Source organism: Photorhabdus laumondii subsp. laumondii, assembly GCF_003343245.1.
GTDB classification, from domain to species: Bacteria; Pseudomonadota; Gammaproteobacteria; order Enterobacterales; family Enterobacteriaceae; genus Photorhabdus; species Photorhabdus laumondii.
On sequence record NZ_CP024901.1, the window covers coordinates 230,687 to 461,372 of the forward strand.

Here is a 230,686-nt window from a genome sequence, read left to right on the forward strand (position 1 = left end):
AAGCAACCGAAGCTTTACCGCCGATGGCACCACCAATACCGGCAGATTCTACCGCCTCTTTGGCTATCAGTGCACCTTTTTCCCAAGCTGGCAACGAGTTATACAACAGCCCTAAATCGTTCTGGTTTTCTGTCGTCACAAACTGACTGATACGATGGGAATCTTCTTCTGATAAGCCAAACATCCATCTCAGACCACTGATGGCATCCGCTGTTTTTATTCCTCCTTCCATTTCAGCCTGATAGGTCAGTGTGCATAACCCACCGTTCCCGGCACAGTGAGACAACATTTCTGCCCGTTGTGTAGCGCTCAGTTTGTTGTATTTGTTCCAGATTGCTTCGGTAGGCGTTCCTTGCTTATTGGCTTCCTGGAGTTCTCTGACCAGATTGTAGGCATTCATGGAGTTCAGGTGGTTAAAGAGAATAACAATTTCCCCGGCATTAGCTCCACTGTTAGCCCCTTTGGCGCTGTTGGTCGCAATGGCCCCTGCGACGCTGCCAATGATTTTGCCACCTGCCTGAATTTTCATTGGATCATTGAATGTTTTATCCAATGTTATCGCGGCCAGTTCTGCGGCTAATGCTCCAGCCGCCGCCCCTTTGGCATCACCGCCGCCAATTTCCGCAGCAAGAGCAGAAACCGCCGCATGGCTGATAGCTTTTCCGGGTAAATCTAACACCTGACCGTTAGCCCCAATCAACCCGGCACCTTCGGCGTTAATCTGGCTGCCAATATTGGCAAGTAATGCGGTAGTAAAATTGTCCTTAAAACTACCGCCATTGATGGCTGTACCAAGGCTGGAACTGATAATGGATTGACCCGCTACCCGTTGAGCCACTTTGCTCCAGTCGCCATGGCTCAGTTTAGGTAATGTCGCTTTTGCCGGGTCAATTTGAGCGCCATTGGCGGCTTTATCCCATCCCATGACGTTATCAAAACCCGCCAGTGCGCCACCAAGCGCCATTGAGGTAACGGTTGATTTAACGGTATCGCTGCTACCCAACACTTTTAGTGCTTTGGATAGATCACCCTGATTATCCACAATAGCAACCGCCGCCTGTGCCGTCAGTGATGACATTCCTGCGGTTAATGCCCCACCCGCAACGCTATTACCCGCATAAGATGCGACAGATGCCGCCAGAGAACTGCCTGCGGTTGCTGCCGCTGCCGCAATCGCAATCACCGCAGAAACCACCGGGTTTAAATGCTGGCTTTTGTGATCCCAACTGTCATAAGCATCCTTCACCACATTCCACTGGGTATCTTTATTTTCGTTGAGTCCTTTCAGCCAGGCGGTCTCCGGTGTATTCCCCAATACAGTCAGGACATTTTGTAATGACTGACCATTTTTCGCTTTGATATCCGCGCTGACACCTTTAGCCGCTTCTACGGTCAGTTTTCCGCCAATATGAATAGAGGGAAGAACCCACTTATCTTCGGTATAACCTTTATCCCTTTGCTTAATATAAAAGCCTTTGGAATAGGTAATAGTCTGTTCAAAAGCGGTATTTTTTACCGCTTTAAAATTGACTTTACCGTGAGTGCTGGTCAATTTGGCGTTTTTATTAGTGGCAATTTGACTGGCTTCGTAAGTGCTGTCATCCCGACTTAACAGATTAATATCACCACCCGCGGTAAATTCAGTGACTTTATTAGTGACATCATGACGGGTACGTTTAGCGGTTTTCTTCCTGCCATACCAATTACGACTTGTCTCTGTGTTCTCATAATGGTTAGATTCTTCCATCGCCTGAGCGTACAGATAGCCACCTTTCGCCGCGATATCCATTGCCCCTTTGGCCGCCAGTTTAGTGGCCTGAAAAAGAATACTGCCGTTTGAAAGCACGGTTAGCACACCACCACTGGTTAATTCAGTACTTTGTTGAGTATAGGTTTCTGTGATGCTGTTATCTTTGAAATAATCAGCGCGATCTTTGTAGAAGTGATTCCGAGCCGATTCGAAACGTATATCACCACCAGAGGTAATCGTTATATCACCATCAGAAAGTAACTTTGAACCCACAGTGGTAATGGCTCCATTGGCAGCCATTGTCAGCTTTTTAGTACCACGGATTTGTGTGCCATAATTTCTGTCATCTTTATGTTCATCATAATGCTCAGGTCTGTCATCGTCATTGTAAGCAATAGCAGAGTAAAGCAGGGGCAGGAGTGTGATATTCCTTCCAGAGGACAATAATACGTTACCGTTTGCCTGTATCTGAACCGCCTTTCCGTTAATATCTGTACCGCTGATGACACTGATATTATTCCCTGCGGTTAATTGGCTGCTTAATTCTCCTGAACGTGATGAAGGGAATAATTTACTCAGTGAAGGAGATAATTCACGGGGAGCCAGATCAATACTTTTTGCAGAAGTTAAATTGATGTCTTTTTCTGCGGAGAAACGAATACTCTTAGCCGATAAATTTCCACCGGCATTAATCACAATAGAACTTTTTGCATCCAGCTTACCCACTTTAGATAACATGTTATTAAAAAGTTCTTGTTCTTTAATGAAAGAGATAATACTGCCAATTCGTTTATGTGATAATAGCACCGCATTGTTATTATCAATGGTGATATCATTATTTGCCGTTAAAGTAATATTATCACTTTTAGTTAAAAATATGTCCCGAAAAATAATATTCTTACCTGCGTTTAGCAATAAATCACCTGTTGCCTCAATGCGGCTGATTATTCTATTACCATCATGGTTGAAATATCCGACAGTCTCATTGCTTTGCAATTTCAAATCAGCATTACGGCTAATAACAGTAATGTTTTTTCCCTTGATTTTACTCTGCAATACATCAATATTATTAGCGGCGATCATGGATACATCACCACCCGAAATAACTTCCCCGGTGTTTAATGTAACAGCGTCAGTTGCTAAAATCGTGATGTTGTTATTAGCTTTGATAATATTATTGTTGTTGATTTTCCCTGAATTTAAGACAATATTTTTAGCAGATAACGCATCATAACCCCCTGCAACGGTGATTTGGGACATTTCATTGATGTCATAAGGGGGTGGTGTGCGAATATTAATATTATCTTTAAAATCAGCGACAAGATTACCGGCAGCAACAACACTGGCGGGTTCAATAATATTGCTTTCATCCTCCCATGTTTTAACGTTTCCTGATCTGTCAAAGTCTGTCCTGATATATACGTCGCCACGGGAAGACACACTACCTTCGGTTTCCTTCTCAGTATATACAATATAATTATTTAGCACGCCGGTTATTTTGCTTTCATTAATAAAATTAATTCCTGTTAAGAAAATATCTTTTCCGGCACTCATCTTACTGACAAAATTCAATAACTCATCACTGTTGATATAAATGCTCTTTCCAGATGCTATCACTCCAGGTTGCTTACTGTCAGAATTGATGGTTTCAGTTCTGGCGTGATTTATATGAATTCCCCCATCTGTAGTATTATCTCTACCAAAATCAACACGCCCAAACCATTTATCAGGAAGTGGAGTGATTAATGCAGCTTCATGAATAACCGGGTCTCCAAAATCACAGGTTTTCGTTTCATTAATAATCAGGTTTTTATCTGTTGAATCTGGTATTAACTCCTTGTTTTTAACAACAAAAACATCACGTGTATTATTAAGTTTTTGGGTCCTGACAACCAAATCCCCCTTTACCGTCTTTATCGTCGCAGATTTATTCTCAATCAGATGACCTTTATTCCCCTGAGCATCTTTCTGTATCCACATATTATTATTGGCTTGCAGAAGTGCTTTATCACCGTTATTTCGCACGGTATCGCCAAATATTCGAATATCCCGGCCAGCAGTCACGCTTCCTTTATTATCCAGCGTGGTATTTTCCAGAATAATATCCCGTCCCGCCTGCACGTTAATATTGGGCGCAATATGGGTTTCTTTGCCAATAACATTCAGGTCCGTTTTAGCCTTAATATTGCCCAGTTCAATTTTGCCATTGGCGTTTAAAGTAATATCACGCTGGTCACTGATTAAATTTTTCAGATTAACACCAACGCCCTCTTCAGTGGCAACCAGTCGGATTTTATTGGCATACATGCCACCTAATGCTTTGGTATCAACGGCTAATTGGGGTTTAGCGCCTTCACCAGCGACAGGTTTAACTGTGCCGTCTTTTAAACTGATTCGGTTAGCGCCTTGTGTCAGAGACAGGTTATTGGCCTGAATTTTTCCATTTAATTCCGTTGCCCGGCTGATAATATCGACATAATCCGTCGCCTTGCCATCTAACCCTTTACCGCCAATGGTGATTTGGCCTGTTTTAACTTCCAATGCTTCCAACGCACCCTGTTTATCAAATTGCGGTTTACCCGTGGTCAGTGTTGCACTCGAAGTATTAATAAAGCCACAGCCATCACAAGTAATGCCGTTGGGGTTGGCAATCATTACATTGGCTTTATTGCCGAAAATCTCCAATTGGCCTTGCAGGTTAGATTGTCCGCTGCCGGTCACTTCATTAATAATCAGTTCCGCCGCTTTTCCATGCAGATTAGGGTTAGCGTTAAGTTGCCCCGCCAGTTGTGATTGAGCCGCTTGCGTGGCGTTATTGAGTACAGCGCCTTGAGTATCGACATTGAACGCTTTATAGGTGTTGTGGGATATCCCCGCGTCATTCGGCGTGGCAATATTGACAACCGGAACGTTGCTTTGGTTTTGTACCTGCGTATGGTTATTGTCCGGTGTGATCCCCGCAGCAATCGCCGGGTGTAGCGGCTGAATTGCCGTCAGGTAAATTAAAAGATAACTCGTGCCTCTCGCCACCGAGTTGTTGCGTTTACTCATCGTACTATCCCTTTTGTTTAATTTAAGTGTTAAAAAGTCAGTGATACTGACCAATAAGCGACCCAGTGATCCGGTTTTAGGTGATCAGGGTGAATGAGGGGTTTCCCAATAGTGATGGTCTGGTTGAATCTAGGGTGAGTCAGTGATAAGCCCAGAGCCGTACCGGTGACATTGCCGCCCTCGATTTGTCCGGTTTTTTCCTGTAACCAGCCAGTATCCAGCGCTCCGGTTAAAGTGAGCTCGCTTGGGATAGGCAGTTCTGATATCCGCCAGTTCAGCTCGTTGCGCCAATATCCGCCGCGGTTGCCGGTGAGATATTGCTCTTTGAATCCCCGAACGGAATATTGTCCCCCCAGTGAGAGACGTTCGCTGGCGTAAAGGTTGTCTGGCGTGGTCTGGCCGTAAATCGATGAGAGGTAATAAACGGAGTCTGTGACAGGCATGAAATAGCTGGCGCTCAGACTGAGTTTGCGAAATTGACTACGCGGCGCATCGGAGAAACGCGGATCATCTTTGGTGGCACCAAATGTTTGTAAACCGTGGCTGACCATCGGGTTAAAGGTGACATAGCTCCCCGCCAGCACGGTGCTGTAATTAACGCCGAGGTTGATGGTGCTCAGTGTCGGGCTGCTGATGGATAATGTCTCTCCCGCCAGTAAATTGGTGGTTCGACGGCGTGTCAGCCCCATATCCAATGCCAGCTTCTGCTCTCCATCACGATATAACGTCCGGTTTACTGCCAGCCGGTGAGTCTGGCTGTCACCTGTGTAGCGATAGGTTTGTGAACATGCCGGGATATTCTGAAAAGAGTCATTCCATGCATATTGATAACTGAATAACCAGTAACCGTAAGGAACCGTCACATTGGCGGAGAGGCTACGGCTTTGATGGCTATTGCGGAAGTCACTGTTGCGGCTGGCAGATAATGACCACTGGTCAGCAAGGTGTAATGGATTATCCAAATTTATGCTGGCATTGATTTGCTCGGTGCCGGTACTTTTTTGACCACTATTATCAGCCCCCAAACTGGCACTAACGGGTAAGCGAATCGACGTTCGTTTTAAGATAACCGTGGAATAACCCGGTTGTTTGCCCGGCTGAATATCAATGGTCATTTGTTGGGAAGGCAGGCGGTTCAAACGTTCCATGCCTTGTTCAATATCTCGCAGGTTAAGCGTTTTACCCACTATGCTCGGAAAAACCATTTTCAACGAGAGAGGTGTTTCTCCGTCCAGACTGACGGATTCAACTTTGCCTTCATTGACCGTAATAATGAGAATACCGGAGGATAAATCCTGTGCGTTGAGTCCGGCCCGGGAAGTGACATAACCCCGTTCAATATAGGCATTAGTGGTTTGTCGTACCAATGTATTAATGTCCTGCAAAGATAAGCAGTGGGATAAATAAGGGTGTATTAAGTGCTGTTTGATCGGTAGAGGCAGGCTTTTGGCACCGTCAAATTCAATCCGGTGAATGGTGTGGCAGATAGATTCTGCTGTACCCGGCGCTACATCAGGGGATGGAGATAAGGTGATGTTGTTGCGCAGCGTTTCCCGTTGCTGCTCGGCTTGTTGCAACAATGCTTTTTGTTGTTGCGTGATGGTTTCTTGATCCGCAGGGCTGATCGATGTTGAAGCATAGACCAGTTCGGAGATTGTCAGCAGGATAAGCCCTGTCAGGCGTCGGTGATAAAGAAAACGGCTTCCCATAAATAATCTTGATAGTTTAATAATAACATTAATAAACTATTCTAATGAGGGATTATTTTCTTGTCTGAATGAATAGTATGAAATGTGATCGAGATCGGTTATTTAATCCTGCTAATGGGGAATCTGATATATTAAACTCCGCAAAGTGGTGATAGGGATGGAGATATTATCTCCTTACTCCAACCCGGGTTCTTTTAACTTCTGTGTAATAGTATTGCGTTCCCAACCAAGCAATCGTGCAGTATCTGCGCGAGTATTATCTGACAGCTGCGCTACGTAATGGAAATGTACAAGTCATCATGCAGGATGATGCTAAGTTAGCCGGTCTATTGGCTAATAGCGTATGAAATGTTGAAAGCCGGTTAAATCGGCTTTCAACTTGCAGAGAAAGCTATTGATATTTCTCCGGTGACACAAAACCTACACAAACCAATATTGGCTTAGTTTCAGGTTCAGGCTGGAAAAGGAATTCCTCCGTGCTACTTATTCTTAATTTTGGCCAGTATTGCAGAACGCTGTGAAAATCTTCCTGTTCACAAGTTTTACCTTTTTCGCCTACCAAAATAGCACCGCTACGTACAATATCGCTTGCTTTAACATGGCGGTTGTAGATATTGGGTGCCTGCTTTCCCGGTATCCAAGGTTGGATAGTCTCTGGCTGACTTGGCGCGTAGACAGTCAGCCACTGATGTAAGTATTCGCCCCCGACATAATGGAGCGGTGTCGAATAGTGTTGATGCCAGCGTTGTTCCAGTTGCCAAGAAAAGTCTTTAATACCTTCGAATTTATGGCCGGCACCGCGAACATTGGCTGCCATAATCAGTACATATCCCATCAAAATCAATACCGCAACGACAATCAACCCTCTCAAAGTGCTGCGTAATGATTTTTGTGGAAATCGGGTAATAGAACCGACCAACAGCGCTGATGAAACAGACATAAAGGGGTGCAGCCATTCTGTCATTCTTCCGCCTTGATTGAATGAGAACCAGCAGTAGATAATCAGTAATGGCAACAAGATGATAATGTTTACCAATCGGTTCGGTTGCTCTTTCGGCCAGCTAATACGGCCGCCAAGCTGATAAATAATAATGCCAACGATAATCAGTGGATAAAATACTGATAATAACGATCGGGTGGTCTGTAAATTAAACCCGCTATCTATTTGTGAATTTACCCATTTGAAGGCGGCAAAATCATTATTCCACAGCCACCAGAAGTTAGGCAGGACCAGCACAAACCAGATAACCAGTGCGAGATAAAGCGCGGGTTGGCGGTAACATTGGCGAATTTTAGGTACAAACAGGGTCAATAGAAAAACTGAACCAACCAATGCCAATGTGGAATATTTTCCCATTGTTGCCAGCCCGGAACTAAGGGCAAACGCCAACCACCAATGTGGATTGTCATATACGGCTCGTAGAAAGAACAACATAATCCACGGCCAGAGCATAATTAGCAGATAATTATCGTTATATGGGATAATATCGAAGTTAATAATACCAGACAGATTCAATGTCAGCATGGCGAGCCATGCCAGCTCTTTTTTTCCTGTCAGTCGAAATGCCAGATGCCATACACCGAGCATGCTAATCGCGATAGCAATAAAGTGAATGAAATACCAGTAAAAACTCAATGAAACACCGCTTATATGGATAGCAGGCAGCATCATTACACCCACTAACCACGGATTTTTAGGTGAACCCCATTCGCCGTTTTTTCCCCAGTTCAATGCTTCGACGGCATCATAAGGGACGGTTGGGTCGAATGAATAACTCACTATCATCCATAACAAAGCATAACCAACTACCCACAAGTAAACGGATTTATAGCAAGAAGTATCAAAAATAGGCATATCGATTTATCATTTATTGAAAGCTAAGAGTAATAGAATATTTGTTGATGGTTAAACCATGCATGAATGATAAGAGATTTTTGGCTATTTTTTTTAAAAGATAAAGAGTTATTCACGGCGCTTTTCTATACGTGCAGTTTCTGCTAGATTCCGGCGCAGCAATACCCTGATAAACCAAACTGAGTAACAGGCTATGAACCCGTTAAAGAAAAAAGCACCAGCCAAAGTATCCGCTAGTAAACAGAAAAGAAAAAACCGCGAAGAATTGAATGCGGAAGGGCGTGCACGTAAGCGTGAGAAAAAACATCGTGGCAATCCGCCCGGTAACCGCAATCAGGAACAGAGCGGTGATAAACATCCGTCAGGCAAACAGCAACGTGATCCACGTCTTGGTAGTAAAGTGCCTGTTCCGCTGATCGTCGGGGAACAACCGACAAAACCTGTCGTTGCTAATAAAGTCGAGACAAAACCACGTCTGTCGCCACAGGAAGAGTTAGCAATGTTGGAAAACGACGATCGTCTGGATGCATTGTTAGAGCGTCTGGAAAATGGCGAAAGTCTGTCTAAAGAAGAGCATGCTTATGTTGACACTACGCTGGATCGGATTGACGCTCTGATGGAAGAGTTAGGTATTAAACTGGATGAGGAAGAGCGTGAAGAAGAGAAGCAGGATGACATTATGCAACTGCTGAAAGGTAACTAATTTAATCTCTCATGATCAGAGGCGGGTTGATCCTAATAACCATACTAATAGTATGTTATTTGTTATGGTTATTGGGTAAACTGTGGCGATTATCGCGGCGTAAAACCCGGCTGCGCGGAGCCACCATAGCGCAACATATTAAGCATATGAAAGTGTTACGTTTTGATGGGCAAAAACATCGGAAGGAATGAGCATGTCTGAGCAAGCCATCGTTTGGGATCTGCCTTTGATCCAGAAATACAATTATTCCGGCCCTCGTTATACTTCGTATCCGACGGCATTGGAATTCAATCAACAGTATGATAATGCAGCATTTATCCAGGCTGCTGCCCGTTACCCTGAACGACCGCTTTCTCTCTACCTCCATATTCCGTTTTGCCATAAGCTCTGTTATTTCTGTGGTTGTAATAAATTGGTCACTCGTCGAAAGCATAAGGCGGATGAATATTTGCAATGGCTTGAACGGGAAATTCGTGGCCGGGCAAAGTTGTTTTCTGGTCGTAAAGTGAGTCAGATGCATTGGGGCGGTGGTACGCCAACTTATCTTAATAAAAACCAAATCAGTAAATTGATGGGATTGTTGCGTCACCATTTTGATTTTCTGCCAGATGCTGAAATTTCTATTGAAATTGACCCACGTGAAATTGAACTGGATATGATTGATCACCTGCGTAGTGAAGGTTTTAACCGTCTGAGCATGGGCGTGCAGGATTTCAATAAAGAAGTACAGCATTTGGTGAACCGTGAACAGGATGAAGAGTTTATCTTTGCTTTGGTAGCTCGTGCCCGCGAAACGGGTTTTAATTCCACCAGTATTGATCTGATTTATGGCTTGCCGAAACAGACACCAGAAAGTTTTGCTTTCACTCTGGAACGAGTATTAGCGTTATCACCGGATAGAATGAGTGTTTTCAATTATGCTCATTTGCCGAGTTTATTTGCTGCTCAACGTAAAATTAAGGAACATGATTTACCGAGTGCTGAACAAAAGCTGGATATATTGCAAGAAACAATCGCAACGCTGACAAGTAATGGCTATCAATTTATCGGCATGGACCATTTTGCTCGCCCGGATGACGAACTGGCGGTGGCTCAGCGGGAAGGGAAATTACATCGCAATTTTCAGGGTTATACCACTCAGGAAGAGTGTGACCTGCTAGGCTTGGGAGTTTCTGCTATCAGTATGTTGGGCGATAGCTATTCTCAAAATCAAAAAGAGTTAAAAACCTATTATGCGGAATTAGAAAAACAGGAGCATGCTTTATGGCGTGGTTTAACGCTGTCCCAAGATGATTGTATTCGTCGTGATGTTATTAAAGCGCTAATCTGTAATTTTCGTCTAAATTTTATCGATATTGAGCAGCAATATGAGCTGAGTTTTACCCGCTATTTCGCCGAAGATTTGCAATTATTAACGCCACTGGTTGACGATGGACTGGTTGAAGTGAATGAGAAACAGATCTGGGTAACGCCGCGAGGCCGGTTACTGATTCGTAATATCTGTATGTGTTTTGATATTTATTTGCGCCAACAGGTTCGCCAGCATCAGTTTTCAAGGGTGATTTGATTGTTCAGAGCATGGTTTTTAAATAAAAAGGTTTTAACCTCGTTAAAGTCTTTTTATTTTACATTTGAATATCCGGTTTTACGGTTTTCATTTAACCTCATTTACCTAATATCTGTTTAAATAAAATGGCAATTACACAATTTAAATTACAGTCTCAAAGAAAAAAACGTTATTTTCAACGAGGTTTGTCAGCGGTCTGAGCTAAGCGTATATGCTTAGCTTTTTTTTCTTTCACTTAAATATGTAAGAACAAGAAATAGAACGACAATTACAATACTTCCTATTAAAGATGCAATCCACCATTCATCGGGGAAGAAATACACTGATACAATCCCACATATAAAAATGGCTATAACGGGCATATTTGACCACAATAATTCTTTAATAAATACATAAAAAAGATTTTTGAACCACCTTTTGCTAAATATTTTATTTTTCATATATAAATTCAATCATCCATCATATGTGCAAGTACGCGAGCAACTTCTTCTTCGCTGACCTGCTGATTCCTAAAAGTCTGATGTATTATATTTCAGGCTTTTGGTGAGTACGCAATAAACCAAGACAACAATAACCGGCCAAATAAGAATAAGGATTGAAGTCCACAATGACCAATGCCATACATTTACCACCAAAACTAAGCTACATATAAAAATAGCAATAATAAGAGGCAAAAACTTAACAAGTAGACAAAAAACGTAAAGAGATGCGATAACAGCGGCCACTTTGGCTGGAATCTTCCACAATCCAAAGTAATCATGGAAAATATAAAAATTGATCGATAACACTTGTATCATACCAACGAAAAGAGAATAAAACAGAATAATCGCCACAATAATCCGGCACCACTTCATCATCTTAAACCAACCTTTTAATTACTAGTTTGAATATAAATCACAACAGAGATTGTGATTTTTTTAAATTAAGTTCTTGCTCACTTGGTAAGGTAATAACGGTAGCTTGAAATATTGCGTATTTTTTCGAGTTTCAGGCTGCTTGCCAGAATACGCTTGCATTGACGCAATATGTTGTCATATGGCCGAGCCTTACAACCTCAATCCAGCGATCTTCTTTGAGTATTTTTACTGCGCGTTACAGACGCTCAAGATACCTCCATATTCGGTCAGAGTTAAATCGCTACATGTTCCTGCGTTGGTTGTGTGTCCTACATTCTCAATTAGGTATATCAGGATTTCTGAGGTTACTGAGTTTCTCCTTATCAAGAAGCGCTATTCTTTTAGATACGCTCTGTTCACTTGGACAAAATTGTCGTTTTCAATTGGAGGGTGATAGATACTGCTCAATCTTGCCTTTTGTCGATTCTATTATCTCGATTGATCGTAAATTAATCACGTTTGATACTGGTTTTATCAGATAAAATACAGCCAGTCAATCAGTTATGACGATCCCTAACTTGCCGAATTGTTGACACGGCATTCTGTATTGGTCAGCCTTATCTGGTTAAATTTTTTAAAATCGGATTATACGGTTGATGCTATTATTGTTCAGGTTCATAATTGGGAAAATTTTTACACCGGTTTATAAGGTGGTACGTAATGGGCCAAGAGGCATACGAAGCTATTCAGGAAAAGCGCCTAAAGCCTTGGAAAGGTGAAGAGGAAGTTCGATACATTTGGATGAAGGCGATAGAAGATGCTACTGGATTTCATTTGAATGCTAAGCGCGGGCGTAAAGACTCAAGCCATAATCACGTAATCATTGAATTCAAAGCGCCGGGTTTGTTTCGTGGCAAGAAGGAGAGCGCTGGCTTCAAAAATGCCATAGAAGAACGACTTCTGCCATATATACAGTGTGAGTCAACGAAAACAGGAATTCCCGAATCTGATTTCATTGGAATAGCTATTGACGGTGAGCACATTTGTTTTGCTCAGGTCCATGGTGATCAGATTCATACTCAACACTTGATTCCCTTTTCAACCTATGCGGTCGATTTGGTGATTGACGCTTTTGTCTCCGATACGCGAAAAGCCTTAACAACTGAGAACCTATTAGCCGATTTTGGACATGGGTCAGCAAATGCCCGTGAATTTATGCAAGCTATGTCTGATGGTTTGCTTTACTACTTAAAACAGCAAGGCAACAACAAAGTTAAAATGCTTTTTGAGGAGTGGAGAACTTTGTACGGCCAAGTTGCTGATATGTCGATTTCACAAACAGAGGCTATTAACAAAGAGATTGCATTTATCTGGAATGGTTGGCCGGAAGATTCTACATCCGCACGGCTATTTGTCATTCATACTTACAATTCGATTCTCATCAAACTGTTAGCTGCCGAGATTGTATCAGCACACGGATTAACATCATCGACTCAACCTGCTCAGAGTATGTCGGCGCAAAAAGATGATGATGAGCTGGTTAATTATTTGGACTACTCTGTCGAGAAATCGGCCATTTTCAGGGAAGCGGGCATTAACGGTTTTGTCGAAGAGGCTATTTTTAGCTGGTATATTGGCCTTGCTAGAAACAAGGTTGTTCCGGCGTTACTACCTTCCTTGAGGCGGTTGCTTTCGGTTCTATCGTTATATCGGCTTGATCATTTATCTAGGACAAGGGATGTTTTGCGAGATCTATACCAAGGTCTTGTTCCTGGCAAACTCCGGCAGAGCCTTGGTGAATTCTACACCCCAGATTGGTTAGTTGATTTTACGCTTCAGAGAGCTGCTGACGACACATTATTGGAGCAGCGTGTGTTAGATCCTACCTGTGGATCTGGGGCATTCTTACTGGCGGTGATCCGTAAAAAGCGTGAGCTGGCGGCAATACAAGGATGGAGTGTGTCTAAGGTCATCAAAAACCTATGTGATAGTGTATGGGGTTTTGATTTGAACCCGCTTGCTGTTCAGACTGCTCGTGTAAATTTCCTGATGGAAATTGCAGACCTTCTCGCTGCATGCCCAGGAATGGATATTGAGGTTCCTGTACTAATGGCTGATGCCATTTATTCACCTGCGGAGATCCCCTCTGGAAAAAATAGAGTTGTTGAATACAACATCGGAAGTCAGGTAGCCAAACTGAATATTCACTTGCCTGTTGAGTTAGCCTTAAACAGGGAACGTCTCGATTTTGTTTTTGAACGAATGGGCAAAGACGTTGTGCAGGGATTAGAGTTTGATAAATCCAGTCAAAAACTGATAGCAGCAAGTATAGTCACCCAAGAAGAGTTATTAAACTGGTACAAGCCACTCCGACACACCTATGATCAAGTGTTAAATCTACACAGAAAGCAATGGAACGGTATTTGGTTCCGGATTGTCAGGAACTTCTTCTGGTCAGCGGCAGCAGGTAAATTTGATTTAGTTATTGGCAATCCTCCTTGGGTTAGATGGTCAAAGCTACCTGACCTTTATCGTGAACGTGTTAAACCAACGTGTGAAGACTATGGTATTTTTTCTAAGACCAAGCGTCATGGTGGGAATGAACTTGATATATCTGCCATGATAACCTACACAGTCTCCGACAAATGGCTGGATATAGGTGGCAAACTAGCGTTTGTCATCACTGGCACACTTTTTAAGAACCCATCGTCAGCAGGTTTTAGAACATTTAAATTAGATTCACAGCGAGAGGATTCTCTTTATCTTCAACCATTGTCTGTTGATGACATGAAGGAATTGAAACCATTTGAAGATGCAAGCAATCACACGTCTGTTGCTCTGTTTCGAAAATCCATCGTCTCTGTACAATACCCCGTGGCTTACAAGGTATGGTCAGCTAATCCTGGTCACAGGAAAGCTATTAGGCCCTGCACACCTCTTGATGACGTGCTGAAAGCTATTTCTCATACGACAAAAGAAGCATTTCCGGTTGGTGATGAAGGTTCTCCGTGGGCAATTCTTGCTCCTGGGCGCTTCAACGCGATTAAATATCTATCATCACCGTGTAAATGGACTAAAGGACGGAAAGGGATCACCACGGATCTTAACGGAGTTTATTTTGTTCCAATCTTGCAAAACAACGGCGCTCTCGTTCAGATTCAAAGCCGCCCGGAGGCTGGACGGAAAGACATTGGGCCACAGAAAACTCAGTGGGTAGAGCCCAATATGCTTTATCCTTTAATTAAGGGAGCGAGTGATTTTGATGAATGTTACTTGAAACTTGATGCTCCAGATTACGATGATGTTGAACAAAGACTGTTTACGTTCGTACCAAACACAGGTATTTCAAATGCAGAGTACGAGAGTGCGGATGTACAGTTGAATTCCCCTAAGATGAAAAAAACCTTAGCATGGTTTAAAGGGTTCGAGAGACTGTTACTGGAGCGTTCTACCTATCGTCGCCAAATGAAAGGCGCTCCTTACCATGCTGTTTATAATGTTGGCGATTACACCTTCAAACCATGGAAAGTGATATGGCCAGAAATGTCCTCATCGTTTTATGCAGCGGTTGCAAGCTTTCAGAATGTACCTGTTGTTGGTGAACGTGTTTATATTCCAGATCACAAAGTATACTTTGCGTCCTTTGATAACAAAGAAACAGCATATTATTTGTGCGGATTATTGAATTCATTAACTGTTCAGGAATGGATTAACAGCCACAATGTATCCATTCAAGTTGCGGATGTATTCAAACATCTATCATTACCTAATTTTGATATTACTAACACGATGCATACTAACCTTGCAGAGCTTGTTGAAGAGGCTCATCAGTGTCACGACAAAACAGAACGCCAGAAAATTATCAAGCGAATAAAATCGGTCGCGGAGGATGTTTTGATCACCTGGAGTGTAACGCTCGTAGAATAACTGACAAAGATAAGTTGGCTATTATGGCAAACATCCTTAACTGGCCTGATTATATCGTCCTGTCTGTCTCCGAACTGGAGCATGATTACCGGGTACATGTAGGGACGGCCAACCCACCTACTCACTGCATCCACTGCAAGCATCCTGAAATCGTTGGCTTTGGCCGTCGTGATGAGGTGATCATGGATACTCCTGTCAATGGCAAGCGGACAGGGATTATACTGAATCGCCGCCGCTACCGTTGTCAAATATGTTGTAAGACGTTTATGGAACCAGTACCACACAAGGATGGTAAGCGGCAAATGACTCACCGTTTGATCCAATACATTGAGCGTGAGAGTCTACGGCGCACCTTTTCCAGCGTAGCAGAGGACGTAGGTGTGGACGAAAAGACGGTTCGTAATATATTTCACGACTCCTGCGAGAGACTGGAAAAGACCTTTAATTTTGAAATGCCTAAATGGCTGGGTATTGATGAAATCCATATCATAAAACCCCGGTGTGTTATCGCCAATATCGAGCTGCAAACCATTGTTGATATGCTTGATAACAATAACAAAGCCACTGTTATGCGCTACCTAACTAAACGAAAAGATCGCTATCAGGTGCGCTATGTCGCTATGAATATGTGGCGACCATACAGAGAAGCAGTGGCTACTATGATCCCTGACGCTACGGTTATCATAGATAAGTTTCATGTTGTCCGTATGGCGAATGAGTCACTAGAAAGAGCACTAAAGGCCATCAGAAGCGGCTTGACAGCTCAGCAGCGTCGAAGACTGATGAAAAATCACTTTGTGTTGCTGAAACGTCGCCATGAGCAGACAGATGCTGAATATATGCGATTCTCTGACTGGATACTCAACTATCCCGACTTGGGTTATGCTTACGAGTTGAAAGAGTCATTTTTCGGCATATGGGACTGCAAAAATAGGTACGAGGCACAGCAAGCCTACTATGTTTGGCTTAGACAGATAACACCTGAAATGAAGGTGTATTTTGACCCACTCGTTAAAGCTATAGATAACTGGCATGATGATGTTTTTGCTTACTTCGACCACCCGATCACTAATGCTTATATAGAGAATCTGAACAATTTGATTAGAGTGGTGAACCATGTTGGTCGTGGTTACAGTTTTGAAGCATTGCGAGCTGAAATACTGTTTACTAAGGGCTTTCAGCAGAGCAAGAACCCCCACTATCAACATCAACGGATTCCTGAGCAGGCATGCGGACCAGAGTCGGAAACGTCAATAAATTACGGTGTAGATATATCAGCACTGGTAAGAGAGATAGAAATGGGGCGATTATAGCCCTGTTTCAACCATAAAATTGGGGTATCCATAAATAGGCAATAGCCTGATTTGCGAATATATCCTTACTCCAACCCGAGTTCTTTTAACTTCCGTGTAATCGTATTGCGTCCCCAACCTAGCAATCGTGCAGCCTCTTGTTTATGGCCTTTGGTATGCTTCAGTGCACAATCAAGTAAGGTACGCTCCAATAACGGTAATGCTTCCGATAACAGATCCTGCTGACCATGTTCCAATGCAGTTGTTGCCCACTGGGCAAGTAGCTGCGACCAATTTTTCGGTATTGTATTTGTAGGTGTTGTATTTGCGGGTACGGTATTTATAGATACTGTATTTACAGATGTTGTCATACCGCTTTCGGTATTATGATGAGTTTCAAATAATTCAGATGGCAAATCTTGCACTAATACTTCCTGGCTTGCCGCCATGACCGTCAGCCAGCGGCAGATATTTTCCAACTGGCGAACATTGCCCGGCCAAGGTAAACGCATTAAGGCTATTTCTGCGTCAGGATGGAGAATCTTTGTTTCTACGCCCAATTCTTTTGCGGTCTGTTGTAGGAAATGGCGGGTCAGGCGAGGGATATCCTCTACTCTGTCACGTAAGGGCGGTAATTGCATACGAATAACATTGAGGCGGTGATAGAGATCTTCACGGAATTTGCCTTTCTGTACCAAGCGCTCTAGATCCTGATGGGTTGCCGCGATAATTCTCACATCCACTTTTACGGGAGCATACCCGCCAACTCGGTAGAACTGACCTTCCGCCAATACCCGTAACAGACGGGTCTGAATGTCCAGAGGCATATCACCAATTTCATCCAGAAACAGTGAGCCACGATTAGCCTGTTCAAACCGCCCATGACGTACTTGATTAGCGCCAGTGAAAGCCCCTTTTTCATGACCAAACAACTCTGACTCAATTAAATCTTTAGGGATAGCTGCCATGTTAAGGGCAATAAATGGCTCATTGGCCCGAGGGCTGTGACGGTGCAGCGCATGAGCCACCAGCTCTTTTCCGGTACCGGATTCGCCATTAATTAGGACGCTGATAGAGGAACGGGAGAGGCGGCCGATAATGCGGTAAACGTCCTGCATGGCAGGCGCTTCTCCTATCATGTCAGAAACGGGTGTGACAACCTGTGGACTTTTAATTGATTGATTCTGATCGCGGGAGTGACTAAGCGCTCGTTCCAGCAATGCGACGGCTTCATCAATATCAAAGGGTTTTGGTAAGTAATCAAAAGCGCCTTGTTGGTAAGCATTGACCGCAGCATCCAGATCAGAATGGGCGGTCATAATGATGACTGGCAGCAACGGGTTGCTCTGTTTGATATTATTCAGTAGGTTTAGCCCATTCATTCCCGGCATACGGATATCCGAAATCAGTACATCAGGTGTGTTTTGGGCCAGCGCGGTCAGGGCGCTATCCGCGTCGGCAAAACTGGTACATTCCATCCCCGCGTTACTTAACGCCCGTTCCAGTACCCAGCGGATTGAACTGTCATCATCGACGATCCAAATTTTTCCCTGTTGCATCGTTATCCTCTATTTCTTAATGGGTAAGTAGATAGAAAATGCTGTGTGCCCCGGCCAACTGGTAAATTCTATTTTGCCGGAGTGTTGGTCTATTAAATTACGAGCAATGGATAGACCAAGACCTGTTCCGCCTTCATGCGCACTGACCATTGGGTAAAACAAGGTATCCTGAATTTGTGGCGGGATACCTGGCCCGTTATCTTCCACGTCAATTCTGGCCGCCAGACGATAGCGCTTACCATGCAAGGTAATCTGAAAAGCAGTACGAGTGCGGAGGGTAATGGTTCCCCCCTGTTTTCCTAGCGCTTGCAAGGCATTACGGGTGATATTTAGTAGTACCTGTTCAATTTGATCAGGATAGTGGGCCAGTTCTGGCAAACTGGGATCATAATCTTTTACCAGTGTGACGTTATCCGGCATTTCCAGCGAGACTAACTGGGAAACTCGTTCAGCAACATAATGAATGCTTTGCTTAATTCGTTCACCCGGATGTTGTGGGCCAAGCAATCTGTCTACCAGATGGCGCAATCGGTCGGCTTGTTCAATAATCACCTGGGTGTATTCCTGCAAAGCAGGATCAGGCAGTGCTTTTGACAGCAATTGCGCGGCTCCTCTCAACCCACCAAGGGGGTTTTTGATTTCATGTGCCAGCCCCCGAACCAATTCCCGTGCGGCTGTCTGCTGAGCTTGTTGTACCTGCTCTTGGCTTAACCGGCGTTGACTATCCATAGGTGCCAGTTCCAGCAAGATGAACTGCTCGGAAATCGGTTGGGCACTGAGCGACATAATGTGAAAGCGGTTCTCAACCACTAATGTTACTTCGTTATCAGTAAAACTCTGGCCGCTGACCAGACTAGAATGCATCAGTTCTGTATCCAGTGAAAAATAGCTGAACAGTACTGGAAGAGGTGTACCGAATAGTTTACGGGCACTCTGAGCGAATAATTGTAGTGCTGCATGGTTGGCATAGCGGATGACGAGATCAGTATCCAGTACCAGTACACTGTTAATGAGCGAATTTAATATTTGCCCGCTATCGGGCAGATTTTCCGTTTTCATCCACACTCCTGCACTTTTTTGGTGCACTGTATCATGTTCGAGCGTAAAACCCAGTCAAAGCCTGAAATTTGGATAGCAGGAAAAGGGCCCATCCGAAGATGGGCTAAAGGTTTCACGGCAACAAAAAATGATCAGCGGAAACGGTGCTGCTAATTACACACTGTAATAGAGTTCAAACTCCAGTGGATGTGGTGTCAGACGGACACGCTCTATTTCACTGTTTTTCAAGTCAATATAAGCATCAATGGCGTCATCGGTGAATACACCGCCACGAGTCAAGAATTCACGGTCGGCATCCAGTGCTGCCAGTGCTTCATCCAGAGAAGAGGCGACAGTTGGGATCTCTTTAGCTTCTTCCGGTGGTAGGTCATACAGGTTTTTATCCATCGCATCACCCGGATGGATTTTATTGATGATGCCGTCAAGGCCAGCCATCAATTGAGCGGCGAATGCCAGATAAGGGTTAGCCGCCGGATCAGGGAAACGTACTTCAATACGGCGAGCTTTGGTGCTGGCAACAACCGGAATACGGATAGATGCCGAACGGTTACGGGCAGAGTAGGCCAGCATCACCGGGGCTTCATAGCCCGGAACCAAACGTTTATAAGAGTTGGTTGTCGGGTTGGTAAACGCGTTCAGCGCACGAGCATGTTTGATAATACCGCCAATGTAGAATAGCGCCAGTTCAGATAGACCGCCGTATTTGTCACCAGCAAACAAGTTAGTACCGTTTTTAGACAGAGACATATGGCAGTGCATACCGGAACCATTATCACCAACCAGTGGTTTTGGCATAAAGGTTGCGGTTTTGCCAAAATTGTGCGCGACATTATGTACGACGTATTTGTAAATTTGGGTTTCGTCCGCTTTTTTGGTCATGGTGTTAAAGCGGGTGGCGATTTCATTTTGGCCTGCTGTTCCCACTTCATGATGGTGAGCCTCTACAACCAACCCCATCTCTTCCATCGTCAGGCACATCGCTGAACGTAAATCCTGCGAAGAATCAACAGGAGGCAGCGGAGCATAACCGCCTTTTACCGCAGGCCGATGGCCTTTGTTACCGCCTTCGTACTGCGTCCCGGAATTCCATGCAGCTTCGATATCATCGATGTGATAGTAAGAATGAGACATGGCACTGCTGAAGCGCACGTCATCAAACAGGAAAAACTCAGGCTCTGGTCCGCACAGGACAGTATCGGCAATGCCGCTTGAACGTAGGAAGTTTTCAGCACGCTTGGAGATGGAACGGGGATCACGGTCATAGCCTTGCATAGTGCCTGGTTCCAAAATGTCACAACGTAGAGTCAGTGTGGCATCGTCAAAGAAGGGATCAAGCATGGCTGTGCTTGGGTCTGGCATCAGTACCATGTCAGATTCGTTAATCCCTTTCCAACCGCTGATTGAAGATCCGTCAAACATTTTGCCATCTTCAAAGAAGTCTGCATTAACCTGATGAGCAGGAATGGTCATATGTTGTTCTTTGCCTTTGGTATCAGTGAAACGCAAATCAATAAACTTCACCTGATGCTCTTCAATCATGGTTAAAACATGTTCAACGGACATACTCGGTTTCTCCTGGTTTGTGTCGGTCTTGATAAAATTGTCGTGATTAAGACTAAAGAAAACACAATCACATCGTTTTACCTTAACAAGGTTATATTACACGTTTGCAAACTTATAGTTGTGAAAGTCAAATAGTTGTGAAAATCAATTCAATCACGAAAAGCTTTTGCGAAAAGCATGCCAACTTTTTAACGCCTTGCAATATACTGTATCGTGGGTATACCGGTGATGGGATATCTGAATATTTGGGAAAATTGCACTATATTGGTGCAATTGTATTACTGAGGCGCACAATATTAGTGCGTTTATGTCAAAAATGCGTCTATTTATGGGTGTGAAAGGGATCACAATTTCATTGTTATCAAGTTGTTAAGCGTAGATTATTGTGATCCTGTTTAGTCCTTCGACCAATGTGTGTACAATAGCGCGCCATTTCTATAAATGCCTGAGGCAAAGTTTGTGATCGAAAAATTGCGTAATATCGCCATTATCGCGCACGTTGACCACGGTAAAACGACCCTGGTTGACAAGCTGCTGCAACAATCCGGTACTTTCGGTGACCGTGCGACAACGACAGAGCGTGTGATGGACTCCAATGATCTGGAGAAAGAGCGTGGAATTACTATTCTCGCAAAAAATACCGCCATTAAATGGAATGACTACCGTATTAATATCGTAGACACTCCGGGACATGCCGATTTCGGCGGTGAAGTAGAACGTGTTATGTCTATGGTCGACAGCGTACTCTTGCTGGTCGATGCTATGGACGGGCCAATGCCTCAGACCCGTTTTGTGACACAGAAAGCGTTCGCTCATGGTTTGAAACCGATTGTGGTCATTAACAAAGTTGACCGTCCTGGCGCACGCCCTGATTGGGTTGTGGATCAGGTATTTGACCTGTTTGTCAATCTGGGTGCGACTGATGAGCAACTGGACTTCCCCATTATCTATGCATCGGCATTGATGGGAATTGCCGGTACTGATCATGAAGATATGGCGGAAGATATGACGCCGTTGTATCAGGCGATTGTCGATCATGTAGAACCACCGAAAGTTGACCTTAATGGTTCATTCCAGATGCAGATTTCTCAGCTGGACTATAACAATTATGTTGGTGTTATCGGGATTGGCCGTATTAAGCGCGGTACTGTTAAGCCAAACCAGAACGTTACAATTATTGATAGTGAAGGTAAAACCCGGAACGGCAAAATCGGTAAGGTACTGGGTCATCTGGGGCTGGAGCGTATTGAGAGTGAGCAAGCGGAAGCGGGCGACATCGTTGCGATTACCGGCTTGGGTGAGCTGAATATTTCCGATACGCTGTGTGATACTAATGCTGTTGAAGCATTGCCACCCTTGGCTGTTGATGAGCCGACGGTAAGCATGTATTTCTGTGTTAACACCTCCCCTTTCTGTGGACGTGAAGGCAAATATGTCACCTCACGTCAAATCCTTGAGCGTCTAAAGAAAGAGTTGGTTCACAATGTCGCCCTGCGTGTCGAAGAAACCGAAGATCCGGATGCGTTCCGTGTTTCTGGCCGTGGTGAATTGCACTTATCTGTTCTGATTGAGAACATGCGCCGTGAAGGTTTTGAACTGGCGGTATCCCGTCCGAAAGTTATCTTCCGTGAGATCGATGGTCGTAAGCAAGAACCTTTCGAACAAGTAACGCTGGATATTGAAGAGCAGCATCAGGGAGATGTGATGCAGGGCTTGGGTGAGCGTAAAGCGGATCTGCGCGATATGTTACCAGACGGTAAAGGTCGTGTGCGTCTTGATTATGTTATTCCAAGCCGTGGTCTGATTGGCTTTCGTACTGAGTTCATGACGATGACCTCCGGTACCGGTCTGCTGTATGCAACATTCAGCCACTATGATGATATTCGTCCGGGTGAAATCGGTCGCCGTCAGAACGGCGTGATGATTTCCAATGGTCAGGGTAAAGCAGTTGCTTATGCACTTTACAGCTTACAGGAGCGCGGTAAGTTATTCCTTGGTCATGGTGCAGAAGTGTATGAAGGTCAAGTGATCGGTATTCATTCTCGTTCTAATGACCTGACAGTTAACTGTCTGACAGGTAAGAAACTGACTAACGTCCGTGCATCTGGTACTGACGAAGCGACAACCCTGTCTCCACATATTAAGAAAACCCTGGAGCAGGCTTTGGAGTTTATTGATGATGACGAGCTGGTGGAAGTGACCCCGGTGTCTATTCGTCTGCGTAAACGCCATTTGACGGAAAACGAACGCCGTCGTGCGTATCGCAGTAAAGAAGCATAATCTTTCCTGCAATACCCATGCTTAGGGCGCCAATGGCGCCCTGAGTTTTTTTAACAAATGAATTATTTACCGAGCAATTGATAGAACGTTGGGTTGTCATCACACTGCCCACCGCCACACTCCAAAATAGTGGAGATTAAATTTGCGGTAATTAATATGACAAATAATCCGATAATAATCTGACCGATGGCAGATGTTTTTTGCTTTTCTTCGGTTGTTTTTTCCAGGCTTTTCAATATCAGCATGACGGATATGCCGATAATCGCGATTACTGAGCAGATAAGGGCCCAAGTGTAGAAATGTATACCAAAAAGCGCGGAACCATAACCGAGATCACCGGGTGTGATATGTAAAAATACTTGTCGGATCGCAACAATGCCAGTCACGACACAGCCGATAAGTGATAAGCCATAGTGCGCACTTTTGATACCAAAACACAGATTAAACAGGAAACCAAACCCTATCATGATCATGCCTGCTCGCTGTAGCAAACATAATGGACAAGGGAGTTCTGAAAGGACCAATTGATAATAGAAGGCAAGGGTTAGGACAGCACTGATAGCAAATAACCCTATGAGGTTAAATATCATGCCGAAGCTGATCTGTTGTTTTGTTGCTAATACCTGATTCATCAGATTGTCTCCCGTTAAAAAGATAGATTTAACGAATCAGTTGCATGATGGATAAACCAAGCTACAGTCGTCACCGAAAGAAGGCCCCAGAGGGTATAACTCGTTTTATACTTGCCATATAGGGTGGTGATAACCGCAAATAATGCGAGTAAAAAAGGTAAAAACATATACATGGTTGATTCTCCTGTTTTCTAAAAACATTCAAGCCCTTTCCCTGTAGTAGATTGCTTTCTTCAGGGGAGGGAATTTATCGAACTCAGTTTAGGATCGTTTACTTCAATACAAGCGATCAACTATCCAAAGACAAGTTGTCCATTAAAAGAAAAGCTTTGGTGCCATTAATGGGCGTTGTTCTCTTTGGTATCGCATTTGAAAACGTACAAACCTATACCCGTCATCTTTCAAGTTGCTTCTTTGTTGGCTGCATTCACTCACCTCGGTCACATAGTTATCTATGCTCCCGGGGATTCGCTCCCTTGCCGTCGCGATGCATCTTGAAATCCATTGGGTATACATTTATTAAAGCAAAGTTTTAGTATTCGAATGGTGTATGATTTAACACACTATTCGTAGTGTGCTGCTAATAACAATTGTAGTCAATCTTGTTTATGTTTGCCACCATTCAGCAGGATTAGCGTGATTATCATTTGGCGAGAGTTTCAATGAGCTGTTTTTTATTTAATAGTTAAGCAGGAAACGATTTAAAACGACAAATCGTATCTTTGCCTGGAAACTTCTCAATTTAACGACTATTCGTAGGTTTGCTTTTAAATGGCCTAATCTGCCTAATTTTCTACAATTAATCCTCTACCCAGATGAATGCTTTTTCATTGTTTGTCACGATAATGAGCCGTGAGCTTCTGGCATAACTTGCAATATGTAGACACTCATTGTTCTGGCGTAACGCTTAAATTATCAATATCCATGTGATATCTTGCCTGATATTTTCGGGAGGAATAAGTGTTGCTTATCACGATAAAGGAGGCTGGCAATTAAAACCCCTCAACTTTTTATCGTGAGGGGCTGTTGTGATATTTAATTTCTTCTTAGGTTTTTACTCATTTAATGCTTTAGCTTTTATATTATCGGAAGCTGATTGGGAGCGGACTTTTGCAAAGAAAGTCATTGTGACAACCGCCATTGCTGCCAGGCCGATAACAACAGAGATATTCCAGTTTAGCGCAAAACCTTCTGGTGCAAATGCCAGATAGGTGAAGCACACCGCAGTCATAAACATGGCTGGTAGGGTAGTAATCCAATGGAATTTATTACGGCGCAGCAGCCATGCGGAAGCCGCCCATAACATGACCATTGCTGTGGTTTGGTTTGCCCAACCGAAATAACGCCAGATAATATTGAAATCGGTTTTGGTAATCAGATAACCGACAATAAACATTGGCACACTTAATAACAGACGTTTGGTCATTTGTTGCTGAGGAATATTCAGGAATTCAGCAATAATAAGCCGGGCAGAACGGAATGCGGTATCGCCAGAAGTAATTGGCAAAATCACCACACCGAGGATTGCCAGAATACCGCCGACAGTACCTAACAGAGACGTGGACACTTCGTGAACAACCAGAGAGGCCGTACCTTGATCAATCACGGCTTGTAATGCGTTAGTATCTTCATAGAAGCTCAGGCCCAATGTACACCAGATTAGTGCGATAATACCTTCACCAATCATTGCACCGTAGAAAACGAAACGGCCATTTTTTTCATTCTGCATACAACGTGCCATCAGCGGAGACTGAGTGGCGTGGAAACCAGAAATAGCACCACAAGCAATCGTGACAAACAGCAATGGCCAGATCGGCAGATCTTTCGGGTTGAAGTTAGTGGTGAAATCCAATCCTTGTGAATAGAAAGGTTTATCGCTCATCGCTAAACCGACCATCAGCGCAACAGACATAAACAGCAGCAATGCACCAAACAGTGGGTAAAGGCGACCGATGATTTTATCAATAGGCACCAGCGTTGCGAGAATATAGTAAGCAAAGATAACACCGACCCAGATAGCAATGTTATCCCAACCCATTGCCTCTTTCAGCAAGTTATTCAGTAAGCCGGCTGGACTCAAAACAAAGACGACTCCAACTAGCATCAGCAGAATAACCGCAAATATGTTCATGAAATGCTTCATGGTTTTGCCCAGTTCGTTACCAACGATAACGGGCACGGATGCACCGCGGGCACGCACACTGAGCATACCGGAGAAGTAATCGTGTACTGCACCAGCAAAGATACAGCCGAATACAATCCACAGCATGGCAAGTGGGCCATAGAGGGCACCAAGAATTGGGCCGAAAATAGGGCCAACGCCGGCAATATTGAGTAACTGAATTAACCAAACTTTTGGGGTAGACATCGCAACGTAATCAACACCATCAGCCATAGAAAGAGCGGGGGTTTTTCTTTCTGGTCGAATAGTGAATATCTTTTCGACAATCTTGCCATATATAAAATATCCAGCCAGAAGAAGGCCGATACAGAGGAGGAACCACAACATAACTATAACACCTTACTCGACTTTTTTAATCTGGATGCTACTTTATCGTTTCGTAAGAAAAATACCGTGAAGTGATTCGCTTTTTACTTGTCCGTACTGTTTTCTCATTGGAAATACGATTAAAGTGAAAAGTTATTAATTAGCCAGGGGGTAATTATGTTATATATCTTCGATATGGGTAATGTGATCATTGAGATTGATTTTAAAAGAGTTTTAGCGGTATGGAGTAATTTGAGCGGGACACCTCTTGCGACTTTGACTAAAAGTTTCTCTATGGGAGAAACGTTTGAAAAACATGAGCGTGGTCAAATTACTGATCTGGAATTCGCTGATACTTTATGTCAGGAAATGAATATTTCACTCAGTTTTGAGCAGTTTGCTGCTGGATGGCATGCTATCTTTATTAATATTCGGCCTGAAGTCATTCAGATAATGAAAACATTGCGTGAGGCGGGACACCGGGTTGTCGTGTTATCCAACACCAACCGTTTGCACCTCGATTACTGGCCACATAATTATCCTGAGATTGCGGCATCCGCTGATTACCTCTATTTGTCGCAGGATTTGGCAATGCGTAAACCTGAACCTGATATTTTCAAATATGTGCTTGAGACAGAGGGTTATTCACCGGATCAGGCCGTGTTTTTTGACGATGTGCTGGAAAATGTGGAAGCAGCCAAGGCGTTAGGGATCAATAGCGTTCATGTTGTTGATAGGCAGACAGTGCCAGATTATTTCGAAGCAATCGGTTTTTCTGAACAAAATGAGGGATTGAACGGATAATAGAGGATAGTGTGCTGATGCTACTATTGAATAAAGGAAAAATATGATCGCGTTAATCCAGCGGGTAACACAGGCAAATGTTGTGGTTAAGAACGAAGTGGTTGGGGAAATTGGTCACGGCCTGCTGGTGTTGCTAGGTGTTGAGAAAGGAGATGATCAACAGAAGGCAAAACGGTTGTGTGAGAAGGTGATAGGGTATCGGATATTCAGTGATGAACAGGACAAAATGAACTTGAACGTCCAACAAATCGGAGGCAGTTTGCTGGTTGTCTCCCAGTTTACACTGGCTGCTGATACTCAAAAGGGCATGCGACCCAGTTTTTCCGGTGGCGCTGCCCCAGATAAGGCCGACGAATTATATCGCTATTTTGTTGAACAATGCCGCCAAAGTGGTGTAAAAACAGAAATCGGGCGGTTTGCTGCCGATATGAAAGTCAGCCTGACAAACGATGGGCCAGTCACTTTCTGGTTGCAGGTCTAGCAACCAAAAATAGCCAGTAGAACGCAACCATCCCCGATTAAACATCATGATCAAAAGAAAGGGGCAGTTTCTATGTATCATCTGCGAGTACCTGAAACAGAACAAGAACTGGAAGCATATTACCGATTTCGTTGGGAAATGTTGCGGAAGCCACTGCATCAGCCTGTAGGCTCTGAGAAAGATGGTTACGACACGACGGCTCATCACCAGATGGTTGTGGATGAGAAAGGCAACCCGGTGGCGGTAGGGCGTTTATATATCAATGCGGATAGTGAAGGGGCAATCCGCTTTCTGGCAGTGCATCCCAACATGCAAGGTAGAGGGTTAGGAAAATTAATCGCAATGGCCCTGGAATCTGTTGCCCGTCAAGAGGGTGTTAAACGGGTAGTATGCAGTGCTCGTGAACATGCGGTGGAGTTTTTCAGTAAATTGGGGTTTGAAAACCGTGGGCCAATTACTAGCCCACAAACGACACCTGTTCGTCATTTTCTGATGATAAAGCCGGTTGCAACACTTGATGATATTCTTCACCGGCCAGATTGGTGCAACGAACTGCAACAGGCTTGGTACAAACATATTCCCCTTAGTGAAAAAATGGGGGTACGAATTTCTCAATATACCGGTCAGAGCTTTATTACCACCATGCCGGAAGCCGGGAATCAAAATCCTCACCAAACTATCTTTGCGGGTAGTCTATTTTCTCTGGCAACCCTGACCGGTTGGGGGTTGATCTGGCTGTTGTTACAGGAACGTCAATTAGGTGGTGATATCATTCTGGCTGATGCCGATATCCGTTACAAAAAACCGGTTATTGGCAGGCCAAAATCTGTTGCCGATCTTAAAAATATGAGCGGCGATTTGGCTCGTTTGGCACAAGGCAGTAAAGCGAGAGTGAAGCTGGATGTGATTGTCAGTGGTGATCAGGGAATCGGTGCGGTATTTACTGGCACCTACATGGTATTGCCGAATGCTTATACGGCTATCGCTTAGATTTCTCAGTGGCATTAAATATGCCACTGGGGGACTTTCACGACTCGTTGAATACACGTAACATAAAGTCATCAAGTTCACTGCGGAAATTATCTATATTGCTCCATTGATATTGCGTGTGTTCAGGCGAAAGCTTAATTTCACCAGTGCATATGACATTAAAATTTATCTGAAGGCATCGAGTCTCCTTAATAGAATATTCCACTGCGCTGATAAAACCAATAACATCATCAAGAAACAGTCCGGTCTCTTCTCCTATTTCACGAGATAGTGCTTGTAATAGATTTTCTCCTTTTTCTACACCGCCAGAGGGAATTTCCCAGAGATTCGGCGGGGATTCATCAGGAGCTCGTTGTAAGAACAGAATATTGCCATTTTGATCTCTGATGATGCCACCGACAACAATACGGTCATAATTTTGCAGTTTGTTTTCAATGGATTCAGGCAGTATACACGTCATTTTTTGTGCCTTGTTACAACTTCATGGGTGAAATTTAATTGCGTTTTTAATGTCATCGATATTAATACGGTTTTTCGGCTGATACTGATCGAAAATTTTATTAATGGATTGAAATAGAAAGTAATTATTATAGGGTTGAGTCGGGTACATAGGTACCCGAATATTCGTTACTATAACTTAACAACCGGACAGGTTTCACAGTTTGGGGTGGATATTTGCCCCTTATTGATGATTTGCGTTTCGCTGCCTGATTGTTTATCCGTGGCAGTCAATGAACCATCGATAGTACTTTTAATATTATCAGCAGCAAGATCTCCCTGTATTAACAGCGTGAAATTGCCTTTACCCTGTAATTTCAACGGCACCCACCGCCATTGAGGCAAAATCGTTAAATCTGCATCTATTCCCCGGAAATCTAAAGTAAATGGCTTCTGTACCTGTTGATCTACTGTACCCTTCACTTTCAGTAATCCGTTATCAACAGAAGCATCTAATTGATCGAGGATCAGTGTATCTCCTTCTGTATGTAATTTAAGGTAAGGGCGACGTAATTCAACTTTGTTAAATGTTGCGCTAGTGGCACTTAGATTCGAAGAGCCATGCCAGATTCCCCATTTCCCTTCTTTCAGTAATTCCATGTCATAGATATAACCACTGAGGGCAGTAAGCTGGAATGGAAAATCGGGGTTAATATCAATCAGTAAGCTGTTGTTAATTGTCAGCTCGTTAATGGAAAATCGCGATATCCATTTAGGCAATGATTTTTTCAGCAACTGATGCCAGTTTTGTGGCAAGGTATAAGTTAAACCGGCAACCGTAGCATTGGTGATGTTGAATTGTTTTGTTTGGTGATTCCATTGCCCTTTGACGTGGAATAACCCCTTTTCCCAACGGGAAGTGAGATTGGAAATAGTGAGTTCATTGCCTGCAAGAAGAAGGTGACCAATAACATCGGTGAAATGAAGATCATTCAGCGTAATATCCATAACGTTGAAATCAATGATGCCCTCTTTTGCCTGCCAGATCCCGTTAGTCAACCCGACATTTTTTACTGAGACATCCAGATAGTTAGCAGACCAGTTTTTACCTTCCAGTTTGGCATTAGTGAGACTCAGATCTTTGATACTGATTGCAGGTAATTTGTTCGTTTTTCGCAATAACTCCTCAAGTGCCATTGGCGTTTGCCAACGAATATTGCTGATAAGTAAATTATCCCACTGCCAGCTACCATCAGGCAGACGTTGCCCATTACCTGATACCGAACCCTGTGCCAATGTTGCACCAAATGAACGGAGAGTGAGGGTATTTTGCTGGTTATCTCCTCGCATAATGACTTTGTCGAGAGAAATATCATTGAAATTCAGTTTATCAGCGCTGAATTGAAATTCCCCATTCCCTGCCAACGTATTTAATTGTGGGTTCCAAGGAGTGATACCGCCAGTGATGTTTTGCCCTTGAATTTGCCAGCTTGCATTTTCTGACTGAATAGCCATCTGATTAAGTTGCAGAATGTTGGCGCTAAAAGGTAAGGATTGTTGCTGGCCTTTGATTGTTAATTGGCCCTGTTGCAATAGCAGACGATGAAAATGGCGCGGGGAAGTCAGTTGCTGCCAGTTGAAATCGAATGCGGCAACTTGAGCCGCTAAAATGAAAGTTTGTTGCTGATTGCTAATGACAATATTGGAAAATGTCAGGGTGCCCGGTTGTGACCAGTTATGTTCGATATTGCCTATTTGAACCTGATAACGGCTGTGATGACTCAGCCATTGACTAAGCTGATGTGTTCCCCAGTTTGTCTGCATCACGACATAAACCGTGATTACTGCCAGTATTACCAGTAATAACAGTGTAACCAGCGATTTTCCTAACCATTTCATCATCAGACTCCAATCGGCTTATAGCTTCCTTTGTATAATTTAACAATAAAAATATCAACAAGTCACTATATTAGTTGTTATTTCTAATAATTTCAGGGTATGAAATGAAAAAGTAATGAATTATTCGTTATCGTTTTATTCTATTAAAATAAACTTCGGAGATTAATCTTTAATTAATTGTATTTTTGTTTTTCGTGCTAAGTTTTATTAATTATTTGGAATATTTTTATGAATTTGTTAATAATTATATTGTGTGATTAATATAATTATTAAATCTATATTTTATTGCATGATAATATAGCCAATGACATCCGAATGAATTAATGTATTAATGGATGGCTATAAATGGAATAATGATATTTTTTCGTCATTCCTTTCTATTCCTTTCTCAGTTTGATTGATGCTTGAAATAACACTGCATAGTTTATTTTCACCCATCTTCCGGTAAATAAAAAATGTAAGGAATCTTCTATGTCAGAAAACATGAAACAAAAATCGTCGAATGAAGGTAATATCCGCACAACCCGCCCACTTACAGGAACGGAATTTCTGGATGGGCTAAACGATGGTCGGGAAGTCTGGGCTTATGGTGAACGCATTCACGATGTTGTCAACCATCCTGCTTTTCAAAATCCGGCCCGAGCTATTGCGAAACTTTACGACGCTTTGCACGATCCTGCTTATCGTGACGTACTGACCACGGCGACAGATACGGGGAGTTGTGGTGTAACACACCCTTTTTTCCGTATACCGCGCTCACAGCAGGATTTAATTGCTGATCGTGATGCTATTGCCGCGTGGGCTCGCATGAGTTATGGCTGGTTGGGGAGAAGCCCTGATTATAAGGCTTCGTTTCTTACCTCGCTCGGCGTAAAACCGGAAATTTATGGTGATTTTGCTGATAATGCAAAAAGCTGGTATATCCGTTCGCAGGAAAGCGTGTTTTACTGGAATCACTCGATTATTAATCCGCCAATAGATCGTCATTTATCACCTGATGAAATTGGGGATATTTGTATTCATGTTGAAAAAGAATGTGATGATGGATTAATTGTCAGCGGCGCTAAAGTTGTTGCCACAGGATCGGCGATTAGTCACTACAACTTTATTGGTCATTACGGTTTACCAATAAAGAAACGGGAATTTGCGTTGGTCTTTACCTTGCCGATGAATACCCCGGGAGTGAAATTAATTTGTCGTCCCTCTTACGCAATGGCGGCTGATAAAATGGGCAGTCCTTTTGATTATCCGCTCTCGTCCCGATTTGATGAGAACGATACGATAATGATTCTGGATAAAGTGAAGGTTCCTTGGGAAAACATATTTATCTATGGAGATGTAGATAAAGTTTCGTTATTTTTTGCTGAATCGGGTTATTTTCATCGGGCTATGTTGCATGGTGTGACTCGATTGGCGGTTAAACTTGATTTTCTTTCTGGGTTGCTTATTAAGGGGGTTGAAGCTACGGGTACGAAGGATTTTCGTGGCGTACAAGCACGGGTTGGTGAAGTATTGTCATGGCGTAATATGTTTTGGGCACTCAGTGATGCGATGATTAAATCCCCGGAGCCTTGGAGTGGAGATGCCCTATTGCCTCGGTACGAGTATGGGATAGCTTATCGTTGGTTTATGACGCTGGGTTACCCGCGGGTAAAAGAGATTATTGAACAGGATTTGGGCAGTGCCTTGATTTATATTAACTCTCATGCCCGCGATTTTTCCAACCCGGAACTGTCTCCTTATCTTGATAAATACATGCGTGGCTCCAATGGTTACAGTGCAGTTGAGCGAGTCAAGCTCATGAAACTGATTTGGGACTCGATCGGTACGGAATTCGCTGGCAGGCATGAATTATACGAGCGCAATTATTCCGGCAACCACGAAGCTATCAGAGTCGATGTGTTATTGGCTTCCCAAGCCACGGGCTTAGTGGATCAATTGAAAGGGTTTGCTGAGCAGTGTATGAGTGAATACGATCTTGATGGTTGGGTTGGTAACGATTTTATTTGGCCTTCCAACCGCTAGGAGATAAATCATCATCACGCACGATGATGAAATATATACCCAATGGATTTCAAGATGCATCGCGACGGCAAAGGAGCGAATCCCCGGGAGCATAGGTAACGATGTGACCGGGGTGAGTGCAGCCAACAAAGAGGCAACTTGAAAGATAACGGGTATACGTGCGTGATGAGTCGATTATGGGTAACCCGAGATCAAATTTGTAGAAAAACTACTTCTCCTGAGGAAATACCAAATTAAGAGTGATGGCTGTCAGACCGCCAGCAGCAATACCGGAAGAGAGTAACGTTTTCAGCCAGTCAGGAGCGAACTGTAAAATTAGTGGTTGTTGCGCAACACCCATACCAACCGCTAAAGAGAGCGCGATAATCATAATTGCCCGGCGGTTAAGTGCCTCTCTGGAAACGATACGGATACCTGATGCGGCAATCGTACCGAACATCACGATAGTGGCACCTCCCAATACCGGTTCAGGGATCTGTTGTACAAATCCTGCGACCGCAGGAAATAGTCCTAATAGCATCAACATCAGCGCCACGGCGTAACCTACATGACGGCTGGCAACGCCGGTTAATTGGATAACCCCGTTATTCTGCCCAAAACAAGAATTTGGAAAAGTATTAAATACGGCAGAAAGCATAGAATTTAGGCCGTTAGCTAAAACACCGCCTTTAATACGCTTCATATATAGAGGACCGCTGACCGGTTGCTCGGAAACATCAGATGTTGCAGTAATATCGCCGATGGTTTCCAGCGAAGTTACCATGAAAATCAGCATCAACGGGATAAGCAGATTCCAGTCAAAGGAAAGACCATAATAGAGTGGAGCGGGAATTGTCATGAGTGAACCATTTTCCTGTACCGTTGCTGGTGGCAGCATACCCATTAGCCAGGCGGCAACATAACCTACCGTCATTGCAATCACCAGAGAAGCCACACGCAGATAAGGATTACGCTGGCGGTTCAGCAAAACAATCACCACCAATACAACACCGGCCAGAAACAGATGCTCTGGAGAACCAAAAGTGTGATTTTCGATAGCAGAGAATCCACCACCGATAGAGGTCAATCCAACCTGAATCAGAGACAAACCGATAATCATCACCACAACACCGGAAACTAATGGGGTGATAATTCTTCGGGCCAGATGCAATACGCGGGATAACAGAATTTCTGTAACGGATGCCACCATCAAAGTACCGAATAATGCGGCCATCATAGTAGAAATGTCGGCACCGCCGTTTTTTAATGCCAGCCCGCCCATAATCAAGGGGGAAACAAAGTTAAAACTGGTCCCTTGGATAGAAAGCAAACCAGAACCGATTGGCCCCCAAGTGCGGATCTGAATCAATGATGCTAGCCCTGAAGCAAACAGAGACATACTGATAATCCGCTGTGTATCGTGAGTGGGCAGCCCTAGCGCTTGGCAGATCAAGATTGCTGGCGTGATGACCGCGACAAACATTGCCAGTAAATGCTGACAGGCAGCAAACAATGTTTGTGGCAATGGTGGTCGATCTTCTAAGCGATAAATCAATTCACTAGCTGATTTTTTCGGGGGTATTGTTTCAGCTTGTTTAGGGGATGAGGTGAGCATGGTGTGAAATTCCGGACTGACAAAGAACGCATTTTAATGATCAACTGCGTAAAAGCAATCGTTTGCGTAAAAATTCTGTTTGTTGCCATGATTCGCTCTGGTCACATTTTTATATGTTTTAACTTGTGTTTGTTGCAGATTTTTTTTCTAATCCAGCGTTGCCTGCTTTTGGCGTTCTCTAAAGGATGAGTATAACGTCGTAATAACTTACATAATTTTAACAATATAGCTGGGGTACATAGATGTATCATCTTGATGTTTATGGCACGCTCGTTGCGTCTGCATTAGTACTATTACTTGGGCGTAAACTTGTACAATCCGTCCCATTTCTTGAAAAATACACCATTCCTGAACCTGTCGCGGGTGGCCTGTTAGTTGCTCTAATTCTTTTAGCGGTTAAACAAACAACAGGCTGGGAAATCAACTTTGATTTATCTCTTAAAGACCCTTTGATGTTAACTTTCTTCGCCACTATCGGCTTGAATGCCAATCTTTCCAGCCTGAAAGCGGGTGGTAAGGTCCTGTTCACGTTTGTCTTCGTCGTTGTGGGTTTGCTACTGGTTCAGAACACGGTGGGTATCGCTTTGGCTGAACTGTTGGGGCTGGATCCATTAATGGGCTTACTGGCGGGTTCTGTTACGCTATCTGGCGGTCATGGTACCGGTGCCGCTTGGGGTAAACTGTTTAGTGAGCGTTATGGTTTTGAAAATGCAACCGAAGTGGCAATGGCTTGTGCGACTTTCGGTTTAGTACTGGGTGGTTTGATTGGTGGTCCGGTCGCTCGTTTCCTGGTGAGAAATACAAAAACTCCGGGCTTGAGGGGCGATGATACCGAAGTGCCGACAGCATTTGAAAAACCGTATACCGGGCGGATGATCACAGCACTGGTGATGCTGGAAACGATCGCCTTGATCGCTATCTGTCTGATGGCAGGTAATTTTGTATCTGAACTTCTGCAAGGTACATGGTTTGAATTACCGACGTTCGTCTGTGTGTTATTTATCGGGGTTATTCTCAGTAACAGTCTATCGGTGTTAGGTTTTTACCGAGTCTTTGACCGAGCAGTTTCTGTACTGGGCAACGTAAGTCTTTCCCTGTTCCTGGCAATGGCGTTAATGAGCCTGAAATTGTGGCAGATGGCATCGCTGGCATTACCCATGCTGGTTATTCTCACCATCCAGGCCATCGTGATGGCGCTGTATGCAATTTTTGTCACCTATCGAGTGATGGGTAAAAACTATGATGCTGCGGTTTTGGCGGCAGGTCACTGTGGTTTTGGTTTAGGGGCGACACCTACCGCCATTGCGAACATGCAGGCGATTACTGATCGCTTCGGGCCATCCCATGTGGCGTTTCTGGTGGTGCCGATGGTTGGGGCATTCTTTATCGATATCGTTAACGCGATTGTGATTAAACTCTATTTGCTGTTACCCGTTTTCCCGGCGGTGTAGGGATAAATTAGAGAGATACTGCACCTGCTATGCAGTTGGTGCAGTATTGTCTTTGTATTCTTTAATCATTATTTATTTTAAGCAAGCACCGTCATAGTTTCACCTCTTACCTGTATGTATGGGGGTCCAGATAGATCCCGTTAGCCTCGCCTGTATTCCATTGGAATATCAGGCGAGATGGTCTTTTACTGTGTTTTACTTATAATTTAACGCATTCAAATATAGTAAGAAGGATGAACAACGATGAAGCTTTTTAACGCTCTGGGGTTTCGTTGGGACCGATCTTCGGTTCCTCTTATTGTTCCGATTCATTCTATTGAGCGGGTATGCTTCCGTTTTCACCGGATGCTACCGGAGTTTGTTTGGGATGCTAGCGTTCTTGAAGGCAATCCTTTTACTTTCCCCGAAGTGAAAACATTGTTAGGTGGATTGTCACCCGGATGCAGAGCAAATTCGAACGGCGAATAGATGAAATAATATTGACAACCGGACAGGAGTAGTCATTCTGATAATAATACTTCTATCGCCTCTATCTATGTGACCGGGGTGAGCGCAGCCAACAAAGAGGCAACTTGAAAGATAGCGGGTATACCGTTAAACATTAAAGGATGGAAATAGTTCCTCAAATAACGACGGCTCATTGGCATCTCTCTATTGTTTAAACAACATAATTATTATAAGAATAATAGTTTCTACAAAAAATAGGTGTTTTATATTTATTTTACTTCCTCATATTTATCCGAAAATTAACCAATATTAAAAAATTATATCTAATTCATCACTAACATATTAATATAAATAACGCTTCATGATTCTGCCACGCGCGAATTTACTAACCTATTGTTATAGGTGAAATTATGAGTGATGTAAGATGTGGCGCTATTTTGGAATCTTATTTATAACAAGAGAAAAACTTTCAGTAATTATTAATTCGTACTAAATAATATATTTCTTCGATAAATATACCCTATGGATTTCAAGATGCATCGCGACGGCAAGGGCGTGAATCCCCGGGAGCATAGGTAACGATGTGACCGAGTGCAACCAACAAAGAGGCAACTTGAAAGATGACGGGTATAAAGTATTTTGGCCTTTAGCTAAGGATAACAACATGAAAGATAACACTTTATATGGCCCTATTGCACATCTTTACGAGAGCTTTTCAGATGCTACTGACCATATCAAAGTAGAAATCAGAACTATCTTCAACCTGGCAGGAGATATACACGGGAAATCAGTGTTAGATTTAGCCTGTGGATATGGTCTCTTTAGTCGAGAATACAGAAATCGTGGTGCGTCGAAAGTCATTGGAGTCGATATATCAGAAAACATGATAGCGATTGCGAAAAGCAAATCACAACAATACGGTGACGATATCGAATTTCACGTAAGAAATATCTGCAAGATGGAGTCGGAGTCATTTGGCAAGTTTGACATAGTTAATGCAGCTTGGTTATTTTGCCATGCAGAATCTCTTGAAGACCTTGAAACTATGTTCCGTGTCATTGCCGCTCATCTCAAGCCTGCCGGTAAATTAATTGCGTATACCTTTGAACCTGATTATCGATTAGAGAAAGGGAATTATGAGAATTATTGTATAAAAATTCTGAGTGAAGAGCCGGTGAAAGACACCACTCTCGTGAAAGCTGAATTTCTTACCACACCACCCAGCCCTTTCACTATGTATCGTTGGAGTCGTGAACAATATCAAACAGCGATCCAAAAGGCGGGGTTCAAACAATTTAAATGGCAAAAACCCATGCTGTTAGAAAGAGATATTGAGGCTCATCCCCCAGGTTTTTGGGATGATTTCCAACGAAATTGTCTTGATACAGCTCTTGTTTGTCAGATTTAACCAGATAATCCCTAAGATCCACTCTCTTTCCTATACCAATCCCCCGGTGAAAATCGAGGGATTTTTTTGAATTTCCTTCGTCCTACAAAACAACTTTTCCTGACCTCCAGCCGGGATTTTGGTGAGAACCGGATGAAATAGTTCGACAACTCAGGTTTCTGAGGAAAACGGCGCTCGGGTAACTCACTCAAGCATCTGATACAAAAGTTTAGCTGCTTATTTTATTGCGAATTAAATAAAGTATCCCACGTTTTATGCTCTTCATTATATACCCGTCATCTTTCAAGTTGCCTCTTTGTTGGCTGCACTCGCTCACCCCGGTCACATCGTTCTCTATGCTCCCGGGGATTTGCTCCCTTGCCGTCGCGATGCATCTTGAAATCCATAGGGTATAGATGATTATGTGGATCTTGCGTTTGATGCAACACCGCCAACACTTCAATACCCGTCGGAACTTCCCGGTAGTAAATAATGTGGCTCTCTACGGGGAAACTTAGCACACCAAAATAAAGATCCTCACTGCGATCACGACCGGGGGATGGGTGACGATCAAGAATTTCCGTCATAGTCACACGTAACGAAGTTGAATAAGCTTCCGCAACATTCGCCCCCCATCGGCGCATAGAATAGAGTTTGATTGCACGAATATGTTCTCTGGCTTTATTAGTAAACCGGACACTCATCCTTAAGCCCTACCCTCAAGTTCATCAACTGTCAACGGTGCAAATACATCATCAATACTGTGCAATTCGCCACGATCAGCTTGTGCAATAGATTCAGCCAGAACGGCTTTTAAATTCTGTAACTTGAGCTGTGCGAACTGATCATACTCTTCGGGAGAGATAACCACGGCCACACGTTTACCATGCTTACTAATTTCTACAGGTTCACGCTGAACTTTCATAAGCAGATCACCAAACTGGTTCTTAGCTAGTTGTGCGGGAATAATTTCCATACATCACCTTCCGTCTAAAATGGCTCGAATAGCTATTATAGCTAAAAGTGCATGGAGCTACCAATAATTAAAATAGCCAACCGCCAACCAAGATGACTTTTGGGTATCTTTTGCTCTTAACGCGTCTATTTGAGGCAATTCTTTGCTACCGTTGTCACTGACTTTGTAATATTGTCCGTGAATTATAATCGTCTAATAGGTCATTCTGAATGTCGATAATGAAAGGGTATTACTCCCTCGATTTAGGGGATTTATTGCGGTAAACAGCATACTGAGCCATCAAATAACCCCGTATTTCTTCATTAAGTTTTGTTGCCAAGGCTCATAATCTTAATCTGTACCATCTATCGATAAAAATAATCTAAAACCAACTACCAAAAAATCAATTTAGTATTAAAGGCATAACGACGGCTCATTGGCATCTCTCTATTGTTTAAACAACATAATTATTATAAGAATAATAGTTTCTACAAAAAATAGGTGTTTTATATTTATTTTACTTCCTCATATTTATCCGAAAATTAACCAATATTAAAAAATTATATCTAATTCATCACTAACATATTAATATAAATAACGTTTCATGATTCTGCCACGCGCGAATTTACTAACCTATTGTTATAGGCGAAATTATGAGTGATGTAAGATGTGGCGCTATTTTGGAATCTTATTTATAACAAGAGAAAAACTTTCAGTAATTATTAATTCGTACTAAATGCGATCACGACCGGGGATGGGTGACGATCAAGAATTTCCGTCATAGTCACACGTGACGAAGTTGAATAAGCTTCCGCGACATTTGCTCCCCGCTCGTCAAGTGAGAGCGTTTCTGGCGGGATAGCCTGGGGAGGTGGTCTTTTATTGTGTTTTACTTATAATTTAGCGCATTCGAAATAGTAAAAAGGATTAGCAACGATGAAGCTTTTCAACGCATTGGGGTTTCGTTGGGACCGGTCTGCGGCTCCTCTTATTGTTCCTATTCATTCTATTGAGCGGGTATGCTTCCGCTTTCATCGGATGCTGCCAGAATTTGTTTGGGATGCTGGTGTACTTGAAGGCAATCCCTTTACTTTCCCCGAAGTGAAAACATTGTTGGACGGTGTCACCGTCGGCGGTAGGAAGGTTTCTGATCAGCAACAGATCTTAAATCTTGCAGAGAGTGCCAGGCGCTTACTAGTTTTAGTGAAAACCGGTCAATTTGAATTGACCAAAGCCACATTCGCAGAACTTCATAGCATCGTTGCTTGTAATGAAGCTTTGGAGTGGGGAATGTTCCGTGGGGAAGGGCAGGAGACAAATTACACTCCAGATGTCAGTTTGGGCAATCAGGGGCGTCATACGCCGTTGCCTACTGAGTCTGGCGCACCAGAATTGAATCGTGTTTTTCACGAGGGTCTTGCTGCATTGCGTGAATGTCGGCCTTTTGAACAGGGAGCTGCATTCTTTCTTTTCGGGGCGCTACAGCAATTTTTCTTTGATGGTAACAAACGCACTTCACGTTTCATGATGAACGGTATCTTGATGTCGAACGGCATCGATGCAATCAGTGTGCCTGCGGCAAAACTGTATGAGTTCAACGAAAAAATGGTCCGCTTCTACCTGAGCAAAGATGCTACTGAGATGATGATGTTTCTTATGGATTGTCATCCGGATAAAGTGGCAAATCTCGGTTTTTTTAAATGATCATAAAATGGGATTGCCCAAACGAACGTTTTTGGCACGACCCCGACCACTATTGATCTTTCTGTTAAAACAAAGTGCAGGATAAAAAAACCAGCACTTTGTTAATAATCTGAAATTAACGCAACAAAATTTTGGATAGTTTGGGTTTACAACCCCGACACTGAAACCTTATTTTGAAATTGATCTAAAGTTTATACCCTATGGATTTCAAGATGCATCGCGGCGGCAAGGGAGAGAATCCCCGGGAGCATAGATAACGATGTGACCGGGGTGAGAGAGTGCAGCCAACAAAGAGGCAACTTGAAAGATGACGGGTATATACTCCAGTTATAGCAAAAAATTTTTATTGCATTACAAATGTTATGCAATAGAATGTAATACAAATGTCATTACAGGAGATAACGTTATGAGTACTATTCAGATCAGAGTTGATGAAGAACTTAAAAAAAGTGCGTATCAGACATTTGAGAAACTGAACTTATCGCCATCTGATGCGCTACGTCTCTTTCTGCGATATGTTGTGGAGAATGAAAAGCTGCCGTTCACTGAAGTTTCCGTTATGGTGGCAGATCATGATGAAGATGCAGACATCTTAGCAGTGGTACGTGACCGTCTTAAAAATCCCGCTAGACGTATCAGGGTAAACCTTGATGATATTTAATATCGATTTCGACGAACGAGCCCTGAAAGAGTGGTACAAACTGGATCAGAGCATACGCGACCAATTTAAAAAGAAGCTACGGAAGTTACAGAACAATCCCTATATTGATTCAGCCAGATTACACGGTAATCTGGCTGGCTGCTTTAAAATTAAACTCCGTTCTTCAGGCTTTCGTCTGGTTTACCAAGTGATAGAAGAAGAGATCGTAATATTGGTGATCGCTGTTGGTAAACGGGAAGATGCGAAAACTTATGAAATAGCTTGTAAACGAATTGTATAATAAATATACCGCAATGAAATCGCCCTAACGCTGGGTGATAAGATTGAGGGTTTCTGTCTGGCAATGCAGAGCGTCCAGCGTGATGATATTCCAATAAAGTAAAAAATAATTCAATGAGTTGTCTGGCTCTTCTTTACCTTTGTTTTACGATAAAAAAGTCATTTTGTTTTTATCGTCATCCGCTTACTTTAGCCTTTACTGATGAGGAGTGTCTCAACAACATAAATGAGCGTCAATTTACCCGCGCCATTTGGTTCCGCAATGATTATCAATTAGTTTCCGAGAAACTTCGTTATTCAGGACTTAAAGCACATAGTGAATATGATTAGTTAATCTATTAAGTGTTATTTTGTTATTGCCGGCCATTAACCAATGACTGAGAAAAATATAATAATTCAACCTATCGAGTATTTACTTGAAATTTTATCACTCCCGCTCTCTACGAAATAGTTTTTAATGTAAATCCTAAAGAAACAAAATAACTCACTTTTTTATAAACAGAAAAGATATTACGATTCTTTTGGTGATTTTTATTCTTTGCTTTACAGTTAATACTTAGTAAATTAAGTTACATGTATGCGTATTAATAAAAGTAGCAATAAGGATGTACATTCCCCCTAAATTCTGTTGCCCAAGCCTCATAATTTTAAATTTTACTCATTATCGATAAAAATAATCTAAAACCAACCACCAAAAAACAATTTAATATTAACCTATAGGTATCAGGCGATAATTTTTTCTATTATCTTATTTATCAAATGTTGGGACTAAGCACCTAGTCTGGAAATGCTGGCAGAGGAAGTTGATAAAACAACTGATTAATTATAAAGAGGCTGGAGATATCTTTATCAATCAAGCAGAAAAACAAGCATTAGGGGAAAAGTAGCAAACCGTTGAATATAAATAGTTCAGGAATGGAGATTCCATTCCTGATTATGGTGATTTAATTTTGTCTAACACTCAATTAAATCGGATGACAAGCTCTCATTTATTTCTCTTGATGAGATATATTGGTGCCGCTATCTTGTACATAATCATCAAAAATAATAATAAAACTGTTATGAGAAGCAGAATATGATTTTTCAATACCTTTCTGTATTACTGACAATATAAAACCATGCGTATCGGAGAGATCCCACACCTTGACATCTTCACAATCAAGAGCTAAATATTCCTCTCTACCTTCCTCTCCACATTTATTAACCGAAACTTTAACCGGTTCAGTTGAGAGATTTTTAACATAAATCATAAATCCTCCACTATATCAATAATGAATATTTTTATTAAATTCAATGATGTAAGAAAAATTAAATTAAAAAAACTAGTGCGATAATAAAATTTTTTAGACAGCTGGTATCGAATATAAAGAGTCTATCCGGCTACCGTTATTTTCAACATAGCTAGTATAAATAATTATGTAGCCATTTGATTTTATTGAATACAACATTGTGGCACTATCTTTACGTGCTAATGACATTAAATAACCGCGCTTATCTGATCTACCCCATTGAGCCACCTCTCCTGGAGGAATATCAATATATTCATCATCACCTTCGTCACTACTCCATTTACTAATTGCAACTTTAACCACATTATCTGAAATATTTTTGGCATAAATCATATTAAATTCTCCATTATATCAACGTAGATTTATTTAGCTCTGATTTAAAAACATCCTAACACGTACCATAATGAAATATAAGTATAGATAAGAAAACCAACAAAACTACTATTATTTGCGTGACCTCCATCAAGGTTTTATACTTCGAAAAGAAAATATTTAAAATTAAATTCATTGAGTTAATAGAAATATTTACTATTTAAACTTAGTAATTCAATGTTACATTAATTAAAATTTCCTATCATAGATTTACATCTATTCTCGTTTTAACCTTTGAGCATAATGTTGCGCTAATACCGTACACATCATCAACTTAATTTGATGAAAAATGTCGGAACCACCTGTCACCCCAGTTAGCTGATAAAAGACTTCGAATAGTGACACGTCGTATCAATTAATCCGAGGTATTAGATTCGATTTTTTAAGAAAATAATAAAAAACCATTTATATTTTATGGGGATATATTTTAACGCTGGTGCTAATTTAGGAATAATTGTAGTTCTATTTTGCATTCCTTTAGAAATAATACATGAACAATTAAACGGAATAATTAAAAGAAAGCTCTATAGCAGAGCATCTTAATGATTGGATAAAACCAGATATCTGTATTTTTGGCAGCGTTGAGAAACAAAAAAACGCTCCGATATATCCTCAATCACGCATTACCATAATGTACCCGTTCCGGTAGCCAGCGTTCAATCAAGGCACGGGCATGTTCAGGATAGTGTTGGTGAATATGCCGGGCAATACGCTGAATTTCCGGCAACATTCCCTGATCTCTTAGCAAATCAGCTACCTTAAATTCCGCATTCCCAGTTTGGCGTGTTCCTAATAGTTCCCCGGGGCCGCGAATTTCCAGATCTTTCTGCGCGATAACAAAACCATCGTTACTGTCTCTGAGCACTTGCAGGCGAATTCTGGCGGTACTGCTCAGTGGCGTTTTGTAAAGTAAAACACAATGAGAAGCGATAGCGCCACGGCCAACTCGGCCGCGTAATTGATGAAGTTGCGCCAAGCCGAGCCGTTCCGGGTTATCGATGATCATCAAACTGGCATTCGGCACATCCACGCCCACTTCGATAACCGTTGTGGCGACCAAAAGCTGTAATTCTCCACATTTGAAAGCTTCCATCACTTGCTGCTTTTCTGCGGCTTTCATTCGGCCATGTACCAACCCGACTTTCAGTTCCGGTAAAGCGAGCGTCAATTCTTCACTGGTGGCTTGTGCCGCTTGAGCTTCCAGCACATCGGAATCTTCAATCAGCGTACAGACCCAATAGGCTTGTCTGTTTTCATCAAGACAGGCGTTTCTGATCCGTTTGATAATTTCTTCACGGCGCGTATCCGGGATCGCAACGGTTGTGACTGGTGTCCTCCCCGGTGGCAATTCATCAATAATAGAAGTATCGAGATCCGCATAAGCAGTCATGGCTAAGGTACGGGGAATCGGGGTGGCCGTCATAATCAATTGGTGAGGATGAAAACCCTGTTCACGTCCTTTTTCCCATAAAGCCAGACGTTGATGCACACCAAACCGATGTTGCTCATCAATAATCACCAGCGCCAGACCGGAAAACTTCACTTGTTCCTGAAACATGGCATGCGTACCAACAATCATGGCGACTTGACCGTTGGCAATGGCTTCTTGTTGTTTCTGACGTGCTTTCCCCTTTTGCTTACCTGCCAGCCAGCCGACCTGAATACCCAAAGGTTCCAGCCATCGCCGGAATGTATTTGCATGCTGTTCTGCCAGTAGTTCAGTCGGTGCCATCAAGGCGACCTGTTTACCATGTGCAATGGCACGCAACGCAGCTAATGCGGCAACCAGCGTTTTTCCTGAACCTACATCGCCTTGAATCAGTCGCATCATGGGAACATCTTTTGCCAGATCCTGTTCAATTTCTGAGACAACCCGTTGCTGAGCATGGGTTGGAGAAAATGGCAGGCGATTAAGGAATTGCGGTTTTAACTTGTCCTCAGTCGGCAACGGCTGAGCGTGATAACGTTGTACGCCAGCTCTGACGGCTAACATACTCAAATGGTGAGCTAAAAGTTCTTCCAGAACCAGACGGCGATAAGCTGGATGTTTGCCGGTTTCCAGATCCACCAGCGCAATATCTGGTGTTGGGCGGTGCAAGGTATGCAGTGCTTGCGGCAGACTAATAATAGAGCGGCTAAGTTCTTCCGGTAAAAGTTCATTGATTGTACAGGTATCCAGTAATTTCAGTGCTTGATCAATGAGATTACGCAGCGTCGCCTGACGAACACCTTCTGTTGTCGGGTAAATCGGTGTTAATGTCTCTTGAAGCTGTACATTTCCAGTATGATTTTGAATCTTATACTCAGGATGAATAATTTCGGCACCCTGACCGCCTCTTCTGATTTCACCATAGACAACAACCTGTTTCCCTTTCGCGAGATTGTTTCTCATTGCCGCCGAAAAGTTAAAAAAGCGCAGTGTGAGCACGCCGGTACCATCGCTAATTTTGCAGATCAGGGTTCGACGACGACTAACAGTAACATCGGTACGCAGGATTTCACCTGTGACGGTGGCGGAAATACCGGGTAAAAGATCATTAATAGTATAAAGGCGTGTCTGGTCTTCATAACGCAGCGGGAAATGCAGCAGCAGATCCTGCAAATTAACCAGCCCTATTTTTGCTAATTTTGCGGCCTGATTTGCCCCGACGCCACGTAGGGAAGTCAGAGGGATGGCATCAAGCAATGGGCCTCTCATAAGGTTTCTTTTATCTCCGTTAGATTGCATGGTAGTCCGTCAGGTTTCGCAGGTCACGGCCTGAGCCTGTTTACCATCCATAATAATACAGACGAGTTTAACGTAATCAATGGAATATTTTCCTTCGTAACTGGTTGAAAACCATATCAATACCTTAAGAGTAAGCCGCTATAACGAAAAAGGCGATTTGTAACGACAGGTTCTTGTAGCCTGTTTTGAATAATCTGTCCTGTCAGTCAAATGTAAACTAACGTGCTTGTGAGGTGAAAAAATAATCAAAAAAGGTGTTTAAATTTTGCCCCATATCTGTATAACCTCTTGTAGCCTCGGTGAACAATAGGCCATCGTTTTGGGTAGCGGTGTCTATTTTATCCTAGCTTATGTCTGTTCTAAGCGGGATATAGCCGGGTTGTACTATCAATATATTTTGGAGAAATAATCATGGGCCAAAGAAAATATCTGACTCAATCAGAAGTAGAAAGCATGTTGGAAATGGCAAAAGTTGGGCCTAATCCAGAACGGAATTACTGTCTGGTTTATATGAGCTATATCCACGGCTTTCGTGTTAGTGAAGCCAGGCATTTACGGTTATCTGACATGGAATTAAAAGAAAAATGTTTATATATCAGGCGGTTAAAGGGAGGGTTTTGTACTAACCATCCCCTGTTGCAGCGTGAGGTTAAGGCGATTAAGGCATGGCTTAAAGTGCGCAAAACTTTACAGGGCGCGGATAGTGATTGGCTGTTTTTGTCGCGTTGTGGGAAACCGCTTACTCGCCAGCGTATCTATCAGATTATCAACCAGTTAGGGCAACGGGCGAATATCGCGGTAGATCCGCATCCGCATATGTTGCGTCATGCCTGCGGTTTTGCTCTTGCAGATCGAGGGATAGATACCCGACTGATACAAGATTATCTTGGACATAAAAACATTCGCCATACGGTACGCTATACAGCCAGTAATGCTGAACGTTTTCAAGGAGTTTGGAGTATAAAAGGTAGACGTTAAGGTATGACAGTTAGGACCATTTTGACAATTGATATACAATTGCCTAGAAATTATACTAAAAGTTTTCTAATAAAAAAAGAGATAGATTTGTATATATTTGTAAAACGCAACTATCCTACCACAAAAACATTTCGATAATCCACTCTTTTTATTCCAATATGTAAAAACATCACACTTCCTTCGTTACTTTAAAGAAATTACTGTTACTAATTTCGGATTAAATAATTAAATATCCTTAAAATTTGCGAAATAACTATAGTTATATCCATATTGCTTTGTTTTTGCACAGAAAAATTTTTGTATATCAATTGTCAAAATGGTCCTAATTGACAAATATTTGTACAGCTAGATGTCTCTGTTTGTCAAAACGTGATGCACGAGTTTGAACCAGATTTTAGTTAAGTAGTTAAAAAGAGATTAATGAAATGAAAAGACAGATATTAAAGATAAGCGTCGTGGCGGCGTTGGTTTTGGGAGCAGCTTCGGCTGCTAATGCGGCGAATAATGCCATAGTAAATGTTACCGGTTCGATTGTGACTGCAACATGTGATGTTACTAACCCTGGCTCAAATGGGACGGTGGATACGGGGAACCATATAAAAACAGCTTTTACAGCCCCCCCAGATGGGAAATTTCCAGGCGCAGGAATTTCAAAATTTATAAATGATAGTGAAAGGCATTTCACTATTGGTCTTGCTGACTGCTCTTCAGACAATAAAGATGCAAGTAAAGTTAAGTTGTATGTGACAGGTAACACCTTGGAGGGATCAGGGGGTTATCTCTTTAACAAAGATATTAATAAACAGGCAGGTATAGTACTAAGTTATCTAGAAAATAATGTATTAACGCCTATTAAAAGTGAAAGCACGGTTGCTATGATCGTTCCTAATGTAAAAAAAGACAACAAAGAGGAACCTGATATCAAGAATAGTTATGCAGAATTTGTTGTATATATAGCCACAAAGAGCACAGATGCTCCTGGAAACCAGCGGATTACTGCCCCCATCACCTTCTCCTATGCGTATGACTAACTTTTATGTGGCTTTAGCCTGAGGAGCATCTCCTCGGGCTTCTTCGATGAAAAATCCTAGATGATTGGATGATGCCTTTTATTAGGCAACTACTGGCTGGTTGAGCCAAGATATGAGAAACAAAAGATGATCAGTAAACTCCGACTTCCTAACATCATAGTAAAAAGCCTTGTATTGGCCGCGTTTTTGTTTGCGTCACAGAGCTGGGCTGAAGGCGGATTTGGCATCAATGCTACACGCATTATTTTCTTACAGGATAAAGCTGAAGCAATAGTCTCGGTGCGCAATACAACAACCAATATCCCTTACCTAGTGACAACTAAAATCACCAGCACCGTTGATGGCAAGGGTAAAACACCATTTTACGTCACGCCTCCTTTATTTCGTTTGGACCCTAAAGGAACTAATGTCCTGCACATCTTAGGTGATACCAGCAAGTTGCCGACTGACCGGGAGAGTGTCTTTTATTTTAATGCTGCTGCTATTCCCAGCAGTAAGCCTTCTGGGCAGCGTCTTGAAGGTGACAAGATTGCGGGTGGAGTAGTCTATGCCATCGGCAATACCATCAAACTATTTTATCGGCCAACGGGGTTGGTGGGTACGCCAGAGCTGGCATACAAAGCGCTGCGTTTTACCCATGCTCCCGGTGGCGTTCAAGTTAGTAATAATTCGCCTTATCACATCAGTTTTACCCAGATTAAAGTTGATGGTGTGCCGGTGAAGTTTTCTGACAGTCATCCACAAATGTTGGCACCTTTCAGCACCCATGTTTATCCCGCTCAGAATAGTCAGAATAAAAAGAAGGTGGAATGGGCGGTGATTAGCGATCTCGGCGGTGGAGAGAACTTCGATGGTGAAATTCAGTAAAGCCGATATCTCAAGGGTTCAGCATCTACGCAGGTACCTGAATTACATCGGCATGGGTGGGGTTCTGTGGCTCTTTTCTGGTCCCTTGTGGGCAGCGAATTCTGTTGGGGCCACATTTAGGGCCGAAATTACGCAAGGCACGTGTGATGTCATTGTGGACAGCAATAATATCGAGCTGGGCATAGTGCAGTTTGCAGACTTGGTATTAGGAAAAGTTAACAGGGAAATTCAGATTACGCTGAGAAATTGCACGAGTGTGGTCAATAGCAACAGTATTACTCCCACGATTACCGTTACCGGAAATCATGTTGGTACGAATGATAAGAGCTTGTTTCGTGATAAAGGGGCAGATGAAAAAAACGAAGCTTCAACGGCAGTGGGCATCACTGTGCAATTGAAGAAGTTTAGTGGAACAGAATGGTCCCCAGATTTAAAGGACGATGAACCGTTTCATCTGGCTAATAAAGGCACAATCGTAAACGATAAAACGCCTACTGTGCCGGTGAAATTTTCACTGGTATGTGCTTTGGCAGGCGGGCAGACGGTAGCGGTCTGCAAAAAGGCAGGAAAAATCAAGGCTACACTGACGTTTACGTTTAATTATCGTTGATGTATCGGCATTGCAGCGTGGTATCGCGTTAACAGAAGAGTGATAGGGTTAATTTGAGGTGAGCACGATGTTTGGGACAGCGACAGAACAAAAAAAAAGCAGGCTGAATGACCCGTCGACCTTCCTGCCCAAGGGTAGAAACCCGGTATTGCAGGTTGTGATGCGCTGCTTCTGCTGGAGTTCTGTAATGGTTCTGCTGTTCCTGGCAAGCAGCGTCATGGCTGATGACCCCAATCCCAAGCCCAAGACCGGGCCCAAGTACCCACCGACGATCACGAGTGGGATAGACGTACAGGTGAATGTAACTGTTTATCCTGATCCTTGTGACATAGAGATCGATGGTGATGATATTAATGGTTCGGAGCTGAATTTTGGTTCCCTGCTGGCGGCGGAGTTTAGTCATGAAGGGGATGTATCAGCCACCAAGTCATTTAAGTTGAAATTAACGAATTGTGGCGATCCGGATAGTGTGGGCTTTGTCCCCAAGCTCACTGTATCTGGAAATACCATCGACGCTGAACAGGGTTCAATATTTAGTGATCCTAATTCCGGTGATCCTGGGGCTTCTGAGGGGCTGGGGTTTATTATTTTAATCGGAGAAGAAAAGAAGGAAATAGGGCTGAATGATGATTTGATAATAAATCATCGCGAAATCAATGTTCCGGTTGAATTTGATGAGGGCAGTGGTGAGACTGATGTAACGGTAGCAATTGCACGTGGGAGAGATAGTAAGGTTATTCAACCCGGCACGCTGATTGCGCACGTCACATTTACATTTTCTTATCAGTGAGGTGTGATTTATCACGGATGATAAAAATTGGGAGAGGCGGAAAGAGTTAGATGAAAACGAAAAATAGCAATCTTATAAACAGTGAATTAATGACATATCACAGCAGGGCAAAATATGTGTTGCTCTTCATGATGCTGATTGGATGGACCATCGGTTGTGTGACGACTTTCCCAGTGCAGGCGAAGGATCCAAATACGAATCGTACAATCAATTTCAGAGGCATGTTATTGCCTCCGACCTGTGTGTTGAGTGTGAATGGGTCCAGCTTTGCCGATTTTTATAATTATTATATCGCTCCGGTCTATGCCAGTGAACTTAGAAATAGCAAATATATCGCAAGAGATCCCTTAGAACTGAACTTTATGTTTAGTGACTGTGATCTAGGCGAATCAAGACCCGCTCTCTACATATGGAGTGATGTGCCTGCCATAACAGATCCGGAGCTTTTCATGCCTGATGCCAAATTTAACAGTACTAAAGGAGTAGGGGTTAGGTTATTCGACGAGGGAACTAACAAGTTTGTAGAGGTAAGGAATGAGACTGACCCGTATAGGGTAGACCTCTCAGACAGTGTAAAAGGAAATGGTGGGAAATTGGAGGGAGCAATGAGGAGGTTCAGGGCGTATGTGGGAGGTCTGGGCGATACAAATAATCCAGTAACCTGTAAAACCGGGAGTAACAGCATCAATGTATTATGCGGAGGAGTAGCGGATGTGAATATACATTTTGAGTTCGTGTATCAGTAGATGGTGTTAAGCCGGGTGTATTCAAGGGATTTTATCTGATTCTCTGAGATGAAGTGGGATATATGAAAAAGATGATAGTCATGGGAATGCTGGCGATATGGGCGGTTATGGCATCGTCACCAGCACATGCGGGTCTTATGTTGAGGAAGACACGTATTATTTATCATCAGGGCGACAAGGTGCAAAGCATGTCATTGCAGAATTCAGGCGATGAGGTGTATCTAATACAAGCTGCTGTGACTCCGGGAGATAACTCAAATACCCGTTCATCGGAGTTTACCGTGTTGCCTCCGTTGTTTCGCATGGAGGGTAATAGCTTGAACGTGATGCGAGTTATACGTACCGGCGGTGATTTCCCAGCTGATCGAGAGTCTCTGTTTCGTTTTCGTATTAATGCGATTCCGGCGAAGAAAACACTAGATGAGAGCAAGGCCAATGGCAATGGAAAACCAGGAGAGATTGGTGCATCTCTGTCTATTGCGCTGGGGATGAATATTAAACTTATCTACCGGCCAGATAAGCTGCCGATGACACCGGAGCAGGCCTATGGCCGACTGACATTTATACGAGCAGGCAATACTGTCGTAGTGACTAACCCAACACCGTATTACCAGACTTTTGCCCAATTGAAATTTGATGGCAAGGCAGTAGATCTTAACAAAGCCCCGTCAATGTTGGCCCCTTTCGGCCAGATGACTTTTTCCTTGGCAGGTACGGCGGGAAGTAAAGTGACATGGTCGATGATCACCGATGCCGGTGGAGTGAGTAGACTACAGAGCGGTACGTTACGGGCCGACTAAGTATGTTTTTATATTTTGAAATTGGAAGAGCATGACATGGTGGAGCGTAATATTTCAATAAAACAGATCGTTATAACTGTGTCATGTGTTCTGGCAATAATATTACCGGTATTGCCACTCAGGGCAGCAGAGAGTCTGAAGGGGTTGCATCTCAATGACACTCGTGTGATTTATCCTGAATCATCCAGCAACGGAGTCTCTTCGACACTCATTAATAACAGCGACAACAATTATCTCATTCAGTCAATCGTACAAGAACTAAACCCAGAGACCGGTTTACCGCTGGGGGTTAAGGCACCATTTATCGTTATTCCGCCGATTGCAAAGGTGGGGGCAGATGAACGGCTGGTGTTGAAAATCCTTCGTATTGGTGGGGTTTTGCCGAAAGATCGAGAATCTCTGTTCTTTCTGAATCTGCATATGTTGCCTTCTGAGAAACAATTACCAGTATCTAGAGATGGCTCTGGCAAGATGAAAATGGTGACAGCTCTGGCGGTGAAATTGTTCTACCGTCCTGAAGGGATACTAAAAGAGGGGGTTGCCGGTGCGGTGAAACAGTTAAGCGCGTCAGTAAAAGAGGATGTCGTGATGCTGACTAATCCGTCACCGTTTTGGATAACGTTGCAGACTTTGCAGGTCAGTTCGTTTGCCGTACCGGGCAAGGATTTGTTTAGGATGGTGCCACCCTTTGGTCAGCAGAGCTGGTCGCTGCCGGCAGGTAAAGTGTCTCCTGGTAGTCATGTCACTGTATCGTGGCGTGCTATTGATGAGTTTGGGTTAGACACTGATGAAGAGAGTAGATCTATTGCCGTATCCGGCAGTGGTCAATAGCGATGTTGCAAGGTATCGACAGAAGAGATATGAGCAATGAACCTCTATATGTTAAATAAGAGATGGTAATTAAGAATGAAAGTGTTGATTCCGGCAATAAGCTGTCGTTCAAAACGGCCGTTTACTTGTTGTCGTTGTGTAAATCAAGGTATTTCTACCTCTCTTACCCTATCAAAGCACCAAATGGGGGGTTCTCTCGTTTTTTGTCGGGTGATGCTGGTATTTCTGACGGGATGGAGCGCTCATGCAACAGCGCGTGATTATTTTGATCCGGCTTTATTGGGCTTTGGTTCGAATTCCGGTCAACCGGTAGACTTATCACAGTTTGAGACCGTAGGAGGTCAGGCACCGGGAACTTACCGTGTTGATATCTACGTGAATGGTACTTTTTTTGATACGCGTGATATTACGTTCCAGCGTCATGGCGAGGGTAATGCCGAGCTGACGCCGGTACTTACCCCAGATTTGTTGGAAGCGGCTGGTGTTAATATCAGCGGCATACCAGCGTTGAAAGCATTGCCGGTGGATAAGCCGATAGAGAGTCCGTTGGGTAAATTGATTCCCCAAGCGGCGGCCCGCTTGAACTTTTCCCAGATGCGGCTGAATGTGAGCGTACCCCAAATAGCGATGAAGCCTTCAACGAATGGCTTGGTTGATCCGACGTTATGGCAGGAGGGCATTCCGGCTTTTTTACTGAACTACAGCATCAATGGCAGCCAGAATCAACGCTCACAATTTGGTAATAAACAGACTAATCAGAGTCTGTTCGGTAGCTTCAATTCTAGATTGAATCTGGGGGCCTGGCGTCTTCGGAATACGGCGACTTATTCTTATAGCAGTCAAACTGATAACCGGTATGACTCATTCGATGACGCAGTGAAAAAAACGACCGAATCCCAGCAACGTTGGAACTTTCAGCAAACCTATTTGCAGCGGGACGTGGTGGCGTTACGCAGTGATCTGACGATAGGGGATACCTCGACCGGTAGTGTGGCAGGTCAGGTATTTGATGGTTTTCCTTATCGTGGTATTGGGCTTGCCACTAGTGACCCGATGATGCCCGGCAGGCTGAGTGGTTTTGCGCCGATTATCAGTGGGATAGCTAAATCCAATGCTCAGATTACGGTGACGCAGAATGGCAGTGTGATTTATCAAACCAACGTGGCACCCGGTCCATTTCGTATCACAGACTTAGTGGGCAGCAGTGTCGGAGGCGACTTGCAGGTAACGATAACTGAGGCCGATGGTACTCACCATGGGTTCACTCAGGCTTATTCCAGTCTGCCTATGATGTTGCGGCAGGGGCAATTCAAGTACGAAGTGGCCGCCGGGCGTTATTACAGTAGTGGATATGGCAGCGGCATACGTAAGCCGGTGTTTGGTATGGCCTCGATGATTTACGGTCTGCCTGGTAACGTCACGTTATACGGTGGTGGCCTGGTGGCGCAATCGTACCAATCCGCGGCGCTGGGAACCGGGCTCTCTCTGGGCATGATGGGGGCGTTATCTGCGGATATCACGACTTCCCGGACTCGGTTACAAAATACGCCTGACATCCTGCGTGGGGAATCTTACCGCGCTAAATATTCGAAAAGCATGCTGACCACTGGCACGACGGTGGATTTAACCGCGTACCGCTATTCCACACGTAATTACCTGAGTTTTTCGGATGCGAACACTCAAGGCTACAGTGTTTGGGGAGAACTCCCTTCTTGGATGTCTGAGCGGCGACGCAGTAGTTGGCAGATGCGACTGAGCCAGTCATTGCCCGGTAACTATTCTCTGTGGCTCAGTGGTCAGCGGGATAACTACTGGGGAAGCTCTAAAACTAACACCACCCTATCGATGGGATTGAATGGTTCTTTCTACCGTGTGGGCTGGGGGCTTAATTACAGCATTGATCGCATGCGCGGTAACGGCGACTGGCCTGAAAATCGGCAAATTTCGTTGAACGTAAACGTTCCTCTGAGTCTGTTTGGCTCCTATGCGGCGCTGAATAATGCGTATGCTAACTATAGTTTTTCCCGTGATAGTACGGGACGCAGTAATAACCAGTTGGGCATAGGCGGATCGGTGCTGGATGATAATAGTCTGTCTTGGAACGTATCGCAGAGTCAGGCGAATAAAGGGAGAGGGCGCAGCGGGTCAGTGTCAATGGGATATCTTGGTTCCTTTGGGCAAGCCAACTTGGGATACAACTACGATTCATGGGGGGGACGTGGTGTGAACTACGGGTTTAGTGGAGGGCTGATTGCACATCAGCATGGCGTTACTTTGGCATCGCGTATTGGTGATGCTGCTGTATTAGTGCGGACATCGGGGGTTGCAGGTATTCGTGTGATGAATTCCAGTTCGGTGACTACTAATCGCTGGGGATATGCGGTTGTGCCTTATGCCCAGACGTACAGCCGTAATAGTATCAGTTTAGATCCGTCATCGCTGCCGGAAGGGGCTGACATGGCACAGGGTAGCAAGAACGTATTCCCGACGAGTGGTGCGGTTGTGATGGTGGATTACCCCGTGCGTATTGGGCAGCAGTTGCTGATGAATTTGACCTATAACGGTAAGCCCGTGCCGTTTGGGGCAATGGCGGGGCTTAAAGGGGATACAGACACAAATCTGGCCGCGATAGTCGGGGAGGGCGGACAAGTGTATCTGAGTGGTATGCCACCCAGCGGGGTACTGAAAGTGAAGTGGGGCAGTACACCGGACAAGCAGTGCGAGGTGGCATTTAACCTGGGGCCCCCTCCGGTAAAGGCGAAGGCAGATAAACGCTGGAATCCAATGAGGCAATTGAACGAAACCTGTCGTTAAGATGAGGCAATGTGTTGTGGTTCTGCACTGACAACCTAATGGGGAAAACCATAATTATTAGGAAGAGGACCCTCTGAAAGGCGGATGTGATTTGGTCGGGATGGGGTGTATCAACGAATGAAAATTTCTAACAGGACAACTGGGAAGTTACTCCCGGTTGGGCAGCCGATGAAGACGAATAAGACATTTATTAACAAGATAAAACAGGATATGAGTTGGATGGTGGTTCATTGTCGCTGGTGGTCGATGCCGATATGGGTGGGGATGATATGCCTATCCGTGGGTATCTTTTCTTCTCCCACACTGTTCGCCGCGTCGACAATAAATTGGAATGCTGATCGCGCCATTGACGCTCTGGGGCCTGCTCGAAAGGTAAAGTGGAGTGACGGAATAATCACTTATCCGGCAACGGGTAAAGCGACCTTAAAAGATGTGTTTCCAACACTGTCTATGCAGTGGGGTAGTAGTAAAACGTTGGATCAGGTCAAGTTCCGGCTCAAAGCAGGGCACGGGGAAATTTTTAAAGTCCCGAGAGTGGTTTCAGGCCGTTACGAATGCTCAATTGAAGCCAAATTTACAAATGGTCGTCCAGGAGTAGCCATTCCCAAGGAAAACATGGCGGTGGATATCGATGGTACAGGGACAAAGTATTCTAAATCACCAGTAGCGCTCGTGGCGAGAACTACTGGTAATCAGGATGATGAGAGTGTAGCAAAGGCAGAACTAAGTGACCTTTCTTTTGATGTGTCTTGTCAAGGGGTAAATTTTTCATGGGAGCGAAAGGCCGCTGAAAAAGTTGAATTCGAAACCCAGAATGTTAATGCACCTGTGGGTATTTTAATTGATGGAGGGGATTTTATGTGGTGGTCCAGACCAATTCTTCCGACTATCAAAGACCCTGTAACAGTGATATCCCCTCCAGAGTGTATTTTTGAAAGTCAGTCTAGTGAGAATTTTGATTTAGGAGAGATTCGCCGGGAGCCGTCGGACGCGATATTCCCAAAAGAGTTACACCGGGCAACGGTAGGGATATTTGATCTATTGATAAGTGTTGTATGCGATACACCCAATAAGGACGATACAGGCGTAGCCATTGTGAATTTTTCTACTAAGCATCTCGGTGTTGATGGTAAAAGTATAGTGATGGACACTAATGATGAGACTGGGGGTAAGGACTTCGATAACGCGTTGGCGATAAAAGTGTTGCCGCGAGTTCTAGGCATACAGACTAAGCTTGTAGGCGGCAACCAGATTGGTCAGCCAGTAACATTTGGTTCAGCGGCTGACCCTAAAAGTGTGCTGGTTTTTAATGTAGATGATAAGTCAGCCGTGAAAAAAATTAAAAAGGATGAGCACGGCAACGAAATAGGCGAGTATTATTCTCATCATTCTCTCAACAGGTTTTCTGTGCAGCTTTGGCAAACGAAGGCGATAGACCCCAAGCTTTCTGGTGAGTTCAAAACGTCTATGGAGGCAACTCTAGTCATGAAATAACGCTGCGCTGGCAAGGTATTTAAATATGGCATGGTGGCTTAGCCGCCATAGGTATTTCATCTCAATAAATCGCACTATTTCATTTCTCATGTGGTAACAAATTGACCCGTTAGTCACCAGTGGAGAGTAAAATGACAATCAATGTTAATGATTCAATGCTGCTTCAGATAAGCGGTAGCCAGACCGATTTGCCTGGAGGTCAGACTATTACCGGCAAACAAAGTAATCATGGGGATTTTCGGTTGCCGGCCTGTTTGTCTCATTTGAAGGATACACCGTTGTACATGGCAGTCGCGTATTGGGGATTATTGAAGGGGAGTGGATTTACCAAAAGTGAAATCAGCCAGGTGTTCCGAGTGACAGAACGCCGGGCAACAGATGTGATGAATTATATCTACAATGAGCGACGTGATGTGATCGCCTGTGAAAAAGTCTTCTTTCGTGAGAAGCAGGGAAGTCGCCGGCAGATGCTAATTGTTACGGCCGTCGTTGAACCCATGCCTCAGAAGGGTCAGGCGTCGGTAACGAAAACGGTGAAGTCGACGCGCTCCCGGACATTATCACAAGCTAATCACATGTGCATTTGGCGCACTTGGTTTTTGCAGCGGGCTTGTGGTCCGTTTATCTCCTGAGTCGTATCACACATGTGGCTGTTTGGCGGGATATGATGAAGGGCGAGTTTTCATCGATTTTGTGTGTGATGCCTTATGGGATGCTGATAAGTCGGATGGTACTGGTTATCGGGATCATATTGTTGGCCGTCTGTGGGTTTTTATTGGGCAACAAAATTCGCTACTCGCGGTATCCCCGTATGCTGTTAGCGTATTGGTGCCGAACATGGATTTTGCCGCTATTGTTTATCGCTATCGGATTGGTATTGATGTTTGGTGTGGGTGAGGAGGGTTGGTTAGACCGCATACTGGATGAGGTTGATTCAGTATTGATTGGTCTGTTCTTTGATAACCGGGATGACGTGCTGTCAGCCCCGTATCCGCCGCCGGTGTCTTGTGGGTCGGCGGTGGATAGCGCTGTTGATTGTTCACCTGCTGATTTGCACGGGCTATCCGGTTTAGTTTCTGTTACGACTGACTCGCATCACATCCGGCATGATCCGAATTTTGCGCATAATATTCGCTAACTGAATACGGTCTTTAGTCGTGAGCCGGATAAAAGCACAGTAAACCCGGCCGTCTTTCTCTTCGGTATTCATACTCTGAATATTGGAATTGGCTGCATTAATGGCGGCGGTCAGATTTGCCAGCGCCCCTTGATGGTTAAACATGTCCACTTTTATTTCGGCGGTGAAATCGTTATTGATCTCTTGATCCCACTCGACGGCCATAAATTTTTCGGGTTCTTTCTGATAACCACGGATATTACGGCAAGACTCATGGTGGATAACCAACCCTTTGCCGGGACTGATATGGGCGATGATAGGGTCACCGGGGATGGGCCGGCAACATTTGGCAAACGTAATCAGCACACCGTCAGCGCCTTTGATGGGTAATTTACGGGCACCATTGTTGTGATAGGTATTTGTGGTATTTTCTGGCGGCGCGCCTAGCAAATTACGGGCGACGACGATACTCATGGTATTGCCAAGCCCGATTTCAGCCAGCAGATCGTCTATTGTCGAGAGTTTCATTCTCGTCAATTCTTTATTGATACTTTCCGGTGGAATATCAACCAGTTTTTTCCCACTACCCAACGCGTGATTTAACAGGCGACGCCCCAGCCCAATGGAGTCTTCCCGCTTGAGGTTTTTCAACAATTGACGAATTTTAGCGCGGGCTTTTGAACTGACGACAAAGTTCAGCCAGGCGGCATTTGGCCGGGCACCCGGCGCGGTAATAATTTCAACGGTTTGGCCGCTGGTAAGAGACTGAGATAATGGATATGGCTGGCGATCAACCCGTGAGCCAACGCAGGCGTGACCAATATCGGTATGTACGGCGTAAGCAAAATCAACCGGGGTGGCACCGGCGGGTAATTCCACAATGCGCCCTTTTGGGGTAAAAACGTAAATCTCATCAGGAAACAGATCAGATTTAACGCTTTCGATAAATTCAAAAGAGCTACCGGCACTTTGCTGTAATTCCAGCAGACTTTGCATCCAGCGCTGCGCACGAACTTGCGCGGCGGTACCGGATTCACCTTGTTCTTTATAAGCCCAGTGTGCCGCGACGCCCATTTCAGCCATTTGATCCATATCTTCGGTGCGGATCTGGACCTCGACTGGCACCCCATGAGGGCCAATCAGGGAAGTGTGCAGGGATTGATAGCCATTGGCCTTAGGGATGGCAATGTAATCTTTGACTCTGCCCGGGCGGGGTTTATACAGGCTGTGCATCTGCCCCAAAACCCGATAGCAGATATCAACATTATTAACGATGACCCGAAAAGCATAGATATCCATAATTGAATGAAAACGTTGCTCTTTGAGGTGCATTTTCTGGTAAATAGAATAGAGATGTTTTTCCCTGCCGCTGACTTTGCATTCAATGCCGGCTTCAGTCAGCCTGCCTGCGATTTCAGACAGAATTTTCTGGATCATCTCCTTACGGTTACCCCGGGCCGCTTTTACCACTTCTTTGATAACCCGGTAGCGGTTAGGGTGAAGGGCCTCAAACCCCAGCTCTTCTAACTCTGTTTTCAGATGATGGATACCCAAACGATGGGCTAAGGGGCTGTAGATCTCTAACGTTTCCCGGGCGATACGGCGGCGCTTATCTGGGCGTAACGCGCCGAGCGTGCGCATATTGTGGGTACGGTCCGCCAGTTTGATCAAAATGACGCGGATATCCTGCACCATTGCCATGACCATTTTGCGGAAATTTTCCGCTTGTGCCTCTTTTTTATCGCGGAAATTCAGCTTATCAAGTTTGGAGACCCCTTCGACTAACCCGGCAACCACCGGGCCGAAAGGCTGGGCGATATCCTGAAAGGTGGCGGGCGTGTCTTCAATAACATCATGCAACAAGGCGGCCATCAGCGTTTCATGGTCGAGACGCATCTCGGCTAAAATGCAGGCAACTGCGACAGGATGAGTAATGTAGGGCTCACCGCTGGTACGGGTTTGCCCTTCATGGGCATCCCGCGCAACAGAGTAAGCCTGCTTGAGGAGCTCAATCTGAGCCCCGGGCAGGTATTTTTGGGCAAGCTGATTCAGGCTTTCGAACAGATACAAGGCAGACCTACCGTAGATTAACGACGACTTTCCGCGATAGCGGAAACCGCCTGCATTTCTGCGGCTTCCTGCTCTTGTTGTTCCTGGCGCTCACGTACGTCCAGAATTTTACCGTTGATCAGGCCCTCTTCCACTTCACGCAGAGCGATAACCGTGACTTTATCGTTCTCTTCAGCAACCAGAGGATCTTTACCACCTGTTTGCAGTTGACGTGCTCGACGAGCGGCGACCAACACCAGGTCAAAACGGTTACCAATTTTTTCTACAGCGTCTTGAACAGTTACGCGTGCCATATGTGTGCGACTCCACAGGTAAAGAAATGACTGGGCATCATACTGAAACTTGGTTCAGTCTGCCAATAATTTGCTGATTAAAGCATCATGCCGTTGTGCCTGGCGCTCCCGATGCAGGCGTTCTGAACGGATGATGGTGTGCAGATCGGCCAATGCAGTATTGAAATCATCATTAACGATTAAATAATCATACTCGTTATAGTGAACCATTTCTGCAACGGCTTGATCCATGCGTTTTTCAATAATATCTTCACTATCCTGCCCTCGACCGCGCAGACGGCGACAGAGCTCTTCTTTTGACGGCGGCAGGATAAAAATGCTGCGGGCAGAGGGCATTTTTTTGCGGATCTGCTGCGCTCCTTGCCAATCGATATCAAGAAAAACATCAACCCCACTGGCAAGCGTTTCTTCAATCACTTTCCGGGATGTACCGTAATAATTATCAAAAACACGGGCGTGTTCCAGAAATTCATTATTATCGATCATCTGGCGAAAGGCTTCTTCGGTGATAAAAAAATAGTGTTCACCCTGATTCTCACCGGGACGCATTGCACGTGTGGTATGGGAAACAGAAACCTGAGTATCATACAGAGGTTGAGTCTTTAACAAAGCCTGAATCAGGCTTGATTTACCCGCTCCGCTTGGCGCAGAGACAATATATAACGTGCCTTGGATCATGGTGGTATCTTGGTTGATTGGATAATAATTAAATAAAGCAGAATAAAATTCTTATAACAGTATACACGTACCCATTCACACATGTCGCGTTGCCGATGCATTTCCGCCGAAATTTTCTTAGGGGAAAAATTGCCAATGGATATTTTGTATCGCCAAGGGTTGACTTCTTTAGTTAAAATTTTGCTCTATGTATTATCACAACTGTTGTTGAATGAAACAAAAATGGTGTATTTGCTGTTTTATGTGTCACCATCGCTTGGTCGAAAAGGAGGCATGGATGAAATACAGTGAGTTCCGCCGATGGCTAATTTCTCAAGGAGTTTTAATTGTTAAGAAGCACTATAATATCCGACGCATTGAGATGAAAAAGCGCGTTATTTTGAGCGTTTTTACTGTCTTAAAAGGGCAGTGCTAACCGCGGCAAGGCCCGATTACGTCTGGCGGCAGTCCATGAGCGGGCGGATCTGGCAATGCCCTTTCTGTCGAGTCGAACATAACCGCGATATCAATGCGGCGATCAACATCCAGCGCAAGGGCATAACAGCATTACAGGCGGCGGGACTTGTCGTTTCTGCCCACGGAGGCCAGCGTAAATCCGTCATAAAGACGGTTGCGGCCTGAGAAGTGGGAAGCCTCGCTGTTTTTTTACGGCGGGGAGCAGTCACCGGGTTACAATGAAAGAGTATGGCTTAATCGGCAATTAATCGTATTCACCATGTGCTTTAATATCCCCGCCTCCCCAGCCAACTCGTTTGCCATTTGTTCGCAAAGCCGTAAAGGCGCTCCCCGATGAGTCTACGCTGACAATATCCTGCAATTTAGCGATTTCGGGTGGAACAAACCCCCCGGTACTTGGCTTCCCCCAGGCAACGACACTACGGTCCGCCCGCAGGGCCGCGAAAGCAGAATTTGTTGCACTCAGGCCGACGATATCGTTCAGTTGAGCAACATCGAGTGGGAGTATGCCACCATTATCTAGATCTCCCCAAGCAACGACACTACGGTTTGCCCGTAAGGCCGAGAAAGCAGAATTTGTCGAACTTAGGCTGACAATATCATTCAGCCGAGCAATTTCTGATGGGACATCATTCCTATCACTCCTTCCCCAAACAACAACGCTGCGGTTTGCCCGTAGGGCAGCGAAAGCATCATCATTTGTACTTAAACTGACAATATCATTCAGCTGAGCAATATCTGATGGGACATAATTGCTATAACCCCCTCCCCAGGCAACAACGCTGCGGTTTGCCCGTAGGGCAGCAAAAGCATTATCATTTATACTTAAACTGACAATATCATTCAGCTGAGCGGTTCTTGATGGGACATAACTATGACTACTGGTCCAAGTAATAATGCTGCGGTCGGCTCGAAAGGCGACGAAACTATTATATGCTGAACTTAAACTGACAATATTGTTCAGTTGAGTAATATCAGGTGGGAGTTCGCCACCGTAGTCCGCATCCCCCCAAGTAACGACGCTACGGTCGGCTCGCAAGGCGGCGAAAGCAGCATATGCTGAACTTAAACTGACAATATCGTTCAGTTGAGTAATATCAGGTGGGAGTTCGCCACCGTAGCCCGCACTCCCCCAAGTAACGACGCTACGGTCGGCTCGCAAGGCGGCGAAAGCAGCATATGTTGAACTTAAACTGACAATATCGTTCAGTTCAGCAATTTCAGGTGGGATTTTGCCACCGTAGCCCGCACTCCCCCAAGCAACGACGCTGCGGTCGGCTCGCAGGGCGGCGAAAGCAGCATATGTTGCACTTAAACTGACAATATCGTTCAGTTGAGCAATCTCAGGTGGGAGTTCTCCACCGTAGCGCGCATCCCCCCAGGCAACGATATGACCATTTTGTAATAATATGGCGGTTCCAGAGTTATTAGAGTCTATGACGCCATTGCTATCATAGCTGATAGCTTTGCTTCCAGATCGTTGTTTGATAAAAGTGTCTTTGGTCTCTGTGCTGAATGAGAACTCGTTATGTTGATTCATATTGCTCTCCTGATAAGGCTGTATCGGATTTATTTGTAGGAATTCTGCGCCGCAAAACCTATTTCTTCCCCGTCAAACTGGGTTTCTGCTTAAAGGGTGTAAGCACCTGTATTGCGGTATTTGATTTGCTGGCGGTCAACGCAGTGTGTTAACCCGTTCATAACAGGTGAAGAGATTATGAGGATTAACTCAATTTTCAGGCCAGCGTCTCTCCTGCTAAAAAACACATTTACTGATTAATCGTATTCACCATGTGCTTTGGTATCTCCTCCTCCCCAACCTGCCCTGCGGCCATCTGCTCGCAAGGCTGCAAATGCAGAGTTTGATGCGCTCAGGCTAACGATATCCTTCAACTTGGCAATTTCCGGTGGCACATAACCACCGCGACTTGGTTGTCCCCAGGCAACGACGCTGCCATCTGCCCGCAGAGCTGCGAAAGCACAATCTGCTGCACTCAGGCTGACGATATCGTTCAGTTGAGCAATCTTAAGTGGTAATGTTCCGCCAATGTCTATATCTCCCCAGGCAACCACACTGCGGTCGGCTCGCAAGGCGGCAAAGGCATACGGTGTGGCACTTAAACTGACAATATCCTTTAATGCGGCAATTTCGGGTGGAACCACTATTCCCCACCAGGAAACGACGCTGTGGTCTGCCCGTAGGGCGGCGGCATAATTATAATTGGTAGTTATGCTAACGATATCTTGTAATTTGGCGATTTCTGGCGGGATAATTTCCACACCCCAAGAGACAACGCTGCCGTTCGCTCGTAAGGCCACGAAAGTATTATTTGTTGAACTTAGGCTGACAATATCCTTTAATGCGGCAATTTCGGGTGGGGTTGGCAAAAAATCCAATCCCCAGGAGACGACGCTGCCATCTGCCCGTAAGGCGGCAAAAGATTGCTCTGTTGCGCTTAGGCTGATGATATTGTGTAGCGATAATCCACACATTCTTGGCAGAGCCGTGTTTAAAAAATCCACTGCTCCCCAAGAGGCTATGCTGCCGTCCGCCCGTAGGCCCGTGAAAACATCTCTTATTGGAATTGCACTCACACTGACAATATTCTTCATCTTATCCACTGATTCTAAGGGGAGTAGGCCATTGATTAATGGACCCCAGATAGACACGCTGCCATCTGCTTGCAAGGCTGCAAATGCAGAGTGTGTTGCGCTTAGGCTGACGATACCTTGCAATTCGGCAAATTCGGCAATTGGTGGCGGGGCTTCCTGTGTATCAAACCGTTTTTTTCCCCAAGTGATCACTCTGCCATTTTGCAATAACATGGCGGTTTTCAATTTAATAGAAATGTTATTTTGCGGAAACGAATCGTCTGCCAATTCAATAGAGACGATGGAGGTATTGCCACCAGAGTTACTTTCTCTGCCTGATTTTAGGTTTTGCTGGATAAAACGATCACCGGTAGCCATGTTTGATGAGAGATGGTCATTTTGGTTCATATTGGCTCTCCTAAATAAGGTTAATATTGGGTTTGCTTTTACCTATAAGATAAAATCGGTTTATCGCGAGTTAAGCTAGATTTATATTGCCACGGGGTAACATTACCTGTTATTTGAATAAAAAGATAATAGAAAAACACGATCAGTTTATAATTTTGTGGATGTATTCCAGTAAAGAAAATATCACATAAATTGAGGTGTTATACGAATGAAAGTATTGAAAGGATAACATGAAAAGGTAAGCGGATAATGTGATTGAACGTGAATGATGTGACTCAGAAGAGTTAAACCCGACGTCATGATATTAAATGGTTAGTGTAAATATTAACAGTTACAGTAATTGGTTATTTACTTCTCATTTGAAGTGAGAAGTTATCGCTTTTTTAATTTTTATTGGAAAATCAGTATAATAACTTGAATTGAATATTGTGATATTTCAGATTGATAAAAAACAAGGTGAATGATAACTCAGTATATTATCCGTATTCATTGGATATTCAACCGGGGATTGTTCCCCGGTTGTCTGGTTAAAGATTTTCATTGTGTTGCTATCGCTTCATTCCAGATAAATGACCTTTACTCTTACTGCCTATCCCAATAGAGCTATTTTATTTGCCCTTCTTTGCCATAAAGAGCGAACCTGGGCAGTGCTCAAAATCCTCACGTACTACGTGTACGCTCCGGTTTTTCCGCGCTGTCCGTGTTCAAACTGTCTGCAACAATTACGCCTATTGAGATAGGCTCTTAGTTTCTGCTGGTTATTATTTTATTCATTGGGTAAAAGAATGGCAGGATCTTTAAAATTGGGATTTAAATCAACGGGTGCAGACCAGAGCACAAGGCTATAGATCACATTTTGCATATCTTGGCTGTCTTGCATTATAATTAACGGCACCCCATTTTCCCAGTTATTTTCGAATTGAACTTGCTCTTCAGGTTTTCGCTGCCATGAAAAACCCGTTCCTTCGCAAGATACTTCGTAACACAGATCGAGTAGCTTAGACTCCATTACGTTACTGTCCCCTTTGAACCATTGGGGCTCATTATTTTCAACGATTGCATCCGTATAAAGTGTTATGGTGGCCTTTCCTGGCTGGCCATCTTTGCGGGAGGCTATTATCTCACAAGTGTACTTTCCTGTAACAACATGTGGAACAATGAAGATTCGGTTTTTCGTTTTAATCCAGAACATCATATCTTTTAACACTGCGGTATCAGGTAAACGTGTCCCTGGAAAATCGAAATGTGGATCACCTTTAGGAAAGACTAAGGTACTTGTCCCACTTTCTGGATAACGAACCAATTTATCGTTATTCTCTTTTCCATATATCTTCGGGGTTCCGAGAGCTAAAATGGCTTTCTCTGGAACCCAGTCTATGATTTGAGGGTTACTCGTGATTTGAGGTCGACTAGGTTGTGTATACGTATGAACATAATATTCTTTAGAAGTTTTCATTTATTGCTGTAATCCCCTCCCGGTTAAATTATATCGACCTTTCAGAGATTCTCCTTTTTCCGATTATTATTTTCTGTATCCGGGTACCCGTGCAAGCTGTCACTACACGTTACCTCATTGGATTTTAGCTCTTACTGCCGTCAGTTTTTACTGGCGGTATTTCTACCGATAAGGTAAAACCTACTCTTGTGAGTTAAACCGGATTTATATTGTCACTGAATAACATTACCTGTTATTTGCATAGAAAGATAGTAGAAAAAAGTGATTGGTTGATAATTTGGTGGATGTATTCCGGTAAAGAAAATATCACATACATTGAGATGTCATACGAATGAAAGTATTGAAAGAGTAACGCGAACGAGTAAATAAATAATAGGGTTAAGCGTGAGTGAGGCAGGTCTGGAGGAATTAATATTCGAATGGTAATATTTAAATGGTTTACGTAAAAACTGACCGTTATGGAAACGGGTTATCTATTTCCAATGTACTTCGAGTGCTCAACCGGGGATTACTCCCCGGTTGTTCTATTAACGATTTTTATTTATTGCGGCTATCTGCCTTTCTCACCCCGGATATATTATCTGGGTTATCACAGGGATCTGGCTTCGCTAGGTTAGCACTGCCCGTACTAGTAGGTTTCTGGATGGCTGGGTCTTTAAACCTATTATTCGGATTGTTGTCTGGTGGTGTCCAGAAAGCAACATTATGAATCCAATTGCAGGTGTCTTGCATTTCAATTGACGGTACCCCGTTTTCCCACTTACTTTCCAATTCAAATTTCTCTTCGGGTTTACGCTCCCATGAAAATCCGGTCCCTAGGCAGTTTACTGTGTAAGTCAGGTCGTTCACGTTAGATTCCATAACGTTTTTGTCTCCCTTGAACCAGTAGATGTCTGGATTGACAACGATAGCATCCGTATAGAGGGTCACTGTGGCTTCCCCTGGAGATCTATCTTTACGTTTGGCAACCATCTTACAGGTATACTTACCTGTAACCACATGTGGCACCTTGAAGATTCTGTATTGTGCTCTAACCCAGAACATGCCGTCTTTTAGCATCATCTCTTTTCCTATCGGTTTTGGAAAATTATGATTTCTTACTGTCGGAAAGACATTCAATAAGGTACTGGTACCCTCTTCTGGGTAACGAATTGGCTTACCGTTGTTGTCTTGCCCATTTATCACCGGATTCCCGAGAGCTTTGATTGCCCAGCTTGGGTTCCAATTGGGTGTAGCAGCGGCAAATACCGAGGTGGAAAAGAGCGCCCCTACAGACACGCACATCATCCATACCGGCCACTGGCGGTAATGTGCCGTTATCCGGCCAATATCCTGCTTCATTCTGTTGATGAATGTGTTACCCGCATTCATGGGATATTCAGATGGGGATAGTTCCCCAGTTGTTACGTGAGAAATTTTCATTTATTGCTGTAATCCCGTCCCGGCCAAATGACATCGGCCTTTCAGAGATTCCCCTTTTTCCGGTTATTATTTTCTGCATCGGGTACCCGTGCAGGTCGTCACTACAGGTTATCTGTCTTAATGACAGGTTTTGTTCAATTAGCCTCTGGACTCCGGCTCTTATTCACTTCCTCTTGATCGGAGGAAACCCAAGTCAAATACCACTTTGCACTGACTGTCCGCATTACTTTATGTTGCTTTCCGAGCCTTTAGGTATATTTGCCTGCCATTTTCTGCTATTACTATTGCCGCTAGATTTATCAGCTATTGCTGGCTGATACACATGAGATAATTCAATATGACTATTATTTATTGAGTTGAAACCGGAATGGAAAACCATCTCGGCCAATGTAACCTTGGCTATTTGTATCCCAAAAACTCAGAGGGTAGCGTGCAGAATAGCGATGCATCTTGAAATCCATAGGGTATATATTGGATTTACCTTTTACCCACAGGGGAACCTATGCCATAAGACTTGTCCCTTGCGGGTTAAACTGAATTTTTACTGACATGAATAATATTAGACATTATTTAAGTAAAAATCTAATAGAAAAAAGTTATCGGCTGATAACCTTAGGTTAATGCTACACCTGATTGTTGGTAGTGGTTTTTAGATTATTTTCCACAGATAGATCACAAGAGTGGTAATAATGAGATTTAGGCAGAGGGATTTAGCGGGGATATACATCTTTATGACTATTATTACGTGAACGAGTAACTTAATTTGGTAATAACAGAGGGCAGGTAAGCTAATATTTCAAATTAGAGGGTGTCGCAAAAGGCCAGCATTGACAATAAACCCACAGAGATTTATTGCCTGTTATTGGAACTGACAACCCAGACAAGCTAAAAATAGCCCATAATATCAGGGCAACGGCCCTTGATAAGTTATACGCTATGACGTTTAGTGTAAGCAGACGGTTCCAGTTTTCGAGTGAATAAGGTCATAAAAGATCTGCGCCTAAAGGAAGAGCGCAGATTTTAATGGATAACATGAGCTTTTGCGACACCCTCTTTGTGGCGGGGAGGATGTCAACTGTATTCATTGAGTGCTCAACCGGGGATTACTCCCCGGTTGTTCTGTTAAAGATTTTTATTTATTGCTGCTACCGGCCTTCTCATTCCGGATAGGTTATCTGGGTTATTACAGGGATCTGGCTTCTCCAGGTTAGCTATTAGGTCTCAGGATGGCTGGGTCTTTAAACTGACCATTTGGATTGTTGCTTGGTGGCGTCCAGAAAGCAACATCATAAATCCAATCGCAAGTGTCTTGCATTTTAATTGTCAGTGCCGCGTTTTCCCACTTACTTTCCAATTCAAATTTCTCTTCGGGTTTACGCTCCCATGAAAATCCGGTCCCTCGGCAGTTTGCTGTGTAAATCAGGTCGTTCACGCTAGATTCCATAACGTTTTTGTCTCCCTTGAACCTGTAGAGTATATAATTTACAACGTTAGCATCCGTATAGAGGGTCACTGTGGCTTTCCCTGGAGATTTATCTTTACGTTTGGCAACCATCTGACAGATATACGTGCCTGTGACCACACGTGGGACCTTGAAGATGCTGTTTTGTGCATTTATCCAGAACCTGCCTTGTTCCAGCGTCATATCGTCTACTCTCGGCTTTGGAAAATTACGATTTTTTACTGGCGGAAAGACATTCAATAAGGGACTGGTACGTGATTCTGGGTAACGAATTGGCTTACCCCTGTTGTCTTTCCCATTTATCACCGGTTGCCCGAGAGCTTTGACTGCCCACGTTGGGTTCCAAGAGGGTGCAGCAGGATTAGGTTGATAATACTCTGATGGGGATAGCTCCCCGGTTGCCATATTAAAAATTTTCATTCTTTGTGATAACCCTGTCCCGGCCAGATTGTATTGGCCTTTTAAGGGCCCTCCTTTTTCAGATGATTATTCTCTGCATCGGGTCACCCGTGCAGGTTGTTATTACACGGTTTCGTTCATGTAAGAGTATTGCTGGAACTCATGTTTGAGGAGAAATCGTCTTGATTCATATTACTCTCCTAACTTAAGGTTATATCGGATTTACCTTTACCTACAGGGAACCTATGCCATAAAACCTATCCCTTGCGGGTTAAGCTGAATTTCTATTGCTACGAAGACATAAATAAGATTAGCAATTATTTTTAAAAAAAGATAATAGGAAATAGTTATCGGCTGATAACTTCAGATTAATGCTAAATTAATTTTTTGGTAGTTGATTTCAGATTATTTTTTTATCTATAAGTGGTAAGGGTTGAAATTATGAGACTTGAGATACAGAATTTAGGGGGGATGTACATCTTTATGGCTACTCTTATTAATACGTAAATATGTAACTTAATATGCTAAGTATTAACTGTAAAGCAAGGAAGAAAAATCACTAGGGGTTTGTTGTAATATCCGCTCTAGCCTGTTTATGAAAATGTCAGTTATTTTTGGGTTTTTAGGATTTACGTCCCAAACTATTTCGTAAAGTCATTGCCTTTTAATCTTTATTTGAAAGTTAATGTTAGTAATAACAGAGAGCGGCTGTGATGAGATTTAAAGTGAATACTCAACAGGCTGAACCGAGGTATTATGGCTCAGCCTTGGTTAATGGTTCACAATAATAAATTAATACTTAATAGATTAACTAATCGTATTCACCGTGTGCTTTAGTTCGAATGGCGAGGTTTCTCCCAGGCTAACTGATAATCATTGCAAAACCTAATGGAGCGAGCAAATTGATGCTCATTTGTGCTGTTGAGACGATCCTCATCGGTAAAGGCGAACGTAAGCTGATGAAGCACACCCGAAGGTACTTTTCTATATCGTTTGGATTAAGTTGTTTTGAAGCCAAAATGTAATTCACAATTGCAAGCTCTGGCGTAGTTCAATAGTGTCTTAAGTGTTGGGTTTCCGTTTCCTTTTTCAAGCCTGTAAATATTCGCCTCTTTTGTTCCCATACGCTGTGCAACTTGGTTTTGCGTTAGACCAGCAGCATGCCGCATGCGTAATAAAGTATTAATTAGCTCGAATTCTGTCTCTAGCGCATCATACTCAGCTTTTACATCTGAGTTAGCTAATGCTTTGGATTTTAGGGATTTTAAGTTGCTCATTTTATAACCTCTTTCATTCGTTTATAAGCGAGACCAAGATCCAGATTGCTGACGAACCCCATTTAAAAAGTGGGGTTCTGTTGATGTCAATCATATTGTTGTCGTGTGGGGGTTTTTAGTATATCGAGGTATCGATTTTCCAGTACCTCTATTAGATCAAAGACCGGCCCCTGATGGTTAGCACTTTTGTCATTAATCCGATGGGGCTATTAAGGCCCTACATGATGTTTACTGACTTCATTTTCTAGCGCTTGATTCACGAAAGCATTAATCGTCACATCTTCTTCAAGTGCTACTCTTCCTCAGACTTTCCCACCAGAAACGCTCTCGCTTGACTTGGCCAGGGGCCATTGCTGGGCCGCATGGAGCACGCGCAGCACAACTACCGTACCACTTTCATCCTTGATGCGATAGACAATCACATAATTAGGCCGCACGACGATTTCACGGGTACCGTGCACACGGCCGGGGCGGTACAGTTTAGGCCGCTGCGCAGCGAGTTCGATTTTAGCATCAAAGTCTGCGTCAAGCTCAAGCGCGGCGCTGGGGTTGTTTTGTGCGATGTAATCAAAGATACGTTCTCGATCTGCTTCCGCGATCTTTCGCCAAATGATTTTCATGCGCGACCCTGTACAATGCGTTTACGCAAGGCTTCACGTTTGGCGGCAAATTTGGCCTTGACATCAGTGTGAGGGATACCCGGTCCGGGTTCATCTATGGCTTGCTGCACCTGCTCACGAAACCACGCATCATATGCAGCAGCCTCGTGGGTACGCTTGAGCGCTTCGGCACGATCTGGCCTGCGCGTTGAGGTATTGGGGGGAGCGGGGGCGTAGTTTGATGAATCCACGTCGAAGCGGGCAATGCCAATTTTTTTAAGGTAGGAAACCAGCGTTTCGAACTTGCGGAATAGCCGCACATTGCGGCTGCGCTGTGCGGCCAGTGGTCGCTCGTGCATTCCATAGCGTACCATCACGGCCCAGCCACCTGGCTGGCCTACGATGTGCGCTCCTTTAACGGCTCCGGCCTCCACTAGATGTGATAGGGTGCCGTGGTCGATAGTTTCAGCCATGTTGTCACCTCGCAATTTCTGAATATTTCACAATGTAGACTACTGTAATTTATAGAGCAAATTATAGTAAATTGCAAAGCGATTTATTATTTATCACCCAATAACTGAACGGAAAATAGGCAGTTTTCCTTGCCACATAAATGCCCCACAGTTTTTTATGCTCTCGCCCATTTTCGCGGGTTGCAGAAAATGCAAATACAGTGTCTAACCCCCTGACGGGCGATTGAATCGGGTCAATGAGGAAAATGGGTTGTATTAGGATTCATTATGAAAAGAACAGACCCCATTATTTTCAATGAGGTTTGTCAGCGGTCTGAGATCCTTTTTAGGATACGAGCCTGAATTTTGGGTGGCATATTTAATATCGACCCTTGAACTTATCGTATGTGATAAGTTTATCGGTTATTAAACCTCTGTCTTCGATGAGAACCTCTGGGGCGGGAATCGTTGATGGCAGCCCTGAATCAAATATTAAATACATCAGGCTTTCACCATAAATATCTGCTTTGTGTAGTGTATGAAAAAGCCCGCTACCTTGGGATTTCAGGCAGTTATTCTTCGAAGCGCTTCGCAAAGTTATTATCTCTGCCTTGGACAGCATCTCTTTATCCTCTATTTTGTTGTTATGCATGGATAGCCAAGGAGCAACGGATGCTTAATTTATTGATATTAATTCTGTTCATTGTTTTCAGTTCACCGATAGTTGCGGCTGAAATTTTTGTTTCGAATACAGAAAAGAATTGCCCCGAATGGTCGCAGGACAAATTACAACGTGAAACTAACAGCTTGATGCAACAGATGGCGCACTGGGATCAGCTCTATCGTCAGAAAGGGATCAGCGAGATCGATGATGAGGTTTATGATCAATTAATGTCGGAGCTGACTCATTGGCAATTCTGTCTGAAACAAGCACCCCATTCAGATTTTCCTGTGGAAGTTTTTCCCGATAATAAGCTTGTTCATCCGGTTGCTCATACCGGATTAAGTAAACTGAAAGACAAGCAGGAAATTAACCGATGGTTGCACGGTAGATTACCTGTCTGGTTACAGCCAAAGATTGATGGTGTAGCGGTAACATTGGTTTATCAGAACGGGAAACTTGTTTCATTAATCAGCCGGGGCAATGGTGCCGAAGGGGTAAATTGGACAGCAAAAAGCCGATATATTCCCGATATTCCGCAGAATATAGAAAATGCTCCACCTGATTTGGTATTGCAAGGAGAACTCTTTCTGCATAAAGAGGAGCATAGACAGCAATTATTGGGGAGTGATGGCGCTCGTAATCGGGTTGCGGGTTTGATGATGCGTAAGGACCATTCGTCAGAATTAAAACAAATAGGTTTGTTTATCTGGAGCTGGCCGGATGGCCCTGCGGAGATGGAAAGTAAATTGCGCAAACTGGCAGATATGGGGTTTCCATTGGCGCTTCGCTACAGTCATAAAATAGAGGAACCAGAGCAGGTGCAGAAACTGCGGATGCACTATTTTGAACAACCCATGCTTTTTGCTACAGACGGTATCGTGCTGAAACAGGAAATTGAACCTAAAGGAAACCAGTGGCGGTCTGGATCTAACAGTTGGGCTGTGGCATGGAAACACCCTTTACGCCATCAGGTTACACAAGTCAGGGAAGTTAATTTTACTATTGGCAGAACGGGCAAAATCTCAGTGGTTCTTGGGCTGGATAAAGTGAAACTGGATGATCGGCAGATAAGCAGAGTCAATATTGGTTCTGTTCGTCGTTGGCGGCAGTTGGATGTATTACCGGGGGATCGGGTGACGCTGACATTGGCAGGCCATGGTATCCCGAAATTAGCTCAGGTGGTATGGCGGATCAAAGAGCGTCAGGATATTCAGCCACCGGATAAGCAGCATTATCATGCACTAAGTTGTTTGACGTTAACGGTGGGTTGTGAACAACAATTTAATGCACGATTGAAATGGCTTGGTGAAAATCTGCAAATGACAGGTGTCAGTAGCGGTAGTTGGGCAATGTTGACCGAACGGAAGTTAGTCACTGATTTAACCGGTTGGTTAGCGCTTTCAGCTCAACAAATTGCGGCCTTACCAGGAATCGGAGATAAACGGGCACAGGCTATTTATTCGCAATTCAGCAAGGCAAAAAATCAGCCTTTTTCCTACTGGATGAAAGGGATTGGAGTGCCTTATATGGATAAGCTGTCTGATAATGTTTATCACTGGCAGCAACTGGAGCAGAAATTAGCCGCGGCACAATTAAAACAACAGCTTACTGTCGGGCAGTTGAAAAAGTTGTCTGATTTTGTCAGTGACGCGCAGATTAAAGCGATTGCAGAGAAACTGTCAGTGGCAGGGATAACGGGTTTTGACCGGGAAAACGGGGTCGTAGTTAACCCCGCTGATATGGCTCAGTGATCGGAGTGTTCGTAATTAAAGACCGGTAATCCAAGACGGTAGCGAATAGCAACCAATCTTGCTGTCAGACCGGCGATCAGGGTAATCAGAACAATGCCGTTTTGCGGTAACGGCGTGTGCTGTAAGCCAATATATAACCAAGCGGCGGTAAAGGAGACACCCGCATAGATCTCTTTCTGGAAAACCAACGGAATGGTGTTACACAACATATCGCGTAACACACCACCGAAAACACCGGTAATAACCGCCGCAATGGAAGCAATGATAGGGCCATGGTTCATCTCCAGCGCAATCTGTGCGCCAAGAATGGAGAAGACAATCAAGCCAATGGCATCAAGGATCAGAAACAGGCGGCGCAAATGTTTCATCATCGGCGCAACCCAAGTGGTGATTACGGCGGCACAGGCAACGGTGACGATATATTCAGGATGCTTAACCCAACCGAGGGGATAATGCCCTAGTAGTATATCTCGAACGGAGCCACCGCCAATCGCAGTTACGGAAGCAATAATAATCACGCCGAACATATCCATTTTACGGCGGCCCGCAGCTAAAGCCCCGGTCATCGCTTCAGCAGTAATACCGATGATATAAAGAACACTTAGTAACATAGAAATGAAATGTACGTAGCATAAAAAAGTAAGAGTAATGTCGAAGTGGTAAAGTCTCGACTGAAATTTTTTAGTTCCATCCATTTCGGATTAATATTATTTATCCGAAAAAACCTGATGCAAGGATAATAAAATGGCCTTTCAGGAACGGCAAATCACGTTAGATAACCGTAGCCACCAGCTTACTAATATTAATGTCTGGACACCAGACAGCCAATGGTTAGCTTATGATGTTCGTCCCAACGGTGCTTCTTTTACTGGTTTAACGATAGAAAAAATTCATGTGCAGAGTGGAAAAACAGAAATTATCTATCAGGCAAAGGAGGGCGCTCATGTTGGCGTGGTGACAGTCAGCCCAACAGAACCTGTCCGATATGCGTTTATTCATGGGCCAGAATGCCCAGATGAGCAATGGCACTATGACTTTCATCACCGTCGGGGCGTCATTGTCAGTGAGGATTCTTCGGGAAAAGCGGTTACGCTGGATGCAATGGATATTACTGCCCCTTATACCCCGGGAGCGTTGCGCGGAGGCAGTCACGTTCATGTATTCAGCCCGGATGGTAGCCGTCTAAGTTTTACTTATAACGACCATGTTATGCATAAGCTTGATCCAGCGCTGGATTTGCGCAATATCGCCGTGGCTGTGCCCCTCAAACCAGTTGAACCACCTAAGCACCATCCCCGTGAATATGATGGTAGCTATTTCTCCGTTGTGGTTAGTACTACTACTTTCCGGCCGGAGCCGGGCAGTGATGATATTAACCGCGCCTATGAAGAGTGTTGGGTAGGTCAAGCAGGATATCGTAAAGCGGATGGTAATTGGCAGCGTTGGGCATTGGCATTTATTGGCGATACTATTTCTGCAACAGGGGAAAAAGTACCGGAAGTCTATATCGTTGATTTACCTGAACAGGATGCTGATTATGCGATAGCAGGGGAAAAACCGCTGCAAGGTACGGAAACAACGTTACCTGCGCCGCCTGCCAGTGTAATGCAGCGTCGTTTGACATTGACCAGCCACAAACGCTGGCCGGGAGTCGTGAATAACCCGCGTCACTGGTTGCGTGTTTCACCGAATGGTGAACAGATTGGTTTTCTAATGAAAGATGATAATGGTATTGTGCAATTGTGGACAATATCGCCAAATGGTGGCGAGCTCCGTCAAATAACTCAGAGTTACTGTGGCATTCAATCTGCTTTTAGTTGGGAAAATAGCGGTCAGTTTGTTGCTTTTATTTGTGATAACAGTGTGATGCTGTGCGATGTACAAAATGGTCAGATGCAACGTTTGACAAAGCGTACAGAAAAAGCGCCTGCTGCGGATGCGGTGGTGATTTCACCGGATAGTCATCATATTGCATTTATGCGTGAAGTCGATGGTTATATGCAAATTTTCCTGGTGGAAACCGGATTGAAATAAATATATTTGCCGTCAGTTCACTCTCCGCTGGTGGCAATAAATAAACCGGAACGGATTATCAATTAATTGGTTTTGGTTTGACGCTGTGCTTTTTCTATTTTTTCAATTCGCTCTTTTGGTGAACTTGTTGATTGATCTTCGTCAGATTTTATATAGTCATAAGGTAATAAGAGAGTATCTAATAGCGCAGAAAAAGGCAGATCAATCGCGAGTAATGGTTTCATTACCCAACCCGTATCTTTGTCTTTTAACATTTCAATGTTAGCTTTAGCTCCGGGATAATAACCGCGGCTAGGCCCTGAATGTGTCATGATGCTGGTGCACCCGCTAATTAACAACCATCCTAATGTGACGCAAAATAGAATTAATTTATTATTCTTCATTGGTTCTATCGATCTCGTATGGCTAAGCCGCTGAAATAGTTTGCTCTTGCATAAGCTTGTTGGGTAATTTTTATTTTCCCAAATCTCTTGATGAAGAGTTTTGACATCAATCACTATAATCAGGTTATACAACATTGACCATAGCCCTGATATCAAAAAGTCGTGAATTTTTTATGTAACAGGATTTTTTTCTGTTTTTTAATTAATAAAAAATAATGTACGTCATCATGATGATTTGGATAGTCTATACCCGTCATCTTTCAAGTTGCTTCTTTGTTAATGGCACTTGCTCACCCCGGTCACATCGTTATCGTGAGTGTTGTGCTCCTTTGGGGGGTGATAAATCCTTATAATTTGTGTGATTAACTGCATCATGGCTATTTAATTTCTGACAGAATCAGTAAGTAAACAGAATTAATCTCCCGGTTTTTTAACTTTTGCTAAAGGAAACGGGTTATGAGTGATATTGCTCTTACAGTGAGTATGTTGGCATTAGCGGCTGCATTTGGATTGTGGATTGGAAACTGTAAAATATATGAAGTTGGATTAGGTATTGGTGGTGCTTCTAACACTACCAATGATTCGTAAACTGAATAAGCAGTTTGGCATATCGGCTGCAAGTCTCATTAATGCGTAATGTACTCTTGCATTAGCCATCAGTAAACGCACAAAAACACGCCTATTCGAGGCATTGGATTTAGAAATTTCTGATTGAATAGAGGCTGCTTAAGGAGAGTGGGCAAACAAGGCGTGTTTCTTTCTCTTCTTTATGCACAAAGCATTCTACAAATTCTGAAAATAATTATGTAAAGTCCTCGTTATCATTTTGCTCCTGCATTTCCGGGCAGGAGCTTTTTTACTATATTGATTTAATTACTATATTGATTTCAGGCTGCTTGCTGATGTGCCCGCTCAATTTCTTCTGCCAAAATCGCAATCCCTTTGGCAATACTTTCCGGATCAGGAACATAATTCATACGCATGCATTCATGAGCATGCGGCCAGTCTTGTTCCAATCCGGGGAAGAAATAGTGACCTGGAACCATTAACACACCACGTTTTTTCAGTCTTTGATAAAGCGTTTCTGTGGTTATCGGCAGATTTTTAAACCACAGCCACAAAAAAATGGCACCTTCTGGTTTATGGATAAGGCAAAGTTCCGCCGGTAGATAACGACGGATAATCTGAATCACGTCTTGAACCCGTTGTTGATAGAACGGGCGGATAATTTCCTGTGACAAACGAAGCAGGTCATTGCGACGGATCATTTCCAATGCCATTGCGGGGCCGACACCGCCCGGCGCAAGGCTGATGATACCATTCATGTTACTGACGGCATTGATGATTTTATCGTTAGCGATAATGATTCCGCAGCGTGAACCGGGCAGCCCTAATTTGGATAGGCTCATGCACAGAATAGTATTAGGGTTCCACAATGGTGTAGCTTCGCTAAAAATAATACCCGGGAATGGCACGCCATAAGCATTATCAATGAGTAATGGAATCTGGTGTTGTTGAGCCAGATAATCTAGCCGTTGTAACTCTTCATCAGTGATAACGTTACCCGTTGGGTTGGTTGGGCGAGAAACACAGATCAGGCCAATATCTTCGGTAATATTGAGATGGTCAAAATCAACATGATATTTGAATTGGCCTTCTGGCAAGAATTCAATATTGGGTTTATTGGCAACAAATAAGCCTTCATCCAGCCCTGAGTCAGAATAACCAATATATTCCGGTGCTAGTGGAAACAGCACTTTGCGGACAGAGCCATCTTCTCCGCGCCCAGCTAGCAGGTTAAATAGATAAAAGAACGCACTTTGGCTGCCATTGGTCAAGGCAATATTTTGTGTACCAATTTCCCAGCCAAGTTTTTCGCGCAGCATCTCTGCCAATGCTCGAATTAGCGTATCTTTACCCTGAGGGCCATCATAGTTGCATAGTGTTTCCGTGAGTTGGCCGCTTGCGACCATCTCTGTCAGTAATTGCTGAAAATAGTCATCCATTTCCGGGATATGTGCCGGATTACCACCACCCAGCATAATTGCACCAGGTGTCCGCAACCCTTGATTAAGGTCATTCATCAGGCGGGTTATACCTGCGTCTTGTGTAAACTTGTTACCGAATTGAGAAAAAATCATAGCCGTGTTCGTTGTCGGTGTGTTATTTAAAGTAGAAGAAATAACACCATACCCTTCGTATTATCGAGGTGCAATCTGGAAAATTATGACTATTAATTATTTAATATGGCATTTAATTTAACATTTAAAATAAAGAGCTAAATGTTTGGTTAATATCCAGTTTTATTATTGGTGTTAATCTTGAGACTATTGTAATTCACTGAATTTATTTTCTACATAAACAGTCAGTTATATGGTCATTGACCAAGCCAGTTGCCTGCATAAATGCATAGCAAGTGGTACTGCCGATAAATTTAAACCCCCTTTTTTTCAGTGCTTGTGATAACTCATCTGAAAGATCTGTTTTTATCGGCACCTCTGTGATGGTTTTCCACTGATTAATAATCGGTTTGTTATCAACAAAACGCCAGATAAAGGTGCTGAATTCTTCACCCTGTTGTTGCATTTTAAGATATGCCCGCGCATTGTTGATAATAGCGTTAATTTTGGCGCGATTGCGGACAATAGCGGGATCAAGCATCAGCCGTGCCACATCATTTTCATCCATGACGGCAATTTTTACCGGGTCAAACTGATGAAAACATTTACGATAGCCTTCGCGTTTTTTCAGAATAGTCAGCCATGATAGCCCAGATTGTTGCCCTTCCAGACAAATCATTTCAAACAACTTTTGGCTATCTTGTAGCGGTTTCCCCCATTCATTGTCGTGATAAGCCAGATATTGAGGATCAGAGGTAACCCAATGGCAGCGTGTTAATTCCATACGTGTTAATTCCAATAGTCGTTACTTTCAGTATGAGTGGTTGGTCATTGACAGTACCTTAACTGTATAGATATACAAGTAAAATAACCAAATTGAGATTTTTTTATTTCAAGGCGAAATTAAGAGCGAATTCAGTGCTGTATATCTTAAAGTCAAAGGGTATACTGGCCTACTTCCTTTCAAATTCATATGTATCGCGTGCGGATCCAACATGCAAAAGTTTGATACCAAGACCTTTCAGGGGCTGATCCTGACATTACAGGATTATTGGGCGCGCCAGGGCTGCACCATTGTCCAACCACTGGACATGGAAGTTGGCGCGGGTACTTCTCATCCCATAACTTGCCTGCGTGCACTTGGCCCGGAGCCAATTGCTGCTGCTTATGTACAACCTTCTCGCCGTCCGACCGATGGCCGTTATGGTGAAAACCCTAACCGTTTACAGCATTACTATCAGTTTCAGGTCATTATTAAACCATCCCCAGACAATATTCAGGAATTGTATCTGGATTCTCTGAAGGCGCTAGGGTTAGACCCGACGGTTCATGACATCCGTTTTGTTGAAGATAACTGGGAAAACCCAACGTTAGGCGCTTGGGGATTGGGTTGGGAAGTGTGGCTTAACGGGATGGAAGTGACTCAGTTTACTTACTTCCAACAGGTAGGTGGTCTTGAGTGTAAACCTGTCACGGGTGAAATCACTTACGGTCTTGAGCGTCTGGCAATGTATATCCAAGGCGTAGACAGTGTTTATGATCTGGTTTGGTGTGATGGCCCGCTGGGCAAAACCACCTATGGCGATATTTATCATCAAAATGAAGTGGAACAATCCACTTATAATTTTGAACATGCAGATGTTGATTTCCTGTTTACCTGCTTCGAACAATATGAAAAAGAGGCTCAGGACCTGCTGGCATTAGAAACGCCGCTACCGTTGCCAGCTTATGAACGTATTCTCAAAGCGGGCCATACATTCAACTTGCTGGATGCCCGTAAAGCTATCTCGGTGACTGAACGCCAGCGTTATATCCTGCGTATTCGCACCCTGACCAAAGCTGTTGCCGAAGCATATTATGCCTCCCGCGAGGCGTTAGGCTTCCCTATGTGTAACAAGAATCAGAACTAAGAGGCTGTCATGACTCAACAGACTTTCCTGGTGGAAATCGGCACAGAAGAGTTGCCGCCGAAGGCTCTTCGTTCATTAGCTGAAGCATTTGCTGCTAATTTTGCGGCGGAGTTGGATAACGCGAATTTAGCGTATGGTGAAATCAGTTGGTTTGCCACGCCGCGTCGTCTGGCACTAAAAGTTGCTAATCTGGATGAGGCGCAAGCTGATCGTGAAGTCGAAAAACGCGGTCCAGCGATTGCTCAGGCATTTGATACTGAGGGTAAACCGACAAAAGCGGCTGAAGGTTGGGCTCGCGGTTGTGGTATCACGGCTGCTCAGGCTGAACGTTTAGTGACAGATAAAGGCGAATGGCTGTTGTATCGTGCGCTGGTTAAAGGCCGTAGTGTCAAAGAGTTGCTGGCGGCTATGGTTAACAGTGCACTAAATAAGTTGCCAATTCCTAAATTGATGCGTTGGAGCGATAAAGAGACTCAGTTTGCTCGCCCAGTTCATACCGTTACCATGTTGTTTGGTGATGAACTGATTGAAGGCGAAATTCTGGGTATTAAATCCGCACGTGTCATTCGTGGTCACCGCTTTATGGGTGAATCTGAATTTGCGATTGATAATGCAGAGCAGTATCCAGAGATTTTGCAGCAACGTGGTAGAGTGCTTGCAGATTATACAACCCGTAAGGTACTCATTAAGCAGGATGTAGAACAGGCGGCGATTAAGCTAGGCGGCGTTGCTGATATCAGTGACAGTTTACTGGAAGAGGTGACTTCATTGGTTGAATGGCCGGTTGTGCTGACAGCGAAATTTGAAGAGAAATTCCTTGAAGTGCCAGCCGAAGCATTGGTTTACACCATGAAAGGTGACCAGAAATACTTCCCGGTTTACGACAATGCGGGCAAATTGATGGCAAACTTTATCTTTGTTGCCAACATTGACTCTTCTGATCCACAACAAATCATTGACGGTAACGAGAAGGTGGTTCGTCCACGTTTGGCCGACGCAGAATTTTTCTTTAAGACGGATCGTAAACAGCGTCTGGAAGATAATTTACCTCGTCTGGAGACGGTTTTGTTCCAGAAACAACTTGGTACTTTGCGTGATAAAACGGATCGTATTCAGGCGTTGGCCGGTTGGATTGCAGAGAAAATTGGCGCTGATGTGAATCATGCTACCCGTGCGGGTTTGTTGTCCAAATGTGACTTGATGACCAACATGGTATTTGAGTTCACCGATACACAAGGTGTGATGGGAATGCATTACGCCCGTCATGACGGTGAAGCAGAGGATGTTGCTCTGGCATTGAATGAGCAGTATCAACCGCGTTTTGCGGGGGATGAACTGCCTTCTACAGGCGTTTCTTGTGCGTTAGCGATCGCTGACAAAATGGATACTCTGGCGGGTATTTTTGGTATTGGTCAGCATCCGAGAGGCGATAAAGATCCGTTTGCGCTGCGTCGTGCTGCGTTGGGTGCTCTACGTATTATCGTTGAGAAAAAATTGCCACTGGATTTGCAGACACTGACAGAAGAAGCAGTTCGCCTGTATGGTGATAAGCTGACAAATGCCAAGGTTACGGATGATGTGGTGGAATTTATGCTTGGCCGTTTCCGTGCTTGGTATCAGGAGCAGGGCTACCGCGTCGATACCATTCAAGCGGTATTAGCACGTCGTCCAACGCAGCCTGCTGATTTCGATGCTCGTGTTAAAGCGGTGACCCACTTCCGTACACTGGATGAAGCCGCAGCGTTAGCCGCGGCGAATAAGCGCGTTTCTAACATTCTGGCGAAGTCTGAAGAGACATTGAACGAGAAAGTAGATGTTTCTACGTTGAAAGCGCCAGAAGAGGTGAAACTGGCAACGCATCTGATAGTTTTACAGGATAAGCTGGCGCCTTTGTTTGCCGAAGGGCACTATCAGGAAGCGTTGGTTGAGTTGGCATCTTTGCGTGAAGTTGTTGATGCTTTCTTTGACAATGTGATGGTGATGGATGAAGACTTACAGGTGCGAGTAAATCGCTTAACTTTGTTAAGTGAGTTGCGTGACTTGTTCCTGAGAGTGGCAGATATTTCGTTACTGCAATAATGACCTGAAATAGTCAATTCCGGCTGTTGTGAAATGCGATAGCCGGAACTTAATGCCCTTGGCATTGATTTTACCGAGGTTTTGGTTGGTATGGGGTTAACCTATCTGATCTGGAGCGTATCACCTTGACTAAAGTTGCGAAGGAAAAAGCATTACCGTTTGAAATGCGAGCACCTAATAAATTGACTGCCGAAACTTTGGCTAAGAGTGATCGTGGTGAAGACATTCGTCAGGCAAAGGATGCTGATGATTTATTCGATCAGCTTGGTATCTGATGCGTCAGCCAAGATATTCAAGTCAATTTAAGCGTGATGTGAAATCTGTGAGAAAGTGCGACATCACTGGCTTTCAGTTGTTTTTATCAGCAACTAATCTCTGGTTATCAAAAAGGTATTGACGGCCTGTAGCGAGCGCAGTAAGATTCGGCTCGTTTTCGGCGAGTAGCGCAGCTTGGTAGCGCAACTGGTTTGGGACCAGTGGGTCGGAGGTTCGAATCCTCTCTCGCCGACCAGAATTTAGAGAACCCCGCTTTTTGAGCGGGGTTTTTTCTTTTGTGCTTCATTCGTTAACAGTAGTGAAAATTCAACGTCTCTACGGTGATTTTCAGATAAAGGCGACTATTCCTTGATAGCAGAAGATGCTATTGGATCAAAACTCAAAAGGAGTTTAGAAGGTCCTCGTGTATACACGCCTGTTTCTTGATAATGATAGTGATCAGCAAAACGTAAATTATGCAGGAGATCCAAAATAATATTGGATGAAACTTCCAACTGACTGAGTGAAAATGCAGCCGCAGCACAGGCATGAGTACCTGCACCAAAAGCTAAATGTCTTTTTCGATTTGCTTTCTGTGGAGAAGTGGTATTTTTTCTTCGATATAGATCAAATTCATTTGGTTTGTGAAAAACCGATGGATCACGATTAGCTGCGCCAATCATACAAAATACTACAGCGCCTTTAGGTATATCGATACCAGAAATAGTGACGTCTTCACTCGCCTCTCTTGGAATGAGTTGTACGGGGGATGTCAGACGTAAAGTTTCTTCAAATGCATCTCGAACTAAGCTGCGATCTTTGAGAACTACATCAAGCATACTCGGATTAGATATTAAGTGATTAAGCATCATTGCTAATATCTTGTCAGCAGGTTCTGTAGCCGCTAATAGAATGTTTAAACACAGTGCTGTAATTTCACTCATGGACATCGCTGTATCTTGACAGAATATAGATATAATGTCCTTACTGGGATTACGCCGTCTCTGATCTATTATAGGCTTTAGTAAGCGAATTAATTTCTGACTACATTCAAGACTGTGCATTTTTTCTAGTTCTGTTTGGTCAAACTGGGTAATAAAACTGGCGATACCCTTGTGCCATTCAGCTATATCACGATAGTTATCACTTGGCAGTCCGAGAATACTTAATGTCACTAATACGGCATAATCGCGGCCAAAGTCATTAACAATATCTATATTTCCTTTTTCCATATAAGGTTGTAAGAGATCTTCAGTAATCTTTCGAATCATGGGTTCGTAGTAGCGATTAAAATAATCTCTTGAAAGTCCTTGCATTATGAATTTTCGTTTACACGCATGCTCTTCACCTTCCATTTGAGCAAGAACGCGATCCCCCATAACCGGTTCGGCAAGTGCAGTTAATGGCTTAGTATTGAAAATTGAGGATTTTAAAATAGCGTCAACATCCTCATATTTGCCAATAAAATAGCTATTTTGGGATTGTTCAAAATAAACTAAATCTTGTTTATGCAAAATGTCGTAAAAATCGTAAGGATTTTTTATGAATTTGGGATCGTGAATGTTGAAAGAGCTTAATTTAGCCATTATTTTGCTTCCTTTCTAAAGATATTTGGTACTAAGAGCGTATTAACTTTAAACGCAGTGACTATTTCATCAGACTGTTTGTGTTTTATAATTGAGTGACGATTCCGTAACTTTGTTTATCTGCTACTTGTATAGGATAACTACCGTTAAATAACCCTTTTCCGATTGACCAAGGGCGGTGATAAAGTAACGTAGAATACTTTACCCCAAGTAATCGAGGGGTATTGAGGTAAAAAGGAATTTCAGCGAAAATATATGGCAACGCTTTATATACTAATTGTAGGTCAATTTGACCAAAGTATTGCCCAGTACCTTTTAGTCGCCCTTTTATGGCTTGAAAGGACATATCAAGACAGCTTTTTTTAAAAGATTCTGATTCATTAAACGCGTTTTCAACTTGTGTTTTAAGAGATTGGTAGTCATGGTTTAGTGAAAAGTCACTAAATTGGATGACTCTGATTTGCTTACTTTTCAATGTTGCTGTGGAAATAACATAATCAAGGTTACGTAAATGACGTCTAATTTCGCGATGTGTTTTTTTGATAGCTTTAACATTATCAATTCCACTAGCGACTAAAAGGCGTGAAGCTTCACGTTCACAAGGTAATAATATGTCGACTTGTCGGAAATAATGACTTGACCACTGAATAAGGTCCACTACATAGTCTTTTGAAAAACGCGAGTTAAAGGGGCTTATCCCTATTAGCGCGTGATCACCTTTTTGAATAATTTGGTCACAACGAGAGGTTTCACCTTGGACAGTAAATGATGGTGAATTCTCGTGCAGCAATGTTGAATGGGCTGATAATATTTGATTGTTCGTTTCTTTTAAGCATTTTTTTCAGTAGATAACATTTCCATTGACTTTCCATTTTTTAATGTAATTCCACATAATCCTGTATAAATTACGCTATTTAACTTGAGATTTATTTAATCTCTTGTATCAGTAATCCTGTAGGAAAATTACGTATATACCCGTCATCTTTCAAGTTGCTTCTGTGTTGGCTACACTCGCTCACCCCGGTCACATAGTTCTCTATGCTCCCGGGGATTCTCTCCCTTGCCGCCGCGATGCATCTTGAAATCCATAGGTATAGACTAATAATATCATAGTAAAAAATAACATTTAATTACTATCCATGATATTTAATTTATCCATCTGAGAAATATATCTCATTCATTAAATGACTTGTTTGAAAAAACATAAGAATAGTGTATGAATATTATATTCTATGAGCATCAAATGGAATGTAAATATGAAATTAAATGACATAGGTAACATAGTTTTACTAGAAATTAATAAGTTTAGAATAAACGATAATCGAGTATTTTCGAAGCGTGAATATCAAAATTTTATCAGTAGGCATAAAGACAGGATATTTTTGCATATCGTTAATACGTTAGAAAAAGAAGGTAAGATACGGCTAAACATGACATTGATTGACTGTTCGACAGGAAATATTAAAGATGAATCCGCAATAACAAAAGGAATAAAATATCGGAAATTTAATTTTTGGAATAAGAGAATAATAGGTGATATATGTCTTCATATAATGGCGTAATATATGGGGTTATTTTTTGCCTCATCAGTGCAGCATTTGATGTGTTTGTTGCGTATTTAACGCAATCGATAAATTCAGCTATTGTTATCTTTTATTGCTTTATATCATCTACTTTATTATTTATGATGATAAGTATTTTCAAAGGGATTGATCAATTAATTGTGAAGGTCCGCAAGAACACCTTATTGGTGTTAATTGTTAATATCTCAATTCTATTAAATTGGGGGGGATTAATCATTTCGCTACGTTTTCTTGAGCCTGCAATAGTGGGGGTAGCTTCAGTGGCTTGTGGTCCTGCGATAACAATCCTCCTTTCATCTTTTATCGATAAAAACGAGGCAAAAACAGAAAAATTGGAAGTCGTCATATCTTGGTTAGTTCTCATTGGTGTAGGTGTGATGCTAGTGAATGTATTTTTAGGAAATAGTGGATTATCATCAACCTCAACTCAGGATAGGATTATTGGCATTGTTAGTGTGATAATTGGTGCTGTAGGAACGGTGTTATACACTATTTTTTCTAAGAAATTATTCAAGGAAAAATGGCAAACATATGAGATATTGTCTGTTAGAAGTATTTTAATGGTGATACTTTCATTTTGTTATATTTCACTCTCCGATGTTTCTCTTAGTTTGAATATTGATATGATTCTTCCGATGTTGATTCTTGTTGCTGTCGGGCACTTACTTCCAATTTATCTCGTACTGAAGGCAATTAATGCCATTACCCCCCTTCATGTCTCTTTATTATTTTTACTGATACCTGTATTTACGATTCTTTTCCAATATCTTGATTCACGTATCGCGTTTTCTGTTGAAAGTTTGATTGCAGCTTCGGTTATAGTTTCTTTATTAATCATTCTTGGTGTGAGTAAGATAAAAAAGACAAATAGGGTATAAAGATGTTATCCAACAAAATTATGAAGAAATTAGGAGAATTGAAGAATGAGGTGAATATTTGAAACCTATCTAGCATTAATAGCGACCTGATAATGGCAACGGTCGTTAATTTACTAGTTAATTATTAATGAAACCAGAAGCGATGAAAAGTAGATAAACGAGTAACGGGTTTTTGTATTTATTTATATTATTAATGTTATACTTATTTAACTTATTTTTCAGGTGCCGACTTTATTCGGCACACAGCATTTTATGCCAGTTATCATCTTTTTCTCTGAAATAATCGTTTACTAATTAATCAAACAGCCACAAATTTTGCGCACAGGTTAACAGTGGTTAATCCTGCATCCATGAGCTTTTTATGGTCTTTTTGTCTATAAAATGTGCGCATTGTCATGTTTTTGTGCTAACTATGTTAATTATTAGTTTCCTTTGTGTTTTCCTGTTGTTTATGACATCTGTTGAGATCTTATTGACGCAAGAGACAACAGTTGTTTAATTGATAAGCTGAAAATAATAAACAAAATCTAGACAGCGCAGTTTCTGACAGGAAGTGCGGATTCTGGCTGTACATAACAACATCACAAATGGAGTGCAAGAAAATGACAACTTTCTCTAAAAGAGCGAAGTTATTGAAGCTAGGGGTCAGCTTAGTTGCATTGGCCGTAACCGCCAGCGTTCAGGCAAAAACATTGGTTTACTGCTCCGAAGGCTCACCGGAAGGCTTTAATCCACAATTGTTCACCGCTGGCACAACTTATGATGCCAGCTCCAGACCACTGTATAACCGTTTGGTTGAGTTCAAAACAGGTACAACTGAAATTATCCCGAGCTTGGCTGAAAGATGGGATATTAGCGATGATGGTAAAGTTTACACTTTTCATCTGCGCAAAGGTGTTAAGTGGCACGATAGCAAAGACTTCAAACCAAGCCGAGAATTTAATGCTGATGATGTGATCTACACTTTCATGCGGCAAAAAGATGCAAATCACCCATACCACAAGGTGTCAGGCGGCAGCTATGAATATTTCATTGGCATGGGTATGAGTGAGATGATCAATAAGGTTGAAAAAGTAGACGATTATACTGTCCGGATTGAATTGAGCCGCCCGGAAGCCCCATTCCTGGCTGACTTAGGCATGGATTTCGCCTCTATTATGTCAGCAGAATATGCAGATAAGATGATGAAAGCCGGTACACCGGAGAAAGTCGATCTGAATCCAATTGGTACAGGACCGTTCCAGTTGGTGCAATATCAGAAAGATTCTCGCATTCTGTATAAAGCCTTCAAAGAATATTGGGGAGATAAAGCCAAAGTTGACCGGCTAGTTTTCTCTATTACTCCTGATGCATCCGTTCGTTATGCAAAATTACAGAAAAACGAATGTCAGATCATGCCATATCCAAATCCGGCGGATATTGCCCGCATGAAACAGGATAAAGATATCGTTTTGCTGGAACAGCCGGGTCTGAATGTCGGTTATGTCGCTTTCAATGTCATTAAAAAGCCATTGGATAACGTCAAAGTTCGTCAAGCGTTGACGATGGCAGTCAATAAAGATGCTATCGTTGAAGCGGTTTATCAGGGCGCTGGTCAGAAAGCCAAAAATCTGATCCCACCAACCATGTGGGGTTACGACAATGATCTTAAAGATTATCAGTACGATCCAGAAAAAGCGAAACAGCTCCTAAAAGAAGCAGGGATGGGAAGTGGTTTTACTATTGATCTGTGGGCAATGCCGGTACAGCGTCCATACAACCCGAATGCCCGTCGTATGGCTGAAATGGTCCAGGCTGACTGGGGAAAAATTGGTGTTAAGGCCAAAATTGTCAGCTATGAATGGGGCGAATATTTGAAGCGAGCTAAAGATGGCGAGCATCAAATTGTCATGATGGGTTGGACGGGAGACAATGGTGATCCAGATAACTTCTTCGCAACTTTGTTTAGCTGTGCAGCCAAAGAGCGAGGTTCCAACTACTCTAAATGGTGTTACAAACCGTTTGAAGATGCTATACAGCCAGCCCGCATCGTTTCTGAGCATGCTAAACGTGTTGAGCTTTATAAACAGGCTCAAGCTGTGATGCACGAACAGGTTCCAGCCCTGATTGTGGCTCATTCCACGGTGTATGAACCGATCCGTAAAGAGGTCAAAGGTTACGTCGTTGATCCTCTAGGCAGACATATTTTCAGCAACGTGTCTCTCGAATAATCCTGTTCTGACTTAAGGTATTGATTAAATTGTGAGCCAAAGGGGGAAAGTCCTCCCCCTTATCAAGCCAAACGGCCTGAGAGCTGTAACCGGCATTTAAAAAAAGAGAGTTCGGGATATGTTGCAGTTCATACTCCGACGTCTGGGGTTGGTAATCCCAACGTTTATTGGCATTACTTTACTGACTTTTGCTTTTGTCCATATGATCCCCGGCGATCCGGTGACCATTATGGCCGGGGAACGTGGAATATCGGCTGAGCGTTATGCCCAGCTAATGGCCGAAATGGGGTTGGATAAACCACTTTGGCAGCAATACTTTCATTATGTAAGTAATGTGTTACATGGTGATCTTGGTATCTCCATGAAAAGTCGTATCTCGGTGTGGGAAGAGTTTGTTCCCCGTTTCCAGGCAACGCTTGAACTGGGGATATGCGCCATGCTGTTCGCTATTTCTGTGGGTATTCCCGTTGGTGTCTTGGCGGCAGTAAAGCGTGGTTCTGTTTTTGATCATACTGCGATAGGACTTTCCCTAACCGGATACTCCATGCCGATCTTTTGGTGGGGGATCATGTTGATCATGCTGGTTTCTGTCCAGTTGGATCTGACACCGGTATCCGGGCGGATAAGCGACAGTGTTTTCCTTGATGACAGTTATCCGCTGACCGGTTTTATGCTGATCGACACACTATTCTGGGGTGAAGCCGGTGATTTTAAAGATGCGGTGATGCATATCATTTTGCCTGCCGTTGTCTTGGGGACGATTCCACTGGCAGTGATTGTCCGTATGACCCGCTCTTCTATGTTGGAAGTACTAGGTGAAGATTATATCCGTACTGCACGCGCTAAAGGTTTGAGTCGTATGCGTGTGATTGTGGTCCATGCGCTTCGCAATGCATTGCTGCCGGTTGTCACTGTTATCGGCTTGCAGGTCGGCATGATGCTGGCGGGGGCGATCCTGACTGAAACTATCTTCTCTTGGCCGGGGCTTGGACGCTGGCTGATCGATGCCCTTCAGCGCCGGGATTATCCGGTGGTTCAGGGCGGCGTATTACTGGTGGCGATCATGATCATCTTGGTTAACCTGATAGTTGACTTGCTATACGGCGTCGTTAACCCGCGTATCCGGCATAAGAAATAGGGAGCACATTATGTCTCAAGTGACTGAGCCTGCAAACAGTGCGCCTAAGATTATGACGCCGATGCAGGAGTTCTGGTATTACTTTAAGCGCAATAAAGGGGCCGTTGCTGGCCTGGTTTATATTGTGTTGATGTTGTTGGTTGCTCTGTTGGCGGGGGTGCTTGCCCCACACGGTGCGGCTGAACAGTTCCGCGATTCTTTGCTGACGCCACCAGCATGGCAGGAAGGGGGAAATTGGCAGTTTATTCTGGGTACTGATGATGTTGGGCGTGATTTACTTTCGCGTCTGATGTACGGCGCTCGGCTTTCATTGCTGGTAGGTTGTCTGGTGGTGGTGCTATCCCTATTGATGGGGGTTGTTCTGGGGGTGCTGGCGGGTTATTTCGGTGGTGTGGTGGATATTATCATCATGCGTATCGTTGATATTATGCTGGCATTGCCAAGCCTGTTGCTGGCTTTGGTGCTGGTGGCGATATTTGGGCCATCCATTGTCAATGCTTCACTGGCGTTGACCTTTGTGTCTCTGCCACATTACATCCGTTTAACTCGTGCTGCGGTATTAGTCGAAGTTAACCGCGACTATGTGACGGCTTCACAGGTGGCGGGGGCAGGTTCCATGCGCCAGATGTTTATCAATATTCTGCCTAACTGTCTGGCACCACTGATTGTGCAGGCTTCTCTGGGTTTTTCTAATGCCATTCTTGATATGGCTGCTTTGGGTTTTCTGGGAATGGGGGCGCAGCCACCCACGCCGGAATGGGGAACAATGCTGTCTGATGTATTGCAGTTTGCACAAAGTGCCTGGTGGGTGGTGACATTCCCGGGGGTGGCGATTCTGCTGACCGTGTTGGCGTTTAACCTGATGGGTGATGGTTTGCGTGATGCACTTGATCCTAAACTCAAGCAGTAGTGAGGTGGCGAAATGGCACTGTTAAATGTAGAAAAATTATCGGTTCACTTTGGTGACGAAGAGGCACCATTCCGCGCCGTTGACCGCATCAGTTACCGAGTTGAGCAAGGGCAGGTTGTTGGGATTGTTGGAGAATCTGGCTCAGGTAAATCGGTGAGTTCATTGGCTGTAATGGGATTGATTGATTATCCGGGTAGAGTGATGGCTGACAAACTGGAATTTAACCAGCGTGATCTGACCAAAATTTCTGAACAGGAACGTCGCCAACTGGTTGGTGCGGAAGTGGCAATGATCTTCCAAGATCCGATGACCAGCTTGAACCCCTGTTATACCGTTGGGTTTCAGATTATGGAGGCGTTAAAAGTGCATCAAGGCGGCAATCGCCGCACCCGACGCCAGCGGGCGATTGATCTGTTGACCTTGGTTGGTATCCCTGATCCGGCATCGCGTCTGGATGTGTATCCGCACCAATTATCGGGTGGTATGAGTCAACGGGTGATGATCGCAATGGCGATTGCCTGCCGGCCAAAATTACTGATTGCTGATGAACCGACAACCGCTTTAGATGTCACCATTCAGGCGCAGGTTATTGAACTGTTGTTGGAGTTGCAACAACGGGAAAATATGGCGCTAATATTAATCACCCATGACCTGGCATTGGTTGCAGAAGCTGCTCATCATATTATCGTGATGTATGCCGGGCAGGTGGTGGAATCCGCCAAGGCATCGGAAATCTTCCGGGCACCACGTCATCCGTATACTCAGGCGCTGCTTCGGGCATTACCTGAATTTGCTACGGATAAATCCCGTCTTGCCTCTTTACCGGGTGTTGTGCCGGGGAAATATGACCGGCCTATCGGGTGTTTACTGAATCCGCGTTGTCCCTATGCAAATGACCATTGTCGTCAGGTGGAGCCGGAATTAAGAACGGTAGGAGAACGTCAGGTGAAATGCCATATACCGTTGGATGATGCGGGGAGGCCGACAGTATGAGTGAGTATCTTTATCCGGCGCAGCAAATATCCACTGTGCCGTTATTAAAAGCGACAGATCTGAAAAAATATTATCCGATTAAAGGGGGGCTCTTTTCACCTGCGAGGACGGTAAAAGCGTTGGATGGCGTCTCTTTCGAATTGGAAAAGGGAAAAACGTTAGCCGTTGTTGGTGAATCGGGGTGTGGTAAATCCACGCTAGGGCGATTGCTGACGATGATTGAAAAGCCAACCGACGGGGAACTTTATTATCAGGGGCAAGATCTGCTGGTGCCAAATAAAGACTCTGAAAAGCTACGTCGTCAGAAAATCCAGATTGTGTTTCAAAATCCTTATGGTTCACTTAATCCGCGTAAGAAAGTTGGGCAGATTCTGGAGGAGCCTCTGCGGATCAATACCAAGTTAAACGCACAGGAACGTAAAGAGAAAGTGTTGCAGATGATGGAAAAAGTGGGGTTAAAAACCGAACATTACAGCCGTTATCCGCACATGTTCTCCGGTGGTCAACGCCAACGGATTGCGATTGCTCGTGGCCTAATGTTGGAGCCGGATGTGGTGATTGCGGATGAACCGGTTTCTGCGTTGGATGTCTCGGTGCGGGCACAGGTGTTGAACCTGATGATGGACTTACAACAAGAATTGGGGCTCTCTTATGTCTTTATTTCCCATGACTTGTCTGTGGTTGAACATATTGCTGATGAAGTGATGGTGATGTACCTTGGTCGTTGTGTGGAAAAAGGCAGTAAGGAGATGATTTTCAGTCATCCACGTCATCCCTATACACAGGCGTTATTATCAGCAACGCCAAGGCTGAATCCTGAATTACGCCGTGAACGGATAAAATTGACCGGCGAATTGCCCAGCCCAATGAATCCACCGCCCGGTTGTGCATTTGCCGCTCGTTGTCGCCGGGCACTTAGCGTTTGTACTCAGTTTCAGCCAAAATTGAATCAATATGGTGATCAACTGATCGCCTGTTTTGCGGTCGATCAGGATGAAAATGTTACGGTGGAATAATTGCTTGGCAATTATACCCTATGGATTTCAAGATGAATCGCGGCGGCAAGGGAGTGAATCCCCGGGAGCATAGCAAACTATGTGGTGACCGGGGCGAGCGAGTGCAGCCAACAAAGAGGCAACTTGAAAGATGACGGGTATATTCAATAAAACATCTTTGGTGATATTGGGTTAGCCGGTATCACCTTTTAAATATTTGCTTATATTTCTGGTAGCGACTTATCGCTACCAAGGACAATTATTTCAGAAAAATAACGACTTGGATAAGTGAAACAGGATCGCTAGCGATAAAATCAAGTATACTCAATTCCATTGATCACGTGTTATAACTGCGATATCTACAGGCATTGGTTTAAGTGAAAATGAAATTGCGCGTCAAACGTTCGTTAACCATTAAACAGATGGCCGCAGTGACCGGCGTCACGCTGGTGACCATTGCTATTTTTATTACGATTCAATTGTGTCATTTTATACAGCAACGTAAAGATGATTATATCAGCCAGCTTAATAATGCGGCAGTTCAGGTACAGGCACCTTTAACGGAAGCACTACTTAATTCCGATCTCAGTAAAGCAAAAGAGTTGCTGATAGGGCTGCGCACTGTAGGTATTTTAGGACGTGCGGATGTGGTGTTACCGGAGGATATCCGGGTGATACGATTGAGCTTTGCTACCCATCGCCCAATCCCCGAACTGGCTAAACGTGTTTTTGGGATCCCTGTGGAAGTGAGTATTCCTCTTCATGTTTATGGTTCAGTATCGACAGATGCTAAACCGCTAGGGCATCTGATTTTGCAAGTGGATTCCAACCGAGTATATCGTTTTGTCATTAATACGTTGGCACTGATGCTGACAACTTATTTATTACTGGCCCTTATCCTTACGGTGTCGATAAGCTGGTGTATCAACCGGATTATTATGCACCCATTACGTGACATTGCACGGGATCTTAATAACGCGCAACTATCAGAGCCAATGGCTTGCCCTAAATACCATCAGGATGATGAACTGGGCCTGCTGATCAGGGGATATAATCGTCAATTTGATAAGCATAAACCTCCGTCATCATGAAACCATTCATGGCGGTTTGAGGTCTAATCCTCTGTTATAAGCCTGACAGGATTTCGCCTGTTAAAATTCAGGTTTTTGCTTTTTCTACCGTTATTATTGGTCGAAGGGAACATATTCTGTCATCAATGGTTAAACCTTCGAAGGCTAAAACCAAGGATAGACATCTATAGGGGTTCACATGCAGGGTACGAAAATTCGTTATTTTATTGGTGGGATAATGCTGGCAGTTGCGGGCCAGACGCAGGCAGAAGCCTTGCAGCCTGACCCTGCCTGGAAACAAGGTAAACTGGAAAACGGTTTTAACTGGCAAATTTTGCAGACACCACAACGTCCTAACGACAGAATACAGTTGCGCTTGGTCGTGAAAACGGGGTCACTGGCGGAGAAAACCCAACAAACGGGTTATACCTGGTTGATTCCGAAAGTCGTACTCTTTAGTAGCAAAAGCTTATCTTCTACCAAATTAGAGCAGTTATGGAACAGTGCTATTGATCCAAAATACCCACTGCCTCCAGCGATTGTTTCATATGATTTCACACTCTATAGCTTGAGTTTGCCACATAATCGGCCTGAACTATTAAAAGACGCGTTGAACTGGCTGGCTGATGCTGCGGGCAAAGCGGTATTTACACCTGAGACACTGCAACATGCCATGAAAATGGCTGATACATCCGTTGCAACCTATCCACCCGATATACAAGATCCCGTGTGGCGTAGACGTTTGAAAGGTTCAACGCTGTTAGGGCACGATCCGGCACAAAACGCGCCTCAACCTATTGATTTGGAGAAGCTTAAACAGTTTTACCGGCAGTGGTATACCCCTGACATGATGACGTTATACGTTGCGGGACATGTAGATAGCCGTACTCTGCCGGAAAATATCAGCCTAGCGTTTTCATCATTGAAAGGTAAACGTCATACTCCGGCTACTATTGCAGCGTTGTCACCAATGAAACCGGAGACCATCGGGATTATCAGCGATAAAAAGAAAGAAGATACTTTATCCTTAATTTGGGATCTCAATTGGCAGCCGATTAATGATTCGCATGTGCTTAATCACTATTGGATCAGTGATATCACCCGCGAGGCACTTTATCGCTATCTGCAACTTGGGCTGGAAAGAAAAAATGATAAAGCGTTGAAATTGGGGCTGGATTGTAAAGTCCAGTATCATCGTGCGAGCTGTGCCCTGAATCTCAACACGACAGCCGGTAATTTAAAACCCGCAATGGAGTATCTGGCGGCTGAATTGGTCACATTACGGGATAAAGGATTGCCGAAGGGACAATTTGATGAGCTATATGCGCAAAAACAAGCACAACTCAGCCAGTTGTTTGCCATGTATGCTCATACCAGTACGGATATTCTGATTAATCAGCGCCTTTTGTCCCAACAGAGCAATGTGGTGGATATCGCCCCTGAGCAGTATCAGCGTTTGAGACAAGCATTTTTAGCTTCCTTGACCCCAGAAATGCTTAATCGTGAATTGAAGCAGATCCTGTCGCAAGAGGTGGCATTTATTCTGATTCAACCGAAAGGGGAAGTGGAAATGGATGTCGACCAGTTAAGAAACAGCTTTAATCAGATTATGTCGCTGACACCACATAAGGATAAGGTTGATATTCCGGCACAACCACCGATGTCTAAGTCTGAGGCAAAAGCCTCTTAAAGCAACAAAAAGGGCGGACAATACCGCCCTTCATTATCGAAGGCTATTTTTTAGCTTCAGCTCTAAGCTCAGTCACATTCTTACCGCCGATTCCCCAGTTATCAGTATCGACTTCATCAATAATGACAAAAGTTGTCGCCGGATTTTTTCCTAATACATCGGCCAGTAACTGAGTAGCTCCTTCAATTAATTGCTTCTTTTGTTCTGCTGTAGCACCTTCACGGGTAATTCTGATATTAACAAACGGCATAAACAGCTCCTTATTCATTGGGTTATTATTAGCAGATCGCTCTGCTTGGGCACATTTATTCGGTATTTTTATGATTATTATCTGTGGTGGCTATCCAGGCAGCGCAGAATAGCGTTAAACGGGCGAATAGGTAGAAAAATGTCATCAGGCCGATAACAGATCCAAATGCGGCACCAGAAGGGGAATTGGCGAGGCGCGGCAATGTCATGGTCATAATATACTTGATCACTTCAAAACCTATTGCTGCCATCAATGTTCCTTTTAATAGCGCCTTACGTTCTGGCTGGTGGCGAGGTAGCACCCAGAATAGCCATAGGAAAAGCAGATAATTAGCTGAAATAGAAATGGCTAATCCAATCAAGAACCAAGATGGACGCAGCCATTCAATGCCATCTAGCCCTAACATCTTAACAATGGTTGCTTGGGCGGAGCCTGCGATAGAGGTCAGTGATAGCGTGATCACCAGCGCTAATAATAGCCCAATCAGAGAAATAGAATCACGAAAATATTTAAAATAGATTTTCTCATTATCTTCCTGATTTCGCACCCAGACAGGATGGAATTGGGCAAGAATGGCCTGACGTAAATTACTAACCCAATTCACACCGGAATACAGCGCAATTGCCAAACCGGTTAATCCCACGGTAGTACGTTGTTTAATTGCGGTATCGACACTATTTTTCAGCGTATTGGCAAGAGTCGGATCACTAATACTGTTGGCGATACTGTTAATCAGTCTTGCCAATAAATCAGGATTAGAGGCCAGAATAAAACCGGCAATGGCGAAAGAGAGCATCAGAATTGGGATAAGTGATAAGAAGGAAAAATACGTTATTGCCGCGCCAAACTGATTACCCATCCGATCATTAAAACGCAGCGTTGCACGGATAAAATGAGCGATAATAGGAATAGTGCGGATATAATTTCCTACTCTGACCGTCAGAGAAATCGCTTTTTTACCGTGACGAATTCCCTTTTCCAAAGGCGTTTTGGATAACCTTTTCGGCTGATGTTGGGTTGTTTCCTGTTTTTCTGTACGCTTTGGCATGCATAGCCTCAAATAGTTACCTTGCTTGAATATGAGTAATCTCATTATGCAATATTTCTACGAGATGATTCCGTTGTCAAATCTAAGTCACTTGTCAAAGTGATATGCCACCAGCTTAACGAGGAAAGATTTTCCAGGCGATAGTCTTGGGTGAAATTTAATCTTCCATTAATTCTTTCTGAGAAATTAAATAAAAGTGAAGTAGCTATTATTCTACAACATGAAATAGCTAAGGCTGAAAGGGACAAAGTACTGCATGATAAACATGAGTTTGATGATGTTTATTTATCTCAGCCGATTTATAGGCAAATGTATTATGTAACATTATATCAAGAAATTTAAATAATTTTTCAAAATAATAGATTCCTTGAAGGGAGCTTAGTCCAATTTTGGCGTTCTGATCAATCGCCAAAAATCACTAAAAGGACTGAGTTACGCCAATTATAGTACCCATATCCCAAAATGAGCGAAGCTTAATATAAAAAATTATTCAGACAACTCAAGACAAAAATTACTAATATACCCGCTTAACTTGAAGATGCAGGATTCATAACCTGGAAGTTGTCATTAATACGGCACGACAGGTTCCCGGCAAGTTCCGGTAATATTTCCGTAAAAAAACGATGGATTGCCTGCCTGAACAAGGCCGTCGAGGCGAAATAAGGGTTATTCCTGACCTGTTCATTCATCACCTTCCACAGCCTTTCTATCGGGTTCAGATTCGGGCTGTATGGCGGCAAGTAATGAAGCTCAATATTCATCACATAAGCCCAGTCTTTCACCTGCCTGCTTCGGTGGTAACCGGCTCCGTCAAGGATAATATGAACCTTCTGACTGACCGGATAGGTCTCACGGATGGCAATGAAGAACTCGGCGATGTGATAACTGTCGATACGGTCATACTCGCGTACTACCGTTTTGCTAATATCGGCCAGATTCAGGGCCCCCATCAGGTTCAGACGGGTACGGCTTCCCGTGGTTTTCACTGCGGTTTTCTGCCCTTTTCGCATCCAGCCATAAGCCAGTTTCGTCCCTTGCGTGGGATGGACGCCATCAATGAACAGGATAGGCTCATGGTCTCCGGCTTCCTGCTTGAGTTTCCCGTAGGTTTCCATAAAGGCCCGTTGCTGCTCCGCGTTGAACTTGTGTGGCACGCCGGTCGGTTTTTTATAACTAAATCCATTATGGTGCAGCCATTTATTCATGCCGGGAACAGTGTAACTGATATCCCACGCTTCTTTGACAAGGCGGATAACAGCCTGTGTGGTGGGCAGAAGATTCGCGGTCAGATAAGCGATAAGTGCCTGAGTCTGTGTTTCGCTGAGATGGCTCTGAGAGCCGCCATTTTCGGGCTTGATTTTGCGGTGATTAAGGTAATCACTGATATGACGATTAACGGTCGTTTCATGAAGACGCAGGGCCTGAGCGATCATCACCGAACTCCAGCCCTCAGAGGCCAGCAGGACCGCTTTGATGCGATCACACTCTCTCTTATCACGGCAGGTGTGATGGAGGTGTTCAAGTTCGGCTTTTTGTTCATCGGTAATGAATATTTTCATGACTGATACCATGAGCTTCATTTGGGCGAAAATCAAGCAGTTTCAATGAGCACAGGTATATATATGGGATAATAAAGTACAATCACATCTAAATAAGCTGAAAAAATAAACCAAAAAAAATTAAATATGAGGATGAAACATAAACGAATCTGGATGGAAACTCAACTTTTGGAGCAAGTATTATAAGCGGGGTTTTTGCGTGTGGATAATATTTAATTATTCATACGATTCCCCTAGTTTTGTAACAGTAGTAATACAAAAAAACTTGCTATTAAAATAGATAATAAAATCTATAATAGCACTGTGTCGGAATAACCATTTTTGCAAAAATAATATAATAACTCACTCGACACGATTACGTGAAACGCTAGGTGTAATCTAGATAATTATTTTTGCAATTATATTCTATAAGGAACATATTATGAAAATTTCCCCTCTGAACTTCCCGCCTATTAACGTTACTATCCCTGGCAATGATGGTTATAAATTTCACTTTGAAGGTCGTGTAACTTCAATTACTCAGGGCCACGTAATTGCCTCAGGATTGGCAGATTTTATAGATGTGCCGATTAATTGGGGGGCAGGTTCCATTTCTGGTGCTGAAAGAAATTTTGATATTCCTTTCATCAATTTTGGCGATTTTAATATTAAAGTCGATTCGATAAACTCTGACAATATTATCAATGCTATTCCTGGTTTTACACATGAACAAAAAGCCAAATTAGAAAGCATTATTACTGAACAGAAAGAATTAACTAATAAAACCCCTCAGGAAGCGACAAAAAATTTGGCGGGTATGACGCTTGGGGAACTGGTTTTATATCAACGTTACATCTCAGAATTTCAAAAATCCAAATCTGAAAAAGCAATTGAATCAATGAATAAAGCGCTTAATATTATTAACAATACACCTGAAGGATTAACGTTAATCGATGCCAATAAGTACCCTTACGATAAGAAACATACGACAAATGTGGGAATAATTGAATTGACATCGAGGGTAATGATTAACTCCCAGAAGAATTTGAATAATTTTTTAAATAACGAGATTAAGAAGTCTGATGATTTTTGGAATGAGATTGGGAATAAATATCAAAGAGCTGTTAGGAATTTGTTTTTATATTATCGAGAAATGAAAGCTAAATTAAGTAGAGCACTCACTACAGAAGTCGCTCGATTAAAAAGAATCAAAGAAGATCTTGAAAAATCAAGAATAGAAATTAATGAAGCTATTCATGACGGTCAAAACACGGCAATCCCGCCTTCGGTGAAGCAATTAATTTTTGCCAAGTTGTACCCAAAAGAAGCATTGGAAATTGGCCTTTTCAGTAAGGGTTCGACAAATATCACCACTAATGCAGTGCGTTTTGCAACACAAGGTGATGAGAAAAAAGGGACATTCACTCAACCCAAGGAAATGCAGGGTGAAGGAACGCAGGTGAATGCTTTTCGACATATGATTTGGCAGGCGACTCTGGCAGCCAGATATGGGGAGAAAATTGCTAAACATGCAGGTGATGCACATGAAGTTGACCCTCGGGTTGATCTGAATATCCGGCAATTTGCAGTTCTCAATGACGCTGATCAAACTATTGATTTACTTAATAACCAAATAGGCCGTCATATTGGGTTGAATTCAAATACAACGTCAATGAAAACATTAGCGCTCATTGCATTAGAGAAATTTCATAAAGAAGGGTTGTATGTTGCCGTTAAGAATGCTCATGGCTACGAAGTTGTTAAAGAAAAAATTTCCAATGTACAATACGCTTATATGAAGTCTGTATTTGAAAGCCTTGATGAAAACGGTAAATGAAAAAGTATAACTCATTGAAAAATAATCTATAATCATAACCACCCGCATAGCGGGTGGTTTGCTCTAGCCCTATAAGGGCATATTACCGACTGAGCCTAAATGACGCCCTTTCTCTTCGTTCAAGCTAAGTGTCTTTGCTTCTTTGGCTTACCCCTTGAAGGGGTCTTCATGCTCTCGTGTACTTAACTTATCCTGCATTAAATCTGACTTTTCTTGCTCTCTGATGTATTTTCGGATTGTGGCTTCATTTAGCCCTACCGTACTCACGTAGTATCCTTCTGACCAAAACTTCCTGTTGCCAAACTTGTATTTTAAATTGGCATGCTTATCAAATATCATCAATGCGCTTTTACCTTTTAGATATCCCATAAAACTTGAAACACTTATTTTAGGTGGGATACTCACCAGTATATGGACGTGATCTGGCATTAGATGCCCTTCGATGATTTCTACTCCTTTATACTGACAAAGGTCTCGTAAAATCTCACTTATACTCGAACGGATACGGGTAAAAATGACTTTTCGTCTGTATTTCGGCGAAAAAACGATAGGGTACTTGCACAGCCACTTTGTATGTGCTGAGCTTTGTGCTTTAATTCCCATAAACACCTTTCCTTATTTGAGTTACGTATATTAGCTTGAACATCTATATCGTAACGGAAAGGTGTTTTTCTTGGTATAACCCTTGATTTCCACCTGCATAGCGCTGAAGGATCCCCACAAATCAGCGTAATAAATCAAAACCATATTTTGGTAGATTTTGGCGAGATGCTTGAGGGTTTTATTAAGCACTATTTCAAATAATATTAGCGGGGAATGGCGTAAGACATTCTCTGCTAATGTCAGATGAGAGATAACTCTTCTTGATTTAATACTATTTGCCTGATAATTAAGATGTATTCCTTTATTTTCGGCATAAAAACCAATCAGCCAAAGTACAACCGAACTCAGTGTAGCAAGTAGACTCAATACTGATAAACGACCAGCCCCGTGGCTATAACTTGCTCTAAGACCAAATCCAAAACGTTCACTCTTTTCATCCCTAAAATTTTGCTCTATTTGCATTCTTCGGCTGTAAATTTTCATCACCTGACGAGGTTTAAAATCATCCATACTAATAAAAATAAGCCAAGGCTCCATTGCTGCCGAACGCCCATCTTTGACCTGAGATTTTCGCACCATTCGATATCGTGATTTTTTGAATTTTCTACCTTTATTCGGTCTTTTATGAAGATAAAAATAACCATCGCAACGTGCATATTCTGCTTTTGATAATGTACCAAACCCTAAAAACTGTGGGGTTGTAGTGGCTTTTAAAGCTTGCCGTTTAAACCAAAGCTCACCCTATTTTTCAAGTCTTAGTTGAGTATTGCCTCGAATGCGTCCGACAAAATCCCAACCGAGCGTTTTTATATGTTTGAACCATGCATTTTGAAAACCTGCATCCGTAACAATAATTACTCTGGCTTTAGGGTTAACAGCACGCGCTAGCCTGTCAAGAAATGCATTTTGTATCGTTACATTTTGTTGTTCACATGAGGGAACTATTTGACTTAACAAAGGAATTGAGCGTCCATCGCAAATTAAACTCGCACGGAGCACATGGTGTTCTTGTGACGGATATCCACTCCAATCAACAGCAATGACACACAGCGACAGAGACTCAGTGAGCATTGAAATAATGTTGCGAAAGATATCAGGAATATCCCTATGAAGAGCTTCATTACCGAGTAGCCGGTCAATACGTTTAATTTTATGTTTGACGTGAGCGTTTCCGGGTAAAAAGCGCCCAATGCTGGTTAACGTAAGAGAAGCACCATTAATCAAAGCGATAGTGGCATCGATTAATGCATTCTGACGATATTTATGAAATGGTGATAAAGCATCTTTAAAGAAGTTATGACATACTTCACGTACAGGCATAGCAGTGACCTTATTGACTTGGTGGAACAATCAGTAGATCACATAACGCTATGCCTGTCTATTTTCTGGGGATTCCTCAGAGCTATGCGGGTGGTTTTATGTTTAAGAAGCTGACGCTACTTAAACTGGCTAAAGCCATAATAAAAACCTCAGATGAAAATCTGAGGTTTGTGTTAAAAATAGAAAAAATTATTACATATAGTTACTATGTATAAATTATACTATATACATCCTGGCATAAAATACATTCAAAATCCTCGAAAATAATTACTCATAAGTGACGTTTTATTATAATATAAGAAAGAAGTATGAGTGAAAATTAGCTATGCATAAGGGGAAAATTGAAGATGAAATTAATGAATAAAAATTTGTCTATTGTTTTAATCATATTTGCTATTTTTGTCTCTGTTTATTTTGTTTTTTTCAAAAAATGGGATGTTAGAGAGGCCATTGCCGATTTTGCCAATGAACATTGCAAAATAAATCAGGAATGCTTAATTGATTTAAATGAAATAACACCATTTCATTGGGATCGTGCCTATATCTTTTCTACAGGAACTCGTCCTAAATCTATAGAAAAGGCGATTGGTATGCATTATCAATTTATTGATGTCGGGGTAAAATTCATTTTTATCAAAAACAAAGAAATTGTTTATTCTGAAGAGTACTTCCCTTATCCTGATTATCGTGACAAAAATCAAATTGTACCTAATTTTGCCAGTTTACTATATCCAGAGAATAATTACCCTGAATATTATTTTTTAACAAAAGAAAACAGTCAACTGTTTATCAAAAGATATCATGGCACATCGAGCAAACGTAAGCGTAATATGTTCTATGAGATATCTCCCTCAAATGAAAATCAATCTGAAAGAAACAACTCATATAGGAAATAGTCGATTATTTTTATAGAGAATATTGTTGGAAGTGTAAGGTGTTACAGTTTTGCTTTACAGTTAGCTGGCATTTATGATGGTTTAAAAGACATGTTAGCTCTACTATAGTATGAAAGTGGAAAAATATAGAGCCCTTTATGCTAACCTGTGAATTATAGTATTTTTCAAGTTCTAAATTTCGCTTGAAAATTCCAAACATAATTATATTACCAAGTCGTTTATTAATTTTTTGATATTATGAAAAAGCATTAACATTGTCAATTGGAACTATTGAAATATTCAATATAGGTAGCAATAAAAAGATCCCTCATTTGAAGGATCTTTTATAAAAGAACAAATTAATCAGATTTACGATTAATTATTTCGCCATTAGTTGTACTAGTTTCGGTTTCATTACTATACGTTTTCACTAAAGGTATTTTGCCGGACAATACACCTTCTTGAACTGCTTTAACTATTCCGCTAACAGAATCAGGTAATGCAACGTTACCGCCTTTACTATTGTCATAGCTGGTAACAGATTGTTGTTCCACATTTTGGGTATTAAGAATGACATGGCCTTTCTCGCTACCAATCTGCCCACCAATCAGATGAGTATTTCCTTTTACATCTAAATTAACCCCTTGATTGCCGGAAATAACCGATTGTTCACCGACATTTTCTCGATCTTTAATATCGACATTGCTTTTAAGTTTACCTGTAACCCCATTAATACCTTTAATATTATTAAGACTATTAAACGTAGAGGTTAATCTTTCCTGCCATCCTTTCGGTTGTGGTTCTTCGGTTGGGTTTTTAGATGGATCATCTTTCAATTCCTCATCGTTCGACACATCGTCTTTGGAAAAATCATCCTTAGTTGATTCGTCCTTAGGGATATCGTCACTTTTTACTTTGGATTCTTTGGTGTAATTCATGCCAGCGTCAACACCGACATTTAACCCATGTTCAGTATCCTTACGGCTTTCAACTTGTAGATCACCACCAATACTGCCTTTTACCTGATCCGCCTCTATCCGTGCCCCGGCAACTGTTGTATCACCACCACTGTTGATAACAACATTTTCACCTTTAATATGGCTATTACGTTGGGTCGTTGCTTGCAGGCGATCAATACCGACTTTGACTTCCCCGCCAAAGTTCTGTTTTGTGGTGGTGGTTGTACTGTCATCTTCCGCTTTCTTGATCGAGCTTGCATTTCCGCCATTACCTTTCAGGTTAAATTCCCAACCATCGTTGTTAATGCGATCCTGAGCAGATACCAGTTCAACATTACCTTGTTTAGCGTTCAGGTCGATTTGCTTACCGGTCACTTGAGCACCTTGCAACGTCAAGTTATTGCCTGCACTCAAAGTGACACTTTGCTTACCGCCAATTTCACTGACCTGAGCTGTGGTACTGTTTTTGCTATCTATGTTGTAACCGCCGCCAAGACCGATATGAACATTCTTGCCCTCTGGCGAATTTCCCCCTTTAGCAGATGCTTCTCCGTTATAACCGGTTGCTGTTTTCGTTGTGCTATTGGTGGCATTATCAAAACGGATATCACCTTTAGCATCTATATTGGCTTTGCCTGAGCCGGCATTCAGAGAGGTACCCTGATATTCAGCATCCCTTTCGACGCGGATATTAATGTCATCTGCTGCGGTAATCCGGCTAGTGACTGCTGTGGTCGTCGTAGTATGGCTGCTTTGCGTGCCACCTTTGCCTTTACCATTCGCAGAAATATCTTCACCGGTAGTGGTATAAACACGTAGGTCAGCATTGCCGCTGGTTTCACTGTGGCTACTTTGGTGGTGGTTTTGTGCTGCTTCACTGGTATGGTTACCGGCGGTTAATGTAACGTTACCTTTATCAGCCCGATATTGAGTGCCCTGATCATACAGTTCGCCATTGGTTTTAATGACGATATCGCTGGCCTGAATAGAGGTCACAACCGTTTCGGACTTTTTGTTCGCAGTCTGGATACTACTGCCGTTGGCGGCAATATCCGCGCCGAAATTAGGTGTGCCTTTTTTGGTTAAAGTGCCATCCAGTGCAGATTTAGCCGGTTCTTTAACCACTTTCTCAATCGGGCGAGTAACAGCGCTATAATCTACGTTGACACCAATATCTGTACCAACCTGTAGTTTGTGATTGGTACTTGATTCTGTATTCGATACAGCCAGATTGCTGACTTTGCCTGCCTCTGCGGTATAGGTGCCATTGACTTCATGCTTCGTCCCTTCCTGAACCAATTCACCGTTGGCTTTAATGTTCAAATTACCTGCGATCTGAGAACCGGAAACAACAGCAGTTGTACTGGTATGATTACTGTTATTTCCTTCATAACGACCATAAATACCGGAACCGACTTTATCGATTCCTCCGGTAAGATAGGCCCCAACGTACTTTTTACTCTGAGATTTTTCTTCGGATTTTTTATTATCCTCGGCTAACAGATGAACATTCTCACCGGTGATTTTAGCATCACCTGTGGTCGTCACCAGATTAGAACCACGTAGAGTGACATCTTTATCAGCATCGATAGTGATGCTACCGCCACTCAACGTGGAAGCTTGCTGTGTTACCGTCTGATTTTTTTGACTGTTACTGGTATGTTCAATACCTATTCCGGCACGATACTGTTTGTCTCCCTTTGGTTGGAAGTGGCTTTGTGGCTCCAGAGAGGTGCTTTGTTTATCAACCTGTTTCTGTTCGCCATAAGAGAGCACCTTGATATTACCGGACGTGTTCAGGCTAAGCGCACCGGTACTTTGCACCCGACTGCCAATGATATTGATATCTTCATCACCGAGTAATTTAAGATCCGCCTCAGAAACCAACTCGCTGCCGTGAGATTTCTGTTGCTGGCTATTATTTCTTTTTGAACCGCTAGTGATATTGAGTACCGTGCCCGTTCGCTCATCAACTTTGCGATTGATATGACTGACCGCATTATCGATGGTTAATTCGCCACTATTAGCATTTACAAAAGCACCTTGGACCGCCTTCACTTTGCTGCCGGTAATGGCAATACCCTCATTGCCTGACAGCAATAAACGCCCATTGGCTGTTAATTCAGATGCATGGTTGGTTTCTTTCAACTCACTGTTGTCTTTATTCTCACCGCCGCCGATCCCTCCCCAGTATTTTTTATCATCACGTACAGCCCGGCTATCAGCCGTTTTCTGAACATCGATTTGCAGTTGTTTACCGGCTTCCAGTGTCAGATTTTGACCTGCATGGACTTTTGCCCCAAGAATTTCAGCACGAGTTCCTGCCTTAATATTAAGATTAGTTCCTGCTTGTAATTCACTGGCAATCAAACGCTCGGTCTGTTTACTCTCTTCCCAACTTCCGGTCTGCAATTTAGCCGTGTGATTTTTTTTGTAACCTGTTTCCGCGCTTTTTTCTGTCTCAGTCAGACCGGCAATTTGAACACCTTTTTTCGCTGTAACCGCTAGCTCACCTTTAGCATCTATTTTGCTGCCAAGGATCTTAACGTCACCTTCTGTCGCATTTAAGCTCGCATTTCCTTTGGCCTGGATATTGTTTCCTGCCTGATGCAGTTTTTCACTTTCCTGAGTTACCTCGTGGCGCCAAGAATAACCCTGTTGGTTATTAATATTTTTAGTGGATTGCTTTAATTGCTGCCCATCTAAAGTGAGATTAGCACCACTCAGATTCACATCATCACCTACGATATCCGTGGCTGTAACCCGGTTATTACTGTTGGCGACTAATGAAATATTTTTGCCTTCAAGCTTAGTACGAGCGAGTGACTGACTACTTTTACTATCATTGGTATAAGAACCGCTGAAATAGCTTTGGTAATTATTGCTACCATCACGGCTATATGATGATTCGCTGACTTTACCTTTTACCTCAATATCATTACCCAAGAGATCAATATTTCCACCGCGTAGATGTGCTGCTTCTAAATTGAGATTACCGTGGGAATCAACAATAATCTCATCACTGGCAGTAAGAGTACCTTGTAAATTAACGCCACTGCCTTTTGCGGTATTGAGTAGACGGATACGCCCGGCTTGCATACTACCGAGATAATAGCTATCCAGCACACCGGTTAACGCTTGCTGAGAATCAATGACTTCTCCTGTGGCTGAGATTTTATTTTCACCACTGATCGCATTAATCTCTTTTTGAGCAGTGACTGAGCCCCGGTTGTCAATTTTAGGTGCGATAAGATCAAGGATCGCATTGGCGATTAAACCATCCGATTTAATTTTCAGGCTATTCTGATTATTAAACGTACTGAAACCTTGCAAATTACCTTGTTCTATCAATGGATTACCCACAACCAGAGAAGCGCGGTTAGTATTGATAAAACCACATCCATTACAGGTGATACCGTTCGGGTTTGCCAGTACATAATCTGCTGCGATACCAAACACTTCCTGTTGACCTAATAACAGGGAAGGGTTCCTGCTGATAACTTCATTCAGAATCAGGTTAGCCGCTTGACCATTCAAATTAGGGTTAGCGGCAAGCTGCCCCGCCAATTGTGATTGACCTTCCTCTAGCCCATTATTTAGGACGACGCCCATCTGGCCAACGTTGTAATCCAGATATTGGTTATGTGACAGCCCGGAAGAGGAGGGCGTCACGATATTCACAACCGTTGCTTTACCTTCGGCAGCGAAAATATCGGGATGGTGTGCTGGGTCGCCACCACCAACGATTTCACTGGCAAAACTGGTAGAACAAGAAACAAGAATGATTGCCATAGAAGCGGCAAGCTTGCCGGTAGGGGATAACCTGAATTTTTTGTTTTTCATACATTAAGTCTCTATATATTTAGTTATATTATTGTGTGTACAGCATTGGGTACTGCTTAAAACCATCAAAAGGTGTAAGAAAAACGGACTAGCACCTGAATGGGTTCATCAGATGCTTGGCGATTGGAAAGTAGCTTTCCTCGACTGGTTTCTATATCGAATACCATGCGTTGGTATCTCAGTGTGGTGCCAGAACTGATTCCTGCGCTGCTTTGCCAGCCTTGTGGGCTGCGATATCCTTGAACCCGACCGGTATCAATACCGATACGCATTGATAATGTGCTGTTGGCGAGGGGGAACGTCCGGGACAGTGTATTTTGCAGATACCAGCCGTTATCCCCGGATAGCGTATTTTTGCTAAATCCCCGGACTGCATTCCGATCAGTGATATTTAACCATTCGACACCGGGCAGACCGTGCCGGTTGTATTGCCCATAAAACAGGTTATTGAGCTGATAAGGCGAGTTGAACAGCATAAAACGCTGATGTAGATTGACCATCAACTTGCCTTTGGTGAACTGCTTATCGAGATAAGCGGTTCCGGTTTGTGCTCCAAACCAAGGCAAACCCTGTTCAACACTCAGATTGAGCGTGATTAATCCGGTTGGAATGATATGTAAATGATTAACACCGAGTTCAAAGACACTCAATGTTTGGCTACTGACGCCAATCTTGGCATTGTCGATGTAATTATTGTAATTCTTGTAAGTTAATTGCCCGCTGACACTATTAATCTGAGATTGATTACGATAGAAGGCAAAATCAGAACGCATGCCGATTTGCTGAGTATCACCATAAATCTTTATTGTTCTCATTTGTAAATGGGGGCGGCTGGCATATTGGGAATAACTACCAAACCCACTGAATGTTGCTGCGCCATAGGGCATTGAATAAAGCAGAGTATAGGCACGGCTATACCGGTTGGATGGGCTATCTAACGTACTACTGGCATTCAGACTGATGAAATCGGATAAACCAAATGGGCTGTCAAAACTGGTATTGGTGCGGACCCGCCATTTCCCAGTACTCTTTTGCCCATAATTATCAGTTTTGATATTCAATAACCAAGGCTTACTGCGCTGATTATGCAGCTTAATCACCGAACCACCATTCACTGTTCCTGGTAAAATATCCAGGGTGGTTTTATTGGACTGTAGCCGGTTAGCCTGATCTAAACCTTGATCGAGCTGCGTGATATTGAGCGGTTGTTTTTCCAGACCGGGAAATAACATACTACTATTCACCCAGCGATCACCGCCTTCGATTTTTTCAACAAACCCTTCGATAACATTTAGCCCTAACTCTCCATCGGTATTAGGCGCAATAAACTGAACACGGGCGGTGATATAGCCTTTACTGATATAAAGATGAGTCAGTTCATGGCTGAGCCGATTGATATCATGACTACTGATACACGCCGGGGACAAAGCGCTGAGCGTACTTAAATCCCGAACAGAGAGCAGGGAGATCCCTTTAAGGTAAACACCGGTTAACGGCAGACATTGCTTAGATTCCGGCAAAACTGGCGCAGGAGTTGACTCAGGGACTGTATTAGCCTGCTGCTTTAGTTGCTGATATCGGCGTTGTTCTATCAGCTGGTTAATTTCCCTGGAACTATCTTGCAAAGTTCTTCTAGCCTCAGTCATTGGCAGATTATCATTTATCTCTGCCGGTGAAGCGATTATCTGAAAGGAAATACAACCTAATATGAGAATAGATATTCTTTTTATCATTAATTCACCGATAAGGATGATATTTTATTCCATAAAACATAAATATAGGGTGATAGCCTGATAGTAATGACATACATATTGGCTAATTTATTCGTTATTAAAGCACACTATTGGTTATATCTTGCTCTGATTAACGAGTGGCGTTTCTTTTATATCTCGATTTTCTATTAGAAATTTTAATTAGTTGGTTATTCGGATAGTAATGAGTTAATAAGAGCCATGATTTTATTGCTTATTAATGAATTAACTTAAGTGGAATAAGTAACAGGTAATGTTTTTTTTAATAATAGCATGGGTTGTACTAGGAAGATTTTTAAAGAAAGGAAAGATTAATCTAAGAAAGTAAGAATAAGCTAAATTTTAATTCACGGTTATTTAGCTTGATAGACGATAATGACAGATGTAATAGTTCCTGTAAGTTATTTTAGCTAAAGAAATAGATAATAGAAAGAATATCTGCTGAATTGATGGCAGAATAATTGTCGGAAGATTGTTGAATTTATGGAGGGGAATAGAGTTTACCTGGAGGTTAGAAGATTTTCTTTATAAGATAATAATATTATTATATAAATTAGTGTTTGTTAAAGATATTTAAGTAAATTGAAAAATAAAAATACTGGAAAACTATTTTGATAATTTTCCAGTGAAAAATAAAAATATACAAATGGTTAGCTATTAGTTACTTCAACATATGGATCGTATCGATAATAACCTAGGAGCTTTTTACCGTCATAAGCGGCAAAGAACCATGTATATTGTTCTACACCGGGTTTATGAGCTATTGCTTGGAAATAACTATCTTGAGATTCGACAAAAATTATCTTAGGTTCATCCTCATTCGCATTAATACCTGAAGGGACCATTGGAACTTTTTTGCCCATAGGGTTCTGTGACCATATTTGTGATGGGACAGAGATGACATCGTCTCCTATACTAAGCTTTTTGAATTTATACAATATAATCGTATAGTCGAAATTATTAGATACAGTTGTAGCCCTCCATCTAATATTCGCATTAATGGGAACCGTGACACGGGCACCAGATGAACTCGCCACTTTCAATCCAAGCTCTGGAGTATAATTAGCTATATATACATGCTGACGGATAACTGTTGGATCTTTAGGATCCAGAGAACTTTTAAGATTATTATTACGAAGATATTCAATAATTGAATCAACATCAATAACAAAGGTTACATCAGCTGTAATAGAATTCTTGGTTATAGCAATATCATCTTTACCCTGAATGACTTCACTCATCATAACACCTCTTTACATATTTAAACTATTTATTGGGAATCGAAAGGTTATTTTGCTTACTCATTATTATTCTAATAACTTTCTTTTTATATAATTAACTATTAAAGTTGAAACAGCTACTGGGATAAATCATAGTTTATATGGGAAAATTACTCATATATTTATTAGGTATTGCTTCATATAGTTCAGTATTTCAGTTAATTTATTGTTGTGAAAAATAAAACATGAAGCCTTCATTCCGCACCTAATTCAGGAATAAACCGCTTTATATTGTGCACCTAATAAACTCAAAAGCTCATGGTGGTAAGATTGCATTCCTGTCACCATTTTATGTTCTTGAAATTCAAAGGTGCTGATCCCTTCAAAGGCCAGAAATACCCAACGCGCGGTGGGGGATTGTGTCGGTTTGTTCTTCATATCGGGGAAAAACGGCACATTTTGTTTCAATTCATGGCGAATTTTATGTTCCAGCGCCGCATAAACCATGAGACAACATGTCATCACCATTAACAGCGCTTCTATCCGCTCCGGTTTTTTCAGGAAAATGGCAGACGTCAGGAATTCCGGACTTTTCAGGAAGCGAAAACCCCGCTCCACCTTTTGTTGTGCCTTATAATTAGCCAGTAACGCCGCCATATCAAGCCGTCCTTCATCCCGTTCATTGGTCGCTAAAATAAACCTCCCGACCCGCAATCTGGCCTGCTTCACCTTGTCTAACCGGGTATAAGCCTGACCGGCTAATTGATAATGAACCGATTTGGGGGGTTGATGCTTGCCGGGTTTCCCGCGCCCCGCATACGCGGTAATCGCCTGAATTTCCGGCGAGGCGATGCCGATAAACTGGCATTGAGACTCAAAATCATGCAGTGCCTGTAAGGCATCCTCCCGGCAGGCAAAGGGCTTTTTGCCCAGTTTGTCGAACTGTTTAGACTCGTTTTCTGTTTCCCTGAGTGTGTTTTTCCGGAAAGTCTGGTTTTCACGTTTTTCTGCCGCCGTACTGTTCACCAGTAACCAACGCTGAGGAACGCCGCCATATGATGACGTCACCCAGCAGCCTGAATAGCCCTCACTGATGGGGCTGAATTGCTCCGCTGTCACGTTCAGGAGAGACTGTTTAGCTTCCTTGATCGTCAGGGGAACACGCGTAATAAATCGTTGTTTTTGCTGATGAAGCGAAGCGATCGCGGCTTCAGTATAAAGGGCGGCATCGGCCACAAAGTAGCGGCTGTTTTGTGCTGCTTTCAGGCATTGAATATGGGTTTTGATCGTCTGGGCAAAGGCTTTGGCATCATTCGTATTCCCGCTCATAGCCTGCATATAGACAGGGATACCTGCCTGATTTTCGCAAATCAGTTCAAGGACAACCTGGTTCAGTTCAGGCCGGTGATCCCGGCTATAACCCGGCACCAGTGCAATACGTTTTGTGTCATCTCCCAATGCGCTGTCATAGTCACCATCGACATGAAAACTCGTGATATCCAAATGAACGGAATCGGGATTTAACCCTAATTTATCAACCACTTGCTCAGCAAGCACCTGATAAACTTCCGACACCCCCGCTTCATATAAGGCATCCAGTGTACGGCCGAGCACATCATCATTAAGGTGTTCAGCTTCAATGTCAGCACCAATTAAACGCGCAATCGGCTTATGTTGAAAAAAGCCGGAAAACATGTGCAATGTCCGGCTGTGAAACCCCAGCCCGTTAAGGATCATCGCCAGAAAAGCGTCGCCGTGAGAGACAGTATGCGATGAATATTTTGGGATAATGGCATCAATCATGCGGGGTAAACCGGCTTCATGACAAAAAGCGGCGATAAGGCCAAGATGATCGAGACGTTTAATGGCAGGTATAGGTGTGGACATATTCGCTTTCCGGCAAATAAAAGTAATAGATCAAAATTGGCGATTACCGTCAACCCCACCGATGTCATCAATACAAAAAACCTGTGTAAGATCACATTATTTTTAAATCAGAAATACGGTGCGGAATGACGGATGAAGGTTTTAGATTAAAACATTAAATAATCACTTATATTGGCTTGGAGATAGTTTAATATTCTTCATATGACTATAATATGTTTTTATATATATTATTTTCCCTGATTATTAGGATTTCAATCCTATTGATATAATTTCCCCTGTTTACCAATAATACATTGTGATTTATCAGACATTGTTTCTGTATAACAGTAAATAATTATTTTCTTTATTAAATGTAAATTTTGCTACTATAATAAATATTAGGATTCACTATCAATATTCTTAATTTTCAAGAGGACATTGAATGAATATTAATCGACCATATGCCTTACCCTATAATTTTCATAAATTAGATGTAGATCCCCATTTTGTAGCTGAAATTTGTGAGCTTATTAACAAAATTTCGGGGTTTAGTTTGTTCTCCCTTTTATTAAAGGCGCGCTTTCCTATCTCTAACCGAGAAGTGTATTTCTTTAATAATTATCATGAATCTTGGCGGGACCTTTATATAGAAAAAAAGTATTGGATGATTGATCCCGTTCTAAATTTCCGGCCTGTGCCACCTTCTTTTTCAAAAATATGGGATTTAGATTTTTTTTCCAAATCTAATGGGCAAGAGCTTTGGTATGTGAATCAAAAATATGGATTTCGTTCTGGAATCACCTTTGGTCTTCCGGCATTTTCAGGAACTTATGGAATATTTTCTGTTGCGGGAAAAGATGGGCCTATTGATAACGAGACAATGTATAAATGTAGTGGAGAAATTTTAGGAGTATATATTAGGATAATAAGATACTTAACATCACACACAAAGTATTTGCAATCGTTCTATATTGATGAAACTTCATTTTCAAACAGAGAGTTAGAAGTATTAAGATATACCGCAGATGGGATGACATCAATTGAAATTTCATCAACCATTTGTGTCACTAAAAGCACAGTTGATTTTCACTTAATGAATATCGTCAAAAAACTGGATTGTAAGAATAAATTCCAGGCAATAGCTAAAGCTGCATTACTTGGCTATATATAACTAATATCAATTTGTAATTATCAGGTGATTATATTTTTTACCTTATAGATTAATTGAATGATTAATACTATTACTCAAATGAATTATTAGGAGAATTTGAATAAAACTGAATTTTTACCTTAGTACCGTTGTAAATAGAAGTTGGAGAGATTTTCCTGACAAGATGACAATGATATCTATTCAAAATATAACAGCAGCTTCAACCAAATGTACTTCTCCTTTGGCAGAATAATAATACCACGGTTCTGCCTGTTCTTTGTTCAATATATGAATGATTTAAAGGAGAGTAATGATTGTTTGAGTTGTTTTTAGTGCTCCAACTAAACCAATAATCCTCCTCTAAAATATTTATCAATAGTGAACCACTTCACCAGATAACCCGTAGTGCTATTTATTAAATAGTATCTAATAATATCCACTGGAGTCATTCTGCTCACTCAGAAGAAACAGAAAATTACGCTATGGGAATTCTTCCAGAGCTTGGGTAAAACATTTATGTTGCCCGTGGCGTTACTATCATTTTGTGGAATTATGCTCGGAATTGGCAGCTCTCCCAGTAGCCGAGAGGTTATTACGTTACTACCGATATTAGATCACACAGCTTTTCGGTTGTTATTTGCCTGGATGAGTAAAATCAGCTCCTTGGCTTTCAGTTTCCTGCCTGTGATGTTCGCGATTGCTATTCCGCTAGGTATGGCACGTGAAAATAAAGGTGTGGCATCTTTTGCTGGTTTTGTAGGTTTTACGGTATTTAATCTGGGGAGCAACTCTTATTGAACACAACACCAGATTACGGTGAAGGTGATGGACGGTTGTCTGGTGCTGATTCCAGAGAGTGAAGCCACGCAACAACAGCATCAGCAGTACCAGCGGCAACAGGCCCAACTGCGGGAGATTAAGCAGCAGATGCGGGCGCTGATAACCGGTTTTGCGGGTTAAGGGAGAGGATAAAATGAAAGTGGTGATTGAACATTTGCAGGACATTCAGTTAACCCACATTGAAGCGCTGGCCTTGGCCCAACTGGTTAAGCGGCTGAACTGGGCGGAGATACGGGCCTGTGCCGTGAATGACGAGGAAGCGTATCAGATTAGGGATGCCATCGGTAAGCTTCAATCTGCTCTGGCTTACTGTGGGTATGCGCCACGGTAGATCAATAGGAACATCGGAAGATCTGGTGATTGTGAACTGCCTCTCTAAATCTAGTCATTAAATGTTGAATTTAGTTTTTGAGGGCAGTTCATCTATAATTTTATTAACTATTCTTCAAAATAATAGGATTGAAAATAATTCATGTCTTTTTATCTTTTTTTATACCGCACGGCATAGCTCCTTTTTTAAATATAGAAAATATTTCTTCTAATTTAGCGTCTTGATTAAAATAAAATAAATATCGATAAATGCTTATCATATTTAACATGTAATTACATTCGTCATTTACTTCATTTAGAAAGTTATCGTATTCTATGTTATCAACTAACCTTTTTTTCTTTCTTATAAGATATCATTTTCTTTTTCTCATATTTTCTTTGACTTGATCCTGGGTAGATATTTTTATTCTGTGAAGGATATCCTTTTCTGCTTTTTTATAATCCTCATGAAGATAAAACTCGGATGCCAAATCAGAGAAAAAATCACTCTAAACCATATAGTTACCTAGTATGCCTTGATCGAAAAGAAGCTTTAATGCCCTATCTTTATTATCCATAATTTCATATTCATTAAATTCTTCAATAGAACCGGATAAAAAATCCGAGCTTTTAAAGAATTCAACGGGTTCCATATAAAAATTTATTATCTCACCCAGATTAAATTATCCTAAAATTCTACTCCAGAGATCAAAGATGCTTTGTCTGACTTTTTAATTTACGTCTTCCCCCTGAATATTAGTGTTATACCTATCTTTGTGTTTAATAATATTGCCATTCTCCATATCTTTTTTAGTTATATTTTGAATGTTAGCTACTTGTTTCGATATAGTATTAATTGATTGATGTAGATTTATTTTATCCAGAGTATTGCATCAGTATATCCGTGATGATTACCTTGATGCCTTGCTATTACACTAACCCGTCGGCGTTGGCGTGGCATTCACCTCGGTAAGAAAGAAGCCAGCCGGAAGCAATTCCGGCTTTTTGCTGTTTCAGAGGAAAAGCAGAATAAAATAGCTAAAATATAGCATATGTATATATTTATTATGAATTTTATATTTTTCTGTATTATTCCTTTGTTTATCTTCTTATTTGTTTTATATTTTTATGATTTTAATTTATATATTTAATATATAAGTCTTACCTTGTAAGCTATTTGTTTTAAACATAAAAATAACAAAGCTGGAAAGATCACGGGGATCTTTCCGGCTTTGTTTAGTGATTTTTATACCAATTTTACAAACACATATCTTTTTATTTTCTTATGTAAACAGAAGGGCCAGTAAGACTTATATGTGAGCAAATAACTTTTATATCTATATCGTTATTTTTAATACTCACTATATTGTTATTATCCATCATTTTAATATCTATTTTTGTAAGCATATCGGTTCCAATTCCTTGCATATTTAAGTTAGAAACACCAAAGCAGTAAATACCTGCTCTACATCTATTAAAATCTTTACCCCATTTATCTGGAGTTTTATCAGGAAGACTATTTACAAGATCAAATGACATAATTACTGTTGGCCCATCCCTTTTTACATCAATGCTGAAAATATCTATCTCATTGATAGATGGTGGATTTGAATAAACTCGCTTCATCAATTCACTACCTGGTAAATCAGTCCAATACATATATACCCGTAATCATTGAAGATGCTTGATTTTATCCGAAATGGAGATCATTATCCTCGCTATGAAAATATTCATTACCGATGAACAAAAAGCCGAACTTGAACATCTCCATCACACCTGCCGTGATAAGAGGGAGTGTGATCGCATCAAAGCGGTCCTGCTGGCCTCTGAAGGCTGGAGTTCAGTGATGATCGCTCAGGCCCTGCGTCTTCATGAAATGACCGTTAACCGTCATATCAGCGATTACCTTAATCAAGGTAAACTTAAATCTGATAATGGGGGGTCTGATAGTTTGCTTTCTCAAGAACAAACTGATTTTTTAATCAATCACTTATCTCAACATCTTTTCCATCACACCCATGAAATCGTGGCCTATGTTGCTCAGCTCTGGAATATTACCTTTAGCATTCCCGGCATGAATAAATGGCTACACCGTCAGGGTTTTTCTTATAAAAAACCTTGTGGCGTCCCTCATAAATTCGACGCAGAAAAACAGCGACAATTTATTGAATATTATGAGAATCTTAAAGTCACAGCGAAAGACGAACCCATCCTTTTTCTTGATGCTGTTCACCCGACTCAAGGCACCAAACTCGGTTATGGCTGGATGCGAAAAGGCGAGAAAAAAACAGTAAAAACAACAGGAAGCCGGACTCGCCTGAATATATTGGGCGCGCTCAACCTGAATGCCATTGGTCGTACGGTGTTCCAGGAATATCAAACCATCAATGACTACAACATTTGCTGTTTTTTCAATGAAATAAGAAAGTCTTATCCTGACTATCATCAAAAAATTCATCTTATTGTGGATGGGGCGGGTTACAACAAAGCTCATCTTGTTAAGGAGTGGGCTTATGTTAGCAATATTGAGTTACATTACCTTCCTCCCTATAGCCCAAATTTAAACCCAATAGAGCGATTATGGAAGGTCATGAATGAACAGGTTCGAAATAACCGTTATTTTGCGGATAAACATGAATTTCGAGACAACGTCTTCAAATTTTTCACCACAACGCTACCGGATATAGCGGACTCGCTGATGTCTAGAATTAACGACCATTTTCAGGTGCTAAAAACTGCATCTTGAAGTTTCTTGGGTATATATCTCCATTAGTAACTATAATGGTCTACTGTTCCATCAACGCTACCAGTTCTAATATTATCATGAGGTTTCACATTAAAATTAACCTTGATCACCTACACCACCTTGTCCAAATAGGTTTTTTATTTTAATTTAAGATAGGTTGACCATTTCTGTCTGTTAAATAACGTTTCATAATTCTGCTACACATAGCCTTATTCAACCCATTGTTATACATAGAATTATGGGTGGCATAAGATGTAGCACTATTTTGGAATCTTATTTAACATTACCTGATCATATTCTTTTGTATTTTGATGTTTCTGATTAAATACTTATTTGGACGCTGGTTTTTAGGAATGCCAATATCTCTTTTTGCAGCTCTAAGAGCATCTTTTCTGGAATTAAATTGGGTATTACACCCAGCCAGCCAATCCAATTGACCGGATCATGGACATAGCTGTATGCCAAGATAGATCATCAGAAAGCCGGAAGATCTCGTGGGCTCTTTCCGGCTATTTATATTATTTAGTCCATCGTACATCCCAATGCGGTGTAATATCCTCTATTACCATTGTTCTGGTAGAACAATGGAGGTAAAAGCCATCATTTTTTATTGTAATTTCTGTTTTTTCCTTCGTTGATTCAATAATGGGGGTACATTCAAATGCAACTCCTCCCCCATTAATTTCCAATACAGAAACATCAATACATGTCAATGTGATCATAAAACAATTAAACTTTTTCCTCCTCCATTTTTCTGGAATAACGTTTGGTATATTTTTGCTACAGAAAAAAATTTTTAATCTAGATGTGTCATAATATAAAAATTGTTCAAATCCAACATGTTCCATCGATAGTTCATTATTAAACATGAACTTAATTTTTTCTTTAAAAATAGCATGATCAAACCACATTTATTTGCCTCAAGGAAAATTATAATGTTCTGGTAATCCATCGACACTTTTGTTTCTAAATCCATCTCCAGACGCAGGATTATATTCTCTAGGATTAAAATGAGGCCCCTGATTTCCAGGAGTCCCCGGTGGGCCATATATATGCCCTGCGGAATGTTCCTGTATTACTATTACAAAGCCGGAAGATCATGGGGATCTTTCCGGCTGATTTTTCAAAGTTAGTTAACCCGAATTCTGCTTAAGCCGTCATTAAAATATCTTTCTCTGAGTAGAAAATTTTCAGTGATGGCTTTTTCAATTTAAGGCTGTAAGCAATCAATCCACCTAAAACACACAACAGAAAGCCTTTTATACTTCGGTGGCGCGAGTGCTCAATTTGAGAAATGGTCTTTAATTGCCCGTTAATCGTTTCGATGATAAATCTCTTTTTTAACATTAAGTTATTCCACTCAGACAGCGCTTGTGCTTTCATATTACGGCGTTTCTTCGTGATGAAAGTCACACCGATTTTGGCTAAATCATCGGCCAGTTCCTGACTGAGATAACCTTTATCACCGTAAAGATAACCCGTTAACGATTTTGATAATTCGCGTACAGGCTCTCGATCATTCACATTACCGGGAGTCACTTTTAGCGCGAGAATTTCGCCCTGATGGTTAACAACCAAGTGTAATTTGAAGCCGTAAAACCAGCCCATTGATGTTTTTCCGCGCTGGGCTATTCCCTTAAAAACCTTATGACGCGGGATACGGATGTTATGACAGACGCACAAACTCGTGGAATCAATAAAAGCAATCTTGGTCGGTTTTCCTTTTAATTGAGTCAGATAACTACATAGTGGGACCAAAACGGAAGGGGCAACACTGACAAAACGGGTATAACTGAGCAGGGTGGGGAAATCTTTGTGGTGATATTTCCAAATATGTTCCAGATAAAAATGTTTAAAATCACGGTAATGCGCCATATGAAAAAGGATCAAAATAGTCATGATTTCACTGGGGTGCATATGGCCTTGCCGATGACGCTGGCGGTACCCTTTTTCGAAACAAAATAATTCCCATTGAGGAATGAAGAAGCGGCAAAAATCATCGACATCGCAGAAAATTTCAACTAACTTGTTCATAGCCTGTTCCTCCCCGGAGCTGTTTCGGCGTGCACCAAAACATTGCTCCTGGAACAGGCTTCATGTCAATTTCTTATCCAGAATTCGGGTTAGTTAATTTTCATATACATGTTTTTCAGCTATAACTGATTATTTTAGATAGCAAAAAGCTTCACTATTAAGATCCTACAATATGAAGCCTATTTATTATGTTAACCAATTCATCATATCTAAACTGTTCGGAAAATACACAGCGTGGATAGCCTATTAAATCTTCCAATGCATCATTATGACCAATAAATTTCCACAAAATAATACCGAGATTATCGGTTAATTTATATGAGTACATATCAAAATAATCCGACCATGTACCTAAATTAACAGAGAAAGATTTTGCTAAATCATATTTTTCATCATCAAAGAGATTCATGTCATTTTCTAATAAATCATAGATTAAATGATGATCATCAAGTAAATATCTCTCATCTAACTTATTTTTATTTAAAATTTCTGTAAGCCCACCAATTAAATATCCATCAAAAAATATTGTATCGCCTAAACTTCCCAAAAAAATCCCGTTAATCCAGAGTCTTGCCCGACCAATTAACTTTTTTCTATTTTCAAGAGAGTATTCAACAGCAAAAGTGGACTTATTTCCTATGATATTTGTCATGATTTACACCCTTTAAATCCTTCCATGTTTCTGGCAAATCTAGGTATATTTTACTTCATTTAGAAAATTATCGTATTCTATGTTATAAGCCAACTCTTGCTTCTTTCTTATAAGATATTATTTTCTTTTTCTCATCTTTTCTTTAACTTGATCCTGAGTAGATGTTTTTATTCTGTCAAGGATATCCTTTTCTGCTTTTTTATAATCCTCATGAAGATAAAATTCAGATACCAGATCAGAGAAAAAATTACTCAAAACCATATAGTTGCCTGGTATGTCTTGATCGAAAATAAGCTTTAATGTCATATTTTTATTATCAATAATTTCGTGTTCATTAAATTTTTCAATAGAACCGGATGAGAATCAGAATTTTTAAAAAAAATTCAACGGGTTCCATATAAAAGATTATTATATTACCCATGTTAAATTATCCTAAAATTTTACTCCAGAGCATCAAAGATGCTTTGTCTGATTTTTTAATTTACGTCTTCCCCCTGAATATTAGTGTTATACATATCTTTGGGTTTAATAATATTGCCATTCTCCATATCTTTTTTAGCTATATTTTGGATGTTAGCTACTTGTTTCGATATGGTATTAATTGATTGATGTAGATTTATTTTATCTAGAGCATTGCATCAGTATATCTGTGATTACCTTGATGCCTTGCCATTGTACTAACCCGTCGGCGTTGGCGTGGCATTCACCGCGGTAAGAAAGAAGCTAGCCGGAAGTGATTCCGGTTTTTTGCTGTTTAAGAGAAAAAAAAGAATAAAATAGCTAAAATATAGACTATGTTAATATTTACCATTGATATTATATTTTTCTGTATTATTATTCTGTTTATCTTCTTATTTGTTTTATATTTTTATGATTTTAAGTTATATATTTAATATATAAGACCAACTCTGTAATCTATTTGTTTTAAACATAAAAATAACAAAGCTGAAAGATCACAGGGATCTTTCCGGCTTTTTACTATTAGCTTAGGGTAATTTTATTTTCCCTTTTTTGACATTAGCTTTAATGTCGTACTTAAAATCTACACAATAGTGATTCAAGACTTCATCTAATTTAATTAGCTTTATTCTTTTGATATTTTCTTTAATTAATCTGTTAGCTACTTTTTCTGAAATAAAGATAAATCCTGCTAATAAAGTAGTCCGTATTGAAAAAATATCATAATTTAATGATTCATTATGAAAAGATAATTTATGAGGAATTAAATTTCCATATTTATCTTTTTCCAATATTGAATATTTTTCATTTAGAAATAACTCTTTGTCAGTAAAAAAAAGATAATTTAATGAGTTATTGATAGTTTTTCCATCTTTAATAGATGTCGCAATTAATTTTTTTAAAACATGATCACTTAATTTAAACTCATTGATAATATCGAAAAATCTATCAGATAGGATATGAGCCATATTGTGTTGATAATAATTAAACCACAATTTCCCAATATTTTTATTACATAACAAATATAAAGTATTAGGGCATTCCTTATCTAATAGATAATAAGGTATATCATGCCTGGAGCCTTCATAATCCCATTTTTCATTAATTTGATTCTCGGTATCTACTATAGCATGAAGATATCTTGGCATTAGTGAAGAATTATAATCGTTCATTAATACATAATAATTCATTAATTTACTCTCCCACATTTTGTTGTAGATACTTGACCAGACCATATTTTATTTTTCATATCCATCTGATTATTTTTTTTAAAATCATATTTTCTTCATGTGGATGAAAAGCATCATTAAGAATCATTCCAATCATATTGTCCTGCTCATGGATAAAGAAAATTTCATTTTCTAAGAAATATAACCTTGACAATAAACTGGGTTTTTTTGAGATGGAATTAAACCATTGGATTCATTCTCTTATAAATATACCATCGATAAGCTCCAATCGGCGCTGGCTTACCGTTGGCATGCACCAAAATAGATCATAATAAGGCCGGAAGATCTCTGAAAATCTTCCGGCTTTTATATCAAATTACTATTATTTTTTCTTTAGAAATTCCAACAGGCCAATGTCCTGCATAATATATTTTTACTATTCTTTCCCATTTATTACCAAGATTAAGATATTTTTCAGATATATATTGTCTAAATGCATAGCATATAGCATTTCTTGCTACTTGGTTAAAATCATGTGGTCCAGATATAAATTTACCTTTAGCCAACTCTTTAGTCATACTCATGACCGCTTTATTTATCTTCACTCTGATTTCTACAAGATCTTTCGGGCTATCTTGCTTCTTATAAAATGGATCTTCTTGAGTTGGTGATGTTGGAAGCCATTTAGTATTTTTATAATAACCTTTAAATTCAATATCCGAAGGATTAATAAATACCTTTTCAACACTCTCAATCAAAATTACATCTTCATCCTGAAGATCAGATAAACCCATATTAGAGAAAAAACTCGTCTTTTTAATTTGTCCTAATTCTTCGTTAATATCAATCATATTACAATCTCAAATCAGTTATGGTTCCCGGAGGAAGAGCTTTTCTTCCTTGTTGGATTGTAGTGCGAAGGACCCCTCCCGCAGCATGTGGGCCAGGTATTCCAGGTAGTGAGTGATTAGGTAATGTTCCATGAGTAGGCATTAAATTCCACCACTTATTTGCTCCGCCACTTTCCAACGGAATTATATGATGCGGAGTTGCACCAATCGGCCATGTCCTACCTGTATTAGTCTCCCATTGCTTCATTAGATAATCTTGATCTCTCACAAACTCTTTTCGAGATACCTGATTTTGAAGAGCACTACGCCTTTGAACAACAGGTAAGTTACTTTTCAATATTTCTGCTTGCTTAGACGTTATATGCCCTCCCGGTGACGCAACTTTATTCGCATCATTAACGATGCGATTAATAAGAGGGCACCCTGCCAATCCCAGAGGGTCAATCCAATTGACCGGATCATGGACATAGCTGTACGGGTTAACGCCACCACTAAGATTTAAAGGATCTTAGGCACTATTCCGACGCCATCATACAGTTGAGCGGACCTTTCCCCCTGATTTAGCAGCCTTTTTCTTCACCGCTTTTTCCCGCCCTGTTAAAGAACATATCAACTCGCCCCGACGGGCATTTTGCCGATTTTAGCTCACTTTTTCCCCGATGTCAGTGCCGGGTTTCGCCCCGCTTTTTCTGCCAGAACCGGGTTTTGTCGATAACCCGGGGCGGCGGGGCAGCTTGTCTGCGCCGCTGACGCGGGTTGGCCGGGTGCGGGCTGGCGAAGCCCGCTTATCGACGGGGTTCAGCGGGGAGCCCCCGCTCGCGCTGTCTCTTGATCAGATCTCCAAATCAACTGATTTAGCCAGCAAATAGCCGTCTATCAGGGTTTGCAGCCGAAACCAGCCTTCCCAAAGTCGTTCCCATCCGACTCGACCCGTGCGTTTGGAATCGTACCAGCCGGCCAGTTTTCCCAGATTGATGAAGGCCCAATGCAAACTCGGGGCTTTTTTCGGCACACGGCGTTTTTCTTGTTTTGACCACAGTAATTTCCACGCCAGGGGGCTTAATACTGTCTCACAGCTCTCTTTCTCTGCCTCTTCTTTGTTCAGACCCATAAAACGCAGCTGGTGTATTCGTACCGCAATAAAGGCCAGCAGCACTATCATGCGCTCCAGATTATCTTTGCTTTGCATACGCAGCGCTTCTACCTGCGTGCCGCCCGTTTTCCACGCTTTGTGAAATTCTTCTATCAGCCAGCGGCGCTCGTAATAACTGAATATTTTATGGGCGTCTTCCTGACTGTTGACGGGTTCGGAGGTCAGAAGATGCCAGCAAAGCCCATCCTCCGGACCTTTTTCGTAGCAACCGACATAAAATATCCGCACCGCCTCACCGCTTTTTCCTTCGGGGATTTTCAACGTCACTTCGGCATAACTGATATCACAATGCGCGACACGCGCCTGACGCCCGCCTTTCTGTCTGACCTGAACTAATCGTTCTCCAGCACTCTGTAACCGGCTAATAAAGTCATAAAGTTTATCCTGACTTTCCTCTATACGCCGGTTTTGCATCGAACGGATGACGAAACGTTGTTTTTGGCTCGTTTTATAACGCAGATATTCGATGATATCGGCTTCACGGTCACAGACAGAAATCACGTTGGCCATCTGCTCCCCTAACCGGCTGTCGACGGCTTGTGAGGCCCGTTCCCACTTATAACTCTCTTTCCCTTCATAAGGGCGTGTATCGCGTTGTCGGCTTTTGCCATAATCACTGACATCTCGACACCAGCGCTGTTGCTCTATCAACCCCACGACCTGTTGTTCTTCAGGCGCAAATAACAACACCGAGTGTGCCTGCATGCCCCGGGATTTTTCCTTTGAGGTGGTATAGCCGAGTTCATCGGCGACCGACGCATGGGAAAATGACAGGGTTGTCGTGTCTTCCAGCGCTAACAGGCAATGATAACGTTGAGCGTGAGCGACGGTGGCGGTAAATCCGGCTTCGGCGATGGCCTGAGGCGCAATGGCGGAATTTCGGGTCAGTCGGTAGGCCGCTTCAACATCGGCAGGAGAGTCAAGAGATTGCACGAGCGATTGTCCTATATGGTTAGCCAACGAACAGGCCACTTTCACCAGGCGGTTGGTACGGCGTTTATCACCTAATTCCGCATGTTGAAACGTGTCATTTGCCCATTGTTCGGCGCTGGTTGAAAACATAAAGATTACCTCAAGTCGTGTTTTTTATTGAGATCAATCTATGAGGGAAAAGTTCAATAACGCGGGGGCGGGTTAAAATATTTGTGTAGGAAAGACAGGTGTCAGTCAGGGCAGTGAATTGCTGTTGCAGAGGCCGGTAAAATCCCAGCCAGGTCCCGGTCAGGACGAATGCACCCAGTAACAGGCCCAGGCCGAACCCCTGTAAGGCACTCATCGGCCGCGGGGGCGGTTCAGGGAAACGGACCTGGACTTTCGGCTGAGAGGGGGCATATCCCGCGTCGTCGCCGGTGTCCGGTTCAGACGGTGCCGGTTCGGTGCCGGCGAGGTAAACCAGCGGCGGCATCTGCACGGGTTTGGCGGCGGGTTTGGGCAGGATGCGGGTCTGTTCCAGTTTTTTGGCGGTGTTCTGGAAGAACCACAGCAGGTTGTCGACCTTCGGCAGGCGTTTCAGGTCGGACTGCTGGAGCCGGTCGACTATCAGCTGTAAGGCCCGCTCGGCCCGGTAAATCATCCGCAGGTCGCGGGCGGTGTAATCGTGCTGGCGTAAGGCGTGGCCGCAGCGGGTGTTAAACCAGTCCAGCAGGTCGGTGCGGACCGCCGGCTGCGGCGGCCACAGGTCATCCCACTGGCTGACCATCACCCCGGCCAGCAGTTCACAGCCTTCGGTAAACCCCGCCAGGCCGCTGAGCTGCATCCGGGCCAGGGTGTAGTAAATCGCGCTCTGCAAATCGACGCCGTGGGAGCGAAACAGCGTCAGGGCCAGGGATTCAATGAGCGGCCAGTTCACCGCCGGCTGAGACGGGTGGTTGATTTTGTTAATTTCTTCGCGTATGGCCGTGAATGCCGGCAGCGTCATCGGGTTGCCGCCGGCGCGGATAATCAGGTTTTCAGGGGGTTCACGCATGGCCGTTCATCCTTTAACCTGCCTCCGCCGGCGCGGAGGACAGGGTGGGTTGCTATGTTGCAATGAATAAAATTTGCTATTAATACAGTTTGCCCTTAATACAGGGTGTCAGGCAGTCTGAACTGACTGAACAGGCCGCCGGCAAACGGGTTGTCGGATTCATCCACGTAGAGACGGTAGGTCATGTCGCCCCCGTCCACCGTGAACCGCACATCAAACGAATCCTGACGTACGTTAGTCAGTTTGCCGCTGTTAATCAGGCGCAGCTGGGCCCACGGGCCGGTGAAGCGGATGGCGCGCGGCGATTTGCCGCCGGCATCCGGTATCAGTGTGAGCTGGCTTTCCACCCCGGCCCGCATCGCGTTGGGCCAGATGAGGTGCACAATGCTGCTGCGGCCGTGGGCGTAATCGAGCAGCTGGCCGTCGAGATTGAGCAGGCTGCGGCGTTTATTGCCGGTCAGGCTGAGGGGCTCAATGGCATACTGGACCCCCAGACCGTTTTGCGGCGAGAAGAAGGTGTCGCGGATACGGTCGGCCCGTTTCAGCTGTTCCAGCACATCCGGGCGGATAAGTTGCTGGCCGTCCGCGCGGTGGGTCAGGTTGTTTTCCACAAACGGTTTCAGGTTCTGCTGATAGAAGGCATCCAGCGTGCCGCCGGGCCGGAAGAACCGCCCGAACTCACTGAGCGGCACCTCCTCCGTCGCGTCCGGGTTAAACGGATAGCGGCCGGCCAGGTAGGTCTGGTACTGTCTGACGACGGTGTCGTGCCATTCGATTTCCAGCGAACGGATGGCTTCCCGCATCACCACCCGCCAGGCCTGTTCCGCCAGTGCGCCGACCCAGCGGTTGAGCGGTGCCGGCAGGGTTTTCGCCCGCTGCTGTACGTCGAAAATCGGGTCGTCGTTATGCTGTTCAAGCCGCTGCTGAACGGCATTCAGGGCGGCTTTCCCCGGGACCGGCGCGTTCTGAATGCCCAGCAGGTAACGGTGCAGGGCCGCCAGTTGCTGATAAACCCCCTGCAGGGTGCTGTTTTTGTCCCCGGACTCCTCCAGCACCGCGGTTTCCGGCGCGAATTCCCGGTGAATACGCACCCGCAGGCGGTAATCCGGGGTATCACGTAACGGCTGCCGGGCTTTGGCCGGCAGCGTCTCGTTAATCTCCGGCAGACGGGTGTTGTCGCTCAGGATTTGCAGGGCCCGGCTGATGGGCTGTTCGCCGCTGATGACCTGTTCAAGGGCGCTGAGGGCCTGCGGGATATCGGTGAAATCACGAATATCCAGGTTGTTCATGGCCGCGCGCCAGGTGGCCGTGTAGTCTCCCAGGTACTGTTCAGTGATTTGTCGCTGGATTTCCTGCCGGTCCGTGTCGCTGTACTGCACGTTGTGTGACAGGTTCAGCACCCAGCTGTCCATGACGGTGAGGTCGATCAGCTGGTCGTCCTGTTTGACGAAGTAGTTGTTGAGGCCGTTTATCGTCAGGAACTGCGGGATAATCAGTTGCTTGTCATTATTGGCCATAAAGAGGCGGTCAAAGCCCGGGCCAATCTGGTCGCGCAGGTTGAGGGGCGGCGGCAGTGAATCCTGGGCTTTAATGCGCAGGTTCTGGTAGACCCGCTGATAAATCGAGAGCTGACTCAGTTCTTTCTCGGCATTGATGAGCGGCAGTTGGTAAGGTGCAAAGCGGCTGATAGCGGCCTGATCGCCCGCCTCCCGTGCGGCCCGCCAGTCGGTGTGATCCAGCGCATAGTCCAGATGCGTCAGTAACTGCGCCTGCAACGGGCGCTGGCCGTTAAACGCCTGACTCCAGCGCGCCTGCATATAATGTTCGACCAGCGATTTATGGCGGCCGCTGCCGTCTTCCAGCATCCGCATGATACGCAGGACGGCCAGTTTTTCTTCGCTGCCTTTCGGTGCCCGGTTCAGGTCATCCAGCAGGCCGTTCATTAAGGCCGGCAGGAAGCGCTGAGACAGCAGTTGCAGGTAGGTGTTTTCCACATACGGGCCGACCGCTGCGCCCTGATAGAGCCCCATATCCGCCAGCAGCCCTTTCTGATGGTAATCCCCGTAGGCCAGCGTGGCCTCACGCAGCGGATTGAGCAGGGGAAGCTGTAAATTGCCGAGACGGTCTTCGCCGGTGGGCGGCGGCACCGACAGGAAGATGTTGGCCTGCGCCAGGACCTCGTCACCGGCCCGGTAGTTCTGCTGATAGTAATAGTGCCAGCCGCTCCACAGGGCCAGCACCACCCCGGCACCTGCTGTGGAGAAGGTCAGCAGTGTGTGGCGGTGGCGGCTTAACCACCGGCGGTTTTCAGCCGCCAGATTCGGTTCGGCCAGCAGGACCGCTTCAAACAGCGCGTGGGTGAAGTAGGGCACGGTGTCCGCCACCGGCCAGGTGGGAAAAGCCTGCGGCCCCAGGTGATACTGCACGGCGGCAGACTGGGTAAACAGGTCATCTATCCGGCCGATTTGTTGAGACGAGGTGAGATAAACCCCCCGCAGGCCGGGCTGTGCCGGGCCGCCGTTGTCGAGGAGCCCCTCCAGCAGCGGCACCAGATAGCTGTGCAGCCCCTGTATCTGGCGGGTGAAGCTGAACAGCGGACTGCGCTGACTGATATCGACTTTGTTGAGCATCATGTCCGGCATGGCCGCGTTGAGCTGCTGCATCCACTGGCACCAGAACTGGGCCAGCTCAGTGCGCCAGCTCTGCTCATCCCGCGCATTCAGGCTAAAGGTGACGCCCAGGATCTGGGCGCGCTGCGCGCTGTCCAGTGACTGGAAAGCGGCGCTGAAACCGTGCAGCCGGTCGAGTTTGGTCAGCACCAGATAGAAAGGCAGAGGATGATGCAGAGTTAATCGCAGATCCTGCAGGCGCAGGTGAAGCGCGGCAATAACCCGTTCCCGCTGCGCTTTGTTGTCGGTCAGTAAGCGGTGAATGTCCACCGTCAGGATGATGCCGTTGAGCGGCTGGCGCTGACGGTTTTCGGTGAGCCAGACGAGCAGCGCCTGCCACAGGCGGGCGGGCAGCTGGGGTTTGCCGGTGTCCGGCGGCGATATCTGGTCGATAAGGAACCCGTCCGGGTCAATGATGACGGCTTTCTCCCCTAGCCAGCAGCGCAGATGCAGGGGCAGCGCCTCTTCCCCGCTCAGGGTGTCCGGGGCGGCAATGTCAGTCAGCCGGCAGCCGGCCTGAATCAGGGCGGTTTTGCCGCTGCCGGTGTTACCCATCACCAGGTACCAGGGGCGCTGGTAGAGATAATCCCGGGTCCCCAGATGGCGTTGCAGTTGCGCTTTCCAGTGATGGAGATAACGGTCCTGACGGGTGATATCGGCGCGCACCGGATCGACGGTGTTCAGTTCCCCCTCCAGCTTAAGTTTTTCAAGCTGGCGCAGGCGGCGCCAGATTTTTATCCCGACAACGCTCAGGGCCAGCAGGAGGATGATCACCGTCGCCAGCCAGCGGGCAGACAGGGTGTCCAGCGGATGCGTCTGCTTAAACTGCCAGCCGGGTCCCCACCACCAGAGCCAGATGAGGGCCAGACAGGGCAGGAGGGCCAGTATCAGCGAGGCGGTGGCTTTCAGGGGCGGCAGACGCGGCCTCGCCGGTTTTTTGATATTGTTGAGCAGCAGAGAAAGCCAGTTCATGGGTTAACGCTCCTGTTTGCGGTCGTCGTCTTGGCGGGGGCGGTCATCGGGGCTTTTTCTGCCAGGGCCGCCAGCAGGCCGGGTTCCCAGTCGGCGAGTGACAGGTGTTGTCCTGCCTGGCGCAGCTGGCGGTAATGTTGTTGTGCCAGTGCGTGCATGCCCGCCTGCTCCAGTAACTGGGCCGTCAGTAACTGACCGTAGAATTGATCCCGCGGTTCGGTCAGGTGTTGCTGATATTGCTCCGCGGCGTGGAGGGCGGCTTCCAGTCCGTGTTGCTGAAAACAGTGCCAGACAGCGTCCTGTTCCGGCGTGGTGCCGCTGCTGACGGTGGCGGTCGCCGGGGGATGCAGCCAGTTCAGCGTGGCGTCGGAGATAAACGGGCTCATATCGGAGAAAGACAGGTTTTGCAGGACCGGCAGACGGTCAAGAAAGGCCCGGAGTTCATCGCGGATAGCGTCAGCCACGGCGTGGTAACCCAGTTTGCCGGCGGCCTGTGCCGCGATAGCGTGTCCGTCCAGCCAGTAAGGGGCCAGGGTCAGACTCTGTTCTATCTGTTGCAGCAGGGCGTTATCCGCCGCCGGGAGTTTCGCCAGATAATCGGCGGTGCGGTCTGCCGACGTCGGCGCCAGCGGTGTTTTGCCGGTGCCATTCGCCATCGGTGCTGTGGTTAGATGAGTCACTGTGTAAAGTAAATAACTGTATAAATATCCATAAATTTCTTTATTCTGGGTCAATCGAGTGATATAATATCACTAAATAAAACATTTTTCGGATAAATAAAATGAAAGAATTTTTTTCGTATGCCCAGGATCTCCATGAAAAATCGAAGTTATTGCAGCAGCAAAAGTTGGCATCAGATAAAAAGCTGATGGGACAACTTTTTGAGTCTTATGATCAAAAAACTATTGCAGAACTTTTGCGCAGAGTAAATTATAACGACTGGACCCGTGAAACTTTAAATCGCTGGTTTCACGGAAAATCAGTCCAGAAGTTGTTAACAGAAGTTGAAGTTGCTATGCTCCAAAAAATGCTACCTGAACCACCCAAAAATCATCCTCAATACGGTTTCCGTTTCATTGATCTTTTTGCAGGGATTGGAGGAATTCGAAAAGGTTTTGAAGAAATTGGCGGTCAGTGTGTTTTTACCAGCGAATGGAACAAAGATGCTGTTCGTACCTACAAAGCAAACTGGTATTGTGATCCGGAATCCCATAAATTTAATTCTGATATTCGTGAAATAACATTAAGTGAAAACTCAAAAATAGATGAAAAAGAAGCTTATAAAAATATTGATAAAGAAATTCCAGATCATGATGTTCTTTTGGCAGGCTTTCCATGTCAGCCATTTTCATTAGCAGGTGTTTCGAAAAAGAACTCCCTTGGTCGTGCTCATGGGTTTGAGTGTGATACACAGGGAACTCTTTTTTTTGATGTGGCCAGAATTATTACAGCTAAAAAACCTGCTATTTTTCTTCTGGAAAACGTTAAGAACTTAAAAAGTCATGATAAAGGGAAAACATTCCGTATTATCATGAATACATTGAATGAGCTGGGATACGCTGTTGCTGATGCTGATATCATGGGGCCGAATGATCCTAAAATTATTGATGGAAAATATTTTTTGCCTCAGCATAGGGAACGAATTGTGTTAGTTGGTTTTCGGAAAGATCTGAATATTCATCAAGGATTTACACTTAGGGATATTAGTCGATATTTCCCGAAAGAACGGCCAACACTTGCGGATTTACTTGAACCAGAAGTTGACAGTAAATATATTCTTACCCCTAATCTCTGGAAATATTTATATAATTATGCCAGAAAACATCAGGCTAAAGGAAATGGCTTTGGATTTGGCCTTATAGATCCCAACAATAAGGATAGTGTTACTCGCACACTTTCTGCGCGTTACCATAAAGATGGCTCAGAAATCCTTATTGACCGGGGATGGAATAAAAAGCTTGGGGAACAGGATTTTGATAATCCAGATAACCAGGAAAATCGCCCGCGTCGTTTAACACCGAAAGAATGCGCACGGCTAATGGGGTTTGAGTCTCCTCAGGGAGAAGCATTTCATATTCCAGTTTCAGATACACAAGCTTATCGACAGTTTGGAAACTCAGTTGTTGTGCCTGTATTTACAGCTGTTGCTAAATTATTAGCTCCTTATATAGCGAAAGCAGTGAAACAACAGCAGATAAACAAAGATCAGGCGGCATAGATAATTTATGGCTGATGTTCACAATCCATCCACCCGCAGTAAAAATATGAGAGCAATTCGTAACTGTGATACAGCCATAGAAAAAAAGCTCGTTAAAATTCTTCATGACCTTGGGGTAACTTATAGAGTGCAGGTAAGGGAGCTTCCGGGTAAGCCTGATTTCGTTATTGATGAATATCAGGCTGTTTTGTTTGTTCATGGATGTTTCTGGCATGGGCATAATTGTCATCTATTCAAAACTCCGGCAACCCGAACTGAATTCTGGTTAGATAAAATTGAGAAAAATATCAGAAGAGATCAATTTGTTATGAGTTCTCTTTCGGATAATAGCTGGAAGATATTAGTTATTTGGGAATGTACTTTGAGAGGACGTTTGAAACTGACAGATAATGAGTTGTCAGAAAGAATTGAAGAATGGCTATGTGCCAGTGAAACTCATGCGGAAATTGATACAGTGGGGATACATAAAATACTTTTATAGAAAAATGAGTAGTTATTTGAATTAAAAGTGTTTTTTGACTCTTTTTCTGTAAGAAACAGTTACATTACATACCAAATCGCTTCCACCTATAAGTTTTATTTTGTTTGAAAAATAATCTATCCTTCAGTGTGGCATTCTATTTTTACTTTAATAGAGTTAATCTATAGAGAGATTATAACTAATGGACGGGGCAGAAGATGACTAATAAACTGATAAATATAGATAAAATATCAGTTATCATGAAGGATTTGGGAGCTAAAAAAATTATAGTTAAGCCACTTGCAAACAATGACAATTCTAAACAACAGATATATTTGGGAGCGGATTTTTCTGTCATACAGGGTATTCCTGTTGATGAACTGAAAAGCGCTGGTATGTCAAAAAAAGGTGCGAGATTTAAGGCCACATTAAATTTATTTTGGATAAATACTGACAGTTGTAAAGAACAGGCACATGGTTCTCAAATTATTTTGTATCCTAACTATCCAGAAATTCGCCTGTCGGGAATTATAAATGGTTGTTCAATAGCACCATCTCATTTAATGCAACCGCCAACGAAAGAGGAAAGAATAAATAGATGTGATAAGAATCGTTATTTAATTCTTGGTATATGTAAAGACATGGTTTTTGCTTATATGAGTTCTTGGGAAGACGCTCTTTCCATTGAGCTCAGAGAATTAATAGATAAAAATTTAATGAATCCTGTTTTCTCTGTTTTTTATGAATATTACTCTAATATTAAAGACAGCCGTAGTGATCTTATAACTCGTTTGAAGGAAATTTATTCTTATGGTTTTATTAAATCGCAAAGACTGGATAAAAATGGTAATGTAATTGAATATAGAGCAAGAAATGGGGCAGGTTTTACCCTGGAAAGTTTATTTGGAATTATACCAAATGGCAGATCTGGACCTGATTTTTCTGGTTGGGAATTAAAAGCACATTCAGGAAGCGTTGTAACTTTAATGACACCAGAGCCAAATAAAGGAGAATACATAGAAAATTTACATAAATTTATGAGTGATTATGCATCCAGTAAAAAAGAGGATAGAGTCGATTTTGCCAGTATACATAAAATCGGATTGTTAAACGAAAAAACGAAGCTGACTTTATATCTCGAAGGATATGATTTTGATAAGAAAAAAATTATAGATCCTGATGGCGGATTAGTACTTAGGAGTATAAATGGTAATATTGCTGCTGGCTGGAATTTCGGAAAATTATTAGACCACTGGAAACGGAAACATTCTAAAACATGTTTTGTCTCGTATGATGTGAAAAATGGTGATTTCCCATACTATAAGTTTGGTCCCCAAATTGTATTAGCTACAGGTGCTAATCTTAATAAATTTATAAATGCACTTGAATCAAGTAAAATATACTATGATCCAGGTGTTAATATAAAATACCAGGAAGGATTGTCTAAAGTGAAAAAAAGAAATCAGTTCAGGATAAAATGGAAAGATGTATTAAGTATTTATGATAAAGCTGAGAGCTTAGATTTAAATGAAAATTAATTGAAGTATGAGTTCACTGGAGCATTACGATCATAATAAGGCTGGAAGATTGCAGAGGATCTTTCAGCCTTACTTTTTTAATTAAAAATACCTTTATTCTCAGCTTTTTCTATGAATAAATCTTGTAAACTTCCTTGTATTTCTTCGTCTCCATAAATTAACGTAAAATCACCATCTATATTGGGGGGAAAATGAGAACCATCAATGGTTCCAAATATAGTTGATGATGTATCAGGTATTACTACCTTGAAGAAGTCAAAAATAGCTGTTTTGTCTTGATCATCTAATTTTGATAATGCTTTTCTGGCGTTAGCATACACATCATCATTATTATCTATTGGACGGGTTAAACTATTCTGATAACGGGGTAAGTTGTCATCAAATAATTCACTAAAAATAGATTCTATTATTTTCTCATAATTTTTCATATGGTTATCTTTTCAATGCATTTAAATTTGACTTCCAGCTCAGAGAGATCAAGCTGCGGATGTGGGAATTTATTGGGAATTTATTGGGAATTTATTGGGCGGGATGAGACGTTTAATTTTAAAATGGGCAAGCCAGATTTCTCTGGCTTATCATTATTAATATAAAGTAGCTTTTATAAGTCTTCTATAGCTTGTTTTATTTCTTCTAAGAGAAACTCAGCATAACTATCTGCAATTATGTTTTTAGCTCCGTCTCTTTTGAAGGATAATTCAGTCTCAACTACTACAGCTTCTCCTGTTTTTCCTTTAATATTGGTATCAATAGAATAGGAAGGACCATATCCCGATGATTTTATTTTAATCATCCCTTCATCTATATCACCGGAATCTCTGGCCTGCTTTGTTACATACAGAATACATGGGGCTTGATTTCCATTTATTCCCTTTTTAGTTATTCCATAGTAATCATCTCCGCCGAAAGAAAGTGTTCCATATTTTTGTAAGAAAAATTTATATGATTCAGGAAAAGTAACACCAAGCAATGATTCGAATTCACGGATAGTATCTATATCAACCCCGCCACTAGAAAGAATTTCTTCCCCGCTTGATATCATTTCCTTTTCAATTAAATCTATATAATTCATAGCTTCCTTCCTCTTAAGGAGTTAAAAAGTCCAATGCTCTTGTTTTCCAATATGTTTTCTTCCACTGGTTAAATGGGTGCCTATTCGTTGATGGTGGCGCATTATTATATGTGCGTCTTATGCCATCAGGACCGACCTATGTTTTATCCCATTGATTTGAATACATATGAAGCATATGGTTGTATTTACTATGGGTACTACTTAAAATTTCAGTCATTGGGCCAGGTTCATTTTGAATGACATGATGAAGGTTTATTTCTAAGCCATCCTTACCAATAGGTGTAATCCCTTTCTTCATTCGTTGAATATTCGTCCTTCCGAAGTCATCAATATGATTGAGATCAAATAAATCATTTCCTTGGTAAACTCTAAGCTTCAATCCGCACTGACTTACTGTGGGTATGCGCCACGGTAGATCAATAAGAACATCGGAAGATTTGGTGATTGTGAACTGCCTCTCTAAATCTAAATAGCGTTTCATAATTTTGCTACACATGGCCTTATTCAACCTATTGTTATATATGGAATTATGAGTGGTATAATATGTAGCACTATTTTAGAATCTTATTTAGTTATTAAATGTTGAATCTAGCTTTTGAGGGCCGTTCATCTATAATTTTATTAACTATTCTTCAAAAGAATAGGATTGAAAATAACTCATGTCTTTTTATCTTTTTTTATACCGCACGGCATAACTCCTTTTTTAAATATAGAAAATATTTCTTCTAATTTAGCGTCTTGATTAAAATAAATATCGATAAATGTTTGTCATATTTAACCTGTTATTACATTCGTCATTTACTTCATTTAGAAAGTTATCGTATTCTATGTTATCAACTAACCTTTTTTTCTTTCTTATAAGATATCATTTTCTTTTTCTCATATTTTCTTTGACTTGATCCTGGGTAGATATTTTTATTCTGTGAAGGATATCCTTTTCTGCTTTTTTATAATCCTCATGAAGATAAAACTCGGATGCCAAATTAGAGAAAAAATCACTCTAAACCATATAGTTACTTGGTATGTCTTGATCGAAAAGAAGCTTTAATGCCCTATCTTTATTATCCATAATTTCATATTCATTAAATTCTTCAATAGAACCGGATAAAAAATCCGAGCTTTTAAAGAATTCAACGGGTTCCATATAAAAATTTATTATCTCACCCAGATTAAATTATCCTAAAATTCTACTCCAGAGATCAAAGATGCTTTGTCTGACTTTTTAATTTACGTCTTCCCCCTGAATATTAGTGTTATACCTATCTTTGTTTTTAATAATATTGCCATTCTCCATATCTTTTTTAGTTATATTTTGAATGTTAGCTACTTGTTTCGATATAGTATTAATTGATTGATGTAGATTTATTTTATCCAGAGTATTGCATCAGTATATCCGTGATGATTACCTTGATGCCTTGCTATTACACTAACCCGTCGGCGTGGCATGGGTATTCTCCACGGTAAGAAAGAAGCCAGCCGGAAGCGATTCCGGCTTTTTACTGTTTCAGAGAGAAAACAGAATAAAATAGCTAAAATATAGCATATGTATATACCCGTAATCATTGAAGATGCTTGATTTTATCCGAAATGGAGATCATTATCCTCGCTATGAAAATATTCATTACCGATGAACAAAAAGCCGAACTTGAACATCTCCATCACACCTGCCGTGATAAGAGGGAGTGTGATCGCATCAAAGCGGTCCTGCTGGCCTCTGAAGGCTGGAGTTCAGTGATGATCGCTCAGGCCCTGCGTCTTCATGAAATGACCGTTAACCGTCATATCAGCGATTACCTTAATCAAGGTAAACTTAAATCTGATAATGGGGGGTCTGATAGTTTGCTTTCTCAAGAACAAACTGATTTTTTAATCAATCACTTATCTCAACATCTTTTCCATCACACCCATGAAATCGTGGCCTATGTTGCTCAGCTCTGGAATATTACCTTTAGCATTCCCGGCATGAATAAATGGCTACACCGTCAGGGTTTTTCTTATAAAAAACCTTGTGGCGTCCCTCATAAATTCGACGCAGAAAAACAGCGACAATTTATTGAATATTATGAGAATCTTAAAGTCACAGCGAAAGACGAACCCATCCTTTTTCTTGATGCTGTTCACCCGACTCAAGGCACCAAACTCGGTTATGGCTGGATGCGAAAAGGCGAGAAAAAAACAGTAAAAACAACAGGAAGCCGGACTCGCCTGAATATATTGGGCGCGCTCAACCTGAATGCCATTGGTCGTACGGTGTTCCAGGAATATCAAACCATCAATGACTACAACATTTGCTGTTTTTTCAATGAAATAAGAAAGTCTTATCCTGACTATCATCAAAAAATTCATCTTATTGTGGATGGGGCGGGTTACAACAAAGCTCATCTTGTTAAGGAGTGGGCTTATGTTAGCAATATTGAGTTACATTACCTTCCTCCCTATAGCCCAAATTTAAACCCAATAGAGCGATTATGGAAGGTCATGAATGAACAGGTTCGAAATAACCGTTATTTTGCGGATAAACATGAATTTCGAGACAACGTCTTCAAATTTTTCACCACAACGCTACCGGATATAGCGGACTCGCTGATGTCTAGAATTAACGACCATTTTCAGGTGCTAAAAACTGCATCTTGAAGTTTCTTGGGTATATATTTACTATTAATATTATATTTTTATGTATTATTGTTTTTTATATTATTATTTATTTTATATTTTTTTAATTTTAAATTATATATTTAATATATAAGTCCAACCGTGAAAAATATTTATTTTAAGCATGGAAATAACAAAGCCGGAAGATCACGGGGATCTTTCCGGCTTTTTACTATTAGCTTAGGGTAATTTTATTTTCCCTTTTTTGACATTAGCTTTAATGTCGTACTTAAAATCTACACAATAGTGATTCAAGACTTCATCTAATTTAATTAGCTTTATTCTTTTGATATTTTCTTTAATTAATCTGTTAGCTACTTTTTCTGAAATAAAAATAAATCCTGCTAATAAAGTAGTCCGTATTGAAAAAATATCATAATTTAATGATTCATTATGAAAAGATAATTTATGAGGAATTAAATTTCCATATTTATCTTTTTCCAATATTGAATATTTTTCATTTAGAAATAACTCTTTGTCAGTAAAAAAAAGATAATTTAATGAGTTATTGATAGTTTTTCCATCTTTAATAGATGTCGCAATTAATTTTTTTAAAACATGATCACTTAATTTAAACTCATTGATAATATCGAAAAATCTATCAGATAGGATATGAGCCATATTGTGTTGATAATAATTAAACCACAATTTCCCAATATTTTTATTACATAACAAATATAAAGTATTAGGGCATTCCTTATCTAATAGATAATAAGGTATATCATGCCTGGAGCCTTCATAATCCCATTTTTCATTAATTTGATTCTCGGTATCTACTATAGCATGAAGATATCTTGGCATTAGTGAAGAATTATAATCGTTCATTAATACATAATAATTCATTAATTTACTCTCCCACATTTGGTTGTAGATACTTGACCAGACCATATTTTATTTTTCATATCCATCTGATTATTTTTTTAAAATCATATTTTCTTCATGTGGATGAAAAGCATCATTAAGAATCATTCCAATCATATTGTCCTGCTCATGGATAAAGAAAATTTCATTTTCTAAGAAATATAACCTTGACAATAAACTGGATTTTTTTGAGACGGAATTAAACCATTGGATTCATTCTCTTATAAATATACTATCGATAAGCTCCAGTCGGCACTGGCATACTGTGGGTATGCGCCACGGTAGATCATTAATCAGGGCAGAAGATCTGTAAGATCTTCTGCCCTACTTGAATTAACCTAATCTAATAGGCTCCTGAAGGTTATTTGAAAAATACTGACTTTTTATAAATGATATCTGTATGTTGTTTTCATTTTTCTTTAATAAGATCAGATAATTTCCTTTTTCTAAAGATATCTTCTTTCCTGAAATATATTCTGAATCATCAGGTTCTAAATCTCCTCCTGTGGTATCTTCCCCGGCACCAATGAATATTTTTCCCGATGGTGACTTTATGTTCAAACTAATATCTGGCTGTTCAATATTATCAATAATTTCAATTACATAATCGCCATCATCTCTTAAGCCAAAAAAAGCAATATTGCCTTCATTTACTTCTTTTAATTCATCGTCTGGAATACTCCACCAATCAGGAGTATCTGTTATTCTGTGTTTTATTGCTTGTAAATCAAATATAGCTAAAGTTGCTGTATCCGTTGTGAAAAAAAAGAATCGTTCATTGAAATCATCCTCAAATGAATATTATTTCACTAATTTTATCGCCAGCTTTTAATCCTGCTTTCCTGCCAGAATTTTTATCGATTAAAATTCGATTTATATAAATAAGATTCCCAAATAGCGCTACATCTTATACTACTCATAATTCTATGTATAACAATGGGTTGAAGAAGGTCATGTGTAGCAGAATTATGAAACGTTATTTATTCAGCCAAGATAGCCCTAACTCATTATCTTGGCTGACTTTTAGATATTTATATTCCTAAACTATAAATATCATTTGCTTCTTTATCCGCTTCCTTATCCATTTCTACGCTACCTAAAGCCCCCAAGTCTAGGCTATAAATAATATCACTTTCCTTATCTTTTTCTACATATATAAAGTAACCAAGATCACCATCTTGACCGATTAAAAAATAATTTGGTTTAGCCTCTTGAATGTTATATGTTTTATTTCTTTTAATAACATATTCACAATTATAAACATATATATTTTCTTGATCTTTTCCGGTTATTTCAATATAAGGTTCATTTTGAATTTTCTCGGATAAAAACTTTCTATAAAAATTAGGTAATTTAATATTCAATTCTTTTTCAATAGAATTTAATTTCTCTAAAATATCTTCTTTCTTCATGAAATTTTCCTCTTAATAAATCTAGATATCAAAGAATGGATTGTTTTTATTAGCGCCTCTAAGCTTATCAAAATATTTATAAGCATCGCCAAGGGCTTTTCTTGCTTGAGCTTTAGGTACGCCAGCATCAATCATCTCCCTATAACTTGTATGAAATTCCTCTTTCCTCATATATCTCTCTTTTTATCTTTTGTGCTGCGCTGATTTGAGCATGAGGCATCCTAGAAGTTGAATGTAATAATGTAGCGGGCGCTGATAAGTGGTTTTGCTGGTTAAGGGGAGAGCATGAGATGACAATAGCCATTGAACATTTGCAGGACATTCAGTTAACTCACCTTGAAGCGCTGGCTTTGGCCCAACTGGTCAAGCGGCTGAACTGGGCGGAGATACGCGCCTGTGCCGTGAATGACGAGGAGGCGTATCAGATTAAGGATGCCCTCGGTAAGCTTCAATCTGCTCTGGCTTACCGAGGGTATGCGCCACGGTAAATCAATAAGAACATCGGAAGATCTAGTGATTGTGAACTGCTTCTCTAAATCTAGTCATTAAATGTTGAATCTAGCTTTTGAGGGCAGTTCATCTATAATTTTATTAACTATTCTTCAAAAGAATAGGATTGAAAATAACTAATGTCTTTTTATCTTTTTTTATACCGCACGGCATAACTCCTTTTTTAAATATAGAAAATATTTCTTCTAATTTAGAGTCTTGATTAAAAGAAAATAAATATCGATAAATGCTTATCATATTTAACATGTAATTACATTCGTCATTTACTTCATTTAGAAAGTTATCGTATTCTATGTTATCAACTAACCCTTGTTTCTTTCTTGTAAGATATAGTTTTCTTTTTCTAATGTTTTCTTTAACTTGATCCTGGGTAGATATTTTTATTCTGTCAAGGATATCCTTTTCTGCTTTTTTATAATCCTCATGAAGATAAAACTCGGATACCAGATCAGAAAAAAAATCACTCCAAACCATATAGTTACATGGTATGTCTTGATCGAAAAGAAGCTTTAATGCCATATCTTTATTATCAATAATTTCATATTCATTAAATTCTCCAATAGAACCGGATAAAAAATACGAACTTTTAAAAAATTCAACCGGTTCCATATGAAAACTTATTGTCTCACCCATATTGAATTATCCTACAGTTTTACTCCAGAGATCAAAGACGCTTTGTCTGCCTGTTTAATTTACGTATTTCCCCTGAATATCAGTGTATACATCTCTTTGGATTTAATAATATTGCCATTATCCATATTTTTTTAGCTATATTTTGTATGTGAGTCACTTTTTCGATATGGTATCAGTTGATTGATTTAAATTTATTTTATCCAGAGCATTTCTTATTACATCATGATTACCTTGATGCCTTGCCATTGCACTAACCACACGGCGTTGGCGTGGCATGGGTATTCACCCACGGTAAGAAAGAAGCCAGCCGGAAGTGATTCCGGCTTTTTGTTGTTTCAGAGAAAAAACAGAATAAAATAGCAAAAATATATCTTATGTATATATTTATCGTTAATATTATATTTTTCTGTATTATCCCTTTGTTTATCTTATTATTTATTTTATATTTTTGCGATTTTAAGCTATATATTTAATATATAAGTCCAACCCTGTAAGATATTTATTTTAAGCATAAAAATAACAAAGCCGAAAGATCACGGGGATCTTTCCGGCTTTGTTAATTATTAACTACCACTTATATGGATATGCATGATTTGATAAGATTTGCTGCTTAATTCCCTCATCAAGAGGACTATTTTCATGTTTTTCTAAATATTCGACTCTTTTGATTACAAAATTCTTATCTGCTTCTAGAAATTTTGAAAAAACTTTATCCCAATCATCCTTATAACCATACATATTCAACATTTTTTCCAATGCTGAATTTATCAAAGGACTACTTGAATATATCAATGTTCCAGGATCTTCACATTCAAACTTTATGTAAAGGATCAGCTTGATTATTGCATTCACCTCTTCCCTTGCTAATTGAATAGATTCGTGCTTCATTATTTTCCTCCGCACTTTCTGATTTTAACTTGATTATCAGTGAGTTTGAGTCTCGTATCATAATCAAGATGTTCTAATATGGCATATGGGTTTTTACCGGCATACAGAATATTATTCAATTTCAACTTTCCTTCATGAGTATATTCTAATCTAGAAGGTGAGCGGATATTTCCTCTTTCCCCTGGATCTATTTTGAAAATAATCGCATAGTCTCCTCGTCCTATATGATTGGGGTTGTTTATCAATAAATCTCTCATTACATCTTTTGGAGACATTAGTACATCCGTTATATAAACTTTTCCACTGACGTTTGGATGAAGAACACCGCTCTTCATAATGCCGTCAAAACCCGCTTTATTTGTATAGTGAATAAATACATTTTCACCAGCAAGCCCTAGAGGGTCAATAAATTTCGTGGGATTTTGCACATAGCGATAGGTATTCTCACCACCCCAGAGGCCAGTTGGATCAGGGCTGAGGTAGCACGTCGCTTCCGGCAAATAATAGCGAAATCGGTTATAAAATAAACCACTTTCTTCATCAAAAAGTTGCCCCGCAAATCTCAGGCCCGGGTCCAGCTGCGGGTTTTCGCCGTATCCGCCCAGCCGCAGCCCGTACAGGGACTGCTTCGGTCGTCGCCACACCCGTTTGCCTGCCGGGTCGAACAGCGCCAGCGGCTCGCCGGTCGGGGCGCTGACCGCATACTGGGTCTGCACCTCCCCGGCCATCAGCTCCACCCGGTTATCCAGATTAAGCGTAAACGCCTGCGTCTGCTGCGCCACCAGTTCCCAGCCGTCAAACACCAGATGGCGGATCATTTTCAGCCGGCCGTGCTGATATTCGCGGATTTCCGCCGGCACATTCCCATCCCACAGATAGGTGGTCAGCTTACCGCTCTGGATACACCGTTTTTCTGTCCGCCGTCCGAAGGCGTCATAGCGATATTCCCACGGTATCCCGTCCGGGGTGATAAGCCCGGTCAGCTGATTCTGGCTGTTCCACCGGTATTTCGTCAGCGCCAGCCGGCACCCTTCCGCTAAAAACTGTTTCTCCTGCATGCGGCCGGCCCGGTCGTAAACAAACCGGTGCGAGCCCACCCAGTTCAGGCGATGGCCCTCCTGATAGAGGGTTTCCCCCATAATCTCCTGCACCCCGTCAAACCGTCTTGACGGGTACCCCGTTTCATCATACTGATAATGCTCGCGCAGTGTCCGGCCCTCCCCCACCGAAATCACCTGGCCGTTGCCGTTGAGGAGATAATTGACCTGCTGCCCGTCATCACTGGCGGCGGTCAGATTCAGCGCGGTATCGTATTCATACCGGCGGGCCACGCCCGCGTAAGCGGGTCCCTCAATCTCGTCCGGTTCAGCCGGCCGGAAAAAATAGGGATTGCGGCCGGCCCGTTGCGCGGTTAACTGGCCCATCAGGCTGTACTGCTGGCGCAGAATAAATCCCCCGTCCACATAACGTCCCGTATCCCGGCCGGCGTCATCCCGTTCGATGGTCAGGGGTGCCTGCCCTGCCAGCGTCAGCGTAATCAGTTCTCCCACCCGGTTAACTTCCCGCCGGCTCTGCCAGCGGCCGGGGTGGGTCTGACCGCTAAACCGGGCCGGGCCGGTGACCGGCGCTGTTTCGCCGGTCAGCAACTGCCGTTCTGCGGTGCGGTTATCCGGGTAGTGACGCTGAATTTCTCCGTGCGGCTGAATTTCCCGCACTATCCGGTCCTGCCCGTCATATTCAAAATGCAGGGTGCTGTCCGGGGAGTCCACGGTTAACAGCCGGCCCACGCTGTCGTAATGATAACGGGTGGGGCCTTCCGGGGTGTGCAGCGTCGTCAGCCGGCGGGCAGCATCATAGTCATAGCGGGTCACGTTCTCTTCCCCGTCCCGCTTTTCAATGCAGTTCCCCGACCGGTCATAGCGATAATGCCACTGCGTGCCGGCATAATCCTGCTCGGTGATAACCCGCCCGTCGGCATCCAGGGTGTAGCTGTAGGTTTCCCCCTGCGGGTTAATCACCTGCGTCAGTTGCAGCGTGTCGGCATCATAACGATACTGCCAGCGATGCCCCTCGCCGTCACGCCGGGCGACCGGCAGGTCAAACGGGCCATACTCGACCTGCCATTTCACACCGCGGGCATCGGTCCAGCAGGTTAAGTTCCCGTGGCGGTCATGGGTGAAGTGTTCCAGCTGGTTGTCCGGCCGGTCGCTGACCGCCACCCGGTGATGACGGTCGTAACGCCAGCGCCACAGCGCCCCTGCCGCGGTCAGGCTGCGCAGCCGGTCCTGGCTGTCATAACCCAGACTGACGGTCCGGTTCTCTTCATCCAGCACCCGCACCAGCCGCTGATGCTTATCATATTCCTGTGTGCGGCTGTTGCCGTCCGGGTCTGTTTCGGATGTCACCAGCCCGAAAGCATTGCGGGTCAGCGTGGTTTTCCGGCCGTCCGGCGCAATAAATCCGGCCGGCTGGCCCTGTTCATCATACTGGGGCAGCCAGGTGCGTTGCAGCGGGTCGGTCATGCCGGTCAGTTGCAGGCTGTCAGCCTCATAGCTGTATTGCCATACCGCGCCGGTCGCCTCCGTCAGCGAAGTGACCCGGCCGGTATCGGCCAGATAAGTCAGCGTCAGGGTTTCCCCTTCCGGTAATATCTGTCTGACCAGATTGCCCCAGCGGTCGTATTCATAACGGGTCACGCCGCCGCACGGGGTGTGGATTTCAGTGATTAACTGCTGGTCGTTGTAATGCCCGGTGGTGGTGTGCCCCTGTGGGGTGGTGGAGCGGGTTATGCCGGGGGCATAATCCAGATGGACCGGATAGAAGCCGCCGGCTCCCACACTGTCAGTACAGCGCCCCTGTTTATCATAACGGTAATCCACCCAGGTCTGGTCGCCATCGGACCAGCGGCTTATCAGGCCCTGCGCGTTATATTCATAGTACAGGTGGAAGTTCTGAGTACTGTCCGCTTCCGCCAGCCGGCCGTTGTCATGGTAGTGATAACGGGCCATCACTTCCTGTAACCTTTCATCGGTGCGGCGTATCTCTGTCAGTTGTCCGCGCAGGTTATAAAGCAGCGTCAACTCCGGCCCGTCACTGTGGAGAACCTGTGTCAGTTGACAGTGCTTGTTATAGATAAACCGCAGCCGGTTGTCATACACGTCCCGGTGTTCCGTCAGCAACCAGCGCCGGGGTGCCTCTTTTGAGGCGGATGACGGATGGGGCAGGGTAAAATATTTGCTGACCGGTGAATCACGGTGACGGAGAATATATCCCTGTTCTCCCCGGCTCAGGGTAAAGTCCGGGTGGTCCGGGTTAACACTGTGGGTATAAGCGGCCGGTAAGGCAAAATAGAGAGAAGCCCCTTCGGTGGTGCGGATTTCTACCCGGTCGCCGGTGGCAAGGGCGCATTCGGAGAAGCTGTCCGTCCAGCCCGGCCCCAGTAAGCCCTGTTCCTCCGGCACCCAGCTGCGCAGAAACACCAGCGGCAGGGTCTGGCCGAGGGTGATGTCGGTCCGCTGGTCAAACAACTGGCCGGTGGTGACGTCAATCGGGTCGCCGGTAAAGAATTTTTTCGTCGCTTCCCGGTAACGTTTTGCCCCTTCAGTTTCTCTGAAAGCTTTTTTGGCACAGGAAATTCGATTTGAGAGGAGCGCCTTAGCCTTTTTAGCACCCGCCTTCGCGCCTTTCAATACCCCCTGAATTCCCTGACCGGGTTTGGTAAACAGCTTACCCAGCCCCTTAAGGGCGCCTCGTGACGGCGGCACCAGAAATTCAACCGCTATCAGTATCGCCCGTTCCCAGGCGGAAAACTCGTCGGCGACTGCCAGGTAAGTTCCCTGACCGGAGCCGATAAACACCGTTTTGGCCCCGGATTTTATGGTGGCGCCACACGCCAGTTTGTCATCCACCCGGGCCGCCGGCGAGCCGTTAATCAACACGGTTTCACTGCCCTGGGCAATCAGGGGCGGCGCCGGGTGTTTACTGCAAACGGCGATATCGGTGGTGGCTCTGGCCGCCGGTTGGCCTTCGATAAAGACATTGGGGGAGCCACTCGTCAGGGTGCCGCTCGGCGGGCCGATGCTGTCCACCATGTTCGTGACGGCCGAACTGGCGGCGCTGATGACATCGCCCAGGGCAAATGTGGCGGCGGTTCCCAGCGCAATGACCGCGACGGTGGCTAATCCCCCGGTGAGAATGGTCAGTCCCACCAGTGCCGATGCCGCGGCAAAGACCGCCGCCCCTATCAGTGCGCCGGTAATGGCACCCGCCAGCGCCCCCAGGAAGCTGGCATGTTTAATCGGGTCGCCCTCACGGGCGGCGGCCGGACCGGGGGAGCCCTGTGGCGGGGAGACGTGCACCGCGTGCCGGGCGCCAACCCGCGCTATCCGGGTGACGATTTCATCACCAAGTGACATGGTGTTCCTCCTGTCAGGTCATCAGGCTGCCTGAAAACTGTGGACAATTGCCAGCAGGGTATCACGCTGGCCGGCTTCAAAAGGCGCGGGGGAGGTCAGGTTGAAGGTCAGCAGCAGCGGGCCCCGGATTTGCAGTATCACGGTCTGGTACATGTCGCCTTCCGGGCTTGTCCACTGGTAATCCAGACGGCGGGCGGGTTGCTGGCTGAGGGTGATTTCGCTGCGCTGATGCTCCTGGTACCCGGGCAGATGGGTGCAGAACTGCTCCAGGGTCTGTTCATAGTAAGCGGGGTTATCCATGCCGGCGGGGACCGGGGTGCGGCTGACCACCAGATTGATGCCGCTGTCGTCCGGCAGCACAAATACATTCATGGATTCATCCCGCCAGTTGCCCGGGATAGCCAGTGAGCCTTCATTCATCTGATAGGTTGTGTTTTCCATGCTTTTTCCGTTGTTGATTAAAATAATAAGCTGATAGTCGATAGCGGTCAGTTCACATTGACCTGTTTGCCATTGATGGTGATATTGGCCCCCTGAATGCTGATATTGCCGGCATTGTCGATGGTGATGCTGCCGCCGGCCGTGGCAATTTCGATACCCCCCGCCCGGGCCTGTATCTGGATGTTATTTTTGACGTTCAGCAGGCTGTCTTTTTCGACCGTGATTTGACGCAGGCCGGTGATAGCGCTGACTTCATTGCCTGTCACCTCTTTGTGGCGGTCGTTTCTGACCGAAAGCATCTGATTATGGCCGATGCTTTCGGTGTGGTCGTTCATGACCCGGGTTTCGCGGTTATTGAGTACCACGGTGTTCATGTCCCGCTGGGCGTGTAAAGCCAGCGCTTCACTGCCTTTGGCATCCTCGAAGCGCAGTTCGTTGTAGCCGTCCCCTTTATGGGTTTTGGAGCGGAAGGTCATCTGGGTTTTGCTGCCGGGCAGGGCTCCTGGCGGGAGATTGCTGGCATGGTAGGTGCGCCCGGTGACAATCGGCTGGTCCGGGTCGCCGTTAAGAAAGTCCACCACCACTTCCTGCCCAATCCGCGGTATTGCCAGCATGCCCCAGCCCTGACCGGCCCAGGGCTGGGTCACCCGTATCCAGCAGGAGCTGCTGTCGTTGCTCCGGCCGTAGCGGTCCCAGAGGAATTGCAGGCGGATGCGGCCGTAGGCGTCGCAGTAGATTTCTTCGCCGGCCGGGCCGACCACTTTGGCAATCTGCGGGCCCTCCATCGCCGGTTTGGGTAACGGGGCCGGGCGCCAGTGCTGATTATCAGCAATGAAGGTAAAGTCGTTGCGCATCACGGTGCCGCTCTCCCCGGCGGCCTGTTCCAGCGCCTGCGGCTGACTGCCATGATGGGTGACGCCGACCAGCTGCCAGCACCGGTTGAGGTCAGGCCGGGGATGGCCGGTCAGGGTGAACAGCACGCCGGGCTGCATCGTCGCGGCATTACTGTCACCGTCGCCGGTCAGGGCATTGTTGCGCAGCGCTTCCAGCCGGTAGCGGGTGAAATCAGCGCCGTGCTGTTCGTCTTTGAAGCGGCCGGGAAAATCGAAATGTTCATAGCCGGTATGCTGGAGGTCCTGTTCCCGCATCTGATGACGGAACTCCGCCGCCCAGGCCGGGTTTTTGAAGGTGTAATCTTTGAGCTCGACCACCGCCGGCCGTACCTGCGCCTGGCGGGTCAGCCGGGTAATGCACAGTTGCCGGGCCTGTTCAGCGTCGTCGGGGTGATAGGGCAGCACCGGGCCTTTGACGACAGAGCCCGCATCGTCGGCAAACACCAGGGTGTTTTTATTGCCGGTGAATTCAAAGAAGTAAAAAATCCCTTCTTCGGCGGTGAGGCGTTGCAGAAAGTCAAAATCGGTTTCGCGGTACTGGACGCAGAACTCCCGTTCCGGGTGCGGATTGCGCAGGCTGAACGCCACATCCCGGACGCCGTTCTCTTTAAGCAGGGTGGTGAGGATGGTTTTGATATCCTGCTGCTGAAAAATCCGGGCATTCTGGCGCAGGGTGGTGCGCCACATATCGGGCCGGATGGTCATGTCATAGCGGGTCTGATGTTTGCCGGTATTGCCCTGGACAAAGCTGGCGACCATGCCGGTGACGGTGCGCTCGACTTTGCCGGCGCGCAGGATGGTCAGGGTGGCGCTCTGGTCGAGGACGGCGGCGAAATCAATCGCCGGGTCGGCGCTGGCTAAACTGACGGTCAGCGTGAACGGGGTGGAGAGGGCTTCGTGCAGGGTAAAGCCGGCCACCACAAAGGTGTGCGGCGGCAGGCCGCCGGCGGTGAGGGTAAACTGTAACCCGCCGGCGCTTTGCGGACTCAGCCGGTCAGCGATTTGTTGTGCGAGGTTGCCGGCGTTGGCGGTTTTTTTCTGAAATGACATATAAGGGTTCCTTCTCTGAATTTACGGGCGGTTTTTCTCAGGGAGCGCGGTCAGGCCGGCGGCCTGCTGCAACGCGTAATACTGGCTGAGCAGGGCGTTAAACCGGTCGTCGGTCTTTTTTATCAGCGCCGGCGAGACGCTCTCACCCTGTTCGACGGCGACGGAAAGCTGGCGCAGCAGCTCTTCCAGCGGGACGTCACGGTTGTGGCTGTGCTGGATTTGGTAAATCGCCGTTTTCAGGTAAGAGAGGGTGAAACTGCCCCGGTTGCGCTCCTGGGTCAGGATATTGTCCGCCAGTAACTGGAGCTGATGCCGGGTCTGCTGCCAGCTGCCGGAGACCGGCGCGTTTTCCCGCCGGATGGACTGTAACTGCTGCCAGCGCTGCGTTTCCCGCTGCTGCCGGCGGTCCTGCGGCCAGGTTTTTTGTGCCCTGTCGGTCAGCTGCTCAGCCTGTTGCAGCACCACCAGCGGGGAGGTGTCCGCTAACCGGGTTAACTGCCGGGCATAGGTTGTCAGGTCTGGGTGGGACAGCCAGGCCAGTCTGGCCCCGTCCGGGGTGTCAGTCAGGGCAGTGAATTGCTGTTGCAGCGGCCGGTAAAATCCCAGCCAGGTCCCGGTCAGGACGAATGCACCCAGTAACAGGCCCAGGCCGAACCCCTGTAAGGCACTCATCGGCCGCGGGGGCGGTTCCTGTCTTTCCTACACAAATATTTTAACCCGCCCCCGCGTTATTGAACTTTTCCCTCATAGATTGATCTCAATAAAAAACACGACTTGAGGTAATCTTTATGTTTTCAACCAGCGCCGAACAATGGGCAAATGACACGTTTCAACATGCGGAATTAGGTGATAAACGCCGTACCAACCGCCTGGTGAAAGTGGCCTGTTCGTTGGCTAACCATATAGGACAATCGCTCGTGCAATCTCTTGACTCTCCTGCCGATGTTGAAGCGGCCTACCGACTGACCCGAAATTCCGCCATTGCGCCTCAGGCCATCGCCGAAGCCGGATTTACCGCCACCGTCGCTCACGCTCAACGTTATCATTGCCTGTTAGCGCTGGAAGACACGACAACCCTGTCATTTTCCCATGCGTCGGTCGCCGATGAACTCGGCTATACCACCTCAAAGGAAAAATCCCGGGGCATGCAGGCACACTCGGTGTTGTTATTTGCGCCTGAAGAACAACAGGTCGTGGGGTTGATAGAGCAACAGCGCTGGTGTCGAGATGTCAGTGATTATGGCAAAAGCCGACAACGCGATACACGCCCTTATGAAGGGAAAGAGAGTTATAAGTGGGAACGGGCCTCACAAGCCGTCGACAGCCGGTTAGGGGAGCAGATGGCCAACGTGATTTCTGTCTGTGACCGTGAAGCCGATATCATCGAATATCTGCGTTATAAAACGAGCCAAAAACAACGTTTCGTCATCCGTTCGATGCAAAACCGGCGTATAGAGGAAAGTCAGGATAAACTTTATGACTTTATTAGCCGGTTACAGAGTGCTGGAGAACGATTAGTTCAGGTCAGACAGAAAGGCGGGCGTCAGGCGCGTGTCGCGCATTGTGATATCAGTTATGCCGAAGTGACGTTGAAAATCCCCGAAGGAAAAAGCGGTGAGGCGGTGCGGATATTTTATGTCGGTTGCTACGAAAAAGGTCCGGAGGATGGGCTTTGCTGGCATCTTCTGACCTCCGAACCCGTCAACAGTCAGGAAGACGCCCATAAAATATTCAGTTATTACGAGCGCCGCTGGCTGATAGAAGAATTTCACAAAGCGTGGAAAACGGGCGGCACGCAGGTAGAAGCGCTGCGTATGCAAAGCAAAGATAATCTGGAGCGCATGATAGTGCTGCTGGCCTTTATTGCGGTACGAATACACCAGCTGCGTTTTATGGGTCTGAACAAAGAAGAGGCAGAGAAAGAGAGCTGTGAGACAGTATTAAGCCCCCTGGCGTGGAAATTACTGTGGTCAAAACAAGAAAAACGCCGTGTGCCGAAAAAAGCCCCGAGTTTGCATTGGGCCTTCATCAATCTGGGAAAACTGGCCGGCTGGTACGATTCCAAACGCACGGGTCGAGTCGGATGGGAACGACTTTGGGAAGGCTGGTTTCGGCTGCAAACCCTGATAGACGGCTATTTGCTGGCTAAATCAGTTGATTTGGAGATCTGATCAAGAGACAGGGCGGTTCAGGGAAACGGACCTGGACTTTTGGCTGAGAGGGGGCATATCCCGCGTCGTCGCCGGTGTCCGGTTCAGACGGCGCCGGTTCAGTACTGGCGAGATAAACCAGCGGCGGCATCTGCACGGGTTTGGCGGCGGGCTTGGGCAGGATGCGGGTCTGTTCCAGTTTTTTGGCGGTGTTCTGGAAGAACCACAGCAGGTTTTCGACCTTCGGCAGGCGTTTCAGGTCGGACTGCTGGAGCCGGTCGACTATCAGCTGTAAGGCCCGCTCGGCCCGGTAAATCATCCGCAGGTCGCGGGCGGTGTAATCGTGCTGGCGTAAGGCGTGGCCGCAGCGGGTGTTAAACCAGTCCAGCAGGTCGGTGCGGACCGCCGGCTGCGGCGGCCACAGGTCATCCCACTGGCTGACCATCACCCCGGCCAGCAGTTCACAGCCTTCGGTAAACCCCGCCAGGCCGCTGAGCTGCATCCGGGCCAGGGTGTAGTAAATCGCGCTCTGCAAATCGACGCCGTGGGAGCGAAACAGCGTCAGGGCCAGGGATTCGATAAGCGGCCAGTTCACCGCCGGCTGAGACGGGTGATTGATTTTGTTAATTTCTTCGCGTATGGCGGTGAACGCCGGCAGCGTCATCGGGTTGCCGCCGGCACGGATAATCAGGTTTTCAGGGCGTTCACGCATGGCTGTTCATCCTTTCCTCTGCCGCCGGCGCGGCGGACAGAGTGGGTGGCTATGTTGCAAGGCATAAAATTTGCCCTTAATACAGTTTGCCCTTAATACAGGGTGTCAGGCAGTCTGAACTGACTGAACAGGCCGCCGGCAAACGGGTTGTCGGATTCATCCACGTAGAGACGGTAGGTCATGTCGCCCCCGTCCACCGTGAACCGCACATCAAACGAATCCTGACGTACGTTAGTCAGTTTGCCGCTGTTAATCAGGCGCAGCTGGGCCCACGGGCCGGTGAAGCGGATGGCGCGCGGGGATTTGCCGCCGGCATCCGGTATCAGCGTGAGCTGGCTTTCCACCCCGGCCCGCATCGCGTTGGGCCAGATGAGGTGCACAATGCTGCTGCGGCCGTGGGCGTAATCGAGCAGCTGGCCGTCGAGATTGAGCAGGCTGCGGCGTTTATTGCCGGTCAGGCTGAGGGGCTCAATGGCATACTGGACCCCCAGACCGTTTTGCGGCGAGAAGAAGGTGTCGCGGATACGGTCGGCCCGTTTCAGCTGTTCCAGCACATCCGGGCGGATAAGTTGCTGGCCGTCCGCGCGGTGGGTCAGGTTGTTTTCCACAAACGGTTTCAGGTTCTGCTGATAGAAGGCATCCAGCGTGCCGCCGGGCCGGAAGAACCGCCCGAACTCACTGAGCGGCACCTCCTCCGTCGCGTCCGGGTTAAACGGATAGCGGCCGGCCAGGTAGGTCTGGTACTGTCTGACGACGGTGTCGTGCCATTCGATTTCCAGCGAACGGATGGCTTCCCGCATCACCACCCGCCAGGCCTGTTCCGCCAGTGCGCCGACCCAGCGGTTGAGCGGTGCCGGCAGGGTTTTCGCCCGCTGCTGTACGTCGAAAATCGGGTCGTCGTTATGCTGTTCAAGCCGCTGCTGAACGGCATTCAGGGCGGCTTTCCCCGGGACCGGCGCGTTCTGAATGCCCAGCAGGTAACGGTGCAGGGCCGCCAGTTGCTGATAAACCCCCTGCAGGGTGCTGTTTTTGTCCCCGGACTCCTCCAGCACCGCGGTTTCCGGCGCGAATTCCCGGTGAATACGCACCCGCAGGCGGTAATCCGGGGTATCACGTAACGGCTGCCGGGCTTTGGCCGGCAGCGTCTCGTTAATCTCCGGCAGACGGGTGTTGTCGCTCAGGATTTGCAGGGCCCGGCTGATGGGCTGTTCGCCGCTGATGACCTGTTCAAGGGCGCTGAGGGCCTGCGGGATATCGGTGAAATCACGAATATCCAGGTTGTTCATGGCCGCGCGCCAGGTGGCCGTGTAGTCTCCCAGGTACTGCTCAGTGATTTGTCGCTGGATTTCCTGCCGGTCCGTGTCGCTGTACTGCACGTTGTGTGACAGGTTCAGCACCCAGCTGTCCATGACGGTGAGGTCGATCAGCTGGTCGTCCTGTTTGACGAAGTAGTTGTTCAGGCCGTTTATCGTCAGGAACTGCGGGATAATCAGTTGCTTGTCATTATTGGCCATAAAGAGGCGGTCAAAGCCCGGGCCAATCTGGTCGCGCAGGTTGAGGGGCGGCGGCAGTGAATCCTGGGCTTTAATGCGCAGGTTCTGGTAGACCCGCTGATAAATCGAGAGCTGACTCAGTTCTTTCTCGGCATTGATGAGCGGCAGTTGGTAAGGTGCAAAGCGGCTGATAGCGGCCTGATCGCCCGCCTCCCGTGCGGCCCGCCAGTCGGTGTGATCCAGCGCATAGTCCAGATGCGTCAGTAACTGCGCCTGCAACGGGCGCTGGCCGTTAAACGCCTGACTCCAGCGCGCCTGCAGATAGTGTTCGACCAGTGATTTATGGCGGCCGCTGCCATCTTCCAGCATCCGCATGATACGCAGGACGGCCAGTTTTTCTTCGCTGCCTTTCGGTGCCCGGTTCAGGTCATCCAGCAGGCCGTTCATTAAGGCCGGCAGGAAGCGCTGAGACAGCAGTTGCAGGTAGGTGTTTTCCACATACGGGCCGACCGCTGCGCCCTGATAGAGCCCCATATCCGCCAGCAGCCCTTTCTGATGGTAATCCCCGTAGGCCAGCGTGGCCTCACGCAGCGGATTGAGCAGGGGAAGCTGTAAATTGCCGAGACGGTCTTCGCCGGTGGGCGGCGGCACCGACAGGAAGATGTTGGCCTGCGCCAGGACCTCGTCACCGGCCCGGTAGTTCTGCTGATAGTAATAGTGCCAGCCGCTCCACAGGGCCAGCACCACGGCGGCACCCACGGCGGAGAAGGTCAGCAGTGTGTGGCGGTGGCGGCTTAACCACCGGCGGTTTTCAGCCGCCAGATTCGGTTCGGCCAGCAGGACCGCTTCAAACAGCGCGTGGGTGAAGTAGGGCACGGTGTCCGCCACCGGCCAGGTGGGAAAAGCCTGCGGCCCCAGATGATACTGCACGGCGGCAGACTGGGTAAACAGGTCATCCATCTGGCCGATTTGTTGAGACGAGGTGAGATAAACCCCCCGCAGGCCCGGCTGTGCCGGGCCGCTGTTGTCGAGGAGCCCCTCCAGCAGCGGCACCAGATAGCTGTGCAGCCCCTGTATCTGGCGGGTGAAGCTGAACAGCGGACTGCGCTGACTGATATCGACTTTGTTGAGCATCATGTCCGGCATGGCCGCGTTGAGCTGCTGCATCCACTGGTGCCAGAACTGGGCCAGCTCAGTGCGCCAGCTCTGCTCATCCCGCGCATTCAGGCTAAAGGTGACGCCCAGGATCTGGGCGCGCTGCGCGCTGTCCAGCGACTGGAAAGCGGCGCTGAAACCGTGCAGCCGGTCGAGTTTGGTCAGCACCAGATAGAAAGGCAGAGGATGATGCAGAGTTAATCGCAGATCCTGCAGGCGCAGGTGAAGCGCGGCAATAACCCGTTCCCGCTGCGCTTTGTTGTCGGTCAGTAAGCGGTGAATGTCCACCGTCAGGATGATGCCGTTGAGCGGCTGGCGCTGACGGTTTTCGGTGAGCCAGACGAGCAGCGCCTGCCACAGGCGGGCGGGCAGCTGGGGTTTGCCGGTGTCCGGCGGCGATATCTGGTCGATAAGGAACCCGTCCGGGTCAATGATGACGGCTTTCTCCCCCAGCCAGCAGCGCAGATGCAGGGGCAGCGCCTCTTCCCCGCTCAGGGTGTCCGGGGCGGCAATGTCAGTCAGCCGGCAGCCGGCCTGAATCAGGGCGGTTTTGCCGCTGCCGGTGTTACCCATCACCAGGTACCAGGGGCGCTGGTAGAGATAATCCCGGGTCCCCAGATGGCGTTGCAGTTGCGCTTTCCAGTGATGGAGATAACGGTCCTGACGGGTGATATCGGCGCGCACCGGATCGACGGTGTTCAGTTCCCCCTCCAGCTTAAGTTTTTCAAGCTGGCGCAGGCGGCGCCAGATTTTTATCCCGATAAAACTCAGGGCCAGCAGGAGGATGATCACCGTCGCCAGCCAGCGGGCAGACAGGGTGTCCAGCGGATGCGTCTGCTTAAACTGCCAGCCGGGGCCCCACCACCAGAGCCAGATGAGGGCCAGACAGGGCAGGAGGGCCAGTATCAGCGAGGCGGTGGCTTTCAGGGGCGGCAGACGCGGCCTCGCCGGTTTTTTGATATTGTTGAGCAGCAGAGAAAGCCAGTTCATGGGTTAACGCTCCTGTTTGCGGTCGTCGCCTTGGCGGGGGCGGTCATCGGGGCTTTTTCTGCCAGGGCCGCCAGCAGGCCGGGTTCCCAGTCGGCGAGTGACAGGTGTTGTCCTGCCTGGCGCAGCTGGCGGTAATGTTGTTGTGCCAGCGCGTGCATGCCCGCCTGCTCCAGTAACTGGGCCGTCAGTAACTGACCGTAGAATTGATCCCGCGGTTCGGTCAGCTGTTGCTGATATTGCTCCGCGGCGTGGAGGGCGGCTTCCAGTCCGTGTTGCTGAAAACAGTGCCAGATGGCGTCCTGTTCCGGCGTGGAGCCGCTGCTGACGGTGGCGGTCGCCGGGGGATGCAGCCAGTTCAGCGTGGCGTCGGAGATAAACGGGCTCATATCGGAGAAAGACAGGTTTTGCAGGACCGGCAGACGGTCAAGAAAGGCCCGGAGTTCATCGCGGATAGCGTCAGCCACGGCGTGGTAACCCAGTTTGCCGGCGGCCTGCGCCGCGAGAGCGTGTCCGTCCAGCCAGTAAGGGGCCAGGGTCAGACTCTGTTCTATCTGTTGCAGCAGGGCGTTATCCGCCGCCGGGAGTTTCGCCAGATAATCGGCGGTGCGGTCTGCCGACGTCGGTGCCAGCGGTGTTTTGCCGGTGCCATTCGCCATCGGTGCTGTGGTCAGGGTGTACCAGATAGCATAACGACGCAGACGGTAACCGACAGGGGAATCAGGCTGGCGTTCGCACAGCAGGTCAGCCACGGTCAGGAGCGTCTGTTTCCAGGCTTTTTCACCGGCACTGTCTACGGTGACATCCGGTATGGGGGGGGATGTCAGTGCTGAAGTGTTTGCCGATGGTGCTGTCGTTTCGGCCGGTTCAGCCGGCGCGGCTGCCGGTTTGGGCTGAGGTTTACGGGCATAGCGGGGGCGTAACTGGTCGATCTCTTTAGCCAGAGCCGGTTCATCGGTATGCCAGCATTGTGCCAGATGTGCCAGTGCGCCCTGCGCCTCTTCGCGCTGCGTCTCATCCGCCTGTTCGCAGAAGCCGGGTTGCGCAGCGTCAAACCGTTTAATCACCTGTTGCGCCAGGCGGCGTTTGAGCTGCGGTTTGTGTGGCCAGGCTGCCTGCCAGTAATGCGGGATGTAATCGGCTAACAGCTCCATTGCCAGGATGAGTTCAGCGGGATGACTGCCGTGTTGCAGTGTCCGCAGCAAATGAACCATCAGTCTGAAATCTTTGCTTTTTTCGCTGAACAGTTGCAGCGCCTGACGCTGGATCTCTTCAATATTCAGGCTGGAATGGGCCAGTGATCCCAGCTTAACCATCTCCCCGTCGATATATTCCCAGGCGGGTTCGTTTTCATCCAGCGCCCGGCTGATGAGTTCATCCGACAGGGGGGTCAGCAGGAGGCCCTGCCAGTCAAATTGTTTCCTGATATCCATGGGGATCACCAGCGACAGGCGGAGCGTAAAGGTTTCACCGCCTGTTCCAGTTGAGAAATGTTGAATGTCATGCGGTTTCCGTTGCCGGTTTTGATGGTCAGGGTTTTTCCTGTCATCAGTCGTTTGAGTTCTTCAATGCCCGGCAGTCCACGGCTGGATTCCAGCAGGTAGCCGTTTTCCCGCAAGAACCAGTCAGCACTGAATTGGGTGATTTCCGTCGACATCATCACCGTGCCGCTATCTTGTGGTTTAGCCAGGGCAATTTGTATTCGGGTAATGTTATCGATACAACTCAGCATCAGGACTGGCCGGGGTGGTGGAACACCGATTGCGGGGGTGGTCAGTATGACGCGAGTCGGTAGGCTGTCAGATTGGGTGGTGATAAAACCGGTTGAATGGTCAGTGCGTTTCATCTCCTGTTCCATTGCCTGTCTCCAGACCGGGCCGGTTTTTTCTAACGGGATAACGGCAATATTATCGACTTTATCCAATAGACGGTCGTAGCAATCGACTCTGACCAACGGTGACGGTTCTGCCCGGCATTGCAGCAAAGCGGGTAGTGAAGGCGCTGTTGGGGTTTCCTGATCTGGCTGAGTATCAGGGGTGCCTGTCAGAGAGGCGATTAATGAACTGACCAGTAGCAGAAAATTCATAATTTACACCTGTATTTCGCCAGTTTGTAAGTCAGTGTCCGGGGTGCAATACCCAGGCTGGCGGCAATCTGTTTGGTGTTGTTGCCGTAAATATGCTGGCGTTGTATCAGTACTGCACATTCGAACTCTTCAAGTGCCTGAGGTAAATTGTCGATTTTGCTGTAATCGTGAGAGACGCTGGCTGAGGTTTTGTTTTCGGCTGTGGTGCTTAACGAAGCCAGCAATTCATCAAGCTGTTTTTCTTTCTGGCGCTGTGTCTGAAAAACCTGGCGGATCTGGCGTAATTGGTCACGCAGTTGTTCCAGTTCCTGCAATTTTTTCAATCGGTGTTGCATGACATGGCAGTAGATGTAAAACATGTTGCTATCGTCAGCAAAACGATGGACATCTTTGGCGAAAACAGCAATCACGCCACACGCTTGCCCGTTGCAGTTAAACAACGGAATAGCATGCAGGCCGCAGCGATGAGGGAGTTCTTCTACGAAGAGGCGAAAGTTTCGATGGTCGATACGTACCCCTTGATTGAGGGATCCCCACGTCGTGGGGGTGCCTTTGTACAAGATTTGGACCAGTGGATGGTTGATATCACCGATATTGACATCCAGTTGCAGCGCGCTTATCTGGTTTGGCGCCGGCAACCGGTAGCATTCCAGACGGTTTTCATTCACGTTAAGCAGAGAGACCAGCAAGGCATCAAAACGCTGGCGTTGGTGATTCACCTCAAGAAAGTGATGAACCAGTTGCTCGATAGAGTCATTTTCCAGTAATGCTAATGCGCTTTTCAGCCGTTGTTTCATGGTATCTCCTCAACCACCGCGTTGAACTGATGGTCGTTAACGGTGAGCTGGATAGTGCGGATCTGTTTTCCGGCCGCCATTTTTTGCAATAACAGCAGAGATAACGGTGGCAACAAAGCGCCATCAATGATCGATTCCAGCATGCGGGCGCCATTTTCAGTACGAGTTGCCCGTTGCAGTATCTCTTCAACCACCTCATCACTCAGGGTGACGTCGGCATTGAAGCGTTGACGCAATAAGTTATCGAGGCGCGCCAGTTTGCCCTGAATAATGGTTTTCAGGGTGTCGTGTCCTAACGGCAGATAAGGCACCACTTCCATTCGCGCCAGTAAGGCGGGTTTGAAGAAAGCGGCCAGTTCAGGATAAAGCCGGTCATGCATCTCTGCCGGTTTATCGGCATTATCGACGATAGTTTGATAGCCCAAATTGGACGTTAAAAAGAAGACCACATTTTTACAGTCAATCACCCGGCCTTCCCCATCGGCCAACTCACCTTTATCGAAGGCCTGATAGAACAGGTTCAGGACATCAGGATGCGCTTTTTCCACTTCATCAAGCAGGACGACGGAATAAGGTTTCTGGCGAATAGCTTCGGTGAGTACCCCCCCTTCCCCATAGCCAACATAGCCTGGAGGTGAGCCGATCAGGCGGGAAACCGTGTGTTTTTCCTGAAATTCCGACATATTGATCGTGGTCAGATATTGACGTCCGCCAAACATCAATTCGGCAATCTGTAAAACGGTTTCGGTTTTACCGACGCCACTGGGTCCTACCAGCAAGAAGGCGCCCAATGGACGACCGGGACGGCGCAGGTCAGCTCTGGCGGTCAACAAGTGCTGATGCAGGCATTGAATAGCCAGATCCTGCCCCTTGATGCTTTGTCCCAGGTGCATGGGCAGTTCTGTCACCACGGAAAGTTCACTTTGTGACAGACGATTAAGTGGCACGCCAGTCCATTCAGCGATAACCGTTGCAATCTGGTTTTTATCCACGTGAGGAGAAATGAGCGTTTGTTGTTGCTGTAATTGTTCCAACTGTTCATTCAGTTCAGCCAATTGTGCAATCAACTCTTCAGTTGTCATTTCGGCCGATGTTTCGCTCTGTTTTGTTTCGTTAGTGAATTCTGTTTCGTCGGTTAATAGCTGACGGCGTAGTTCAATAATTTGCTGAACTAATTGCTGTTGTTGCTGCCAACTGGCTTCTAGTGCAGCCAATTTCTCTGTGGTTTCCTGCTGTTGTTGTCGTAGTTCATCCAGTCGATCAGTATGCTGATTGAGCCCCATGCGCTGTTCCCTCGCCAGCACGTCTGATTCCATTTGTTGCTGATGCAGTTGGTTTTTCAGGGCAGAAATTTGGCGCGGAGGTGACGTCAAGTTGATGGCCACGCGGGCGCAGGCGGTATCCAGCACATCAATGGCTTTGTCTGGCAACTGGCGTCCAGAGAGGTAACGGTCGCTTAATACCGCAGAGGCTTTTAGCGCTTCATCATCGATTAATACGCCATGAGATTGTTCATAGATTGCCCGCAGGCCACGCATAATAATGATGGCTTCTTCCGCGGTCGGTTCGGCCACTTTAATGAGTTGAAAACGGCGGGAGAGGGCCGCATCTTTTTCGAAATATTTTTTGTATTCTCCCCAAGTGGTTGCAGCAATTGTTTTCAATTCACCCCGTGCCAGAGCGGGTTTTAGCAGGTTGGAGATATCCAGTCCGCCTTGTTGATTACCGGCGCCAATCAGGGTATGAGCTTCATCGATGAACAGAATAATCGGTACGGATGACTGATTTATTTCATTCATAATGCCTTTGAAACGTTTTTCAAATTCACCTTTTACCGCCGCACCTGCTTGTAGTGCCCCCAGATCCAGTGTCATCAATTCACTGTTATGCAGTTTTTCCGGCACTCGGTTGTCGATAATGCGCAGAGCCAACCCTTCAATGAGCGCACTTTTACCGACGCCCGCTTCACCTACCACAATCGGGTTATTTTTACGGCGACGGCAGAGAATATCGATCATTAGGTCAATTTCTTTGTCACGGCATAGAACAGGATCGAGTTTTCCCTGACGAGCTTGTTCTGTCATATTTTGAGTAAAACGGGCGAGCAAGCTATCACTCCCGGCGGCAGCTTTGTTTTGTCCGTTTTTATCGTTTTCCACAACCGGTTGTTCAGCAGAGCCCGCGGTCCATTGGGTAAAATTCTGGCGTAACAATTCGCGGTTTATGCCCGATAAAAGACGTGCGGATTGGGGTGTCAGGTAACGTAGCGGGCTGAACAGCAAGGTCATCAGCATGACGCCGCTGCGTAATTCCTGATGTTGCATCTCAGTCGATGCTAACAGCCAGCTATCCTGTAACCACTCCACTAACATTGGAGAAAAGTTAGGATAAGCCTGAACCATTGCTTGATGGTGAGGGATCATCTGATCAAGTTGTTCTTTCAGCAAATCGCTGTCTACTTCGGCTTGATTGAAGATCGCTCTGACATCACTGAGAGGGGTGTTGATCATTTGCAACAATAGCTGTGAAACCGTGATCTCAGGTTGCTGTTGGCTGACACATTGCGCTGCCGCCGCTTCCAGAGCGTGCCGAGTCATCGGATTTAAGCGATTAACTAGTGTAGGTAGATCAATCTGAATCATCGGTTCTTTCCTAGCTCAGTAAGTTATTTAGCTGTTGTAAGATGTTCTGGGTTTGGTTGTGCAGACGGATAGCGTAGAAGCTATAAACGATAGCGAGCAGCGTAATACCGCTCCAGAACAGATGTTTAATAGTCAGACGCTTACCCAGGCGATAGCGATCATTACGCTCATTGGCGTTATTGTGGAGAATGATGGAAGGAGCTTCTCCCCGCAGCGCGTGCAGTTGTTGGTGTAATCGACGGAATAAACGTTCAAAGTCATCACTTTTCTGCGAAGCAACTTTATAACGGCCACGGTAACCGAGGCAGAAGCAAAGATAGATAAACTCCAGCAGATGTTGATAGCGCTGAGGTTCACCCATCAAACGATCTAGCAACTGAAAAACTTTTTCGCCACCCCAGGTTTCATTATGGAATCGAACCAGTAGTGATTGTTGTAACCACTCATTCTTGCTGTTCCAACCATGACCCAATGCGGTTTCATCAATGAAGGTACAGAGCGTATAGCGAAAAGAGATAATTGCGCCCGGCTCATAGCCTTTGGTTTGTAGAAGTTGTTCGATTGCCTGAATATCAGTGACGACCTGTTGATAAAGCTGGTCCGGCAGCGGTTGTTCGCCCATGTCTTTTAGACGCATGACCATGCCGAGCAGCGGTGTAGCGGCATCGATCATCGGGTTTAGGCTTTCTCCGCGCAGCGGTAACTGATACTGAAGATGCACGGCATTATCAGTGACCTCCTGCGTCGGAATAGGATTGCCATTTATGGTTTCAGTTTTCATTAGGCACTCCCATTCCTAACCGCCCAGAATTGCATATCTAATCCAGGGAATTCTCCTGAAACGTGGAAAGCGATGGAGTTACCTTTTAGAATGTCTTTCCATGCGTCGCCTTGTTGCTCAAGTCGGAAATAGGTGTAACCAGCATGATAAGGCAACTGACGTGGGGCAGAGGGAAGCGCCGCCAGTGCTACGGCAGGCAACTGGATGCTGACCATTTCGCGGATCCTTTCAGCCGATGTAACTTTAGTCTGTTGAGCAAACTTGCGGAGTAATTGATCATGTGGAACTTGTGCGCGGATTGCCAGAATGAATTCCGCGTTCGTCAAAACATTGCGATCATGGATGTGGGCCACCCGGATACCATTGGCTTGAGTTTGTAGCTTAATTGGAATCGCTCGCGGGGTCAGAACAACGCCCATTGCTTCGCGCATGAGGATCATGACTTCCTTGAATGTTTCCGTCAGATCGTCGTGTTTGTAAATTGGCATATTGCCGACCTGACGGGATTCATGAGTGAATGTTCTCAGTTCACCACAGGTTTGGATCAGCTGAGTGAAAAAATCTTGTGGATGCAAAATGGCTTGTCCTGCGTAGTGGGTAAACCACGGCTGAACTCGGTTAACTAGCTGGAGCATCATAAATTCAGCAACATCAGCGACTCCTTGCTGTCCGGGAGAACCAATCCGGTTAGCGAGTGATCTGCCTCGTTCTGTCATCGCTCTATCTATTTCATCCATATAATTTTTTAATTGAGTAGAGACCCTGATGGATGTACAGGTTGGTACGAAATCTTCATCCAGTATGATAGTTCCGGTAGGGCGCTTTTCTATTATCTGGCATAGCGGGAGTACGGAAAAAGCACTGAGATCTTCTGAACCCTGTTTTAGAACCGGCGTCAGTTGTGCCAGCATGACTTGACAGATATCACCGCCATCTGTATGCAAATCACGGATATCTTCCATGTATTCACGGTAGCGCACAGCTCCTGCATGATTGGATTCTGAATGAGAGATTTCATTCAGAATATCGTTAGCTATTGGTAGCGCCAGATAGATATCTTTACTGTTGTTCTCGTGAATATTCACAACATCAAGCGGTTGAGGAGTTGCATCCTGATTAGGAATCGAGAACACTGTGCCGTCTGGCATGATACCGCTGGCTTCGATGATACTGATGCGTCCTAGAGCGAGAAGGTCTTTATCCAGTGTCAGAGAACTGAAGCCATAACTATAACTAGTTAAGGACGTCTGGCGGCTATGAGCCAGATAGTCATTATGTTTTTGTTGTTGTTGAAAGTGTTGTGGCTTGATGAATAATCCTTCGCGCCAAATCACCCGATTCTTGCCTGGCATAGTTATTGCTCCTCTTTTCTAAGTTCAACTTCGTTCGCTCTGATATGCACCAGAATGTGGTATTGCTGTCCTGTGTCTTTCACACGGATGACCTTTTTCCATTCGGATTGATTAATATCGGCATAGCGAACGATAACGCCGATGTAACGGCTATTTTTTTCCAGCGGGATGACTGGCAGTGGTTTGTACTGCCCCGGCAATAAGGTGTAATCCTGATGGTCGATATAATTTTTCCCCAGTGCTTTATCCAGCTTGTCACTCGCCAGTTGGTCATAATCAGCGGCAAGTAGACGGGAATCTTCACTGAGATAGAGCAGATGCATTTCAACCGGAGTGGCTTCTCCATTTTTATTGGGGTTAATATCAGGTTCTGCCAGCAAAGTGATCGCGACGGTGGAAGGTAAGTTCGCAGGTTGACCAACTGGAGTTGATGGGTCCCAGACTACCTGTCCGACTTTCTTCGTTGCCTGCCATGCACTGCTACAACCGCTTAACATCAGCGCTGCCAGCAATACAAACCATACGGTATTACTACCGAACCATGAGGTATTACCGCCGGAGCGCTTCATTACTGGCTATCCTCTAAACCTTGACGTAGAGCACGGTCATAAGCTTGCTCATAGACTTCACCGAACAGTTTTTCGAACCCTTGTTGGCGGCTGGAAGCCAGTTCGCGGTAGTAACTGGTGTACATTTCCCATGCCCAGGTTGCATCTTTTTCCTGTGTTTCATTGCTGCGGCGGTATTGGGCAAAACGATTCAGTAGGTGTTCCGGTGAGAAAGCATCCAGCATGGTGTTCAATGCGGCAGTGATCGCAATCCGGTTAGCCTGATAATGCAATTGCAGGTTATGTAAGCTTTCAGCGACAGCGGAGGGGGCAGAGAGATGTACCGGGCTTTTTTGATCCGCAAACATCACTTGCATGGTGGTGTTGTAATCCATGTTCAGCCGTAACGGATTATCTTCAATAGGGCGCAATTGTTTATCACGCAGCCCATGCTGTGTACGTTGCAGTACCAGTAGACCTTCAATGGCCGCTTTCATGGTTTTACCCATTTCTTCCAGAAAGTCGTTAGCTTGTTGGCTGTTATGCAAAGGCAATTGTGTGTTCAACCCTCGCATCAATGGCGTGATAGCAACATGTTGCTGTTCCATGTCCTGATACTGTTCATTAAAAGGCGAAGAGATACCGGGTAAATCAACAAAATCCTGATCCATAGCATTGCCTCTGTTATCTGAGAGGGAAGAGAAAAATAATGGGGTGCGGTAGTGGTCTTGTTGCAGGCTTTGGTCTACCTCGTTACTCACTGACGTCTGGTCCAGAGTGGTCAGATTTTCGCTATCGAGAACCTTGAGTGGATCATGGCTGAAATCGTGTTTGATCGTGGGGGCCAAAGAACCATGATCAGTGAAAGCGGAATCTTGAGCAGGATCTTTTTCCATCATAGCGTCCAGTGGATTGCTATAGCTGGAGACCAGTGATTCCGGTGATACTGTCATTGGATCAATACGATCTGTGTCGGAAAAACTGATATAGCTTTTGATCACCAGTTTACCAATGGTAATTTCATCCGCTTGTTGCAGGCGGATGAAACCGGCGCCAGAAGTCAAGGGTGACTGATTCACAAACAGGGGACCCGCAATCATTTGTAAGCAAAATGCGTCATCACGCCACTGGATAGTAAATTGTGATGGATTGATATTACCTTGTTGATCTTGAACGGACCAAAGATGGCTTTCACTGCTGCCGACTGTGCCACCTTGAGTCGAGAATAGGCAGCTAGCCGCTTTGCCGCTTTCCAATTGATCGCTGTTGATCACTCGTAATGAGAGAGTTGGCTGTTGTTTTTCCATCGTCTTTATCCATTCACTGAAATCGTGATAAAGGGTTTCTTTTCCGGTTCGCCAAGAAAGCTGGTCCACCCTAGGTTATTGTTTAATTTCGTGCCAAGTACCATGCCGCCCGCTTGGTTTTCGGCCAAGCCAAGACGCAGATCCCAAGCCATCTGATCACGCAGGACAAAACAGAGAAACATTACCAATGGCAGGAAATTCTTGCCGTCTGGGAGAAATGACAAGAAGTGTTCACGAGAGAGATTATTGATACATAAAATAAATTTACTATTGCAGCTTCTCACCCATGAACCGAGGAAAAAGTTTTTTCCTATTACAGACTGTTTAACTTTTTGTTTCTGTCCCCTTATTTTCAGCATTCCACCTAAACGGTTTTGCTGTGATGGCTCGATAGCGATTTTTCTGATTTGCCAGCCGTGTACCGTAACATCCGGTAGATCAAAACAGTGTGAAACCAAGCTGCATATCACTTCCGGTGATCGACCGGGGCTGGCTAATAAGCCGGCATAGGCCAGCATTTTGCTATGGTTGATATTTAAATGAGAACGGTTCACATTACTGCCAAGTCCCACCAAAGCAAACATACGCTGAGAAAAATCGTCTTGTCCGTTTTTGTCAAAACAGATGTAATAACGGTATTTCCGCCAGATCTGATGGAGCATGACAATAGAGCTGTGATTGAAGATATTAAGGAAGTTAGTCAGTCGATTTTCATCCTGGGCGTCTTCCCATGCCAACGAATCAAGGTAATAACCTGGCATAGGCGATTGGCTGCCATGTAGCCCCAGAAAAGAGACTTCCACCTGGAAACGTCCCTCTTTAGAACGTTTCGCAGAGACAATATCTCTGGTTGGGAAAGCCAGGCTGGCGCTGGATTTAAACTGAATTGCTTCACGGTCCGGACGGTTGGTTTGCCCAGTTTTTTCCCACGCTACCGCCAATTGGTTGAACAATTCGACCAATTGATGAAAGTTATACCTTGACACATCTAATATCTGATTTTGTGGCGAGTTTTCACTCGTTACATCAACGCATGTTGACCTGTCTGTTCCGGCCATTGATAACATTCCTGATTATCTAAATTGATCACCTTCAACATGTGGAAGGAGTTAACGCTGGCATATAAGGCAAAAAAGCGTGACAGTATGTTGCAGAACAGATAAAGCTCGCCTTCAGAACAGAAAGCCTGTTGCCGGATATACAATGTTGATTCCGAACCACGTACCGGGAGACCTTTAAATAGTCGGTCTATTTGCCTCGTTTCAATCCGTTCAATGGCATCTAGCCGTTTTTGTGATGAGCGTGAGGATTGTCGGTTATATCGGCTGGGGAGATCGTAAGTTCTTAGTACCGCCTTTAGTGCGTCTTTGTCCAATAATGTCATATAGTTCAGTGACATATTGGAAATAAGCGACCAGTGATACTCACCGCTCATCAATGGATAGAGTGGAACGGATGGGCGGGTTATGTTGCGGAATGTCGCAAATGACGAGCTTCCCGATAAAGGGTAATCAATATCACCTACCCGGAGTTGAAGTGGCAGTTCGCGATTGGTGCACGTCAGTTGAATAGAGACATTTTCCTCACTTAATAGAAGTTGAGATTCATCACCACGGACAAAAGAGATGTAATGCTCAAGCCCTTTGCGAAATGGGGATTCCTTGATTCTGATACGAAAATAGCGAGTATTGAGTTCGCTTTCATGTTCGATTTGATGGTGAAAACTTTCGAATGGCACATAAGATCGTCTACCATCGCGGCTTAGTTTAGGTTTACCATCAGGCCCGACTAGCCAGCTTTCTACTTTATCAATAGAGAAAATATCGTAGCGATTAGGATGGCTATAACTCGCTCTCAATGGATATTCGTCCCGGCTACCATCCAATCGAATAACTTCACCATCCATTGGAAAGAGATTGATTGCCGGAACACAATGCAACCGAAAAGTATCCTGACGGATTTTGATTTCTGGCGGCAGAGCTTCTGAGAAATAGAGATTTAGCGTGAAATCTGTGGCTTTAAGACTTGCCGGTAATTTAGGGATGCCAGTGACATCGAAAAACAGAAAACCTTCGGAAAAACAGAAGTACTCTTGTAAGACGCGATAACCCATATAGGCATTTTTCGGGTAAGGCAATAGGGCGTCCTCCCGATTAAAACCCACTGGAACGAAGTCAAAATCCGGTAATGAAATCGTGGTATCGCCTACAACAAGTTTTGCATCTTCAAGGTAATAACTAAGCCAGAAATAGAGTTGTGTACTGCTGTAATCATCGCCGCTTAGATAAAAACGCAGTTTATCAAGTTGCAGTTCTTGTAAGTTAAGTTCTGTTTTTGAGGTGAAATTCAGACCGATGACACCCTGCTCATTACTATTATTGACCGAAATGTCCCGGATAGACATCGGAAACAGCCAAACATCACGGCATAAAGTGAAAGTACAGCGATGATCGTCTTGGCCTGTTTTTTGAGTATTGGTATTGCTTAAGTAATTATCTTCATCCTCATCATTTTCGCTATCATCCGTCAGCGGACGGCTTTTGATTTGAGTTCCACGCGGGATCTGCGTCGCTTTTGTGATGGCACTATCATCAGGTGTATATTGGATAATGGTCATGCTAGGCGTTGGCCGCAGGTAATTTGGCCATAGCATGTGTAACAATCCATGAGTCAGCTCAGGGAATTGATCATCAATTTTTGCCCGTAAATTACCTGCGAGAAAAGCAAATCCTTCTAGTAAACGCTCAACATCCGGGTCAGAGCCTTGTTCAGACAAAAATGAGGCGAGGTGAGGATGTTCAATTGCGGCTTGTCGCCCCAATTGTCTAAGGTAATCCAGTTCCTCTCTAAAATATTTTTCAAGTGACATTTTATTGAGTCCTCTCTAGGCAATAACGCCGGTTGTTATCCAGTTGAATATTAAATTCAACAGCGTCATGAATATCATCCAGGGATACCTGGGCGCTGATGTGAAAACGTAACAACAGCGGATCACTATCATCGTGGATTGCATTGACAGTGACTGACGATATTCTTGGTTCATAATTTGTGATGCAGTGCTCTATTGCTTGCTCAATACTCTGTTTAAAGTCAGTTGCCGTGGTTGTAGCGTCATTGAGATCAATGACGCCAAGATCAGCCGCACTCTGACAGGCACCCGGATGAGTATTGAGAACATGATTCAGGTGCCGTTTTATGGAGTTGAGCAGCTCACGCATTCTTGATTGGCGGGAAGAACCAGAGTTCTTCCCCTGAATACGCTCGAACAGGCTGGCAGAGCCTTCTCTATTCCAACTGTGCAGCGCAGCCATGACCCATTACTCCTTATCCAGACGGCCTACTAGTGACAATTCAAAGCTGGCTCCCATATATTTAAAATGAGGGCGAACCTGCATTGCCACTTGATACCAGCCTGGATCGCCTTCCACATCCAAAACTTGAATTTGGGCAGAACGCAGAGGGCGACGGCTACGGACATCCGTTGGTGGATTTTCCTGATCAGCAATGTACTGTTTCAGCCAGGTGTTCAGTTCACGCTCCAGATCCTGACGCTCTTTCCAGGAACCAATCTGCTCGCGCTGTAACACTTTGATGTAGTGTGCAAGGCGGTTGATGATGAACATATAGGGCAGTTGAGTACCCAATTTATAGTTGGTTTCCGCCATTTTCCCTTCGCGGGTATTCGGGAACACTTTTGGCTTCTGGACTGAGTTGGCAGAGAAGAATGCGGCGTTGTCACTGCCTTTACGCATCGTCAGAGTGATAAAACCCTCTTCCGCCAATTCAAATTCACGACGATCGGTAACTAAAACTTCTGTCGGGATCTTGGCTTGGATCTGCCCCATTGCTTCGAATAGGTGAACCGGTAGATCGCTGACAGTACCACCGCTTTGTGGGCCGATAATATTCGGGCACCAGCGATATTTGGCGAAGCTGTCAGTCAAACAAGTTGCCAGCAGATAAGCGGTATTACCCCACAGGAAATGTTCGTGATCTTTGCTGACATCTTCCTGATAGTTAAAGTTTTTAATTGGGTTTTCGACGGTTGAGTAAGGTAGACGTAACAAGAAGCGCGGTGTTGTCAGACCGAGATAACGTGAATCTTCCGATTCGCGCAGCGCACGCCATTTGGTGTGTGCCGGGCCTTCGAAGACAGATTTCAGATCTTTAATCGCTGGTAATTCGGTAAAGCTACTGATACCAAAGAAATCAGGTGCAACGGAAGAGAGGAATGGCGCGTGAGCCATTGCGCCAACCGCGCTGACATATTGCATCAGTTTGATATCGGGTGAGCTATTGCTAAACGCATAGTTACCGATGACCGCCGCAACCGGTTCGCCGCCAAACTGGCCATAACCTGTTGAGTAGACATGTTTGTATAAGCCTGATTGGATGATTTCTGGTGAAAATTCGAAATCTTCCAGTAACTCTTCTTTGGTCGCATGGATGATGTTGATTTTGATGTTTTCACGAAAATCGGTACGATCAACCAGCAATTTCAGTGAACGCCATGATGATTCCAGCTCTTGGAACTCTTTGGCATGCATAATTTCATCAACTTGAGTGCTGAGTGTTTTATCAAGCTCAACAATCATTCTATCAACGACAAGCTTGTTGACAGGTTCTTCGTTAGTACCGGTATCCAAAATGCTGCTGATAAAAGCGGCAACACCTTGTTTTGCGATATGGTAGCCATCATTTTCCGGCGTCATTCTTGCCTGAGACATAATCTCGTCAAGCAAAGAGGTAGTGGACCCTGGGGTTAATGTTGTACTGCTCTCTTCATGCAAGGACATGTTAAAAACTCCTTTTCAGTCAATTACTTTTGATTGACGATTTCAAGCTCTTTTAGAAGTTGTTCGCGGACTTTCTCATCACCCAATAACTCTTGTAAGCGGGTGCGGAATGCCGGAATATTTCCTAATGGCCCTTTTAGTGCGACAAGTGCCTCACGCAGCTCTAAAAGTTTATTTAATTCAGGCACTTTCTTCGCTACGTTATCGGGTGAGAAATCATTGAGTGATTTTATTTCCAGGTTAATTGGCAGGTCATCTCCGTTATTATCGTTGAGGCGATTGGGGACACTAAAGGTGAGATTGATATTGGCTTCATTCATCACGGCATTAAAGTTATTCTTGTGCACAGAAACAGCTTGCCGTTCTTCAATTGGCGTATCTTCTTTTGTTCCTTTGAGGTCACCAACGATAAGTAGGTTAAGGGGTAATTCAATCTCGGCTACTTGATCACCGGTATTCGGAACGTATTTGATATTAATCCTTTCTTTTGGCGCTACGCTACCTGAACTATTTTTACTCATATTAAAATCCTTTGGGTAATACAATTAGGCAATTAGGAATTATCTGATAACAATATTGATGAGAGAGTTGCCCTTGATACCTACTTATATGTGATGGAGAACATAAAATTCCCCTAGATTAAAAAACGGGAGATTCACTGCATTAAATTGGGTAGTAAGCTGGCTTTTATGAGCATATAGATAAATACGACATTCAGAATGTTCTTATTCATCGAACAATAGCATCAATATAGAGCGATCTGCAAAGCGGAGTGTCGCATTTTGTTTTTTTATTGTAAAGCTAAAATATATGTAGATATACCCCTCTATTTAGCCTTTTGATGATTTTATTTGATTTGGCAATCAGTTACGACTTGATGCTTTCTTAATCCACTTCTTGATTAAAGTACTCTATAAAAGGTATTTTAATGATTTTTTGTTTCATTTTGTAACAAAGTATTTCTAGATGTATTTTTGTTTACATATTAGAGTTAGTTTCATATTGAAAATATTATTTCCGTTATTAACCAAGTGGAGATGTTTAATTTTTTGATCCAGTTATCAATTTTTAATTGATCAAAATATAATTTAGGTTGGAATTATCAAAGTTTTTATATTTCATATGGATATGTCATCCTATCTCTAGATTAAATGAGTGTTAACAGTTAATTGTTCTGTAAATTAAGTCAATTTCAAAGTTTTTTTTAAAAATGGCATTAATTATAATGTTTTTATTTGTTGGTGATGGATTAACAATTTTGCAATTTAGATTTTATTTTGAAACGAGCGGGTTGGTATTTATTATTCATTTTAGCGTTCAATGTATTCGCAAGTGATTTCTTCCAAGATGAAATAATCACTATTGAAATTAATATGAGCGTTACCTTAATGTTGACACAATCTCTATAAAGGATATTTGCAATGCCAACTCCATGTTATATTTCTATCACCGGAAAAACACAGGGTAATATTACTGCGGGTTCATTCACTGCTGAATCAGTGGGTAATATTTACGTTCAGGGCCACGAAGATGAAATGCTAGTTCAAGCATTTGATCATGTCGTCACCGTACCCACTGATCCTCAATCAGGTCAGCCTTCAGGTCAGCGTGCTCATAAACCATTCCGTTTTACAGTTGCATTAAATAAATCTGTTCCATTGCTTTATAACGCATTGGCTTCGGGTGAAATGCTGACGAGTGTAGTATTGAAATGGTATCGCACTTCTGTTGAAGGGAAACAAGAGCATTTCTTCACGACGCAGTTGGAAGATGCCACTATTATCGACATTGATTGCCAAATGCCTCATTGTCAGGACCCAACAAAAGCTGAATTTACTCAGCTGGTTCGTGTTTCTCTGTCTTATCGTAAGATTAATTGGGAGCATACAACCGCAGGTACTTCCGGCGCAGATGATTGGCGTGCACCTATTGTTGCCTGATAGGTAATATAATCATTCAGCCAATGAAATATCTCTTCATTGGCTGAAAAGCTTAATTTTTCTTTATTTTAAGTTGAAGATTTTTAATAACTGTCTTCAACTTCTTTCAGCTTTTTTGATTTTTTTTCTTTCTCTCCCTTTCATTTTTTACACGTACTATTTAACGATATTACTTAATGTTCTCGATAACATTAAGTCATTTTTTCTGGCTTTTCTTTTAATTATTTTTCCATATAGCGAGTGTTAACATTTTTCAATCTCTGTTCCTGATTGGTGATTTTGTGAACATCAACATAAGATCTTGTATATTTAATTGTTCGTTTAATGTCTTGTTTTTTTAATTGCACAATTCTTGTTGTTTGTCATTACGTAAGTATTACTTATGATTTTTAGTGGAAATGTAAATAGTATTACTTATTAAATATCATATTGGTCTGGGTAGAGTTTTTCACTTATCCTAAATTTTTATTAATATGACTAAAGGGATCTCCAGGAGAAAGATGAGGAGTCTGACATTTTTGTCGCTAATAGGGCTATAATAGGGCCTTACCATCTGTCCCATCTACTGGGATGGGTTTTTAGTTGTCAGGTACTCCATCTGGCAATCAACCTATTCTCTGCTCTGGGGTCTGAAATTAATGCTAAGTTATCGTCACAGTTTTCATGCTGGCAATCACGCCGATGTGCTCAAGCATACTGTACAAAGCTTGATCATTGAATCTCTTAAAGAAAAAGAGAAACCTTTTCTCTATCTGGATACGCATGCCGGTGCGGGCCGCTATCAACTCAGTAGTGAACATGCTGAACGTACCAGTGAATATTTGGAAGGGATTGCCCGCGTTTGGCAGCGTGAAGATTTACCGCAGGAGTTGAACGCTTATATGAGTGCAGTAGCTGCACTGAATCAGAGTGGCAACTTACGTTACTATCCAGGATCGCCTTTAATCGCCCGCCATTTGTTACGACAAGATGATAAGTTCAATCTGACAGAACTGCATCCGAGTGACTTTCCTTTATTACGTAATGAATTCTCCCGCGATAACCGCGCCAGAGTTTTGCGTGAAGATGGTTATCAGCAATTAAAATCACAATTGCCACCACTGAGTCGCCGCGGATTCATTCTGATTGATCCTCCTTATGAACTGAAATCGGATTATCAGGCAGTTGTACAGGCAATTCAGGAAGGTTATAAGCGTTTTGCAACCGGTGTTTATGCGTTGTGGTATCCGGTGGTATTACGCCAGCAGATTAAACGACTGGTTAAAGAGCTGGAAGCAACGGGCATTCGCCGTATTCTACAAATTGAGTTGGCTGTCCGGCCTGATAGCGATCAACGAGGCATGACCGCCTCTGGCATGATAGTGATTAACCCACCTTGGAAACTGGAACAGCAGATGAAATCAGTGTTGCCGTGGTTACATCAGGTTCTGGTGCCAGAAGGAATTGGTCACACCTTGGTTAAATGGGTGGTGCCAGAATAGCTTTTAACAATGGCAGCGAGAGCCAAAACCATCGCGACTGCTTGATATTTTTTGCCATAATAGGCTTTGGGTATTAACCCCCTTGAATTGATTAGATGGAAACAATCCGGATGAGCAAACATTACGACTATATAGCGATTGGTGGTGGCAGTGGTGGCATAGCATCAATTAACCGTGCCGCTATGTATGGGCAGAAATGTGCCCTAATTGAAGCTAAGGCATTGGGTGGAACGTGTGTCAATGTGGGCTGTGTTCCGAAGAAAGTGATGTGGCATGCGGCGCAAATTGCTGAATCTATCCACCAATATGGGCCAGATTATGGCTTTGATGCGACAATCAACCGCTTTAACTGGAAGACACTCATTGCCAGTCGCACGGCTTATATCGATCGTATCCACCAGTCTTATGGGCGTGGCTTGGGTAACAATAAAGTTGATGTGATCCAGGGGTTTGCCCGTTTTGTTGATGCACATACTGTTGAAGTGAATGGTGAAAAAATCACCGCAGATCATATTTTGATTGCGACAGGTGGTCGTCCTGTGTGGCCTGATATACCAGGGGCAGAATATGGTATTGATTCTGATGGTTTTTTTGCATTGGAAGAGATGCCAAAGCGGGTTGCGGTTGTTGGCGCAGGCTATATTGCCGTAGAAATTGCCGGTGTATTGCATGCTCTTGGTAGTGAAACCCATCTATTTGTGCGTCAACATGCACCGTTGCGTTCTTTTGATCCGATGATTGTTGAAACACTCTTGGAAGTTATCAATACCGAAGGACCTACTTTGCATACAGAATCGGTGCCAAAATCAGTAAGTAAAAATGCGGATGGTAGCCTGACCTTGCAACTGCAAAATGGTAAAGAACAAACCGTTGATACCCTTATCTGGGCTATTGGCCGCGAACCAGTAACGGATAATCTGAACCTGTCTGTAGCCGGTGTTGAGTTGAATGAAAAAGGCTACATCAGAGTTGATGAATATCAGAACACAAATGTGAAAGGGATTTATGCAGTAGGTGATAACACCGGTGCAGTGGAGTTAACTCCCGTTGCGGTTGCCGCAGGTCGTCGTCTGTCTGAGCGCTTGTTTAACAATAAACCAGAAGAACATTTGGATTACACCAATATTCCAACTGTCGTATTCAGCCATCCGCCTATTGGTACTGTGGGGCTGACTGAACCTCAGGCGAAAGCGCAATTTGGTGAAGAACAGGTGAAAACTTATCAATCTTCTTTTACTGCAATGTATACCGCTGTCACTCAACATCGCCAGCCGTGCCGGATGAAATTGGTATGTGTCGGGCCGGAAGAGAAGATTGTTGGCATTCATGGTATCGGCTTCGGAATGGATGAAATGCTGCAAGGTTTCGCTGTTGCATTGAAGATGGGAGCAACGAAGAAAGACTTTGATAACACGGTTGCAATTCATCCCACTGCGGCGGAAGAGTTTGTTACTATGAGGGGGTAGTGTAGAAAACCTACCTACACACGTTTCTCCCACTGGAAAAACCTAGTAAGGCCAGAGTAATTTCTGGCCTTTTATGTCAATGTAGTGATGTTGAGATTTGACAATAATATCGTTCACGGGGACTGGGAAATTCATTTGAAACTTGTCTGACCGCGTGTTGTAAGAAGAATAAGGTAACCCCAGTTTTTGATTATGCTACAATTCACATCCAATCTAATAAGCATTGTGATTGAGTATGTCCATTTGGCAAAGCATAAGGAAGTTTATGGGGCTAGCTGAAGCTTTGATTAGTATTCCACAGTCTGAAAGAGGTGGTGAGATTGCTCAACGAGGGTTTGACTATCAGACCTGTTGGGCTTTGTCTCAAATGTTGGAATATGAACTGGATGGAAAAAACTATGTATTTATCTTCGAGTATCATGATGATGTTCTAATATTAGATGATGAATACTCTCCAACAGACCTCACTTTTGCTCAGGTAAAAACCAGTGAATCACATTGGACTGCTTATGATTTACACAAAAGCACAAAGAGAAAACCAATATCTATAATTGGCAAGCTATTTATTCACCATAGAAACTTTTGTAACTACTCGCCTCAGCTATTGTTTGTGACTAATGCGTCATTTAATTTATGTGAGAAGAATGGTGGTAAATCTTTATTTAGTGCAAGTGAAATAAAAGATGAGCATAAGATTAGCTTCAAACAAGCAATCAAAGACCAAGTGAAGCTCGATGATGAAAACATTGATCTTTCTATATTGAAGTTTGTTCAATCCTCATTAAGCCTAGATGACCACATCACACACTTAAAAGGTAAACTGTGCGATTTCCTTTGTAATAAATTCGGTGATGACACTACATTAAGTGTAAATGTGCTAGCAGCTTTGCTTGAAAAAGAATGTAGAAACAAATCTAAGGTAAAATCAGCTGATATCGTTGATTTTTCAGACCTTATATCTCGAAAAGGGTTTTCATCCCGAGCATTTAATGGTGTTCTAGACTCATTGAATGTAAGTAATAGTATGAAGCCTGATTGGAAAATGGCGGAAACTATATTCAACAACCTCGGTAAGACTCTTTTTGAGATTATTCCGCTAAAAGCGACGTTCTCACAAGTTTGTATCGACCTTAACCAAAATACAAAGAATCCGTCGACTGTATATCTAGAATATGCAATTAACCTTTACGATGAGGCGAGCGTTTATTCGGATTTGAAAATGTATGTAACTGGAATTATTCACAAAATTGATGCACTTTGTCCGGATTATACATTGGCCTTAAAGTCAGGAAAGAAAGAATGTATTGTTGTTTACTCAATAATCCAGAAGCTATTAGAGGGAGGTAAGGTATGAGAAGCATCTACTTTAAAAGTGCTCACATATTATCCCTTCGTGATAAGAAAGGCTTCTTTTTCGAGTTCTCACCAGACATAAATATCATTACTGGTGAGAACGACACAGGGAAATCTAGCTTTATCAAGAGCCTATATCATACATTAGGTGCCGATGTTCGACTGGATAAAAAGTGGAAGGATGATAACTTTGTTTCAAAAGTTGTTATTTGCGTTAATAATCGTGACTATGCATTTATTCGTCACGAAAAACGTATTTCCATCTTCGATATTACAGAAGAACAAGAGCACCTCTTAGTGACCTCTAATTCTCGTACAGATATTGCATTGACTGTACGAGATATCTTTGACTTTAATTTAGAATTAGTCTTAAAGGAAACTTTAGTTCAAGGGCAAGCACAACCTGCAAGTCTTTATCTTCCATTCTATATCGACCAAGATAACGGATGGGGTACAGTATTAGATTCATTCAGTAGTTTGAAAATGTACAAAGATTGGCAGAAAAATATTTTAAACTTCCATGCTGGTGTAAAACCCAAGGAGTATTACAAACTTCAAGGGAAAATCAATTTAATTGATATCGACCTTAAAGAAATCAGAGCAACATTAAAAGCTCTGGAAGCAGCTAAGAAGCGTTTCGAAGAATCATTCGGAAGAGTACTTTTTGATGTTGATGTTGAATATTATGAAGAATTATTAGAGCGTTTTCTTCGTAAGTGTCAATACTTGCATAAGGAAGAAACAGGGTACAGAATCAAACTAATCAAAGTCTTATCTCAACGAGACGAATTAGTGGCAGAGATAGAAGAGTCAAAAAGACAACTTTATGAAAATAACATCGATTCTCTATCTACATCGGCAAGTTTAGAAGCTAAGTATGCTGTACTTGAAAATAGAGAGAAGCTTTTGCAAATCATACCTGAATTGTATGACCAAAAGTCAGTATATGATGAGCAAATTGCCAGTATCAAAGAAGATTTGAAAAATGCTCAAAGATTAAGCTCTGAGCTTAAAGGTATGCTTCAAGAAGTTAAAGAACAGTTAACTCTTCAAGACGTTATAAAATCTCAAGCAAGTAAGCAGGTTGAATTCACTTTCGATGAGCAAATTAATGAGTTGCTACAAAAAATAAGTGAATTAGATGTTGCCAGAACCAAACTCTCGAAAGAAATAGCAGAGTTCGATGATAAAAAACGAACAAGTGAAATCAATGAAAAATTTAAAGAATCATTGAAGTTCGCACAAACTGAGTTAGGTATTAAAGACCCAAAAGTTGGAACTATTCTCCAGTATGGTCCGATATCTAAGAGTGAAACTGGCAGTCGTGCTCCTAGAGCAATATTGGCTTATCACTATGCTCTTCTTAAAACGATAGAAGATAAGTCAACAAGCCCTATGCTTCCTGTGGTAATTGATTCGCCTAAACAACAAGACCCTGATCCACATACGACGAAAAAATTATTCGATTTATGTATTGATGGTCTATCGACTAATAATCAGCTAATTATCGGTTCAGTTTCTTTTGAGAGAGAAACAGATGGATTTAAAACATTGACAATGACTGAAAAATACAGCTTGTTAAAAGTAAATCTATACGATAAGGTTTACCAGCAAGTTATGCCTTTATACCAAAAAGCATCGTTGTCTTAACAATACAGCTGGTCAATTATTCCCTCATCAATAGTTGTTTTTGGTCTTCTGCCTGTGTTCTGGGCGCAGGCGGAAGTGACTTAACGTTCCATATTCAGCCATTCGACAATAAAATCAGCTACCTGTTCAGGTTGATTGATATTCAATTGTGGCAAAATAGTCTCCAATTGTTCATCACTGGCAACAGCAATCACATGTTGATCAAGAAGATCGTTTAATCGGTGGTTAAGAGTGTTGCGGTATAGAGCGATCTTGTTGATTGGCTCATCTTTAAAACCTTCCACTAGAATCAGATCCAGTGAATCTGGATCAAAACGGCTGGCAAGATAGTTCAAATCTATTTTCATCAAATCTGGCGTTTCTGTCATTAACGCCCAGCGTTGCTGGTTGGCAACCAGAGTTTGCTCTGCGCCGGCTTTGCGCAGCTCATAGCTGTCTTTGCCCGGTTTATCCACATCCATATCGTGATGGGTGTGTTTTATCAGACCAACCCGGATTTGCTGTTGACGTAATAGTGGGATCACTTGTTTGAGAAGTGTAGTTTTTCCTGTTCCGCTATAGGCTGTAATACCTAGTAGCGGAAGCGGTTTGGCTCTCATTTTTTGATCTCCTGTATATGTTCCCAATGTTGGCAATCTTGCGGTGTATTCAGATTAGTAAAGACGATGGGATTATCATCAAATTGAACGGCTATCGCTCTGATCTTATGCATGAACAGTATCAATTTACGATCACCGTTAGCCAGATAATTTTCTAATTGAGAAGTCAGACTGCGGTGTAGTAAAGCGATGGTAGGGTGAGCCCGGCTGCCATCATTTACATAGGCTGCCAATGCTTGCTGTTTTCCCTGCCATAAGCGAATGACCAAATCGGTAGGGAGATCTGGTACATCACAAGGAACAAATATAACCCAATCGTAACTAGCTGATTTTAGGGCTGTCAGCATGCCTGAAAGGGGGCCAGAGAAGTCTGGTGTTAAATCTGGAACAATGTGATAACCACTTTGTCGGTAAATATCCAGATTGCGGTTCGCGTTGATAATTAATTCATCCACTTGTGGAAATAGCTTATCTGCAATATGTTGGTACAGTGGTTTTTTATTTAAAAAAATTAACCCTTTATCATTGCCGCCCATACGGGTGGCGCGACCTCCAGCAAGGATCGCGCCGCTTATTTTTGGTTGCATAATGTTCAAGTTATCAACTGAGGTAGTTATTACTGTTAATATAACTTTTTTCAGCTTGATTATGTGGGGTTAAGTAAGCGTTTTTAAATAAGATCACCGGATAACTTGCTGATAAAAGGGTCATCTTTACGCTTATTGACAGAGCAGTCCTTTCTCTGGGCGGTCATCCCTGTTAATTTGTATAGCCGTTATTACAGATTAATCAAGAGAATAGAATGTGCTAACAAACCAGTCTGCTTTTAATTTCCGGGAGTTAACGCCGGATTTGATTATGGATGCATTGGTGCAGACCGGGCTGTATGTCGATTCCGGGCTGACAGAATTAAACAGTTATGAGAACCGTGTTTATCAGTTTACGGATGAAGATCGTAAACGTTATGTTGTGAAATTTTACCGGCCACTACGTTGGAACCAGCAGCAGATTCAGGAGGAGCACGATTTTGCTTTGGCGTTACAACAGGCTGATTTACCTGTTGCGGCACCTTTGGTATTTAATAAGCAAACTTTACTGACTTTTAAAGATTTCTTTTTTGCCGTTTTTCCAAGCATTGGGGGGCGTCAGTATGAATCCGATAATCTCTTTCAGTTAGAGGATGTAGGGCGTTTGCTAGGGAGAATTCATCAGATTGGCCGTCGGCAAAAATTCACTTCTCGTCCAACTATCGGGTTAAATGAGTATCTGCATCAACCACGACAGTATTTGGCTGCATGTGAGTTGGTCCCTGCGGGACAGAAAAGGCAATTTTTGGCAGTATTGGATGATTTGATAAATGCTGTAGCATCAAATTGGCGCGATGATTGGCAAATATTGAGGCTTCATGGTGACTGTCATCCGGGTAATATCTTGTGGCGTGACGAAGCTTGGTTTGTTGACCTTGATGATGCGCGTAACGGCCCAGCAATTCAGGATTTATGGATGTTGCTTCATGGCTCTCGTCAGGAACAGCTATTGCAGTTAGATACACTGCTGGAAGCCTATAGTGAATTTGCAGATTTTGATCCGAAGGAATTGTCATTGATAGAACCATTGCGTGCTATGCGGATGATCTATTATTTGGCATGGGTTGCTCGACGTTGGCAGGATCCTGCTTTTCCCAAAGCATTTCCTTGGATGGCAGATACCGATTTTTGGTTAAAACAGACGTCACTTTTTTCTGAACAGATTAAGCTGTTGCAGGAATCACCTTTGCAGCTTAACCCGATGTATTAATGTTTATCATGGAGATAGTTATGAAGAAGTTGTGGTTAGCTTTAGTCGGAATGGTTATGGCATTTAGCGTATCTGCCGCCAATTTTACTGAAGGAAAACAGTATGTTGAATTGAAATCGCCGGTAGCGGATCAACCACCGGTGCTAGAATTCTTCTCTTTCTATTGTCCCCATTGTTATCAGTTTGAAGAGATTTTTAAAGTGCCTCAGACGGTGAAACAGCATTTACCGGAAGGGACAAAACTTGTCCGTTATCATGTGGATTTTTTAGGGCCACTGGGTAAAGAATTGACTACTGCTTGGGCTGCGGCAATGGCAATGGGTGTTGAAGACAAAGTGACTCCGGTGCTGTTTGAGGGGATTCAGAAAACACTGGCTATTAAGACTCCGAATGATATTCGCAATGCTTTTATCAAAGCCGGGGTGACTGCTGAGGATTATGATGCTGCTATGAGCAGTTTTGTGGTGAAATCCTTAGTTGTTAAGCAGCAAAAAGCCGCTCAGGATTTGCAATTGCGAGGTGTACCGGCAATGTTTGTTAACGGCAAGTATATGGTGAAAAATGACGGCATTGATGCCACTTCTGCTGATAACTATGCGAAACCCTATTCAGATGTTGTTAACTTCTTGTTAAGTCAGAAGTAATAATTTGGCATTCTCCCCCACCTTTGCACTTCGTGACTCAGGAGGGGGATTCCTCTTAGTAGGCGACAGTCTGATTGCTCAGGTACCGGATTTCTGCTTTTGCCAGTTTTCGTCACAAAATACAGGCGGAAAATATTCAGTGAAGTGATTTGGAGTCACTCATTGAGTAACATTCGGCTAATGATAGCTTTGAATGTATTCCCCTCCCTATTATCAATCAATTCAATATCTGGATATGCTTTGATTGCACGTTTAATACCACTTCCCAAGCCTCTGTATGGCAATACCTTAGAAGCAAATGAAGCCAAGATTGGGTTACGAATATTAGAGTTCCCCATCTTGATGTTCTCAATGGTTAAATTATTGGGTAAGTGGCCGGGGCTAATAATTTCAATTCGATCTGCAAAAACCAGCACTTTAACGGGGGCTGACACAAAGTAATCGCGATGAATAAGCGCATTGGAAATCAGTTCTTCTAAAACAATCCTCGGGATTTCAGGCTCGCCAAGTGAGTTAAAGCTTTGCTTATTTTGAATATGTCGTATATTTGCCAATACAAACCCCAGCACCTTTTGGAACACATCCGACAGCTTGCCATTGATATCTTGACTATCAATATAGTGCTCATCTTCAATATCTACGCCGGGGAAGGCAACAGCCTTTACGATAAAAACAGGAAGACGAATCTGAGGCCGCGATGCAAACAACAAAGTACCACAAATATTCAACTGACCATTTTTAGCCAAATTCATATTTTCTAAAAGCTGAGAGCGAGATACACCTTGCTCCTCAACCCTCTCTCCGTATTCCCCCTCAAAAAACGAATCAAAGAACTCCTGATCGATGTCGGCTACTGACGTACCACTTACCAGCGTCTCATCTGCATGAATCAGTGCCGCCTCCTGAAACATTCGTTGCAATTCTTCGCGAGCGGTCACCCTTCGCTTATCAGAACCATTTTTCACCCAAACATAGCCCTGAGTATCCATATAAGGTTTACTGATGCCTTGCTCTATATGTACAGCAATGACCAGGCCATCGGGGAGTTGAATGTTTTCAGTAACAGGATTTATTGGGGGGCGAACATTATTTGTAGCAGCATTCGCTATGACTTGATTAATTCGACCGATATCTTCTCTCGTCAATCCAGATCGAGACCCATCGCCATTGTTAACACCAATGAGAATTAAGCCTCCAGTACCATTGGAAAACGCTACCATTTCGGCACCCAACGAAGATGCATTGTTGACGTCTGCTTTAAATTGATGACGGCTATCTTCATCACGTGCAATTATTGCTAAGAGCTCTTGGGTTTCCATGCTTCATATACCTGTTTACGTTTCTCGAAGGCTTCTGCACCACCTTCCATAATACCGACTATACGCTGCTGAACATCCGCGCAGTCAATGCTGCCACTGACAATATTGATATTATCATCCTGATATTCACAGGCGATGACTTGCTCAGCATCGCCTAACACTGGAATGTTGGCGTTATGAGTGGCAAAGACGAACTGCGTTTTTGGCTTTAACTCACGAATGAGCTTGATAACATCGTCATAGATCGTCTGGTTATCCAAGTCGTCTTCTGGCTGGTCGATGATCACAATATCATTTTCTTGTTGGCTTAGAACAAACAGTATTAATGCAGATGCGCGCTGCCCTAATGAATGATGAGCCAGAGCCTTACCGTGGTATTCAATGGTGAAAACATTCGGCACCTGCCAAGTCAGCAAAGCGTCTAGATTATCTTCAAAATACTGACAGAAGGTATCGAATGAACCACCAAGCTGCGCTTTCAACTTATCCTTTTCGCGCCATACCGCGCCAAAATCGCTGAACTCGTCCACCACTGTTTGCAATGTAGCTTCTCGAATACGGCTACCGCGGTATAAATCCTGAATATGCTTGAGCATGGCCGCTTTGTTATCTTTAAATTTCGGCACAATTTTTAACGGCGAATCCACTCGATTGATTTTATTTAGCACTTGCTCAATAGTGCCGTATTCTTCAAACCAAAGACTATTCAGTTGAACTAATTCCCGTTCAACCCCTTGATTCAAATCCGTATATTGCTGCTCACTCTTGGTCAATACAGCCAGCATTTGCTCAGCCTGATCGAGCTGACTTTTAAACTGCTTAAACTCTTGCGGACTGATTGCTTGTGCACCCGCTTGTTGAAACTCACTGGCTAACTTGCGCTCGATTTCTGCAAATTCTTCTTTCAACGCTTGTTTTTGTTGTTGAAAGCCCACCAGCTTTTGCTGCAATTGCTGAACTGTCGCTTGGTCACTTCCAGCCACTTGCTTAATTTCATCAAAGCCAGTGAGCAACTGTTGATAGACCGCAAAAAAGCCATCAAAAAAAGGCTGATTCTGTGCTGACTTATACAGAATCTGGTTTTTCAGTTCATCTTCAAAGCTGGCAATAAAGCTATTTAGCTCGGTCAGATAATGCTGTGCCCCTTGGATCATCTGCTGCGCTTTGCGCTCATCCCGATCAAAATCAATCTGCTTTTGCAGTTTGGCTTCTACGCCGTGTTGTTGGTAAAACCTTAACTTAAACTCAACATCCTGCTTTTTTTGCAGCCACTCTTGTTTCTGCAAGGCATCACGGGTTAAACGTTTAATTTGATCAATAGCATCCACTACGCGCTGACGGCCTTGCTCTATCTTTTGGCGAACAGAAATTAAAGCTTCCCCAACCAGCTTTTCAATGAGGTCTTTTTCAAACCCAGCGCCAGTACTCGACAAGTCTTTTTGACCAAAGTAAATGGGTTGATGTAGGACGGTTTCTCGAATCGACACACCCGGCTGTAATTGCCCGTTAACATATACATCAGGGCGTTCACCTAATATACGACGTATTTGGTAAGGCTGGCCTCGCCGGTCAATCGCGTCGATAGTGATCTTCCCGCCACTACATAGCAGGTGCTTTACTAAACCTTCTTTGTATTCAACGTCAGAGGACTTATCGCCAAACGGGATATTCAGGGCATAGCGAATACCTTCCAATACGGAAGATTTGCCACTGCCACGAATACCAATCAGAGTATTCAGTTCCCGTGATAGACAGATTTCAGTGCCACCCAAGGTGCCCACACCTTCAAAACTGATTTTACGAATAAACGAATGGTGATAGTCAGGTAGCTTAGCTTGTACGCGAGATGTCTTATCCCGCAAGGCAAATTTTACAGCCTCAAAGCTGAACGCGCCGAGTTTGAGATAGCTGGCTTCCTTTCTGGCCGACATATCGGCAAGGTTCTTAGCATCGCAACCTTCCACTTCAGCAGGATATAAGTCACCCAGTGCTTGCTGGATCTTAGAGCGCTCATCTCGGGTGCGAACCTTTTGGAATGCCAAAGCTCTGCATTGAACAAAAGCATTGTCGAAAAGTTCTTTTATCCGACCCGGCAATAAACCACCCCATAAACCGTTGGGTGCTTCCACATGAGCAAAAACTAAAAAGTAGTCTTTGTGATAACCATCCAAAATTTTAATGGTTTTGAGAATATCGTGATTCGAACGCGCATTTTCCTGCTCAAAATTAGCTTTCCCGGCAAAGGTCACATTGAGAAAGTCCTGGATATAATTTTTTTGCTCCTTGTTGCTTATCCACTCATCGGAAAACACCACTAGGGTATGCACACCCGCGTTCCCATCTTTTACCGAGAGCTCAATACCGGGCAGCAGACCAATGCCAGATTTTTGAGCCTTTTTGCGCAGACTCTTAAATTCAGACATGTCGAACTTGTTATGGTTGGTAATCACACCAAGGCCAATATCGGCATCTTTTAGCGAATGTACATATTGATTTACGTAGTCGTTATCTGCACCCGTGTATTTGAACTCTTTATCCGCACGGGTATGGAGATGAAAATCCGTCTTGAGCCACCGGCTGCCATATTCAAAAGTGTCGTCACTCATTAATACCCTCCTCCAAAAATATTTTGTTCAAAGAAGATTCGTGTCAAGACCAGCAGCTTTAAGATGAGAGGTCAAATTACGCATTTTACTAAACTCCGTGCCGAAGCTCGGGTGAAGACTTACACCTTCACAAAACTCCCTCGCTATAATGTGTTTTAATTCGTCGGCATGTTTGAGCATTTGCAAATGTAACTCAACCGTAAACTGGTTTCTTGGCGCTTTGTCAAAAGCAAGCTTTATGCGTCTGTAAATCTCGTTTTCACTCATATTTAACACTACTCACGTGCTTATAAATAACTTTTCAAAATAGTAGAACACTTGGAGGGAACTCAGTCCAATTTTTGCAATCTGATCAATTGTAGATAATCCCAAACCACTAAACGGACTGAGTTATGCCTATCATAGCACCTATACCCCGCAATGAACGACGCCAGATGAAAAAAATTATCCAGAACACCCGAGATAAAGATTATGCTCGCAGGCTCATGGCCATATTGATGCTGCATCGAGGCGAGTCTGTCTCTCTGGTCGCCAAAACCCTTTGCGCCAGTCGTTCTTCTGTCTATCGCTGGATAAACTGGTTGACTTTATATGGTCTGGAAGGACTCAAAAGCCTGCCTGTGGGCAGACCCGCTGTCTGGAATTTAATCCCGCTTTATCCTTTACTGTCTTTTTTATTGCAATATTCTCCCCAGCAATTGGGCTGCCTGCGTTCTCGCTGGAGTCTTGAGTTTTTTATAATTAAAATCAATGAATTATTAAACATAAAATTATCCATCAGTACCTTCTATCGTTACTTACATAAAATGGGTATCGTGTGGCGAAGGGCAGCCCCGACGCTTAAATTACCCGATCCCGAGTACCATGAAAAAATGGCGAAAATTACCGAGGCATTGTCAACGTGTTCAGAAAAACATCCCGTTTTTTATGAAGATGAAGTCGACATCGAGCTGAATCCAAAAATCGGGGCTGACTGGTATTTAAAAGGGCAACAGAAACGTATAGTGACACCAGGAAAAAACCAAAAACATTATTTTGCAGGTTGCCTGAATGTTCAAACGGGAAAAGTGACTTATGCTGACGGGTTAAATAAGAATTCTCATTTATTTATCAATGTATTGGAAGAACTTGAACGCCAGTATTGTCATGCTGAAACCCTCACTTTGATTTTGGATAATTACAGTATCCATAAAAGCCGACGGGTCAGAGATTGGCTGGCTTGTCATCCTAAATTTAATCTGTTGTTTTTACCTGTTTATTCACCCTGGCTGAATAAAATTGAGCGTCTGTGGCAATCCTTACATGAAACGGTGACACGAAATCATGGCTGTCAGTATATGTGGCAATTGCTTGAGAAAGTGAAAACGTTTTTAAATTCATGTCCCTACAGGAATAGCAGAGAATAAAAAGAGTGAGTGTATTATAATTATGAAAAGTTATTTATAAAGGATATAAAAAAGCAAGAATTGACATTGAAATCGAACAACTTCTGGTAAGGCAAAAGTAAGTTACATCACAAACGGCCTACCCACCAACTTGAGAATCTTTGGCACAATGCATGCTAAAAAGATTTTATGTAAAACAAACTCTGGTTATATCCACAACTCCGTGATCTATAAGGCAATATGACAGTTTTATGACTAAGATTATAAGTCATTGATTTTTTACCTAAGGTTGATAAGTTTTTTTTATCAACGATCAATAGCTAAATAAAACTTGTAATATCTATACACAAAGTTATCCACAGATTTTATAGCAGGATGTGAATATCAGAATCGGGTTTCAAAAGAAAATTCACATAAAGTTCGTTTCCTACTTCTTGCTGTGGCATCCTATTTCCTTATCACACCCGTAACAAATACAGATAATGAAGAAGATTTATGGCTCAGATAGCAGACAATCCCCTGATTTTGGTTGATGGCTCCTCATACCTTTATCGTGCTTATCATGCTTTCCCTCCGCTGACGAATAGCGCAGGGGAGCCGACCGGAGCCATGTATGGTGTATTGAATATGCTCCGCAGCTTGATAATGCAGTACAAACCAAGCCATGTAGCGGTGGTATTTGATGCTAAAGGCAAAACTTTTCGTGATGAATTGTTCGCTGAGTATAAATCTCATCGTCCTCCTATGCCGGATGATCTGCGTACGCAGATAGAACCGCTACATCAGATGGTTGAAGCTATGGGATTACCATTGCTGGTGGTGCCCGGAGTAGAAGCTGATGATGTTATCGGGACTTTGGCGTTACAGGCAGAAAAAGAGGGGCGTGCGGTACTTATCAGCACTGGCGATAAAGATATGGCGCAACTGGTCACGCCGAATATCACGCTTATCAATACCATGAATAACACCATTTTGGGGCCGGAAGAGGTCGTTGAAAAGTATGGTGTGCCGCCGGAGCTGATTATCGATTTTCTGGCATTAATGGGAGACTCTTCTGACAATATTCCTGGCGTACCTGGGGTGGGAGAAAAAACCGCACTGGGATTACTGCAAGGGATTGGTGGCATGGATGATATCTTTGCCAATCTGGATAAAATTGCCGGGCTCAGTTTCCGTGGGGCGAAAACGCTGGCGGATAAGATGGTGCAGCATAAAGATGTCGCTTATCTCTCCTATCAACTGGCAACTATTAAAACCGATGTTGAGTTGGATAAAACCTGCGTTGCTTTGTCAGTCAAAGAGCCTGATACGGAGAAACTGCACCAGTTGTTTTCTCGTTACGAGTTCAAACGTTGGTTAAGTGATGTGGCAAACGGCGATTGGTTGGCAGAGAAAGGCAAAAAACCGGTATCCACTGGTAATGATGAATCATCTCCGACGGAGGATAAATCTGCGGCGGCCACACTCTCTTCTGATAATTATCAGACTATTCTTGATCAGCAAAGCTTTGATGAGTGGATTGAGAAACTGAAAAAAGCGTCTGTTTTTGCTTTTGATACCGAAACTGACAGCCTTGATACTTTGACTGCTAATCTGGTGGGGGTGTCATTCGCAATTTCTGCCGGCGATGCGGCTTATCTACCTCTAGGGCATGACTATCTGGGCGCGCCTGAACAACTTGACAGAGAAGTTGTGTTGGCTGCATTAAAACCGCTACTTGAAGATAGTAACCTGCTGAAAATTGGTCAGAATATTAAGTTTGATCGTGGCGTGTTGGCGCGTTACGGCATTGAACTGCAAGGCATTGCTTACGATACCATGCTGGAATCTTACGTACTTAATAGCGTTGCAGGCATGGGTCGGCATGATATGGATAGCTTGGCTGAACGCCATTTGAATCATAAGACCACGACTTTTGAAGAGATTGCTGGTAAAGGTAAAAATCAGCTCACTTTTAATCAGGTCGCGGTGGAACAGGCCGCAATGTACGCCGCAGAAGATGCAGATGTTACTTTATTGCTGCATCAGGCTATGTGGCCGCAATTGGAGAAAGCGCCGACGCTAGAAAAGGTATTCCTGAATACAGAAATGCCACTGGTTATGGTGCTTTCCCGCATGGAACGTACAGGTGTACTTATTGATGCCAATATTTTGGCTGAGCATTCAAAAGAGATCACTGCCCGTCTGGATGAGTTGGAAAAAGAAGCGCACGAATTAGCAGGTGAAGTTTTCAATCTGGCTTCGCCAAAACAGTTACAGACGATATTGTTTGAAAAATTGCAATTGCCGGTGGTAAAGAAAACGCCAAATGGTGCGCCATCCACGAATGAAGAGGTACTGGAAGAGTTGGCAGATACCCATGCATTGCCGAAAGTGATCTTAGAGCATCGTGGGTTGGCAAAATTGAAATCCACTTACACCGATAAATTACCGCAGATGGTCCATCCGCTGACCAAACGGGTGCATACTTCCTATCACCAAGCGGTAACGGCAACCGGGCGTCTCTCTTCACGTGATCCTAATTTGCAAAATATTCCTGTCCGTAATAAAGAGGGCCGCCGCATTCGTCAGGCATTTGTGGCTCCTGAAGGTTACCGGATTATGGCCGCTGACTATTCTCAGATTGAATTGCGGATAATGGCTCATTTGTCTCAAGATCAAGGGTTGTTGAAGGCTTTTGCTGAGGGGAAAGACATTCATCGGGCAACGGCGGCGGAAGTCTTTGGTTTGCCACTGGAACAGGTAACCAGTGAGCAGCGCCGTAGTGCCAAAGCGATTAACTTTGGTTTGATCTATGGTATGAGTGCATTTGGTCTTTCCCGTCAGTTAGGTATTCCTCGTGGTGAAGCTCAACGCTATATGGATCTCTATTTTGAGCGCTATCCGGGGGTATTGGCGTATATGGAGCGTACTCGTAAACAAGCGGAAGAGCAGGGTTACGTTGAAACGCTGGATGGTCGTCGTCTTTATCTGTCAGATATCAAATCTCGCAATGCCATGCGCCGTAAGGCAGCAGAGCGTGAAGCTATTAACGCGCCAATGCAGGGAACTGCGGCGGATATCATTAAAAAAGCGATGATTGCGGTGGATGATTGGATTGTCAGTGAAGAACCGAAAGTTCGTATGATTATGCAGGTTCACGATGAGCTGGTATTTGAGGTTCATGAATCAGAACTTGAATATGCAGAACAGAAAATTCGTGAATTGATGGAGAAGAGTATGGTGCTTGATGTTCCATTGAAAGTAGATGTAGGTATCGGTGACAATTGGGATCAGGCGCATTGATATTCTGAATTAACCCGCGATGGCTGAGCTGTGTATTTGGCTCAGCCTTTTTTGAACTGTTCACAATAAATAGCAATGTTTAATAGCTCTGCTAATCATAGTCACCATGAGCTCTGGTATCCCCACCTCCCCAAGCTACTCTCTTGCCATTTTCCCGTATAGCTATAAATGCCAATTGTGTTGCACTTAGGCTAATAATATCTTTCAATTTAGCAATATCGGACGGCATTCGCCCGCCTGAATAAAGATCTCCCCAAGAAACCACACTGCGGTCTTCCCGCAGAGCTGCGAATGCTCCACGTGTTGAACTCAGGTTGACGATATCCTGCAATGCGGCAATTTCAGGAGGTACTTGGCCCCCATAAGTCTCCGTCCCAGTTGGAGCTTTCCCAGGCGGCTACACTGCCATTTTGTAATAACATAGCTGTTGCTTTATTGTTAGTGACAATATAATCGTAGTTATTGTTGCTATAATATCTATGTCCGGCAGATTTCCATTGCTGTGTTATAAAACTGTCTTCGGCATCCGTACCCGGCAAGAAATTACCATGTTGGTTCATATTACTCTCCTGATAAGGTTATATCGGATTTACCTTTACCCACAGGGAGTCTGTATTGTAAAACTTGTCCCTATACGGGCTAAGTTAGATGACTACTCTAATTAAAAAATATTAATGTATTAATGCAAAAAAGTGTAATAGGAAAAAGTCATTAGTTGATGGTGTAGGTTGGATGTTATGTGGGCAGGGTAACGATTCAACAGCATGAGTGAGTCAATTGACAACATCGAAAAACTGCGGAACTTACATGATAAGGTTAAAAAATATCAGCAACTGCGTTGGGACATTGGTTCTTCCTGATGCCAACGCAGTATGTTAAGCCTTTTTTCCCCTTTGGTTTAACATGTTAAGTGATTATAAGCCATGCGTAATGATGCATTAGTCATATTCACCATGTGATACAAAATCTCCGCCTCCCCAGCCGACTCTTTTGCCGTTTGCTCGCAAGGCTGAAAAACTACGGGGTGTTGACGTCAGGCTGATAACGTCTTTTAAGTTCGCAATTTCGGGTGGAATTTTTCCACCATTGTATATATCTCCCCAGGCGACTATGCTGCGGTCTGCTCGTAGGGCGGCAAAGGCATCACTTGATGCACTCAGGCTGATGACATTCTGTACTTGGGCTGCGTCATATGGGACCTGCTCAATACTCTCTATTGTTCCCCAAGTAACCACGCTACGATTTGTTCGTAGGGCTGTGAAAGCTGAACTTGTTGTGATGAGGTCAACGATATCGCTTAATGCAGCAATTTCTGATGGGATTGGCGTGTCTCCCCAGGCGACAATACTACGGTTTGACCGCAGAGCTATAAATGTGCCGCCCGAACCGATTAAATTAATAATATCTTGCAGTTGGGCAATGGCAGGCGGAACTGTGCCGCTCCTGCTTGCATTTCCCCAGGCAACCACGCTGCGGTTTGCCCGTAGGGCTGCGAATGCAGTACCTGTTTGACTCAGGCTAACGATATCTTGTAATTGAGCAATTGCTGGTGGAACCTGACCGCCAAACAGTGAATATCCCCAAGCAACCACACTGCGGTTTGCCCGTAAGGCCGCGAAGGTTGAGTACATGTCGTTTTTGCCAAGCACACTGACGATGTCCTGTAGTTGGGTAATCTCGGGTGGGAGCACGCCAGCTAAACGCCCCCAAGCAACTATGCTGCGGTTTGCCCGCAGAGCCAGGAAAGCATTACCTGATGAAGTTACACTGACAATGTCCTGTAATTGGGCAACTTCTGGTGTAACTTGGCCACCATAGCGATTATCTCCCCAAGCAACTACGCTACCATTTGCTCGCAGAGCTGAGAAAGCGTTAGCCGTTGAACTCAGGCTAACAATATCCTTTAGTTGAGCAATGTCGGGAGGAAGCTGTCCACCGTTAACTGAATCTCCCCAGGCAACCACGCTGCGGTCTGCCCGTAAAGCTGCGAATGCGTATTGTGTTGAGCTCAGGCTAACGATATCTCGTAATACAGCAATGTCAGGTGGGACTTGACCGCCAAGATGTGTAAGTCCCCAGGTAATTACACTGCCATTCTGCAATAACATAGCGGTTGCTCCGATGGTGGATGCGAGAGCTATGTTATTGCTGCAATAGACGTTTTCTTCCCATTCTAATGGAGAGTTACTATTGTGATTTATACCTGATGAAGCATTATCATGTTGGTTCATTATTATTCTCCTGGTTAAGGTCGTATCGGATTTATTCTTAGTCCACAAGGCGTTTATGCGGAAAACCATGCCCAATTGGGAGAAAGTGTAACAGTTATTTTATTTACACTAAGTAATATTATTAGTTAAATAAATTTTTTGTATTCACTTGTAATGATTTGTTGTCCATGTAATGCATATTTAGATCTAGATCGCATAAATATGTAATTAAACTACATTTCATGGCGTCAAAATGAGCAAAACCCCTGGCTGAATCGAGATAATTTCTGAAAATAAATTACAAAAAGGCTTTTTCTAATAAATAAAATAGGGTAGAGTTATTGGCGTAGGGTACAGAGGTAAGATGTTCTATCTTTCAGACCTTTTACTTCACGTAATCGGATTTAGCTGAATATTAGCTGCCCCAGTCAATTTTGACTGGGGCATTTTTTTCAACTGAATTTAACACGTAAAAGTATAAAGAGAGGATGGATTAACGATGGTTTTCAACTTGAACGGCTTTCTGGCTGAACCATATATCCAGTTTCTGATGTAGTTTATCGATACCGATTTTTTTCGGGACTGAGAAATATTCTACTTGAATATCCCCATTAAGCGCGAGCAAAGCGTCACGCACCTTATTCAGTTGACTTTTACGGGCACCAGATGCCAGTTTGTCGGCTTTAGTCAACAACACCATAACCGGTACTTGCATTGCGACTGCCCATTGGATCATCTGCTGATCAAGATCTTTCAATGGGTGACGGATATCCATTAGTACAACCAGTCCGATCAGGCATTCACGTTTTTGCAGATATTCACCCAGTGCTTTTTGCCATTTGCGTTTCATCTCTTCCGGCACTTCGGCATAACCATAACCCGGTAAGTCAACCAGGCGAATACCTTCTTCTACTTCGAATAAATTGATGAGTTGAGTTCGACCTGGCGTTTTACTGGTGCGGGCGAGGCTTTTCTGTTTCGTCAGAGCATTCAGAGCGCTAGATTTACCTGCATTTGAGCGACCGGCAAACGCGACTTCAATGCCCATATCTTGAGGCAGATGGCGAATATCAGGTGCGCTCGTGATAAAACGGGTCATATGATAGTTGTGGTTTTTGATGGTCAAAATGATTATCTCCCTGAGAAATGCGCTGAATATATGGCAAAGGGGATTATACCGATAGCCACTGTTGGTTGACAGGATTAAAAATAATGACATATTTCTGATGGGTTGAACCAAGCTTGCTATTTTGTTACTGATGACGCTCCGGTTTATGAAATAAAATTTAACCTGTTATTGAAAGGATACATTTTTCTTCAAAGCACCAGCCGATTGATAGCGTAAATGTAGGTAAATATTAAGCACGATGTTGAAGAGATTATTAGAATTGATTCAGTTTGTGTTGTTGACCTTAATAATATAGGAACCCAGAATGTTTAAACGTATTTTAGTAGCACTTGTAACTGCATGCTCTCTGAGCGCAATGGCACCTCTGGCTTTGGCGGTGGGAGAAACCCACGTGAAGCTGACAACAACGGAGGGTAATATTGAACTGGAATTAAATAACCAGAAAGCGCCAATTACAACGAAAAACTTTATTGAATACGTCAATGAGGGTTATTACAACAATACAATCTTCCATCGGGTAATCCCTGGATTTATGGTGCAAGGTGGTGGTTTTACCAAAGATTTGCAGCAAAAAGCGACTAAAGCTGCTATTAAAAATGAGGCAGATAATGGACTGCGTAATTTACGCGGAACTATCTCTATGGCACGTACCGCTGATAAAGACAGTGCCACTAGCCAATTTTTTATTAATGTAGCGGATAATGCTTTCCTTGATCACGGTCAGCGTGATTTTGGCTATGCAGTATTTGGTAAAGTCGTAAAAGGTATGGATGTTGTGGATAAAATTTCTCAAGTCAAAACGGAAAACGTTGGTCCATATCAGAATGTACCGGTTAAACCTGTTGCTATTCTGTCTGCGGAGATTATCCCTTAATTTTTTCCTATGACTTTGGCTGTGGCAGTTTCTGGTCTTCCGGTTAACTCTCATCAGATTAACAAACTGGCCTGCATTAAATGGAGGCCAGTTTCGCCGTTATTCATACATCTTTTGGGTAAATTCTTTATTTACTTCGGTTCGTGGATAATATCTGTCTTTGTAGCATTTCTTCTCTTTACTCTCACAGTGTACGCCGTTACTTAAAGTGTAAGAGGAAAAGTCGACATCTTTTCCATCACCAATCTCTTTTTTCAGGCGTTTTACCGCTTTCTTACCTAAATATCTTTCGGTTAATTTTAGCGATAGCCCTTGTTGATCAGAACAATATTTTCCTTTTTTATCACAAACCACCCCTTTTTCCGGAAAGAAAATGTTGGCGGCTTTGGTAACAGCCAGCGTGGGGAAGGACAGTAAAAAAAGAGATGCTATAATCAGTTTTGTCTTCATAACAATTACCTTTACTTATTGAATATCAAAATAGAGCGTATGTTTTTTTGTAGGGTTATGAGAGTAAGTTGATTGAAGAAAAAACAGCCATTAATTTTGTTGTACTATGCTACAAATGTTGATGTGCTATGATAGCCGCCCCGTTGTTGCGAGGCCGTTTTACCTGGAGCCAGTTGTGCAGGATAAACAAATTGCAGGAGTGGCAGGGCAACAAAATACAGCGATAAAAATGAGTAGGATAGACTCCTATGTTACTAATAATAGATAACTATGATTCTTTTACATATAACTTATATCAATATTTTTGTGAATTGGGTACAGATGTTTTAGTTAAGCGCAATGATGAATTGCAACTTGAAGATATTGAGAGATTGACGCCTACCCATTTGGTTATTTCCCCAGGCCCTTGTACCCCAAATGAAGCCGGCATTTCTCTGTCTGCGATTTCTCATTTTTCGGATAAGTTGCCGATTCTTGGTGTTTGTCTTGGACATCAGGCAATTGGTCAGGCGTTTGGTGCCAGCGTGGTAAAAGCCAGAGAAGTGATGCACGGGAAAACTTCTGCTATTCATCATAATCAGCAAGGTGTGTTCAAAGGGCTTAACCGGCCATTGACCGCGACTCGTTACCATTCATTGGTGATTGCCGCAGAGACATTACCGGCCTCATTTGAAGTCACTGCATGGAGCCAGCATAACGGCAATGTCGATGAAATTATGGGCATTCGTCATCGTACTCTACCGCTAGAAGGAGTGCAGTTCCATCCTGAAAGTATTCTCAGTGAGCAAGGTCACCAGTTACTGAGCAACTTTCTGAGATATTAACCAGATACCGATAATTTCTTCATTTATCCATCTTTTTCATTTGCCCATCTTTGATTTTTTATGCATATTCGGTGATTATGTTTTCACTTCTGAATGGCGTATATATAAAAAACGGGTGGGGAAATGAAGGAGCATATCGCAGTAGATAGAAACACATACGATCAAGTTATGTTGCCAATTTATTCACCAGCGCAGTTTATACCGGTGAGAGGGCAGGGTAGTCGTGTATGGGATCAGCATGGGAAAGAGTATATTGATTTTGCGGGAGGGATTGCTGTTGTGGCTTTGGGCCATTGTCATCCTACGTTAGTGGATGTTTTGAAGCAGCAAGGGGAAAAACTTTGGCATATCAGTAATATTTTCACCAATGAACCGGCTTTGATTCTGGCGCAGAAACTGATTGATGCGACTTTTGCTGAGCGGGTGTTTTTTGCCAACTCAGGAGCGGAAGCGAATGAAGCGGCATTTAAACTGGCTCGCCACTATGCCATTGCGCGTCACAATCCCTATAAAACCAAAATTATCGCATTTCATCAGGGCTTTCATGGTCGTACCCTATTTACTGTCTCCGTGGGCGGTCAGCCCAAATATGCTGATGGTTTTGGACCAAAACCCGCGGATATTATTCATGTGCCTTTTAATGATTTAGATGCAGTGAAGGCCGTCATAGATGACCATACTTGTGCTGTTGTATTAGAACCGGTTCAGGGCGAAGGGGGAGTCACGGCGGCAGCACCGGCATTTATTCATGGGGTGCGTGAGCTTTGTGATAAGCATCAGGTGCTGTTGGTGTTTGATGAAGTGCAAAGTGGGATGGGACGTACTGGTAAGCTATTTTCTTATATGCATTATGATGTTACGCCAGATATCATTACCACGGCAAAAGCATTGGGAAATGGCTTCCCTATCAGCGCCATGCTGACGACAGTGAATATTGCTTCAGTGATGACACCGGGAGCTCATGGTACAACTTATGGCGGTAATCCGTTGGCTTGTGCAGTTGCAAATGTTGCTTTTGATATTATTAATACACCAGCGGTTCTGGCGGGAGTTGAAAAACGCCATAATTTAATGGTGAATTTTCTGAATGATATCAATCAGAAATATTCGATATTTGGTGAAATCCGTGGAAAGGGTCTGCTGATTGGGGCAGAACTTAAAGCGCCACATCAGGGAAAAGCTAAAGATATTCTGCAACTGGCGGCTGAAAATGGCTTAATGTTGTTGAGTGCGGGAGGCGATGTACTGCGTTTCACGCCTTCGTTGATTATTAGTGAAGAAGAGATTGCTCAAGGAATGGAGCGGTTAGAGCAGGTAATTAATCAGTTGGTGTAATTAAATACAGGAGAAATCAGCGCAGGATTATGCGCTGATTAATCGGGCGTTAACGTGTACCGTAAACAACAATAGTTTTACCGTGTGCGGAGATCAAATTTTGATCTTCTAGCATTTTCAGAATACGACCAACTGTTTCGCGGGAACAGCCAACAATCTGGCCAATTTCCTGACGCGTGATTTTGATTTGCATTCCGTCTGGGTGGGTCATTGCATCTGGTTGTTTCGCCAGATTCAGTAAAGTTTGGGCAATTCGGCCGGTAACATCCAGGAAAGCCAGATTACCGACTTTCTCAGAAGTTGTTTGCAAACGGTTTGCCATTTGGGCAGATAAACGCATCAAAATATCCGGGTTTACCTGAATCAGTTGACGGAATTTTTTATAGGAGATTTCAGCCACTTCACAGGCGCTTTTGGCCCGTACCCAAGCTGTACGCTCTTGCCCCTCTTCAAATAATCCAAGTTCACCAATGAAATCCCCCTGATTTAGATAGGAAAGGATCATCTCTTTGCCTTCTTCATCTTTAATCAAAACCGCAACAGAACCTTTTACAATGTAGTAAAGCGTCTCTGCTTTTTCGCCTTGATGAATAAGCGTACTTTTAGATGGATATTTATGAATATGGCAGTGTGACAAAAACCATTCAAGAGTGGGGTCTGTTTGTGGCTTGCCGAGAACCATTCGTTTCATCCTCTGTTGTTATCGCTGCCTAAATAACACGAGAATCTAAAAGTTTCTCGTCAGGCTGGCTTATAAAGACACTAGCTTAACATATTAGTTTGTTGAAAAACCGACAGATAAGGGTTTTATATAGGTTATCTGAAATTTGAACCTTAAGTATTGATCATAACCTACCTATACTTAGCCCACTTCTGTTTTTAACACAGGAAAGGGTTTCTGTCTTGTCTTGTATTGTTTCAGCATAATAAACCGCTCACTAGATTGCCAGTTTAATACTGAAAGAGTAGGCTTGGATGCAAAGAACGACTTAAGAGGTATTTATGCAAGCACGGGTAAAATGGGTTGAAGGATTATCTCTTTTGGGGGAGTCATCTTCCGGTCATCAGATCATGATGGATGGTAATGCCGGTGATAAGGCACCGAGCCCAATGGAAATGGTATTAATGGCAGCCGGTGGTTGCAGTACGATTGATGTAGTTTCTATTTTGCATAAAGGCAGGTATGACATCAGAGATTGTGAAGTAAAATTAACTTCCCGCCGTCGTGAAGAGCCGCCACGCTTGTTTACTCATATTAATCTGCATTTTATTGTTACGGGTAAAGATTTAATAGATAAAGCGGTTGAACGTGCCGTCATGCTTTCAGCAGAAAAATATTGCTCTGTTGCATTGATGTTGGGGAAATCAGTTGAAATTACCCACAGTTTTGAAGTTAAAGATATAGATTAAGATATTATTTCGTGATCAAAAAATAACATCAGGTAACTAATATTTCAGTTACCTGTTTTTTTAACTGAATAATATAAGATGCAAATTTTAAGTGCCGGATTTGCTAAATTGACCTCAGGCGCTGATTAACAAATCTTTTCCCCTTCCAGTAATCGCTGCACCAAGGGTGTCATAATTAATTCCATTGCTAGCCCCATTTTTCCACCGGGGACCACGATGGTATTAATGCTTGAAACGAATGAGCCTTGTAACATTGCTAACAAGTATGGGAAATCAATTTGAGTCAGATCACGGAAGCGGATGACAATAAAACTTTCATCCAGTGATGGAATGGTTTTGGCTGAGAATGGATTGGATGTATCAACGGTAGGGACACGTTGGAAGTTGATATGTGTTCGCGAGAATTGTGGCGTAATGTAGTTAATATAATCATCCATAGAACGCACGACGGAATCCATCACAGCTTCCTGCGAGTGTCCTCGTTCTCCGGTATCGCGGACAAGTTTCTGTATCCATTCAAGGTTGACAATCGGCACGACGCCCACGAGCAGATCAACATGACTGGCAACATTATGTTGTGGTGTGACAACACCACCGTGTAGACCTTCATAAAACAGTACATCGGTCTGCTTGGGTAAAGATTCCCACGGCGTAAATGTACCGGGAAGCTGGTTGTAAGGGACGGCATCGTCATAGGTATGAAGATATTTCCGACGGCGGCCTTCACCGGTTTCACCATAATCAATCATGGTTTTTTCCAGCATGCCAAAATCATTGGCTTCTGGCCCAAAATAACTGATATGCCTGCCTTGTTCTTTGGCTTTACGGATTGCGGCATCCATTTCAGGGCGGGTGTAGCGGTGGAAACTATCTCCTTCTATCTGCGCTGCACTGATGTTAAGTTGCTGGAAAATCTTACGGAAAGCTAAACTGGTGGTGGTGGTTCCGGCACCGCTGGAGCCGGTAATTGCAATAATCGGATGTTTGACAGACATTCAGTAAACTCCATAATGTTAAGAATGGAACATTTCTTTTGGCACAATATTGACGCTCTCATGCAGTTCAGACCACACCAGCATAACATCCCCCCGTTCCAACTGATGGCGTATATTAGCGACTTTCTGCTCCAGCGATTTTTCATCTTCGCCATAGTCAGTGCCTTCCCGCAAGACAAAGCTCTCTATCAAATTTAGCAGAGTTTCGGGTTCCAGTTGTTGCCACGGGATAATCATTATGGTTGCTCCAGATAAGATGACAGCCAATTTGGGATGCGTTGTTCCAGCCACATTTGTGGCTTCTTCAATGAGCCACTGACAAAGCCGACATGTCCACCATATTCTGTCATTTGATATTCAATATTTTTGGGTAACATTTTGAGATCAGGGATGACTTCCGGTGCCATAAAAGGATCGTCTTTAGCATGAATAATCAGCAGTGGCACAGTAATATCAGGCAGACGCGGCAGAGCACTGCACTGGTGGTAATAGTCCGCTGCATTTTTAAAGCCGTGGATTTTCGCGGTCACAATTTCATCAAATTCCCGAATATGTTTCAATCCTTTTACTTGAGACAGATTGATGGGGAGTGAACCGGGGTAGCGTAACAATTTGCGGGTGGCATTACGTTTCAGGCTATTGAGTAAATAGCGTTCATAGACATGAGAAAATCCTTTCTCTATCCGCAGGGAGCAGGCTGCCAGCATCAGAGGCGCGGAAACAATAACGGCAGCATTGATCTGAGCATCTATTTTTTCTTCTGCTAGATAGCAGGCCAGCATATTACCGCCGACTGAATAACCTACGGCTGAGGTGGGGACATCACCGTAAGTCTGTTTTAACCAGCTTAGAAAATAACGGGCATCGCTTGTTTCGCCAGAATGATAGAGACGTTTTTGGCGGTTTGGTTCACCACTGCATCCGCGGAAATGCATGACAACACCAAGCCAACCTTTCTTCTGACAGATATGAAGCAAACCGTGGGCATAAGGGCTGTGAAAACTGCCTTCCAGACCATGAAATAGGATTAATCGTGGCTTGTGTGCTGCGGTGGCGGGATCTTCACTCCACGCCAGATCAACAAAATCGTTATCTGGTAAATCAAGTCGTTGCCAATAGGGTTGCAGTTCAGGATACCGCCGCACCAGACGCGGGAGGAGTGTCTGCAAATGCGGATTACTGGCTCCGGTTAGAGGACGAAAGATATCGGTCATAATGGTTTCGAGTTAAATTGATTAGTTAACCCGAATTCTGGATAAGAAATTGACGAGAAGCCTGTTCCAGGAGCAAAGTTTTGGTGTGCACCAAAAACAGCTCCGAGGGGGGAACAGGCTATGGACAACTTAGTTGAAATTTTCTGTGATGTCGATGATTTTTGCCGTTTTTTCATCCCTCAATGGGAACAATTTTGTCTCGATAGCGGGCATCGTTTACGCCGCCGACAAGGTCATATGTATCCCAGTGAAATCATGACCATTTTGATCCTTTTTCATATGTCGCATTACCGTGATTTTAAACATTTTTATCTAGAACATATTTGGAAATATCACCATAAGGATTTTCCAACCTTGCTTAGCTATCCTCGTTTTGTCAGTGTGGCTCCTTCCGTTTTGGTGCCATTATGCAGCTATCTGACTCAATTAAAAGGGAAACCCACAGGCATTGCTTTTATTGATTCCACCCGTTTGAGTGTCTGCCATAACATTCGCATCCCTCGACATAAGGTCTTTGCGGGGATAGCAAAGCGCGGAAAAAATTCAATGGGCTGGTTTTACGGTTTCAAATTACACCTGGTTGTCAATCATCAGGGTGAAATTCTCGCGCTTAAAGTGACTCCGGGTAATGTGGATGATCGGGAACCTGTTCGTGAATTATCAAAAGAATTAACGGGTTCTCTTTACGGTGACAAAGGTTACCTCAGCCAGGAATTGGCGGACGATTTAGCTAAAACCGATGTCACTTTCATCACGAAAAAACGGCGTAACATGAAAGCGAGTATGCAAGCTGAGTGGGATAAGATAATGTTAAAAAAGCGTTTTATCATTGAAACGATTAATGGGCAATTAAAAACTCTTTCTCAAATAGAGCATTCCCGCCACCGAAGTATAAAAGGCTTTCTGTTGTGCGTTTTAGGTGGATTGATTGCTTACTGCCTTAAATTGAAGAAGCCATCACTGAAAGTTTTCTACTCAGAAGACGATTTTTCAATGACGGATTAAGCAGAATTCGGGTTAGTTATCTTGTATGGTGAATAACATACTGATATTTTCTGTGAAAGGGAAACGCCATTGTTCAGGATGAAAGGTAACTCTTCATGACAGCAAGCCTAATTTTTTCATTAACAACTTTTTTATTTATTTCTTCCATTACGCCGGGTCCAAACAACATGTTGTTGACTTCATCAGGCGCTAACTTCGGCTTTATCCGCTCTTTGGGGTTACTCTTTGGCGTTGTTCTGGGCATGCAGACGATTTTATATCTGGCGGCTTTCGGAATAGCCGCATTGTTGTTGGTCTATCCTGCTATTCACACGGTGATGAAAATTGCAGGTAGCCTCTATTTGCTGTGGCTGGCATGGAAAACAGCAACAGCCAGTTACCGACGTCTGGATACCAAAGATAGCGCTGTTATCAAGCCGGTGCGGTGGTATCAAGGTTGGTTATTGCAGTTTTTGAATCCGAAAGCCTGGCTGATGGGGTTGGGGGCGGTTGGCAGCTATAGTATTGCCGGTGATCATTACCTCTATTCCATCATCGTGATCAGCATCGTGGTGATGTTTATTAATTTCTTGTGCGGCATGGTGTGGGCGGGTTTTGGTTCATTGATAGGGACGTTACTCCGTAGTCGCAATGCTTGGTTTCTGTTCAATATTACGATGGGTATATTGACGGCAACCTGCGTGCCATTAATCTGGCTTGGGTAATTCATCAGTAAATTGTATTTTGGTTATAAAGAATATTTATTCATTCTTTTTGGCTTTGGACATCGGCTTTAAGCACCTCTATTTTTTTACTCCCGAAGATCAGAGTCAGTACAAAACCGCTGATATAAGCCACCACTAGCCCGGCAGCATACACTGCCATTCCGACAAAAATGCCATTGTTTGAGGTCATCAGTGGCAGTGCTACTAATCCAGATGGACCAAAAACCGTATTCAACCCAACAGGTAATCCTAAATAAGCTATTAAACCGATAAAGAAACCACCGGCGGCACCGCCTAAACAGGCGGTGATAAAGGGTTTAATCCGTGGAAGTGTGACTCCGTAAATCAACGGCTCACCGATGCCGAGCAAGCCTGGAATAATCGCGCCTTTTATCTGCGTGCGCAGCAGCGAGTCTTTTTTCGCTTTGACATACAGTGCCAGCGCTGCACCAACCTGCCCGCCGCCTGCCATTGCAAGAATTGGGAACAGAGAATTAAAGCCTTGAGCCTCCATGAGTGCGAAATAGACGGGAACAAACCCTTGATGAACACCAAACATAACAGCGAGTAAAAATAGCCCAGCCAATATCGCCGTGCCAAAAGGATTGCCGTTAAGGTGAAGGAATAACCATGACATGCCGCTAAATAGATAACTCCCCAGCGGCATGATAAAGATAAAGGCAATGGCTCCCATGATTAGCAGAGTAATAGCCGAAGTGAGGATCATATCCAGATTGTCTGGAATGATCTTACGAACTTGTCGTTCTACCCATGCTCCCAGAATAGCGGCAATAAGAACGCCGATAATATTGCCGCGTGGATCGATGCTATAACCAAAGAAAGTAGAAATACCGGAATAAAAACCGCTGGTGGCATCCGGGTTATAACTGAGTACAAACAGAGAAGCAATAATGGCACCGTTTATTCCCGAACCACCAAATGCTTTTTGCGCGTTATAACCGATCAGAATACTCAGAAAACTGAACATACCTTTACTGAAAACTTTCATATAGCCGATGATTTCAACCAAAATGGTATTAGGGTGTTCAACGCCCTGAATAGTTATCTGTTCAAGTAAAGTAGCAAAGCCGAGAAGCAGACCAACGGCAATAAAACCGGGGATCAGTGGGGTAAAAATGGTAGCGAATTTGGTCAGGAATTTGTGTACCGCACTGACTTGTTTCTCTTTAAGTTGCTTTTTATTAGCAGAAGCAATATTGGCTAAATGAGTGTCGCTTGGTTTCGATTGTGCTGTAGGAGTAGAAGAATTTAGCAATTCATTCATTATCTCAGCCGCCGCTTGGGCTTTTCCTGGCCCAAGCACAATTTGAAACTGATCGTCGCTCTCAATAATACCTAACACATTGGGGATCTGTTTTAACGCCACTTTATCCACCTGAGTACTGTCACGCAGTGTTAGTCGCAGACGGGTCATACAGTTGCCACATTGCGCCACATTATTTGCATTGCCGATAGCTTTAAGGATCTGGGCAATGACTGACTGGTTAATTTTCGCCATCTTCTTACTCCTTCTCAGCAGAGGAAGTCATTACCGAACGGCTGAGATCGTCGGTCGAATAAAACCGTGATGCTTTTTCAGTAAAGTCTTTGCTTGTTGAGCATTGATGCCAGCCAGAATCATCACAATGGCGGTTTTACAATGTCCATCACATTCAGCCAGTGCCTGCTCAGCTTGTTCACGATTACATTCGGTGGCGGCGATAACGATATTTTTCTGCCTTTCAACCAGCTTGGCATTGGTCGCTTCTACGTCCACCATCAGGTTGCTATAAACTTTACCTGTACGGATCATGGCACCGGTGGTCAGCATATTCAGAATGAGCTTTTGTGCTGTACCGGCTTTCATACGTGATGAACCTGTGACAATTTCTGGCCCAACTATCGGTGCAATAGCAATATCGGCGGCTTGTGTCATCGGGCTTTCCGGGTTGCAGCTAATACAGGCAACGGTCGCACCAACGGATTTCGCATACGTCATGGCACCCAAGACATAAGGTGTACGACCACTGGCGGCAATGCCAACCAATACATCTTTTGAGTTAAAGTGTAGCGCTTGAAGATCATTTGCGCCTAGTTGTTGGTTATCTTCTGCATTCTCAACCGCATGTAGAATGGCTTGATGCCCGCCGGCAATTAATCCAACCACTTGTTCCGGTTTGGTACCATAAGTGGGAGGACACTCACTGGCATCCAAAATCCCTAATCGGCCCGATGTACCGGCACCGATATAAATTAAACGACCTCCTTGACGAAATGCTTCGGCAATTTTGTCTACTGTTTCAGCGATTTTTGGCAAAGTTTGTTCTACAGCCAATGCGACTTTTTTATCTTCGTCATTAATTAGTTTTAACATTTCAAGGGTTGGCAAAGTATCAATGTTGGCACTGGCTGGATTACGACTTTCGGTAACCATATTGTTGAGATTGATTTTCATATTGTTTTCCTAAGGGAATATTCTGGAATTGATGATATACCCGTTATCCTTCAAGTTGCCTCTTTGTTGGCTGCACTCGCTCACCCCGGTCACATAGTTATCTATGCTCCCAGGGATTCACTCCCTTGCCGCCGCGATGCATCTTGAAATCCATAGGGTATAAAAAATCATTTATTCTTAAAATGTGATTATTATCACGGTGTTAATTATTTAAAATGTGTTGAGGATTAAGAATCTTTATATTCATAATAGTGATTCAATCAGTTAAAGCTGGCTTATTAATAAATTCTATCATCCCATATACTATAGGCAGATGTGCCGGCGGTTATGTGATTCCAGGATATGGATCTATATTTGAGAAAGACTTTTTCGTACGGCATCATTTCATTATCATTTATTGAATGCGGGTAGACGCAAGAAATGTCAACAACACTCGCTTCTGTTAATTTGACCTCATAGAAAAGTTCTAACTGCCCAGCGAAATTTGTTCTGTAAAAGAAGAAAATCGCATTCACTAGTTCATTTGAAGATATTGCGGATGCTAACAGCGGCGATGATTTATCGATTGGCTTGATAAATTGTACCGGGTGATGATCGACATTCTTTTGGCGAGTTATCGTGTGATTCAAATGCAATACCTGTATTTGATCTTCGTGCCCCTGTTGGTATCGGTTTCCTATTGAGTCTAGCGTTGAACAACCGGCAGAAATTAAACCTTGTTTCTTACCATTTAAAGATAAATAAATTATATGTGACATAAGTAATTACCAGACAAACTCTTTATTTAAATTACCTAAGACTGTATGTCTAGGCGGTGAAGGTACGACCTTAACACCAAAATATAAAAAAATTAACAGTTCAATATTGAATTTCTTTCTTAAAGGATAGAAACAGTATTTAATAGAGTTTGGAATTTTTTGCTCAATAATGTATTTATTACTTTTATCCTTAAACATCAGGCATTATTTTGTATTACTATACAGTAACTTAACTGTAGGCGTTCTGCGTTTGTTTAACATTTTGCTATTATATAGTCGACATGACTATTTTTTATGTAATATAGTGCTATCTTCGAATTCTTAATTGCTAATGGGGTTAGCCGTATGAACGATAGAGATAGGCAACAGTTATTACAACAGCTCACTGACGTATTAGTGAATAGCCCGTTAATTCCAGAAGAAAAATTGGCAATGATGATGATGCAGTGTTTTGAGTTATTGTTGTCAACTCAAGCCAGTGCGATCGACATGAAGATTTCAGATGGCCGTGTTCTTTCTCTCAAATTGGAAACTCCGGCGGTTAGACACTAATGTGATAATTATTGGTTTTAAGAAATGTGGAAAGGGTTTCACGATGACATATAAAAAATACAACCCCTCGCTGGAGGGCTATATGGGGGATTTCCTGAGAGGTCATGTTGGGGCTAACCAATTAAAACCTCAGCATGAATTCTTTGATGCCATTGGTCTCGAAAAGCAGTTAAGAGAGAATACAACCTATATTGCGCTGCTATCGTTAGATGAAGCGAAAGATGTGCTAGAAGATATTGACTCGCCAAAACCCAAAAGTCCATTTATAAAGAAAATATTTGAGATTACCGATCCCATATCACCCTATGCAGGTAACATTCATGATTCTTTTGATCTCTTTAATGTTATAGGGGAATTTAAAAGATTAGGGATTAAAGCAACAGAGTATGTGGGTAAGGATGGAAACAGATATATTAAAATATCAGGTTATGCGGGAGTTAGAAAGATCATCACTGCTTCAAGATACAAAGCTTCTAATATGAAGGTGATATCTATGGGGATTGGGCAGAAAGGATTAAATAGCGGCATAGTTAAAGGAATGAAGTTTAGTATATTCTTTTCTGCGGCTTATCGAACGGTTGAACTTATGTTTAAGGATGAATACACTCTGGCTGATTTTCTAGGTAATATTGCGGTAGATCTGGCTAAGACAGTAATAACAGCCTTTGTTTCTTGGACTATTGGGTCTTTGATGTTAGTTACATCTATTGCTGGTGCCAGTGTAGTTGGTGTTGCTATTATTGTGTTTTTTGTAGGTGTCGGTGTTACTGTTGCACTTGATTCTATAGATAAGAAATATAAAATTAGTGAAGCTGTTATTAATTTAATTAAAAAAGAAATGGAGAGAAAACCAAGAACTCCAGAAACTGGTCTCAATCAAATTTTTTATAATTGGGGGAGATATGTTAAATAATAAAATAATACGTATTATTTGCGCAATTTTAATATTAGCTTTAATGTCGTTTTCTATGTTTATAGTAAGTGAATATTTGATTTCGTTGGTTTTAATGGAGGATAAAATAACATTTTCAAGCAGTGTTTTTATGACATTTTTTTCTTTTCCTTTGGTTTTATATTATATAGTTTTTATTGTTTTTGTTAATGTGGTTGGTCGTTATCCAAAACATCATGATAGCTTTAACAAATATCTTTGTTTGATAGCTCTTGTTTCAATTGTTTTAAGTTTCCCCATATCTTTCTATGTGCATTATAAGTTAAAAAGTGATGGCTATTTAGTATGTCCAAGAATATCCTGGTCGTCGCCGAATACTTATGTGAAAGATATGAAGCTATGTGATTGATATGGTTGTATTTGATTTTTTTATAACTAGGGGTATTATGAGAAAAAAAACTATACATATCATCGTTGCCATTGCTATTTTTCTTTTAGCTTTATCTACTTTCTTCTTGACAGGGGAAAATATAATTTCTTTAATTGAAATGGATGAACAAATAACATTCTCAGGTGGTGTTGTTATAATATTTTTTTCTGCTCCTTTGATTTTATATTATATGGTTGCAGTTATTTTTGTCAGTATAACTGGTCGTCCTCCAAAACATCATGATGGTTTTGTTAACTGTTTTGGGACGATAGCTATTATTTCATTTTTTTTAGGCTTCCCTACATCTTTGTATGTGCATTATAAGTTAAAAAGTGATGACTATTTGGTATGTCCAAGAATATCCTGGTCGTCGCCGAATACTTATGTGAAAGATATTAAACTATGTGATTGATATTGTTGTTTTTGACTTCAATTAATTCCTTAAGAACTGGGGGAATTATGGAAAATAAAAAAAAGATTATACATATCACCGTTGCTGCTGCTACTTTTGTTTTAGTATCACTAGGGTTCTTTTTGACAGGAGAAAATCTGGTTTCTTTAGTTAATATGGATGAGAAAATAACATTCTCAAGTAGTGTTATTATTATGTTATTTTTTTCTCCTTTGATTTGGTATTGTATGGTTTCTATTATTCTTTCTAATATAACAAACCGTTGCCCAAAGTACCATGATAGTTTCATAAAATACTTTGGTTCGATAGCCATTATTTCACTTTTTTTAAGTTTTCCTACATCTTTGTATGTGAATTATAAACTGAGAAGTGAGAATTATTTAATATGCCAAAAGATATCTTTGACGTCGCCGAATACCTATGTAAAAGATATGAAGCTATGTGATTGATATTAGTCTTATTGGTGGATGGAGGAGAGGTTTTATTTAAAAGTGAGAATTAATAGTTATATTTTCAGAATGATGCTTACCTGCTATATTTCGCTATCCTATATAGTAGGAAATACATGTCATTAGGTGTATAGGAATTACTATAGGGAAAACAGCTAAAAATCGGGAAATTTCTTATCTTCTAACGAATTTAATTTAAGTGAATTACTTACCCATTTATCTTAGAGGGTAAGAAGGAATTATGGTATTAATAAAATCTATATTTATATTGATAACATTTTTATAATAAATTAATTGATCATCTTATAATTGTTGTTTAATCTCTATTTAATTAATTTCAGTTAAGTCTAAATAATTTAGTTCATTATTGAAATAATAACGTAAGAAAGTATGAAAGATAAACCTGAATGGTGGAGATATGGATATACGCAATCTCAAAGCTTTTATCGTGTTAGCTGAAACACTTAATTATCATAAGGCTTCTCAAATACTACATATTTCTCAACCTGCACTGACTAAGAAAGTTAATGCACTGGAAGCGGAATTTGGGGCTCTTTTGTTTTCCAGAGGACCAGGTGGTACCAGATTGACTGATTTTGGACAAAAAACCTTTGAGAATGCTCAGAAATTACTGGGTCATTTTGAGCAATTTCAGATTCAGGTTAATCATGATTTGCAAGATGATGCGCCACATTACCTTTATGTTAGCTCTTGTTTTCCTATTTATGATTCTGGAAAAATGGAAGAGCGGATTTTTCTAGGTAGGAAGGAAAAAGCTGTGCTGGTGCTAATTACTGGTCTGACATTTGAGCAGCAAATGAATCTATTAAACTCTGGTTTATTACATATCGCCATTGTTCCTCTACCATTGACTTCATCACTTATGCCTAGAAAGATTTTTACTGAAAAACTCGTTTACCTTTTTAAAAAAGGGAGTGATTGGTTTCGGCATTTTACAGAATTAAGTGCTGAAATGGCATCGTTGTATCAGCTTATTGACATGGATGAGAATGATATCCCAATTGATTTTATTGATGGTATTAACGCATTTTCTATTTATGATAATAGTATGAATTTAATGTTAAAAACGAATGATATTATGGTAATGATTGAACTAATAATTAAACGTAATGGTTTTTCATTAATTCCGGAAAAAGTTATTCGCTCAATTCCATCACAATATTTGGATTTATTAGAAGTGTTAAAAACCGATATGGAGATTGATTTTGGTATCTTATGGAGTCCAATTATCAATTATGAATTGATAAATGAAACGGAGTTATTCTCTTCACTGATTGATAATGTGTAAAAGAGGCAGATTGAAAGATAACGGGTATATTGTAATGTAGAAGAGGGGAATGTTTTTATTAATTATCTAACCTCTGGTTAAATAATAATGATTTTGTTGTGCCTGATAAATCTATCATTATTATGAGGGTAAATCAGGTGAATATGAGATTGATGATGCCCTGGGTAAATCCAAGGCATAAGGATGTCAAAATGGTTTATTTTTACTGGGGTTTAATCCCTTTCAGGTGATAGACCAAGACCGTAAACGGGGTTACCCCTTTCGGCATCGGTAAGTTGCCATACACGACCTTAGCTAAAGCATAGGCATCAACTTCGGCCTCTTCACCCAACAATGGAAGCGCCTCACGCACTACGGCGGGTATATCATCGTCAGCGGTAAGTGTCAGTGTCGGAATAGCGCTTAAAGTGGCACCATCAACAATCTGCTCAGACAAAGCTAGTGAAACCGGTGCATCCTGATCCTTAATAGGGTGACCTTTCTTGACCACAAAGTACACCAAGCCATTGACTTTCTTTGCTGGCTTGCGTCCGGCAGTTTTCTTCGCAATCAGTGCTTCTCCCATCTTAACCTTGGCATTTACCTGTTTTTGTAATTGCTCCGCAAAGGTCAGGTAATATTTATCCATATCACTGCGTTTAAGCTGCATGCGATTGCGTAATCCATCAGTTAATCCGGCAGTCACTCGAACAGGATCCAGAGATAACCCACTTTCTGCATAACTCGCCAGTGTCTCTTTTAGCCCCGAGGCCATCGCTTGGCCCACGACATAGTCACGCTTACGGTTATCGCTATCGAGCGGTACACTCACGGATTTACTGGCTTTTACCGCTCGATCATTGGCTTGCACTAGTTGATAACGAGTAGAAACCAATGCCGTCTCTAACTGCTCTCGAACAATGTCAGCTTCTCTGAACTGTTTACGCACGGCCTCTAACTGCGTTTGTGCTTCTTTGAACTGATGCTGCGTAGCTGTCAGTAGGGTCTGATGGTCACTTAACTGTTTTTGTAATGTATCCTTTTGCTTCTGCATTTCTATCCTGACTGATTGGTGGTCAGATAGCTGCTTACGGCTCTTCTCTAGTTCAGTCTGGGAAGACTTCAACTCGGCGATACTATCGGTCAGTTGTCTCTTAAGCTTACGATTCTCTGCACGCAATACTTTACGGGCTGCTGCTTCGCTACCACCGGACGAGGCCCCCATACCAACAAGAATGGATGTTCCAACCGCATGCTTTGATGCACTTCTGTTTGAAGATGACTCACCAGATTTGGACTGTTGCGCCATTAGGGTACTCAGACCATAATCAGAATTACTGGCGCTTTCCATCAAGCTATCCACCGAGGGCGTACCGCCAGGAGGTGTATAGTTTCCACTTTCTGCTGCACTTACAATATCAACCGTTCCCAAAAAACCAATTAATAACCAGGCACAGCGATGAAGATGCATTCGTATACAGCTCATTGTGCATCTACCTGATTAATTAATGCCAATGATAAGTCGTTTTTTATACGATAACACAAACTGGTAAGAGCATACTGATACTTAGGACGTACTAAATCATTGATATCCTCACTGATCCCGTTAGCCACCGCCAAATATTGACTACCCGTACGGGCAATGCGATCAAATTCGGCTTTGTAGCGTGTGTATTTAGTGCCGCTGAACTGCTTCAATGCCTCCAACTCGCGAGTACATTGTGCCAATTTACCGGAATTGTTGTCAGCAGAGGGCTGCACATTTCCGGTAAAACGACAATCACCGCCTCCAGATTCAGGGGGTAATGAAGAATGAACCAATGTCTTAGTGGTTGACGATGCTTTTATTTTACTTGATGTCGGCACTCTCTTTGGTGTGAGCTCTTGAGCACATCCTGTTAAAAGAAATGCGGCTGCTAATAGTAGGTAGAAATAACAACCATAAGGTACAATGCAGCGCCTTGTTATTTTCCAAACCTGCAACATCACACATATATGTTTAAGAACAAACAAGTTATTCACCTTATTACTCCCCAGCATCATTAGCATCAAAACTAATTAAAAGTCATAATCACAATAACATCTCCCGAATAGGCACCTGCATCAACTTTACCCAATGATTGAAGTCTGGATGAAAAGGAAAATGAATAGAGATTATTTCCACTTACCGTTATTGGAACACCATTCCAAGCATTTGAGCCATTGATATCCACATCGGAGTAAAGTGTTTTTTTAGGATTTAAATAAATAAACTTTTCACCCGTTGAGGATTTTGTATATAAAGTCAGGTTAGCTGGCAATGTGCACTGCACATTTCCTGTTATCGTTTTCTTATTCCCGTTGAGATTTTCCACCCCCAAATCACCATGATCAATAACAGGTGGCAAAAAAATATTGCAAGATTGATTAGTTGGTGGCAACCGACCACAAGTACTACCCGGCCACAGCTCCGCATCTGAAAATCCTAAAGTAGGTTGGTGTCTAATAAAAAACAATCCTATACACGTCGCATCAGTGGATATCAAACGGAAATCTGATCGATATGGCAACGGAAATGTTTTTTTGTAAGCCTCAGCTACCTCTTTCTTAGTCTTCAAGCGAGAGATTTCAATACAATGCTTCCCCTCAATACAACTACCATGCATCCCCGGCAGGCGATATCTATACTTCACATCTGGGCCAACATAACAAACACCAGAACCGTGACATGGATTTGGGTCTGTATCATTTTCATCCCAGGCGATTATTTCTTGAGTTGTACGCGGCGTCCTGTCATTATCTTCGCTCATTCCAATAGGCATAACAAAGGCTCCCGCATTTGCCTCTATAAATGGAACACCTGCCAATGCCATGAAAAAAACAAGATAGAAAAAGCCCCTCATATTCCCTCCATTTCACTCATAGTCCAACATAAACGTCGAAATAGCCGAGAACTTACCAAATACTATTGAGTGATTTCTGATAGCAGAAGGTTCCCCTTGCACGTAGGCTTTAAAGTCCAGCGTGGCATTGCCATTATTTAAACTATATTTTTTAACAGTCTTGTTTATCGAAATAGGTTCTCCAGCCAGAGACTCTATTCCAACCGCTGCCCCTGATGCTTGACTTCCCGGTTGAAAAGCCAAAAGCCCAGGAAGCTCATTATTTTCCTTACCTAGAAATTTTATATTCACCTCCCGAGCTCTTGTCACATCACAGTTTATGAGGTGAATTGAAAACGCTTTACTATGACTACGTTCATTTTGATAAAGGTGTTTTCCGAACACTGTATCGAAGTCCACGGTAATTGCATCATCTCCAGGCTGGATATTACAAGCTTCTCTAAGCACATTAACTTTTATACGAACAATGGATTCAAATTTATCCTTCGCATTACACACTGAGCTTATCGAAAGCAAGAGCAACAACGCTTTAAGAACATGTAATCGGTTACGCCGACACAAGGACGGTATCAGTCCATCTCGATCTGGCTTTAGGATGGTGTTCATACATGCCTCCTTTACTGAGCTACCCCAATTTCAGCAAACATCTCAACCGGGTTTACTACTTTTCACGGTACAAGTGCCACCACTACAACCAAACACTAATTTTGGCCGACCACCGAAATCATTGATGAAAATCAGTACAGGATTGTTACCCATTGCTGACGCACTGCCACCCAACACAGCACTGCCTTTTGGTGGGATCATCATCGGATTAAAACCGGATACCGCTGTTCCATTTAGGCTGGACGATGCTGATGCGATGGTCACGTAGTATGGCGTCGGATTGTTCACTACATAGCGATCCCCTTGTCGAGTCATCGTCAACTTCTCCTGATAAGGATTTTCGTAGTCCGTGCGGCCAACAGTAATAGCCTTTGGCCGATAAAACAGTTTGATACGTGTTTGCAGCGCAATCTGCAATGTGTTGGGTTTGTTGGACTTTGGCGGAATTTCCCGGAGGTTGAAATAGAACAGCGTCTCTTTATCCTGAGACAACATGTTGATGCCCTGAGTGACTTGCAACTTCACTTGGCTTTTGGCTCCCGGCTCTACTCTTTGAAGTGGCGGTAGTGCAGTCAGTGGAGTGTTAATCTTGTTGCCATGCTCGTCCTCAATCCAAGCCTGCGCAAGATAGGGCAACTCTTTATTCTGGTTACTGATACTAAGGCTCATTGATCTATCTTCCCCATTAAACACCGCGCGGGTGCGATCGAGGGCAATAGCTGCATTAGCTTGCTGAACAGCCAGAATACCGGCCAACATGACAGCAGAAGCCGCCGCGTTTTTTTTCATTGTCATACTCATGCGGTTGTACTTATCTTTAGGCAACATTTCCATTCATCCACCCCATACTTTTATTAATCTTCTGGAAAGAACCACCACCCTTGGCTGGAATCGAGTGCGAATGCGCAAATATGGTTGATATCACGGCTATACCCGTCATCTTTCAAGTTGCCTCTTTGTTGGCTGCACTCACTCACCCCGGTCACATAGTTATCTATGCTCCCAGGGATTCGCTCCCTTGCCGTCGCGATGCATCTTGAAATCCATAGGGTATAAATCTAATCTCGCAGCACATACTTACGCGGCTTACGGTTCTCCACACCTGAATTACCCATCCAGTTTGTCTTAACTCACCTGCCATTTTCGCCGCCGATCCTCGCTACGTTACCTGTGTTGGCTGGTGTAACAACTGTCTCTACAGCGTCACTACCATCATTCCCTTTAACACGCCGACAAGGTAACAACAGATTATTCATCAAGTTGGCTAGAAGAGATTGCGGTAATGTGATGAGACACTGTATGCGACCATCCCAATGCACACTCATGTTCTCGCCTGGATTAATGCCGGTTAACCACACACTTCCTTCATCATTCACGATGCCAGTTTGCATTTCACGTTCGTTCATCACGATAGCGCCGAATGGAGGAGCCGTACCGTCTGTCAATTTAATAATGGCCATCGCCTTCTCGCCGGCGATCATCCCAAACTTGCGATAACCAATAGCGCCTTCCGTTAGCGTGCCTTGTACCACCGAGCGAGTTGCATCCACGTTATCCGCCAGTTGGTTCACGTCCACATTAACGCTGCTGCGGTAGTAACTGTTGATATCACTCACCACCGCTTTACCAAAAATGTTGGTATGGGTCACACTGCCATAACCGCGTATTGGTACACCACCAATCCCATCAGCGTCGATCATCATGCGTGTTCCCCCTATCATGTTGATACGGTGTAGCGCAGCGCCATCTGCCGTTGCCGTCATTCCCCCCTGAAGTGACAGCCCCATAGCGCTATATTCACTTCCACGGAAATTGGCATTCGCTGTCAACTTAGCTATATCCCCCTCATGGGTGAAGTAACCACTGCCAATACTACGCCCACCCTGACCGTTACCGACATTAATCCGATATGCATTGTTGTCATCGATACGGTCATAGTAGCCCACAGTATTACTACTATTACGGCTAAGCTGACCGTCATAGGTTATTGTGCTATTTTCACCCCACGGTACAGCCATACTCAGATACAAACCGTCATCATTAGTGCCGTTGTACTGAGTCCGATATGCCGTTAGGCTCAGGCTGATGTTTTTAAAGCGTCCAATGTCGAAATAACGTGATAGTGACAGGTTATAAGTATCGTTGTTCGGACGGTCCCAATAGGTCTGATGGCCGTAGTTCAGATAAACACTAAGCCCCAATTCCTTAAACTGCTTGTTAAACGTGATGGTATAGAACTCTTTACCTCTGCCATTATTGACACCGTAATAACGCGCCTCTAAATACTGTGACATGCTCATGAAGTTACGTTCTGAGAAACGGTAACCTGCAAATGTTATCTGGCTGTCGTATTCGTCAAAGCGTTTAGAATAGCTAACCCGATACGAACCTCCATGTTTGGTGTCATCATGCAGAAGCTGAGCTCGCGACTGCGTTATATCAAATGACAATGCACCAAACGCCAGCAAGTCACGGCCGATACCGATAGCCAGAGCGTTATAGCCCCTAGCCAGCAAAGCGCCTCCGTACAGCGACCAACCGTTGTTCACCCCCCAAGAGAATTCTCCGGTTGCAAAGCCCGGCCCTTTACTGCGATGCTTAATATCTGATGGCTTACCGGCGGCAATTTTGTAACGAACCATACCCGGACGTGTCAGATAGGGGACATTAGCGGTATTCACCTGAAAGGTCTGTACGCTGCCATCCTGCTCCTGTACCTTCACATCCAGCTTGCCATTCACCGCAGTATTCAGATCCTGAATACTGAAAGGGCCTGCTGCCACCTGAGTTTCATAAATCACACGCCCTTGCTGACTGATGGTCACCTTGGCGTTAGTCTTCGCCACCCCTGTCACTTCCGGCGCATAACCGCGCAGGTTCGGTGGCAGCATGTTGTCGTCCGATATCAGACTGGCTCCGATGTAACGGAAACTGTCAAACATCCCAGAGTTGAGGTAGTCTTCCGCCAACGTCAGCTTGGCACGCAGAGCGGCTATCACACGGTAGGCGTAATAGCGGCTCCACTCCCAGCTTTGCTGGGCACTTCCTACCTGTCCCGTAGTATGGCTGTACTGCACTTGCCAATCAGCCCGCAGACGCCAAGGTCCCAAGTTGGCCCCAGCTGTTCCGTTACCACTTAAAGATTGCGCTTGGCTGCCTGCGCCTGACTGATTTGTCACCTGTGCATTGACGCTGTAGTCAAACAACATACCGGAGATCCCATTATCCCAACGTGACGGCGGATCCCAGTTTTCTACGGTATATTCTAAGTAAGCCTGCGGCATGCTGATGTATAGTGCCCCAGCGCCCAAGTCACCTCGAACTTCCATACCTTTCAGAGAAGCTATTTCTAGGCATTGGCCGTTATACCACCAAGTAAGCTGACGGATTGCATCCGCTTTAAGCCCCAGTTGATCAACCATCTTCGGCGTCAGGCACGCTTCACTGCCTTTTGGATCATGATCAGGAGCAATGAACTGCACTGTCTGCTCGGGCAATTCGTTTTTATTCAAGCGTAATACCATCTGGTAGCTACCTTGCATAATGTAGCCAGCATGGGAAAACTGACTTAAGTCAATACGCGCCCGATCCTTGACATCAAGAACATCCGTGTTGAATTCCACCCTATCGGCAGCCTTGACCACCTGCACGCGACAAAGAGCCAACAAGATACACAGTGCCACCGAGCTATCCCTCGCTCCACAAAGTAACGATGGCATGATGGGTCCTTTCATCAGAAATAATCCAGTTTGAAACGTATCATGGTGTGGAGGACCTCGGCGCGTAACACTTGGTGAGCTGTTACCAGACGTAAAGTATAATCCAGCCGCATTGAGCCTATTTGCAGATCCTCTACAGGCATGGGTTTGCCCGGCGCGACTACCGCTCCTGTACTGTCCGATATCTGTAATCCCACACCACTCGCCTCGCCATTTATGCTAAATAGGTCGTTACGAGCAGCCGCACCATCAAAAGTCACTTGAAAGTATGACCTGCTCAGGCGATTCAGTAATACGGGAGCCAACAGGCAATTAATCAACTGTATACTTAAAAGCCGTACCGGCCCGTGACCACTGCGGATAATTTGTCCGACCAAAATAGATGATATGTCGATGGTCTGATCTTGATTGCCCAAAGCAATTGTACAGGGTGTATCAATGATGGAGCCTTGCATGTTGACGCGGCCGTGCTCTTGGTTGATAGCGGTTGCCATAAATGACAATATCAGACTGGTTAGCACTAACAACGTCAGCAGGGAAGGTAACATCTTAGAACAGGTTGGACGGCTAAGAAGAGTCATCTCGCTCTCCAAAATTTGGTTTACCGGCAAATTCATTTCCCTAATCTTGTAGGGACCCCTCTTTCCCGCTGTTTCCCCTGTCAGCCTGAAGGCTAGGCAACCGCGGGAAAGAGAAACAGATAGACTTTCCAACGCACAGAAAGGCTTCTTTCAACACCTTTATTGGTAAGTCAGAGTGAAGTTAGCCACAGCGGTGAAATCACCAGGAACGATAGTCGTAGAAGCCCCGTCACCTTGTAAGAAAGCAGCGAAGCGCATGGTAGAGTCGGAATCATCGGTGATGATTGTGGGTGAGCTCGGTTGTCCTAGTTTGATCAGCTTGGCGTTATCGTTGGTGATACCAATAGCCGCACCAGAGGCCGAACCAACAATTGCCAGTAGGTCCTTATTCACAGCAGAGGGTGTCCCAGAGAAAGTCGCCGTTACAGTCCTCTTTTCCAAGCCGTTAGCATCACAGTCTAGTAAACGGATATTAAAAGGAACCGGGGTGGACTTACCGCCTCCTGCCAGTGCTTTGTTGGAAATCTGCCCCAGTTTCACAGTCTGATCGTCATCACCGGGGTGGATTGAACAAGGCGCATCGATAATAGAACCTTCAAAAGTCACTTTTCCGTGGCCTTGGTTAGTACTTTTAGTTTTGGGGGAAGGCTCGGGGGCCGCATTGACAGAACCTGCTGCTAGGGTTGCACCCAATCCGAGAACCATAACCAATTTATTCAATTTCATGTGAGTTAATTCCTTAACTTAAGGATAAGATACCCATAACCATACAAAAGTAGCAGTGTAGGATTTCAACTCCTACACCAGATATCCAATGCAAAAAGGGTCTTAAAATCTCATATCAACATTTTTTAAAACCAAACAAAATGCACCAAACTGTTTTGTTTAGTTATAAATACTAAAATGTATAATATTTTGGAATTAATATCCAAAAATCGACATTAATTTAAATTTATAAACTTTCCAATTGATTGATCTCTGATCAAGCTCAAACAAACCAACTAATTTTTTATAAAATAATATTGATAAAATATTAAAAGTCATAAAAAGATATTAAAAAAACCATATATTACAAATGGTTAAATGTTGTCAGTCTGGAGAGGTACAATAGTTGACTTAGGTGATAGTTTTGTGTAAAACTATTCACAGTTTGGTGCATTCTGTTTAGTTTTTTGTTGTAAAATAGTTTCTTAATTTTTAATAAAAATTCTACATCCTGATATTTTCTATCAAAAAATCACTGTTCAATGATATATATAATTTTATATTTACATATAAAAAATATTTGTTTCTTTCTTATGATAAATAAATGGAATTTTAGATCAGTAATTCCATAAAATCTCTATTAATTGATATAGTTATTTAGATTAATATTCTCTATCGGTAACTATCTGCCCAAATCTCACAGGAATTATTTTCATGAAGAAACGTAAGTTCTTAACCAGACATGAAATTGATGCGATTTTAGAAAAAGCACGTCAGGGGCGTCATGCTGAGCGGGATTATTGCATGCTACTCATGTGTTTTATTCATGGATTTAGAGTTAGTGAGCTATGTAATCTGACACTATCCGATCTTGATCTTAGCTCGGAAATTATTCACGTAAGGCGATTAAAAGGAGGACTATCAACAACACATCCATTGGTGCCTGAAGAACTTAATGCGTTAAATCAATGGATTAATATCCGTAAGAGCTGGAGAGAATCAGACACATCGTGGGTTTTTTTATCACAAAAATCAGGTGCGATTTCACGCTATCAGGTTTATAGTTTGTTAAAACGTTATGGCAGGCAAGCATTAGTCGATATTTCACCTCATCCACATATGTTAAGACATGCCTGCGGCTATGCTCTTGCTGATTTGGGAAGAGATACACGTCTTATTCAGGATTATCTCGGTCACCGCAATATATCCCACACTGTTATTTACACAGCAAGCAATGTAAAACGGTTCTCCAATATATGGGAAATTCCTTCAAAAGGATTCAGTTAATACCCTCTTTTTATAAAATATGTTGTGATATGAGAAATTTTTTCTCTTATTACAAAAAATGTCATCTGATGATAAGAAATCCTCATTAATGTTGAGCTAATGAGGATTTTTCATTATTCAATGATAATTATGAATATCATTGAATGCTGATTTTTTGATTTATTAGGGGGTAATACATGACGTTATTAAATAACAATGTGAATTTTAACTGATATCCAAGGATTAATTGAAATTATCTTGAATTTTTGACTCAATGACAGATTCACTTATCGAAAAATAAAGCGGATTGTTTTTTCCGCTTTATTTTTTATTGAATGATAATTTGTAAAATCATTTATCCTTCAAACTCTTGTGTTATTTTTTCAAGCTGTTCTTGAATTTCCATCCATGCTAATTCAATTTCTTCCAATTTTAATTTGGTCTGATTTTGTTTTTGCAGATATTCAGTTAATTCGACTTTACGGCTGCTATCATAGATAGCGCTGTCTAAAAGTTGATTTTCGAGTGCAACCAATTCGCCACCCAGTTTCTCCATCTGTTTTTCAAAATTAGCCAGTTGCTTACGCAAGGGTTGCGTTTGGTTACGGAAGTCAGCTTGACGCCGTTTTTGATCTTTTCTTTCCTGAGCACTTTGGCTGGATGTCTCTTTTTCCTTATCGTTGTTTTCACGTATTTGCTGATTTTGTTGACGTTGTTGATCTATCAGCCATTGTTGATAATCTTCTAAATCGCCGTTGAATGATTCTACCCGGCCATCATGAACCAGATACAACTCATCGGTTGTTGAACGTAATAGATGTCGGTCGTGAGAAACCACAACCAATGCACCGTCAAAGTCGATCAAAGCTTCTGTCAGTGCCTGACGCATATCCAGGTCGAGGTGGTTCGTTGGTTCATCGAGTAACAGGAGGTTAGGGCGTTGCCAGACCATCAATGCCAAAACCAAACGTGCTTTTTCTCCCCCGGAAAAACGCCCACTTGGGTCAGTCACTTGATCACCTTTGAAACCAAAGCCGCCCAGATAATCTCTAAGTTGTTGTTCTGTTTCCTGTTGCGCAATGCGGACTAAATGCTGTAATGGTGATTCATCAGCACGTAAATATTCCAGTTGATGCTGGGCGAAATATCCCAGTTTAATCCCTTTAGCTAATTCTACCGTTCCACTCTGAGATTGCAGTTCGCCAGCCAGTAGTTTAATTAACGTGGATTTACCCGCACCATTACGGCCAAGCAGGCCAATGCGGGAGCCGGGAACCAGATTCAGTTTGATGGAATTTAAAACGGTCCGTTCGCCATAGCCTGCGCTGACTTTTTCCATTTTCAGGAGTGGGTTTGGCAGACTTTCCGGTTTACGGAAACTGAAATGAAATGGGTTATCAACATGGGCAGGAGCGATTAATTCCATCCGCTCTAACATCTTGATACGGCTCTGAGCTTGTTTGGCTTTGCTGGCCTTGGCACGGAAACGGTCAATATAACTTTGCAGATGGGCAACTTTCTCTTGCTGACTTTTATAAAGGGCCTGTTGTTGCGCCAGTTTGGTGGCGCGCTGGCGTTCGAAAGATGAGTAGTTGCCACTGTACTCAAATAGGGATTGTTGTTCTATATGGAGGATCTTATCGGCAATCGGGTCAAGAAAATCCCGATCATGGGAGATAAGGATTAATGTTCCGGGGTAGCTTTTCAGCCATTTTTCCAACCAGATAACCGCATCCAGATCAAGATGGTTAGTCGGTTCATCAAGCAACAGTAAATCAGAACGGCAGAGTAGTGCCTGAGCCAGATTGAGGCGCATGCGCCATCCGCCGGAAAATGCACGTACAGGTTGATCAAGTTGCTCTTGAGAGAAACCTAAACCGTGCAGTAGACTTGATGCTCTTGAACGGATCGTCCAGGCTTGAATCGTGTCTAATTGACCATGCAGATGAGCAATCAGATTACCTTCATTTTTTTCATTGGCTATCCGCAGTTGTTGTTCCAGTTGACGGAATTCACGATCACCATCAATGACATATTCCAGAGCGGGTATTTCCAGTGCTGGCGTTTCCTGATTCACCCAAGAAAGTGCCCAGTTACTGGGAAAAGTGAATGTGCCTGTTTCAGCCTGAAGCTCATTTTTTAATAGTGCAAGTAGGGTAGATTTACCACAGCCATTTTTCCCTACCAGACCAACTTTCTGCCCGGGATTGATAGTGGCGCTGGCATTGTCCAGCAGAACACGAGTTCCGCGACGAATTTGTAATGAAGAGAAAACAATCATAAGTATCGTTTGTATAGAATATGTTAAATTAGCAATAACAGATAGTAAGCGTTTTATTTTATAACGTTCGTATGCATGGTAACGGAAAATACGTGTTCTGACACGTTCTTGAGGAGGGAACGATGTTACAGCCGCCTAAAGTCCTGCTGCTGTATTGATGTGGCTCACATATCTCGTATAAAAGAGGCACGACGGGAACTGGAAGAGCTATTCGAACGAGAAATGCTGAGTGAACGTCGTCAACCGGATGGTTGGAATGAGTATGAATACATGAATAATAGCGGAGCAAATCATGTCAGTAAGCCGTAAGAGATTTATTGCCGGTGCTGTCTGTCCAGAATGTCACTCTCAGGACACGCTGGCAATGTGGCAAGAAGATCAGGTGGATGTGGTGGAATGTGTCCATTGTGGTCACCAACAACGCCAGACTGATGAGAAAGTGAGCTCTCATGTCAGAAAGCAGGAGCAGGTTATTGGTATTTTTACCCCACAGTAATTATGTGAATATTAGCGCGAGTGAGTACAGAGACTGAAAATTCCGCTACAATTGGTAAAAATTTTTAGACCCACGGGTAGGAGATGTCATGAAAGTAGCAAAAGACTTGGTAGTCAGCCTGGCTTATCAAGTAAGAACGGAAGATGGTGTTTTAGTTGATGAGTCACCGGCGAGTGCGCCGTTGGACTATCTGCATGGCCGTGGTTCACTGATCAGCGGTTTGGAAAAGGCGCTAGAAGGCCGTGAGGCGGGTGAGAGTTTTGATGTCAGCGTACAGGCTGATGATGCCTATGGTCAGTATGATGACAATCTGGTTCAGCGTGTGCCAAAAGATGTCTTTGTTGGTGTTGATGAACTGGAAGTTGGCATGCGTTTCCTGGCTGATACCGATATGGGGCCAGTACCCGTAGAAATTACAGCAGTTGAAGGTGAGCATGTTGTGGTTGATGGTAACCATATGCTGGCGGGTCAGAATCTGAAATTCAATGTTGAAGTCATTGCCATTCGTGAAGCGACCGAAGAAGAGCTGGCTCATGGCCATGTTCATGGTGCTCATGGTCACGAACATGGTGAGGGGTGCTGTGGTGGTCACGGCGATGACGACAGTCATCATCACCATAATGAAGGACACGGATGCTGCGGTGGCGGTGGTTGCCACTGATAAGCTGAAGCGGATAGTGGGCTTTTAATATTTAAAAAAAGCGGGGCAAGTTTGGAATAGTTAGTTTCAGCGCTTGCCCTAATTTATTGTAATTTAATGTCTTTTCTAGTAATGAGGCGGAGGTGTTTCCTCAGATTGTGAAGCGATCATTGAGGGTTGAGTGGCTTTCAATCGTTCTGTCATCAACCGCAAATGCTCTCTTAATTTAGTGATCTCCATTTGCTGTTCAGTCACTACCTGATTTAATTCTTCGATAGTTCTTTCTTGAAAGGCCATTCGACTTTCCAAACACTCAAGCCGTTGCTCAAATTTTGACAGATCCATGATTTTCTCCCGTTTCAGGTCCTGTATTGCCTGTGTTAGATGCCTCATATTAATTAAGAGTAGCCTACTATGCCCAGAATATTCTGTGAAATGCGGTTGTTATGAAACCTCTAGTCATTTATGTTGTCCTAATAAGTTTGGGGCACTAAAAAACGGCAAATATTGTGTTGTGCTCCTGTAGACGGTTATAGTGACTTGATTGCATAACTTTTGCTGACGGTAAAATCCCCCAAAGCTATTGGAGAAACAGATGAAATCATTGTTTAAAGTTACCCTGCTTGCTACCACATTAGCGATGGCTTTCAGCGCCCCTCAGGTGTTGGCGGCTAAAGCAGATAGCCAGAGTAGTACAGAATTGAACAGCGCATTTAAAACAGAAGATCAGCAAAATGCTTATGCTCTGGGCGCATCTTTAGGGCGTTATATGCAAAACACCCTGAAAGAACAGAAATCTCTGGGTATCCCATTGGATAAAGATCAATTGTTATCGGGTGTGCAGGATGCTTTCAATAATAAGAGCAAACTGACTGACAGCGAAATTGAAAATACGCTGCGTGCGTTTGAAGGTAAAGTGAAGTCTGCTGCTGAAGCTAAGATGGAAAAAGAAGCCAGCGAGAATGAAGCTAAAGGCGTTAAATATCGTGAAGAATTTGCTAAGGAAAAGGGTGTCGTTAAGAGTAAAACCGGCCTTTTGTATAAAATAGAGAAGGAAGGCAGTGGTAAGAAGCCTGTGGCAAGCGACACGGTAGTTGTGAACTACCGGGGGACATTGATTGACGGTAAAGAGTTCGATAGTTCCTATAAGCGTAATGAACCCCTTTCTATTCGCCTGGATAGCGTTATCCCAGGTTGGACAGAAGGTTTACAGAATGTGAAAAAAGGCGGAAAAATTAAACTGGTTATTCCACCAGAGCTGGCCTATGGTAAAGCGGATCTGCCGGGTATTCCTGCAAATTCGACACTAGTATTTGATATTGAGCTGCTGGATGTTAAAGCGGAGACCAAAGCTAAGTAAGCTATTTAGCTGTTCGCTAAATATCTTTGATCAATACGGATAAAACCGTTGGTAGAGATTCTGTCAACGGTTTTTTGTTACTGAAAGCTGTGATAGAGCCCAAATGTCTGAGTAGCAATGGCTTGACGATAATGTCATGTGGTTTTAACGTCAATATTTCATGTGGATGCAAAGATCTTTGATTGAGATCTCTGTTAATCTGCAATAATTGAATTTTCACAAGAAATTTTTATAGGTTTATCACGTTGTGTTTTTAGCAAGACGTTGTCTGCGATTGAAGGATGGTGTATTTAATGTCTAACCCGTTATTATCTGGTGATATCAGTGATGTCGATTTACTGGAAAACCAACCGTTTACTGAAACGGATCACGAAATTTTAAAGTCTTATGAAGCCGCAGTTGATGGCTTGGCTATGCTAATTGGTGGGCATTGCGAGATTGTCCTTCATTCATTGGAAGATCTTAAATGTTCAGCTGTCAGAATAGCCAACGGAGAACATACAGGTCGTAAGATAGGTTCACCTATCACTGATCTTGCATTGCGTATGTTACATGACATTACAGACGAAGACTGTAGTGCATCCAAAGCCTATTTTACCCGAGCGAAAAGCGGTTCATTGATGAAGTCAGTCACAATTGCGATCCGCAACCGGAACCGCCGAGTGATCGGCCTCTTGTGCATTAATATGAATCTCGATGTCCCTTTCTCTGAAATTATTCAGACATTTATTCCAGAGGAAACACATGATGTCGCTCCAAATGTAAATTTTGCCTCATCTGTGGATGATTTGGTTGCGCAAACGCTTGAATATACTATCGAAGAAGTCAATATTGATCGCAGTGTATCCAATAATGCCAAGAACAGACAGGTGGTTCTAAATCTCTATGAGAAAGGCATTTTTGATATTAAAGATGCAATCAATCAGGTTGCTGAGCGTTTAAATATTTCTAAGCATACTGTTTACCTCTATATTCGCCAGTTTAAAAATGGTGAATGTTTAGGGCCTGAGCGGTAATGTCTTCGCTGTCTTATTGTCTGCTGGTTACGGGGCCCGCATATGGTACCCAACAAGCCAGCAGTGCTTACCAATTCGCGCAAGCCTTGATTACGATGGGGCATAAACTTAATACCGTATTTTTTTATCGGGAAGGGGTTTATAACGGCAATCAATTGACCTCACCAGCCAGTGATGAGTTTGATTTGGTTAGCGCATGGCAGATGATGGCAACAGAGCATCGGTTTAGCATGCACATTTGTATTGCCGCTGCCCTTCGCCGTGGTGTTATTGATGCTCAGCAGGCGAGTGAGTTGAATTTACCGGTAGCAAACCTCGCGGAAGGGTTTGAATTAAGTGGATTGGGCACACTAGCTGAAGCTATGTTGATTTGCGACCGTGTGGTGCAATTCTAAGAGGCAAAAATGAAAAAAATTGCTTTTATCTTTACTAAAACACCCCATGGTGATGCAGGGGGTCGAGAAGGTTTAGATGCATTGCTGGCCACTTCGGCATTAACAGAAAAGGTAGGGGTATTTTTTATTTCTGACGGTGTACTTCAACTACTACCCAATCAGCAGCCTGACAGAATTCTCGCCAGAAACTATATCGCTACTTTTAAGGTGTTGCCTTTGTACGATATTGAAGAATGTTATTTGTGCCAGGAAGATCTTGTTATGCGTGGATTAAGCTCAGTCAATCATTTTGTTCTGGATGCGAAAGTGATACCCGCAGAAACGATCCGTGAGAAACTGGTTGACTATGATGTTGTGCTGACATTCTGAGCTATTGGAAGGACAATGAGATGCTATATACTGTTGGCCGATCGCCTTATCAATGTGATTTCAATGTGATATCCAAGCTGCTTGCCCGTGGTGATGACATCTTGTTTATTCAGGATGGTGTGCTGGCAGGTATTGAGGGTAATTGCTATCTGTCGGCGTTGATCAGTTGTGGTGCTGCCTTGTATGCACTGAAAGAAGATATTGAGGCGCGGGGATTGGACGATCAGGTTTCAGACAAAGTGCAAGTGATCGACTATACTGACTTTGTTAACCTGACGGTAAAACACCATCAACAATTCGCTTGGTAGTTGAGAAAAAGCTGTATATTTCTTGACACCTTGGCGAGTCAGCCATAAAATTCCGCGTCCTCGTGTTTTGCCGTTAGGGCAGACAAGAGATTTAATCCGTGTTTACGAAGCAAAAAAACCAGGAGTTTTTTTAATAATGGCAACTATTAACCAGCTGGTGCGCAAACCCCGTAGCATGAAGGTTGCAAAAAGCAACGTTCCTGCTCTGGAAGCTTGCCCGCAGAAGCGTGGCGTATGTACTCGCGTATATACCACCACCCCTAAAAAACCAAACTCTGCACTGCGTAAAGTATGTCGTGTGCGTTTGACTAACGGTTACGAAGTTTCTTCTTACATCGGTGGTGAAGGCCACAACTTGCAAGAACACTCCGTAATTCTGATCCGTGGCGGTCGTGTTAAAGACTTGCCAGGTGTGCGTTACCACACTGTTCGCGGTGCACTGGACTGTTCCGGTGTTAAAGACCGTAAACAAGGTCGTTCTAAGTACGGTGTGAAGAAGCCAAAAGCTTAATGGTACTCCGTTAAGTAAGGCCAAACATTATTTACCTTAATGTCAAAATAAACTCGTAGAGTTTTGGACAACCCTGAATTCGAAACGGAGTATTTCCATGCCACGTCGTCGTGTAATTGGTCAGCGTAAAATTTTGCCAGATCCAAAGTTTGGATCTGAATTACTGGCCAAATTCGTCAATATCCTGATGGTAGATGGTAAAAAATCTACTGCGGAAGCAATTGTATATAGTGCGCTTGAGACCCTGGCTCAGCGTTCTGGTAAAGAGCACCTGGAAGCATTTGAACTTGCATTAGATAATGTGCGTCCAACCGTGGAAGTTAAGTCCCGCCGTGTTGGTGGTTCTACTTATCAGGTACCAGTTGAAGTTCGTCCGGTTCGTCGCAATGCGTTAGCAATGCGTTGGATCGTTGAAGCTGCTCGTAAACGCGGTGATAAATCTATGGCCCTGCGCCTGGCGAACGAATTATCTGATGCAGCCGAAAATAAAGGCACTGCTGTTAAGAAACGTGAAGACGTTCACCGTATGGCAGAAGCTAACAAGGCGTTCGCACACTACCGTTGGTAATCCCATCGTAGTGATGATGCCCTGGGTGGCTGTTCTGCCACCCAGATTTACATTGAACGTCCTAGGAATAGAGGAATCAAATGGCTCGTACAACACCCATTGCACGCTACCGTAACATCGGTATCAGTGCACACATCGACGCCGGTAAAACCACCACTACCGAACGTATTCTGTTCTACACTGGTGTAAACCATAAGATCGGTGAAGTTCATGATGGCGCTGCTACTATGGACTGGATGGAACAGGAGCAGGAGCGTGGTATTACCATCACCTCCGCAGCAACAACTGCTTTCTGGTCAGGTATGGCTAAGCAGTTTGATGCGCATCGTATCAACATCATCGACACCCCAGGGCACGTTGACTTCACCATCGAAGTAGAACGTTCCATGCGTGTTCTTGATGGTGCCGTAATGGTTTATTGTGCGGTTGGTGGTGTTCAGCCACAGTCCGAAACCGTATGGCGTCAAGCAAATAAATATAGAGTTCCACGTATCGCGTTCGTTAACAAAATGGACCGTATGGGAGCGAATTTCTTACGCGTTGTTGAGCAGCTCAAAACTCGCTTGGCGGCAAACCCAGTACCTCTGCAATTAGCCATTGGTGCAGAAGATGCGTTCACCGGTGTTGTTGACTTGGTGAAAATGAAAGCCATCAACTGGAACGATGAAGATCAGGGAACCACCTTCACTTACGAAGATATCCCAGCTGATATGCAGGATCTGGCGGAAGAATGGCGTAGCAATTTGATTGAAGCCGCTGCGGAAGCATCAGAAGAACTGATGGAAAAATACCTTGGCGGTGAAGAACTGACTGAAGAAGAGATCAAAGCTGGTCTGCGTCATCGTGTTCTGACTAACGAAATCATCCTGGTTACCTGTGGTTCTGCATTTAAGAACAAAGGTGTTCAGGCAATGCTGGATGCAGTTATTGAGTACCTGCCAGCACCAACGGATGTTGAATCCATTAAAGGTATTCTGCCAGACGGTAAAGATACGTCAGCAGAGCGTCATTCTGACGACAACGAACCATTTTCGGCACTGGCGTTTAAAATCGCTACTGACCCGTTCGTTGGTAACTTGACCTTCTTCCGTGTCTACTCTGGTGTGGTTAACTCCGGTGATACCGTTCTTAACCCAGTGAAAGACAGAAAAGAGCGTTTTGGCCGTATCGTTCAGATGCATGCTAATAAACGTGAAGAAATTAAAGAAGTTCGTGCAGGTGACATCGCTGCTGCGATTGGCCTGAAAGATGTGACTACCGGTGATACGCTGTGTGATATCAACGCACCAATTATCCTGGAGCGTATGGAATTCCCAGAGCCAGTCATCTCTGTTGCTATCGAGCCAAAAACTAAAGCTGACCAGGAAAAAATGGGTATCGCTTTAGGTCGTCTGGCTCAAGAAGACCCATCATTCCGCGTGTCTACCGATGAAGAGTCTGGTCAGACTATTATTGCCGGTATGGGTGAGCTTCACTTGGATGTTCTGGTTGACCGTATGCGTCGTGAGTTCAAAGTTGAAGCGAACGTCGGTAAGCCTCAGGTTGCTTACCGTGAAACCATCCGTTCTACTGTTGAACAAGAAGGTAAATTTGTTCGTCAGTCTGGTGGTCGTGGTCAGTTTGGTCACGTATGGCTGCGTATTGAGCCAATGGAACCAGGTGGCGTAGGCTATGAATTTGCCAACGAAATCGTTGGTGGTGTTGTTCCTAAAGAATATATCCCAGCAGTAGATAAGGGTATTCAGGAACAAATGAAAAATGGTGTTCTGGCCGGTTACCCGATTGTTGACGTTAAAGTGGCACTGTTCGATGGTTCTTACCACGAAGTGGACTCTTCTGAAATGGCGTTCAAAATCGCAGGTTCTATGGGCTTCAAAGAAGGCTTTATGAAGGCGAAACCAGCTCTGCTGGAGCCTATCATGAAAGTTGAAGTTGAAACACCAGAAGATTACATGGGTGACGTTATCGGTGACCTAAACCGCCGCCGTGGTATGATTGATGGTATGGAAGATATGACTACCGGTAAAATCGTACGTGCTCAGGTACCATTATCTGAAATGTTTGGTTATGCTACTGACCTGCGTTCTCAGACCCAAGGTCGTGCTTCTTACTCCATGGAGTTCCTGAAGTACAATGAAGCGCCGAGCAACGTCGCTCAGGCTATTATCGAAGCTCGTAAAGCTAAATAAGCTTTTCGGGTTTAATATCTAGATTTAGCTCCCTCCCAATATAACGAGGGAGCGATATTAAGGAATAGAGTCGTGTCTAAAGAAAAATTTGAACGTAAAAAACCGCACGTTAACGTTGGTACTATCGGCCACGTTGACCATGGTAAAACTACCCTGACTGCTGCCATCACTACTGTACTGGCTAAAACCTTCGGTGGTAACGCTCGCGCATTCGACCAGATTGATAACGCGCCAGAAGAAAAAGCGCGTGGTATCACCATCTCTACTTCTCACGTAGAATATGATACGCCAAGCCGTCACTATGCGCACGTTGACTGCCCAGGCCACGCCGACTACGTGAAAAACATGATCACCGGTGCGGCTCAGATGGACGGCGCAATCCTGGTAGTTGCCGCGACTGACGGTCCAATGCCACAGACGCGTGAGCACATCCTGTTAGGCCGTCAGGTAGGCGTTCCTTACATCATCGTGTTCCTGAACAAATGTGACATGGTAGACGACGAAGAGCTGCTGGAACTGGTTGAGATGGAAGTGCGTGAGCTGCTGTCTCAGTACGATTTCCCAGGCGACGACACGCCAGTCATCCGTGGTTCTGCTCTGAAAGCGCTGGAAGGTGATGCAGAGTGGGAAGCCAAAATCATCGAACTGGCAGAGGCCCTGGATAGCTACATTCCAGAGCCAGAGCGTGCTATTGACCAGCCATTCCTGCTGCCAATCGAAGACGTATTCTCTATTTCAGGCCGTGGTACTGTAGTTACCGGTCGTGTAGAGCGCGGTATCGTTAAAGTGGGTGAAGAAGTTGAAATCGTGGGTATCAAAGACACGACTAAAACCACTTGTACTGGCGTAGAAATGTTCCGCAAACTGCTGGACGAAGGCCGTGCAGGTGAGAACGTCGGTGTTCTGCTGCGTGGTACCAAGCGTGACGAAATCGAACGTGGTCAGGTACTGGCGAAACCGGGTTCAATCAAGCCACACACCACTTTCGAATCAGAAGTTTATATTCTGAGCAAAGACGAAGGTGGCCGTCATACGCCATTCTTCAAAGGCTACCGTCCACAGTTCTACTTCCGTACAACTGACGTGACCGGTACCATTGAACTGCCAGAAGGCGTGGAAATGGTGATGCCAGGTGATAACATTCAGATGAAAGTTACCCTGATTGCCCCAATCGCAATGGACCAGGGTCTGCGTTTTGCTATCCGTGAAGGTGGCCGTACAGTAGGTGCTGGTGTTGTTGCTAAAGTTATCGCATAATTTTTTGATGTGATTACACTAAAAGGGCATCAACCGATGCCCTTTTTGTACGTTGTCTTAATAAGAACCTATCTCATCAATAGTTGTTTTTAATTATTGGTGAGATAAGCTCTGATGCAACGAATTGGCTATATCGCTCTCAGATATACAATGTCATACTGAATTATGGCGCCAAGTCAGATACAATCACTCAAATTTTTTGGTTCGGTCTGATTTGTTTTGCTCTTGCGAGGCAAGCTGGCTATCTATTTAAATCATAGTTACAGGTTGGTTTATGAGTACGAATAGCGATGCTCAAGAAAGCAGGCGTAGTCTTGAAGTAATGAAATGGCTATTAGTGGCAGCCTTATTAACGGTTGCTATCGTTGGAAACTACCTTTATCGAGAGCATAGCCTTCCTCTACGCGCGATGACGGTTGTTGTTATTGTTGCTCTTGCGGGAGCGGCTGCGCTCTGGACTGCAAAAGGTAAAACCACACTGGCTTTCGCTCGTGAAGCCCGCATTGAAATGCGCAAAGTCATTTGGCCAACTCGCCAGGAAGCGCTGCACACGACTTTGATTGTTGCGGCCGTGACTGCATTGATGTCTTTGATCCTCTGGGGTCTTGACGGTATCCTGGTGCGTTTAGTTTCATTTATTACAGGCCTGAGGTTCTAAGATGTCAGATTCCCCAAAAAAACGTTGGTATGTTATACAGGCATTTTCCGGGTTTGAAGGTCGTGTTGCACAATCTTTACGTGAACATATCAAATTACATGATATGGAAGATTCTTTTGGCGAAGTGATGGTGCCAACAGAGGAAGTTGTTGAGATTCGTAGCGGCCAGCGTCGCAAAAGTGAACGTAAATTCTTCCCTGGGTATGTGCTGGTACAAATGATCATGAACGATGCAACATGGCATCTCGTTCGCAGCGTACCACGCGTCATGGGTTTTATCGGTGGTACATCTGACCGTCCGGCACCAATCAGTGATAAAGAAGTTGATGCGATTATGAATCGCCTTCAGCAGGTTGGTGATAAACCGCGGCCA

General features: G+C 43.7%; 203 protein-coding genes, 1 tRNA gene and 5 pseudogenes (2 of these 209 cut by a window edge). 95 read left to right on the forward strand and 114 right to left on the reverse strand.

What is annotated here, in order from left to right; all coding sequences use genetic code 11:
• From PluTT01m_RS01155 to PluTT01m_RS01170, 4 genes are all read right to left on the reverse strand, one after another.
• A protein-coding gene (locus PluTT01m_RS01155) for a DUF637 domain-containing protein (protein ID WP_011144625.1) crosses the window boundary here: on the reverse strand, positions 1-4,801 show its 5' portion. It extends 359 nt beyond the left edge of the window; the window shows 4,801 of its 5,160 coding nt (coding positions 1-4,801); its start codon is at positions 4,799-4,801; its stop codon lies off the left edge, out of view.
• A 29-nt stretch (positions 4,802-4,830) separates the two neighbouring features.
• Positions 4,831-6,510 (reverse strand): ShlB/FhaC/HecB family hemolysin secretion/activation protein, encoded by a 1,680-nt coding sequence (locus PluTT01m_RS01160; RefSeq protein WP_011144626.1) that lies wholly within the window; start codon positions 6,508-6,510, stop codon positions 4,831-4,833.
• A gap of 174 nt (positions 6,511-6,684) precedes the next feature.
• Positions 6,685-6,744, reverse strand: coding sequence for a hypothetical protein (locus PluTT01m_RS28155; RefSeq protein ID WP_369931602.1), 60 nt, complete (start codon positions 6,742-6,744; stop codon positions 6,685-6,687).
• Positions 6,745-6,901: 157 nt separating this feature from the next.
• Positions 6,902-8,365 carry an ArnT family glycosyltransferase gene (locus PluTT01m_RS01170; RefSeq protein ID WP_011144627.1) on the reverse strand — a complete coding sequence of 488 codons (1,464 nt, stop codon included), beginning with the start codon at positions 8,363-8,365 and terminating at the stop codon, positions 6,902-6,904.
• A 193-nt stretch (positions 8,366-8,558) separates the two neighbouring features.
• On the opposite strand from PluTT01m_RS01170, the gene yihI reads away from it, so the two are divergent.
• From yihI to PluTT01m_RS01205, 4 genes are all read left to right on the forward strand, one after another.
• Complete coding sequence (gene yihI / locus PluTT01m_RS01175) at positions 8,559-9,068, forward strand: Der GTPase-activating protein YihI (protein ID WP_011144628.1); 510 nt, start codon at positions 8,559-8,561, stop codon at positions 9,066-9,068.
• Between the two features lie 193 nt (positions 9,069-9,261).
• Positions 9,262-10,635: an oxygen-independent coproporphyrinogen III oxidase gene (hemN, locus tag PluTT01m_RS01185; RefSeq protein ID WP_011144629.1), complete on the forward strand. Its 1,374-nt coding sequence runs from the start codon at positions 9,262-9,264 to the stop codon at positions 10,633-10,635.
• 1,556 nt (positions 10,636-12,191) lie between these two features.
• Positions 12,192-15,398, forward strand: a complete 3,207-nt coding sequence (locus PluTT01m_RS01200) for an Eco57I restriction-modification methylase domain-containing protein (RefSeq protein WP_011144632.1) — start codon at positions 12,192-12,194, stop codon at positions 15,396-15,398.
• A gap of 23 nt (positions 15,399-15,421) precedes the next feature.
• Positions 15,422-16,711 (forward strand): ISL3 family transposase, encoded by a 1,290-nt coding sequence (locus tag PluTT01m_RS01205; protein ID WP_011144633.1) that lies wholly within the window; start codon positions 15,422-15,424, stop codon positions 16,709-16,711.
• 65 nt (positions 16,712-16,776) lie between these two features.
• On the opposite strand, the gene glnG is transcribed toward PluTT01m_RS01205, so the two are convergent.
• The 3 genes from glnG to glnA all read right to left on the reverse strand — a co-directional run bounded on the left by glnG (position 16,777) and on the right by glnA (position 20,871).
• Positions 16,777-18,249 (reverse strand): nitrogen regulation protein NR(I), encoded by a 1,473-nt coding sequence (glnG, locus tag PluTT01m_RS01210; protein ID WP_011144634.1) that lies wholly within the window; start codon positions 18,247-18,249, stop codon positions 16,777-16,779.
• Positions 18,250-18,258: 9 nt separating this feature from the next.
• Positions 18,259-19,308, reverse strand: coding sequence for a nitrogen regulation protein NR(II) (glnL, locus tag PluTT01m_RS01215; RefSeq protein WP_011144635.1), 1,050 nt, complete (start codon positions 19,306-19,308; stop codon positions 18,259-18,261).
• Between the two features lie 153 nt (positions 19,309-19,461).
• On the reverse strand, positions 19,462-20,871 hold the full coding sequence (glnA, locus tag PluTT01m_RS01220; RefSeq protein WP_011144636.1) for a glutamate--ammonia ligase: 1,410 nt from the start codon (positions 20,869-20,871) through the stop codon (positions 19,462-19,464).
• A 441-nt stretch (positions 20,872-21,312) separates the two neighbouring features.
• Here glnA and typA point away from each other — a divergent pair, with 441 nt between their 5' ends.
• Complete coding sequence (typA, locus tag PluTT01m_RS01225; RefSeq protein WP_041379864.1) at positions 21,313-23,151, forward strand: ribosome-dependent GTPase TypA; 1,839 nt, start codon at positions 21,313-21,315, stop codon at positions 23,149-23,151.
• 62 nt (positions 23,152-23,213) lie between these two features.
• Here typA and PluTT01m_RS01230 read toward each other — a convergent pair whose 3' ends face one another.
• The 3 genes from PluTT01m_RS01230 to PluTT01m_RS01235 form a co-directional block, all read right to left on the reverse strand.
• Positions 23,214-23,783, reverse strand: coding sequence for a disulfide bond formation protein B (locus PluTT01m_RS01230; protein ID WP_011144638.1), 570 nt, complete (start codon positions 23,781-23,783; stop codon positions 23,214-23,216).
• Between the two features lie 14 nt (positions 23,784-23,797).
• Entirely contained in the window at positions 23,798-23,956 is a 159-nt protein-coding gene (locus tag PluTT01m_RS27345) for a DUF5993 family protein (protein WP_157852135.1), read from the reverse strand.
• An 881-nt stretch (positions 23,957-24,837) separates the two neighbouring features.
• Positions 24,838-26,292: a carbon starvation CstA family protein gene (locus PluTT01m_RS01235; protein WP_011144639.1), complete on the reverse strand. Its 1,455-nt coding sequence runs from the start codon at positions 26,290-26,292 to the stop codon at positions 24,838-24,840.
• A gap of 156 nt (positions 26,293-26,448) precedes the next feature.
• Here PluTT01m_RS01235 and yihX point away from each other — a divergent pair, with 156 nt between their 5' ends.
• The 3 genes from yihX (at position 26,449) to fabY (ending at position 28,546) form a co-directional block, all read left to right on the forward strand.
• Positions 26,449-27,075: a glucose-1-phosphatase gene (gene yihX, locus PluTT01m_RS01240; protein ID WP_011144640.1), complete on the forward strand. Its 627-nt coding sequence runs from the start codon at positions 26,449-26,451 to the stop codon at positions 27,073-27,075.
• A 43-nt stretch (positions 27,076-27,118) separates the two neighbouring features.
• Positions 27,119-27,556 carry a D-aminoacyl-tRNA deacylase gene (dtd, locus tag PluTT01m_RS01245; RefSeq protein ID WP_011144641.1) on the forward strand — a complete coding sequence of 146 codons (438 nt, stop codon included), beginning with the start codon at positions 27,119-27,121 and terminating at the stop codon, positions 27,554-27,556.
• Positions 27,557-27,628: 72 nt separating this feature from the next.
• Positions 27,629-28,546: a fatty acid biosynthesis protein FabY gene (gene fabY / locus PluTT01m_RS01250; protein ID WP_011144642.1), complete on the forward strand. Its 918-nt coding sequence runs from the start codon at positions 27,629-27,631 to the stop codon at positions 28,544-28,546.
• 37 nt (positions 28,547-28,583) lie between these two features.
• On the opposite strand, the gene PluTT01m_RS01255 is transcribed toward fabY, so the two are convergent.
• Both PluTT01m_RS01255 and PluTT01m_RS01260 read right to left on the reverse strand, forming a co-directional pair.
• Positions 28,584-29,006 (reverse strand): NUDIX hydrolase, encoded by a 423-nt coding sequence (locus PluTT01m_RS01255; RefSeq protein ID WP_011144643.1) that lies wholly within the window; start codon positions 29,004-29,006, stop codon positions 28,584-28,586.
• 170 nt (positions 29,007-29,176) lie between these two features.
• Entirely contained in the window at positions 29,177-30,886 is a 1,710-nt protein-coding gene (locus tag PluTT01m_RS01260) for an AsmA family protein (protein ID WP_114538521.1), read from the reverse strand.
• Between the two features lie 468 nt (positions 30,887-31,354).
• On the opposite strand from PluTT01m_RS01260, the gene PluTT01m_RS01265 reads away from it, so the two are divergent.
• Positions 31,355-32,908, forward strand: a complete 1,554-nt coding sequence (locus PluTT01m_RS01265) for a 4-hydroxyphenylacetate 3-hydroxylase family protein (protein ID WP_011144645.1) — start codon at positions 31,355-31,357, stop codon at positions 32,906-32,908.
• 208 nt (positions 32,909-33,116) lie between these two features.
• On the opposite strand, the gene PluTT01m_RS01270 is transcribed toward PluTT01m_RS01265, so the two are convergent.
• The gene (locus tag PluTT01m_RS01270) at positions 33,117-34,502 is read right to left on the reverse strand and encodes a uracil-xanthine permease family protein (protein ID WP_011144646.1); all 1,386 of its coding nucleotides are present in this window, start codon (positions 34,500-34,502) and stop codon (positions 33,117-33,119) included.
• Between the two features lie 242 nt (positions 34,503-34,744).
• Between PluTT01m_RS01270 and gltS the strand changes: the two genes are divergently transcribed.
• From gltS to PluTT01m_RS01285, 3 genes are all read left to right on the forward strand, one after another.
• Positions 34,745-35,953, forward strand: coding sequence for a sodium/glutamate symporter (gene gltS / locus PluTT01m_RS01275; RefSeq protein WP_011144647.1), 1,209 nt, complete (start codon positions 34,745-34,747; stop codon positions 35,951-35,953).
• Positions 35,954-36,196: 243 nt separating this feature from the next.
• Positions 36,197-36,421: a hypothetical protein gene (locus PluTT01m_RS01280; protein ID WP_011144648.1), complete on the forward strand. Its 225-nt coding sequence runs from the start codon at positions 36,197-36,199 to the stop codon at positions 36,419-36,421.
• Between the two features lie 643 nt (positions 36,422-37,064).
• Complete coding sequence (locus PluTT01m_RS01285; RefSeq protein WP_011144649.1) at positions 37,065-37,808, forward strand: class I SAM-dependent DNA methyltransferase; 744 nt, start codon at positions 37,065-37,067, stop codon at positions 37,806-37,808.
• A 275-nt stretch (positions 37,809-38,083) separates the two neighbouring features.
• Here the strand turns inward: PluTT01m_RS01285 and PluTT01m_RS01290 are convergent, their stop codons facing one another.
• Both PluTT01m_RS01290 and PluTT01m_RS01295 read right to left on the reverse strand, forming a co-directional pair.
• Positions 38,084-38,491, reverse strand: coding sequence for a type II toxin-antitoxin system RelE/ParE family toxin (locus PluTT01m_RS01290; protein ID WP_011144650.1), 408 nt, complete (start codon positions 38,489-38,491; stop codon positions 38,084-38,086).
• 2 nt (positions 38,492-38,493) lie between these two features.
• Positions 38,494-38,763, reverse strand: coding sequence for a type II toxin-antitoxin system Phd/YefM family antitoxin (locus tag PluTT01m_RS01295; protein ID WP_011144651.1), 270 nt, complete (start codon positions 38,761-38,763; stop codon positions 38,494-38,496).
• Between the two features lie 915 nt (positions 38,764-39,678).
• Here PluTT01m_RS01295 and PluTT01m_RS01300 point away from each other — a divergent pair.
• The 3 genes from PluTT01m_RS01300 to PluTT01m_RS01310 all read left to right on the forward strand — a co-directional run bounded on the left by PluTT01m_RS01300 (position 39,679) and on the right by PluTT01m_RS01310 (position 41,387).
• Positions 39,679-40,446, forward strand: a complete 768-nt coding sequence (locus tag PluTT01m_RS01300) for a Fic family protein (RefSeq protein WP_011144652.1) — start codon at positions 39,679-39,681, stop codon at positions 40,444-40,446.
• A 406-nt stretch (positions 40,447-40,852) separates the two neighbouring features.
• Positions 40,853-41,107 carry a type II toxin-antitoxin system RelB/DinJ family antitoxin gene (locus PluTT01m_RS01305; RefSeq protein WP_011144653.1) on the forward strand — a complete coding sequence of 85 codons (255 nt, stop codon included), beginning with the start codon at positions 40,853-40,855 and terminating at the stop codon, positions 41,105-41,107.
• On the forward strand, positions 41,097-41,387 hold the full coding sequence (locus PluTT01m_RS01310) for a type II toxin-antitoxin system RelE family toxin (RefSeq protein ID WP_011144654.1): 291 nt from the start codon (positions 41,097-41,099) through the stop codon (positions 41,385-41,387). The genes PluTT01m_RS01305 and PluTT01m_RS01310 overlap by 11 nt, the downstream gene beginning before the upstream one ends.
• 988 nt (positions 41,388-42,375) lie before the next feature.
• Here the strand turns inward: PluTT01m_RS01310 and PluTT01m_RS01320 are convergent.
• From PluTT01m_RS01320 to recG, 3 genes are all read right to left on the reverse strand, one after another.
• Complete coding sequence (locus PluTT01m_RS01320; RefSeq protein ID WP_011144656.1) at positions 42,376-42,636, reverse strand: hypothetical protein; 261 nt, start codon at positions 42,634-42,636, stop codon at positions 42,376-42,378.
• Positions 42,637-42,729: 93 nt separating this feature from the next.
• Positions 42,730-43,008 (reverse strand): hypothetical protein, encoded by a 279-nt coding sequence (locus PluTT01m_RS01325; protein WP_011144657.1) that lies wholly within the window; start codon positions 43,006-43,008, stop codon positions 42,730-42,732.
• A 655-nt stretch (positions 43,009-43,663) separates the two neighbouring features.
• Positions 43,664-45,745, reverse strand: a complete 2,082-nt coding sequence (recG, locus tag PluTT01m_RS01330) for an ATP-dependent DNA helicase RecG (RefSeq protein WP_011144658.1) — start codon at positions 45,743-45,745, stop codon at positions 43,664-43,666.
• A gap of 441 nt (positions 45,746-46,186) precedes the next feature.
• Here recG and PluTT01m_RS01335 point away from each other — a divergent pair, with 441 nt between their 5' ends.
• The 12 genes from PluTT01m_RS01335 (at position 46,187) to PluTT01m_RS25315 (ending at position 57,874) form a co-directional block, all read left to right on the forward strand.
• Positions 46,187-46,753: a tyrosine-type DNA invertase gene (locus PluTT01m_RS01335; RefSeq protein WP_011144659.1), complete on the forward strand. Its 567-nt coding sequence runs from the start codon at positions 46,187-46,189 to the stop codon at positions 46,751-46,753.
• A 425-nt stretch (positions 46,754-47,178) separates the two neighbouring features.
• The gene (locus PluTT01m_RS01340) at positions 47,179-47,784 is read left to right on the forward strand and encodes a fimbrial protein (RefSeq protein ID WP_011144660.1); all 606 of its coding nucleotides are present in this window, start codon (positions 47,179-47,181) and stop codon (positions 47,782-47,784) included.
• Positions 47,785-47,910: 126 nt separating this feature from the next.
• Positions 47,911-48,651 (forward strand): fimbrial biogenesis chaperone, encoded by a 741-nt coding sequence (locus PluTT01m_RS01345; protein WP_011144661.1) that lies wholly within the window; start codon positions 47,911-47,913, stop codon positions 48,649-48,651.
• Positions 48,635-49,261, forward strand: a complete 627-nt coding sequence (locus PluTT01m_RS01350; protein ID WP_235592716.1) for a fimbrial protein — start codon at positions 48,635-48,637, stop codon at positions 49,259-49,261. Before PluTT01m_RS01345 ends, PluTT01m_RS01350 begins: the two co-directional genes overlap by 17 nt.
• A 67-nt stretch (positions 49,262-49,328) precedes the next feature.
• Positions 49,329-50,051 carry a fimbrial protein gene (locus PluTT01m_RS01355; protein WP_011144663.1) on the forward strand — a complete coding sequence of 241 codons (723 nt, stop codon included), beginning with the start codon at positions 49,329-49,331 and terminating at the stop codon, positions 50,049-50,051.
• 50 nt (positions 50,052-50,101) lie between these two features.
• Entirely contained in the window at positions 50,102-50,797 is a 696-nt protein-coding gene (locus PluTT01m_RS01360) for a fimbrial protein (protein WP_041379865.1), read from the forward strand.
• Positions 50,798-50,859: 62 nt separating this feature from the next.
• Entirely contained in the window at positions 50,860-51,597 is a 738-nt protein-coding gene (locus tag PluTT01m_RS01365) for a fimbrial biogenesis chaperone (RefSeq protein ID WP_228985051.1), read from the forward strand.
• A 36-nt stretch (positions 51,598-51,633) separates the two neighbouring features.
• On the forward strand, positions 51,634-52,428 hold the full coding sequence (locus PluTT01m_RS01370) for a fimbrial biogenesis chaperone (protein ID WP_058589337.1): 795 nt from the start codon (positions 51,634-51,636) through the stop codon (positions 52,426-52,428).
• Positions 52,429-52,503: 75 nt separating this feature from the next.
• Positions 52,504-55,242, forward strand: a complete 2,739-nt coding sequence (locus PluTT01m_RS01375) for a fimbria/pilus outer membrane usher protein (RefSeq protein WP_049789718.1) — start codon at positions 52,504-52,506, stop codon at positions 55,240-55,242.
• Positions 55,243-55,359: 117 nt separating this feature from the next.
• Positions 55,360-56,736: a hypothetical protein gene (locus PluTT01m_RS01380; RefSeq protein ID WP_041379866.1), complete on the forward strand. Its 1,377-nt coding sequence runs from the start codon at positions 55,360-55,362 to the stop codon at positions 56,734-56,736.
• A 131-nt stretch (positions 56,737-56,867) separates the two neighbouring features.
• Positions 56,868-57,368, forward strand: a complete 501-nt coding sequence (locus PluTT01m_RS01385; RefSeq protein WP_011144669.1) for a CaiF/GrlA family transcriptional regulator — start codon at positions 56,868-56,870, stop codon at positions 57,366-57,368.
• 35 nt (positions 57,369-57,403) lie between these two features.
• On the forward strand, positions 57,404-57,874 hold the full coding sequence (locus PluTT01m_RS25315) for a hypothetical protein (RefSeq protein ID WP_109791267.1): 471 nt from the start codon (positions 57,404-57,406) through the stop codon (positions 57,872-57,874).
• On the opposite strand, the gene spoT is transcribed toward PluTT01m_RS25315, so the two are convergent.
• The 3 genes from spoT to gmk are packed head-to-tail and all read right to left on the reverse strand — an operon-like array spanning position 57,806 to position 60,894.
• Positions 57,806-59,923, reverse strand: coding sequence for a bifunctional GTP diphosphokinase/guanosine-3',5'-bis pyrophosphate 3'-pyrophosphohydrolase (gene spoT / locus PluTT01m_RS01395; RefSeq protein ID WP_011144671.1), 2,118 nt, complete (start codon positions 59,921-59,923; stop codon positions 57,806-57,808). The two genes, PluTT01m_RS25315 and spoT, sit on opposite strands and share 69 nt — an antisense overlap.
• Before the next feature lie 17 nt (positions 59,924-59,940).
• Positions 59,941-60,216, reverse strand: coding sequence for a DNA-directed RNA polymerase subunit omega (rpoZ, locus tag PluTT01m_RS01400; RefSeq protein WP_011144672.1), 276 nt, complete (start codon positions 60,214-60,216; stop codon positions 59,941-59,943).
• Between the two features lie 54 nt (positions 60,217-60,270).
• Entirely contained in the window at positions 60,271-60,894 is a 624-nt protein-coding gene (gene gmk / locus PluTT01m_RS01405; protein WP_011144673.1) for a guanylate kinase, read from the reverse strand.
• Positions 60,895-61,023: 129 nt separating this feature from the next.
• Between gmk and PluTT01m_RS26785 the strand changes: the two genes are divergently transcribed.
• Both PluTT01m_RS26785 and PluTT01m_RS01410 read left to right on the forward strand, forming a co-directional pair.
• A complete protein-coding gene (locus PluTT01m_RS26785) occupies positions 61,024-61,185 on the forward strand; it encodes a hypothetical protein (RefSeq protein WP_157866889.1) in 162 nt (53 codons plus the stop codon).
• 168 nt (positions 61,186-61,353) lie between these two features.
• A pseudogene (locus PluTT01m_RS01410) lies at positions 61,354-61,515 on the forward strand (zinc ribbon domain-containing protein); the annotation flags it as partial.
• A 79-nt stretch (positions 61,516-61,594) separates the two neighbouring features.
• Here the strand turns inward: PluTT01m_RS01410 and PluTT01m_RS01415 are convergent.
• From PluTT01m_RS01415 to PluTT01m_RS01460, 8 genes are all read right to left on the reverse strand, one after another.
• A complete protein-coding gene (locus PluTT01m_RS01415) occupies positions 61,595-62,890 on the reverse strand; it encodes an RCC1 domain-containing protein (RefSeq protein ID WP_011144675.1) in 1,296 nt (431 codons plus the stop codon).
• A gap of 236 nt (positions 62,891-63,126) precedes the next feature.
• Positions 63,127-64,350, reverse strand: a complete 1,224-nt coding sequence (locus PluTT01m_RS01420; RefSeq protein WP_011144676.1) for an RCC1 domain-containing protein — start codon at positions 64,348-64,350, stop codon at positions 63,127-63,129.
• 766 nt (positions 64,351-65,116) lie between these two features.
• Positions 65,117-65,806: a hypothetical protein gene (locus PluTT01m_RS01430; RefSeq protein ID WP_011144677.1), complete on the reverse strand. Its 690-nt coding sequence runs from the start codon at positions 65,804-65,806 to the stop codon at positions 65,117-65,119.
• Positions 65,807-66,343: 537 nt separating this feature from the next.
• Positions 66,344-67,228 carry a hypothetical protein gene (locus PluTT01m_RS01435; RefSeq protein WP_232507892.1) on the reverse strand — a complete coding sequence of 295 codons (885 nt, stop codon included), beginning with the start codon at positions 67,226-67,228 and terminating at the stop codon, positions 66,344-66,346.
• 1,207 nt (positions 67,229-68,435) lie between these two features.
• On the reverse strand, positions 68,436-69,095 hold the full coding sequence (locus PluTT01m_RS01440) for a hypothetical protein (protein WP_232507893.1): 660 nt from the start codon (positions 69,093-69,095) through the stop codon (positions 68,436-68,438).
• Between the two features lie 992 nt (positions 69,096-70,087).
• Entirely contained in the window at positions 70,088-70,366 is a 279-nt protein-coding gene (locus PluTT01m_RS01445; protein ID WP_011144681.1) for a helix-turn-helix domain-containing protein, read from the reverse strand.
• A gap of 302 nt (positions 70,367-70,668) precedes the next feature.
• Positions 70,669-70,986, reverse strand: coding sequence for a type II toxin-antitoxin system RelE/ParE family toxin (locus PluTT01m_RS01455; RefSeq protein ID WP_011144682.1), 318 nt, complete (start codon positions 70,984-70,986; stop codon positions 70,669-70,671).
• The gene (locus tag PluTT01m_RS01460) at positions 70,983-71,438 is read right to left on the reverse strand and encodes a ParC-related protein (protein WP_011144683.1); all 456 of its coding nucleotides are present in this window, start codon (positions 71,436-71,438) and stop codon (positions 70,983-70,985) included. The genes PluTT01m_RS01455 and PluTT01m_RS01460 overlap by 4 nt, the downstream gene beginning before the upstream one ends.
• 450 nt (positions 71,439-71,888) lie before the next feature.
• Between PluTT01m_RS01460 and ligB the strand changes: the two genes are divergently transcribed.
• Positions 71,889-73,832, forward strand: coding sequence for an NAD-dependent DNA ligase LigB (gene ligB / locus PluTT01m_RS01470; protein WP_228956799.1), 1,944 nt, complete (start codon positions 71,889-71,891; stop codon positions 73,830-73,832).
• Here the strand turns inward: ligB and PluTT01m_RS01475 are convergent.
• Positions 73,826-74,443: a trimeric intracellular cation channel family protein gene (locus PluTT01m_RS01475; RefSeq protein WP_011144685.1), complete on the reverse strand. Its 618-nt coding sequence runs from the start codon at positions 74,441-74,443 to the stop codon at positions 73,826-73,828. The two genes, ligB and PluTT01m_RS01475, sit on opposite strands and share 7 nt — an antisense overlap.
• A gap of 133 nt (positions 74,444-74,576) precedes the next feature.
• On the opposite strand from PluTT01m_RS01475, the gene PluTT01m_RS01480 reads away from it, so the two are divergent.
• Positions 74,577-75,866, forward strand: coding sequence for a YidR family protein (locus tag PluTT01m_RS01480; protein WP_011144686.1), 1,290 nt, complete (start codon positions 74,577-74,579; stop codon positions 75,864-75,866).
• Positions 75,867-75,928: 62 nt separating this feature from the next.
• Here the strand turns inward: PluTT01m_RS01480 and PluTT01m_RS01485 are convergent, their stop codons facing one another.
• A complete protein-coding gene (locus PluTT01m_RS01485) occupies positions 75,929-76,249 on the reverse strand; it encodes a YceK/YidQ family lipoprotein (protein WP_011144687.1) in 321 nt (106 codons plus the stop codon).
• A gap of 456 nt (positions 76,250-76,705) precedes the next feature.
• Between PluTT01m_RS01485 and PluTT01m_RS27825 the strand changes: the two genes are divergently transcribed.
• Positions 76,706-76,837 carry a hypothetical protein gene (locus PluTT01m_RS27825; protein ID WP_255562389.1) on the forward strand — a complete coding sequence of 44 codons (132 nt, stop codon included), beginning with the start codon at positions 76,706-76,708 and terminating at the stop codon, positions 76,835-76,837.
• A gap of 299 nt (positions 76,838-77,136) precedes the next feature.
• On the opposite strand, the gene PluTT01m_RS01490 is transcribed toward PluTT01m_RS27825, so the two are convergent.
• Positions 77,137-78,390: a valine--pyruvate transaminase gene (locus tag PluTT01m_RS01490; protein WP_011144689.1), complete on the reverse strand. Its 1,254-nt coding sequence runs from the start codon at positions 78,388-78,390 to the stop codon at positions 77,137-77,139.
• 205 nt (positions 78,391-78,595) lie between these two features.
• Positions 78,596-79,153: a DNA-3-methyladenine glycosylase I gene (locus tag PluTT01m_RS01495; protein ID WP_041379871.1), complete on the reverse strand. Its 558-nt coding sequence runs from the start codon at positions 79,151-79,153 to the stop codon at positions 78,596-78,598.
• Between the two features lie 211 nt (positions 79,154-79,364).
• Here PluTT01m_RS01495 and glyQ point away from each other — a divergent pair, with 211 nt between their 5' ends.
• From glyQ to PluTT01m_RS01515, 4 genes and pseudogenes are all read left to right on the forward strand, one after another.
• Positions 79,365-80,279 (forward strand): glycine--tRNA ligase subunit alpha, encoded by a 915-nt coding sequence (gene glyQ, locus PluTT01m_RS01500; protein ID WP_011144691.1) that lies wholly within the window; start codon positions 79,365-79,367, stop codon positions 80,277-80,279.
• A 9-nt stretch (positions 80,280-80,288) separates the two neighbouring features.
• Positions 80,289-82,358, forward strand: a complete 2,070-nt coding sequence (gene glyS / locus PluTT01m_RS01505; RefSeq protein WP_011144692.1) for a glycine--tRNA ligase subunit beta — start codon at positions 80,289-80,291, stop codon at positions 82,356-82,358.
• A 63-nt stretch (positions 82,359-82,421) separates the two neighbouring features.
• Positions 82,422-82,633: pseudogene (locus PluTT01m_RS01510) on the forward strand (type II toxin-antitoxin system RelB/DinJ family antitoxin).
• A 159-nt stretch (positions 82,634-82,792) separates the two neighbouring features.
• A tRNA-Pro gene (locus tag PluTT01m_RS01515) sits at positions 82,793-82,869 on the forward strand.
• A gap of 106 nt (positions 82,870-82,975) precedes the next feature.
• Here PluTT01m_RS01515 and PluTT01m_RS01520 read toward each other — a convergent pair.
• Positions 82,976-84,199: a cytochrome P450, cyclodipeptide synthase-associated gene (locus PluTT01m_RS01520; protein ID WP_011144693.1), complete on the reverse strand. Its 1,224-nt coding sequence runs from the start codon at positions 84,197-84,199 to the stop codon at positions 82,976-82,978.
• 85 nt (positions 84,200-84,284) lie between these two features.
• A complete protein-coding gene (locus PluTT01m_RS01525; protein ID WP_011144694.1) occupies positions 84,285-84,989 on the reverse strand; it encodes a tRNA-dependent cyclodipeptide synthase in 705 nt (234 codons plus the stop codon).
• A 750-nt stretch (positions 84,990-85,739) separates the two neighbouring features.
• On the opposite strand from PluTT01m_RS01525, the gene PluTT01m_RS01535 reads away from it, so the two are divergent.
• From PluTT01m_RS01535 to PluTT01m_RS01570, 8 genes are all read left to right on the forward strand, one after another.
• Positions 85,740-86,660 carry an EamA family transporter gene (locus PluTT01m_RS01535; protein ID WP_011144696.1) on the forward strand — a complete coding sequence of 307 codons (921 nt, stop codon included), beginning with the start codon at positions 85,740-85,742 and terminating at the stop codon, positions 86,658-86,660.
• Positions 86,661-87,262: 602 nt separating this feature from the next.
• Positions 87,263-88,870, forward strand: a complete 1,608-nt coding sequence (dppA, locus tag PluTT01m_RS01540) for a dipeptide ABC transporter periplasmic-binding protein DppA (RefSeq protein WP_011144697.1) — start codon at positions 87,263-87,265, stop codon at positions 88,868-88,870.
• Positions 88,871-88,988: 118 nt separating this feature from the next.
• Positions 88,989-90,008, forward strand: coding sequence for a dipeptide ABC transporter permease DppB (gene dppB / locus PluTT01m_RS01545; protein WP_011144698.1), 1,020 nt, complete (start codon positions 88,989-88,991; stop codon positions 90,006-90,008).
• A gap of 10 nt (positions 90,009-90,018) precedes the next feature.
• Positions 90,019-90,918 (forward strand): dipeptide ABC transporter permease DppC, encoded by a 900-nt coding sequence (gene dppC, locus PluTT01m_RS01550; RefSeq protein ID WP_011144699.1) that lies wholly within the window; start codon positions 90,019-90,021, stop codon positions 90,916-90,918.
• A 12-nt stretch (positions 90,919-90,930) separates the two neighbouring features.
• Complete coding sequence (gene dppD, locus PluTT01m_RS01555; protein WP_011144700.1) at positions 90,931-91,911, forward strand: dipeptide ABC transporter ATP-binding protein; 981 nt, start codon at positions 90,931-90,933, stop codon at positions 91,909-91,911.
• Positions 91,908-92,927: a dipeptide ABC transporter ATP-binding subunit DppF gene (gene dppF, locus PluTT01m_RS01560; RefSeq protein WP_011144701.1), complete on the forward strand. Its 1,020-nt coding sequence runs from the start codon at positions 91,908-91,910 to the stop codon at positions 92,925-92,927. Before dppD ends, dppF begins: the two co-directional genes overlap by 4 nt.
• A 362-nt stretch (positions 92,928-93,289) precedes the next feature.
• Positions 93,290-93,997: a HAMP domain-containing protein gene (locus PluTT01m_RS01565; protein WP_041379873.1), complete on the forward strand. Its 708-nt coding sequence runs from the start codon at positions 93,290-93,292 to the stop codon at positions 93,995-93,997.
• 178 nt (positions 93,998-94,175) lie between these two features.
• Positions 94,176-95,666, forward strand: coding sequence for an insulinase family protein (locus PluTT01m_RS01570; protein WP_011144703.1), 1,491 nt, complete (start codon positions 94,176-94,178; stop codon positions 95,664-95,666).
• A 43-nt stretch (positions 95,667-95,709) separates the two neighbouring features.
• Here the strand turns inward: PluTT01m_RS01570 and PluTT01m_RS01575 are convergent, their stop codons facing one another.
• Positions 95,710-95,916 (reverse strand): 2-hydroxymuconate tautomerase family protein, encoded by a 207-nt coding sequence (locus PluTT01m_RS01575; protein WP_011144704.1) that lies wholly within the window; start codon positions 95,914-95,916, stop codon positions 95,710-95,712.
• 55 nt (positions 95,917-95,971) lie between these two features.
• On the reverse strand, positions 95,972-96,964 hold the full coding sequence (yhjD, locus tag PluTT01m_RS01580) for an inner membrane protein YhjD (RefSeq protein WP_011144705.1): 993 nt from the start codon (positions 96,962-96,964) through the stop codon (positions 95,972-95,974).
• Positions 96,965-97,114: 150 nt separating this feature from the next.
• Between yhjD and PluTT01m_RS26530 the strand changes: the two genes are divergently transcribed.
• Complete coding sequence (locus PluTT01m_RS26530) at positions 97,115-97,306, forward strand: hypothetical protein (protein WP_011144706.1); 192 nt, start codon at positions 97,115-97,117, stop codon at positions 97,304-97,306.
• Positions 97,307-97,491: 185 nt separating this feature from the next.
• On the opposite strand, the gene PluTT01m_RS01590 is transcribed toward PluTT01m_RS26530, so the two are convergent.
• On the reverse strand, positions 97,492-98,523 hold the full coding sequence (locus PluTT01m_RS01590) for an IS630-like element ISPlu8 family transposase (RefSeq protein ID WP_041379874.1): 1,032 nt from the start codon (positions 98,521-98,523) through the stop codon (positions 97,492-97,494).
• A gap of 421 nt (positions 98,524-98,944) precedes the next feature.
• On the opposite strand from PluTT01m_RS01590, the gene PluTT01m_RS01595 reads away from it, so the two are divergent.
• Positions 98,945-100,339: a DUF6973 domain-containing protein gene (locus tag PluTT01m_RS01595; RefSeq protein ID WP_011144708.1), complete on the forward strand. Its 1,395-nt coding sequence runs from the start codon at positions 98,945-98,947 to the stop codon at positions 100,337-100,339.
• A 147-nt stretch (positions 100,340-100,486) separates the two neighbouring features.
• Here the strand turns inward: PluTT01m_RS01595 and tnpA are convergent, their stop codons facing one another.
• Together tnpA and PluTT01m_RS01605 are read right to left on the reverse strand one after the other, a co-directional pair.
• Complete coding sequence (gene tnpA / locus PluTT01m_RS01600; protein ID WP_011144709.1) at positions 100,487-100,942, reverse strand: IS200/IS605-like element ISPlu5 family transposase; 456 nt, start codon at positions 100,940-100,942, stop codon at positions 100,487-100,489.
• A 129-nt stretch (positions 100,943-101,071) separates the two neighbouring features.
• Positions 101,072-102,262 (reverse strand): annotated as a pseudogene (locus PluTT01m_RS01605) (IS4 family transposase); the annotation flags it as partial.
• A 347-nt stretch (positions 102,263-102,609) separates the two neighbouring features.
• Between PluTT01m_RS01605 and PluTT01m_RS01610 the strand changes: the two are divergent.
• Positions 102,610-103,158: a hypothetical protein gene (locus PluTT01m_RS01610; protein WP_011144710.1), complete on the forward strand. Its 549-nt coding sequence runs from the start codon at positions 102,610-102,612 to the stop codon at positions 103,156-103,158.
• 338 nt (positions 103,159-103,496) lie between these two features.
• On the opposite strand, the gene PluTT01m_RS01615 is transcribed toward PluTT01m_RS01610, so the two are convergent.
• From PluTT01m_RS01615 to PluTT01m_RS01630, 4 genes are all read right to left on the reverse strand, one after another.
• Positions 103,497-107,939 carry a hemagglutinin repeat-containing protein gene (locus PluTT01m_RS01615; RefSeq protein ID WP_011144711.1) on the reverse strand — a complete coding sequence of 1,481 codons (4,443 nt, stop codon included), beginning with the start codon at positions 107,937-107,939 and terminating at the stop codon, positions 103,497-103,499.
• A 65-nt stretch (positions 107,940-108,004) separates the two neighbouring features.
• On the reverse strand, positions 108,005-109,672 hold the full coding sequence (locus PluTT01m_RS01620) for a ShlB/FhaC/HecB family hemolysin secretion/activation protein (RefSeq protein WP_011144712.1): 1,668 nt from the start codon (positions 109,670-109,672) through the stop codon (positions 108,005-108,007).
• 668 nt (positions 109,673-110,340) lie between these two features.
• On the reverse strand, positions 110,341-110,934 hold the full coding sequence (locus PluTT01m_RS01625; RefSeq protein WP_109791279.1) for an inclusion body family protein: 594 nt from the start codon (positions 110,932-110,934) through the stop codon (positions 110,341-110,343).
• A gap of 246 nt (positions 110,935-111,180) precedes the next feature.
• Entirely contained in the window at positions 111,181-112,797 is a 1,617-nt protein-coding gene (locus PluTT01m_RS01630) for an IS1634-like element ISPlu4 family transposase (protein ID WP_011144714.1), read from the reverse strand.
• 421 nt (positions 112,798-113,218) lie between these two features.
• Between PluTT01m_RS01630 and PluTT01m_RS01635 the strand changes: the two genes are divergently transcribed.
• The 4 genes and pseudogenes from PluTT01m_RS01635 (at position 113,219) to PluTT01m_RS01645 (ending at position 115,097) form a co-directional block, all read left to right on the forward strand.
• Positions 113,219-113,947 (forward strand): LuxR family transcriptional regulator, encoded by a 729-nt coding sequence (locus PluTT01m_RS01635; RefSeq protein ID WP_011144715.1) that lies wholly within the window; start codon positions 113,219-113,221, stop codon positions 113,945-113,947.
• Positions 113,948-114,376: 429 nt separating this feature from the next.
• Positions 114,377-114,721: pseudogene (locus PluTT01m_RS01640) on the forward strand (PTS transporter subunit EIIC); the annotation flags it as partial.
• A gap of 30 nt (positions 114,722-114,751) precedes the next feature.
• Positions 114,752-114,886 (forward strand): hypothetical protein, encoded by a 135-nt coding sequence (locus PluTT01m_RS27830; RefSeq protein ID WP_011144716.1) that lies wholly within the window; start codon positions 114,752-114,754, stop codon positions 114,884-114,886.
• 13 nt (positions 114,887-114,899) lie between these two features.
• Complete coding sequence (locus tag PluTT01m_RS01645) at positions 114,900-115,097, forward strand: DUF7706 family protein (RefSeq protein ID WP_011144717.1); 198 nt, start codon at positions 114,900-114,902, stop codon at positions 115,095-115,097.
• 1,253 nt (positions 115,098-116,350) lie between these two features.
• On the opposite strand, the gene PluTT01m_RS01655 is transcribed toward PluTT01m_RS01645, so the two are convergent.
• The gene (locus tag PluTT01m_RS01655; protein ID WP_041379878.1) at positions 116,351-116,734 is read right to left on the reverse strand and encodes an immunity 50 family protein; all 384 of its coding nucleotides are present in this window, start codon (positions 116,732-116,734) and stop codon (positions 116,351-116,353) included.
• A gap of 61 nt (positions 116,735-116,795) precedes the next feature.
• On the opposite strand from PluTT01m_RS01655, the gene PluTT01m_RS01660 reads away from it, so the two are divergent.
• Entirely contained in the window at positions 116,796-117,821 is a 1,026-nt protein-coding gene (locus PluTT01m_RS01660) for an IS630-like element ISPlu19 family transposase (RefSeq protein ID WP_011144720.1), read from the forward strand.
• 518 nt (positions 117,822-118,339) lie between these two features.
• Here PluTT01m_RS01660 and PluTT01m_RS01665 read toward each other — a convergent pair.
• The 11 genes from PluTT01m_RS01665 to tssA (PluTT01m_RS01725) all read right to left on the reverse strand — a co-directional run bounded on the left by PluTT01m_RS01665 (position 118,340) and on the right by tssA (PluTT01m_RS01725) (position 130,402).
• Positions 118,340-118,732, reverse strand: a complete 393-nt coding sequence (locus PluTT01m_RS01665; RefSeq protein WP_011144721.1) for an immunity 50 family protein — start codon at positions 118,730-118,732, stop codon at positions 118,340-118,342.
• A 9-nt stretch (positions 118,733-118,741) separates the two neighbouring features.
• Complete coding sequence (locus PluTT01m_RS28160) at positions 118,742-118,903, reverse strand: HNH/endonuclease VII fold putative polymorphic toxin (protein ID WP_082303148.1); 162 nt, start codon at positions 118,901-118,903, stop codon at positions 118,742-118,744.
• A 67-nt stretch (positions 118,904-118,970) separates the two neighbouring features.
• Positions 118,971-119,855 (reverse strand): IS982-like element ISPlu11 family transposase, encoded by an 885-nt coding sequence (locus tag PluTT01m_RS01675; protein WP_011144722.1) that lies wholly within the window; start codon positions 119,853-119,855, stop codon positions 118,971-118,973.
• 157 nt (positions 119,856-120,012) lie between these two features.
• Complete coding sequence (locus tag PluTT01m_RS01680; RefSeq protein WP_011144723.1) at positions 120,013-120,507, reverse strand: hypothetical protein; 495 nt, start codon at positions 120,505-120,507, stop codon at positions 120,013-120,015.
• A gap of 117 nt (positions 120,508-120,624) precedes the next feature.
• Positions 120,625-120,813: a hypothetical protein gene (locus tag PluTT01m_RS27075; protein ID WP_165828650.1), complete on the reverse strand. Its 189-nt coding sequence runs from the start codon at positions 120,811-120,813 to the stop codon at positions 120,625-120,627.
• 680 nt (positions 120,814-121,493) lie between these two features.
• The gene (locus PluTT01m_RS01690; RefSeq protein WP_041379880.1) at positions 121,494-122,156 is read right to left on the reverse strand and encodes an Imm43 family immunity protein; all 663 of its coding nucleotides are present in this window, start codon (positions 122,154-122,156) and stop codon (positions 121,494-121,496) included.
• A gap of 350 nt (positions 122,157-122,506) precedes the next feature.
• Positions 122,507-122,986 carry a hypothetical protein gene (locus tag PluTT01m_RS01695; protein WP_011144725.1) on the reverse strand — a complete coding sequence of 160 codons (480 nt, stop codon included), beginning with the start codon at positions 122,984-122,986 and terminating at the stop codon, positions 122,507-122,509.
• Positions 122,987-123,818: 832 nt separating this feature from the next.
• Complete coding sequence (locus PluTT01m_RS01710) at positions 123,819-125,201, reverse strand: IS4-like element ISPlu9 family transposase (RefSeq protein ID WP_011144727.1); 1,383 nt, start codon at positions 125,199-125,201, stop codon at positions 123,819-123,821.
• A 10-nt stretch (positions 125,202-125,211) separates the two neighbouring features.
• On the reverse strand, positions 125,212-126,105 hold the full coding sequence (locus PluTT01m_RS01715; RefSeq protein ID WP_011144728.1) for a type VI secretion system ImpA family N-terminal domain-containing protein: 894 nt from the start codon (positions 126,103-126,105) through the stop codon (positions 125,212-125,214).
• A 95-nt stretch (positions 126,106-126,200) separates the two neighbouring features.
• Entirely contained in the window at positions 126,201-129,746 is a 3,546-nt protein-coding gene (tssM, locus tag PluTT01m_RS01720; RefSeq protein ID WP_011144729.1) for a type VI secretion system membrane subunit TssM, read from the reverse strand.
• Positions 129,743-130,402 (reverse strand): type VI secretion system protein TssA, encoded by a 660-nt coding sequence (gene tssA, locus PluTT01m_RS01725; protein ID WP_237146622.1) that lies wholly within the window; start codon positions 130,400-130,402, stop codon positions 129,743-129,745. The genes tssM (PluTT01m_RS01720) and tssA (PluTT01m_RS01725) overlap by 4 nt, the downstream gene beginning before the upstream one ends.
• Before the next feature lie 125 nt (positions 130,403-130,527).
• Here tssA (PluTT01m_RS01725) and PluTT01m_RS01730 point away from each other — a divergent pair, with 125 nt between their 5' ends.
• From PluTT01m_RS01730 to PluTT01m_RS01740, 3 genes are all read left to right on the forward strand, one after another.
• Positions 130,528-131,964, forward strand: a complete 1,437-nt coding sequence (locus PluTT01m_RS01730) for a DNA cytosine methyltransferase (RefSeq protein WP_011144731.1) — start codon at positions 130,528-130,530, stop codon at positions 131,962-131,964.
• A gap of 7 nt (positions 131,965-131,971) precedes the next feature.
• Positions 131,972-132,445: a very short patch repair endonuclease gene (locus PluTT01m_RS01735; RefSeq protein WP_011144732.1), complete on the forward strand. Its 474-nt coding sequence runs from the start codon at positions 131,972-131,974 to the stop codon at positions 132,443-132,445.
• A gap of 197 nt (positions 132,446-132,642) precedes the next feature.
• Positions 132,643-133,962 (forward strand): MvaI/BcnI family restriction endonuclease, encoded by a 1,320-nt coding sequence (locus PluTT01m_RS01740; protein WP_011144733.1) that lies wholly within the window; start codon positions 132,643-132,645, stop codon positions 133,960-133,962.
• Positions 133,963-134,039: 77 nt separating this feature from the next.
• Here the strand turns inward: PluTT01m_RS01740 and PluTT01m_RS01745 are convergent, their stop codons facing one another.
• From PluTT01m_RS01745 to PluTT01m_RS01755, 3 genes are all read right to left on the reverse strand, one after another.
• Complete coding sequence (locus tag PluTT01m_RS01745) at positions 134,040-134,390, reverse strand: hypothetical protein (RefSeq protein WP_011144734.1); 351 nt, start codon at positions 134,388-134,390, stop codon at positions 134,040-134,042.
• A gap of 173 nt (positions 134,391-134,563) precedes the next feature.
• Positions 134,564-135,034, reverse strand: coding sequence for an SMI1/KNR4 family protein (locus PluTT01m_RS01750; RefSeq protein ID WP_011144735.1), 471 nt, complete (start codon positions 135,032-135,034; stop codon positions 134,564-134,566).
• Positions 135,035-135,170: 136 nt separating this feature from the next.
• Positions 135,171-135,515 (reverse strand): HNH/ENDO VII family nuclease, encoded by a 345-nt coding sequence (locus PluTT01m_RS01755; protein ID WP_198408803.1) that lies wholly within the window; start codon positions 135,513-135,515, stop codon positions 135,171-135,173.
• 1,127 nt (positions 135,516-136,642) lie between these two features.
• On the opposite strand from PluTT01m_RS01755, the gene PluTT01m_RS01760 reads away from it, so the two are divergent.
• The gene (locus PluTT01m_RS01760; protein ID WP_011144720.1) at positions 136,643-137,668 is read left to right on the forward strand and encodes an IS630-like element ISPlu19 family transposase; all 1,026 of its coding nucleotides are present in this window, start codon (positions 136,643-136,645) and stop codon (positions 137,666-137,668) included.
• A gap of 198 nt (positions 137,669-137,866) precedes the next feature.
• Here PluTT01m_RS01760 and PluTT01m_RS01765 read toward each other — a convergent pair whose 3' ends face one another.
• The 5 genes and pseudogenes from PluTT01m_RS01765 to PluTT01m_RS28165 form a co-directional block, all read right to left on the reverse strand.
• Positions 137,867-138,529, reverse strand: coding sequence for an Imm43 family immunity protein (locus tag PluTT01m_RS01765; protein WP_041379880.1), 663 nt, complete (start codon positions 138,527-138,529; stop codon positions 137,867-137,869).
• Positions 138,530-138,880: 351 nt separating this feature from the next.
• A pseudogene (locus PluTT01m_RS01770) lies at positions 138,881-139,303 on the reverse strand (DUF6386 family protein); the annotation flags it as partial.
• Between the two features lie 275 nt (positions 139,304-139,578).
• The gene (locus tag PluTT01m_RS01775; protein ID WP_011144740.1) at positions 139,579-139,959 is read right to left on the reverse strand and encodes an SMI1/KNR4 family protein; all 381 of its coding nucleotides are present in this window, start codon (positions 139,957-139,959) and stop codon (positions 139,579-139,581) included.
• A 21-nt stretch (positions 139,960-139,980) separates the two neighbouring features.
• Positions 139,981-140,130, reverse strand: coding sequence for a hypothetical protein (locus tag PluTT01m_RS27350; protein WP_011144741.1), 150 nt, complete (start codon positions 140,128-140,130; stop codon positions 139,981-139,983).
• The gene (locus tag PluTT01m_RS28165) at positions 140,099-140,281 is read right to left on the reverse strand and encodes a hypothetical protein (RefSeq protein WP_394326178.1); all 183 of its coding nucleotides are present in this window, start codon (positions 140,279-140,281) and stop codon (positions 140,099-140,101) included. The genes PluTT01m_RS27350 and PluTT01m_RS28165 overlap by 32 nt, the downstream gene beginning before the upstream one ends.
• Between PluTT01m_RS28165 and PluTT01m_RS01785 the strand changes: the two genes are divergently transcribed.
• Positions 140,250-140,447: a DUF7706 family protein gene (locus PluTT01m_RS01785; protein WP_011144742.1), complete on the forward strand. Its 198-nt coding sequence runs from the start codon at positions 140,250-140,252 to the stop codon at positions 140,445-140,447. The two genes, PluTT01m_RS28165 and PluTT01m_RS01785, sit on opposite strands and share 32 nt — an antisense overlap.
• A 103-nt stretch (positions 140,448-140,550) precedes the next feature.
• On the opposite strand, the gene PluTT01m_RS01790 is transcribed toward PluTT01m_RS01785, so the two are convergent.
• From PluTT01m_RS01790 to PluTT01m_RS01815, 7 genes are all read right to left on the reverse strand, one after another.
• The gene (locus PluTT01m_RS01790; RefSeq protein WP_011144743.1) at positions 140,551-141,102 is read right to left on the reverse strand and encodes a hypothetical protein; all 552 of its coding nucleotides are present in this window, start codon (positions 141,100-141,102) and stop codon (positions 140,551-140,553) included.
• A 153-nt stretch (positions 141,103-141,255) separates the two neighbouring features.
• Entirely contained in the window at positions 141,256-141,378 is a 123-nt protein-coding gene (locus PluTT01m_RS27835; RefSeq protein WP_255563025.1) for a hypothetical protein, read from the reverse strand.
• Positions 141,379-141,669: 291 nt separating this feature from the next.
• A complete protein-coding gene (locus PluTT01m_RS01795; protein WP_011144744.1) occupies positions 141,670-141,990 on the reverse strand; it encodes a hypothetical protein in 321 nt (106 codons plus the stop codon).
• Positions 141,990-146,405: an RHS repeat-associated core domain-containing protein gene (locus PluTT01m_RS01800; RefSeq protein WP_011144745.1), complete on the reverse strand. Its 4,416-nt coding sequence runs from the start codon at positions 146,403-146,405 to the stop codon at positions 141,990-141,992. Before PluTT01m_RS01800 ends, PluTT01m_RS01795 begins: the two co-directional genes overlap by 1 nt.
• A 21-nt stretch (positions 146,406-146,426) precedes the next feature.
• Positions 146,427-146,846 carry a DUF1795 domain-containing protein gene (locus PluTT01m_RS01805; RefSeq protein ID WP_011144746.1) on the reverse strand — a complete coding sequence of 140 codons (420 nt, stop codon included), beginning with the start codon at positions 146,844-146,846 and terminating at the stop codon, positions 146,427-146,429.
• A 47-nt stretch (positions 146,847-146,893) separates the two neighbouring features.
• Complete coding sequence (locus PluTT01m_RS01810) at positions 146,894-148,789, reverse strand: type VI secretion system Vgr family protein (RefSeq protein WP_011144747.1); 1,896 nt, start codon at positions 148,787-148,789, stop codon at positions 146,894-146,896.
• 21 nt (positions 148,790-148,810) lie between these two features.
• Positions 148,811-149,461 (reverse strand): VasL domain-containing protein, encoded by a 651-nt coding sequence (locus PluTT01m_RS01815; RefSeq protein ID WP_049789719.1) that lies wholly within the window; start codon positions 149,459-149,461, stop codon positions 148,811-148,813.
• A gap of 116 nt (positions 149,462-149,577) precedes the next feature.
• On the opposite strand from PluTT01m_RS01815, the gene PluTT01m_RS01820 reads away from it, so the two are divergent.
• Positions 149,578-150,960: an IS4-like element ISPlu9 family transposase gene (locus tag PluTT01m_RS01820; RefSeq protein ID WP_011144727.1), complete on the forward strand. Its 1,383-nt coding sequence runs from the start codon at positions 149,578-149,580 to the stop codon at positions 150,958-150,960.
• Here the strand turns inward: PluTT01m_RS01820 and PluTT01m_RS01825 are convergent.
• From PluTT01m_RS01825 to tssB, 15 genes are all read right to left on the reverse strand, one after another.
• Positions 150,935-151,651: a type VI secretion system ImpA family N-terminal domain-containing protein gene (locus tag PluTT01m_RS01825; RefSeq protein ID WP_327082902.1), complete on the reverse strand. Its 717-nt coding sequence runs from the start codon at positions 151,649-151,651 to the stop codon at positions 150,935-150,937. The two genes, PluTT01m_RS01820 and PluTT01m_RS01825, sit on opposite strands and share 26 nt — an antisense overlap.
• Positions 151,652-151,743: 92 nt before the next feature.
• Entirely contained in the window at positions 151,744-155,289 is a 3,546-nt protein-coding gene (gene tssM / locus PluTT01m_RS01830) for a type VI secretion system membrane subunit TssM (protein ID WP_011144748.1), read from the reverse strand.
• The gene (tssA, locus tag PluTT01m_RS01835) at positions 155,286-156,719 is read right to left on the reverse strand and encodes a type VI secretion system protein TssA (protein WP_011144749.1); all 1,434 of its coding nucleotides are present in this window, start codon (positions 156,717-156,719) and stop codon (positions 155,286-155,288) included. The genes tssM (PluTT01m_RS01830) and tssA (PluTT01m_RS01835) overlap by 4 nt, the downstream gene beginning before the upstream one ends.
• Before the next feature lie 5 nt (positions 156,720-156,724).
• Positions 156,725-157,372 carry a type VI secretion system-associated protein VasI gene (gene vasI / locus PluTT01m_RS01840; RefSeq protein WP_011144750.1) on the reverse strand — a complete coding sequence of 216 codons (648 nt, stop codon included), beginning with the start codon at positions 157,370-157,372 and terminating at the stop codon, positions 156,725-156,727.
• On the reverse strand, positions 157,369-158,169 hold the full coding sequence (locus PluTT01m_RS01845) for a helix-turn-helix domain-containing protein (RefSeq protein WP_011144751.1): 801 nt from the start codon (positions 158,167-158,169) through the stop codon (positions 157,369-157,371). The genes vasI and PluTT01m_RS01845 overlap by 4 nt, the downstream gene beginning before the upstream one ends.
• Positions 158,166-160,811 carry a type VI secretion system ATPase TssH gene (gene tssH / locus PluTT01m_RS01850; RefSeq protein ID WP_011144752.1) on the reverse strand — a complete coding sequence of 882 codons (2,646 nt, stop codon included), beginning with the start codon at positions 160,809-160,811 and terminating at the stop codon, positions 158,166-158,168. The genes PluTT01m_RS01845 and tssH overlap by 4 nt, the downstream gene beginning before the upstream one ends.
• A gap of 10 nt (positions 160,812-160,821) precedes the next feature.
• Positions 160,822-161,592, reverse strand: coding sequence for a type IVB secretion system protein IcmH/DotU (gene icmH, locus PluTT01m_RS01855; protein WP_011144753.1), 771 nt, complete (start codon positions 161,590-161,592; stop codon positions 160,822-160,824).
• Positions 161,592-162,944, reverse strand: a complete 1,353-nt coding sequence (gene tssK / locus PluTT01m_RS01860; protein ID WP_011144754.1) for a type VI secretion system baseplate subunit TssK — start codon at positions 162,942-162,944, stop codon at positions 161,592-161,594. Before tssK ends, icmH begins: the two co-directional genes overlap by 1 nt.
• 2 nt (positions 162,945-162,946) lie before the next feature.
• The gene (gene tssJ / locus PluTT01m_RS01865) at positions 162,947-163,513 is read right to left on the reverse strand and encodes a type VI secretion system lipoprotein TssJ (protein WP_011144755.1); all 567 of its coding nucleotides are present in this window, start codon (positions 163,511-163,513) and stop codon (positions 162,947-162,949) included.
• Entirely contained in the window at positions 163,513-164,799 is a 1,287-nt protein-coding gene (tagH, locus tag PluTT01m_RS01870) for a type VI secretion system-associated FHA domain protein TagH (protein ID WP_011144756.1), read from the reverse strand. The genes tssJ and tagH overlap by 1 nt, the downstream gene beginning before the upstream one ends.
• Positions 164,800-164,804: 5 nt before the next feature.
• Positions 164,805-165,857: a type VI secretion system baseplate subunit TssG gene (gene tssG, locus PluTT01m_RS01875; protein WP_041379883.1), complete on the reverse strand. Its 1,053-nt coding sequence runs from the start codon at positions 165,855-165,857 to the stop codon at positions 164,805-164,807.
• Complete coding sequence (gene tssF / locus PluTT01m_RS01880; RefSeq protein WP_011144758.1) at positions 165,821-167,668, reverse strand: type VI secretion system baseplate subunit TssF; 1,848 nt, start codon at positions 167,666-167,668, stop codon at positions 165,821-165,823. Before tssF ends, tssG begins: the two co-directional genes overlap by 37 nt.
• Position 167,669: 1 nt before the next feature.
• Entirely contained in the window at positions 167,670-168,110 is a 441-nt protein-coding gene (gene tssE, locus PluTT01m_RS01885) for a type VI secretion system baseplate subunit TssE (RefSeq protein WP_011144759.1), read from the reverse strand.
• A gap of 6 nt (positions 168,111-168,116) precedes the next feature.
• Positions 168,117-169,595, reverse strand: a complete 1,479-nt coding sequence (gene tssC, locus PluTT01m_RS01890; RefSeq protein ID WP_011144760.1) for a type VI secretion system contractile sheath large subunit — start codon at positions 169,593-169,595, stop codon at positions 168,117-168,119.
• 23 nt (positions 169,596-169,618) lie between these two features.
• On the reverse strand, positions 169,619-170,116 hold the full coding sequence (gene tssB / locus PluTT01m_RS01895) for a type VI secretion system contractile sheath small subunit (RefSeq protein WP_011144761.1): 498 nt from the start codon (positions 170,114-170,116) through the stop codon (positions 169,619-169,621).
• 900 nt (positions 170,117-171,016) lie between these two features.
• Here tssB and PluTT01m_RS01900 point away from each other — a divergent pair.
• From PluTT01m_RS01900 to PluTT01m_RS01920, 5 genes are all read left to right on the forward strand, one after another.
• Positions 171,017-171,535: an Hcp family type VI secretion system effector gene (locus PluTT01m_RS01900; RefSeq protein ID WP_011144762.1), complete on the forward strand. Its 519-nt coding sequence runs from the start codon at positions 171,017-171,019 to the stop codon at positions 171,533-171,535.
• Positions 171,536-172,173: 638 nt separating this feature from the next.
• Positions 172,174-173,016, forward strand: coding sequence for a 23S rRNA (adenine(2030)-N(6))-methyltransferase RlmJ (locus PluTT01m_RS01905; protein ID WP_011144763.1), 843 nt, complete (start codon positions 172,174-172,176; stop codon positions 173,014-173,016).
• 110 nt (positions 173,017-173,126) lie between these two features.
• Complete coding sequence (gene gorA, locus PluTT01m_RS01910) at positions 173,127-174,482, forward strand: glutathione-disulfide reductase (RefSeq protein ID WP_109791286.1); 1,356 nt, start codon at positions 173,127-173,129, stop codon at positions 174,480-174,482.
• A gap of 265 nt (positions 174,483-174,747) precedes the next feature.
• Positions 174,748-175,836: a DUF4297 domain-containing protein gene (locus tag PluTT01m_RS01915; protein ID WP_011144765.1), complete on the forward strand. Its 1,089-nt coding sequence runs from the start codon at positions 174,748-174,750 to the stop codon at positions 175,834-175,836.
• A complete protein-coding gene (locus PluTT01m_RS01920; protein ID WP_011144766.1) occupies positions 175,833-177,485 on the forward strand; it encodes a coiled-coil domain-containing protein in 1,653 nt (550 codons plus the stop codon). Before PluTT01m_RS01915 ends, PluTT01m_RS01920 begins: the two co-directional genes overlap by 4 nt.
• Before the next feature lie 80 nt (positions 177,486-177,565).
• On the opposite strand, the gene mobB is transcribed toward PluTT01m_RS01920, so the two are convergent.
• The gene (gene mobB / locus PluTT01m_RS01925) at positions 177,566-178,084 is read right to left on the reverse strand and encodes a molybdopterin-guanine dinucleotide biosynthesis protein MobB (protein ID WP_011144767.1); all 519 of its coding nucleotides are present in this window, start codon (positions 178,082-178,084) and stop codon (positions 177,566-177,568) included.
• A complete protein-coding gene (gene mobA, locus PluTT01m_RS01930; RefSeq protein WP_041379884.1) occupies positions 178,081-178,671 on the reverse strand; it encodes a molybdenum cofactor guanylyltransferase MobA in 591 nt (196 codons plus the stop codon). Before mobA ends, mobB begins: the two co-directional genes overlap by 4 nt.
• Positions 178,672-178,888: 217 nt before the next feature.
• On the opposite strand from mobA, the gene PluTT01m_RS01935 reads away from it, so the two are divergent.
• Positions 178,889-179,881: a serine/threonine protein kinase gene (locus PluTT01m_RS01935; protein WP_011144769.1), complete on the forward strand. Its 993-nt coding sequence runs from the start codon at positions 178,889-178,891 to the stop codon at positions 179,879-179,881.
• A 20-nt stretch (positions 179,882-179,901) separates the two neighbouring features.
• Positions 179,902-180,525 carry a thiol:disulfide interchange protein DsbA gene (dsbA, locus tag PluTT01m_RS01940; RefSeq protein WP_011144770.1) on the forward strand — a complete coding sequence of 208 codons (624 nt, stop codon included), beginning with the start codon at positions 179,902-179,904 and terminating at the stop codon, positions 180,523-180,525.
• A 155-nt stretch (positions 180,526-180,680) separates the two neighbouring features.
• On the opposite strand, the gene PluTT01m_RS01945 is transcribed toward dsbA, so the two are convergent.
• The 3 genes from PluTT01m_RS01945 to PluTT01m_RS01955 are packed head-to-tail and all read right to left on the reverse strand — an operon-like array spanning position 180,681 to position 184,717.
• Positions 180,681-181,844, reverse strand: a complete 1,164-nt coding sequence (locus PluTT01m_RS01945; protein WP_041379885.1) for an RNA/DNA-binding domain-containing protein — start codon at positions 181,842-181,844, stop codon at positions 180,681-180,683.
• Positions 181,823-184,450 carry a TrlF family AAA-like ATPase gene (locus tag PluTT01m_RS01950; protein WP_011144772.1) on the reverse strand — a complete coding sequence of 876 codons (2,628 nt, stop codon included), beginning with the start codon at positions 184,448-184,450 and terminating at the stop codon, positions 181,823-181,825. The genes PluTT01m_RS01945 and PluTT01m_RS01950 overlap by 22 nt, the downstream gene beginning before the upstream one ends.
• Before the next feature lie 27 nt (positions 184,451-184,477).
• Complete coding sequence (locus PluTT01m_RS01955; RefSeq protein WP_011144773.1) at positions 184,478-184,717, reverse strand: HTH-like domain-containing protein; 240 nt, start codon at positions 184,715-184,717, stop codon at positions 184,478-184,480.
• A 125-nt stretch (positions 184,718-184,842) separates the two neighbouring features.
• On the opposite strand from PluTT01m_RS01955, the gene PluTT01m_RS01960 reads away from it, so the two are divergent.
• On the forward strand, positions 184,843-185,856 hold the full coding sequence (locus PluTT01m_RS01960; RefSeq protein WP_011144774.1) for an IS630-like element ISPlu10 family transposase: 1,014 nt from the start codon (positions 184,843-184,845) through the stop codon (positions 185,854-185,856).
• 474 nt (positions 185,857-186,330) lie between these two features.
• Complete coding sequence (gene polA / locus PluTT01m_RS01965) at positions 186,331-189,120, forward strand: DNA polymerase I (protein ID WP_011144775.1); 2,790 nt, start codon at positions 186,331-186,333, stop codon at positions 189,118-189,120.
• A gap of 91 nt (positions 189,121-189,211) precedes the next feature.
• Here polA and PluTT01m_RS01970 read toward each other — a convergent pair whose 3' ends face one another.
• The 3 genes from PluTT01m_RS01970 to PluTT01m_RS01980 form a co-directional block, all read right to left on the reverse strand.
• Complete coding sequence (locus PluTT01m_RS01970) at positions 189,212-189,451, reverse strand: RCC1 domain-containing protein (RefSeq protein ID WP_049789721.1); 240 nt, start codon at positions 189,449-189,451, stop codon at positions 189,212-189,214.
• Between the two features lie 10 nt (positions 189,452-189,461).
• Positions 189,462-189,680 (reverse strand): hypothetical protein, encoded by a 219-nt coding sequence (locus PluTT01m_RS01975; RefSeq protein WP_049789722.1) that lies wholly within the window; start codon positions 189,678-189,680, stop codon positions 189,462-189,464.
• Between the two features lie 378 nt (positions 189,681-190,058).
• Entirely contained in the window at positions 190,059-191,351 is a 1,293-nt protein-coding gene (locus tag PluTT01m_RS01980; protein ID WP_011144776.1) for an RCC1 domain-containing protein, read from the reverse strand.
• 343 nt (positions 191,352-191,694) lie between these two features.
• Here PluTT01m_RS01980 and spfP point away from each other — a divergent pair, with 343 nt between their 5' ends.
• Positions 191,695-191,742 (forward strand): small protein SpfP, encoded by a 48-nt coding sequence (spfP, locus tag PluTT01m_RS28375; RefSeq protein ID WP_438361642.1) that lies wholly within the window; start codon positions 191,695-191,697, stop codon positions 191,740-191,742.
• Positions 191,743-191,823: 81 nt separating this feature from the next.
• On the opposite strand, the gene yihA is transcribed toward spfP, so the two are convergent.
• Complete coding sequence (yihA, locus tag PluTT01m_RS01985; protein WP_011144777.1) at positions 191,824-192,456, reverse strand: ribosome biogenesis GTP-binding protein YihA/YsxC; 633 nt, start codon at positions 192,454-192,456, stop codon at positions 191,824-191,826.
• A gap of 307 nt (positions 192,457-192,763) precedes the next feature.
• Between yihA and ppiA the strand changes: the two genes are divergently transcribed.
• Positions 192,764-193,333, forward strand: coding sequence for a peptidylprolyl isomerase A (gene ppiA / locus PluTT01m_RS01990; RefSeq protein ID WP_011144778.1), 570 nt, complete (start codon positions 192,764-192,766; stop codon positions 193,331-193,333).
• Between the two features lie 99 nt (positions 193,334-193,432).
• On the opposite strand, the gene PluTT01m_RS01995 is transcribed toward ppiA, so the two are convergent.
• A complete protein-coding gene (locus PluTT01m_RS01995) occupies positions 193,433-193,783 on the reverse strand; it encodes a YcgJ family protein (protein ID WP_011144779.1) in 351 nt (116 codons plus the stop codon).
• Positions 193,784-194,031: 248 nt separating this feature from the next.
• Here PluTT01m_RS01995 and PluTT01m_RS02000 point away from each other — a divergent pair, with 248 nt between their 5' ends.
• Together PluTT01m_RS02000 and argD are read left to right on the forward strand one after the other, a co-directional pair.
• Positions 194,032-194,607, forward strand: coding sequence for an aminodeoxychorismate synthase component II (locus tag PluTT01m_RS02000; RefSeq protein WP_011144780.1), 576 nt, complete (start codon positions 194,032-194,034; stop codon positions 194,605-194,607).
• 123 nt (positions 194,608-194,730) lie between these two features.
• A complete protein-coding gene (gene argD / locus PluTT01m_RS02005; protein WP_011144781.1) occupies positions 194,731-195,942 on the forward strand; it encodes a bifunctional acetylornithine/succinyldiaminopimelate transaminase in 1,212 nt (403 codons plus the stop codon).
• A 49-nt stretch (positions 195,943-195,991) separates the two neighbouring features.
• Here argD and crp read toward each other — a convergent pair whose 3' ends face one another.
• Positions 195,992-196,624: a cAMP-activated global transcriptional regulator CRP gene (crp, locus tag PluTT01m_RS02010; RefSeq protein ID WP_010848517.1), complete on the reverse strand. Its 633-nt coding sequence runs from the start codon at positions 196,622-196,624 to the stop codon at positions 195,992-195,994.
• A 320-nt stretch (positions 196,625-196,944) separates the two neighbouring features.
• Between crp and PluTT01m_RS02015 the strand changes: the two genes are divergently transcribed.
• Positions 196,945-197,352, forward strand: coding sequence for an OsmC family protein (locus PluTT01m_RS02015; RefSeq protein ID WP_011144782.1), 408 nt, complete (start codon positions 196,945-196,947; stop codon positions 197,350-197,352).
• A 125-nt stretch (positions 197,353-197,477) separates the two neighbouring features.
• On the opposite strand, the gene PluTT01m_RS02020 is transcribed toward PluTT01m_RS02015, so the two are convergent.
• From PluTT01m_RS02020 to PluTT01m_RS02030, 3 genes are read right to left on the reverse strand one after another with little or no spacing between them, the layout of a single operon-like run.
• Positions 197,478-198,347, reverse strand: a complete 870-nt coding sequence (locus tag PluTT01m_RS02020; RefSeq protein ID WP_011144783.1) for a phosphoribulokinase — start codon at positions 198,345-198,347, stop codon at positions 197,478-197,480.
• Between the two features lie 18 nt (positions 198,348-198,365).
• Positions 198,366-198,584: a YheU family protein gene (locus tag PluTT01m_RS02025; protein WP_011144784.1), complete on the reverse strand. Its 219-nt coding sequence runs from the start codon at positions 198,582-198,584 to the stop codon at positions 198,366-198,368.
• Entirely contained in the window at positions 198,584-199,561 is a 978-nt protein-coding gene (locus PluTT01m_RS02030) for a hydrolase (RefSeq protein ID WP_011144785.1), read from the reverse strand. Before PluTT01m_RS02030 ends, PluTT01m_RS02025 begins: the two co-directional genes overlap by 1 nt.
• A 120-nt stretch (positions 199,562-199,681) precedes the next feature.
• On the opposite strand from PluTT01m_RS02030, the gene PluTT01m_RS02035 reads away from it, so the two are divergent.
• The gene (locus tag PluTT01m_RS02035; protein WP_011144786.1) at positions 199,682-200,566 is read left to right on the forward strand and encodes an IS982-like element ISPlu6 family transposase; all 885 of its coding nucleotides are present in this window, start codon (positions 199,682-199,684) and stop codon (positions 200,564-200,566) included.
• 95 nt (positions 200,567-200,661) lie between these two features.
• Positions 200,662-201,270, forward strand: coding sequence for a LysE family translocator (locus PluTT01m_RS02040; RefSeq protein ID WP_011144787.1), 609 nt, complete (start codon positions 200,662-200,664; stop codon positions 201,268-201,270).
• Positions 201,271-201,310: 40 nt separating this feature from the next.
• On the opposite strand, the gene murP is transcribed toward PluTT01m_RS02040, so the two are convergent.
• From murP to PluTT01m_RS02055, 3 genes are all read right to left on the reverse strand, one after another.
• On the reverse strand, positions 201,311-202,789 hold the full coding sequence (gene murP, locus PluTT01m_RS02045) for a PTS N-acetylmuramic acid transporter subunit IIBC (protein WP_011144788.1): 1,479 nt from the start codon (positions 202,787-202,789) through the stop codon (positions 201,311-201,313).
• Between the two features lie 30 nt (positions 202,790-202,819).
• A complete protein-coding gene (murQ, locus tag PluTT01m_RS02050; RefSeq protein WP_011144789.1) occupies positions 202,820-203,725 on the reverse strand; it encodes an N-acetylmuramic acid 6-phosphate etherase in 906 nt (301 codons plus the stop codon).
• Between the two features lie 278 nt (positions 203,726-204,003).
• Complete coding sequence (locus PluTT01m_RS02055) at positions 204,004-204,483, reverse strand: Hcp family type VI secretion system effector (RefSeq protein ID WP_011144790.1); 480 nt, start codon at positions 204,481-204,483, stop codon at positions 204,004-204,006.
• Between the two features lie 345 nt (positions 204,484-204,828).
• Between PluTT01m_RS02055 and PluTT01m_RS02060 the strand changes: the two genes are divergently transcribed.
• The 4 genes from PluTT01m_RS02060 to PluTT01m_RS02075 are packed head-to-tail and all read left to right on the forward strand — an operon-like array spanning position 204,829 to position 206,769.
• Positions 204,829-205,035, forward strand: a complete 207-nt coding sequence (locus tag PluTT01m_RS02060) for a hypothetical protein (RefSeq protein ID WP_011144791.1) — start codon at positions 204,829-204,831, stop codon at positions 205,033-205,035.
• Positions 205,036-205,078: 43 nt separating this feature from the next.
• Entirely contained in the window at positions 205,079-205,948 is an 870-nt protein-coding gene (locus PluTT01m_RS02065; protein ID WP_109791939.1) for a hypothetical protein, read from the forward strand.
• A complete protein-coding gene (locus tag PluTT01m_RS02070) occupies positions 205,938-206,336 on the forward strand; it encodes a DUF1240 domain-containing protein (protein ID WP_011144793.1) in 399 nt (132 codons plus the stop codon). The genes PluTT01m_RS02065 and PluTT01m_RS02070 overlap by 11 nt, the downstream gene beginning before the upstream one ends.
• A gap of 37 nt (positions 206,337-206,373) precedes the next feature.
• Complete coding sequence (locus PluTT01m_RS02075) at positions 206,374-206,769, forward strand: DUF1240 domain-containing protein (protein ID WP_011144794.1); 396 nt, start codon at positions 206,374-206,376, stop codon at positions 206,767-206,769.
• Here PluTT01m_RS02075 and PluTT01m_RS28005 read toward each other — a convergent pair.
• Entirely contained in the window at positions 206,753-207,082 is a 330-nt protein-coding gene (locus PluTT01m_RS28005) for a hypothetical protein (RefSeq protein WP_041379886.1), read from the reverse strand. The genes PluTT01m_RS02075 and PluTT01m_RS28005 overlap by 17 nt on opposite strands.
• Between PluTT01m_RS28005 and PluTT01m_RS28010 the strand changes: the two genes are divergently transcribed.
• Together PluTT01m_RS28010 and PluTT01m_RS02085 are read left to right on the forward strand one after the other, a co-directional pair.
• Complete coding sequence (locus PluTT01m_RS28010) at positions 206,964-207,218, forward strand: DUF1240 domain-containing protein (protein ID WP_324251487.1); 255 nt, start codon at positions 206,964-206,966, stop codon at positions 207,216-207,218. The genes PluTT01m_RS28005 and PluTT01m_RS28010 overlap by 119 nt on opposite strands.
• Positions 207,219-207,636: 418 nt before the next feature.
• Positions 207,637-208,527: a LysR family transcriptional regulator gene (locus PluTT01m_RS02085; protein ID WP_011144796.1), complete on the forward strand. Its 891-nt coding sequence runs from the start codon at positions 207,637-207,639 to the stop codon at positions 208,525-208,527.
• A gap of 202 nt (positions 208,528-208,729) precedes the next feature.
• Here PluTT01m_RS02085 and PluTT01m_RS02090 read toward each other — a convergent pair whose 3' ends face one another.
• The 8 genes from PluTT01m_RS02090 to PluTT01m_RS02125 all read right to left on the reverse strand — a co-directional run bounded on the left by PluTT01m_RS02090 (position 208,730) and on the right by PluTT01m_RS02125 (position 217,020).
• Positions 208,730-209,992, reverse strand: a complete 1,263-nt coding sequence (locus PluTT01m_RS02090) for an FKBP-type peptidyl-prolyl cis-trans isomerase N-terminal domain-containing protein (protein ID WP_011144797.1) — start codon at positions 209,990-209,992, stop codon at positions 208,730-208,732.
• Positions 209,989-210,528: a YuaE family lipoprotein gene (locus tag PluTT01m_RS02095; RefSeq protein WP_125026202.1), complete on the reverse strand. Its 540-nt coding sequence runs from the start codon at positions 210,526-210,528 to the stop codon at positions 209,989-209,991. Before PluTT01m_RS02095 ends, PluTT01m_RS02090 begins: the two co-directional genes overlap by 4 nt.
• A gap of 32 nt (positions 210,529-210,560) precedes the next feature.
• Entirely contained in the window at positions 210,561-211,388 is an 828-nt protein-coding gene (locus PluTT01m_RS02100) for an MrpH family fimbial adhesin (protein WP_049789724.1), read from the reverse strand.
• Between the two features lie 12 nt (positions 211,389-211,400).
• Positions 211,401-211,994 (reverse strand): fimbrial protein, encoded by a 594-nt coding sequence (locus PluTT01m_RS02105; RefSeq protein ID WP_011144800.1) that lies wholly within the window; start codon positions 211,992-211,994, stop codon positions 211,401-211,403.
• 42 nt (positions 211,995-212,036) lie between these two features.
• A complete protein-coding gene (locus PluTT01m_RS02110; RefSeq protein WP_228985296.1) occupies positions 212,037-212,783 on the reverse strand; it encodes a fimbria/pilus periplasmic chaperone in 747 nt (248 codons plus the stop codon).
• A 341-nt stretch (positions 212,784-213,124) separates the two neighbouring features.
• Positions 213,125-215,728: an outer membrane usher protein gene (locus tag PluTT01m_RS02115; protein WP_228956807.1), complete on the reverse strand. Its 2,604-nt coding sequence runs from the start codon at positions 215,726-215,728 to the stop codon at positions 213,125-213,127.
• Complete coding sequence (locus PluTT01m_RS02120; protein ID WP_049789725.1) at positions 215,728-216,294, reverse strand: fimbrial protein; 567 nt, start codon at positions 216,292-216,294, stop codon at positions 215,728-215,730. The genes PluTT01m_RS02115 and PluTT01m_RS02120 overlap by 1 nt, the downstream gene beginning before the upstream one ends.
• Before the next feature lie 159 nt (positions 216,295-216,453).
• Positions 216,454-217,020: a fimbrial protein gene (locus PluTT01m_RS02125; protein ID WP_011144804.1), complete on the reverse strand. Its 567-nt coding sequence runs from the start codon at positions 217,018-217,020 to the stop codon at positions 216,454-216,456.
• A gap of 693 nt (positions 217,021-217,713) precedes the next feature.
• Here PluTT01m_RS02125 and PluTT01m_RS02130 point away from each other — a divergent pair.
• Positions 217,714-218,286, forward strand: coding sequence for a tyrosine-type DNA invertase (locus tag PluTT01m_RS02130; protein ID WP_011144805.1), 573 nt, complete (start codon positions 217,714-217,716; stop codon positions 218,284-218,286).
• A gap of 334 nt (positions 218,287-218,620) precedes the next feature.
• On the opposite strand, the gene PluTT01m_RS02135 is transcribed toward PluTT01m_RS02130, so the two are convergent.
• A complete protein-coding gene (locus tag PluTT01m_RS02135) occupies positions 218,621-220,546 on the reverse strand; it encodes an ABC transporter ATP-binding protein (protein ID WP_011144806.1) in 1,926 nt (641 codons plus the stop codon).
• Between the two features lie 159 nt (positions 220,547-220,705).
• Here PluTT01m_RS02135 and PluTT01m_RS02140 point away from each other — a divergent pair, with 159 nt between their 5' ends.
• From PluTT01m_RS02140 to slyD, 3 genes are all read left to right on the forward strand, one after another.
• A complete protein-coding gene (locus tag PluTT01m_RS02140; protein WP_228957132.1) occupies positions 220,706-220,855 on the forward strand; it encodes a potassium transporter KefB in 150 nt (49 codons plus the stop codon).
• The gene (locus tag PluTT01m_RS02145) at positions 220,839-221,042 is read left to right on the forward strand and encodes a YheV family putative zinc ribbon protein (protein WP_011144807.1); all 204 of its coding nucleotides are present in this window, start codon (positions 220,839-220,841) and stop codon (positions 221,040-221,042) included. Before PluTT01m_RS02140 ends, PluTT01m_RS02145 begins: the two co-directional genes overlap by 17 nt.
• A gap of 88 nt (positions 221,043-221,130) precedes the next feature.
• Complete coding sequence (gene slyD / locus PluTT01m_RS02150; RefSeq protein ID WP_011144808.1) at positions 221,131-221,703, forward strand: peptidylprolyl isomerase; 573 nt, start codon at positions 221,131-221,133, stop codon at positions 221,701-221,703.
• Positions 221,704-221,808: 105 nt separating this feature from the next.
• Here the strand turns inward: slyD and PluTT01m_RS02155 are convergent, their stop codons facing one another.
• Positions 221,809-222,027, reverse strand: a complete 219-nt coding sequence (locus PluTT01m_RS02155) for a protein SlyX (protein WP_011144809.1) — start codon at positions 222,025-222,027, stop codon at positions 221,809-221,811.
• A 250-nt stretch (positions 222,028-222,277) separates the two neighbouring features.
• Between PluTT01m_RS02155 and fkpA the strand changes: the two genes are divergently transcribed.
• The 11 genes from fkpA to nusG form a co-directional block, all read left to right on the forward strand.
• Complete coding sequence (gene fkpA / locus PluTT01m_RS02160; protein WP_011144810.1) at positions 222,278-223,042, forward strand: FKBP-type peptidyl-prolyl cis-trans isomerase; 765 nt, start codon at positions 222,278-222,280, stop codon at positions 223,040-223,042.
• 293 nt (positions 223,043-223,335) lie between these two features.
• Positions 223,336-224,058: a helix-turn-helix transcriptional regulator gene (locus PluTT01m_RS02165; RefSeq protein ID WP_036779966.1), complete on the forward strand. Its 723-nt coding sequence runs from the start codon at positions 223,336-223,338 to the stop codon at positions 224,056-224,058.
• Positions 224,058-224,453 carry a sulfurtransferase complex subunit TusD gene (gene tusD, locus PluTT01m_RS02170; protein ID WP_011144812.1) on the forward strand — a complete coding sequence of 132 codons (396 nt, stop codon included), beginning with the start codon at positions 224,058-224,060 and terminating at the stop codon, positions 224,451-224,453. Before PluTT01m_RS02165 ends, tusD begins: the two co-directional genes overlap by 1 nt.
• Positions 224,454-224,462: 9 nt before the next feature.
• Positions 224,463-224,822 carry a sulfurtransferase complex subunit TusC gene (gene tusC / locus PluTT01m_RS02175; RefSeq protein ID WP_011144813.1) on the forward strand — a complete coding sequence of 120 codons (360 nt, stop codon included), beginning with the start codon at positions 224,463-224,465 and terminating at the stop codon, positions 224,820-224,822.
• 20 nt (positions 224,823-224,842) lie between these two features.
• Positions 224,843-225,130: a sulfurtransferase complex subunit TusB gene (gene tusB / locus PluTT01m_RS02180; RefSeq protein WP_011144814.1), complete on the forward strand. Its 288-nt coding sequence runs from the start codon at positions 224,843-224,845 to the stop codon at positions 225,128-225,130.
• 136 nt (positions 225,131-225,266) lie between these two features.
• On the forward strand, positions 225,267-225,641 hold the full coding sequence (rpsL, locus tag PluTT01m_RS02185) for a 30S ribosomal protein S12 (protein ID WP_011144815.1): 375 nt from the start codon (positions 225,267-225,269) through the stop codon (positions 225,639-225,641).
• Positions 225,642-225,738: 97 nt separating this feature from the next.
• The gene (gene rpsG / locus PluTT01m_RS02190) at positions 225,739-226,209 is read left to right on the forward strand and encodes a 30S ribosomal protein S7 (RefSeq protein WP_011144816.1); all 471 of its coding nucleotides are present in this window, start codon (positions 225,739-225,741) and stop codon (positions 226,207-226,209) included.
• A gap of 80 nt (positions 226,210-226,289) precedes the next feature.
• The gene (gene fusA / locus PluTT01m_RS02195; protein ID WP_011144817.1) at positions 226,290-228,398 is read left to right on the forward strand and encodes an elongation factor G; all 2,109 of its coding nucleotides are present in this window, start codon (positions 226,290-226,292) and stop codon (positions 228,396-228,398) included.
• Between the two features lie 72 nt (positions 228,399-228,470).
• The gene (gene tuf, locus PluTT01m_RS02200; RefSeq protein WP_011144818.1) at positions 228,471-229,655 is read left to right on the forward strand and encodes an elongation factor Tu; all 1,185 of its coding nucleotides are present in this window, start codon (positions 228,471-228,473) and stop codon (positions 229,653-229,655) included.
• A gap of 274 nt (positions 229,656-229,929) precedes the next feature.
• Positions 229,930-230,313 carry a preprotein translocase subunit SecE gene (gene secE, locus PluTT01m_RS02205; protein ID WP_011144819.1) on the forward strand — a complete coding sequence of 128 codons (384 nt, stop codon included), beginning with the start codon at positions 229,930-229,932 and terminating at the stop codon, positions 230,311-230,313.
• A 1-nt stretch (position 230,314) separates the two neighbouring features.
• Positions 230,315-230,686: the 5' portion of a transcription termination/antitermination protein NusG gene (gene nusG / locus PluTT01m_RS02210; RefSeq protein WP_011144820.1), read on the forward strand. It continues 174 nt past the right edge of the window; the window shows 372 of its 546 coding nt (coding positions 1-372); its start codon is at positions 230,315-230,317; its stop codon lies beyond the right edge, outside the window.

Excerpts from the sequence above, each read along its gene's own strand:
- PluTT01m_RS02015 (WP_011144782.1), top strand. The coding sequence starts at position 196,945 with ATGCAAGCACGGGTAAAATGGGTTGAAGGATTATCTCTTTTGGGGGAG.
- PluTT01m_RS01235 (WP_011144639.1), bottom strand. The coding sequence starts at position 26,292 with ATGTTGTGGTTCCTCCTCTGTATCGGCCTTCTTCTGGCTGGATATTTT.
- rpsL (WP_011144815.1), top strand. The coding sequence starts at position 225,267 with ATGGCAACTATTAACCAGCTGGTGCGCAAACCCCGTAGCATGAAGGTT.
- PluTT01m_RS01795 (WP_011144744.1), bottom strand. The coding sequence starts at position 141,990 with ATGAAGCACGAATCTATTCAATTAGCAAGGGAAGAGGTGAATGCAATA.
- PluTT01m_RS01495 (WP_041379871.1), bottom strand. The coding sequence starts at position 79,153 with ATGGAATTAACACGCTGCCATTGGGTTACCTCTGATCCTCAATATCTG.
- PluTT01m_RS02075 (WP_011144794.1), top strand. The coding sequence starts at position 206,374 with ATGAGAAAAAAAACTATACATATCATCGTTGCCATTGCTATTTTTCTT.
- PluTT01m_RS01775 (WP_011144740.1), bottom strand. The coding sequence starts at position 139,959 with ATGAAGAAAGAAGATATTTTAGAGAAATTAAATTCTATTGAAAAAGAA.
- PluTT01m_RS01435 (WP_232507892.1), bottom strand. The coding sequence starts at position 67,228 with ATGAAAATTTCTCACGTAACAACTGGGGAACTATCCCCATCTGAATAT.
- dppF (WP_011144701.1), top strand. The coding sequence starts at position 91,908 with ATGAGTGAGTATCTTTATCCGGCGCAGCAAATATCCACTGTGCCGTTA.
- PluTT01m_RS02020 (WP_011144783.1), bottom strand. The coding sequence starts at position 198,347 with ATGTCTGTCAAACATCCGATTATTGCAATTACCGGCTCCAGCGGTGCC.
- dppC (WP_011144699.1), top strand. The coding sequence starts at position 90,019 with ATGTCTCAAGTGACTGAGCCTGCAAACAGTGCGCCTAAGATTATGACG.
- typA (WP_041379864.1), top strand. The coding sequence starts at position 21,313 with ATGCCTGAGGCAAAGTTTGTGATCGAAAAATTGCGTAATATCGCCATT.
- tusD (WP_011144812.1), top strand. The coding sequence starts at position 224,058 with ATGTCTTCGCTGTCTTATTGTCTGCTGGTTACGGGGCCCGCATATGGT.
- PluTT01m_RS01455 (WP_011144682.1), bottom strand. The coding sequence starts at position 70,986 with ATGAAAATCATTTGGCGAAAGATCGCGGAAGCAGATCGAGAACGTATC.
- PluTT01m_RS01375 (WP_049789718.1), top strand. The coding sequence starts at position 52,504 with ATGAAAGTGTTGATTCCGGCAATAAGCTGTCGTTCAAAACGGCCGTTT.
- PluTT01m_RS01290 (WP_011144650.1), bottom strand. The coding sequence starts at position 38,491 with ATGAGTGTCCGGTTTACTAATAAAGCCAGAGAACATATTCGTGCAATC.
- PluTT01m_RS02085 (WP_011144796.1), top strand. The coding sequence starts at position 207,637 with ATGGATATACGCAATCTCAAAGCTTTTATCGTGTTAGCTGAAACACTT.
- argD (WP_011144781.1), top strand. The coding sequence starts at position 194,731 with ATGAAGGAGCATATCGCAGTAGATAGAAACACATACGATCAAGTTATG.
- PluTT01m_RS01325 (WP_011144657.1), bottom strand. The coding sequence starts at position 43,008 with ATGATTTATGCCAAAAATATTTCAGATAATGTGGTTAAAGTTGCAATT.
- PluTT01m_RS27345 (WP_157852135.1), bottom strand. The coding sequence starts at position 23,956 with ATGTATATGTTTTTACCTTTTTTACTCGCATTATTTGCGGTTATCACC.
- PluTT01m_RS02030 (WP_011144785.1), bottom strand. The coding sequence starts at position 199,561 with ATGACCGATATCTTTCGTCCTCTAACCGGAGCCAGTAATCCGCATTTG.
- glnG (WP_011144634.1), bottom strand. The coding sequence starts at position 18,249 with ATGCAACAGGGAAAAATTTGGATCGTCGATGATGACAGTTCAATCCGC.
- PluTT01m_RS01160 (WP_011144626.1), bottom strand. The coding sequence starts at position 6,510 with ATGGGAAGCCGTTTTCTTTATCACCGACGCCTGACAGGGCTTATCCTG.
- PluTT01m_RS01430 (WP_011144677.1), bottom strand. The coding sequence starts at position 65,806 with ATGAAAACTTCTAAAGAATATTATGTTCATACGTATACACAACCTAGT.
- tnpA (WP_011144709.1), bottom strand. The coding sequence starts at position 100,942 with ATGGGAATTAAAGCACAAAGCTCAGCACATACAAAGTGGCTGTGCAAG.
- PluTT01m_RS01815 (WP_049789719.1), bottom strand. The coding sequence starts at position 149,461 with ATGAGTGCCTTACAGGGGTTCGGCCTGGGCCTGTTACTGGGTGCATTC.
- PluTT01m_RS01635 (WP_011144715.1), top strand. The coding sequence starts at position 113,219 with ATGAATATTAATCGACCATATGCCTTACCCTATAATTTTCATAAATTA.
- PluTT01m_RS01520 (WP_011144693.1), bottom strand. The coding sequence starts at position 84,199 with ATGGCTAAATTAAGCTCTTTCAACATTCACGATCCCAAATTCATAAAA.
- PluTT01m_RS01765 (WP_041379880.1), bottom strand. The coding sequence starts at position 138,529 with ATGAATTATTATGTATTAATGAACGATTATAATTCTTCACTAATGCCA.
- dtd (WP_011144641.1), top strand. The coding sequence starts at position 27,119 with ATGATCGCGTTAATCCAGCGGGTAACACAGGCAAATGTTGTGGTTAAG.
- PluTT01m_RS02165 (WP_036779966.1), top strand. The coding sequence starts at position 223,336 with ATGTCTAACCCGTTATTATCTGGTGATATCAGTGATGTCGATTTACTG.
- crp (WP_010848517.1), bottom strand. The coding sequence starts at position 196,624 with ATGGTTCTCGGCAAGCCACAAACAGACCCCACTCTTGAATGGTTTTTG.
- PluTT01m_RS01345 (WP_011144661.1), top strand. The coding sequence starts at position 47,911 with ATGATCAGTAAACTCCGACTTCCTAACATCATAGTAAAAAGCCTTGTA.
- PluTT01m_RS01570 (WP_011144703.1), top strand. The coding sequence starts at position 94,176 with ATGCAGGGTACGAAAATTCGTTATTTTATTGGTGGGATAATGCTGGCA.
- PluTT01m_RS01680 (WP_011144723.1), bottom strand. The coding sequence starts at position 120,507 with ATGACAAATATCATAGGAAATAAGTCCACTTTTGCTGTTGAATACTCT.
- PluTT01m_RS01230 (WP_011144638.1), bottom strand. The coding sequence starts at position 23,783 with ATGAATCAGGTATTAGCAACAAAACAACAGATCAGCTTCGGCATGATA.
- PluTT01m_RS01755 (WP_198408803.1), bottom strand. The coding sequence starts at position 135,515 with ATGAAACGCTATTTAGATTTAGAGAGGCAGTTCACAATCACCAAATCT.
- PluTT01m_RS01800 (WP_011144745.1), bottom strand. The coding sequence starts at position 146,405 with ATGTCACTTGGTGATGAAATCGTCACCCGGATAGCGCGGGTTGGCGCC.
- tssJ (WP_011144755.1), bottom strand. The coding sequence starts at position 163,513 with ATGAAGCGCTCCGGCGGTAATACCTCATGGTTCGGTAGTAATACCGTA.
- fabY (WP_011144642.1), top strand. The coding sequence starts at position 27,629 with ATGTATCATCTGCGAGTACCTGAAACAGAACAAGAACTGGAAGCATAT.
- PluTT01m_RS01750 (WP_011144735.1), bottom strand. The coding sequence starts at position 135,034 with ATGAATTATATAGATTTAATTGAAAAGGAAATGATATCAAGCGGGGAA.
- PluTT01m_RS01300 (WP_011144652.1), top strand. The coding sequence starts at position 39,679 with ATGAAGCTTTTCAACGCATTGGGGTTTCGTTGGGACCGGTCTGCGGCT.
- rpoZ (WP_011144672.1), bottom strand. The coding sequence starts at position 60,216 with ATGGCACGCGTAACTGTTCAAGACGCTGTAGAAAAAATTGGTAACCGT.
- tssG (WP_041379883.1), bottom strand. The coding sequence starts at position 165,857 with ATGGCCGGAACAGACAGGTCAACATGCGTTGATGTAACGAGTGAAAAC.
- secE (WP_011144819.1), top strand. The coding sequence starts at position 229,930 with ATGAGTACGAATAGCGATGCTCAAGAAAGCAGGCGTAGTCTTGAAGTA.
- PluTT01m_RS02145 (WP_011144807.1), top strand. The coding sequence starts at position 220,839 with ATGTCAGTAAGCCGTAAGAGATTTATTGCCGGTGCTGTCTGTCCAGAA.
- gltS (WP_011144647.1), top strand. The coding sequence starts at position 34,745 with ATGTATCATCTTGATGTTTATGGCACGCTCGTTGCGTCTGCATTAGTA.
- PluTT01m_RS01490 (WP_011144689.1), bottom strand. The coding sequence starts at position 78,390 with ATGATTTTTTCTCAATTCGGTAACAAGTTTACACAAGACGCAGGTATA.
- PluTT01m_RS01480 (WP_011144686.1), top strand. The coding sequence starts at position 74,577 with ATGGCCTTTCAGGAACGGCAAATCACGTTAGATAACCGTAGCCACCAG.
- PluTT01m_RS01630 (WP_011144714.1), bottom strand. The coding sequence starts at position 112,797 with ATGTCCACACCTATACCTGCCATTAAACGTCTCGATCATCTTGGCCTT.
- PluTT01m_RS02070 (WP_011144793.1), top strand. The coding sequence starts at position 205,938 with ATGTTAAATAATAAAATAATACGTATTATTTGCGCAATTTTAATATTA.
- PluTT01m_RS01845 (WP_011144751.1), bottom strand. The coding sequence starts at position 158,169 with ATGAAACAACGGCTGAAAAGCGCATTAGCATTACTGGAAAATGACTCT.
- PluTT01m_RS01610 (WP_011144710.1), top strand. The coding sequence starts at position 102,610 with ATGAAATTAATGAATAAAAATTTGTCTATTGTTTTAATCATATTTGCT.
- tusB (WP_011144814.1), top strand. The coding sequence starts at position 224,843 with ATGCTATATACTGTTGGCCGATCGCCTTATCAATGTGATTTCAATGTG.
- PluTT01m_RS01365 (WP_228985051.1), top strand. The coding sequence starts at position 50,860 with ATGAAAAAGATGATAGTCATGGGAATGCTGGCGATATGGGCGGTTATG.
- gmk (WP_011144673.1), bottom strand. The coding sequence starts at position 60,894 with ATGATCCAAGGCACGTTATATATTGTCTCTGCGCCAAGCGGAGCGGGT.
- PluTT01m_RS01575 (WP_011144704.1), bottom strand. The coding sequence starts at position 95,916 with ATGCCGTTTGTTAATATCAGAATTACCCGTGAAGGTGCTACAGCAGAA.
- PluTT01m_RS01565 (WP_041379873.1), top strand. The coding sequence starts at position 93,290 with ATGAAATTGCGCGTCAAACGTTCGTTAACCATTAAACAGATGGCCGCA.
- PluTT01m_RS01945 (WP_041379885.1), bottom strand. The coding sequence starts at position 181,844 with ATGGAAACCCAAGAGCTCTTAGCAATAATTGCACGTGATGAAGATAGC.
- PluTT01m_RS28165 (WP_394326178.1), bottom strand. The coding sequence starts at position 140,281 with ATGTCCTGCAAATGTTCAATGGCTATTGTCATCTCATGCTCTCCCCTT.
- PluTT01m_RS01440 (WP_232507893.1), bottom strand. The coding sequence starts at position 69,095 with ATGGCAACCGGGGAGCTATCCCCATCAGAGTATTATCAACCTAATCCT.
- PluTT01m_RS01980 (WP_011144776.1), bottom strand. The coding sequence starts at position 191,351 with ATGAACCAACATGATAATGCTTCATCAGGTATAAATCACAATAGTAAC.
- PluTT01m_RS01745 (WP_011144734.1), bottom strand. The coding sequence starts at position 134,390 with ATGAAAAATTATGAGAAAATAATAGAATCTATTTTTAGTGAATTATTT.
- PluTT01m_RS02105 (WP_011144800.1), bottom strand. The coding sequence starts at position 211,994 with ATGAACACCATCCTAAAGCCAGATCGAGATGGACTGATACCGTCCTTG.
- PluTT01m_RS01380 (WP_041379866.1), top strand. The coding sequence starts at position 55,360 with ATGAAAATTTCTAACAGGACAACTGGGAAGTTACTCCCGGTTGGGCAG.
- PluTT01m_RS27825 (WP_255562389.1), top strand. The coding sequence starts at position 76,706 with ATGAGTGATATTGCTCTTACAGTGAGTATGTTGGCATTAGCGGCTGCA.
- PluTT01m_RS01660 (WP_011144720.1), top strand. The coding sequence starts at position 116,796 with ATGAAAATATTCATTACCGATGAACAAAAAGCCGAACTTGAACATCTC.
- mobB (WP_011144767.1), bottom strand. The coding sequence starts at position 178,084 with ATGAGAGCCAAACCGCTTCCGCTACTAGGTATTACAGCCTATAGCGGA.
- murQ (WP_011144789.1), bottom strand. The coding sequence starts at position 203,725 with ATGAAAATCAATCTCAACAATATGGTTACCGAAAGTCGTAATCCAGCC.
- fkpA (WP_011144810.1), top strand. The coding sequence starts at position 222,278 with ATGAAATCATTGTTTAAAGTTACCCTGCTTGCTACCACATTAGCGATG.
- PluTT01m_RS01205 (WP_011144633.1), top strand. The coding sequence starts at position 15,422 with ATGGCAAACATCCTTAACTGGCCTGATTATATCGTCCTGTCTGTCTCC.
- tagH (WP_011144756.1), bottom strand. The coding sequence starts at position 164,799 with ATGGAAAAACAACAGCCAACTCTCTCATTACGAGTGATCAACAGCGAT.
- PluTT01m_RS01665 (WP_011144721.1), bottom strand. The coding sequence starts at position 118,732 with ATGTGGTTTGATCATGCTATTTTTAAAGAAAAAATTAAGTTCATGTTT.
- tssB (WP_011144761.1), bottom strand. The coding sequence starts at position 170,116 with ATGAGTAAAAATAGTTCAGGTAGCGTAGCGCCAAAAGAAAGGATTAAT.
- glyQ (WP_011144691.1), top strand. The coding sequence starts at position 79,365 with ATGCAAAAGTTTGATACCAAGACCTTTCAGGGGCTGATCCTGACATTA.
- yhjD (WP_011144705.1), bottom strand. The coding sequence starts at position 96,964 with ATGCCAAAGCGTACAGAAAAACAGGAAACAACCCAACATCAGCCGAAA.
- PluTT01m_RS01295 (WP_011144651.1), bottom strand. The coding sequence starts at position 38,763 with ATGGAAATTATTCCCGCACAACTAGCTAAGAACCAGTTTGGTGATCTG.
- PluTT01m_RS02025 (WP_011144784.1), bottom strand. The coding sequence starts at position 198,584 with ATGATTATCCCGTGGCAACAACTGGAACCCGAAACTCTGCTAAATTTG.
- PluTT01m_RS01285 (WP_011144649.1), top strand. The coding sequence starts at position 37,065 with ATGAAAGATAACACTTTATATGGCCCTATTGCACATCTTTACGAGAGC.
- tssA (WP_237146622.1), bottom strand. The coding sequence starts at position 130,402 with ATGGCGAATGGCACCGGCAAAACACCGCTGGCGCCGACGTCGGCAGAC.
- PluTT01m_RS02110 (WP_228985296.1), bottom strand. The coding sequence starts at position 212,783 with ATGAAAAAAAACGCGGCGGCTTCTGCTGTCATGTTGGCCGGTATTCTG.
- PluTT01m_RS01355 (WP_011144663.1), top strand. The coding sequence starts at position 49,329 with ATGTTTGGGACAGCGACAGAACAAAAAAAAAGCAGGCTGAATGACCCG.
- icmH (WP_011144753.1), bottom strand. The coding sequence starts at position 161,592 with ATGAAAACTGAAACCATAAATGGCAATCCTATTCCGACGCAGGAGGTC.
- PluTT01m_RS01350 (WP_235592716.1), top strand. The coding sequence starts at position 48,635 with ATGGTGAAATTCAGTAAAGCCGATATCTCAAGGGTTCAGCATCTACGC.
- PluTT01m_RS01320 (WP_011144656.1), bottom strand. The coding sequence starts at position 42,636 with ATGATTTATGTTAAAAATCTCTCAACTGAACCGGTTAAAGTTTCGGTT.
- glyS (WP_011144692.1), top strand. The coding sequence starts at position 80,289 with ATGACTCAACAGACTTTCCTGGTGGAAATCGGCACAGAAGAGTTGCCG.
- PluTT01m_RS01740 (WP_011144733.1), top strand. The coding sequence starts at position 132,643 with ATGACTAATAAACTGATAAATATAGATAAAATATCAGTTATCATGAAG.
- yihX (WP_011144640.1), top strand. The coding sequence starts at position 26,449 with ATGTTATATATCTTCGATATGGGTAATGTGATCATTGAGATTGATTTT.
- PluTT01m_RS02000 (WP_011144780.1), top strand. The coding sequence starts at position 194,032 with ATGTTACTAATAATAGATAACTATGATTCTTTTACATATAACTTATAT.
- PluTT01m_RS01730 (WP_011144731.1), top strand. The coding sequence starts at position 130,528 with ATGAAAGAATTTTTTTCGTATGCCCAGGATCTCCATGAAAAATCGAAG.
- polA (WP_011144775.1), top strand. The coding sequence starts at position 186,331 with ATGGCTCAGATAGCAGACAATCCCCTGATTTTGGTTGATGGCTCCTCA.
- tusC (WP_011144813.1), top strand. The coding sequence starts at position 224,463 with ATGAAAAAAATTGCTTTTATCTTTACTAAAACACCCCATGGTGATGCA.
- PluTT01m_RS01620 (WP_011144712.1), bottom strand. The coding sequence starts at position 109,672 with ATGATAAAAAGAATATCTATTCTCATATTAGGTTGTATTTCCTTTCAG.
- PluTT01m_RS01460 (WP_011144683.1), bottom strand. The coding sequence starts at position 71,438 with ATGGCTGAAACTATCGACCACGGCACCCTATCACATCTAGTGGAGGCC.
- PluTT01m_RS28010 (WP_324251487.1), top strand. The coding sequence starts at position 206,964 with ATGTTATTTTTTTCTCCTTTGATTTGGTATTGTATGGTTTCTATTATT.
- PluTT01m_RS01820 (WP_011144727.1), top strand. The coding sequence starts at position 149,578 with ATGTTTTCAACCAGCGCCGAACAATGGGCAAATGACACGTTTCAACAT.
- PluTT01m_RS28005 (WP_041379886.1), bottom strand. The coding sequence starts at position 207,082 with ATGGCTATCGAACCAAAGTATTTTATGAAACTATCATGGTACTTTGGG.
- PluTT01m_RS02120 (WP_049789725.1), bottom strand. The coding sequence starts at position 216,294 with ATGACTCTTCTTAGCCGTCCAACCTGTTCTAAGATGTTACCTTCCCTG.
- PluTT01m_RS02155 (WP_011144809.1), bottom strand. The coding sequence starts at position 222,027 with ATGGATCTGTCAAAATTTGAGCAACGGCTTGAGTGTTTGGAAAGTCGA.
- PluTT01m_RS01415 (WP_011144675.1), bottom strand. The coding sequence starts at position 62,890 with ATGAATCAACATAACGAGTTCTCATTCAGCACAGAGACCAAAGACACT.
- PluTT01m_RS01920 (WP_011144766.1), top strand. The coding sequence starts at position 175,833 with ATGAGAAGCATCTACTTTAAAAGTGCTCACATATTATCCCTTCGTGAT.
- PluTT01m_RS01915 (WP_011144765.1), top strand. The coding sequence starts at position 174,748 with ATGGGGCTAGCTGAAGCTTTGATTAGTATTCCACAGTCTGAAAGAGGT.
- PluTT01m_RS01655 (WP_041379878.1), bottom strand. The coding sequence starts at position 116,734 with ATGTATTGGACTGATTTACCAGGTAGTGAATTGATGAAGCGAGTTTAT.
- tssC (WP_011144760.1), bottom strand. The coding sequence starts at position 169,595 with ATGTCCTTGCATGAAGAGAGCAGTACAACATTAACCCCAGGGTCCACT.
- PluTT01m_RS01445 (WP_011144681.1), bottom strand. The coding sequence starts at position 70,366 with ATGAGCAACTTAAAATCCCTAAAATCCAAAGCATTAGCTAACTCAGAT.
- PluTT01m_RS01810 (WP_011144747.1), bottom strand. The coding sequence starts at position 148,789 with ATGTCATTTCAGAAAAAAACCGCCAACGCCGGCAACCTCGCACAACAA.
- PluTT01m_RS01710 (WP_011144727.1), bottom strand. The coding sequence starts at position 125,201 with ATGTTTTCAACCAGCGCCGAACAATGGGCAAATGACACGTTTCAACAT.
- mobA (WP_041379884.1), bottom strand. The coding sequence starts at position 178,671 with ATGCAACCAAAAATAAGCGGCGCGATCCTTGCTGGAGGTCGCGCCACC.
- dsbA (WP_011144770.1), top strand. The coding sequence starts at position 179,902 with ATGAAGAAGTTGTGGTTAGCTTTAGTCGGAATGGTTATGGCATTTAGC.
- PluTT01m_RS02090 (WP_011144797.1), bottom strand. The coding sequence starts at position 209,992 with ATGAGCTGTATACGAATGCATCTTCATCGCTGTGCCTGGTTATTAATT.
- PluTT01m_RS01615 (WP_011144711.1), bottom strand. The coding sequence starts at position 107,939 with ATGAAAAACAAAAAATTCAGGTTATCCCCTACCGGCAAGCTTGCCGCT.
- PluTT01m_RS01485 (WP_011144687.1), bottom strand. The coding sequence starts at position 76,249 with ATGAAGAATAATAAATTAATTCTATTTTGCGTCACATTAGGATGGTTG.
- PluTT01m_RS01805 (WP_011144746.1), bottom strand. The coding sequence starts at position 146,846 with ATGGAAAACACAACCTATCAGATGAATGAAGGCTCACTGGCTATCCCG.
- PluTT01m_RS02040 (WP_011144787.1), top strand. The coding sequence starts at position 200,662 with ATGACAGCAAGCCTAATTTTTTCATTAACAACTTTTTTATTTATTTCT.
- PluTT01m_RS01170 (WP_011144627.1), bottom strand. The coding sequence starts at position 8,365 with ATGCCTATTTTTGATACTTCTTGCTATAAATCCGTTTACTTGTGGGTA.
- PluTT01m_RS01360 (WP_041379865.1), top strand. The coding sequence starts at position 50,102 with ATGAAAACGAAAAATAGCAATCTTATAAACAGTGAATTAATGACATAT.
- PluTT01m_RS01955 (WP_011144773.1), bottom strand. The coding sequence starts at position 184,717 with ATGAGTGAAAACGAGATTTACAGACGCATAAAGCTTGCTTTTGACAAA.
- ppiA (WP_011144778.1), top strand. The coding sequence starts at position 192,764 with ATGTTTAAACGTATTTTAGTAGCACTTGTAACTGCATGCTCTCTGAGC.
- PluTT01m_RS01255 (WP_011144643.1), bottom strand. The coding sequence starts at position 29,006 with ATGACGTGTATACTGCCTGAATCCATTGAAAACAAACTGCAAAATTAT.
- PluTT01m_RS01695 (WP_011144725.1), bottom strand. The coding sequence starts at position 122,986 with ATGATTGATATTAACGAAGAATTAGGACAAATTAAAAAGACGAGTTTT.
- tssF (WP_011144758.1), bottom strand. The coding sequence starts at position 167,668 with ATGTCACTTGAAAAATATTTTAGAGAGGAACTGGATTACCTTAGACAA.
- tssM (WP_011144729.1), bottom strand. The coding sequence starts at position 129,746 with ATGAACTGGCTTTCTCTGCTGCTCAACAATATCAAAAAACCGGCGAGG.
- glnA (WP_011144636.1), bottom strand. The coding sequence starts at position 20,871 with ATGTCCGTTGAACATGTTTTAACCATGATTGAAGAGCATCAGGTGAAG.
- PluTT01m_RS02125 (WP_011144804.1), bottom strand. The coding sequence starts at position 217,020 with ATGAAATTGAATAAATTGGTTATGGTTCTCGGATTGGGTGCAACCCTA.
- PluTT01m_RS01960 (WP_011144774.1), top strand. The coding sequence starts at position 184,843 with ATGCCTATCATAGCACCTATACCCCGCAATGAACGACGCCAGATGAAA.
- PluTT01m_RS01385 (WP_011144669.1), top strand. The coding sequence starts at position 56,868 with ATGACAATCAATGTTAATGATTCAATGCTGCTTCAGATAAGCGGTAGC.
- PluTT01m_RS27350 (WP_011144741.1), bottom strand. The coding sequence starts at position 140,130 with ATGAGGAAAGAGGAATTTCATACAAGTTATAGGGAGATGATTGATGCT.
- PluTT01m_RS01535 (WP_011144696.1), top strand. The coding sequence starts at position 85,740 with ATGTCTTCATATAATGGCGTAATATATGGGGTTATTTTTTGCCTCATC.
- PluTT01m_RS01735 (WP_011144732.1), top strand. The coding sequence starts at position 131,972 with ATGGCTGATGTTCACAATCCATCCACCCGCAGTAAAAATATGAGAGCA.
- PluTT01m_RS27830 (WP_011144716.1), top strand. The coding sequence starts at position 114,752 with ATGGACGGTTGTCTGGTGCTGATTCCAGAGAGTGAAGCCACGCAACAA.
- PluTT01m_RS01975 (WP_049789722.1), bottom strand. The coding sequence starts at position 189,680 with ATGAACCAACATGGTAATTTCTTGCCGGGTACGGATGCCGAAGACAGT.
- PluTT01m_RS02035 (WP_011144786.1), top strand. The coding sequence starts at position 199,682 with ATGGACAACTTAGTTGAAATTTTCTGTGATGTCGATGATTTTTGCCGT.
- recG (WP_011144658.1), bottom strand. The coding sequence starts at position 45,745 with ATGAGAGGCCCATTGCTTGATGCCATCCCTCTGACTTCCCTACGTGGC.
- murP (WP_011144788.1), bottom strand. The coding sequence starts at position 202,789 with ATGGCGAAAATTAACCAGTCAGTCATTGCCCAGATCCTTAAAGCTATC.
- PluTT01m_RS01590 (WP_041379874.1), bottom strand. The coding sequence starts at position 98,523 with ATGAAAATATTCATTACCGATGAACAAAAAGCCGAACTTGAACACCTC.
- PluTT01m_RS02055 (WP_011144790.1), bottom strand. The coding sequence starts at position 204,483 with ATGTCACATATAATTTATTTATCTTTAAATGGTAAGAAACAAGGTTTA.
- PluTT01m_RS01260 (WP_114538521.1), bottom strand. The coding sequence starts at position 30,886 with ATGATGAAATGGTTAGGAAAATCGCTGGTTACACTGTTATTACTGGTA.
- PluTT01m_RS01420 (WP_011144676.1), bottom strand. The coding sequence starts at position 64,350 with ATGAACCAAAATGACCATCTCTCATCAAACATGGCTACCGGTGATCGT.
- PluTT01m_RS02115 (WP_228956807.1), bottom strand. The coding sequence starts at position 215,728 with ATGAAAGGACCCATCATGCCATCGTTACTTTGTGGAGCGAGGGATAGC.
- PluTT01m_RS01715 (WP_011144728.1), bottom strand. The coding sequence starts at position 126,105 with ATGCGTGAACCCCCTGAAAACCTGATTATCCGCGCCGGCGGCAACCCG.
- PluTT01m_RS01595 (WP_011144708.1), top strand. The coding sequence starts at position 98,945 with ATGAAAATTTCCCCTCTGAACTTCCCGCCTATTAACGTTACTATCCCT.
- slyD (WP_011144808.1), top strand. The coding sequence starts at position 221,131 with ATGAAAGTAGCAAAAGACTTGGTAGTCAGCCTGGCTTATCAAGTAAGA.
- PluTT01m_RS01310 (WP_011144654.1), top strand. The coding sequence starts at position 41,097 with ATGATATTTAATATCGATTTCGACGAACGAGCCCTGAAAGAGTGGTAC.
- PluTT01m_RS01200 (WP_011144632.1), top strand. The coding sequence starts at position 12,192 with ATGGGCCAAGAGGCATACGAAGCTATTCAGGAAAAGCGCCTAAAGCCT.
- PluTT01m_RS01690 (WP_041379880.1), bottom strand. The coding sequence starts at position 122,156 with ATGAATTATTATGTATTAATGAACGATTATAATTCTTCACTAATGCCA.
- PluTT01m_RS01305 (WP_011144653.1), top strand. The coding sequence starts at position 40,853 with ATGAGTACTATTCAGATCAGAGTTGATGAAGAACTTAAAAAAAGTGCG.
- gorA (WP_109791286.1), top strand. The coding sequence starts at position 173,127 with ATGAGCAAACATTACGACTATATAGCGATTGGTGGTGGCAGTGGTGGC.
- PluTT01m_RS01760 (WP_011144720.1), top strand. The coding sequence starts at position 136,643 with ATGAAAATATTCATTACCGATGAACAAAAAGCCGAACTTGAACATCTC.
- PluTT01m_RS01995 (WP_011144779.1), bottom strand. The coding sequence starts at position 193,783 with ATGAAGACAAAACTGATTATAGCATCTCTTTTTTTACTGTCCTTCCCC.
- PluTT01m_RS01950 (WP_011144772.1), bottom strand. The coding sequence starts at position 184,450 with ATGAGTGACGACACTTTTGAATATGGCAGCCGGTGGCTCAAGACGGAT.
- PluTT01m_RS01785 (WP_011144742.1), top strand. The coding sequence starts at position 140,250 with ATGACAATAGCCATTGAACATTTGCAGGACATTCAGTTAACTCACCTT.
- rpsG (WP_011144816.1), top strand. The coding sequence starts at position 225,739 with ATGCCACGTCGTCGTGTAATTGGTCAGCGTAAAATTTTGCCAGATCCA.
- PluTT01m_RS02100 (WP_049789724.1), bottom strand. The coding sequence starts at position 211,388 with ATGAGGGGCTTTTTCTATCTTGTTTTTTTCATGGCATTGGCAGGTGTT.
- PluTT01m_RS27835 (WP_255563025.1), bottom strand. The coding sequence starts at position 141,378 with ATGCCACGCCAACGCCGTGTGGTTAGTGCAATGGCAAGGCATCAAGGT.
- PluTT01m_RS02135 (WP_011144806.1), bottom strand. The coding sequence starts at position 220,546 with ATGATTGTTTTCTCTTCATTACAAATTCGTCGCGGAACTCGTGTTCTG.
- PluTT01m_RS01790 (WP_011144743.1), bottom strand. The coding sequence starts at position 141,102 with ATGGGTGAGACAATAAGTTTTCATATGGAACCGGTTGAATTTTTTAAA.
- tssK (WP_011144754.1), bottom strand. The coding sequence starts at position 162,944 with ATGCCAGGCAAGAATCGGGTGATTTGGCGCGAAGGATTATTCATCAAG.
- tssH (WP_011144752.1), bottom strand. The coding sequence starts at position 160,811 with ATGATTCAGATTGATCTACCTACACTAGTTAATCGCTTAAATCCGATG.
- PluTT01m_RS01340 (WP_011144660.1), top strand. The coding sequence starts at position 47,179 with ATGAAAAGACAGATATTAAAGATAAGCGTCGTGGCGGCGTTGGTTTTG.
- PluTT01m_RS01265 (WP_011144645.1), top strand. The coding sequence starts at position 31,355 with ATGTCAGAAAACATGAAACAAAAATCGTCGAATGAAGGTAATATCCGC.
- PluTT01m_RS02060 (WP_011144791.1), top strand. The coding sequence starts at position 204,829 with ATGAACGATAGAGATAGGCAACAGTTATTACAACAGCTCACTGACGTA.
- PluTT01m_RS25315 (WP_109791267.1), top strand. The coding sequence starts at position 57,404 with ATGAAGGGCGAGTTTTCATCGATTTTGTGTGTGATGCCTTATGGGATG.
- dppD (WP_011144700.1), top strand. The coding sequence starts at position 90,931 with ATGGCACTGTTAAATGTAGAAAAATTATCGGTTCACTTTGGTGACGAA.
- PluTT01m_RS01825 (WP_327082902.1), bottom strand. The coding sequence starts at position 151,651 with ATGCGTGAACGCCCTGAAAACCTGATTATCCGTGCCGGCGGCAACCCG.
- glnL (WP_011144635.1), bottom strand. The coding sequence starts at position 19,308 with ATGAAAACGGAAAATCTGCCCGATAGCGGGCAAATATTAAATTCGCTC.
- PluTT01m_RS01675 (WP_011144722.1), bottom strand. The coding sequence starts at position 119,855 with ATGAACAAGTTAGTTGAAATTTTCTGCGATGTCGATGATTTTTGCCGC.
- PluTT01m_RS01900 (WP_011144762.1), top strand. The coding sequence starts at position 171,017 with ATGCCAACTCCATGTTATATTTCTATCACCGGAAAAACACAGGGTAAT.
- PluTT01m_RS01280 (WP_011144648.1), top strand. The coding sequence starts at position 36,197 with ATGAAGCTTTTTAACGCTCTGGGGTTTCGTTGGGACCGATCTTCGGTT.
- PluTT01m_RS01370 (WP_058589337.1), top strand. The coding sequence starts at position 51,634 with ATGGTGGAGCGTAATATTTCAATAAAACAGATCGTTATAACTGTGTCA.
- PluTT01m_RS27075 (WP_165828650.1), bottom strand. The coding sequence starts at position 120,813 with ATGACATTAAAGCTTATTTTCGATCAAGACATACCAGGCAACTATATG.
- dppA (WP_011144697.1), top strand. The coding sequence starts at position 87,263 with ATGACAACTTTCTCTAAAAGAGCGAAGTTATTGAAGCTAGGGGTCAGC.
- vasI (WP_011144750.1), bottom strand. The coding sequence starts at position 157,372 with ATGAATTTTCTGCTACTGGTCAGTTCATTAATCGCCTCTCTGACAGGC.
- PluTT01m_RS02065 (WP_109791939.1), top strand. The coding sequence starts at position 205,079 with ATGACATATAAAAAATACAACCCCTCGCTGGAGGGCTATATGGGGGAT.
- tssM (WP_011144748.1), bottom strand. The coding sequence starts at position 155,289 with ATGAACTGGCTTTCTCTGCTGCTCAACAATATCAAAAAACCGGCGAGG.
- dppB (WP_011144698.1), top strand. The coding sequence starts at position 88,989 with ATGTTGCAGTTCATACTCCGACGTCTGGGGTTGGTAATCCCAACGTTT.
- yihI (WP_011144628.1), top strand. The coding sequence starts at position 8,559 with ATGAACCCGTTAAAGAAAAAAGCACCAGCCAAAGTATCCGCTAGTAAA.
- tssA (WP_011144749.1), bottom strand. The coding sequence starts at position 156,719 with ATGGATATCAGGAAACAATTTGACTGGCAGGGCCTCCTGCTGACCCCC.
- PluTT01m_RS01475 (WP_011144685.1), bottom strand. The coding sequence starts at position 74,443 with ATGTTACTAAGTGTTCTTTATATCATCGGTATTACTGCTGAAGCGATG.
- tssE (WP_011144759.1), bottom strand. The coding sequence starts at position 168,110 with ATGGCTGCGCTGCACAGTTGGAATAGAGAAGGCTCTGCCAGCCTGTTC.
- PluTT01m_RS01645 (WP_011144717.1), top strand. The coding sequence starts at position 114,900 with ATGAAAGTGGTGATTGAACATTTGCAGGACATTCAGTTAACCCACATT.
- fusA (WP_011144817.1), top strand. The coding sequence starts at position 226,290 with ATGGCTCGTACAACACCCATTGCACGCTACCGTAACATCGGTATCAGT.
- PluTT01m_RS01625 (WP_109791279.1), bottom strand. The coding sequence starts at position 110,934 with ATGATGAGTGAAGTCATTCAGGGTAAAGATGATATTGCTATAACCAAG.
- PluTT01m_RS01905 (WP_011144763.1), top strand. The coding sequence starts at position 172,174 with ATGCTAAGTTATCGTCACAGTTTTCATGCTGGCAATCACGCCGATGTG.
- ligB (WP_228956799.1), top strand. The coding sequence starts at position 71,889 with ATGGCAGCCCTGAATCAAATATTAAATACATCAGGCTTTCACCATAAA.
- PluTT01m_RS02130 (WP_011144805.1), top strand. The coding sequence starts at position 217,714 with ATGAAGAAACGTAAGTTCTTAACCAGACATGAAATTGATGCGATTTTA.
- PluTT01m_RS01270 (WP_011144646.1), bottom strand. The coding sequence starts at position 34,502 with ATGCTCACCTCATCCCCTAAACAAGCTGAAACAATACCCCCGAAAAAA.
- PluTT01m_RS01335 (WP_011144659.1), top strand. The coding sequence starts at position 46,187 with ATGGGCCAAAGAAAATATCTGACTCAATCAGAAGTAGAAAGCATGTTG.
- hemN (WP_011144629.1), top strand. The coding sequence starts at position 9,262 with ATGTCTGAGCAAGCCATCGTTTGGGATCTGCCTTTGATCCAGAAATAC.